Raw genomic sequence first — 222881 nt, 5'->3', positions numbered from 1 at the left:
CGCGCTGTTCGTGGAGACGAATTTCCGGACGCTGCGCAACACGCTGGTCGGCAACTTCCTCGATGGCTGCGGCATCTCCATCCCCTGCGGAACGGGCGATGCCGGCATGCCGGCCGGTTTCCTTCTCTCGGCGCCGCAGGGGGAAGATCGCAGGCTCCTGTCGGTCGCGCTCGCGGCCGAACACATCATAAGGGGTGAGGCATGATCGTCTGTTTCGACATCGGCGGTTCCGCCATCAAGGGTGCCGTCGCCACCTCGCCGGACGACATTCGTCCGCTGACACGCCGGCCGACGCCGCTGCACGATTTCGATGCCTTCGTCGCCGCGCTGGAGGATGCCTTCGCCGAGGCCGGCATCCGGCCGGAGCGCATCGCCCTGTCGATTGCCGGCGTGGTCGATCCGGAGACGCAGGCCATCACGGTCGCGAATATTCCCTGCCTCGACCAGCGGCCGCTTGCCCGCGATCTGGGCAACCGACTTCAGATGCCGGTCCTGATCGCCAATGATGCGGATTGCTTCGCGCTCGCCGAAGCCGGGCTCGGTGCCGGACGCGGACACCGCATCGTCTTCGGTGTCATTCTCGGCACGGGCGTCGGTGGCGGTCTTGTCGCCAATGGACGGCTGATCAACGGCCAGGGCGGCTTTGCCGGCGAATGGGGCCATGGCCCGGCCGTCGCCGCTACGGCCGGAAACCCGCCGGTCGCCATTCCCGCCTTTGCCTGCGGCTGCGGTCAGAGCGGCTGCGTCGACACGATCGGTGCCGCGCGCGGCATGGAGCGGCTTCACCAGGCGCTTCACAAGGAGACGCTGCCGAGCCACGACATCACCGCGCGCTGGCAGGCCGGCGATCCGGACGCCGCCCGCACCATCGAGGTGCTGGTCGATCTTGTTTCCTCGCCTTTGGCGCTCGCGATCAACATCACCGGTGCGACCATCGTGCCCGTCGGCGGCGGCCTGTCGGGCGTCACATCGCTGATCGAGGCGATCGACCGGACCGTCCGCACCCGCATTCTGCGCAAGTTCGATCGTCCGCTGGTCGTGCCGGGAGAATGCCGGATCGAACCCGGCCTGATCGGTGCTGCCCTGCTCGCACTCACGGGAGATGACCGATGAGCCCCGTTCTGCTCGAAGTCTGCGTTGATGACGCCGCGGGTCTCGTGGCCGCGGTGGACGGCGGCGCCGACCGGATCGAGCTCTGCTCCGCTTTGGCGCTCGGCGGCCTGACGCCGTCGGCCGGTCTCATGCGGCTCGCCGGCCGCATGTCCGTGCCGGTCTATGCGATGATCCGTCCGCGTGCCGGCGATTTCGTCTTTGACGAGACCGAGATCGCCATGATGGAAGCGGAGATCGATGCCGCACGGCAGGCCGGTCTGGCCGGCGTGGTTCTTGGCGCAAGCCTTGGCGACCGCACCCTCGATGCCGCCGGGCTCGCCCGTCTCGCGCAGCGCGCGAATGGCTTGGGACGCACCCTCCACCGCGCCTTCGATCTCGTGCCGGATCAGGCGGCCGCGCTGGAGACGGCGATCGATCTCGGCTTTGAGCGCATTCTCACCTCGGGCGGCGAGACGACGGCCGCAAACGGCATCGCGGCCATTGCGGATCTTGTCCGCAGGGCAGATGGGCGCCTGTCGATCATGCCGGGCTCCGGCGTCACGCTCTCGACCGTCGGGCCTGTGCTCGCCACCAGCGTCCGCGAGGTTCACGCCTCCTGTTCGGTCTCGGTTCCGACAGCCGACCGCCGCCTCGTGGACCTCGGCTTTGCGCCTGAGGCCGCGCGGCGGACCGATGCCGCTGTCGTCCGGGCACTGAAGGCCGCGCTCTGACCGAAAATCGCTGCCTCAGGCCGAAAACACGGCATGGCCGCCGATATAGGTCGCGACCATGTCGAGATCGTCCGTCAGCAGAACGAAGTCCGCATCGAGCCCCGGCAGAAGCCGACCCTTGACGGCCGAAAGGCCGATCGCGTCGGCGGGATAGGCGGATGCCATCCGGATCGCCTCGCCGAGCGGCAGGTCGAGCGTCCGGTGCACGAAGCGGACGGAGGACAGCATGTCGATGTCGGCACCGGCCAGCGTCCCGTCGACCAGCGTCAGCCGGCCCTCGCGGCGAAAGATCTCGCGCCCGTTGAGCAGAAATCTGGTCTGGTCCGAGCCGATGGTCGACATGGCGTCGGTGACCAGAAAGATGCGGCCCGGCCCGACCTTTGCCCGCAACGCGATGCCCATCGACACCGGATCGACGTGAAACCCGTCGGCGATGATCCCGGCATGCAGCGTGCCCAGATCGAGCGCCGCGCCGACGCAGCCGGGCTCGCGATGTCCGAGCGGGCTCATGGCGTTGAAGAGATGGGTCACGGTGCGCGCGCCGGCCAGCGCATAGGTCGCCACCGTCTCGTAGTCGGCAGCCGTGTGGCCGAGGCTGACGGTGATGCCGGCCTTGCTCATGGCCGCCACCTGTTCCAGCGTCGCATTCTCGGGCGCCACCGTGACCATGACGGCATCGAACAGCGAAGCGCAGGCGAGGATGACGTCGAGATCGTCGGCCTCCATCGGCCGGATCAGATCGGGGTCATGGACGCCCTTGCGCGCGACCGACAGATGCGGGCCTTCGAGGTGCAAGCCGATGAAACCGGGAACGCCTGCAGCCCGCGCCTCGCGCGCGGCCGATATCGCAAGGCTGCGCACATCCGGCGTATCGGTGATGAGCGTCGGCAGAAGAGCCGTCGTGCCGAAGCGCGCATGCGCGGCGCAGATCGTGCGGATCACATCGACGCTCGGCGCATCGTTGAGCAGCGCGCCGCCGCCGCCATTGACCTGCAGGTCGATGAAGCCGGGCACCAGGATCTGCCCCTTGGCGGAAACCGTTTCGATTCCCTCCGGCAGCGCCTCCAGCGCGACGATGCCGGTCACGACGCCGGCGCCGACGAGGAGCGCCTGTCCGGCATGCCAGTCCTGCCCGTCGAAGATCCGGGCACCGGTAACGGCGAAGGCCGTGTCGTCGCGCTGTGCGTTCATCGCGTTTCCGTCACTTTCTTCAGCGCTGCCGGCTGATCGGGGTTGAAGCCCTTGGCGCGCGACCATGCCTCCACGAAGCCGTAGAAGGGGAGGATGAGGCAGAGCGCGTCGGTCAGCGGATGTCCGGTCGCAACGAAGGGCAAAGGTGCTGCGCGGCCATGGGCGTCCGCGGTCAGGAAGGCCCGCGCGCCCTTGCCGGCGAGATCGTCGAGAATGCCGGTGACGGAGGCCTCGGCTGCGTCACGCGCGGCGAGACCCAGAACCGGAAAGCGTTTCTCCACGAGCGCCACCGGCCCGTGCAGCACCTCGGCTGCAGAATAGGCCTCGGCATGCAGACCGGACGTTTCCTTGAACTTCAGGGCGGCTTCGCTGGCGATGGCGAGCGCCGGTCCGCGGCCGAGCACATAGAGCGAATCCGACGTTCCGATCCCGTCGAACAGCGCGCTCCAGTCGAGCGTCACGGCACGGGCAAGATGGGTGGGCAGCTCGCGCACCGCGCGGTCGAGGGCCGCATCCTTCGTCCAGGCCGCGAGAACGGCGAGACCGGCGATGATCGAGTTGACATAGGATTTGGTCGCGGCGACGGCGATCTCCGGGCCGGCCATGATATGCACCGGATGGGTGCTCGCTTCGGCGATCGGCGAGGGCAGCGTATTGGTGAGCGCAATGGTAACGGCGCCGGCCTTGGTTGCGGCCTCGGCCATGGCAACGATGTCCGGGCTCTTGCCGGATTGCGAAATGGCGATCGAGCCGGCGCCGGAAAGCGCCATCTTCGCGCCGTAGATCGAGGCGAGCGACGGCCCGAGCGAGGCGACGGGGCGCCCCGTGGTCAGTTCGATCGCATATTTCAGGAACAGGGCGGCATGGTCGGACGAACCGCGGGCAATGGTCACCAGGAAGGCCGGATCGTGCGCGGCCAGTGCCGCACCCGCGGCATCGAGCGCATTGCGGGACCCTTCGAGAAGACGGGCGGCAGCTTCCGGGATCTCGTTGATCTCGCGGCGCATATGGGTCTGGTCGGTCGTCATGTCGTGCATGTCCTTAAAGGCCGTCTTCGCGTGGAGCCGCTTCAGGTGTCGGAAAGGCTGAGTTCAGCCACGAAATCATAGGCATCGCCGCGATAGAGCGAACGGGTGAACTCCACCACGCGGCCGGAGGCCAGATAGGAGATGCGCTCGATCGACAGGCTGGCCGACCCGCTGGCAACGCCCAGCATCGCGGCGTCCGGATCCTTCAGCCCGCAGGCCGAGATCCGCTGCACCGCGCGCACCGGGCGGGCGTGCGACGTGTCGAGTTCGGCATAGAGCGAGGTCGTGACCCGCATCGGATCGGGCAGAAATTCCGCCGAGATGCTGGCCCGCTCGATGGCAAGCGGCATGTCGTCGGCGATCCGCAGCCGCCCGAGCCGCGCGACGAGCGCGTCGGCCGGCAGGCCGAGCGTCATCATCTCGTCCGGCGAGGCGGCAAAAAGCCCCCGCTCGATCCATTGGGCCCGCGTGGTCAGCCCGCGCCGCGCCATGTCCTCGGTGAAGGAGGTGAGGCGCGAAAGGGATTGCTGCACGCGCGCCAGCGGCTTGACGACGAAGGTGCCGGAGCCGTGACGGCGCACGAGAAGCCCGTCGCGCACGAGATCGTCCACGGCTTTCCGCACGGTGACCCGGCTGATCTGGGCATATTCGGCAAGGTCGCGCTCCGGCGGCAGCGCGTCGCCATGGTTGAGCTTCCCCGACTGGATCGCCTCTTCGAGAGACTGGCGCAGCTTGAGATACAGGGGCCCGGCCCCCGCGCCCTGCAGGCCTTCGAGCGGCAGGAGATGCGCCAGGTGATCGCTCATTGCGTCGCCTCCACCTGTTTCGAAGACGTGTCCGTGGGCAAGCCCTGGACCGCCAGTGCCACGGCTCCCGTCAGCGCGTCTGCGCGCGGTTCGGCGAACGCGATGCCGGGCCGCTCGGCCAGCCAGGGCCTGTAGAGCGGCGCGAGCCCGCCGACGAGGCAGACAGTTTCGACGCCGCGGGCGACGATGGCGTCGAGCGTCTGGTCGATCCGCTGCGCAGCCGCCCGCACGAGGTCGATCGCGACGGCATCGCCTGCGTCGGCGGCCGAAAAAATGCTCGGCGCGTAGCGGCCGTAATCGGCCGGATGCGCGGTATGGGCAAAGGCGATGATGGCCGCCGTCGAGTGGCCGAACGCCGCAAGCACCGTCTCGGTCAGGGAAGAGGACGGGCGAATGCCGTCATGGGCGAGCAGCGCTTCCTGCAGAAGGCCTTGCCCCAGCCGCGCGCCGCTGCCAAGATCGCCCACCTTGAAGCCGTGACCGCCGAGCATGGAGATCCCGCCCTTTTGCCGAATGCTGTAGACGGTGCCCGTTCCGAGACTTGCCACCGCGCCATCCCGGTCGCCGAGCGCGCCCTGCAGCGCGATCACGACGTCGGACACGATCTGCGCTCGCGCAAACGGGAGACGCCCGGCGATGAACGACACGGCCTCGGCCACATTGTTGCCGGCGAGACCAAGGACGGCGGACGCCGAGGCGATCGCCGACATGGGAAGCCCCGCCTCCTGGAAAGCCGCTTCCGTCGCCAGCCGGATATGGGCCAGCGCTGTTTCCGGATCGGTCAGGATATTGGCAGCACCGCTGATGCCGCGCCCGAGAAGACGGCCGTCCGCGCCGGCCACCGCTGCCCGGCACCGCGTCCCGCCACCATCGATTCCGACACGATAAAGACCCATGGAAAACCTCCGGCCCGATAATACCAAAAAAGGACCATTTACCAAGACGAAAATCAACAAAATGTGGAAAGCCACTTTTATCGGGTAAATTCATCAGGCTAGCCGCTTGGGATTCTGCATTGCGCTTTGGATTGACGCGACGCTCTTGATTTCCGGTGGCCTATTGGTATTCATTTGGACTTGTGATGCAGGGAGGGTCGCGTGGCGAACAGGACGGAAGAGGGCCATGCGCAAGCACAGGATCTCGATACGCGGGAGCCAGTCGCGATCCTGAAGCTTCTGGCGGAAGGCCAGCAGGCCGCGGCGCGCGCGGTCGATGCGGCCATCGAGCCGCTGGCGCGGGCGGCGTCTCTCGCCACCGAGGCGCTGGGAAGCGGTGGCCGCCTCGTCTATGCCGGTGCCGGCAGTTCCGGGCTGATGGCCATGGTCGATGCGCTCGAACTGCCGGGCACATACGGTCTCGCACAGCCTTCGGTCGTCGTTCTCCTCGCCGGCGGCACGGCGAGCCTTGCCGATCTTACGGGCGGCTATGAGGATGATCGCGACCTTGGCGTGCGCGACACCGAGCAGGCGGGCGTCGGTGCCGGGGATTGCATCCTCATCGTCTCCGCCAGCGGCGGGACACCCTATGCGCTCGGTTGCGCGCAGGCGGCGCGGGAGGGCGGCGCCACCATCGTGGCCATTGCCAACAATCCCGGCGCGCGGCTGTTCGAGATGGCCGATGTCGCCGTGCTGCTGGAAACGCCGCCCGAGGTGATTTCCGGCTCGACGCGCCTGGGCGCGGGCACCGCCCAGAAGATCGCGCTCAACATGATTTCCACCCTTGTCGGCATCGGGCTCGGCCATGTCCATGATGGCCATATGGTCAATCTTCGGCCCGACAATGCAAAGCTGCGCCAGCGCGCCACCCGCATGGTGGCCGCTATCGCCTCCGTCGATCCGCTTGAGGCCGTGCGCCATCTCGAAGTGGCTGGCGGCTCCGTCAAGCTCGCCGTCCTCCTCGCCTCGGGCGTCCCGGATCGCGCCACCGCGCAGCAGCGTCTCGATCGGGCCGGACAAAGCCTGCGGCGGGCGCTGGCTCTTGGCGACACGGAGGAAAGGCGCTAGAGTCTTAACGGCAAAAGGCGAAGCGTTTTTCTAGAAAAACAACGGAAAAAAGCGAAGACGAGCGCTTTCTGGTTCTGAACGAACCAGACAGATGCGCGTGTGCCGAAAAGACTCCGGAAGCTCACCGGGCCATCAGCGGCCATCAGCGGAAAGGCTCTCTCCTTGACCCTCGCCAGTCTTCTTGCCTATGCCGCGGCCCTCTTCGTTGCGGCGGCCATTCCCGGTCCCGGCATGACGGCGATCGTCGCGCGAGCGCTCGGCTCCGGCTTTCGCGATACGTTCCTGATGGGCCTTGGCCTCGTGCTGGGAGATCTCGTCTATCTCACGGGCGTCGTCCTCGGTCTCGCTTATGTGGCGCAGACCTTCACCACGGCCTTCCTCGTCATCAAGATCCTCGGCGCACTCTATCTCGGCTTCATCGCCTGGAAACTCTGGATGTCGGGCCTGATGGCGCAGGATGTGGAGGAAAACCGGGTGCGCACGTCTCCGGGCCTCGCCTTCCTCTCGGGGCTTCTGGTGACGCTCGGCAATCCGAAGACGATGCTGTTCTATGTCGCGCTGGTGCCGACGCTGATCGATCTCGGTGCCATCGGACCGCGCGACTACATCTTTCTCGTACTGACCACCTTCGTGGTGCTGCTTTCGGTGCTGATCCCCTATATCGTGCTCGCGTCCCGGGCACGCCAGTTCCTGCGCCGGCCGAAGGCGCTGATGATCCTCAACCGGGGCGCGGCGAGCATGCTGGGCGCGACGGCCGCCTATATCGCGCTGCGCACCGCCTGAACTCTCTGCTCAGGCCGAAGCGGAGCGCTTAGACGGAGCGCTGCGCAAACCCAATGGTGATTTATCGGGCCGCGATCCGCGCGGACCAGAGTTTCCGGTAGGTCTCGATTTCGTCCCACGGACCAAGCGGCGTCACCGCCTCGGCGGATGCGGATGCGACAGGCGCCGCCTTTCCCGCAAGCAGGGCAGCACCGAGGCTCGTTCCCGTCGAGCCCTCCAGCGCCAGCACCTGCCGGCCGGAAAAGGCGGAGAGTGCGCTGAGATAAAGGCCGTTCTTCGCAAACGGTCCTTCGACCAGGATCGGCCCGCCGGCATCGAGAAGCCGCAGGCTCTCCTGCGTCATCAGCGCGAGATAGAGGCAGATCGCCGCCTGGCGCTCGTCATCCGTTGCGCCTTCCGCCGAGACCCATTCCGCCGTCATCGCCGGGAAGGGGCCGCAGCCGGTCACCACCGATGGCAGAAGCATCATGCCGCGCGTCATTACCGCCAAGGGTGACGATGCATCGCCGGTTCCGGCCTGCAGGGTCTCCCGTCCGGCCGTCAGCATTTCGTATTCCCGCCCGCCCATGAACCGTGCCGATGGAACCGCGCGGCCGAAGGCATCGACATTGGCAAGCGTGTCGCGTGCGGGATCGAGTTGTCCGAGATCGCCGCCGACGCCGAAGGAGACGACCCATGTACCGGTGGAGACGACCGAGAAGGGCGCCTCGCGCACCATCAGATGCGGCAGCAGCGAGGCGTTGCTATCGTGGATGCCGCAATGGACCGGGACATCCCGGCCCGCGTCGAGCCCGATGTCCATAGCAAGCTGTGGAAGAAGCGGCCCCAGCACGTCGAAGCCGGATCGTACCGGCGCCATGAGCCCGGAGAGGTCGAGCGTCTCGACCAAGCTCGAAAACTGCGAAAGAGCCGGGTTCCAGAGATCCGTATGGCATCCGAGCGACGTCACCTCCGTCGCAAAGCAGCCGCTGAGCCGGCCGGACCAGTATTGCGCATAGGTGACGATGGTGCGGACCCGCGCGAATTCCGCAGGAAACGCGGTCTTCTGATAATGCAGCTGGGCGCCGAGGTTGAGCCCCATGGCCAGTCTCGGAGAAAAGGTTTCGATGAAGTCCGGGCGGAGGTCGTCATAGGCGGCCCGGATCTCCGGAGGATAATCATGCTCGTAGTCGAGCACGGGCATCGCCAGCGCGCCCTGCGCATCGAGAAGGGCGGCGGCTGCACCATGGGTCGTGACGGAGATCGCATCGAACCCCGGCGTCTCCGCCACCGCCTCGAGCGATGCGAGGAGGAACGCCCAGAGCGCATCCGTATCGTAATGGGGATAGGGGCCCGTCCCGATCACGCGGTTCGCCATCCGGTGGGATACGAGTTCGCGACCGCTGGACGTATCGTAGACGACGAGCTTGGCATTGGTCTTGCCGACGTCGAAGACGGCGACCCGGCCCGGCGCCCGATCGGTCCTGCGGGTCATGGCTGTTCCGGCAGATGAAAGACGGGGATCAGGTCGCGCGACACCGGCGCATTGTCGGGATGTGTCTGCATGATATCGGCCATATGCGCCCACCAGCGCTTCATCACCGGGTGCTCGGGCAGGGCGGCCATCTGGTGGTCGCGGGCGCGCGAGAGCACGCCGAACAGCGTCAGAGTCTCCGGGTCGAGAAAGATCGAATAGTCGCGAACCCCGGCCTGCGCGAGCAGCGCGCTCAGTTCAGGCCAGATCGCGTCGTGGCGGCGGCGATATTCCGCCTCCTGGCCCGCATGCAGCTTCATGACGAAGGCGTGGCGTTCGAGGGTCATGTCGGGCGTCATCAGGACCTCGCCTTGATGCGGCGCGCCAGGATCGGCAGCGCGATGGTGATGATGAGGAGCAGGCCGATAAAGATCGACATGACGATGCCCGGCACGTTGAGCAGCCCGAGCCCGAAGGTGACGAGGCCCATGACGAAGGCGGCGATGACGACGCCGCCGATCGTGCCGGAGCCGCCGAGAATGGAGACGCCGCCGAGCACCACCATGGTCACGACCTCCAGCTCCCATCCCTGCGCGATCGACGGCCGGGTGGAACCGAGGCGGGAGGTGAGGCAGACGGCGGCGATGCCGCTCATCAGGCCGGTGAGCAGGAACAGGATGAACTTGATCCGCTCGACCGGAATGCCGGAAAAGCGCGCGGCGAACTCGTTGTTGCCGATCACCTTGACCTGCCGCCCGAAATTCGTCGCATGCAGGAGCACGGCGAAGAGGCCGGCCAGCACGAGGAACAGCACGAACTCGAACGAAAACACCCAGACGACATAGCCCTGCCCGAAGAAGGCGAAGTCGGCGGGGTAGCCGCCATAGGCCTTGTCGCCGAGCACGATATAGGAGAGGCCGCGAAACAGGCTCATCGTGCCGATGGTCACGACGATGGAGGGCAGCTTCATGCCGGAAACGAGCACGCCGTTGACGGTGCCGCAGGCAAGACCGACACAGACGCCGATGGCGACCAGCCCTGCCGCGCCGACGCCTGCTTGGGCTGCCGCGCCCATGGCGGTCGAGGCGAGCGCGATGATGGCGGCGACCGAAAGGTCGATCTCGCCGGCGATCACCAGCAGCGCCATGGCAAAGGCGATCATCGCCTTTTCGGTGAAGTTGAAGGTGGCGTCCGAGAGGTTCCAGGCATCGAGAAAATAGGGCGAGGCCAGCGAATTGAACACGAAGATCGCGACCGCCACGCCGAGAAGCAGCACTTCCCAGCTGGCGAGCAGCCGGCGAAGCGGCGTGCCCAGCCGGTCGGGAATGGCGCGGCGTGCGGGCTGCGACGGTTCGGGCTGGGGAGATGTCGAGGGGATCGCGCTCATGCCAGGGCCGCCTTGTTGATCGTGTCGGGGCCGCCGTCTTCCGCGGCCCGGTTGCGCAGGATGATGCGCCCGCGGTTGCGCTCGCGCCGGGCGTTGAACACGACGGCGAGAATGATGACCGAGCCGGAGATCGCCATCTGGGTGAAGGGCGAGATGCCGATGACCGGAAGCGCGTTCTTGATGACGCCGAGGAACAGGGCGCCGAGCACGGTGCCGATGACGCTGCCGACGCCGCCCGCGATCGAGATTCCGCCGATGACGCAGGCCGCGACGCTGTCGAGCTCGAAGCCGATGGCGATGTCGACATAGGCGACCGCATAGCGCGACACCCAGAGATAGCCGCTGAGACCGGCAAGCGCGCCCGACAGCGTGAAGGCGAGGAACCGAGTATAGCCCACATCGATCCCGGCATAGACGGCGGCCACGGGATTGCCGCCCGCCGCATAGGCCGAGCGGCCGAAGGGCGTGTAGCGCGCCATCAGATAGACCAGCACGACGACGAGCACCGCGACCCAGGAGAGGACCGGAAGCCCGGCGACCGCCAGCCGGGGCACGTTGAGAAACTCCGGCGTCATCTGGTGCGCATTCACCCAGGCGCCGCCCGAGAGAACGAAGGCCATGCCGCGATAGATGGTCAGCGTGCCCAGCGTCACCACGATCGGCGGCATTTCGAGCCGCCAGACGAGAAAGCCGTTGATGGCGCCGAGGGCGGCCCCGATGCCGATGGCCAGCAGGATCAGAAGAACGAGCGGCAGGCCGGGCACCGCCGCGTTCAGCATCGCCACCGCCATGCCGCTAAAGGCGAGGTTGGCGGCAACCGAAAGGTCGATCGACTTCGTCAGAACGACCGTCATCTGCGCCAGCGCCAGGATGATCAGGATGGCGGTGTCGTTGAAGATGACGGCGAGATTGCGGGGGTTCCCGAAGCCGGGCGCGCGCGTGGAAAAGGCGATCACCATCAGGGCGATGATGAGGAAGAGCAGGGTTTCGCGTTTCTTCAGAAGGGTCATGGTGTACTCCTCACGCGTTGCCGGTGGCGGCGCGGACCAGAATTTCCGGCGTCAGCCCGGCACGCGCATGGATGCCGGCCGACAGGCCTTCCTTCATCACCATCACCCGGTCCGACATGCCGAGAATCTCCGGCAGTTCCGACGAGATCATCACGATCGACAGGCCTTCGGCGGCAAGCTCGCTGATGAAGGCGTGAACGGCGGCCTTGGAGCCGATGTCGATGCCCTTGGTCGGCTCGTCGAGAATGATCACCTTCGGCTGCGTCGCGAGCCATTTGCCGATGACCACCTTCTGCTGGTTGCCGCCCGACAGCGTACCGACCGGCACGGAGAGGGCGGCGGCGCGCAGGTCCAGCCGCTCGGCATATTTGCGGGCGAGCGCGAACTCGTCGGCCAGCCGCAGGAAGCCGGCGCGCGACGTCCGACCGAGCGAGGGCAGCGTCATGTTCTGGAAGATCGGCATGGGCAGCGCCAGCCCGTGGCGGCCGCGCTCCTCCGGCACATAGACGATGCCGGCCCGGATCGCGTCGCGCGGCGAGCGGATCGTCACCGGCCGGCCCTCGATCTGCACCGTGCCGCTCGCCGGCGCCGTGATGCCGAACAGCGACTGGCAGAGTTCCGAGCGCCCGGCGCCGATGAGCCCGTAGATGCCGAGGATCTCGCCGCGGTGAAGCGTGAAGGAGATATCGTGGAACTCGGTCGGATGGCAGTAGCCGGAGACGTCGAGCACCGGCGCGCCGGGTGCCACCGCGACCTTCGGAAAGGCGTCGGCCACGGTGCGGCCGACCATCAGGCGGACGATGTCGTCCTGCGCCGTCGCTGCCAGCGCGCCATGTCCCACCGCCTTGCCGTCGCGGAAGACCACGTAGTTCTCGGCGATCTCGTAGACCTCGTCGAACTTGTGGCTGATGAAGAGGATGGCTTTGCCCTGGCGTTTCAGGTCGCGCACGATCCGGAAGAGATCGTCGATCTCCTTGCGGGAGAGTGCTGCCGTCGGCTCGTCCATGATGACGATGCGCGCCTCGATCGACAGCGCGCGCGAGATCGCGACCAGATGGCGCTGCGCGATCGACAGGTCCTTCAGCCGGATCGTCGGCTCGATCGTGCTTTCGAGCGAGCGCAGGAGATCGCGCGCCCGCCCGTTCATGCGCGTCCAGTCGATGGTTCCGAACCGCGTGCGCGGCGCATGGCCGAGAAAGATGTTTTCGGCCACCGTCAGCTCGTCGAAGAGCACGGTTTCCTGGTGGATGGCGGTCACGCCGGCGTCGATGGCGGCCTGCGCGTCGGAAAAGGTGACGGGCGCGCCGTCGATCCGGATCTCGCCCTCGCTCGGGCGGTAGATGCCGGTCAGGATCTTCACCAGCGTCGACTTGCCGGCGCCGTTCTCGCCGATGAGAGCGGTCACGGTGCCCGGATAAAGCGCGATATCGACGCCGTCGAGCGCCTTGACGCCCGGAAAGATCTGCGAAATGCCGCGCATTTCCAGAATGGCGGGCACGGCCAAGCGATCCTCGGCGACGGGGTGTTGAAGGGCCATCATGTCCATGTCCGGTCGGAAAGAGAGGACCGGCGGCACCCTTGGGCGCCGCCGGATTGTCTGGTCACGTCATCCTGGCATCCTTGCGGGCCAGAAGGCCTCGCTCAGAATACCTTGGAGAACTGGTCGATGTTTCCGGCATTGTAGACGAAGGGGTCGGCCATGGCGGCTTCGCCGTTCTCGCCGACCTTGATCTTGCCCATGCGGCCGGCTTCGATTTCCGAGCCCGGCGCACCGTCCGTGTCGCCCTTGACGAGGTGATAGGCGATCTGGGCGGCGGAGTAGCCGAGATCGATCGGGTTCCAGATCGCGAATTCCTTCGTCGCGCCGGACTTGATGGCGCCGGCCATTTCGGAGGGAAGGCCGAGACCGGTCACATAGACCTGGCCGATCTTGCCCGCATCCTTGACGGCTTGCGAGGCCGCGAGAACGCCGACCGTGGTCGGGGCGACGATGACCTTGACGTTCGGATTGGAGGTCATCAGGCCTTGCGCTTCGCGGTAGCTCTTGTCCGAAAGGTCGTCGCCATAGACGGTGGTGACGAGGTTGAGGCCGGGGAAGTCCTTCAGCTGCTTCTTCATTTCCTCGATCCAGATGTTCTGGTTCGTGGATGTCGTCGTGGCCGAGAGGATGGCGAAGTCGCCCTTGCCGCCTTCCAGATGGTCCTTGGCGAGCTGCAGGCACATCTTGCCGATCAGCGCGTTGGAGGACGGGTTGAGCTGCAGGATGCGGCCTTCGGGTGCCACGCCCGAATCCCAGGAAATGACCTTGATGCCGCGCTGTGCGGCCTTCTTCAGCGCCGGGACGACGGCGTCGGGGTCATTTGCGGAAATGGCGATGGCGTTGACGCCCTGGGCGATCAGCGCATTGATCACCTCGATCTGGCCTTCGGCCGTGGTGCTGGTCGGGCCGGTATAGATGATCTCGACATCGCCGAGTTCTTTGGCCGCTTCCTGCGCGCCCTTGTTGGCGGCCTCGAAGAAGCCGTTGCCGAGCGATTTCACGACGAGGCCGATCTTGACCTCGGCGGCATGTGCGGCAGAGCCGAATGCGGCCATGGCGAACACCACCCCGATGGCAAGCTTTTGTGCGAGTTTCATGCTGTCTTCCTCCCAGTTGACGATAAGCCCGGCCGCTCATGCGACCGATGCGGTATGATCCTTCGTATCCGACGCCGTCACGGGAACCGTGACGAGCTTCACCCCCGCGGCCTCCACCATGCGCACGGCCTCCTCAGACACGGCGCTGTCGGTAATGATGGTGGAAACGTTTTCGAGCGGGCAGAGAATGAGGCTGGAGCGCCGCGCGAACTTGCCCGAGTCGATCATCACGACCAGCTCGTCGGCCTGTCGCATCAGTCGCTGCTCGCTCTGGATCACCAGAGCGTCGGACTCCATGATGCCGAGGGCGCTCGCCCCTTGCGCGCCCACGAACATGCGGCGCGCCGAGAAATTCCGGATGGCATCGTTTTCGAACGGCGACAGGATCAGGCTCTGGTCGCGATAGATCGTGCCGCCCGGCACCGTCACCGTGCATTTGGAATGCTTGACGAGATGTTCGGCGATCGCAAACGAGTTGGTCATGACCTGCAGCCGGCGGGCCGCCATGAAGTGCACCATCTGGAAGGTCGTCGTGCCCCCGTTGATGATCACGGCGTCGCCCTCTTCGCAGAGATCGACGGCCATGCGGGCGATTGCGCGCTTTTTATCGGAATTGATCGATTCGGAAACCCTGAAGGGTCGCGCCGCAAGATTGCCGATCTGCGGCGGGTGCACGGCTTCCGCACCGCCGCGAACCCGGCGCAGCTTTCCCTGCACATGCAGCGAGGCGATGTCGCGGCGGATCGTCGCCTCCGACGCGTCCGTCAATTCCGCAATATCCTGCACCGTCACCACAGGTTTTTCCTGGACGGCGCTCAAGATGATGCGATGGCGTTCGCGTTCGTGCATGGATGTCTCCTCGACAGCGAGTTATGCGAATTCCGCAGAGGCTGTCAATCAATAACGATCAGAATTTTCTATATTGCGCTGCACAATGAACATTTATGATCGAATATGATTGACATGGCAGCGTCTCCTGCGCGATATCGTCGTCAACACGGGGCCGACCTGCGTCCAACGCAGGGGTTCCGATCACATGGGAGGATGACATGTCGGAACAGAGCCACCGTCTCGAAAGCCGTTGGGATGACACCGTTGCCAAGGATCTCGATGAGCCGGGCAAGCTTCTTTATCGCTCGAACCTTTTGGGCGCCGACAAGCGCATCACCAATTACGGCGGCGGCAACACGTCGGCCAAGGTGACCGAAGCCGATCCGCTGACGGGGGAGCCGGTGCGCGTCCTCTGGGTCAAGGGTTCGGGCGGCGATGTCGGCACGATCAAGCTCGACGGCTTTGCGACGCTCTATCTCGACAAGCTGGAAGCGCTGAAAAACCTTTACACCGGCATTGCCGATGAAGACCGCATGGTCGGCTTCCTGCCGCACTGCACCTTTGCGCTCAACCCGCGCGCGGCCTCCATCGATACGCCGCTGCACGGTTTCGTGCCCTTCGCCCATGTCGATCACATGCACCCCGACGCGATCATCGCCATCGCGGCGTCGAAAAACTCGCGCGACCTGACGAAGGACGTCTTCGGCGACGAAATCGGCTGGCTTCCCTGGCGTCGTCCGGGCTTCCAGCTCGGGCTCGATCTCGCGGCCTTCGTTGCCGAAAACCCGAATGCCAAGGGCGTCGTGCTCGAAAGCCACGGCCTCTTCACCTGGGCCGACGACGCGAAAGCCTGCTACGAGCTGACGCTCGACATCATCAACCGCGCGATCGACTGGTTCGCAACCAAGACCGAGGGCAAGACCGTCTTCGGCGGCGCGGTCACGACCAGCCTCGATGAGACCCGCCGCCGTGCCATCGCTGCGCGGCTCATGCCGGAGATCCGCGGTCGCATCGGCCGCGAGGAAAGGAAGCTCGGTCATTTCGACGATCAGACGGCCGTGCTGGAATTCGTCAATTCGGCCGACCTGAAGCGTCTCGGCGCGCTCGGCACTTCCTGCCCGGATCATTTCCTGCGCACCAAGATCCGCCCGCTGATTCTCGATTTCGATGCAAAAGCCGAAGGTGGTATCGATGCGGTGGTTGACCATCTCGATGCGGCGCTCGAGGCCTATCGGGCCGATTACGCCCGCTATTACGAGACCTGCCGCCACGACAATTCGCCGGCCATGCGCGATCCGAACCCGGTGATCTTCCTCATTCCCGGCGTCGGCATGCTGTCCTTTGCCCGCGACAAGGCAACGGCCCGGATCGCAGCCGAATTCTACGTCAATGCCATCAACGTCATGCGCGGCGCCTCCACCGTGTCGGACTATCAGGGCCTGCCGGAACAGGAAGCCTTCGACATCGAATACTGGCTGCTCGAGGAGGCCAAGCTCCAGCGCATGCCGAAGCCGAAAAGCCTGGCCGGCCGCGTCGCCTTCGTCACCGGCGGTGCCGGCGGCATCGGTCGCGCCACGGCCACGCGCCTGATCGCGGAAGGCGCCTGCGTCGTGCTCGCCGATATCGACCAGACCGCGCTCGACGGCGCGCAGGCCGATTTCGCCAAGCGCTACGGTGCCGACGCCGTGCGCAGCGTCAAGCTCGACGTCACCGACGAACATCAGGTGGCCGAAGCGTTCACGCGCGGTCTCGTGGAGTTCGGCGGCATCGATATCCTCGTCTCCAATGCCGGCATCGCGTCCTCCGCCCCGGTCGAAGAGACCGATCTCGCCATGTGGAACCGCAATATCGACATTCTCGCGACCGGTTACTTCCTCGTCTCGCGCGAGGCCTTCCGCCTGTTCCGTCGCCAGAAGCTCGGCGGCAACGTCGTCTTCGTCGCCTCCAAGAACGGTCTCGCCTCCTCGCCGAATGCCTCGGCCTATTGCACGGCGAAGGCTGCCGAGATCCATCTCGCGCGGTGCCTTGCGCTCGAAGGGGCCGAAGGCGGCATTCGCGTCAACACGGTCAATCCGGATGCGGTGCTGCGCGGTTCCAAGATCTGGGACGGCGAGTGGCGCGAGCAGCGCGCGGCCTCGTCCAAGATCGAGGTCAGCGATCTCGAGGAGCATTATCGCAAGCGCTCCATGCTGAAGGTCAACATCCTGCCCGAGGACGTCGCCGAAGCCATCTACTTCCTCGCCTCCGACCTGTCGGCCAAATCGACCGGCAACATCATCAATGTCGATGGCGGCAACGCGCAGAGCTTTCCGCGCTAGAGCGTATCAGGACCAAGGGAGGAGGAGACCATCATGACCGATCACCGTATCGCGCCCGACCTGATCGCCGGGCATAACGAAAGCCGTGCCGCGGCGCAGGCTGCGGATTATCAGGCGCTCGGCGAGCATCTGTCGCGCCGGGGCATCGACATCGAGGCCGTGACGCAGAAGGTGTCGGCCTTTCATGTCGCCGTCCCCTCCTGGGGCGTGGGCACCGGCGGCACGCGCTTTGCCCGGTTTCCGGGCATCGGCGAGCCGCGCGGCATCTTCGACAAGCTGGCCGATTGCGCCGTCATCAACGAGTTGACGCGCGCGACCCCCGGCGTTTCCCTGCATATCCCCTGGGACAAGGCCGATCCGGCCGACTTGCTCGCGGCAGCGGAGGGCTACGGACTGCATTTCGATGCCATGAACTCCAACACCTTCTCCGACGCGGAAGGCCAGGCGCTATCCTACAAGTTCGGCTCGCTCAGCCATGCCGATGCGGGAACGCGGTCGCAGGCGGTCGAGCACAATCTCGAATGCATCGAGATCGGCCGCGCCATCGGCTCGAAGGCGCTGACGGTCTGGGTCGGCGATGGCTCGAACTTCCCCGGCCAGAGCCATTTTACCCGCAGCTTCGAGCGATACCTCGCCTCGATGGGCGATATCTATGCGGCTCTGCCGGACGACTGGCGCCTGTTCTCAGAACACAAGATGTACGAGCCGGCCTTCTATTCGACGGTCGTGCAGGACTGGGGCACGAGCTACCTCATCGCCTCCACGCTCGGCCCGAAGGCCCAGTGCCTGGTCGATCTCGGGCACCATGCGCCGAACGTCAATATCGAGATGATTGTTGCCCGGCTTACCCAGTTCGGCAAGCTCGGTGGCTTCCATTTCAACGATTCGAAATATGGCGACGACGATCTGGACGCAGGCTCGGTCGATCCCTATCGCCTCTTTCTGGTGTTCAACGAACTCGTGGACGCTGAGCATCACGGCATCCGCGACTTCGACCCGGCGCACATGATCGACCAGTCGCACAATGTCACCGATCCGATCGAGAGCCTGATCTCCAGTGCCAACGAGATCCGCCGCGCCTATGCGCAGGCCCTCCTCGTCGATCGCGCGGCCCTGGACGGATATCAGGACGAAAACGACGCCTTGATGGCGTCGGACACGCTGAAGCGCGCGTTTCGCACGGATGTGGAGGCGATCCTCGCTGAAGCGCGCCGTCGTCAAGGCGGGGCGATCGACCCGATCGCCGCCTACCGCAAGAGCGGCTATCGCCAGAGGATCGGCGCTGAACGGCCGGCAGCGCGCGCCGGAGGTGGCGGTATCGTCTGAGCAGTGAACGCCGGTCAGGGCGTCTGTTGGGTGGTTCCCGCCGGCGACGGATCCCGCACCTCGCCGGGGCTCGACACGAACAGGTAGACGCCGGCGAGCACGGCGCCGGCAAGGAGGAGCGTGATGACGAAGGTCATCATCCTTCTGAAAGCCGGTGCCCGATGGTCTGCCATTGCGTTTTCCTTTATCGATTCTGAAGCGTCAACACGCCAGAGGCGGATGCTGTTCCCGCACCTCCGTCGATTCCGTGCCGACCCTTGGTCTGCAACCGTACGGAGAGCGTGATCGGCACACTCAAGACGCGCACCTTAAGACGGCGTTCACATCGGTAGCGTTTTATCGGGCCCAACGAGAGTTGGGGAAGTTCAATGCCATCAACCTGCCAGGGATGTCGCGACGGCGCGGATTTCCACATACCGTTTTCCATGGCGTTCCAGCCGATCGTCGATGTCGCGACGAAGACAACGTTTGCCCACGAAGCGCTGGTCCGCGGTCTGGCCGGCGAGGGCGCCGGCACCGTTCTCTCCGCCGTCGATACCCAGAACCGGTATGCCTTCGATCAGCAGTGCCGGGTGAAGGCGATCGAACTCGCCTCCCGGCTTTACGGCACGCAGAGCGATGTCGGCCTGTCGATCAACTTCCTGCCCAATGCCGTCTACGAGCCGCGCGCCTGCATTCGCCTGACGCTGGCGGCCGCTGCGCGAACGAAATTCTCGCCGAAGAACATCATTTTCGAATTCACCGAAAGCGAGATCCTGGACACGGCGCATATCCTCAACATCCTGAACACCTATCGCGAGATGGGCTTTCGCACGGCGATCGACGATTTCGGCGCGGGACATGCGGGTCTGGCGCTGCTGGCGAAATTTCAGCCCGACATCGCCAAGCTCGATATGGACCTGATCCGCAATATCGACACCGACGCGGTCCGCCGGACCATCGTTCGCCATACCGTGGCCATGCTGCACGATCTGGGCGTCACCCCGCTTTGCGAGGGCATCGAGACGGCAGGCGAGGCGCGCGCGCTCGAAGATCTCGGCGTGCGGCTGATGCAGGGCTATTTCTTCGCGCGTCCAAGCTTCGAAGCGCTCGCCCAGCCCGCGCCGGGATCGATGGCGCTCGGGCAGCCGGCATTCGCGCCCATGGCGACTGCGCACTGAGGCATGGACGGGCGCTTCGTCATCCGATGACGCGCTTGTATTCGGCCTCCGCAAAGCCGTAGGAGCCGCCCGCGAGCCGTTCCAGACCCGGGCGGTCGCGCACGGTCACGGTGCCGCGGCTGGAGCGGATCAGATTGTCCCCCTCCAGGATATGCAGCGCCGTGGTTACGCTCGGGCGGCGCACGCCGAGCATCAGCGCCAGAAAATCATGTGTGAGCGACAGGTCGTCGTCGCCGGCGCGGTCATGGGCCATGAGAATCCAGCGCGCCAGCCGCGCGTTGATCGTGTAGCGGGCATCCGCCAGCGCCGTAGAAGCAACCTGCATCATGAAGATATGCACGAACTTCATCAGCACGCTGCGGATCGAGGGATGCTCCCTGAGCACGCGGTCGAGCCCCTCCGCGCTGATGCGCAGCGCCGGCCCGCCGATCTGCATGAAGGCCTGGTGGGGTGCTTCGCCGATGCCGAGCAGAAGCGGCAGGCCCGAAAGCCCCTCCCGCCCGACGCAGCCGATTTCCACCCGCTGTCCGCTGGAATCCCGGATCACCTCGGAGGAGAGGCCACCGAGAAAGAAGTAGGCATACGAGATCTTTTCGAAAGGCTGATAGAGGATTTGCCCCTGCGCCAGATCGATCTCTTCGAGTTGGCCGAGCATGATGTCGAGATCGGGCGGAGACAGGGAAGCGAGAAGGCCGTTCTTCATGGAGATGGTAGGGTCTCTGGAAAAATAAAAGATGTCAGCGCGTTATGCGAGATCGGCATTATCCAAGAGTGCCTGCCGGTTTGCAAAGGCATGCGGCGATTGGTCAAGTACCGTACGGACGCTGCGCGCTTGGCGGGAACAATCCGTTTTGCCGGTCGAGGTTCCCTCGGGCTACGGCAAAATATCGTCCATGGCCTCGTCATAGGTAACGGAGGCGACGACGTCCCCGGCCTCGTCCCGGATCTGGATCGATGTCAGTTCGAGCTTGCGTTCGATCTTCAGATGTTCCGCCGCGATCTCCCGGATCGCACGCTCCGCTTCGCGCCGCGCTTCCGCGAGCGAGGCGACGTCCGCACCGTCGAGATCGTCCAGCACGGCGTTCCGCTCGACGATCTGAAAGTAGTATCTTGGCATGCGCACACGGGCTCCCCGATCTGCTTCGGCCGCTCGCCGATCCTCCGCAACCGGGGATGCTGTGGATAGTTCCAGCGGCAAGCAAGGTTGGTTAAGGCCAGCCTGTCAGCGTCGCGAAAACCCGGGCCTGCAGGCACACCCTTGTTTTGCGCACCGTGATGTGAACGACAATCTCCGTTCGGATTGCACATTCGTGCTTGATCCTTTGTTCATGCGCGCGCTGTAATCAGAGGGTTACCCCTCGGTGAGGAACGGAAGCCTTGGTCGATAATGAAGCAATGCTGCATCTGGCGCATCTCATGGATGGCACCGACGTCATGGTCGCCGTCTATGATCAGGACGATCGTCTGCGCTTTGCCAATGCCGCCTTTCGGGCCGCCTGGCATATCGCGGAAGAGGAGCACCCGCTCTGGCCCGATCTGATGCGACGGAATTTCGCGGCGCGCCGCGGCACCGTCATCGCGGCGGAGGATTTCGAGGCCTGGCTGCGCTCGGTGACGGGGCGACGCGGCAAGACCGGCTTCCGCGCCTTCGAGACCGATCTTCACGACGGCCGCTGGCTCTGGATGACGGAGACCATGCATGCCGACGGGTGGATGCTCTGCGTCGCATCCGACATCACGTCGCTCAGGCCGGACGAGCGCGAGTTGCGCCAGGCCCGCGACATGGCGATCAAGGCGTCGGAAACCGATGACCTGACCGGCATCGCCAGCCGGCGATTCGTGATGTCGAAGCTCGATGCGCTCGTGAAGACGACGTCGGCCGCGCCTCCGGCGCCCACCGGACAGATCGCGTCGGTCGGCTGTATCGCCGTCCTCGATATCGACAATTTCAAATATATCAACGATCGCTTCGGCCACAGCATCGGCGACGCCGTGCTGAAGAATTTCGCTGCGACGATCCAGCGGCTCGTGCGCAAGACGGACGTGCTCGGCCGCGTCGGAGGTGAGGAATTCGTGCTGGTTCTGCCGAACACGACGACCTGGGAAGCGGAGGCCATCCTGTCCCGCATGTTGACCGAGGTGCGCCAGTCCCGCCCGGTGCGCGAACAGGCGAGTTTTCGCTACACCTTCTCGGCCGGACTTGCCGGCGCACGGGCAGGCGACGATCCGGCCGATCTCTACAGGCGTGCCGATCTGGCGCTTTATGCCGCCAAGATGCGGGGCCGCGACCAGATCGGCATCGATGCTGAGGGGCCCCGGGCGACGGGGTAGCTCGTTGACCGACGTTTCCAGCCGCGCGGCCGATCGTCCAGGCTTTCAGGCCAGGCTTTCAGGCCAGGCTTTCAGGCCAGGCTTTCAGGCCAGGCTTTCAGGAAAGCAGCACGCCCAGCCCGTAGAATGCCGCCGAGATGAGCGCTGCCGCCGGCATGGTGACGACCCAGGCGATGACGATGTTGCCGGCCAGGCCCCAGCGGACGGCCGAGACGCGCCGCGCGGCGCCGACACCGATGATCGCGCCGGTGATGGTGTGGGTGGTGGAGACGGGAATGCCGAGCCAGGTTGCGCCGAACAGCGTCAGCGCGCCACCCGTTTCCGCGCAGAAACCCTGCATCGGGTTCAGCCGCGTGATCTTCGAGCCCATGGTATGGACGATGCGCCAGCCGCCGAGCAGCGTGCCGAGCGCCATGGCCGATTGGCAGGTGATGACCACCCAGAACGGCACGTAGAAGCTCGATCCGAGATAGCCCTGGCTGAACAGCAGCACGGCGATGATGCCCATCGTCTTCTGCGCATCGTTGCCGCCATGGCCGAGCGAATAGAGCGAGGCGGAGATGAACTGCATGACGCGAAACGTGCGATCGACGGCAAAGGGCGTCTGGCGCACGAAAACCCAGGACACGGCGAGAACCAGGACCAGGGCGAGAAAGAACCCGATGGCCGGCGACAGGAAGATGGCGCCCACCGTCTTGCCGAGACCGCTCCAGACGATCGACGAGAAGCCGACCTTGCTCAACCCGGCACCGACCAGCCCGCCGACCAGCGCATGCGAGGAGCTGGAGGGAATGCCGAAGATCCAGGTGACGATGTTCCAGACGATGGCGCCCATCAGCGCGGCGAAGATGACGAGCGGCGAGACGATGCCGGGATCGATGATGCCGGTGCCGAGCGTTTCCGCGACATGCAGGCCGAAGAACAGGAAGGCGATGAAATTGAAGAACGCGGCCCAGAGGACGGCATATTGCGGCCGCAGCACGCGCGTCGATACGATGGTGGCGATCGAATTGGCCGCATCGTGAAGCCCGTTGAGGAAATCGAAGAACAGGGCGATCGCGATGAGGCCGACCAGCAGCGGAAAAGCCAGCGAAGCGTCCATCAGACGTTCTCGATCACGATGCCGCTGATTTCATTGGCAACGTCCTCGAACCGGTCGACCACCTTCTCCAGCTCGCCATAGATCTCGGCGCCGATCATGTAGGCCATCGCATTGCCCGAAGCGCCATGACGGCGGAACAGATCCTTGAGCCCCTGTTCGTGCAGCTCGTCGGAGCGGCCCTCGACCCGCGTGACATCCTCGGCGATGACGCTCAGACGCTGCGCATTGGCGCCGACCTTGTCGAGCAGCGGAATGGCCTGGGCGATGAGGTTTGCCGCCTTGACGATCTCGCCGCCCATCTCCCGCATCACGGGATCGAATTCCGTCTGCTCGAACAGGCGGATGGTTTTCACCGTCTTGTGCATCATGTCGATGGCATCATCCATCGACTGGATCAGATCCTGGATGTCGCTGCGATCGAACGGCGTGATGAAGCTGCGGCGCACGGCAAGCAGCACGTCGCGCGTGATCGCATCCGCCTTGTCCTCCAGCGCGACGATGCGCGCGCAGTTCTCGTCCAGCGCGATGCCGTTGAGCAGGTCGCCGAGCGCGCCGGCCGCCTCCACCACCAGCCGCGAATGTTCGGCGAACAGATCGAAGAACCTGTCTTCGCGGGGCATCAGCTTTCGGAATATGCTCATCATGTCGGTCGGGCCTGCAGCATTATGTCAGTGTCACAAAACTGTCATAAATGGTATCCGCACCCTCAGGCAACGCAGAGCGTCGATTTGACGGCATGAAACTTCCAAAAAAGGTTACGAAGAAGCAGACGAACCAGGCCGGTCATCTGCTGCAGCAGCTGGCCACCATGCCGGCGAAGCTGTTTCAGGGCAGCTTTCGCCAGCAATATGGCGCCGTCTGCTTTCGCTATGTCGGAAGCGGCGACGCGATCGAGATCCTCGTGATCACGACGCGGGAGAGCCGGCGCTGGGCCATTCCCAAGGGCTGGCCGATGAAGAAGAAGAAGCCGTATCGCGCGGCGGCGATCGAGGCCTGGCAGGAAGCCGGCGTCCGCGGCCGCACGCGCAAGAAGCCGATCGGCCGCTACACCTATCTGAAATGGCTCGATGACGGCGACGTCGCGCCCTGCATCGTCGATCTCTTTCAGATCGAGGTGAAAAGCATCAGCGACGACTTCAAGGAGCGCGGCGAACGCGTGCTTGCCTGGGTCTCTCCCGACGAAGCCGCCCGGCGCGTGCGCGAGATCGAGCTGAAGTCGATCCTCGTGGAGTTCAAGCCGCAGGGAACGCGCGAGACGGCGCCCGCAGGTCCGGGCAGAAGCAAGAATCCCTGAGACGTGTTATGCCGCCTGCGTGACGGTAGAGAGCGGACAAGGCGTCTGCGTCGCCCGCTCCTGTTCGAGGTCCGTCAGGACGAAAAGCTCACCCGGACCCCACGCTGCCGGAAATACGCCTGCATCATCTTGCGGCCGGAGCGATTGTTCTGTGCGAGCTTGGCGGAGTCGAACACCGCTTCCGTCGCGCCCTCCCGCGCAAGCGCTGCCTTGAGGCTCGCAATATGCACGTCGATATCGGCATTGTCCGACTGGAGCGACGCATAAATCTTCTCGGTTACCTCGGCTACGGTCTGTTCGCTCACACTCTCTGTCCCTTGCTTCACGAAAACGGTCCGATAACACGATTTCCGAAATCGCCATACCGCAGACTGCCGATCCACAGGCATTGCGCCGCGGAGATGAACGAAGAGGAGAAAAAAGACTGGCGGACAGGGCGGGATTCGAACCCGCGGTACGCTCTCACGCACACACACTTTCCAGGCGTGCGCCTTAAACCACTCGGCCACCTGTCCGTGATATCCGTCATCGCTGGTTTAGACGATGAGCGTGTTGCGCGGATGGCGAGAGATCGCGACCGGGTGCAACGGTTCACTGAAAACCCTGTAAAGGGAAAATCCTGCGAACGGCGCGATATATACCGATGATCTCACCGCGATCAACCGAAATCTGACAGATTTTTCCGATGGGCCCCGAGCACTTCTCAAGCTGCGCGAAGCCGGCCCGAGGCCGGTTGCTCCGGCTTGCCATTGCGCTTGCGCGGCGGCAACCTATCTTTAACGGGAAATGCGCTGCCAGACGGAAGAGACGCCGCGCGGGCGTTCCGGCGGGACGAGGTCGATTCGGCCGGGACGGGCGGCAGGCAGGATAGCGGAAACAGGTGATGGCAATTCTCTTCAGGCTGCTGAGCGGTCTCGCCTTGATCGCCGCGATTGTTGCGGGAACCGTGGATGCGATCCGCTCGGTTGCGGAGACGGCCGTGGTCGTGACGCCGCTCGGGATCGCGGTGGCATCCGTCAGCGCATCCTGGCTGGAGGCGGTGGAGGCACTGGAGCGGCCGGGCGGCGATTTCGCCATGCTGCAGCCGGTCGTCCGCTGGTGTCTGCAACAGCCGGCCTTTGCGGTCTTTCTGAGCCTGGCGCTGCTGTTCTGGATGGCCGGGTATCGCAGGACGCGCAAGCCCCGATTGGCCTGAACTGGCTGGCCTAAGGCGGCTTGCGAAAGACGGTTTCGCGCAGGTCCGGATGCCGGCAGGCGACAAGCGGCCGATCGACGCGCACGCTCGACACGTCTGAGACCTGACGTGATTTAAATCTTCGAACGATCATCTTGAAAGGGAGACGAATCTCAATGTTTCTGACCGAGCTTTTCAGCAAGAAGACCACCATGCCCGAGCCGCAGAATGCGCTGCCCGGACGCGAGACACCCTTGCCGACCGCCACGCACCACGCCGTCAACGGGCAGCCGCTCCAGGGGCCCTATCCCGAAGGCATGAAGACCGTGCTGCTCGGCATGGGCTGCTTCTGGGGCGCCGAGCGCCTGATGTGGCAGCTGCCGGGCGTCCATGTCACCGCCGTCGGCTATGCCGGCGGCTTCACCAAGAACCCGACCTATCAGGAAACGACGACGGGGCTGACGGGCCACACAGAGGTGGTTCTCGTCGTCTACGATCCCAAGCTCGTCGCCTTCGGCGAAATCTTGAAGGTGTTCTTCGAAGAACATGACCCGACACAGGGCATGCGCCAGGGCAACGATGTCGGCACCACCTACCGGTCCGCCATCTATGTCGGGGACGAGGCGCAGCTCGCCGAGGCGAAGACCGCGCGCGACGCCTATCAGGCCCAGTTGAAGAAAGCGGGCCACCGGGAGGCGATCACCACGGAGATCGCGATGGCCGGCACCTTCTATTTTGCCGAGCCCGAGCATCAGCAATATCTGGCCAAGAACCCCAACGGCTATTGCGGCCTGCGGGGAACCGGCGTGAGCTGCCCAGTGCCTGCCCTCTGATGTCCGGGATGTGATCCGTCCATGAACACGCCGCCCGCGCGCCGTCGCGGGCGGTAGCATCGCGTTCGCCGTCAATGTCGCCCGGCATTGCATCCTTTGACGCTTCTGCCTATAAACATGACAATAACTTTCATGTTTAACCCCGGATGCCGCGACAGCGCTGATGACCTTCCAGCCCAGGATGAACAACAGGATTTCCGGTTTCGACCAGATCGGAACCTGGAACCGGCGCATCTTCAATGGCGCCGTCGCCGACCTCTGGGACGTGCAGTGCGCCCGGCTGGCCGGCGGTTCCTATGTTGCCGATGCGCCGCGCCTTTTCGCGGTGCTCGAAACCACCGGCGACCCCACCCGCAGCCTTGCCATGGCATCGATCGGCGCGGGCGCCGCACGAAGAGGGGAGAGCGACCGGCCGGGTTCGCCCTGCCGCCGCCTGTCCTACATTCCCGCCGGCATGGAACTGCGGGCCGAGCTTGAGGGCATCCGGGCGATCCGGCATCTCGATCTTCATTTCGACATTTCCGCGCTCGGCCAGCGCATGGGCAGCCAGCTCGATCCTTTCATGATCGAGCAACCCCGGCTGATGTTCGCCGATCCGCGGCTTCTGGCCCTTGCCGATCTGCTTGCGGCCGAATGCGCCGATCCCGATCCGCTGCACGATCTCTATGGCGACGGGCTGGCGCTCGGACTGTTCATCGCGCTGATGCGCGTCCCGCCATCCGGGCGACGGCTGCGCGGGGCGCTCGCGCCCTGGCAGCTTCGTCGGGCGACAGAATTCATCGAGACCCATTGCCTGCGCGGCATCCGGCTGGAGGAACTCGCCGACCTCACCGGCCTATCCCAGTCGCATTTCAGCCAGGCGTTCAAGGCCTCGACCGGCATGCCGCCGCACCAGTGGCAGATGAAGGCGCGGATCGAGCGGGCCAAGACCCTGCTCGTGGCCCGCACGGCGAGCCTCAGCGAGGTCGCGGCCATCACCGGCTTTGCCGATCAGGCGCATTTCACCCGCGCCTTCCGCAAGATGTCGGGTACCACGCCGGGCCGGTGGCTGCGCGGCCGCTAGAATGGCGGGCACAGCGGTAGAAACAGGATTGAGAGCCTGTGTCAGGGCAGGTCGCGCCCGCGTGGCGGATTTACCGCAGTTCCCGTCCCGTTTCCGCTCCGCACGGACATCGCCTCGGAATCGTTCAAAATCCGCAAAACGGATCAATCCGGCGGCGGGTATTTGCGCTATCCGAAACATGAGAGATTTCCTCATCTTCATGAGGCGATCGTGTGAAGGGAACAGGGGCGTTCCCAAGGTCGGCGAGACGAGGGGACAGAGATGACGGGGACGATCGATACGCTTCAAAAGCAGCGCCGGAACTTGAGGGCTCGCCTGCTGGCCGGAACCGCAGCCTGGGCCGTGATGCTCGGCGCCGCGGCGGCGTCGGCGCAGGAGCAGCCGGCCAGCACGGCGCAGGGTTCAGGCCAGCAGCCGACACAGCTCGATGCCATCGTCGTTCGCGGCGGGCAGGCAACCACCCAGTCGGCAACCGGCCCCGTCGATGGTTATGTCGCCCGCGACACGACGGCGGGATCGAAGTCTGCGGCGCCGCTCAAGGCCGTTCCGCAGTCCGTCTCCGTCATCGGCCGCCAGGAGCTCGACGATCGCGGGGTCGTGACCAAGATCGACGAAGCTCTGCGCTACACGCCCGGCGTCACCACCGAACCCTTTGGCTCCGATCCCGATACGGACTGGTTTTACATCCGCGGCTTCGATGCCACGCAGACCGGCGTCTTCCTGGATGGCCTCAATCTGTTTTCCTATGGCTTCGGCGGTTTCCAGACGGATGCCTACATGCTGGAGCGCGTCGATGTCTTGAAGGGCCCGGCATCCGTTCTCTATGGCGGCGCAAACCCCGGCGGCATCGTCGATCTCATCCGCAAGCGGCCGCAGGACGAGGCGCTGACCGAGGTCGAGATCGGCATCAACAACTTCGGCAATGCCTTCTTCGGCTTCGACGTCAACCGGAAGGCCAACGACGCCGTGACCTATCGCGTCACCGGCAAGGTGGCCGGCGGCGACAATTATTCGGATTATTCCGAGGATCTGCGCGGTTTCCTGATGCCGCAGATCACCTATGCCCCGGATGACGCGACATCGCTGACGGTCTATGCCGTCGCGTCGTCGCTCGATCAGACCCATGTCGGCAACGGCTTCCTGCCCTATGCCGGAACCGTCGTGGATGGCCCGTTCGGCGGCAAAATCGATCGCGATTTCTTCTTCGGCGAGCCGGATCGCGATTCCGGGCGCTACGACCAGCAGATGATCGGCTACGCGTTCGCCCACGAGTTCGACAACGGCTGGAAGCTGTCGCAGAACCTGCGCTTTGCCCATCTCGACAAGGTCGAGGAGCTTGTCTACCCCTATGCCTATAATCCGGTGACCAACGATCTCGCCCGGCTCGGCTTCAGGCACGACACCGGCGTCGACAGCTTCAATGTCGATACGCGGCTGGAAACCACCGTCTCGACGGGGCCGCTCGATCATGCGCTGATGATCGGCGTCGATTACAAGAACGTCAAGATCGATCAGGCGCAGGCCTCCGCCTTTCCGGCCTCGGATCTCGATCCGCTCGATCCGGTCTACGGCGTGCTGCTCCCGGCCTATTTCACCTATCTCGACGGCGTGACGCGGCTGGAGCAGGCGGGCCTCTACGCGCAGGATCAGATCCGCTTTGGCGGTGGCTGGCTCCTGACGCTCAACGGTCGCTACGACTATGTCGATATCGAGAACCGCTCGCGGCTGGCGACAGGATCCTATTCCACCCGTGACGGTGCGCTTAGCGGACGGGCAGGCCTCGCCTACGCGTTCGATAATGGTCTGACGCCCTATGTTTCCGTTGCGACCTTCTTCAATCCGCAGATCGGCACGCTCGCCGGCAGCGGCGGTGCGCTCGAACCGGAGGATGGTTATCAGGTCGAAGGCGGGGTCAAATACGAGCCGACCTTCTTCGACGGCTCGCTCACCGCGTCGGTCTACCAGATCGTCAAGCAGAACGTGACGACGACCTATGCCGGCCCGCCCTCCTTCCAGCGGCAGCTCGGCGAGGTCACGTCCACCGGCTTCGAGCTCGAGGGCAAGGCCAATCTGAGCCAGAACTGGCGGATGCTCGCCAGCTACACCTACAACGATCTGGAAATCACCGAGGACGGCGACGCGTCGCTCATCGGCAACCGGCCGTTCCTCGTGCCCGAGCAGCAGGCGTCGCTCTGGATCGAGTATATGGTCACCGAAAGCGCGCTCGAAGGCATCAGCATCGGCGGCGGCCTGCGGTATCAGGGCCAGTCCTTCGCGAACATGACGAATACGCTGAAGGTCCCCGATGCCGTGGTGGCCGACGCCGCCATTCGCTACGAGAAGAATGGCTGGCGCGCCGCGCTCAACGTCGCCAACCTGTTCGACAAGGACTATGTGAAGAGCTGCCAGGGCGAGTTTACCTGCGGCTATGGCGAGCAGCGCACGGTCACGCTGAAGCTCAGCAAGTCGTTCTGAAATCCTGCCTCACCAAAGATCGAAGGCCGTCGCGGAGGATCACGCGACGGCCTTTTCGCGATTTCGACCGGGTGCCCCATCCGGGACCGTCATCGATTTCTATGCTCTGTCTATTTTTTACCAGTTGAAAAATTTCGGGTGTATTTTCTAAAAGCCCGTGCAAGGATACACCTCAACCAAGCCCGCCCTCAAGCGCGGCCGGTTCCGCAGACATGCTTCCGATATAAGAGAAGCGTGCGGGAGGACCCAGAAAACACATGGTAACAAACAGGGCTGCACAATGAAGAAAACCCTCCTCGGTCTCCTTGCTTTCTCGATGATGTCGGCCACGGCGCTGGCTGCCGACATCAAGCCGGCGGTCATCTACGACCTCGGCGGCAAGTTCGATAAGTCCTTCAACGAATCCGCCTTCAACGGCGCCGAGAAGTTCAAGGCCGAAACCGGCATTGCCTATCGCGAATTCGAAATCGCCAACGACGCGCAGCGCGAACAGGCGCTCCGCCGCTTCGCCGGCGACGGCAACAACCCGATCGTCATGGCCGGCTTCTCCTGGGCGGCCGCGCTCGAAAAGGTGGCTGCCGAATATCCCGACACCAAGTTCGCCATCATCGACATGGTCGTGGACAAGCCGAACGTGAAGTCGGTCGTCTTCAAGGAGCAGGAAGGGTCCTACCTCGTCGGCGTTCTCGCCGGCCTCGCCTCCAAGTCGAAGACCGTCTCCTTCATCGGCGGCATGGATATCCCCCTGATCCACAAGTTCGCCTGTGGCTATATCGGCGGTGCCAAGTCCACCGGCGCCGACGTCAAGGTTCTCGAAGCCTATACCGGCACGACGCCGGAAGCCTGGAACGACCCGGTCAAGGGCGGTGAAATCGCCAAGTCGCAGTTCGACCAGGGCTCGGACGTCGTCTACCACGCCGCCGGCGGCACCGGTGTCGGCGTGCTCCAAGCGGCGGCAGATGCCGGCAAGCTCGGCATCGGCGTCGACTCGAACCAGAACGGCATGCAGCCCGGCAAGGTCCTGACCTCCATGCTGAAGCGTGTCGACGTGGCCGTCTATGACAGCTTCACGAGCGCCAAGAACGACGCGTTCAAGCCTGGCATCTCCAATCTCGGCCTGAAGGAAGACGGCGTCGGTTATGCCGTCGACGACAACAACAAGGCGCTGATCACCCCGGAAATGCAGACGGCCGTCGATAAGGCCAAGGCCGATATCATCGCCGGCACGATCCAGGTTCACGACTACATGACGGATGAAGCCTGCGCCTATTGAGATCTTCCACGATGCGGGAAGCGCGCTGTCGGCCCCTGCGGCCGGCGGTGCCTTTCCCGTGGCGCGGCATCTCAGTAATGCGGTGGTCGGGTGATGGCGGGGGCCTCCAGCGAGGTCTCTTCCAGCGTCAGGAACCGCTCGGTCAGGCGGTCGAGTTTCGTGCGGACCTGTTCCATGATCTTCCATTGATCGGCAAGCTGCTGCGACAGGTCCTCGATCGTGCGGGCCTGATGCGCGATCGTTTCCTCAATGGTCGTCATCCGCGTCTCTTCGCTCGTCATGATCGTCATCCTCTCTTTGTCACTGGCGGATTGTCTGCCGTCGTTATAGAGGGTCCGCCCGGCGGAACGTCAAACGCGAAACGGTCGATCCGCCGATTTAGCGCTTTCGATCGTCATGATCGATGTTAGCCTCGACCACCCGCTTTCCTCAAGCGGACGGTCGGACAATCAAGCAAGCACCCGGCGGCATGGCCTGCCGACAACGGGTGCCGGGAACGGGGATGCGGCTGCCATGAGCGATATCGCGATTGAGCTTCGGGGCATCGACAAGAGCTTCGGCCCTGTCCACGCCAACAAACAGATCGATCTCGTCGTCCGCAAGGGCACGATCCACGGGATCATCGGCGAAAACGGCGCCGGCAAATCGACCCTGATGTCGATCCTCTACGGCTTCTACCAGGCCGATCACGGCGAGATCCTCGTCGATGGCAAGGTGCTGACGATCAAGGACCCGAACGCGGCGATCGCCAGCGGTATCGGCATGGTGCACCAGCATTTCATGCTGGTCGAAAACTTCACCGTGCTCGAAAACGTCATGCTCGGTGCCGAGGACAGCCAGGTGCTGAACGCCTCGATCTCCAAGGCCCGCATCGAGCTGAAGCGCCTGGAGAAGGAATACGCGCTGGAGGTCAATCCCGATGCCGTCATCGAGGAACTTCCCGTCGGCCTGCAGCAGCGCGTGGAAATCCTCAAGGCCCTCTATCGCAAGGCCGATATCCTCATCCTCGACGAGCCGACCGGCGTTCTGACGCCGCCGGAAGCCGATCACCTGTTCCGCATCCTCGAACAGCTGAAGAACCAGGGCAAGACGATCATCCTGATCACCCACAAGCTGCGCGAGATCATGGCCGTCACCGATGCGGTCTCCGTCATGCGGCGCGGCCAAATGGTCGCGACGCGCGAGACGGACAAGACCTCCGTCGAGGAGCTTGCCGAGCTGATGGTCGGGCGGCGCGTCCTGCTGCGGGTCGAAAAGGGCGAGGCGCGTCCCGGCGACGTCAAGCTTTCGGTGCGCAACCTCACGGTTCGCGATGGTCGCGGCGTCACAATGGTCGATAACGTGTCCTTCGATCTGCGCGCCGGTGAGATCGTCGGCATCGCCGGCGTCGCGGGCAACGGCCAGTCCGAGCTGCTCGAAGCCATTGCCGGCATCCGCCGCGCCACCGGCGGCACGGTCGAGCTCAACGGCTCCACCGTCGATGTCACCGGTCTTGCGGACCCGGCGGAGCTGCGCACCCGCGGCCTCGCCCATGTGCCGGAAGACCGCCATCACGTCGGGCTGGTGCTCAAGTTCGAGGAAAGCGAAAACGCCATCCTCGGCTACCATCGCGATCCCGCCTACAAGAAGGGTGCCCTGCTCGATATCGCCGCCATGCGCGCGGATGCCGAGGACAAGATCGCCCAATATGACATTCGCCCGCCGAACCCCCGCCTGAAGACGGCCAACTTCTCGGGCGGTAATCAGCAGAAGATCGTGCTGGCCCGCGAGATGGAGCGCAATCCGGACGTGCTGATCATCGGCCAGCCCACCCGCGGCGTCGATGTCGGCGCCATCGAGTTCATTCACAAACGGATCATCGAGATGCGCGATCAGGGCAAGGCGGTTCTGCTCGTCTCGGTGGAGCTGGACGAGATTCGCGCTCTGTCGGACCGTATCCTCGTCATGTTCGCCGGACGCGTGGTCGGCGAGCGGACGTCGGATGCCGACGAGGGCGATCTCGGCCTGTTGATGGCCGGCGTCGAAAACCGCGCCAAAACGGGCATGGAGGCCGCGCAGTGAGCAATCCTTACGCCAAATTGCCCGGCTGGGCCGAATACGGGCTCATCCCGCTCATCAATCTCGTCGTCGCCTTCCTCGTCGCCGGCCTCGTCGTGCTGCTCGTCGGCGAGAATCCGCTGGAGGCCGCCTATCACCTGATCAACGGCGCTTTCGGACGCGGCGAATATATCGGCTTCACGCTTTACTATGCCACGACCTTCATCTTCACGGGCCTGGCCGTCGCGGTCGCCTCCCATGCCGGCCTCTTCAACATCGGTGGCGAAGGCCAAGCTTACGTTGGCGGCATCGGCGTGGCGCTCGTCTGCCTCTGGCTCGATCGCCTCATGCCCTGGTATGTCGTCTTCCCACTGGCAATCCTCGGCTCCGCCGCCTTCGGGGCCATGTGGGCCTTCCTGCCCGGCTGGCTGCAGGCCAAGCGCGGCAGCCATATCGTCATCACCACCATCATGTTCAATTTCATCGCCTCGAGCCTGATGGTCTACCTCCTGACCCGGGTCCTGAAGCCGCTCGGCTCCATGGCGCCGCAGACCCGCACCTTCGAGGCCGGCGGGCAGTTGCCGAAGCTCGACTGGCTGCTCGGCATTTTCGGTCTCGACATCGGCAACGCGCCGTTCAACATCTCCTTCCTCCTCGCGCTGCTGGCCGCCTTCGGCTGCTGGCTGCTGATCTGGCGCACGCGGCTCGGCTACGAGATGCGCGTCATGGGCCACAGTCCGTCGGCCGCCCGCTATGCCGGCATCAAGGATGCGCGCATCACGGTCATCGCCATGATGATTTCGGGCGGGCTCTGCGGCATGATGGCGCTGAACCCGATCATGGGCGAGCAGTTCCGCATGCAGCTCGATTTCGTGCAGGGCGCCGGCTTCGTCGGCATCGCGGTCGCGCTCATGGGCCGCTCGCACCCGGCCGGCATCATTCCCGCCGCCATCCTCTTCGGCATGCTCTACCAGGGCGGCGCCGAGATCGCCTTCGAAATGCCGACCATCTCGCGCGACATGATCGTCATCATCCAGGGCCTCGTCATCCTCTTTGCCGGCGCGCTCGAAAACATGTTCCGCCCGGCGATCGGCCGCATCTTCGCCACCGTCGCCAGCAGCAGATCGGCCGCCGCCGCCGCCAAGGGAGCCTGATCCATGGATGTCTTTCACATGCTGGTGACGGTGCTCGAATCGACCATCCGCGTCTCCGTGCCCTTGATCTTCGCAGCGCTGGGCGGGCTCTTCACCGAGCGTGCCGGCGTCTTCGACATCGGGCTTGAGGGCAAGATGCTGGGTGCCGCCTTTGCCGCCGGAGCCGTTGCCGCCGTCACCGGCTCGGTCTGGGCCGGGCTGTTTGCCGCCATCCTCATCTCGGTCCTGCTGTCGCTGGTGCACGGCTATGCCTCGATCACCCAGCGCGGCAGCCAGATCGTCTCGGGCGTCGCCATCAACTTCATCGTCTTCGGCTCCACCATCATTCTTGGCGAAGCCTGGTTCCGCCAGGGCGGACGCACGCCCGCTTTGGCGGGCGATGCGCGCTTCAGCACCATCACCTTCCCCTTCGCCGACGAGATCCGCCCGGTTCCGGTCATCGGGCCGATCTATGCGGATCTGATCTCCGGCCACTTCTTCCTCACCTATCTCGCCTTCGCCATGGTGCCGATCACCTGGTGGATCCTCTATCGCACCCGGTTCGGCCTGCGCCTGCGCGCCGTCGGCGAAAATCCGGGCGCGGTGGATACGGCCGGCATCTCGGTCGTCTGGATGCGCTATCGCGCCGTCATCTGCTGCGGCATTCTCGCCGGCCTCGGCGGCGCCTACCTGTCGCTTGCCATGACCGCCGGCTTCGTCAAGGGCATGACGGCGGGCAAGGGCTATATCGCGCTTGCCGCGCTGATCTTTGCCAAGTGGAAGCCGCTCAACGTCATGCTCGCCTGCCTGCTCTTCGGCTTCCTCGATGCGCTGGCCATCCGCCTGCAGGGCAATCCGCTGCCGCTGATCGGGCAGATCCCGGTGCAGCTCATGCAGGCGCTGCCCTATATTCTCACCGTCATCCTTCTCGCCGGGTTCATCGGCAAGGCCGTGCCGCCCAAGGCCGGCGGGGTGCCCTATGTCAAGGAGCGCTGATCCCATGGCGACCGATCTCTTCGAAGCCGCACGCAAGGCCATGGCGCTGGCGCACGCGCCCTATTCCAAATTCCCGGTGGGGGCGGCCATCCGCGCCGAGGACGGCACGATCTATGCCGGCGCCAACATCGAGAACCTCTCCTTTCCCGAGGGCTGGTGTGCCGAAACCACGGCGATCAGTCACATGATCATGGGCGGCGCCAGAAAGATCCTGGAAGTCGCCGTCATCGCCGAGAAGCTGCCGCTCTGCCCGCCCTGCGGCGGCTGCCGCCAGCGCCTGTCGGAATTTGCCGAAGCCGGCACGCCGATCTATCTCTGCGACGAGACCGGGGTGAAGAAGACGGTCGTCCTCTCCGACCTGCTGCCGCACTCCTTCGCCACCGATACGATCGGCTGATCTGGGTCTCCGGCTGCGATTGGCTTTGCCAAACCCCGGCAAAACCTCTACCGCATCAGGACCGAACCCGCCCAAGGGAGGCACCTATGACACTGGAAGCCAGCAACCGGCAGCTCGCCTCTCTTGCGCTGTCCCTGCTCGACTTGACCGATCTCAACGACGACTGCACGCCGGAGGCGATCGAGGCGCTGTGCGCCAAGGCCCGCACGCCGCACGGTCCCGTGGCCGCGATCTGCATCTGGCCGCGCTTCGTGCGCCAGGCACGCGAGATCCTCGGGCCTTCGAGCCCGGTGCACATCGCGACCGTCGTCAATTTTCCCTCGGGCGAGCTGAAAATCGAGGAGGTCGTTGCCGAAACCACCGGCGCGATTGCCGACGGTGCCGACGAGATCGACCTCGTCATTCCCTATCGCGCCCTGATGACCGGCGACGAGCAGGCGGTGCGCGATATGATCAGCGCCGTCCGCACGGCCTGCGGAGAGACGGTCCTCTTGAAGACCATTCTGGAGACCGGCGAATTGAAGGAGCGCGGGCTGATCCGCAACGCCTCTCACCTCGCCATCCAGGAAGGGGCCGATTTCATCAAGACCTCCACCGGCAAGGTCGCCGTCAATGCGACGCTGGAGGCGGCCGACATCATGCTGACCGCCATTCGCGAAAGCGGACGCCATGTCGGCTTCAAGCCGGCCGGCGGTGTGAAGACCGTGGCGGACGCCCGGCTCTATCTGACGCTCGCCGCCACCATTCACGGCCCGGACTGGCTGATGCCCTCGACCTTCCGCTTCGGCGCGTCGGGTCTGCTGGCCGATATCCTCTCGGTCATCGAGGGGCGCGAGTCCCTTGCCGCACCCGCGGCGTATTGAGGCGATGATCCCGCAGGAGATCATCCGCCGCAAACGCGATCGCCTCGCCCTCGATCCCGGTGACATCGCGGCCTTCGTGGCCGGGATCGCCGATGGCGCCATTGCCGACGCCCAGGTGGCAGCCTTCGCCATGGCGACATGGTTCTCCGGCATGACCAGCGCCGAAACGGTGGCGCTCACGCTTGCCATGCGCGACAGCGGCACGGTGCTCGACTATCGCGCGCTCGGGCGGCCCATCGCCGACAAGCACTCGACGGGCGGCGTCGGCGACAATGTCTCGCTCATGCTCGCGCCGATCCTTGCAGCCTGCGGCCTCGTCGTGCCCATGATCTCCGGCCGCGGCCTCGGCCATACCGGCGGCACGCTGGACAAGCTCGAATCCATTCCCGGCTATGATATCGCGCCCTCGCCGGAGACCCTGCGCCATGTCGTGGAAACCGTCGGCTGCGCCATCATCGGGCAGACGGCCAATCTCGCGCCGGCCGATCGCCGGCTCTACGCCATCCGCGACATCACCGCGACCGTGGATTCGGTGCCGCTGATCACCGCGTCCATCCTGTCGAAGAAGCTGGCCGCCGGCCTCGGCTCCCTCGTGCTCGACGTCAAGGTCGGCAGCGGCGCGTTCATGGCCTCGCAGGGCGAAGCCGAGATCCTCGCGCGCGCGCTGGTCGATGTCGCCAATGGCGCCGGCCTGCGCACGACGGCCTTGATCACCGACATGAGCGAGCCGCTGGCGGATGCTGTCGGAAATTCGCTCGAAATCCTCAATTGCCTCGCCTTCCTGCGTGGCGAAAAGCAGGGCTCGCGGCTGGAGCAGGTGGTGATGGCGCTCGCCTCCGAAATGTTGCTCGTTGCCGGCGTCACGTCGGGTCCGGTCGAAAGCCAGGATGCGGCGCGGCGGGCGCTCGAGAGCGGCGCGGCGCTCGACACCTTTGGCCGCATGGTTTCGGCACTGGGTGGACCTGCGGATTTCGTGGAGCGCCCGGAAGCCTATCTGGTGAGCGCCCCCGTTGCCCGGCCCGTTGTTGCCGAACGCGCCGGTGTTCTCGCGACCTGCGACGCACGCGCGATCGGAATGGCCGTGATTGCGCTCGGGGGTGGGCGCACCCGCGCCGACCAGTCGATCGACCACAGCGTCGGCTTTTCCGACATCCTGCCGCTCGGAACCCGTGTGGATGCGGGGCAGATCGTGGCGAACGTCCACGCCGCCGATGACGCTGCCGCAGACGAGGCGACGGCCGCTTTCATAGCCGCCTATACGATCGAAGACGGCGCTTCCGCCCCGCGTCCGATCATCCTGTCGCGCCTGACCGCCTGACGTCAGCGCCTGAGACGCAAGGCTCCGTCCTCCACGGCGAAGGACGAGAGGCGGTTGAGGAAGCTCATGCCGACCAGGGTCCCCGAAAGGGCGGCATCCGGCAGCACCATCGCCTGCACGTTGTCCACGGCGATGCTGCCGATCTTGACGCGCTTCAGCGTTACCGAAGCCGCCTTCGCCAGGCCGTTCGCGGTGGTGACCGAGATGGAATAGTCGAGCGTCGAGAGCGAAAGGCCGATCCGCCGTGCGGTGGTCTCGTTGAGCGCGACGACGGTCGCACCCGTATCGATCAGGCCGTGCACGCTCCGGCCGTTCAGTTCGAGGGTGGCATCGAAATGCCCGCCCGGTCCGGCCGGAAGCACGACTTCGCGCGCGCCGGAAGCGGCCGGGATCGCGGCGCGATCGCCTGACATGCGCGCGCTCGACGCGGAGGGTTCCGCCGTCGCCGTCCGGTCGAGATAGCGGCCGGTGACCATGGGCAGGGTATAGGCGCAAAGACAGGCAAGGCCGGCCATCATCAGCGCGCGGCTCAGCATGCCCGCAACTCCCGAACGAAAGGACGATGGTCCCTGTCTACCGCGCGGGATGTTTAAAAACCGGCAAAGACGGCGCTGTCCGCACCGTCTCTTGAGGCTGAGAGTTAACGGATCTTACTTCGTTCCGTACATCCGGTCGCCCGCGTCGCCGAGGCCGGGCATGATATAGCCCTTCTCGTTGAGATGGCTGTCGATCGCGGCGGTGAAGATCGGCACGTCGGGATGGACGGCGTGAAAATTGGCGATGCCTTCGGGGGCGGCGAGAAGGCACAGGAACCGCAGGTTCACGGCGCCGCGCTCCTTCAGCTTGTCGATCGCGGCGATCGAGGAATTGCCGGTCGCCAGCATCGGATCGACGACGATCACCAGCCGCTCCGCCATGTTCTCCGGCGCCTTGAAATAATACTCGACGGCTTCCAGCGTCTCATGGTCGCGATAGACGCCGACATGCGAGACGCGGGCGGAGGGCACCAGTTCCAGCATGCCTTCGAGAAGGCCGTTGCCGGCCCGCAGGATCGAGGCGAACACCAGCTTCTTGCCTTCGAGCACCGGCGCTTCGATCTGCTGCATCGGCGTTTCGATGGTCTCCATCGTCAGTTCCAGATCGCGCGTCACCTCGTAGCAGAGGAGGGTGGAGATCTCGCGCAGCAGCCGCCGAAAACCCGCGGTCGAGGTTTCCTTCTTGCGCATGATCGTCAGCTTGTGCTGGACGAGCGGATGGTCGATGACGGTAACGCTGGTCATGCTGGAAGCCTTTTGCCGCGACGTATGGGTGCCCTCCTTTTTCCACGGAAAGACCCGCCGCCGCAAGTCCGCCGCGCCGCCGTCCCCAACCGATCGGGCGTCGATCGGGTGTCCGGCGGAAGCTCAGAGCTTCGAAAGCAGCGTGGCGCGCGTGTCCTCGTCGACGAAGGCCGCTTCGATGGCGGTGCGGGTCATGGCATCGATCTCGTCGTCACCAAACCCCATGACCTCAGAGGCGATCTCGTATTCCTGGGCGAGCGACGTATGGAAGAAGGGTGGGTCGTCCGCATTCAGCGTGACACGGCACCCGGAATCGCGCAGCGCCCGCAACGGGTGGGCATGGAAGCCGGGAAAGACGCCGAGCGCGATGTTGGACCCGGGGCAGGTTTCCAGCACCACGCCGTCCGCCGCGATCCGCCGGACGAGATCGGCATCCTCGATCGCGCGCACGCCATGGCTGATGCGCGACGGCCTGACGATGTCGAGCGCATCGCGCACGCTTTCCGCCCCGGCCATCTCGCCGGCATGGATGGTGAGGCCGAGCCCCGCATCGCGGGCGATGTCGTAGGCGCGCGCGAAATCCGCGACCCGGTACATCCGTTCCTCACCCGCCAGATTGAAGCCGGTAACGAGCGGATGATCCCGCCGGGCGGCGTAGAGCGCGGTCCGCTCGGCCGGCTCTGCGCCCAGATGCCGGATGATGGTGATGATCATCCGGCCCTCGATGCCGGTCTTCGCCTTGGCCGCCTCGATGCCCGCTGCAAGCCCGCGGAGATAGGCATCCGCGCCGATGCCGATCGTGTTGCCGTGGTCGGGCGACACGATGATCTCGCTGTAGATCGTGCCGGCCGCACTAAGATCGGTCAGATAGGTTTCCGCCAGCAGGGCGTAGTCTTCCTCCGTGCGAAACAGCGAGGCGACACGATCATAGCAGACGATGAAGGCGCTGAAATCGCTCCAGACATAGGACCCGTCCTCGATCAGCCCAGAGACGTCGACGCCGTATTTTTGCGCCTGTGCCAAGGCAAGGGCTGGCGGTGCCGCCCCTTCGATATGGCAGTGCAGTTCGGCTTTCTTCAGGTGCAGCGTCACAGGAAACTCCTTCCATGGTGGCCGGGTGCGATGCCGAGGTGCGTGGCCACCGTCTCGCCGATCCCGGCAAAGCCCGGGATGATGCCGATCGAGCGGCTCGCGACACCGGGGCCGAAGAGCAGCACGGGCACGCGCTCGCGCGTATGGTCGGTGCCGCGCCAGGTCGGGTCGCAGCCATGGTCGCCGGTAAGGATGACGATATCCCCCGGCTGCAGCACCGCATCGAGGTCGGGCAGTCGGCGGTCGAAGGCCTCGAGGGCCGCCGCATAGCCCGCCACATCGCGGCGATGTCCGTAGAGCATGTCGAAATCGACGAAATTCGTGAACACGAGGTCGCCGTCTTCGGCCTCGGTGATCGCCCTCAGGCTGGCGTCGAACAGCGCCTCGTTGCCGTTCGCCTTGATCGAGCGGCCGATGCCCTGATGCGCGAAGATATCGGCGATCTTGCCGACCGCGTGCACCGTGCGGCCGGCCGCCGTCAGCCGGTCGAGCAGCGTCGGCTCCGGCGGCAGCACGGAATAGTCGCGCCGGTTTCCGGTGCGGGTGAAGTCCTGCGCGCTCCGGCCGACAAAAGGCCGTGCGATCACCCGCCCGATATTGGCATCGTCCAACAGTCGGCGAACCGTCTGGCAGAAGGCCAGCAGGCGTTCCAGGCCAAAGCTCTCCTCATGCGCGGCGATCTGGAAGACGGAGTCCGACGAGGTGTAGCAGATCGGCTTTCCCGTACGCACATGCTCTTCGCCGAGCCGCGCGACGATGTCGGTTCCCGAGGCATGGCAGTTGCCGAGAATGCCGGGCACATCGCCCGCCGCGCAGATCCGTGCGACCAGCTCTTCCGGAAAGGCGTCGCCCTCGCTCGGGAAATAGCCCCAGTCGAACCGCACCGGCGTTCCCGCGATCTCCCAATGGCCCGAGGGCGTGTCTTTCCCGCGCGAGACCTCTTCGGCCGCGCCATGGACGCCATCGACGGTTTCTGGAAGGGTGACGCCGGCCGGAATGCTGCCGCTCGAAAGCCGTGCTGCATGGTAAAGCCCGCGTGCCGCCAGGTTGGGAAGGGTGAGCGGGCCGCTGCGCAGCCCTTGCCGGTCGGCGGCCCCGGCAGCGCAGAATTCGGCGATGTGTCCGAGCGTATCGGCACCCGCATCGCCGAACGCGGCCGCATCCGGCGCGCCGCCGATGCCGAGGGAATCCAGAACGAAGAGAAAAGCCCGCACGCCCCGCAGTCTCCTGAACGATTGGCCGCTTGAGGTCGGCGCCATGGGATCGGCACCTGAACCGGGCCGACATTGGCGGCAAGAGATACGCTTCGCCTTACCCTTTTGCAAACCGGCCGATGGCGAGGCGACGCGGCGAGGGAGGGCGGTGGAGCGGACGGGACTACCTGCAGAGCGAGCAGCTGATCCCGAGGCCGACACGCTGGCGGTAGTAATAGCTCTCCGACAGGTTCAGGATCTGGACGGAATTTGCCTTGACGCCGGGCGGCGTCAACAGCACCAGCTCGTAGGGCACGGAGAATTCCGCGCGCACGACGAAGGTGTTGAGCACGGTGAGGTCCGTGGGAACGGCAACGAGGGCGTTGACCGCATAGGGCGTTCCCCCCTTTTCGTCGCGCGACCAGGCGACCGTGCCGACGCCCGGCGCCGTCACACGGATGCCGGAGACCTTGAGCGCATATTTGCCGACTGGAAAGGGTGCCATGATGCTGAGCGCGACATTCTTCATGCCGTCGAGTTCGCTCGGCGTCACTTCCGTCTTCTGACTGAGAATATCGGCGACGGTGCCGGTCGCCTGGGACACCTTCTGCGACATGTTGAAACCGACCGAAAGCTCGAACGCGCCGAGATAGATCATCAGGAGGATCGGCGCGATCAGCGCGAACTCGATGCCGCTCGTCCCCCGGCGATCGCGGGCAAGCCGGCGGAGCCGTGAGAGAAGGCATGGAGTGATGCTGCGGCTTTGGCTGCGGTCTGCGCCGTCCATATCAATACTTCTCGTTCATGAAGGCGGCGGTCGTCGCCATCAGATAGTCGTTCGGCATGGACGTGCCGGCCGCGCGCAGATTGGTGACATAGGGCCGGACGAGATCGGTTACGACGGTCCAGCGGTAATAGGCACGGATCAGGTTGATCGATCCGGGGCCGCCGGGCGCGTAGGTGAAGCCGGTCGTGTCGAGATCGGTGCCCTTGCGCGGAATGGCGGTCGGGATGTCGCCGAAGCTTGCATAGCTGCGCACGTCGATCAGAAGCTTCGACGGTGTTCCGGGCTCGGTCGCCGAGCAGCTCAGCATGGCCGTCAGCTCGCTGCAGAAGGCACTGCGAAACTGGGTCTGGCTCATATTGACGGGCAACAGGCCGGTGCGGATCTTGCGGGCCATGGTCTGCGTCGCATTGGCAAGGATCTGCTCGCCGGTAAAGGCGACGAAGGTCTCGATCGAGGCGAAGATGACCATCATGAAGGGGATGACGAGAATGGCGAACTCGATGGCGGCCGCGCCCTTGCGATCGCGCGCAAAGCGACCGGCAAGGGTCCGGCGTGCCGGTGCCGTCCTCAAATCCGCGTCGTCGTCCCGTTTGGTAAGCGCCATTGTACCCGCCATGTTCTGCGTGAATGGCAGCTTACCGGGAAAGCGTTTCGACTTCGTAACGTCGAGACGACATATTGCTCTAAAGAGGGTGCGAAAAGGCCCGCATGGGGCAGGGAGCGTTTACTTTTTCGTCTGCTCTTCGCAGCTCGGCGTGCAGGTGAGAATGGCACGCGCGGTGGAGCGATAGACGCGCAGCGTGTTGCCTTCGTCCGTCGAGACGAGGATGCGCTGATCGACGATCGGATTGTCGTTCTGGTCGAGAATGACGATGTTGGTCGTTCCCACGGACTTACCGGTCAAGACGATGGTCTGGGCGTCGGCAACGGTCGCATCGGCGATCTCGGCACTGCCGATGATCACGCGGCTGACGCTGCGATCGAGTTTGAGAACCCTTGCGTGGTTGAGATAGACGTTCATCAGCGCCGCATCCTGCGCCATCGCCGCCCCCGTGTAGAGGAAGCCCGCAAGGCAGGTCGCAACCCCCAGAATCCCGCTGCGGCGAGCCTGGTCGAGGCCCTGTTTGGACGAGAGAAGGCGAAGGGGCGAGATGAAAGCCATGGCGGTGCAGGATCCGGTGATGCCGATGCGCCACCATCCTCGCTTTTGGTGAATGAAGCCTTAAAGGCCCGCGACACGCGTGCCTTGGCGGGCGACAGGCGGCGGAGAATTTTCCCGCCATTTACCGCGTGGTAACGATTTTCTTTAAGTCGCTCGAAATATGCGTTGTGTAAGTTGTTTGTAACCGGCCGGCAGAGACATGTCGGAGGGAGTGCTGAACACGGAACAGTGAAGTAGGAGAAATGACATGACTGCAATTTTCGCACGTTTCCTCAAGGATGAGTCCGGCGCGACCGCAATCGAATACGGCCTGATCGCATCGCTGATCGCCCTGGCAATCGTTGCCGGCGCAACGACGCTCGGGACCCAGATCAACACGGCCTTCGGCAACATTGCCACGAAGCTCGGCAATTCGACCAAGTAAGTCTGCTTTGCAGAACGAACGATGGCTGCCCGAACAGGCGGCCATTTTTCGTTTGCGCGCTTGGATGCAGTCTCGTGCGGTCGACTTTGCAATTCCTTAAGCTGAAGCCTGTAGAGGTGAGGCTCGTTTGGAGCAAGACATGGTTCAGGCTGCGATTTTCGTCATTTTTCCGTTGTGCCTGGCCTTTGCCGCCTGCTCCGACTTTCTCTCCATGACGATTCCCAACCGGGTCTCCGCCATTCTGCTCGGAGCCTTCGTCGTGATCGCGCCTCTGGCTGGTCTCGATATGACGGCGATCGGTCTGCATCTTGCCGCAGGGTTGAGCGTTTTCATCGTCTGCTTCGCGCTGTTCGCCCTGAACGTCATGGGCGGCGGCGATGCCAAGCTTCTGACCGCGAGCGCCGTCTGGTTCGGCTGGAATGCGAGCCTTCTGACCTTCCTGGTGGCCGTATCCTTTCTGGGCGGCGTCCTGGTATTCGCCATTCTGCTACTGCGCAGCCGGGAAAACTTCATCCTCGCCTACCGCATTCCGGTTCCCGAACAACTGTTCCACGGCTCCAAGGTGCCCTATGGCGTCGCCATCGGCTGCGGCGCCTTCCTGACCTTCCCGGACTCGCCCCTGATGCAACTGGCGCTGGCGCAACTTCGCTGAACTGTCGGAAACCGAACATCACTCTTCGCTCAGCGTCGATCTTAACACCTTGTTAAGTATAAATGGTTTGGTTTCGTTAACCTTACTTATACCTTTACGCCGTAGCCTTTCCCAATGATCAGGGGAAGGGTTCGGTAATTCCATGAAACCGGCGCGCATTTTCATTTTGGCAGTTGCGGTCGTTTCGGCCGGCCTTGCCGGCCTGCTGGCGATGAGCATCACCGGCCCGACCGTCATCGAGCAGTCGGAGCCTGTCGTCGAGCGCGAGCCCACCGTCAACGTCCTCGTCATGGCCAAGAGCCTTCCGGTCGGCTCGCGTCTCAGTGCGGATACGATCCGCTGGATGGCCTGGCCGAAGGACGGCATCGTCGATGGCTTCATCACCGACGAAGCCCGCCCGGATGCCGTGACCCAGCTGCAGGGCTCCGTCGTGCGCCTGCCGCTTCTCAATGGCGAGCCGGTTCGCGCCGAAAAGATCGCCGATGCCTCCGGCCGTATCCTCTCCTCCATTCTTCCGGCCGGAAAGCGCGCCGTTGCGACCGAAATCACCGTGGCCACGGGCGCCGGCGGTTTCATCCTGCCGAACGACCGCGTCGATGTGATCATGGTCCGCAAGGGTGAAGGTAAGGCATTCAATACGGAAACCGTGCTGAGCAACGTCCGCATCCTCGCCGTCGATCAGCAGATCGAGGAAAAGGACGACGGCTCCAAGACCGTCATCGGCACGACCGCAACCCTCGAGCTGACGCCCGACCAGTCCAAGGTCCTCGCCGTCGCCCAGCAGATGGCCGATCGCCTGTCGCTCGCTCTGCGCTCGGTCGCCGATGCGCAGGAGCCCGACACCATCGGTGCCGATTACCTGCTCTCCGGCGGCAGCCGCCCGGCCGTCCAGCTGATCAAATCCGGCTCCATCGTCTCCTCAGACGGCGAGACCAAGACGGGAGCGATGCAATAATGGCCAGCCGAGGAAAGACCTCCATGACCTTCGGGAAGACGCTGCGCGCTCCGCTTTCCGGCGCGCTCGCCATGGCCCTGGCCCTCACCGCCGCGCCGGTCATGCCGGGCTTTGCCGGCGTCGCTCTGGCGGCAGACAGCGCGCTGGTGCGCATCGTCGACAGCGGTCCCGGCGTCAAGAAGACCATCAAGCTCGGCCTCAACAAGGCCGTCGTCATCGACCTGCCGACGGATGCGCATGATATTCTCGTCGCCGACCCGTCGCTTGCCGATGCGGTGACGCGCACCTCCCGCCGCATCTATCTCTTCGGCAAGTCCGTCGGGCAGACCAATATCTTCATCTTCGGGGCCAATGGCGAGGAAATCGTCAGCCTCGATCTGGAAATCGAGCGCGACGTCTCGACGCTCGAATCCAATCTGCGGCGCTACCTGCCGGACTCCGACATCAACGTCGAGATCGTCTCGGACAATATCGTGCTCACCGGCTCGGTCCGCACGCCGCTCGATTCGACGCGCGTGGTGGAACTGGCGCAGGCCTTCCTCCAGGGCGGCGAGGCGACGACCCGCAACATCACCGCGCAGGGCACCAATGGCGATGCCGACATCTATGCGGAAGACCGCCAGAAATCCAAGATCGTCAACCTCCTGACGATCGACGGCGAAGACCAGGTCATGTTGAAGGTCACGGTCGCCGAAGTCTCGCGCCAGATCCTGAAGCAGCTCGGCTTCTCCGGTGCCGTGAGGGGCAAGAACGCTGAGATCTCGTTCCAGAATCCCGCCAATCTGGGCAATGCCATCAATCCCGCCTCGTCCCTCATCACGGGCAGCATCGCCAATGGTGCCGTCGGGCTCGCCAGCTACATCAATGCGATGGAGCAGGCCGGTGTCATGCGGACGCTGGCAGAGCCGAGCCTGACGGCCATTTCGGGAAAGAGCGCCAAGTTCTTCGTCGGTGGCGACTATCGCATCCCGGCCGGTCAGGAAGTCACCGAAGAGGAAGACAAGACGACCGGGCTGGTGAAGCCTGTCCTGGAACGCAAGGTCGAAACGGTCGAATACGGCGTCGAGCTGAACTTCAAGCCGGTCGTTCTCGGCCCGGGACGGATCGCGCTCGACATCGAGACCAACGTGTCGGAGCCGACCTTCGAGGGCAGCGTCGTCAGCGGCACCTATCCCCGCATCCCCGGCCAGAACTACATGTCGATCCGTAAGCGCGAGGCATCGACCAGCGTCGAGCTTCCCTCCGGCGGCTCCATCGTCATCGGCGGCCTCGTGCAGGACAATATCCGCCAGGCGATTTCCGGCGTCCCCGGATTTGCCAAGATCCCGATCTTCGGCACGCTGTTCCGCTCGCGCGATTTCCAGCGCAACGAAACGGAACTGGTCATCATCGCCACGCCCTATCTCGTGCGTCCCGTCGCCCGCAACCAGATCTCGCGGCCCGACGACAATTTCAATCCGTCTGCGGATCTTCCCGGCTTCTTCCTCGGCGAAGTCAATCGTCTCTACGGCAATCGGGGTGCGCAGCCGGTCGGTCAATATCACGGCAATGTCGGCTTCATTTACAAATAGGCGGGGACGGACATGACTTCATCCAGTGCACTCCCCAGTTTCGAAAGGCGTTCGGCCATGCCGTCCCCCATCCGCATTGCCCGTATCGCTCTTCTCAGCCTCGGCATCGCGGCAAGCCTTGCGGCCTGTGCGAAGCGCGACGACCTGTCGACGGGCGCCATTCCCGATGACTATCGCACCCGGCATCCGATCGTCGTCGGCGAAAGCGAACGGTCGATCGACATCCCCATCGCCTCCGGCGACCGCCGGCTGCCGGTCGGCACGCGCCAGGTCATCAAGGGTTTTGCCCAGACCTATCGCGGCTCGGCCAATGGCGTCGTCCAGATCATGCTGCCCAGCGGCTCCCGCAACGGCGCCGCGGTCGAGGCCGTGCGCCCCGACATTCGCGCGCTCCTGGTCCAGATGGGTGTTCCGGCGAACCGGCTTCTGGAAACCCGTTACGATGCGGCCGCCAGCGGCGATGCAGCACCCGTGCGCCTCAGCTTCACGGCGATCACCGCCTCCACGGAGCCCTGCGGCGCCTGGCCGGAGGACCTCGTCAAGGACACGACGCAGAACCGCAACTGGAGCAATTTCGGCTGCGCCAGCCAGGCGAACCTTGCCGCCCAACTTGCCAATCCCATGGATCTTCTCGGCCCCCAGGCGCAATCGCCCATCGATGCGGCCCGGCGCGGTCAGGTCATCAGCGACTATCGGGGCCTGTCGGCGACCCCGAACACCACGATTTCCATCACGACCAACTGACGCAGCGAACGCGTCGCGGGGCACCACATGAGCGCCATAGATTACAAGATCGAGAGCCTGAGCGGCGGCGCGGCGGCCCCGGCCGACATCGTCCTGCCGCAGGATATCGAACACCTGCGTCCGCTGCCCCGCATCTCCATCCACGCCTTCTGCGAAACAGAGGCCGTGCAGCGCAGCCTCGAGCGCTGCGGGCAGGACCGGCGCATGGCAAAGGTCGGCTTCCGCATCAACAGCGGCAATATGGCCGCGGCCGCCAACATGTTCTCGACCATGCCGACGCCCAACCTCATCATCCTCGAAACGGCCTCCGAACCGGGCGCCCTGATGCAGGAACTCGCGCCGCTCGCGCAGGTCTGCGATCCCAGCACCAAAGTCATCCTGATCGGCCGCTACAACGATATCGGCCTCTACCGGGAGCTGATCCGCAACGGCATTTCCGAATATCTCGTGGCGCCCGTCGCCATGGCGGATCTGATGGGCGCGATCTCCTCGATCTTCGTCGATCCCGAGGCCGAGCCTCTGGGCCGCAGCATCGCCTTCATCGGGGCAAAGGGCGGCGTCGGCTCCTCGACGCTCGCGCACAATTGCGCCTGGGGCATCTCCCACCTCTTCTCCACCGAGACCGTCCTTGCCGATCTCGATCTGCCCTATGGTACCGCCAACATCAATTTCGACCAGGACCCGCCGCAGGGCGTGGCCGAGGCGGTGTTCTCGCCGGAACGCCTCGACGAGGTCTTCCTCGACCGGCTGCTCACCAAATGCTCCGAGCATCTCTCTTTGCTCGCGGCCCCGTCCATGCTCGACCGCGCCTATGATTTCGACGGCAATGCCTTCCAGGCGCTGGCCGAAATCCTGCAGCGCAACGCGCCGGTGTCGGTCCTCGACGTGCCGCACACCTGGAACGCCTGGACGCGCAACGTCGTCGGCGAGGCGGACGAGCTCGTCATCACCGCCGTTCCCGATCTCGCCAATCTGCGCAACGCCAAGAACCTGTTCGACAGCATCCGCAAGCTGCGCCCGAACGACAAGGCGCCGCATCTGGTGCTCAATCAGGTCGGCATGCCCAAGCGGCCGGAAATCCCGGTCAGCGATTTCTGCGAATCGCTCGAAGTCGAGGCGGCGGCGATCATTCCCTTCGATGCGGTGCTGTTCGGTTCTGCGGCCAACAGCGGACGCATGATCGCGGAGACCGACAAGAAGGCGCCGACGGCCGAGATCTTCTCCCAGCTCGCGCATCTGCTGACGGGCCGGGTCACCGCCAAGAAACCGAAGAAGGCCGGCCTCGGCATGGTGCTCGGCCTTCTCGGGCGCGGCTGAGGACCCTGAGGGAATGCGACGATGAGACGGAACCAGGTGAACAGCCATGTTTGGTAAGCGCGGAAACGACAGCACCGGCCGGATACAGAGCCCGCCGCCCGCCCTGGCGTCGGCGGCCACGGCCGTTCTGGAGCGACCGGCAGCCCCGGTTCTGCCGGAGAGCGCCCGCGATGCGGCGGCCCTCGTTCGCCAGCCGTCGCCACCCGCTCCCCGCAAGCGCGCGCCGCGCACCGACGATTATTACGACACCAAGGCGCAGGTCTTCTCGGCGCTGATCGACACGATCGATCTGTCGCAGCTCGCCAAGCTCGACGGCGAGAGCGCGCGCGAGGAAATCCGCGATATCGTCAACGATATCATCACGATCAAGAACTTCGCGATGTCGATCTCCGAGCAGGAGGAGCTGCTCGAGGATATCTGCAACGACGTGCTCGGCTACGGGCCGCTCGAGCCGCTGCTCGCCCGCGACGATATCGCCGACATCATGGTCAACGGTGCCGGGCAGACCTTCATCGAAGTCAACGGCAAGACCATCGAGAGCGACGTCCGCTTCCGCGACAATGCCCAGCTTTTGTCGATCTGCCAGCGCATCGTCTCCCAGGTCGGCCGCCGCGTCGATGAAAGCTCGCCGATCTGCGACGCGCGTCTTCCGGACGGCTCGCGTGTCAACGTCATCGCCCCGCCACTGGCCATCGATGGCGCCGCGCTCACCATCCGCAAGTTCAAGAAGGACAAGCTCAAGCTCGACCAGCTCGTGCGGTTCGGCGCGATCACGCCGGAAGGCGCCGTTCTCCTGCAGATCATCGGACGCGTCCGCTGCAATGTCGTCATCTCCGGCGGCACGGGTTCCGGCAAGACGACGCTGCTCAATTGCCTCACCGGCTATATCGATGCCGACGAGCGCGTCATCACCTGCGAGGACACCGCCGAACTCCAGCTGCAGCAGCCGCATGTGGTGCGCCTGGAAACCCGCCCGCCCAATATCGAGGGTGAGGGCGAAATCACCATGCGCGACCTCATCAAGAACTGTCTCCGCATGCGGCCCGAACGCATCATCGTCGGCGAAGTCCGTGGCGCCGAGGTGTTCGACCTGCTCCAGGCCATGAACACCGGCCATGACGGCTCCATGGGCACGATCCACGCCAACACGCCGCGCGAATGCCTTGCCCGTATGGAATCGATGATCGCCATGGGCGGCTATACGCTGCCCGCCCGCACCGTGCGCGAGATCATCGCCGGGTCGATCGACGTGATCATCCAGGCGGCCCGACTGCGCGACGGGTCGCGACGCATCACCCACATCACCGAGGTGGTCGGCATGGAAGGCGACGTGATCATCACCCAGGACCTGATGCGCTACGAGATCGAGGGCGAGGACGCCGTCGGCAAGATCGTCGGACGCCACAAGGGCTCGGGCATCGGCCGGCCGCATTTCTGGGATCGCGCCCGCTATTTCAACGAGGACAAGCGTCTCGCCGCCACGCTCGACACTCTGAACAAGGAGTAGCGGGATGTTCGGTCTCGACCCGCAGATCATCGCCATCGCCGCTCTCGTTGCCGTGTCCGCGGCGGGCCTTGCCTATGGCTTCCTGTTCTCGCGCATTCAGGACGAGAAGAAGGCGGACGTCCGCTTTCGCAAGATCAAGGCGGCGGAGACGGACCGGGTCAATATCAAGGCCGCCCGCGATCGCATGAACGAGCTGTCCAAGCGCCGCAAGTCGGTGCAGGATTCGCTGAAGGATCTCCAGAAGAAGCAGAAGGAAAAGTCCGAGCGGGCCAAGCCGCCGATCAAGGTGCGGCTGACACAGGCCGGGCTTTCCCTTTCGATCACCCGGTTCTACGTCTTCAGCGGCATCTTCGGCTTCGTCGCCTTCGTGACAGCACTCGTCGTCGGCGGGTCCCTGCTGATTGCCGCCGGCGTCGCCATCTTTGCCTCGCTCGGCCTGCCGCGCTGGGTCGTCGGCTATCTGGTGAACCGGCGCTGCAAGAAGTTCATCGAGGAGTTTCCGAACTCCCTCGAGGTCATGGTGCGGTCCATCAAGTCCGGCCTGCCGCTCAGCGACGCCATCCGCTTGATCTCCAGCGACGGACAGGAGCCGGTCAAGACGGAATTCCGCCGCGTCATCGAGGCGCAGGGCGTCGGCATGACCGTCCCGGAGGCCTGCGCCCGCATGATCAACACGGTGCCGCTGCAGGAGGTCAACTTCTTCTCGGTGGTCATCACCATCCAGTCCCAGGCCGGCGGCAACCTGTCGGAGGCCCTGACCAACCTGGCCAAGGTGCTGCGCGAACGGCGCAAGATGAAGGCGAAGGTCCAGGCGCTGTCGATGGAAGCCAAGGCGTCTGCCTGCATCATCGGCGCGCTGCCCTTCATCGTCACGCTGCTCGTCTACCTCAGTTCGCCCGCCTACATCATGGTGCTGTTCACCGATCCGCGCGGCCATCTGATCATGGGGCTTTCCGGAATCTGGATGAGTATGGGCGTCCTTGTCATGCGGCAGATGATCAACTTCGATATGTAGGGATTTCGCGTCATGCTGGGCTTCATCACGCCGACGGCCATCGTCGCGGTCCTCGTCTCCATCGCCGTCATGGCGACGATCTACACGCTGGCAGCGCCCTTTCTCGAAGGCGACAATCTGCAGAAGCGCATGAAATCCGTCGCCTCCGAGCGCGAGCAGATCCGCGCCCGCGAACGCGCGCGGCTGAACAACGAAACCACCACCGGACGCGCCTCGCTGCGGGCCAAGAACAACACGTCCGTGCTGCAGGTGGTCGAGCGGTTGAACCTGCGCAAGGCGCTGGTGGACGACAAGACCGTCAACCGCCTGAAGATGGCCGGCTACCGGTCGCAGAACGCACTCAACATCTTCCTGTTCGCCCGCTTCGTCCTGCCCTTCATCCTGCTCGCCGTCGCCGTGGTCTATGTCTTCGGCCTCGGCGCCTTTGCCGATCGCCCGCCCGCCATGCGTCTCCTCGGCGTCATCGTCGCGGCCTATGTCGGCTTCTACCTGCCCAACATCTTCATCAGCAATGCGGTCAGCAAACGCCAGTCCTCCATTCGCCGCGCCTGGCCGGATGCGCTGGATCTGCTGCTGATCTGCGTGGAATCCGGCATCTCCATGGAGCTCGGCATGCGCCGCGTGGCCGATGAGATCGCCGGACAGTCGCCGGCGCTGGCGGAGGAAATGGTGCTGACGACGGCCGAGCTCTCCTTCCTGCCCGATCGCCGCGTCGCGCTCGAAAATCTCGGGCTTCGAACCGGTCTCGAGGACGTGAAGGCGGTGACGCAGGCCCTTATCCAGGCGGACCGATACGGAACGCCCATCGCGCAGGCGCTGCGCGTGCTCGCCCAGGAGAGCCGCGACCAGCGCATGAACCAGGCCGAAAAGAAAGCCTCCGCTTTGCCGCCGAAGCTGACGGTGCCGATGATCCTGTTCTTCCTGCCGGTGCTCATCGCCGTCATCCTCGGCCCGGCCGGCATCCAGGTCGCAGACCGCATGTGAGGCACAAGACGCAAAAGCGCCCGCGATCCGGAAAAGGATGCGGGCGCTTTTTGCGTTGAAGGCGGGAGGCTCAGTTCGTGCCCGTCTCGGTCGCCTTTGCGGGCTTGCCGTCCTTGGCAAGCTTCTGCCAGGCGTTCTGCTGCGACAGGATCGAGCGGAGATAGGCGACGTTCGCCTCGGCCTGCTGGGGGGAAAGCTCCTGGCGGGCGATGGCCTCGGCTTCCGGGAAGCGGCCCTGCAGGCCGATGGCAAGCGCGAGGTTCTGGCGCACGCCGCTGTCGGCACCCGGCTGTTCCGACGCCTTGCGCAGATAGGTCTCCGCCGTCTTCAGATCCTTCGACAGGAGGTAGGACATGCCGAGATTGGAGAGCACGGACGGCTCGTTCGGCTGGATGTCGAGCGCCTCGCGGTAGCGCTGGCGGGCTTCCGGCGACCGGCCGAGCTGGTCGAGAATGGCGCCTTCCGCCGATTTCAGCTTCCAGTCCGGACGGTCGGGCGTCTGCGCGCGGCCGACGGTGGCGAGGGCCGGTTCGAGCTGGCCGGCAGCGGCCTGCGACTTGCCATAGGCGGCGAGCACCTCGCGGTCGGCGGGATACTGGATCGCCACCTGCTGCATGACGGCGAGCGCCTGATCGTTGCGCCCGGTCGAGCGCAGCACATTGGCATAGTTGAGGCCGATCGTCCGGTCCTTCGGGTTCTTCTGATAGGCCTTGCCGAGGCTCTGAGCGGCGGCATCCAGCTGTCCCGCATTCATCGATGCGCTGTTGACAGCCGTGAGGCCGGCGGAGGCCCCGGTCGAAATCGAGCCGGTGGTCAGCTCCTTGCGCGGGGCGGCGCAGCCGGCCAGAAGGCCGGCGATCAGGATGGCGGAGAGGGACAGGTGGGCGGATGCGCGCATCGCGCGGCGCGAACGCGGCGGGTGAAGCCGAGGCTGGTCGAGACGAAGGTGGTCAAATGGTGCCGCCATGGCAAAGCTCCCGGAGAAAATGGGGAAGCACCGGCACGCATCAACTTTCACGGCGCAATCGTGTCATCATCAATAATCTGTTAACCCTAACAGAGTGTTAATTGCGTCGCCGAACCCATCTCCGGCACCCATGTCCGCCACCCCTCTTCGCAGGAGGGGCGTCGCGACAAGCGGCCGCAGCCTCGTTTTCAGGAGTTTTTCATGCCCCCCTTCAGCCTCGACCAACGTCCGTCGCCCTTCACGTCCGGGGAGGGGGCTGTAGCCCCGGGCACGTCGCTGCCTGTCAACGCGCGGCCTGTCAACGCGCTGCCTGTCTACGCGCTGACGCCGGAAGCGCTTGCGAGCGAGGCGCTCGATCCCTTCCTGCGCAGCTGGGCGCGGCAGGCGGGCTTCAACGCCGAAAGCGGCGCGCTGCTTCTGGTGCCCGGAAAGCCGAATGGCGCGGGCGATGCGGGCGGGCTCGGCGGCGCCCTCTTCGGGCTCGGCAGCGCGCCGCTCGATGCGCCCTTCGCCACGGGCAGGCTCGCCCGCGCATTGCCGCCCGGCCACTGGCGCATCGTCTCCGACAGCCTGCCCGCCGACCAGGCCGCGCTCGGCTTTGCGCTCGGCGCTTACAGCTTCGACCGCTACAAGCCGAAGAAGGCCGAGCGTCCGCTGCTCGAACTGCCCGACGGCGTCGATCGGCCGGCGCTCGAGCGCACATTCGCCGGCATCGCGCTTGTGCGCGACCTCATCAACACGCCCACCAACGATCTCGGGCCGGACGCGCTGGAAGAGGCGTTCCAGGCGCTCGGCAGGCATTATGGCGCGACGGTCACCACCATCCTCGGCGAGGACCTGCTGGCGCAGAATTTTCCCCTGATCCACGCGGTCGGCCGCGCCGCCGAACAGGCGCCGCGCCTGTTGGACATGCGCTGGGGCACGGGTGCAAAGAAGATCACCCTCGTCGGCAAGGGTGTCTGCTTCGATACCGGCGGGCTCGACATCAAGCCTGCCGCCTCCATGCTGCTGATGAAGAAGGACATGGGCGGCGCGGCCAACGTCATGGGTCTGGCACTGATGATCATGGAGGCCGGGCTCGACGTCTCGCTGAGGGTGCTGGTGCCGGTGGTCGAAAACGCCATAGCCGGCAATGCCTTCCGCCCGAGCGACGTCTATCGCTCCCGCAAGGGCCTGACGGTCCAGATCGACAATACGGACGCCGAAGGGCGGCTCATCCTGGCCGATGCGCTCGCCTATGCCGGCGAGAGCGAGACCGACCTGCTGGTCGACATGGCCACGCTGACGGGCGCCGCCCGGGTGGCACTCGGGCCCGACCTGCCGCCCTTCTTCACCGACGACGAGGCACTGGCCGCGGATCTGTCGCAGGCAAGCCTTGCCACCCACGATCCGCTGTGGCGGCTGCCGCTCTTCAAGGGATATGAGAAGGATGTGACGGCCCGCATCGCCGACCTCACCAATGCGCCCTCGGGCGGCATGGCCGGGGCGATCACCGCCGCTCTGTTCCTCAAGCGCTTCGTGGCCGACACGCGCGGCTGGGTCCATCTCGACGTCTATGGCTGGAATCCGAGCGAGCGTCCGCACGCGCTGATCGGCGGCGAGGCGCAAGGCATCCGCGCCCTCTACGAGGTCATCGCGCGGGGTCTCTGAGCAACCGTCAGCGGAAACGAGAAAAGGCGCCGGATCGCTCCGACGCCGTCGATGTCTCTCGAAAAACGGCCTATTCGTTGATCAGGCGCTTCAGAAGCTCGATCTCGTGGCACAGTTTCGTGTCGCCGGAGATCAGGTCCTCGATCTTGCGCACGGCGTGCAGCACGGTCGTGTGATCGCGTCCGCCGAACCGGCGGCCGATTTCCGGGAAGGAGCGGGGCGTCAGTGTCTTGGCCAGATACATGGCGATCTGGCGCGGCTTGACGATGACGCGGGTGCGGCGGTTGGAGACGAGCTCCTGGCGCGACACGTTGTAATGCTTGGCGACGACGCGCTGGATATCCTCGATCCGCACGCGGCGCGGCTCGCCGGCATTGACGAGATGGCCGAGAAGTTCATCGACCCGCTCGATCGAAAGCTGCGGCTCGAACGACATGCGGAACAGGAGCTGGTTGAACGCGCCTTCCAGTTCGCGGCCGCTGGCGGTGATGCTGCGGGCGACGTGGCTCAGAATATCGGCGGGAATGTCGAGCGAGGGATCCTCCTCGCGCGCCACGTCGAGGCGACGCTTCAGGATCTCCAGCCGCATCTCGTAGTCGGGGCCGTCCATCTCGATGGCGACGCCGCCCTGCAGGCGCGAGCGGACGCGCGGATCGAGCGATTCCAGCTCCCAGGGCGCCCGGTCGGCGGCCACGACCACCTGCTTGGCGCTGTCGAGCAGCATGTTGAGCAGATGGCAGAACTCGTGCTGGATCGACTTGCCCTGCAGGAACTGCATGTCGTCGATGACGAGCAGGTCGATATTGCGCAGCGTTTCCTTCAGCGACAGGGCGTCATTGTCGCGAATGGCGGTGGCGAAGCGCCACATGAAATATTCAGCCGTGAGATAGACGACGCGCGAGGCGCGCGGGCTCTGGATCGCGGCAATGGCGATCGCCTGCAGGAGGTGTGTCTTGCCGAGGCCGACGGAGGAATGGATGAAGAGCGGATTGAACCGCACGGCGCCCGCACCCGCTTCCGCGATCGTCTTGGCCGCCGCCAGGGCGACGCGGTTGGACGAGCCCTCGACGAAGCTTGCAAAGCTGTAGCGCGGATCGAGCGGCGAGCCGAACAGGGGCGTGGCGACGGGAAGCTTGGCGGCCGCCGGCAGGGCGGCGCTGGCCTGCTGGCCGATGCTCTGCACGCCGGTCTTGCGCGCCGATGTCGTGCTCGGGGCGGAGGGCGCGGCGTCGCCGGCGACCATGTCGGCCTCGCTCGGCGCACGGGTGCCGCGCATCGCGCTGCGCACCACGATCTCGACCTTCAGGATCTCGGCATCTTCCTGCTGGAAGAGCGTCGTGATCTGGTCGAGATAGCGGTTGTTGATCCAGGATTTGAGGAAAGTGGTGGGCACGGAAAGGCGCACGACGCTCTTCGACATGGAGTGCAGCTTCAGCCGGCCGAACCAGCTTGCAAAGACGTCAGGACCGACCTGAGCCTTGAGGAGAGCGCTGACCCGATCGAAAAGTGCGCTCTGGGTCATGATGGCCTGCTCTCCTGTCGTCGTCTGTTCGTTCTGCCCGCTCTTGATCGGCCGAGCATGTTCGCCAGCAGCGAATGTGCGCCCCGAGGTCACCGAATTTCCAAGCATGTGCCGCCTTCCAATGTCTGTCCCGTACCGGCTTTGATTGCCGGCAGTCTCGTGTCGGGTGCGCCGCTTGCAGGCGGCATCACCATGAACCTGTTTCAAACGGCCGGGACCCTCGTGCCCCGCTCGTTTCCGATCCCCCCGCCAAACCCCTCCGGCATCGGCCGCAATCGGCCTCGCCATCCGGGTCCCCGTTTGGCCGGGAGACCGTTTGAGCCCGTCGGGTGTCGTTGCCGCCACCTCAACATCGCTCTCGTCTCGACTGCCGCAAATTGTCGCGAACCGCATGGTCCGGGGCAGTCTGCAGCAGGCCCGTCCTCCGGCGCATCCGCCGGGCGTGATCTCCCACCACTGCTTTCGCAGCACTGATTTCACTCTCGATCGACGGCCTGTCATTGCCGGCGACGCTCGTTACGCCTTCAACCTTAAGATGCAATTTCCCGTCTCCGAGCGGCAAGCCGTTCAGGGTGGGACTTCTCTTAAGCTGATGGAAAATTGTGATGTCCACCTCAGTACAAGAAGCGTGGAGGCTGCAAAGCCCTTGTCAGGGCTCGTTGCCGACAACGAAAATCCGCTGTCCCACATCTCTTGCTGAAATCATTTAGGCAGGATCATGATCCAAGATCAATCGCCATATTTACGGCCGGCGGGGCCTTGGCCGTTGACTCTCAACCGGCGTTTTGCAATCGCCCGAGCCCGCCATTTGAGAATCGCAGTCGAATCAAAGGCTTTGTTTTTGGGCCTTTCGGAGCTACCCCGAAATGCAAGAAAAATAAAAAATCGCTTGACTCGGATTCACTCCGAAGGCGCCGGCTTATATGAGGCGAACGTGTCACAAACTTCAGCAAGCCGTTGTTAATATGGAGATTATTTGGTCACATGCCTGACATGATCTCGTCACGGGCAGCGATCGCGGGCAAAAGCCGGCGTACGAATCGAAAGGGCCCGGTCGATGACCGGGCCACTCTCGCATGAGGCAGATAGGATAAGGCTTAGGCCGACAATGCGTTGACGCGGCTGGCCAGGCGCGAGACCTTGCGCGATGCCGTGTTGGCATGCACGACGCCCTTGCTGGCAGCACGCATCAGCTCGGGCTGTGCGACGCGCAGGGCTTCCTGTGCAACAGCCTGGTCGCCGGATGCGATGGCTTCTTCGACCTTGCGGAGGAAGTTGCGAACGCGCGAGCGGCGCGACTTGTTGATCTCGGTGCGACGGGCGATCTTGCGGGTCGCTTTTTTCGCCGAAGTTGTATTGGCCATGGGTTTCTCTCTTCAGATTCTGACAAGCACCTCCGCCTCGCCGTGTCGGGTCACTGCGACCTGTCATCCAAGCTCTTCGGAGGCAATAGCGAGAAACCTGCAACGTGGCTTCCCAAACTGTGGGCGCCGTATAGACGCAAACGCCGATTTCGTCAACGCGCTATTTCAGTCGGCCGCGGCAGCGGATGCGAAGGGGCTGCCGCCAGGCGGGCGCTAGACCTGACACGAAGCGCAGTGGAATGTCGAGCGCCCCGCCTGCGTGATCCGGGCGATGGTGCCGCCGCAGCCCGGCCGCGCGCAGGGCTTGCCTTCCCGGTCGTAGACGGCAAAGGTGTGCTGGAAATAGCCGAGCGATCCGTCCGTCTGGATGTGATCGCGCAAGGACGAGCCGCCGGCGGCGATGGCATCGGCGATGACGGCGCGGATGGCCTCCGTCAGCACGACGAGCGATGCGCGCGGCCGCCCTTTCGTGTCCACCAGCGTTCCCGACGCTCTCAGCGGCGACAGTCGCGCCCGCCACAGCGCCTCGCACACATAGATATTGCCGAGCCCGGCAATCATCCTCTGGTCGAGCAGCGTCGATTTCAGCGGCTGTGCCTTGCCGGCAAAGCGGCTGGCGAGATAGGCGGCATCGAGCCGGTTGCCGGTCGGCTCCTCGCCGAGCTGGCGGAAGAAGGCGTGTGTCGCCAGCGTCTCGCGCGGCCCGATGTCCATGAAGCCGAACCGGCGCGGATCGTTGTAGACCACCTGGACGGGCCCGCGATCCGACAGAAGATGAAGAGCGACATGGTCGTGCCGCGCGTCCTTGCCCCGCGCATAATGAAAGTCGCCCGGCATGTCGGCCTCCGCAGACGCCGCTTCGATCACCCGGAAAGAGCCGGACATGCCGAGATGGGCGATGACGACGTCGTCATTGTCGAGTTCGATCAGCAGATATTTCGCCCGGCGCGACAGAGCCAGAATCCGCCGGTTTTCCAGACGCTGCGCGAAATCGGGCGGAAACGGAAAGCGCAGATCCGGGCGTCGCACCTCGGCACGGGTGATCAGCGCACCCTCCATCACGGGCGCAAGGCCCCGGCGGACCGTTTCGACCTCGGGCAGTTCGGGCATCGTCAGTCCTTTTTGCATCACCTTTCCGGCAGACGAGCCGGTCCGGGGCGGTGTCCCATCCCAAGAGATAGCGTTGCCGGAGCGAAATCGCTATGGTCCGGCAAGTTCGACAGGGCCGGATCTCTGCTCTGGCAGGATGGACGCAAACGTCCTATGTGCCGTTGCACGGAGAGGGACTGTTTCCAATTCCGGCTGAGAACACGCGGTTTGACAGGAATAGGGGATGGGTATGACGGACGAACGGATTTCCGCCGAAGGCGGCATGGAAACGTCCTATGGCTTCCGCCGCGTCGACGAAGGCGAGAAGCAGGGCCTCGTCAACGACGTCTTCCACAAGGTCGCCAAGCGCTACGACATCATGAACGACGTGATGTCGATGGGCCTGCACCGGGCCTGGAAGGATGCGATGGTGGCCGCCCTCCATCCGCGCCGCAGCGCCGACTACAGGGTGCTGGACGTGGCCGGCGGCACGGGCGACATCGCCTTTCGCATCGTCGAGGCCTCCGGCCGGCAGGCGCAGGCGACGGTCCTCGACATCAACGGTTCGATGCTCGGCGTCGGGGCCGAGCGCGCCCGCAAGAAGGGCCTGACCGCCAATCTCGAATTCGTCGAGGCCAATGCGGAAAGCCTGCCTTTCGAGGACGGTCGCTTCGATGCCTATACGATCGCGTTCGGCATCCGCAACGTGCCGCGCATCGATGTCGCCCTGTCGGAGGCCTATCGCGTGCTGAAGCGCGGCGGCCGGCTGCTCGTGCTCGAATTCTCCGATGTCGAGATGCCGCTTCTCGACAAGGTCTATGATGCCTGGTCGTTCAACGCCATTCCGCGCTTCGGCAAGATGATCACCGGCGAGGCCGAGCCCTACCAGTATCTGGTCGAATCCATCCGGAAGTTTCCCGACCAGAAGAATTTTGCCCGCATGATCGAGACGGCCGGCTTCTCGCGCGTCACCTATACCAATTATACCGGCGGCATCGCGGCGCTGCATTCCGGATGGAAGATCTGAAGCGCATGATCAGCCTCCTGTTCCCGCCGCGTCTCCAGGGGAGCGCCCGGCACCGATGAGCACGCCCGCCACCTATCTCCGTATCGTCAGGATCGGCTGGGTCCTCGTCCGCGAGGGGGTCGTCACGGCCATACCGCCGGAAAACCTGCCGCCCTTTGCCCGCTTCGCCCAGAAACTCGCGGGCCTCATCGAGCGGCGTCGCGCCCAGTTCGAGGAGCGCAGCGACCGGCTGGCGCGGGCGATCGGCCGGCTCGGGCCGTCCTATGTGAAGATCGGCCAGTTCCTCGCCACCCGCCCGGATGTGGTGGGCGCGGAATTCGCCGCCGATCTCGCCTTTTTGCAGGATCGCATGTCGACCTTCCCGGTCACCGAGGCCTATGCCGCCGTCGAGGGCTCGCTCGGCCGGCCGGTCGCGGATCTCTACAGCCGCATCGAGGACCCCATCGCTGCCGCCTCCATCGCCCAGGTCCATCCCGGCTGGGTGATGCGCGACGGGCGGGAGGAGAAGGTCGCGATCAAGGTGATCCGGCCCGGCATCCGCCAGCGCTTCGCCCATGATCTCGAGGCCATGTATCTCGTCGCCCGCCTGCAGGAGCGCTTCCTGCCCCACACCCGGCGCCTGCGCCCGGTGGAGGTGACGAAGACGCTGGAGCAGACGACCAAGGTCGAGATGGACCTGCGGCTCGAAGCCGCGGCCCTCTCCGAGATCGCCGAGAATACCGTCCATGACGAAGGGTTCCGCGTGCCCCGCGTCGATTGGGAGCGCACCGGCCGCGATGTCGTCACCATGGAATGGATCGACGGCACCCGCATGGCCGATGTCGAGGCGTTGCGCGCCGCCGGCCACGATCTCAACCAGCTGGCGGAAACGCTGATCCAGTCCTTCCTGCGCCACACGCTGCGCGACGGCTTCTTCCATGCCGACATGCACCAGGGAAATTTGCTGGTCGACGACAAGGGCATGATCGTCGCCGTCGATTTCGGCATCGTCGGGCGGCTCGGCAAGAAGGAGCGCCGGTTCCTTGCCGAAATCCTCTTCGGCTTCATCACCCGCGACTATCGCCGCGTGGCCGACGTGCATTTCGAAGCCGGCTACGTTCCCTCCCATCACGACGTCGCAAGCTTCGCCCAGGCCATCCGCGCCATCGGCGAGCCGATCCACGGCCAGCCGGCCGAGACCATCTCGATGGCAAAGCTGCTCACCCTCCTGTTCGAGGTGACCGAGCTGTTCGACATGGAAACGCGCCCCGAACTGGTGATGCTGCAGAAGACGATGGTCGTGGTCGAGGGCGTGTCGCGCTCGCTCAATCCGCGCTTCAACATGTGGAAGGCGTCCGAGCCCGTGGTCGGCGCCTGGATTCGCGACAATCTCGGGCCGAAACGCGTGGTGACCGACCTGAAAGACGGCCTGCACGCCGCCCTGCGGCTGGCGGAAGCCGCCCCCGAGATCGTCGCCAAGACCGAACGCTTCTCGCGCGACCTGACCGAGATGGCCGAGCACGGGCTGAAGTTCGACGTGGCAACGGCGGAAGCCATCGGCCGCGCCGAAGCCCGCCACACCCGCTCCGGCCGCGTCGCCCTCTGGGTGATTGCGGTCGCTCTCGTCGTGATTGCGATTGCCGTGACGTGACATGACGATCTGGCGCACAGCGACGATGACGGGTGGTCTTCTGGTCGTTGCGGCGTGCACCGTCGTCCCGCCTTTCCGTTTCGAGGCCGAGAGCGCACGGCTGAAGCGCGAGGCCGCGCAGTCTTTCCCCATCGGATCGGAGGCGGCACGTTTTGAAGCGTGGTTCGTTGCGAAAGCCGGGTCGGGCCTTTCCCTCGCGCCGCAAAAAGACCGCTCCGTTTCCGCAGAGCCGCTTTGCGAACAGCGCTTGGCTGTCCTTCGCAGACAGGAAGGTTGCATGAACGAGCTTTCCGCGAACTATTGCGTCGATCCGAGAGGCAATTTGACCGCGCTTGTCTGGAACGAAGGCGGCTATTGCTAAGGCTCGATAGTGGGTCTGCACCGGGCCTGTTCGACGTCAACATGACAGAGATGTAATCCGGCGCGACTTCAATTCACCGCAGTCAGGGCCTAATTGAAGGGGAAGAACCCTTTCAAAGGACCGGCCTGAATGGCGGAAGCCTATCCCAAGATCGTAGAGCCCCAGCGTTATCCCCAACCTGACGAGTCCCAGCCTGACAAGTCCCGGCCTGACGAACCCCACCCGGATGCGCAGCCGCCTCGGGCGGCGCCGCTGCAAAAGGCAAGGCCGCGTCGTCGCAAGGGCCGGACGATCCTGCTCCTCGGCCTTCTCGCGATCCTCGGCGTCGGCGGCTGGTATGGCTGGAAGACCTACCAAGCGGAGGGCGTCACGCAGGCCGTGGTCACCGAAGAGGTCATCCGCGGCGATATCGAAAACAGCGTCACGGCCTCCGGCCTCCTCAGCCCCATCCGCGATGTGGATGTCGGCGCGCAGGTGTCGGGCCAGTTGAAGAGCCTCAAGGTCGATGTCGGCGACATGGTCACGCAGGGCCAGCTGATCGCCGAGATCGACAGCGCCTCCATCCAGACCCAGATCGAGATCGCCGAGGCCGAGCTTGCCAATCTCGATGCCCAGATGATCGACAAGAAGGCGCAGGTGGTGCTCGCCGCCGCCAATCTCACCCGCCAGCGCAGCCTGGTTGCCGGCAACAGTGCGGCCCAGTCCGCGCTCGACGAGGCGGTGGCGGCGCTTGCCACCGCCGAGGCCAATGTCGCCGCCCTCGACGCGCAGATCCGCAAGCAGCAGGCGACCCTGAAGGATGCCCGCATCAGCCTCGGCTACACCAAGATTTTCGCGCCGCTCGCCGGCACCATCGTCGATGTCGTCGCCAAGGAAGGCCAGACGCTGAACGCCAACCAGTCGGCCCCCACCATCGTCACGGTGGCGGATCTCGACACGATGACCGTCGAGGCCGAGGTGTCGGAGGCCGATATCGGCAAGCTGTCGATCGGCATGGAGGCCTATTTCACGCTGCTCGGCCAGCCGGGCAAGCGCTATACGGGCACGCTCCGGCAGATCAAGCCGACGCCCTCGACCGAAAACAACGTCGTCCTCTATTACGCCCTGTTCGACGTGCCCAATCCCGATCGCCGCCTGATGATGAACATGACGGCGCAGGTCTTCTTCGTGCAGTCGCAGGCCACCGGCGTTCTCACCGTTCCGGTCGCCGCACTCCGCATGCGCGAGCGCGGCAAGCGGGCCGAGGTCGCGGTCGTTGCCGCAGATGGCCGGCAGGAGGTGCGCACGGTCGAGCCCGGCATCCGCAATCGCGTCCGGGTCGAGATCCTGAGCGGTCTGTCGGAAGGCGACAAGGTCGTGGTCGGCAATGGTACGGAAGGCCGTGCCTCCAATGCCCAGCGCGCCGCAACCCGGACACGCGGCGGACCGCCGCCGATGTTCTAGGGGCGCACGCGCATGACGCCCCTGATCTCGCTCAAGAACATCCGCAAGACCTTCATGACCGGCGATGTGCCGGTGGATGCCCTGCGCGGCGTCTCGCTCGACATCGAGCCCGGCGAATTCGTCGCCATCGTCGGCCAGTCCGGCTCCGGCAAGTCGACCCTGATGAACATTCTCGGCTGTCTCGACCAGCCGACCGGCGGCGCCTACCATCTGGACGGCGAGGATGTCGCAGGGTTTGATGCCGACCAGCTGGCCGAGCGCCGCCGGCAGATGTTCGGCTTCGTGTTCCAGAGCTACAATCTCGTGGCGACCTCCACCGCCCGCGAGAATGTCGAGATCCCCGCCATCTATGCCGGCGTGTCGGCGAAACGGCGCGAGGCCCGCTCGCGGGAGCTTCTGGAGGCGCTGCGGCTCGGCGATCGCATGGACCACCTGCCGAGCCAGCTTTCTGGCGGCCAGCAGCAGCGCGTCTCCATCGCCCGCGCCCTCATGAACGGCGGCCAGATCATTCTGGCGGACGAGCCGACCGGCGCGCTCGACAGCCAGAGCGGCAAGGACGTCATGGCGACGCTGCGGCGCATGAACGAGGACGGCCACACCGTCATCATCATCACCCATGCCCCGGATCTCGCCGAATCGGCCGATCGCGTCATCGAGATCCGCGACGGCCTGATCGTCGCCGACCGCCTGCCGCGCCGCATCACGCGGCCGGTTCGCCCCGCCCCGCGCGTCTTCGGAACCGAGGCCGGCAATGCCGCCTTGTTCTCGGACGTGGCGGAAGCCGTGCGCATGTCGTTCCGGGCGCTCCGGGCCAATTTCTTCCGCACGGTGCTGACGCTGCTCGGCATCGTCATCGGGGTCAGTTCCGTCGTCGCCATGCTAGCGATCGGCACCGGCGCGCAGAACCAGGTGCTGAGCCGCATCGCCGCCATGGGGTCCGATCTTCTGGTCGTCCGGCCGAGCATGGCGAATTTCCGCGGCGGCGAGGGCGGCAGCATCGTCTCGCTCGTGCCGGCCGATGCGGATGCGATCCTCGAACTGCCCAACATCTCCTTCGCCGTGCCGGAAATGTCGAGTTCGCTCACCGTGCGCGCCGGCAATCTCGACACGCAGACGACGGTCAACGGCACGGTACCGCAGTTTCCCGAGGCAAAGACCTGGGGTCTCGCCGAAGGTGCCTTCATCGCGCCGGCGGACATGAAGAGCTACGCGACCGTCGCCGTGCTCGGCAAGACGGTCGCCGAGACGCTGTTTCCGGACGGCGCCGATCCGCTCGGTCAGTACATCCTCATCAAGAACATTCCCTTCCAGGTCATCGGCGTCATGGAACCCAAGGGCGCGACCGCCGGCGGCAACGATCAGGACGATACGGTTCTCGTGCCGCTCTCGACCGGCAATCTGCGTCTCTTCGGCGCCCGCAATGTCCGCTCCATCACGGTTCAGGTGAAGGACGACAGCGCCATCAACATCACGCAGGACCAGATCCAGGCGCTGCTCGACGAGCGTCACCAGCGACAGGACACCCAGATCGCCAATCTCGCCGCCATCCGCGAGGCCTTCACCGAGACGTCCAACATCCTGAAAGTGTTTCTCGGTTCGATTGCCGCGATCTCGCTTCTGGTGGGCGGCATCGGGGTCATGAACATCATGCTGGTCAGCGTCACCGAGCGGACGCGCGAGATCGGCATCCGCATGGCGACCGGCGCCCGCGGTCGCGACATCCTCACGCAGTTCATCGTCGAGGCGCTCGTGGTGTCCGCCCTTGGCGGCATCATCGGCGTCGGTCTCGGCCTGTCGATCGGGGCGGTCGCCCAAGCCTTCGGCGTGCCCGTCACCTTCTCCGCCGGGCCGGTGCTGCTCGCCTTCGCCAGCGCCTTCGTCACCGGTCTTGTTTTTGGCTATCTCCCGGCGCATAACGCGTCGCGCCTCCAGCCGGCCGTCGCCCTCTCGGCGCCATGAGGCCGGCTCTTGAAAAAATACTGGGTAAGCGATGGAACCAAATCGCGAGCCGATACTTACTTCCTGTCTGACCTCTTTTTGTTGAATCTCCGGAACACCTTTATGCCTGATCGGTCGCGCCGAGCCTTTCTCCGCGAAAGTACTGCCGACGCCCATGCAGCGCTCGACGACATGATCGGTGCTTTCGACAGCCTGTCGTCCTACAAGACCTATCTGCGCGGCATGAGCGCTTTCCGCCTTCCCGTGGAAACGATGCTGGCGGACCGGACCTGGCCGGAGGATCTCGATCTCTGGTCGAAACAGGCCTTCGGGGCGCTCATTCGCGCCGATCTCGCCGATCTCGACATTGCCGCCGACGAGGCGGTTCCCGTGCCGCCGATCGGTGCCGCGCGGGAAGATATGCTCGGCATGCTCTATGTTCTCGAAGGCTCGGCGCTCGGTGCCCGGCTGCTCTATCGCCGCGCCCAGGCGCTCGGCCTGCGGGCCGATTTCGGCGCGCGCCATCTCGCGGCCCAGGCGGAAAAGAGCGACCGCTGGCCGCGCTTCCTGCATCTCCTCGAATCCATCGACGCCATCGAGATCGATCGCGTCGCAAACGCGTCTCGGGCCACGTTCACGGTCGCGGAAACAGCCTTCCGGAGGGCGTCCCATGCCGCTGAATGACCTTTCGCCCCTCCTGAACGCCGCGACGTCAAACCGCATGATGAAACCGAACGAAACGGTCGATCTCACCAATTGCGAGCGCGAGCCGATCCATATTCCGGGCAGCATCCAGCCGCATGGCTGCCTGCTGGCCTGCGATGCCCGCGCCGGCATGGTGCTGCGTCATTCCGCCAATGCGCCCGACCTTCTCGGGCTTGGCGGCGAGATCAACGGGCAGGTGCTGGAAGCGCTGATCGGATACGAGGCGACGCATACGCTGCGCAATGCGGTGGCGGCGCTGCGCGACGGCGGCCGCCCGGCGCTGCTCTCGGGCCTGGAGCTGGCCAATGGCCGCTACGACGTCGCCATCCATCTCAACAAGGCGACCGTCATCATCGAGTTCGAGCCGGCGACCGATGGACAGCCGCTGCAGCTGGCACGCACGCTTATCGGCCGCATCACCGATATCGACGACGTCGACCAGCTTCTGCGCCAGTCGGCCCGCCTCATCCGCGGCATGCTCGGCTACGACCGCGTGATGATCTATGCCTTCGAGCAGGACGGCGCCGGCAAGGTGGTGACCGAAGCCAAGCGCGGCGATCTCGAAAGCTTCCTCGGGCAGTATTTTCCGGCAAGCGACATTCCCCAGCAGGCCCGCGCGCTCTATCTGCAAAATACCATCCGCATCATCGGCGACGCGAGCGGCGCCCGCATCCCGCTCGTGCCCGACATCGACGTGTCCGGCGAGCCGCTCGATCTGTCGCTCGCCCATCTGCGCAGCGTCTCGCCGATCCATTGCGAGTACCTGCGCAACATGGGCGTCGCCGCGTCCATGTCGATCTCCATCATCGTCGACGGCCAGCTCTGGGGCCTCATCGCCTGCCACCATTACCAGCCGCGGATCCTGCCGATGGCGCAGCGCGTGGCGGCCGAAATGTTCGGCGAGTTCTTCTCGCTGCATCTGCATGCGCTGAAGCAGCGGCAGAAGCTCGACACGGCCAACCATGCCCGGGCCTCGCTCGATCGCTTCCTGCGCCTGGCCTCGCACCATGCCGACATGGGCGAGCTGCTGCGCGATCATCTCTCCCATTTCACCGCGCTGATGGCCTGCGACGGCATCGGGCTCTGGATGAACGGCACCTGGACCGCCTTCGGCTCGACGCCGCCGGTGAACGCCGTGCCGGCGATCCTCCGGCTGATGGGTTCGGTCGTCGAAGGCCAGGTCTGGGCGACGCATGCGATGGCGCAGCGCCTGCCGGAGGCGGAGGCGTTTCGCGAACAGGCGGCGGGCGTGCTGGCTGTGCCGCTCACCCAGCTGCACCGCGACTATCTGTTCTTCTTCCGCAAGGAATTCGTCCAGACGCTGAACTGGGCCGGCGATCCCAACAAGTCCTATGAGAGCGGCCCCCTCGGCGAGCGCCTGACCCCGCGCAAGAGCTTTGCGATCTGGAAGGAAACGGTGCAGCTTCAGGCCCAGCCCTGGACCGAGGCCGACCGCGAGATCGCCGAGGTCACCCGCGCGGCCCTGGTCGAAATCGGCCTGCGCCACAGCGAGCTGATGGCCGAGGAGCGCAGCCGCGCCGATGTGCGCCAGCGCATGCTGAACGAGGAGCTGAACCACCGGGTCAAGAACATCCTCGCCCTCATCAAGTCGCTCGTCAGCCAGCCGGTCGGCGACGGGCGCAGCCTGACCGAATATGTGAGCTCGCTCAAGGGCCGCATCCAGGCGCTGTCGTTTGCCCACGACCAGGTCGTCCGGGGAGACGGTGGCGGCATGCTGGCGGATCTGCTCGATGCCGAGCTCGGCCCCTATCGCAACACCGCCAATGTGCTCAGCCTCTCCGGCCCGCCGGTCCTGCTCAATTCGCGCGCCTTCTCGGTCATGGCGCTGGTGCTGCACGAACTCTCGACCAATGCCGCCAAATACGGCGCACTCTCCCGGCCGGGCGGCGCCCTGTCGGTCATCTGGCGCCTGACGCAGGCCGGCGATTGCGAGATCGCCTGGCGCGAAAGCGGCGGCCCGGCCGTGCTGCCGCCGACGCGCACCGGCTTCGGCAGCGCGCTGATCGACCGCAGCGTTCCTTACGATCTCGACGGGCGCAGCGCGGTCACCTATGCGCCGGGCGGCGTCGAGGCCGATTTCGTGCTGCCGGCCAAGCACGTCACGCTGTCGGATCGCGGCGCCGAGCGCAGCCTTGCGGCGGGAAGCGACGCGCCGGCGGCCGGCGCCGATCTCGATCCCGATCTGCGCGTGCTGCTGGTCGAAGACCAGATGCTGATCGCCATGGATGTCGAGAGCATGCTCGCCGATCACGGTATCCAGACGGTCCTCACCGCGGCCTCGGCCGACGAGGCGCTGGCGAAGCTCGCGACCTTCAAGCCGGATGTGGCGATCCTCGACGTCAATCTCGGTACCGGCACCTCGATCGAGGTCGCGACCGAACTGACGCGCCGCGACATCCCCTTCCTGTTTGCCACCGGCTACGGCAACATGTCGCCCATCCCGAGCGGCTTTGCGAGCGTCCCCGTGGTGCGCAAACCCTATGAGCGCGACGCGCTGGTGCGCACCATGAGCACGCTGCTCGAACCCTCCGACGCGTGAGCATGGCACGCGCGATCCCGGGGGGAACGCGCCGCCCGAAATCAATTTAGATTCCGGGCCCGATGCGGTAGGCTCCGGCATCGATCATGCCCTCCCGGTGGTTTCATGTCTGTATCCCCGCCTTCGACTGTCCCGTCTTCCACCATCCCGTCGCCGACCCAGAGCCTCTCGGGCAAGCGCATCCTCCTCGTCATCTCCGGCGGCATCGCCGCCTATAAAAGCCTCGACCTGATCCGCCGGCTGCGCGAACGCGGCGCAAGCGTCCGTCCGGTCATGACGGCGGGGGCGCAGGCCTTCGTCACGCCGCTTGCCGTCGGCGCGCTTGCGGCCGACAAGGTGTTCACCGAGCTTTTCTCGCGCGAGGACGAGCAGGATGTCGGCCATATCCGCCTGGCGCGGGAGTGCGATCTGGTGCTCGTCGCACCGGCCACCGCCAACATCATGGCGAAGATGGCCCACGGGCTGACCGACGATCTCGCCTCCACCATTCTGCTGGCGACCGATCGGCCGGTTCTGCTGGCGCCCGCCATGAATCCGAAAATGTGGTCGCACCCCGCCACAAGGCGCAATCGCGAGACGCTCGCCGGCGACGGCATCGGCTTTGTCGGTCCCGGCCTCGGCGAGATGGCGGAAAGCGGCGAGCGCGGCGAGGGCCGCATGGCCGAACCGCTCGACATCGTCGCCGCCGTGGAGGCGCGCCTTTGCCTTTCGCCGGGGCTCGGCCGCAAAGCCGGCCCGCTGTCCGGGCGCAGCGCCATCGTCACCTCCGGCCCGACGCATGAGCCGATCGATCCGGTGCGCTACATCGCCAACCGCTCCTCCGGCCGGCAGGGCCATGCCATCGCGGCGGCGCTCGCCCGGCTCGGGGCTAAGGTCACGCTGGTTTCCGGTCCGGTGACGATCCCCGACCCGGAGGGCGTCACGACCCTTCATGTGCAGACGGCGGTCGAGATGCGGGATGCGGTGCTCGCCGCCCTGCCGGCCGATGTCGCCGTGATGGTCGCGGCCGTCGCCGACTGGCGGGTCGCCGATGTCGCGGGCGGCAAGATCAAGAAGGCGCCGGGCGAGGCGCCGCCGCCGCTGCAGCTGACGGAAAATCCGGACATCCTGAAGACCGTCGGCCATCATGTGCAGCGCCCCCGCGTCGTCGTCGGCTTTGCGGCGGAAACGGACGACACGGTGCCGAACGGCCGCGCCAAGCTGGCGCGCAAGGGGGCGGATGTCATCGTCGCGAACGATGTGTCGGCAATGAGCGGCGTTGCCGGCGGCGTCATGGGGGGAACGCGCAACCGCGTCACCGTCATCGGCCGCGACGGCGAGGAAAGCTGGCCGGAGCTCGACAAGGACGCGGTCGCCGAGCGGCTCGCGGCCCTGATCGCCTCACGGCTGGTGTGAGGCCCGCTTCTCCTCGATCTCCCGATCGAGCTTGAAGATGCGCATGTCGAAGCCGTTCTCGCCGAGGACGACCGCCGTGCCGTCGGGAATTTCCACCCAGGCATCGTCATCGTCGTTGAGCGGTTCGGAGACGAGGCAGTATCCGCCCTGCGGACCCATGGGTGCTGCATAGAGCGTCGGGGCGAACCGGTCGGAGGCGTAGCGCACGGCATAGAGATCGACGCCGTCGGAAAAAGCGGCGGTGAACCGCACGAGAACCTTGTGCTTCATATGCGTCGCCAGCCGCTCCACGAAGGACAGCGTCTCGGCGATGGCGCCCAGCGGATCGCGCTCGAGGCCGAACTGCAGGGCCATGAGAAACAGAAGCTCGCTGTCGGTGGTGCCGGTGCGTGCCGTGTAGAGCGCGTCGTCCAGCATCGCCTCCATCGGCCGGCGCAGGTGCTCGAAGCCGCCGATCTGGCCATTGTGCATGAAGGACCAGCGGCCGTGGACGAAGGGATGGCAATTGTCGCGCCGTGTGCCGCCGCCGGTCGCGGCCCGCACATGGGCGAGAAACAGCGGCGAGCGGATCTGGCGGGCGATGCTCTTCAGATTGCAATCGGACCAGGCCGGCAGGATGTCGCGGTAGCGGCCCGGCTCGGGATGGTCGCCATACCAGGCGATGCCGAAACCGTCGCCGTTCGTGGAGGTCTTCGCCCGCGTTGCGCAATGCGACTGCTCGATCAGGGAATGCGCCGGCGAGGACACGAGGTCTTCCAGATAAAGCGGCTCCCCGCGATAGGCTGCCCATCGGCACATCTTGCTGAAACTCCCTGTCTGTCCGGACGGACATGCGAATCGTTCGCCGAGACCGCATCATCCTATGCCCGGGCCATTGTCCGGCGAAAGATGGTAAAAATACGTTAACGATCGTCTGTGCCCTTTCGGCGACAGTCGCGTTCTGGAACGAACGTTCTATCATTCTCGTTTCCGAGACGGTACGCTGGGAAAGCCATGAATCAGGGATGACAGAATGATGCCGGACGCCGCGATGCAGGGCCGCCAGGAAACGCCGGAGAGCGCCAGCGCACGGCCTGTGGACGGCGATGGCGGTACGGCTGCGGCCGCTGCCGTGCCGCAGGATTTCGACGCGTTGAAGACGGTCATTCTGGCGCGCAAGGCGCAACTGCCCAAGCGCCTGCGGCAAGTCGCGGCCTATGCGCTCGACCAGCCGGACGAGATCGCCTTCGGCACGGCGGCGAGCATCGCGGCCGCGGCCGACGTGCAGCCGTCCACCCTTGTGCGCTTTGCCCAGCATTTCGGCTTCGAGGGATTTTCGAGCCTGCAGCAGATTTTTCGCGCCCGTCTGCGGGAGCGCAATCCGGGCTATGAGGACCGGCTGCGGGCGCTCGGCGACAACGGCCACAGCCATCGCGAAAGCGGCGCGATCTTCAACGGCTTCGTGGCCGCGGCCCACCGGTCGCTCGACAATATCGCCGGCTCGGTCGATCCCGCCGCCTTCGAGCAGGCGGTCGATATCCTGGCCAAGGCCGACACCATCTTTCTCATCGCCAAGCGCCGGTCCTATCCGATCTCCGGCTACATGGCCTATGCCTTCGGAAAACTGAAGATCCGCTACCAGATGGTGGGCACGGCCGCCGGCATCGACGACGATATCCTGGCGCTTGCCGGACGCCGGGATGCGGCCTTCGCGGTCAGTTTCTCGCCCTATACGTCGGAAAGCATCCACCAGGCCCGCCTTCTGGCAAACCGCAAGGTGCCGGTGGTCTCGCTCACCGACAGCGCCTTCTCGCCGCTGGTGGAATCCTCGAAGATCTGGTTCGAGATCGTGGAAGCCGACCATGCCGGCTTTCGCTCGCTCTCGGCCAGCATGGCCTTCGCCATGGCCCTGACCGTCGCCGTGGCCGAAAAGCGGCAGCGCGGATCGTCCGTTTCGCATATGGAATGAAAATTCCATATTGACTGTTAGACGGAACCAATGTTTCATGAAGATCCATTCGAACATGAAAAAGACGACAGGCCGCACGTCGGGAGGACAGGAACGTTGACCGGGATCAGCCAGAGGGATGCGGCACGGCCGCTCGATATCATCACCATCGGTCGCGCCTCGGTCGATCTCTATGGTCAGCAGATCGGCACGCGGCTGGAAGACGTGGCAAGCTTTGCCAAGTCCGTCGGCGGGTGTCCGACGAACATCGCGGTGGGCACCGCACGGCTCGGCCTGAAATCGGCGCTGCTGACGCGCGTCGGCAAGGAGCAGATGGGCCGCTTCATCGTGGAGCAACTGGCCCGCGAAGGCGTGGAAACCAGGGGCATCGTTACCGATCCCGAGCGCCTGACCGCGCTCGCGATCCTGGCCGTCGAGAACGACCATTCCTTTCCGCTGCTGTTCTATCGCGACAATTGCGCCGACAACGCGCTGTGCGAGGACGATATCGACGCGGCTTTCATCCGCTCGTCCCGCGCGATCCTCGTCTCCGGCACGCATTTTTCCCGCCCGAACACGGATGCCGCGCAGCGCAAGGCGATCCGCATCGCCAAGGAGAACGGCGTCCGGATCGCCTTCGACATCGACTACCGCCCGAACCTCTGGGGCCTTGCGGGGCACGATGCCGGCGACAACCGCTACATCGCCTCCGCGCAGGTCTCCGCGCATCTGAAGACGGTGCTGGCCGATTGCGACCTGATCGTCGGCACGGAGGAAGAGGTGCTGATCGCGTCCGGCGAAAGCCATCTTCTCGCCGCCCTGAAGACCATCCGCGCCCATTCCAAGGCGACCATCGTCCTCAAGCGCGGCCCGATGGGCTGCATCGTCTATGACGGCGCGATCTCCGACGATCTGGAAGACGGCATCATCGGCAAGGGCTTTCCGATCGAGGTCTACAATGTGCTGGGTGCGGGCGACGCCTTCATGTCCGGCTTCCTGCGCGGCTGGCTGGCCGGCGAGCCGCATGCGACGTCGGCCACCTGGGCCAATGCCTGCGGCGCCTTCGCCGTGTCGCGTCTGCTGTGCGCGCCGGAAATCCCGACCTGGACGGAGCTGCAGTTCTTCCTGGAAAACGGTAGCCCGGAGCGGGCGCTGCGCAAGGACGCCGACATCAACCACGTGCACTGGGCGACCACCCGCCGCCGCGCGATCCCGAGCCTCATGGCGCTCGCCATCGACCATCGCAGCCAGCTCGAAGACATGGCCGCCGGCGACGCGGACAAGCTCGCCCGCATTCCCGCCTTCAAGGTGCTCGCGGTCAAGGCGGCGGCCCGGATTGCCGACGGCCGGCCGGGTTTCGGCATGCTGATCGACGACAAATATGGCCGGGACGCGCTCTATGCCGCCGGCGCGCTGAAGGATTTCTGGGTGGCGAAGCCGATCGAGCTGCCCGGCTCGCGGCCGCTGCAGTTCGAATTCAGCCAGGATCTCGGCAGCCGCCTGATCGACTGGCCGGTCGACCACTGCATCAAGGTGCTGAGCTTCTACCATCCGGACGATCCGGCCGACATGAAGGCGACGCAGATCGCCAAGCTGCGCAGCGCGTTCGAGGCGGCGCGCAAGGTCGGCCGCGACATCCTGATCGAGATCATCGCCGGCAAGCACGGCACGCTGGACGACACGACCATTCCGCGGGCGCTGAACGAGCTTTACGACGCCGGCCTCAAGCCCGACTGGTGGAAGCTGGAGCCGCAGGCGAGCCGCAGCGCCTGGAGCGCCATCGACGACGTCATCGAGACGCGCGATCCGCTCTGCCGCGGCGTGGTGCTGCTCGGTCTCGAGGCCTCCTACGAGGCGCTGAAGGACGGTTTTGCCGCCGCCCGCACCTCGCGACAGGTTCGCGGCTTTGCCGTGGGGCGGACGATCTTCGTCGATGCGGCGCGCCGCTGGCTTGCCGGCGAGATCGACGATGCCGCCGCGATCGACGACATGGCGCAGCGCTTCCGGCAGCTGGTCGACCTCTGGGTCGGGCTGGGACACGACAAGGCGGCCTGAACCGGCCATAATGTTGACGACAACCGCCGGAACGGCGGCAAGGACAGGCAGGGGACAAGCCCTGCGGCGTGAGGAGACCTTGAGATCATGAACCAGCAAGCCCCCATCGCAACTGATGACGCCGGGAAAGCCGGAACCGTGCGGCTGACCATGGCGCAGGCCGTGGCGCGCTTTCTGACGCGGCAGATGACGGTGATCGACGGCGAGACCGTGCCGATCTTCGGCGGCGTCTTCGCGATCTTCGGCCATGGCAACGTGGCCGGCATGGGCGAGGCGCTGCACGGCATCAAGGACACGCTGCCCACCTACCGCGCCCAGAACGAGCAGGGCATGGCCAATGCCGCCATCGCCTTCGCCAAGGCGAGTTTTCGCCGCCGCTTCATGGCCTGCACCACCTCGATCGGCCCCGGCGCGCTCAACATGGTGACCTCCGCGGCGCTCGCCCACGTCAACCGGCTGCCGATCCTGCTCTTGCCCGGCGACGTCTTCGCCAATCGCCGGCCCGACCCGGTGCTGCAGCAGATCGAGGATTTCGGCGACGGCAGCATGACCGTCAACGACTGCTTCCGCCCGGTCTCGCGCTATTTCGACCGCATCACCCGGCCCGAGCAGATCATCCCGGCGCTGCGCCGCGCCATGCAGGTGCTGACAGACCCGGCCGATTGCGGCCCGGTGACGCTGGCGCTCTGCCAGGACGTGCAGGCCGAGGCCTATGACTATCCCGAGAGCTTCTTTGCCGAGAAGGTCTGGCTGCCGCGCAGAGCCCGGCCCGATACCGAAGAGCGCCTGGCCGCGTCCACGGCGATCGCCAAGGCGACGAAGCCGGTGATCATCGCCGGCGGCGGCGTGCTCTACAGCGAGGCGAGCGCAGCGCTCGCCGCCTTTGCCGAAAAGCACGGCATTCCCGTGGTCGAGACGCAGGCCGGCAAGTCGGCCCTGCCGGACGACCACCCGCTCAACATGGGCTCCGTCGGCGTGACCGGCACATCGGCGGCCAATATGCTGGCCGAAGAGGCCGACCTCGTGCTGGCGGTCGGCACGCGGCTGCAGGATTTCACCACCGGCTCCTGGGCGCTGTTCAAGAATGACGACCTGACGATCGTCGGTCTCAACGTGCAGTCCTTCGACGCTGCCAAACATGGCTCCCTGCCCCTCGTCTGCGACGCCGCGATCGGCCTTGCCGAACTCTCGGCCGATCTCGGAGCCTACCATGCCGGCAGCGGCTGGGGAGACAAGGCCGCGCGCCTGAAGACCGAATGGCAGGCAGCGGCCGAGGCGGCGCTGGCCGCCAGCAACGTCGCGCTTCCCTCCGACGCGCAGGTGATCGGCGCGGTGATGCGGGCTCGACAGGGCGACACGACGCTGGTCTGCGCGGCGGGCGGTCTTCCGGGCGAGCTGCACAAGCTGTGGCGGGCGGAAAAGCCCGGCAGCTACCACATGGAATACGGTTTCTCGACCATGGGCTACGAGATCGCCGGGGGCCTGGGCGTCAAGCTCGCCAAACCGGCCAGCGACGTCATCGTGATGGTCGGCGACGGCAGCTACATGATGCTGAATGCCGAGATCGCCTCCTCCATCATGCTCGGCGCGAAGATCACCATCGTGCTTCTCGACAATGCCGGCTATGGCTGCATCAACCGGCTGCAGATGGCGACCGGCGGCGCGAACTTCAACAATCTCCTGCGCGACACCCACCATGTCGAGCTGCCGGCGATCGACTTTGCCGGTCATGCCGCCGCCATGGGGGCGGTGACGCGCAAGGTCGCTTCGCTGGCGGACCTCGAAACGGCGATGGCCGAGACGGCGGGGGAGACCCGCACGACCGTGATCGTCATCGACACCGACCCGCTGATCACCACCGATGCCGGCGGCCACTGGTGGGACGTGGCGGTGCCCGAGGTTTCCGAGCGCGATGCCGTCGGCGAGGCGCGCCGGGCCTATGAGCGGGCGCTCGCCGCCCAGCGCGTCGGCTGAACCCTTCCTTTTCATCCACCACAGAGAAGCACCATGATCCGCTACGGAACCAACCCGATCGCCTGGAGCAACGACGACGATCAGACGATCGGCGCCCATCTCTCGCTCGAAGACTGCCTGTCCGATTGCCAGAAGATCGGCTTCGACGGCATCGAGAAGGGCCACAAGATGCCGACCGACCCGCAGGCGCTGAAGGCGAAGCTCGCCGAATACGGCCTCGTCTTCGTCTCCGGCTGGCATTCGACCAACCTTCTGACCCATGACGTCGAGGCCGAAAAGCGCGCGATCCAGCCGCATCTCGATCTCCTGAAGGCCAATGGCTGCAAGGTCTGCATCGTCTGCGAGACGTCGAACGCCATCCACGGCGACGACGCGACCTCGCTGGTGGCCGACAAGCCGGTGCTGCCCGACGGGCAATGGGCCAAGTTCGGCGCCGATATCGAGGCGATCGCGCGCTATTGTGCCGACCAGGGCATCGATCTCGTCTACCACCACCACATGGGCACGATCGTCCAGACCGGCCCGGAGATCGACCGGCTGATGGAAACGACGGGACCGGCGACCAAGCTGCTGCTCGACACCGGCCACGCCTGGTTCGGCGGCTCGGACCCGGCGGAGCTGGCCCGAAAATACATGGACCGCGTCCGCCATATCCACGCGAAGAACGTGCGCCGCGAGGTCCGCAGGGATGTCGAGGCCAACGGCCTCTCCTTCCTCGAAGGCGTGCGCCGCGGCGTCTTCACCGTGCCGGGCGACGATGAGGGCGGCGTCGACTTCCTGCCCGTCCTGACGATCGCCGCCGAGCACGGCTATGACGGCTGGCTGGTGATCGAGGCGGAACAGGACAGCGCCATCCGCATTCCCTTCGAATACCAGTCCCTCGGCCTGAAATCGCTGAAGGCCTTTGCGAAAGAGGCGGGGCTGGATCGCGGCTGATCCGACCCTGAGGGGCTGAGCCGGTCTTCCCCGTCATCACGATCCTCCTGCAAGCATAGGACATCACCATGCCGAACCTCCTCGTCAAGCCGCAGGGCACACGCGGTCTCGTCCACGACATCACGCCGGAGAACGCCGGCTGGACCTATGTCGGCTTTCAGCTGCACCGGCTCGGCGCCGGGGACTCCGCCTCCGGCGAGACGGGCGAACGCGAGGTCTGCCTCGTCCTCGTCGCCGGCAAGGCCCGCGTCACGGTGGACGGCGCGGATTTCGGCGAGATCGGCGAGCGCATGACGCCGTTCGAAGGCGCGCCCTTCTCGGTCTATGTGCCGCGCCACGCCGCTTACACGGTGACGGCGACGACGGATCTGGAACTCGGCGTCTGCTCGGCGCCGGGCGGCGCGGGCTTCAAGGCGCAGGTCATCCGTCCCGACCGCCACCCCCAGATGACGCGCGGCAAGGGCACCAACACCCGCTACGTCACCAACATCATGCCGGAAGACGACGGCGCGGCGCAGTCGCTGCTGGTGGTCGAGGTCATCACGCCGGGCGGGCATACCTCGTCCTATCCGCCGCACAAGCACGACGAGGACAACCTGCCGGCCGAAAGCTTCCTCGAGGAAACCTATTACCACCGCCTTAACCCCTCGCAGGGTTTCGCCATGCAACGCGTCTATACCGACGACCGCGCGCTGGACGAGACCATGGCGGTGGAGAACGGCGATGTCGTGCTCGTTCCGAAGGGCTACCATCCGGTGGCCGCGATCCACGGCTACGACCTCTACTACCTCAACGTCATGGCCGGGCCGTCGCGGGCCTGGAAGTTCAACAATGCCAAGGAGCACGCCTGGCTCTTTACCGGGGTGTGAAAGCGGGGGGCGTATGAAAGCGAGGGGCGTGTAAAAGCGTCCCCGCGCGCGAAAACGCCGGAGGCTTGAAGGATGGTTTATCGGACGGGGCACCGAAAGCTGCCGCGAAGGATAAGTTTGATATGACACCTTCCGGTGCCCCGTTCAGCCGTTTTAGCCCGCAACTGCAGTCCCTCTGCCCTTCGATCCCTTGGAGCCGGCCATGCTCCGAAGAGCGTGGTTGCGGCCCGAGGTGGTCCGAAGGCTGTGTGCCCCACAGGCACGTCCGGACGATACCGCCCGATGGCATGCATCGGGTTGCCGCCCGGAGGGAGACCATTTTCTGCGGGCCCCGAGCGGTTGGGCTTGCGTCCATCCCCTGCCTCAAGGAGCCGATCCCGCCTCGCCGGAACGCCTTCCGGTGTATCCGCGACGGAACGGGGCGATGATGGCACGGCCCGATCCGGGCGGGAAGACAGAGCGGCGATTTTTCCCGCAAGCGCTTGAAAGGACAGGCGCCGAGCGGCGATATTTTCCCCGCTTGCAAATCTTGAGGCCGGATGCCCCGGTTCCGTGGGATCATTTTCCGCTGGAACCCGTTGGGTTTTGCGCGATGATGTCCCGCAAACGGGAGGAACCGAGATGAAGATCGATGGCGCGTGCCACTGCGGCGGGATCGCCTATACGGCGGAGATCGATCCCGATGCCGTCTCCGTCTGCCACTGCACCGACTGCCAGCAATTGACCGGCACCGCCTACCGGGTCAGCGTCTTGCTTCCGCGCGACCGGTTCCAGATCACGAAAGGGTCGCCGAAGACCTATGTGAAGACCGCCGACAACGGCCATCGGCGGCGGCAGATGTTCTGTCCCGATTGCGGCTCCCCGGTCTTCACGACCGGTGAGGACGCGGGGGCGGAGGAGATCGCCATCCGCTGGGGCACGATCCGCCAGCGGCGCGATCTCGCTCCGACCCGCCAGATCTGGTGCGCCTCCGCCGCGCCCTGGCTGGAAACGGTGGCGGCCCTGCCGGGAAAGCCGGGCGATTGAGGCCCTTCACCATCCAGTCAACCGTGATCGAGGGCATCGTCGCGGTCCGTGCGGAGACCGATGCGAGCTTCGGGCGGCACACGCATGACGACTTCGGCATCGGCCTGATCGAGGCGGGCGCGCAGGTGTCGGCCAGCGGACGCGGACGCGTCGAAGCCGGGCCGGGCGATGTCATCACGGTCAATCCGGGCGAGGTCCATGACGGGCACGCGATCGGCGGCGCGCCCCGCCGCTGGCGCATGCTCTATCTCGACCCCGGCCTGATCGGCCGTGCCGCAAGCGATGTCCGCGAAGAGCCGGGCGCGCGTTTCGAATTCACCGATCCGGTCATCGCCGATCCGCAGATCGCCGCGCGGTTCGCGGCGCTCGCGAGCGTGTTGTCCGGCGAGCGGACAGGCGAGCGGACAGGCGAGCGGACGGGCGAGCGGACGGGCGAGACGGCCTCGGTCATGGCCGCCGAAAGCGGGCTGCTCTGCCTCGTCGCTCGCCTCCTTGGCGGTGCCGGGACGCTGGAGGGGCCGGTCGGCAGCGCGGCGGTGGCCCGCCAGCGGATCGACGACGATCCGGCGGCGGCCCTCACGCTCGAACGCCTGGCGCGGGAGGCGGGCCTGTCCCGGTTCCAGTTCCTGCGGGCCTTCGCGCGGGAGACGGGGCTGACGCCGCATGCCTATATCGTCCAGAAGCGCCTCGGCCTTGCCCGGCGGGTGATCCTGCGCGGCACGCCGCTCGGCGAGGCTGCGGCCGTCGCCGGCTTTGCCGACCAGAGCCATATGACCCGGCTTTTCGTGCGCAGTTTCGGCTTTACGCCGGGCTGCCTTGCCGCGGGGGCACCCGCTGCAATTTCCTTCAAGACCGCACCCTTGCCTTTCTGATCGACTGGCGTCCTCTCCAACAGGGAACGGGACGCCATGTCGCTCGATTATCTTCTGACCTCGCTCGTCGTCATCCTCCTGCCGGGAACCGGCGTGCTCTACACGCTGGCGGTCGGCGTCCATACCGGGGCCCGCGCCAGCCTGTTTGCAGCGCTCGGATGCACGCTCGGCATCGTGCCGCATATCGCGGTCGGCATTCTCGGCCTGTCGGCGCTGCTGCATGCCAGCGCGCTGGTCTTCTCGATCGTCCGGTTCGCGGGCGTCGCCTATCTTCTCTACATGGCCGTGATGGTGCTGCGGGGCGGGGGCGGGCTGGAGATCGACGCGCAGGCGCGGGCCGCGCTGCGGCCCATCAGGATCGTCGGGACCGCCATTCTTCTCAACCTGCTCAATCCGAAGCTGACGCTGTTCTTCCTGTCCTTCCTGCCGCAGTTCATCCGGCCGGACACCGTGTCCCCGACCCGCGACCTGATGGGGCTCGCCGCGATCTTCATGGGCCTGACCTTCCTCGTCTTCGCGCTCTACGGCCTGTTTGCCAGCGCCGCGCGATCGGCGATCCTGACGCGCCCCGGCATCATGCTCTGGCTGCGCCGAAGCTTTGCCGCGGCCTTTGCGGCGATGGGGCTGCGGCTGGCCTTCGAAAGCCGGTGAGCGAAGAGAGGCTGATCAAGGCCGGAGAAAGGGCAGCGCATCCCAGGCGATTCGCGTGCTACGGGCCCTCGCCGTTTGCATTCCGCGCCCGATATCCTTAAGTCGAGGCGACGTACACAGCGGCCCGCCACGCCTCCCGTCCGCCGGCCGCGTCCCATCCGAGACCGAAAGGAATGCCCCTCTTGTCTTCTCCCGTGTCCGCTTCGTCTTCGCCCTCTCCCGCGTCCGAGCCGCTCTCGTCGCATCCGACCCTCGGCAAGCCCTTTTCCGCCTTCCTGTTCGACATGGACGGCACGCTGCTGAATTCGATCGCGGCGGCCGAGCGCGTCTGGAGCAAGTGGGCGCTCGCGCATGGGCTGGATCTGAAGACCTTCCTGCCCTTCATGCATGGCAAGCGCGGCATCGATACGATCACGCAGCTGAACCTGCCGGGCGTCGATCCGGCCAAGGAAGCCGCTTATATCACCCAGGCCGAGATCGCCGATGTCGAGGGCGTGAAGCCGATCCCCGGTGCGCTCGAATTCCTGAAGATGCTGCCCGCCGATCGCTGGGCGATCGTCACCTCCTCGCCGCTGCCGCTGGCCAAAGCCCGGCTCGCCAAGGCCGGAATCACCGCGCCGAAATTTCTCGTGACGGCCGAAGACGTGACGCAGGGCAAGCCGGCGCCGGATTGCTACCGCCTGGGCGCCGAGCGCGTCGGGTTCGATGCGGCCGACTGCCTCGTGTTCGAGGACGTGCCCGCCGGCGTGATGGCGGGCGAAGCGGCCGGTGCCGATGTCGCGGTGATCACCACGACGCATGCGCATACGATGGAGACGACGCATATCACGCTTGCGGGCTATGAGGGATTTGCGGTCGAAATCGCGCCGGACGGACGCCTCATGCTGGTCGAAAAGACCGCCGGCTGAGCCGGGCTCGGAATGTTCGAGGGTCGCCACCTCCCGGCGACAGGGTTGTCACCGACCGGCGACAGGGTTGTCACCGGGAGGTGGCGACCTAACTAGAGCCTCATGCCAAACGATAGCCAAACCCTGTTCACACCGGATCCGGGCGTCTCGACCCCGCAGGACGCGCCGCTTCTGGGCGTCTTGACCGATATGTTTGCCCGCATCGCCGCGGAGCCCGACAACTGGGCCCTGTTCCTCGATATCGACGGCACGCTGGTCGATCTCGCGGAGACGCCGGACGCGATCGTCGTTCCCCCGGACCTGACCTCGACCCTCATGTCCCTGTCCCATCGGCTAGGCGGTGCGCTCGCGCTGGTGACCGGGCGGGCGCTGCATTATGCCGACGTGCTGTTCGATCCCGCGACCTTCCCCATTGCCGGCCTGCATGGCGCCGAACTGCGCGACCAGTCGGGCGCGATCACGCGGCCGGAGATCACGCCGGCCTTCGTGACGCTGAAGAACGAGCTGGCCCGCACCGTCAAGGACTGGGAGGGCGTGCTGTTCGAGGACAAGGGCGCGGCGGTCGCGCTGCACTACCGGCTGGCGCCGGAGCGCTGTGCCGATGTCGAGCATGTCATGCGGCGCGCCTCCGTCGCCATCGGCGAAGGGTGGGGCCTGCAATTCGGCAAGATGGTGGTAGAACTCCGCCCGTCCACGGCGAGCAAGGGGGGTGCGGTCATGACCTTCCTGTCGCAGCCGCCCTTCGAGGGGCGCAAGCCCCTGGCGATCGGCGACGACGTGACCGACGAGGCCATGTTCAAGGTGGCGAACGCGGCCGGCGGCCTGTCGCTGCGGGTCGGAGAGCCGGGCTTCGAGACGCAGGCGCAGGCCACCATCGGCTCGGCGCAGGCGGTGCGCGACGCCCTGACGGCGCTGGCCCGCGCGGGCAAGGCATGAGCGGCGACAGGCCCGCCTGTGCTGTGGCTTGGCCTGTGACTTGGCCTGTGGCCGATCGGAGGGCCAATCGCGCCATCCGCCGCGCAGGCGACTCACGGACATTCGAAAGGAAACCATCTTGAGCCGTCTGATCGTCGTGTCGAACCGGGTGCCGGTGCCGGAAAAAGCGGGCGATGCCCCGGCGGGCGGTCTTGCCGTCGCGCTGCAGGCTGCGCTCGAGGAGCATGGCGGCATCTGGATGGGCTGGTCCGGAAAATCGAGTGGGACGAAGGAGCCGGAAGCGCTCGACCTCAAGGATCGCGGCAAGATCACCTATGCGCTGACGGACCTTACCGACAAGGATGTCGAGGAATATTACTTCGGTTTCGCCAACCGCGTGCTCTGGCCGATCTGCCATTACCGGCTGGATCTCGCTGAATATGGCCGCAAGGAAATGGCCGGCTATTTCCGCGTCAACCGCTTCTTCGCCCATCGGCTGGCGCCGATGCTGCAGCCGGACGACGTCATCTGGATCCACGACTATCACCTGATCCCGCTCGCCGCCGAGCTGCGCCAGATGGGCATCCGGAACCGGATCGGCTTCTTCCTCCACATCCCCTGGCCGCCGGCCGACGTGCTGTTTGCCATGCCGGTGCATGAGGAGATCATGCGCGGGCTGTCGCATTACGACCTGATCGGCTTCCAGACGGATCACGATCTCGAAAACTTCGCCGGAGGCTTGCGCCGCGAGGGCATCGGCAACGAGATCGCGCCCGGCCGCTACAGCGCGCATGGCCGAATCTTCAAGGGCGGCACCTATGGCATCGGCATCGAGACCAGGGCGTTTGCGAGCTTTGCCCGGAAAAGCGCCTCGCATGCGATGGTGAAGAAGGCCGCCGCCAGCATCGAGGGTCGCGACCTGATCATCGGCGTCGACCGGCTCGACTATTCCAAGGGCATCACCCAGCGCATCGATGCCTTCGAGCGCTTCATCGAGGGCAATCCCGGCCAGCAGGGCAAGGTGACCTATCTGCAGGTGACGCCGAAATCGCGCTCCGAAGTGCCGGAATACGAGGCGATGCAGCGCACGGTGGCCGAGCAGGCCGGCCGCGTCAATGGCGCGCTCGGCACGGTCGACTGGGTGCCGATCCGCTATATCAACCGCTCGATCTCGCGGCCGATTCTGGCCGGTCTCTACCGGATGGCGAAGGTGGGGCTCGTCACGCCGCTGCGCGACGGCATGAACCTCGTCGCCAAGGAATATGTGGCGGCGCAGGACCCGGACGATCCGGGCGTGCTGGTGCTGTCGCGCTTTGCGGGGGCGGCCCGCGAACTGGACAGCGCGCTGCTCGTCAACCCCTATGATATCGAGGGCACGGCCAATGCCATCGCGCGGGCGCTCTCCATGCCGCTGCCCGAGCGGCAGGAGCGCTGGGGCAAGATGATGGACTATCTCAACGAGCACGACGTGGTGCGCTGGTGCGACGATTTCCTCAAGGACCTGGTCGCCTGATCATGTTCGCCTGATCATGAAGGCCTGATCGGAGACGCCCGATCGAAGATCACGCCGCCTTGGCGACGTGATATTCCTTGATGGCGACCATCTTGATCGCCTTCCAGCGCTCCGCCTCGTAATTCAGCGAAAAACCGTCCTGGGCGAGGAAGACCGGGTCGCCATCGAGATCGCGGGCGATATCGCCGCGGCGGGCGGTGATGAAGCGGTCGAGCTCGCCCGGCGTGTCGGAAGACACCCAGCGGCAGATCGAGAAACGGGCCATTTCGAACGAGACCGGCAGGCCGTATTCGCCCTGCAGCCGCTCCTTCAACACGTCGAGCTGCAGCGCGCCGACGACGCCGACGATGGCGGGGGAGCCGTCCTCGGGCGAAAACAGCTGCACGACGCCTTCCTCGGCCATCTGCTGCAAGGCTTCCTTGAGCTTCTTCGCCTTCATGGCATCCTCCAGCCGCACGCGGCGCAGGATCTCGGGCGAGAAGTTCGGCACGCCCTGGAAGACGAGGTTCTCGCCCTCGGTCAGCGTGTCGCCGATGCGCAGCGTGCCGTGATTGGGGATGCCAACCACGTCGCCGGCGTAGGCCGTATCGGCGAGCTGGCGCTGCGAGGCGAAGAAGAACTGCGGCGCGGTGAGGCCGAGCTGCTTGCCGGTACGGGCAAGCCGCGCCTTCATGCCGCGCTCCAGCTTGCCCGAGCAGATGCGCGCGAACGCGATGCGGTCGCGGTGGTTGGGGTCCATATTGGCCTGGATCTTGAAGACGAAGGCCGTCATCTTGTCCTCGCTCGCATGCACCGTGCGGATATCGGCGACCTGATCGCGCGGCGGCGGCGCCATGGCGCCCAAGGCATCGATGAGGTCGCGCACGCCGTAATTGCGCAGCGCCGAGCCGAAGAACACCGGCGTCATGTGCCCTTCGAGGAAGGCCTGGCGGTCGAACGGGCGGCAGGCCTCGATGGCCAGCTCCGTCTCCTCGATGAAGGCGGCGCGCTCGTTTTCCGGCAGCCGGTCGGCCACCGCCTGCGGGCCGTTGACCTTCAGCGCCTCGACCTGCGTGTCTGCGCCGCGCACGGTGTTCTCGGCCAGATAATAGGAGCCGCAGAAGGTCTTCGACCGGCCGATCGGCCAGGTGATCGGCGCCGTGTCGAGCGCCAGCTTCTCCTCGACCTCGTCGAGGATCTCGAACGGATCGCGGCTTTCCCGGTCCATCTTGTTGATGAAGGTGATGATCGGGATGTCGCGCATGCGGCAAACCTCGAACAGCTTCAGCGTCCGCGGCTCGATGCCCTTGGCGGCGTCGATCACCATCACCGCCGCATCCACCGCCGTCAGCGTGCGATAGGTGTCGTCGGCGAAATCCTCGTGGCCGGGCGTGTCGAGGATGTTGAAGACGTTGCCGTCATATTCGAAGGTCATGACGGAGGTGACGACCGAGATGCCGCGCTCGCGCTCGATCTTCATCCAGTCCGACCGGGTCTGGATGCGGTCCTTCTTCGCCTTGACCTCGCCGGCCAGCTGGATCGCGCCGCCGAACAGCAGCAGCTTTTCGGTCAGCGTCGTCTTGCCCGCGTCGGGGTGCGCGATGATCGCAAAGGTTCGGCGGCGGGAGACCGCATCGGCAAGCGTTTCAGCCATGGGGAGTGTCCTGTTTTCGACGCTTATCTAGCGATATGGCGGCCGATATGCAATTGACGGCCGTGATCCCCTCGAAAGCTTCGTGAAGGCGCCGCCCATGCCGGACATCTCCCCTCCCGTTCTCGCCCTGATCCGCCTGCCGCACGGGGAGGGCCTGGCGCTGCCGGCCTACGAGACGAAAGGCGCGGCCGGCATGGACCTGCGCGCCGCGGTGGCGGCGGACGCGGCGCTGGTCATCTTACCCGGCGCGCGCGCGCTGGTGCCGACCGGCTTCGTGTTCGAGATCCCCGACGGCTTCGAGGGGCAGGTGCGGCCGCGCTCGGGGCTCGCCTTCAAGAACGGCGTCACCTGCCTCAACACGCCAGGCACGATCGACAGCGACTATCGCGGCGAAGTGAAGGTGCTCCTGATCAATCACGGCACCGAGCCCTTCACCGTGACGCGCGACATGCGTATCGCCCAGATGGTGATCGCGCCGGTGACGCAGGCTCTCGTCAGGGAGGAGACGGCAGCGTCGCAGACGGCGCGCGGCGCGGGTGGTTTCGGATCGACCGGGCTCTAATTCACAGTTTCGCTTTTCAAGGCTTCACGGAATTGTGCGCCGCATCATCTTGACGGCGTCCGTCCCGATACATACAATCGTGTTTGTATAAAGCGACCTGCCTTTCGAACGGTCCCGGCTGAACCCTTTTGCCGGATCCTTCTCTCGGAGGTCGCTGTCTGATTTTGTATCCTCCGGCCGACGCCCATGATTTCCTTCGAGATATCCTGCGCGCGCCGGTCTTTTTCGTGGGACCTTTTCATGCGGACCAATCGTCTGACGCTCGCCGCCCTCGTCATCAGCGCGGCTTTCTTGAGTGCCTGCCAGCAGGAGGAGCAGAAGGCGGAGGGGCAGCCGCAGCGGCCGCCCTCCGAGGTCGCGGTGGTCACCACGAAGACCGAGGAACTGCCGATCACCAACGAGCTTCCGGGCCGGATCGCCGCGACCCGCACGGCGGAAGTCCGCCCGCGCGTCTCCGGCATCGTGGTCGAGCGCGTGTTCGAGCAGGGCACCACGGTGCAGCAGGGCGACGTGCTCTATCGCATCGACCCCAAACCCTTCCAGGTGCAGGTGGACAGCGCCGAGGCGACGCTCGCCCGGGCGCGCGCCGCCCAGCAGCAGGCCCGCAACACGGCCGAGCGCCAGGAGCAGCTGCGCCGCTCCAATGTCGCGACCCAGCAGAATTTCGACGACGCGGTCGCGCTGCTCGCGCAGGCCGATGCCGATGTGGCGATCGCCGACGCCGGCGTCGCCTCCGCCCGGCTGAACCTGCAATATACCAACGTGACCGCGCCGATCACCGGCCGCATCGGCCGCGCGCTGATCACCGAGGGCGCGCTCGTCACCCAGAACGGCACGGAAAACCTCGCGACGATCCAGCAGCTCGATCCGGTCTATGCCGACTTCACCCAGACCGCGACCGACGTCATCCGCCTGCGCAAGGCGCTGCAGGACGGCCAGCTGATGACGGATGCCAACGAGGCGGCCGCCCAGCTGGTGCTGGACGACGGCACGCCCTATCCGGAAAAGGGCCGTCTGCTCTTCTCGGAAGCCGCCGTCGATGAAACCACCGGCCAGATCACGCTTCGCGGCGAATTCGCCAATCCGAACGGCGACCTCCTGCCCGGCATGTATGTCCGCGGCCTGATCCAGCAGGGCATCGAGCGCAACGCCATCGCCGTGCCGCAGCAGGCCATCCAGCGCGACACCGCCGGCAAGGCGCTCGTCTATGTCGTGGATGGCGAGAGCAAGGTCGAGATCCGTCCGGTCACGACGAGCCGCGTGGTCGGCGACCGCTGGGTCATCTCCAACGGCCTCAAGGCCGACGAGAAGGTCATCGTCGAGGGCTTCCAGAAGGTCGGCCCCGGCGCCCCCGTGAAGGCCGTCGACTGGAACCCGGCACCGCCGAAGCCGGACGGCGAGGCGGCCCCTGCAGAGCCCACGAAGCCGGAAGGCGCGCCCGCCGGCACGACGCCGGCCAGCGGCGACCAGACCGGCGCGCCGGCCTCCGCCGACAAGCCCGCCGTGCCCGAAGGCGGCGGCGCGACCCCTGCCGCCAATGCCGGTAAAGACGCTGGTAAAGATGCAGGCAAAGACGCTGCAAACGGCGGCACACAGCCCGCACAAGCGAATTAAGGACGGTCCATGCCCAGTTTCTTTATCGACCGGCCCATCTTCGCCTGGGTCGTCGCCCTCTTCATCATGATCGCCGGGATCATCGCGATCCCCTTCCTGCCGATCGCGCAGTATCCGAGCGTCGCGCCGCCGCAGATCAGCATCTCCGCCACCTATCCCGGTGCGTCGTCCACCGAGACGTATCAGGGCGTGACGCAGCTGATCGAGAACGAGCTGAACGGCATCGAAGGGCTCCAGTATTTCGAGTCCACCTCGAACGCCGCCGGCTCCGTCTCCATCAACGTCACCTTCGCGCCGGGCACCGATCCGGGCGATGCGGCCGTGGACGTGCAGAACCGCGTGCGCCGCGTCGAGCCGCGTCTTCCCGATGCGGTGACGCAGCAGGGCATCCAGGTCGACGAAGCCGGTTCCGGCTTCCTCCTGATCATCTCGCTCACCTCCACCGACGGATCGATGGACGCGATCGGCCTCGGGGATTATCTCAGCCGCAACGTGCTGAATGAAATCCAGCGCATCGAGGGCGTCGGCCAGGCGCAGCTGTTCTCCTCCGAACGCTCCATGCGCGTCTGGATCGACCCCGACAAGATGGTCGGCCTGAACCTGACGGCCGGCGACGTGACCAGCGCCATCCAGGCGCAGAACGCCCAGATCGCGGCCGGCTCCATCGGCGCCCAGCCGAACCCGATCACCCAGCAGGTTTCCGCCCCGGTTCTCGTCAAGGGCCAGCTGTCCTCGCCGGAAGAGTTCGGCGCGATCGTGCTGCGCGCCAATCCCGACGGGTCGGCCGTGCGCCTGCGCGACGTCGCGCGCATCGAGGTCGGCGGCCAGAGCTACGACACCTCGACCCGCCTCAACGGCAAGCCTTCGGCCGCCATCGCCGTGCAGCTGACCCCGACCGGCAACGCGCTCAACACCGCGACGCTGATCGAGGAGCGGATGGAAGAGCTGAAAGGCTATTTCCCGGCCGGCGTCGAATATTCCATTCCCTACAATACCGCGCCCTTCGTCGAGGTCTCGATCGAGAAGGTCATTCACACGCTGCTCGAGGCGATGGCGCTCGTCTTCCTCGTGATGTTCCTGTTCCTGCAGAACATCCGCTACACGCTGATCCCGACGATCGTCGTGCCGGTCGCGCTGCTCGGCACCTGCGCCGTCATGTATGTCGCGGGCTTCTCCATCAACGTGCTGACCATGTTCGCCATGGTGCTGGCGATCGGCATCCTCGTCGACGACGCCATCATCGTGGTCGAGAACGTCGAGCGCATCATGACGGAAGAGGGGCTGACCCCCAAGGAAGCCACCCGCAAGGCGATGGGCCAGATCACCGGCGCCGTCATCGGCATCACGCTGGTGCTCTCCGCCGTGTTCATTCCCATGGCCTTCTTCCCGGGCTCGGTCGGCGTCATCTACCAGCAGTTCTCGCTGACCATGGTGACCTCGATCCTGTTCTCGGCGTTTCTGGCGCTGTCGCTCACCCCGGCGCTCGCCGGCAGCTTCCTGAAGCAGATCCCCAAGGGCCAGCACCAGCAGAAGCGCGGCTTCTTCGGCATGTTCAACCGCGGCTTCGACAAGACCTCGCACGGCTATAGCGGCTGGGTCGCCTGGATGATCAAGCGGACGGGGCGCTTCATCCTCGTCTACCTCGTCATCGTCGCCGCCATGGGCTATCTGTTCACGCGTCTTCCCTCGGCCTTCCTGCCGAACGAGGACCAGGGCTACATCATCGTCTCCATGCAGCTTCCCTCGGAAGCCACCGCCAACCGGACGACCGAGGTCATCCAGCAGGTGGAAGGCTTCTTCGGCAAGGAAGGGGCCGTCGAGCGCATCATCGCCGTCAACGGCTTCTCCTTCTCTGGCTCCGGCCAGAACGCCGCGCTCGCCTTCATCACGCTCAAGGACTGGGCGGATCGCGGACCGGACGATGCCGCCTCCGCGATCGCCATGCGGGCCTCGATCGCCTTCAGCCAGATCCGCGACGCGATCGCCTTCGCGCTGTCGCCGCCGCCGATCCAGGGGCTCGGCACCAGCAACGGCTTCGAGTTCCGGCTTCAGGACCGTGCGGGCCAGGGCGACACGGCGCTGGCCGCCGCCCGCGACCAGCTGCTCGGCCTTGCCGCGCAGAGCCCGATTCTCGCCGGCGTCCGCGTCGACGGCCTGCCGGACGTCGCCCAGCTGAACCTGATCGTCGACCGCGAAAAGGCCAACACCTTCGGCGTCGCCTTCGCCGACATCAACGCCACGATCTCGACCAATCTCGGCTCCACCTATGTCAACGACTTCCCGAATTCGGGACGTCTGCAGCGCGTGACCGTGCAGGCCGACGTGGCCAAGCGCACCAAGCCCTCCGACCTGTTGACGCTCAACGTGCGCAACACCAATGGCGGCATGGTGCCCCTGTCGGCCTTCTCGTCTATCGAGTGGCAGATGGGTCCGGCGCAGACCGTCGGTTACAACGGCTACCCGTCCATCCGCATTTCGGGCCAGGCGACGCCGGGCCATTCCTCGGGCGAGGCGATTGCGGAGATGCAGCGGCTGATGGGCGAACTGCCCTCGGGCTTTGCCTATGAATGGTCCGGCCAGTCGCGCGAGGAAATCCAGTCGGGCTCGCAGGCACCGCTTCTGATCGGCCTGTCCTGCCTGCTGATCTTCCTGTGCCTCGCCGCGCTCTATGAAAGCTGGTCGATCCCGATCTCGGTCATGCTGGTGGTTCCCCTGGGCGTCATCGGCGCCGTCATCGCCGTGCTGCTGCGCGACATGTCCAACGACGTCTACTTCAAGGTGGGCCTGATCACGATCATGGGCCTCTCGGCCAAGAACGCGATTCTGATCATCGAGTTCGCCAAGGAGCAGATGGAGGCCGGCAAGTCGCTGATGGACGCGACGATCGAGGCGGCGCATCTGCGCTTCCGGCCGATCCTCATGACCTCGCTCGCCTTCACGCTCGGCGTCGTGCCGCTCGCGATCGCCAGCGGTGCTTCGGCGGCCAGCCAGAACGCCATCGGCACCGGCGTGCTCGGCGGCATGATCTCGGCGACGATTCTCGCGGTCTTCTTCGTGCCGGTGTTCTTCGTCTTCGTGATGAAGATTTTTCAGCGCGGCAAAGGCAAGAGCGGCCAGGGCAAGAGCGGCGAGGGCAAGAGCGTCGAGGGCCCGCATGCACCGGCATCCGGTCACGCCGCTGGACCCACACCGGCCGAGTGATCGCGGTCCCGGCTCGTCTCGCGACGGGCCGGGACCCCGGTCGGCTCCTCGGGGAGGCGGGAGAAACCCATGCGTCGGACGAAGGCGGAAGCAGAGGAAACGCGCAGCCGCATTCTGGCGGCGGCGGAGCATGTCTTCTTCGAGAAGGGCGTTTCCAACGCGACGCTCGAGGATGTCGCCTCGGCCGCCGGCGTCACCCGCGGCGCGATCTACTGGCATTTCCAGAACAAGGCCGACATCTTCCTCGAACTCTACAAGGCGGTGCCGCTGCCCGACGAGGCGCTGCTGCGCGACGAGATCGAGAATATCGGCATCGACATCCTTGCCCATATCGAGCAGGTGGCCGGCGAGTGGCTGGACGCGATGGCCTCCGACGAGCAGCGCCAGCGCATCCTGACCATCCTCCTGCGCTGCGACTATACGAGCGACCTCGCCCCGGTTCTCGGACGCCAGCAGGAAGTCGACGACGAGCACACGCGGTTCCTCGAGGACGCCTTCGGCAAGGCGGCCTCCCGCGGCGCGCTCAGCCGCGCCTGGACCCCCTCCAGCGCCGCCCGCGCACTGCGCTGGATGATCAAGGGCCTCTGCAGCGAATGGCTCCTCTTCGGCCGCCGCTTCGACCTCGCCGAAGAAGGCCGCCAGGGCCTCTCCCGCCTCTTCGGCTGCTTTCGCCGCGGGGATGCGCAGGCGGTTTGAGCGAGTTTGGAAACACGGGACGGTTTTTCCTACAGAGATCGCGGCCAATCCTGTGAGGCATGCAGCACGGTCAGGATGTGGATCTCATTCTGCACGACGCGATACGCCAGAATGTAGGCGATATCCGGAAGGACCAGCTCCCGCGTTGTTTTGATGCGGCCCATGCGCCCCATGGCAGGCTGCTCCGCCAGGGCGTCTGCCGCAGAGAGGATCCGGGAGACCACGCGGGCGGCGGCAAGCGGATCGTCTCTCTGGATATAGGCGCCGATCTCGTCCAGTCGCCGCAATGCCCGCAGCGTCCAACGCAGAGGTCTTCGGCTCATCACGAGCGGGCAGAGGGGACATATTTCGCGACAATCTTCGCCACGTCATCGGAGCTTGCGAACTCTCCTCGGTCGGCCTCCGCCAATCCGGTTTCGATGTCGGCAAGCTGCCATTCCTCGCGGGCGATGAAGTCCTCGATCGCCTGTGCGGCCATGTAGGAGCGAGACCGATCGAGTTTTTCGGCCAACTGGTCGAGCCTCGCCGCCGTTTCATCCGGCAGCCGCACCGTGAATGCCGTCATGATCATTCGCTCCTGTGGTTCACAATGATTATTCGTGAACCACTCCGGTTCGTCAAGATTGTGCGGATCTGCCCCGGCGATGCCTTGCCCGATGGCATCCGCCTTGCGCAAGACCGATGGCCGGCCTCAGGCCGACGTTGCCTTGAATTTTCCCATCAGATACGGCCCGGATCGGACCGGGGCGTAACGCGGGGTCTCGCCGGGGCGGAGGGTTGCGTCGAGCACGGTGATGTCGGCGTCCCAGTTCGGCTGGTGGAAGAAGGCGAGGGACTGGCGGCGGTCGAGGCCGCCGTCTTCGGGCGGCGGATTGACGACGCGGTGCAGGGTGGAGACCCAGCGGTCGTTGGTCCAGCGCGCCATGAGGTCGCCGATATTGATGACGAAGGCGCCCGGGGTCGGGGGAACGCCGGTCCAGCTGCCATCGGGCGAGAGGATCTCCAGCCCGCGCGATCCGGCCTGCGGCAGCAGGATCGTCAGGCTTCCGTAATCCGTGTGGGCACCGGCGCGAAGCTGGCCGGGCTTCGGCGCGACGTGCTGCTGCGGATAGTTGAGGGCGCGCAGCGCGCTGATCGGCGTGGTGATGAAGCCGTCGAAGTGGGTGTCCGGCAGATCGAGCGCGACGGCGAAGAGCCGCATGATCCGGGCCGCAAGGTCCTCCATGGCGCCGTAATAGGCCGTCCACGCCGCCTTGAAGCCCTGTGGGGCGTCCGGCCAGAGGGTGTCCGCATAGCAGAAGGCGAGCGCCTCGGGGTCGGTGATCGACGGCGGCCGGGCGAGAGGTCCGCCGTTGAAACTTTCCTTCAGGTCCGGCGGACTGTCGACGTCGCGGGATTTCGCGAGCGCTTCCAGCTCCGGCCCGAGATAGCCGTAAGGGTAGCCTTTGTAGGGCGCCCGCACGGCCTGTTTTGTCTCCGCAGGAAGGTCGAAGAAGGCGCGGGCCTTGTCCCAGACATCGTCGATGACGTCTTGAGAGACGCCGTGTCCGCGGATCGCGAGGAAGCCGGTTTCGCGGCAGATCGCATCCACCTCGCGTCCGAGCCGCTGTTTTTCCTCTGCTTCCGCTTGCTCGAAGCGACTGAGGTCGAAGACGGGGAAGGCGGGCAGGGACATGGCGGCTCCTGTGGGATCATGCACGGTTCAATGCGCCTCGTCCCAGTTGTGCGCGGCGCGGGCGTCGACTTTCAGCGGCACGCGCATGTCCAGCGCCGGCAGGGCGGCGTTTTCCATGGTGGTGACGATGAGGGGGATGGCCTTGTCGATCTCGGCGTCCTCCACCTCGAAGATCAGTTCGTCGTGGACCTGCAGCAGCATGCGGCAGCGCTCGCTCAGTTTCGCGGCCTCCAGGGCCGGTTCCATCTGCACCATGGCGCGGCGGATGACGTCGGCGGCCGAGCCCTGGATCGGGGCGTTGATCGCGGCGCGCTCGTTGAAGGCGCGCACCGAGGGGTTGGACGAGCGGATGTCGGGATAGTGCGCCCGGCGGCCGAAGATGGTCTCGACATAGCCGTTTTCGCGCGCGAACGCCTTGGTCGCATCCATATAGTCGCGGATGCCGGGAAACCGTTCGAAATAGCGCTTGATGTAGTCGCCGGCCTCGGAGCGCTCGATGGAGAGCTGGTTGGCAAGGCCGAAGGCGGAGATGCCGTAGATGATGCCGAAATTGATGGCCTTCGCCCGGCGGCGGATCTCGCTCGGCATGCCCTCGACCGGCACGCCGAACATTTCGGACGCCGTCATCGCGTGGATGTCGATGCCGTCGGCAAAGGCCTGGCGCAGCTGCGGAATATCGGCGACATGGGCGAGCACCCGCAGCTCGATCTGGCTGTAGTCGGCCGAGATCAGCTTGTGGCCGGGCGTCGAGATGAAGGCCGTGCGGATCTTGCGGCCTTCGGTCGTGCGGATCGGGATGTTCTGCAGGTTGGGTTCCGACGAGGACAGCCGGCCCGTGGTGGTGGCGGCCAGCGCATAGGAGGTGTGGACGCGCCGCGTCTGCGGGTGCACGAAGCCGGGCAGGGCATCGGTGTAGGTGGATTTGAGCTTGGTCAGCTGGCGCCAGTCGACGATGCGGCGCGGCAGGTCGTGGCCGGAGAGCGCGAGCTCTTCGAGCACCTGGGCCGACGTCGACCATTGCCCGGTCTTGGTCTTCGACGCGCCGGGCAGGCCCATCTTGCCGAAGAGGATGTCGCCGAGCTGCTTGGGCGAGCCGATGTTGAAGCTTTCGCCGGCGAGCGCATGGATCTCGGCCTCCAGCCGGGCCGCGCCCTGGGCGAGTTCGCCGGAGAGCCGCGACAGGATCTGCCGGTCGATGGAGATGCCGCGTTCCTCCATGCGGGCGAGCACCGGCACCAGCGGCCGCTCCAGCCGCTCGTAGACGCGCAGGAGCTTCTTGGCGGCAAGCCGGGGTTTCAGCACGTGCCAGAGCCGCAGCGTCACGTCGGCATCCTCGGCGGCGTAGGCCGTGGCGCGGTCGATATCGACGTAGTCGAAGGTCACCATCGACTTGCCGCTGCCGGCCACGTCCTTGAAGGGGATCGGCTGGTGGCCGAGCCAGCGGTCCGACAGCGCATCCATGCCATGCGTGTTGGCGCCGGCATCCGACACGTAGGACATCAGCATCGTATCGTCGAAACGGGCGATCTCGACGCCGTGCCGCTTCATGACGAGATAGTCGTATTTGAGGTTCTGGGCGACCACGAGCACGGCGGGGTCTTCGAGCAGCGTCTTCAGGAGATCGATCGCCTGTCCGCTCGCAATCTGGTTTTCCACCAGACCGCCGCCCAGGAGATCGCCGACGCCGCTCTTGTGCAGCAGCGGCACATAGGCCGCGCGGATGGCGGTGCCCGAGGGATCGCGCGTGTTGTCGGCGATGGCGAGCGAGAAGCCGACGAGATCGGCCTGCATCGCGTCGAGCGAATTGGTTTCCGTATCGAAGCCGACGAGGCCGGCCTCGCGGGCGGCGGCGATCCAGCGCTCCAGCGTCGCGATGTCGCGGATCGTCACATAGGCCGAGCGGTCGATGGGCGCGGTGGCGAAGGTCTCGGCCCGGGACTGGGCGAGCGCCTGCGGCGTCGCGCCGGTCTCCACGGGAAGGACGGGCGCCTGGCTCAGAATCTTGGCCGCTTCTTGCGCGGTTTCGGGCGCGCCCGGCGCGGCCGGTGCCGCGGCTTGTGCGGCCGCCTCGCCCGGATCGAGATCCGGCCCGTGCGCCTGCGGGCCGCCCTCGACCGGGATCTGTGCGGCGGTCACCGCTTCGGCATCCGTCTCGGTCGCCGCCGCCACGCGGCGGGTGAGCGAGGTGAATTCCATGGCCTTGAGGAAGGCGACGAGCTTCGGCCCGTCCTGCGGATGCAGGTCGAGCGCGTCGAGCGGCGTCTCCACCGGCACGTCGGTCTTCAGCGTCACGAGTTCGCGCGACAGGCGGGCGAGATCGGCATTGGCGAGGATGTTCTCGCGGCGCTTGACCTGCTTGATCTCGCCGGCGCGGGCCAGAAGCGTTTCGAGATCGCCGAATTCCTCCAGCAATTGCGCGGCCGTCTTCGGGCCGATGCCCGGAATGCCCGGCACGTTGTCGGTCGAATCGCCGGTCAGCGCCTGCAGGTCGATCATCTTTTCGGGCGGCACGCCCCATTTCTCGATGACCTCGGGAATGCCGATCTGCTTGTCCTTCATGCTGTCATACATGGAGACGCAGGGCGTCAGCAGCTGCATCAGGTCCTTGTCGGAGGAGACGATGGTGACGTCGCCGCCCGCCTCTTCCGCCATGCGGGCATAGGTGGCGATCAGGTCGTCGGCCTCGAACCCCTCCATCTCGATGCAGGGCAGGTTGAAGGCGCGCGTCGCATGCCGGATCAGGCCGAATTGCGGGATCAGGTCTTCCGGCGGGGCCGTGCGGTTGGCCTTGTATTTGTCGTAGAGAGCGTTGCGGAACGTCTTGGACGAATAATCGAAGATCACCGCGAAATGCGTCGGGGTGACCCCGACCGAGGTGTCGCGCGCGTCGGTCAGAAGCTTCCACAGCATGTTGCAGAAGCCCGAGACCGCATTGACGGGCAGGCCGTCCGATTTCCGGTTCAGCGGGGGGATGGCGTGGAAGGCCCGGAAGATGAAGCCGGAACCGTCCACGAGGAAGAGATGATCGCCTTTTTTCATAGAGACACGGATAGCGCGACGGGCGCGAAAGGTCCATCGGGCAAGCCGCGCGGGCGATGCGCCCGGCACCATCGCCCCCTGTTTGCCGGAGGCGAGCGGCATCCTTCGCAAACCTTACCAAATTGTAATCAGGCGTGCCCCGTCTTTCCCTTGAAAAGCCACATTCGGACCCACAAATTGAGGTCAACGGCAGCGTCAAGCGCCGTCATCTGGTCAAGGCCTGTCCCCCGCCGAACCCAGATGCAGGACAAAGGCCTAACCCCCCTCTCCGGGCCTTTGTCCATCATCAAAAACCGTCATGGCCCGCCTCCGCCATGGCGGTTTTTCTTTATGGGGCATGGCGGTTTTTCCGTTTACGGGGCATGGCGGTTTTTCTTTTATGGGGCATGCCGGTTTTTTCCGTGTCCGGCACCGGCTTCATCTTGTCACCCTGCCTGGGCGGGCGTACCCATTCTTATGGCCTACGACCGCATGGAGTCCGCCACCTATCTCGCCAGCCTGCTGGCCAGATGCTTCTCCCGCCAGCTGCAGGAGAGGGGCCGCGCGCTCGGCTTTGCGCCGGGGCAGTATCCGGTGCTGGCGGAATTGTGGAGCGCGGACGGGCTGACCCAGCGCCAGCTGGTCGACCGGCTGGATGCCGAGCAGGCGACGATCGCCAACACGCTCTCGCGCATGGAACGGGACGGGCTGGTCGCGCGGCGTCCGCATCCGACCGACCGGCGGGCGCAGCAGATCTTCCTCACCGAACACGGACGCGCGCTCGAAGGCGCGGCGAGGGGCGCCGCGCAGGCGGCCGACGATGCGCTCTTTACCGGCTTCCGCCGCTTCGAGCGGGAGCTGATGCTCGAATATATGCGCATGGCGATCGCCAATGCCGCGCCGCTGCCGCTCTCCGGGGCCGCTCCAGAGACGGAGACAGAGGCAGAGGCAGAGCCCGAGGCAGAGGCCTGGTCCGGCGCGGAGGCGGACACCGGGCGGGAACCTCTCCCCGACCTCTCCCGTTGACGTGTCCGGTGACGCGTTCCTGCAAAGCGCCTGTCGAGGCAAGGGCCCATCGAGGCCTTGCGTCGAGATGCGGGTCTTCCCAAGCGGGAATTTTTGAGTAGGGTCGCGCCGATATACGGGGCCGATATACCGGGCCGATCTTCAAGGAGCAGTGCCACATGACCGACATCACCGGCGTTCTCGCCAAGGCGGATAGCAATCTCGACGCCAGCCTGGAACGGCTCTTCGACCTCGTGCGCATCCCCTCCATCTCCACCGATCCCGCCTACAAGGATGCCTGCCGCAAGGCGGCCGCGTGGCTGGTGGCGGATCTCGAGAGCCTCGGGTTTCAGGCTTCGGTGCGCGATACGCCCGGCCATCCCATGGTCGTCGCGCATCACGAGGGCGCGAGCGCCGACGCCCCGCATGTGCTGTTCTACGGCCATTACGACGTGCAGCCGGTCGATCCGCTGTCGCTCTGGGACACGGACCCGTTCACGCCGTCGGTGCGCGAGCTGTCGCCTGGCAGAAAGGTCATCACCGGTCGCGGCACCTCCGACGACAAGGGTCAGCTGATGACCTTCGTGGAGGCCTGCCGCGCCTACAAGGAAACGCATGGCAGCCTGCCCTGCCGCGTCACCATCCTGTTCGAAGGCGAGGAGGAATCCGGCTCGCCGTCGCTGAAGCCGTTCCTGACCGCCAACGCGAAGGAGCTGACGGCCGACTATGCGCTGGTCTGCGATACCGGCATGTGGGACGGCGATACGCCGGCGATCTCGGCCGGCCTGCGCGGCCTCGTGGGCGAGGAGATCGTGGTGACCGCGGCCGACCGCGACCTGCATTCCGGCCAGTTCGGCGGTGCCGCCGCCAACCCGATCCACATTCTCGCGCGCATCCTGGCCGGGCTTCACGACGACACCGGCCGCGTGACGCTCGACGGCTTCTATGACGGCGTCGAGGAAACGCCGACGCAGATCAAGGCGGCCTGGGAGACGCTCGGCCAGACGGCGGAAAAGATGCTGGGCGAGATCGGCTTGGCCATTCCCGCGGGCGAACAGGGCCGCTCTGTGCTGGAACTCACCTGGGCACGCCCGACGGCCGAGGTCAACGGCATCACCGGCGGCTATACCGGCGAGGGCTTCAAGACGGTGATCGCCGCCAGGGCATCGGCCAAGATCTCCTTCCGCCTCGTCGGCCAGCAGGACCCGGACGCGATCCGCACGGCCTTCCGCGATTATGTCCGCGCCCGCATTCCGGCCGATTGCTCGGTCGAATTCCACGAACATGGCGGCTCGCCGGCGATCCAACTGCCTTACGATTCGTCGCTGCTCAACACGGCGAAGTCGGCTTTGTCGGAGGAATGGCCGAAGCCCGCCGTGATCATCGGCATGGGCGGCTCGATCCCGATCGTCGGCGATTTCCAGAAGATGCTGGGCATGGAATCGCTGCTGGTCGGCTTCGGCCTGTCGGACGACCGCATCCACTCGCCCAACGAGAAATACGACCTGAAATCCTTCCACAAGGGCATCCGCTCCTGGGTCCGCATTCTCGACGCGCTGGCCGCGGCACGCTGAGAGGCGAGCTGACGCATTGAAATCTCTCAAGATTGTGAAGGCGCCGCCGGCCGGGACGCCCTTGACCCGGCCGGGTGGCGATGGTCTCATGACCCATATGACGTCGAGACTGCTTCCGCCGGACCGAAAAAGACCTGCATGAAGACGATCCGTGCCTTGATCTGGCCGGCCGTCGGGCTCGCGGCTATCCTGTTTTCGCTTTACGGCCTCTATCACGAGCTGCGGGGCCTCTCGCTCGACGACTTCCTGACGCGCTTCGAGGCCGTGCCGCTGCGCAGCTGGCTTCTGTCTGCGAGCGCGACGCTGGTCGCCTATGCCGCGCTTGCCGCTTACGATCATCTGGCGCTCGAACATCTCGGGCGTCGCCTGTCGCTGACCTTCATCACCGTCTGCTCGTTTACCGCTTACGCTTTGTCGCACACGATCGGCGCATCGGTGTTCTCGGGCGCCGTGGTGCGGTACCGGGCCTATGGGTCGAGGGGCCTGAGCGTCAGCGAGACCGGCATTCTCGTCGCCTTCTGCTCGCTGACCTTCGTGCTGGGAACGCTGACGCTGTCGGCGATCGTGCTCCTGATCGAACCGGAGATCGTCGATCGGTTCTCGGCCGTCATTCCGATCGAGGCCTCGATTTCGACCGCGCTGCTGATCCTCGCGCTGATCTCGCTCTATCTTCTGGGGAGCCTCATCGGCTTCCGGCCGATCCACACGAAATGGTTTCGGCTGGAATATCCGCGGCCGACGCTGGCCGTCCGCCAGCTGCTCATCGCCCCGGTCGAGCTGATCGGCGCAGCGGCGATCATCTATTTCGCGCTGCCGGTGGCGGGCAATCCCGGCTACATGGTCGTGCTCGGCGTGTTCCTCGCCTCATTTTCGGCGGCCCTGCTCTCGCATGCGCCGGGCGGCATCGGCGTGTTCGAGCTGATCTTCATCGCCGCGCTGCCGGAGGTCGATCCGGCCTCGGTGCTGGCAGCGCTCGTGATCTTCCGGCTGTTCTACCTCGTCATTCCGTTTCTGATGGCGCTCGTCGTGGTCGTGCTGTTCGAGCGCCGTCAGTTTCTGGAGCGCCGCCGCGCGGGGATGTGACCCCGCTTACGAGGGGGTGTGGCAGACCTTCGGCACCGACGCGTCAAAGGGCGTCTTCACCTCTTCGAGTTCCGCGCTCTCGATGTGCAGCGGCGTGAAGGGCGGCTCCTGGATGGCGGCATTGACGATGCGGGTCACGTAGCAGCCGGCAAAGATGCGCTCCTTGCCGTCCTTGTCCACCGAGCGCACGGCGACCGGCACCGGCGCATAGAGGCTGCCGGCCGCGCCTTCCTGCGTCACGACGCCCGTCTTCACCTCGACATCGACCGTCTTCTTGTAGCCCTCGACGAAGCTCGCATAATCCCCGGCCGGCGGCTTGTCGCCGAAATAGGCATAGGCGCGGGCATATTCCTTGCGTTCGATCGCGTTGTAGAGCGACTGGACGAGCTTCGCGCCATCCGAGCGATCGTCGACATAGGGCGCATCCTGCGCGAGAGCGGCAGCGGGAGATGCAAGGCTCCCAGCGACAAGGCTTCCTGCAACGAGGCCTCCTGCAACGAGGCTCTGGGCGATGAGGCCCCTTGCGAAGAGACGGGTGGCGAAGAGACGGGCGCGGTGCGGCATGGCGGGTCCTCATGGTGTTTTTGGTTTCATTCTAAATGATGCAGGCAAGGCCGCTTTAAAGCGGAGGTCGGCGGGATTCTTTGCGCCGAAAACCAGGATGCGCGTCTCTGCAAGGCATCCGGCCACCGCCCTAAGGCGAATGAACGACCATTCGGCGGAGGGGCGGCACCTCTAACGGCCCGGAAAATGCCGGAAAGGGGGCCGGACGACGGTCGAATCCTGTTTTTCACTCAAATGTGAGCGATCTGTTCAACGCTGTTTTTCCGACCTATCGTTCACGATGTGAGGATGGACGATTTTGCCAGGGGGACAAGATGGCGCTGAAGATGCTTTTTGCGGAATTCATGACGGTGGCGGTGCGGGCGGCGCCGCTTCTGCCGAAGCTCGGGCCGAAATTCGTGGCGGCGCGGCAGGCAGCCCGCAGCAAGCAGGCGATGATCGCCTCGCCGGCGATCGAACTGCCGATGCAGCCCGCCCCGATCAATCCGGACTGGATCGTGTCCGGCACGCCGGTCGCGCGGGCGGCCGAGCATTCCCGCAGCCACGACGATGCCGCCGTGACCGCCATGTGGGACTGCACGGCCGGCGAATTCAACTGGTATTTCGGCTGGGACGAAACCGTCGTCATCCTCGAGGGCGAGGTGCACGTGACGGCCGAGGACGGCACCGAGCGGACCCTGCGGGCCGGCGATATCGGCTTCTTCAACGGCGGCACCTGGGCCAACTGGCGCATCGACACCTATGTCCGCAAGATCGCCTTCTGCCGCAAGAAATTCCCCGAATCCGTGGTGCTCGCCTATCGCCTGCGCGATCTGTTGCGGGGCGAAGCCCCGAAGGCCGCGCTCGCGGCCTGACGTGCCGGCATGACGTGCGGGCCCGAGGTGTGGAACGGGCCGAGAGGGGGACCATTTTCGCAAGCCCGCGCCGCGTTCGGCCGTTGCCTTTGCAGCCCCGGCATCCTACGTCATGAGGCCCGCCGGACAGCGGCGGGTCGGTGACAGGGGAAGACAATGGCAGCCACCAGGACGGCAATTCGCAACGTCGCGGTTCAGATGGACCACGTCTCCACCATCAATATCGCGGGCGATTCGACCTTTGCGATGAGCCTGGAGGCGCAGAACCGCGGCTACCGGCTGTTTCACTACACGCCGGACCGGCTGTCGATGCGCGACGGGCAGGTCTATGCCACGGCGCAGCAGATGACGCTGCGCGACGTGAAGGGCGACCATTTCACGCTCGGCGAACCGGAGCGGCTCGATCTTTCCACCATGGATGTGGTGCTGCTGCGCCAGGATCCGCCCTTCGACATGGCCTATATCACCTCGACCCATCTTCTGGAGCGCATCCACCCGAAGACGCTGGTGGTGAACGACCCGGCCTGGGTGCGCAACTCGCCGGAAAAGATCTTCGTCACCGAATTTCCGGACCTGATGCCGAAGACGCTGATCACCCGCGATGCCGCCGAAATCGCCAAATTCCGCGAGGAAATGGGCGATATCATCTTGAAGCCGCTTTACGGCAATGGCGGCGCCGGCGTGTTCCATTCCACCCGCGACGACCGCAACATGTCCTCGCTGCTCGAAATGTTCGGGCAGATGTTCCGCGAGCCCTTCATCGCGCAGGAGTACCTGCCGGCCGTGCGCAAGGGCGACAAGCGCATCATTCTCGTCGATGGCGCGCCGGTGGGCGCGATCAACCGCGTGCCCGCCGAGCACGATGCCCGCTCCAACATGCATGCCGGCGGCAAGCCCGAGCCGACGGAGCTGACGACGCGCGAGCGCGAGATCTGCGCCCGCATCGGCCCGGCGCTGCGCGAACGCGGCTTCCTGCTGGTCGGCATCGACGTCATCGGCGACGTCATGACCGAGATCAACGTGACCTCGCCGACCGGCATCCGCGAGGTGAAGGCCTTCGGCGGGGCCGACATCGCCGCTGTGCTCTGGGACGCGATCGAACGCAAGCGGGCCTGAGCCCGAAGCGTCGATCCGGGGCCGGGTTGCAGGAATTGCAACCTTTTCGATATGTGCGATTGCAATCGTTCGTCCGATGTTCTTGTTTTATTCTTTTCGATGTGTCATGTGAGAGAGGTCTCATAAAGACATCGAGCGGAGAAGCGGCAACGGAGACGCGGGAACATGGTGGCACGGGTCAGCACGGTGGCGTTCCAGGGCATCGAGGGTGTGCCGGTCGATGTGCAGGTGATGGTCGCGCCGGGCAAGGTGGGCGTGCAGATCGTCGGCCTGCCGGACAAGGCGGTGGCCGAAAGCCGGGAGCGCGTGCACGCCGCCCTTCACGCCTCGGGCCTCGCCCTGCCGGCAAAACGCGTGACCATCAACCTTGCGCCGGCCGACCTGCCGAAGGAGGGCAGCCATTTCGACCTGCCGATCGCGCTCGGGCTGATGGCGGCGCTGGGGGCGATCCCCTCGGATGCGCTTTCGGACTATGTCGTCATCGGCGAGCTCAATCTCGACGGCACGATCGCGGCCGTGGCCGGCGCGCTGCCGGCGGCGATCGGGGCCAACGCGATCGGCAAGGGCCTGATCTGCCCGGCCGACAGCGGCGCGGAGGCGGCCTGGGCCGGTGCCGAGATCGACATTCTCGCGCCGCGCAGCCTGATCGCGCTCGCCAACCATTTTCGCGGCACGCAGGTGCTGACGCGGCCGGAGCCGGCGATCCGCGCGACCCCCGCCAATCTGCCCGATCTCGCCGACATCAAGGGCCAGGAAAGCGCCAAGCGCGCGCTCGAAGTGGCTGCGGCCGGCAACCACAACCTGCTGATGGTCGGCCCGCCCGGCTCGGGCAAATCGATGCTGGCCGCGCGCCTGCCCTCCATCCTGCCGCCGCTGTCGCCGGGGGAACTCCTGGAAGTGTCGATGATCCACTCGATCGCCGGGCAGCTGCCGGGCGGCAAGCTCTCGGACCGGCGGCCCTTCCGCACGCCGCACCATTCCGCCACCATGGCGGCCCTCGTCGGCGGCGGCCTGCGCGCCCGGCCGGGGGAGGCCTCGCTCGCGCATAACGGCGTGCTGTTCCTCGACGAAGTCCCGGAATTCACGCCGCAGGCGCTGGACGCGCTGCGCCAGCCGCTCGAGACGGCCGAATGCATCATCGCCCGGGCCAATCATCGCATCAGCTATCCCGCCGCCATCCAGCTGGTCGCGGCCATGAACCCCTGCCGCTGCGGCATGGCGGGCGAGCCGGGGCACAGCTGCGCCCGCGGCCCGCGCTGCGCGAGCGATTACCAGGCGCGCATTTCCGGCCCGCTGATGGACCGGATCGACATCCGCATTTCCGTTCCCGCCGTGTCGGCCGCCGACCTGATCCGCCCGGCAAAGGCCGAAACCAGCGCCGTCGTCGCCGCGCGCGTCGCGCAGGCCCGCGCCCTCCAGATCGACCGCTTCATCGCCTTCGGCATGCCGAAGATCACGTCGAACGCCCGCTCGACCACGGCGATGATCGAGGCGATGGCCGAGCCGGATGCGGCGGGCCTTCAGCTCCTGCGCGATGCCGCCGAACGGATGGCCTTCTCCGCCCGCGCCTATCATCGCGTGTTGAAGGTGGCCCGAACGCTGGCCGATCTCGACGGCGCCCCGAGGGTCGGCCGCGTGCATCTCGCCGAAGCCATCTCCTACCGCGTCACGGGGGACCGGATGACCAATGCGGCGTGAGGCGTGAGGGCAGGGCGGGAAGGGTGGTGCGAGAAGGGTGGTGCGAGAGGGGTGGTGCGAGAGGGGTGGGGCGAGAGGGTCAGGCGAGAAGGGCGGGGCGTGACCGCCTGATGCGTGCCGGGCCCGGGAAAATGCGCCGGCCTTGACCGGTTGCGAACTTTATTGCCGGGCGCGAATACGGCACTGTCCGCGTCGAGGACGGCGTCGGTGCGCCGGCCTCATGGCACCGGTCGCAGCCCACCCCGGCCAAAACATCCGGTTAGTACACCCGGTCGAAACACCCGGTCAAAATACCGGGTCAAAAAAAGGAAACCACGTCCATGAAAACGCTCGTCGTCTGCTCCGGCGGACTGGATTCCGTCACGCTCGCCCATCACGTGGCGCGCGATCATCAGCTCGCCTGCCTCCTGTCGTTCGATTACGGCCAGCGCCATCGCCGCGAGCTCGATTATGCGGCGGAGGCCGCAGGCAGGCTCGGCGTGCCGCATCATCTGATCGACATCGGGCCGATCGGCGCGCATCTCACCGGCTCGGCGCTGACCGACGACATCGCGGTGCCGGAGGGGCATTATGCGGAGGAGACGATGAAGGCGACGGTGGTGCCGAACCGCAATGCCATCCTGCTCACGATCGCCTTCGGGCTCGCCGCCGCGCAGACACTGGACGCGGTGGCCGTCGCCGTCCATGGCGGCGATCACTTCATCTATCCCGACTGCCGGCCCGATTTCATCCGGTCGTTCCAGACGATGCAGGACCATGCGCTCGACGGCTATGCCGCGGTGACGCTCTATGCGCCTTACGTCGAGCGCTCGAAAGCCGACATCGTCACCGACGGTGCCGGCAACGGCACGCCCTTTGCGCGGACATGGTCCTGCTACAAGGGCGGGGAAATGCATTGCGGCCGGTGCGGCACCTGCGTGGAACGGCGCGAGGCATTTCACCTCGCCGGCGTCGCCGATCCCACCGCCTATGCGGATGCCGACTTCTGGCAGGAGGCGCTGAAATCCGGGCGCTTCGTCGCGGACGAGACCCGCTGAGACGCCAAGCCAGAGATCACTGAAACGTCGATCACTGCAGCGTCGGCGGATCCTCGTCGCCGAAGAAGGAGCGGATGCCTTCTCGGGCGACGGTGGCCAAAAACTCGTCGAAGGCCTCGCGGTCGGTCGGGAAGGGGTCTTCCCACTCGGTCACGTCTTCTTCCTGCGTCAGGACCAGCATCCGCCAGTCGAGGTTGGTACCGGCCGGACGGGAGATATCGACCAGCACGGTGACGCCGTCTTCGGTAAACTCGCCGGAAAGCTCCGAATATTCCATTTCCGGTTCATTATCGTTCGACATGGGTCCTTGCTCCTCTTCGTCCTGTCCTGCTCCCGCCGCCATTGCGCGGAAGATATGCTGAGGCGTCCGTCCTTGATGCCATCCGTATCTCACATGCCGCTGCGCGCACGCGCAACGGGCAGATCGGCGACCGCCGCCAGCATCGCGATGTCCCGGTCCCGAACCTCCGGCGTGATCTCCGGCGTCCGCTGACCGAACCAGGCCTTCAGCGCCTCGACGGCGGCGCCGTGCGGCGGCGGATAGGAGGACAGGCCAAGCACCCAGCCGCGCAGAATGTCGCGGTCCATGCGGCCTCGTTCATATTGCTGCTGCATGCGCCGCACGGCGATCGCAAGATCTTCCTGCGTTTTCACGAGCGCGCGCCACGCCGGGGGCGTCGGGGCGAAAGGCCGCGGGGCGGGAGGCAGAGATAGTGGGTCGTTGATGTCACGGGCGTCTACCATGGTCGGCGCCGCAACCGGCGGCACTCTTCGGAAAACCCTATGGCAAAAGCCGGAAGACCGAAACCGTTTCTCTGAAAAATCCTTTGCGCCAGACACCGTGTGCCTGTTCCCGTGCCGGCGCGAGGTGGCGAAACCGTCTGCGGACCGCCATCCCTCAGACGGCAAAAAGCCCCGGCGAGCGGGGCTTTGAGACCTGATATCCGTCGGTGTCGGCTCAGCGCAGTCCGAAGAAGGAGAGGACAGCGAGGACGACGACGACCAGACCGACGATGTAGATGATGTTGTTCATGACGGGTTCCCTGTGTTTGACAGGGGGCGAACGCGTCATTCCGTGTTTCGTTCCATTTTGCACGCTCCGGGAGCAGGGCGAACGCTGCATTATCGTTCGTTGCCGCGAACATTCATTTCCTTGAGTATTCGGCAATTCTTACAGAAGGCGTCGGAAACGTCGAATCCGATTTTCCCTTGTGCGCTGTGTCGCGCCTGCCGTTCCGCATCGACGGCACATCCAAGCAAGATCCTGTCGCGGCCGTGCATCTCACCGGGAACCACCCTGCGGACATTTTCGGCACAGAGCTTCCGGACGGTTGTATTTCAGCTTTTGGCTGTATTGGCGTTGCATTGAAAATATTTTCGTCATCAATGACAAATTTCTTTTCGCATCGCTTATGAATCGCTATCACCAATTACATTATATATTAAGAATGTATTCAACGATGTGTTTTGTGACGTTATTTGATGCAGTCCTGCCCGTTTCTGCGGCGTAATGTCAGAATCGTACAGATGCCGGTGATGTGGTGGCGAAGTCGTCCAGACTGCCGCATAAGCTTCGAAATACCAGCGTGTGGAGCAATGGTATGAGTCCGGGCTCTTACCCGGCGAGGAATGACCATGGCGCCACTGGAGCGGGAAAGCGTCCGCAACAATCTGCTGCGAATGATGACGCCGGCTATCTTTGCCAGGCTGCAGCCGCTGCTGGAGCGCGTGGATCTTCCCGCACGGCACGTTCTCGTGGAACCGCATCTTCCCACACCCTTCGTGACGTTCATCGAAAGCGGCCTCTGCTCTCTCGTGGCCACGAGCGCCGATGCAGAGGATATCGAGGTCGGCCATATCGGCTCGGAAGGGCTGGTCGGTGCGCATGTCCTTCTGAAGGTGATGAGCACGCCGAACCGGGCCTTCATGCAGGCGCCCGGTTCCGGTATCCGCGTTCCCGCGAAAGCCGTGCTCGACATTCTCCAGGATGGCGAGACCAATACGCTCTTGATGAATTACATTCACTGCAGCGAGATCCAGGTCGCGCATTCCGCGCTCGCCAATGCGCGCTACAATATGCATGAGCGTCTCGCGCGCTGGTTGCTGATGTGCCATGACCGGATCGGCGGCGACGATCTGCCGCTGACCCATGAATTCCTGTCGATCATGCTCGGCGTGCGGCGCTCCGGCGTGACCAACGAGCTGCATGTCATCGAAGGCATGAAGGCCATCAAGGCGACCCGCGGCAATATCCGCATCCTCGACCGCACTCGTCTCGAAGACATTGCCGGGGCCTCCTATGGAGAGCCGGAGAAGGAATACGACCGGCTGATCGGCCGCGCCCTCCCTCAACGGCGCTAGACGCCGCGACAGGCGCCCGCGATAGGCGCCCGCAACTGACGAAGGTCGTTAACGCCCCGTTAAATCGCCGCATTTACAGTTCACCGCACCCTGCAACAGCTTGGGCAACGGCTTGGGCAACGGCTGGGGCAACGGCTTGGGCGGCGCGCCGGTCGTTCTTTTCCAGGCGACACCCAGGCGCATATCAGGCGCGAACACGGAGCGGTCACATCCCGGTATGGCAGGCAAATCTCGTTCACGTCCCCGCATCGATCCCTCCTTTTCGAGCGGGGACGACGATGGAATCCGCGTCGATGCGAGTGACCGCGTGAGCGGTCGGCCCTCCACCAAAACGGCCGCCTCCCGAAAAGCGAAGAGCGGCAAGGCGCCGCGCCGGTCCCTCAAGGGCCGTGGCGGCCGGCGGGGCGGCGGCGGCGGCGGCCTGTTCGGGTTCGTCCGGTCGCTCGTCTACTGGTGCATCGTCGCCGGCATCTGGGGCGCCATGGGCGTCGGCGGCCTCGTGCTCTATTACGGCTCGCGCATGCCGAATGCGACGAGCTGGAGCATTCCGGAACGCCCGCCCAACGTGAAGATCCTCGCCGTCGACGGCGATACCTTTGCCAATAGGGGCGCGACCGGCGGCGAGGCGATCGCGCTCGAGGACATGTCGCCCTTCATTCCCCAGGCCGTCATGGCCATCGAGGACCGGCGGTTCTATTCGCATTTCGGGGTCGATCCGCTCGGCCTCGCCCGTGCGGTCTTTGCCAATGTCACCTCCGGGCGCATGGTGCAGGGCGGCTCGACGCTGACGCAGCAGCTCGCCAAGAACCTGTTTCTGTCGCCCGAGCGCACGCTGGAGCGCAAGGTGCAGGAGGTGCTGCTCGCCTTCTGGCTGGAGCAGAAATATTCCAAGGACCAGATCCTTGCGATGTACCTCAACCGTGTCTTCTTCGGTTCCAACGCCTACGGCGTCGAGGCCGCCTCGCAGCGCTACTTCAACAAGTCGGCCCGCGACGTGAACCTCGGTGAAGCCGCCCTTCTCGCCGGCCTTCTGAAGGCGCCCTCGCGCCTGTCGCCGGCGCGCGACCCGAAGGCGGCCGAGGAGCGGGCGCAAGTGGTGCTGGGCGCGATGCGGGAAGAGGGGCTGATCACCGACGACGAGGTGAAGACCGCCATGTCCCAGCCGCCGACCAAGGCGAAGAGCTTCTGGTCCGGCGCGCAATATTATGCGGCCGATCTGGTCATGGACCAGCTTCCGGGCCTCGTCGGCACGGTCAAGCAGGATCTGGTCGTGGAAACCACGCTCGATCTCGATCTCGAAAAGAAGGCCGAGACGACGCTGGCCGCCATTCTCAAGGAAAGCGGCACCAAGTCGCGCGCCTCGCAGGCAGCGCTCGTCTCGGTGGATGCGACCGGCGCGATCCGCGCGCTCGTCGGCGGGCGCGACTATGCCGACAGCCAGTTCGACCGCGCGGTGAAGGCCAAGCGCCAGCCGGGCTCGGCCTTCAAGCCCTTCGTCTATGCCGCGGCCATGGAGATCGGCCGCACGCCGATGTCGATCCGCAACGACGCGCCCGTGCGCATCGGCAAATGGACGCCGGAGAACTACGACCAGAAATATCGCGGCGAGGTGTCGCTCGCCGATGCGCTCGCCAATTCGCTGAACACCATCGCGGCCCAGCTGGTCATGGAGGTCGGCCCGCCGCAGGTGGCCAAGCTCGCCCATCGCCTCGGCATCGAATCGGAGCTGCAGGCGAACGCCTCCATCGCGCTCGGCACGTCCGAGGTCAGCCTGCTCGAGCTCACCTCGGCCTACGCGCCCTTCATGAACGGCGGGTTCAAGGCGACGCCGCACATCGTCAAGCGGGTGCTGACGACGGAGGGCAAGGTGCTCTACGAGAACACCTACGACAACCCGCCGCGCGTGCTCGATCCGGAGATCGTTTCGGAGATGAACCAGATGATGGTGGGCGTGGTGGAGCGCGGCACGGGCAAGAACGCCAAGCTCAAGGGCTGGCAGGTCGCCGGCAAGTCCGGCACCACGCAGTCCTTCCGCGATGCCCTGTTCGTCGGCTTTACCAGCAACCTGACGACCGGCGTCTGGTTCGGCAATGACGACGGCACCTCCATGAAGAAGGTGACGGGCGGCGGCCTGCCGGCCAAGGCCTGGGCGACCTATATGGCCGAGGCGCACGAGGGGCTGACGCCGTCGCCGATCTTCGGCACGAAGGGCATCCAGCCCTCGTTCGAGGATCCGGGCATCCAGCGCACCATCGGCGATGTCATCTCCGGCGCCTTCGGGCGGAAGCCGGCCGATGTCTATCCGGATGCGCCGGTGGCGGATGCGGAAATGCCGCCCGCGCAGGGCGGGTCCATGGATGCCGCGGACGGGGGCCTCGTGCCGCCGGCCGATGTCGGCCAGACCACGGGCGCCACGCCGCCGACGCGCCGCACCACCCTGTTCGATATTCTGACCGGGGGTTGATCTGGGTCTGGCTTGGGCCTGGCTTGGGCCCGGCTTGGGCCTGGCTTGGGGTTGGCCGGGGCCTCGCTAGGGCCTGGGTGGGGCCCGGGTGGGGCTTGACGGCGCGGCGCAGGCGTGCGGGTCCGGAATCCGGCCTAAACTCTTTCGGCTCCGCCTTTCTTTTCACCGCCTTCAGGGCCTTCGACGCCTTGCACAGCAAAAATCCCGTCCTTATATACGCCGCACGTCCAAGGCTTCCGGGCCGCGGCACAACACGACAAGAGCATCCCTAGGGGCTGTCGCACGAATGCCTGACCGGGTTCCGACAGTCCGCTGCAAGGAGAGAACGACATGGCAAAAGTAATCGGTATCGATCTGGGAACGACCAACTCCTGCGTCGCCGTCATGGACGGCAAGGACGCGAAGGTCATCGAAAATGCGGAAGGCGCGCGCACGACGCCGTCCATGGTCGCCTTCTCGGATGATGGCGAGCGCCTCGTCGGCCAGCCGGCCAAGCGCCAGGCCGTCACCAATCCGGAAAACACCCTCTTCGCCGTGAAGCGCCTCATCGGCCGCCGCTACGAAGACCCGACGGTCACCAAGGACAAGGCCCTCGTGCCGTTCGAGATCGTCAAGGGCGACAATGGCGATGCCTGGGTGAAGGCCGGCGGCAAGAACCAGTCCCCGTCGCAGGTCTCGGCCATGATCCTTCAGAAGATGAAGGAAACCGCTGAATCCTACCTCGGCGAGAAGGTCACGCAGGCCGTCATCACCGTTCCCGCCTACTTCAACGACGCCCAGCGCCAGGCCACCAAGGATGCAGGCCGCATCGCCGGCCTCGACGTGCTGCGCATCATCAACGAGCCGACGGCGGCAGCCCTTGCTTACGGTCTGGACAAGACCGAAGGCAAGACGATCGCGGTCTACGACCTTGGCGGCGGCACGTTCGACGTCTCGGTTCTGGAAATCGGCGACGGCGTCTTCGAAGTGAAGTCGACCAATGGCGACACCTTCCTCGGTGGTGAAGACTTCGACATGCGTCTCGTCGAATATCTCGCCGGCGAGTTCAAGAAGGACCAGGGCATCGACCTGAAGAACGACAAGCTCGCGCTTCAGCGCCTCAAGGAAGCCGCCGAAAAGGCCAAGATCGAGCTGTCTTCGTCGCAGCAGACGGAAATCAACCTGCCCTTCATCACGGCGGACGCCTCCGGCCCGAAGCACCTGACGCTGAAGCTGACGCGGGCGAAGTTCGAAGCGCTGGTGGACGATCTCGTCCAGCGCACGATCGCGCCCTGCAAGGCCGCGCTGAAGGATGCCGGCGTGTCCGCCTCCGAAATCGACGAAGTCGTGCTCGTCGGCGGCATGAGCCGCATGCCGAAGGTGCAGGAAGTCGTCAAGCAGCTGTTCGGCAAGGAGCCGCACAAGGGCGTCAACCCGGATGAAGTCGTCGCCCTCGGCGCGGCCATCCAGGCCGGCGTTCTCCAGGGCGACGTCAAGGACGTCCTGCTCCTCGACGTGACCCCGCTGTCGCTCGGCATCGAAACGCTCGGTGGCGTCTTCACCCGTCTGATCGAACGCAACACGACGATCCCGACGAAGAAGAGCCAGACCTTCTCGACCGCGGAAGACAGCCAGTCGGCCGTCACCATCCGCGTCAGCCAGGGCGAGCGCGAAATGGCGCAGGACAACAAGCTGCTCGGCCAGTTCGACCTCGTCGGCATTCCCCCGGCACCGCGCGGCATCCCGCAGATCGAAGTCACCTTCGACATCGACGCGAACGGCATCGTCAACGTCTCGGCCAAGGACAAGGGCACCGGCAAGGAGCACCAGATCCGCATCCAGGCATCGGGCGGCCTGTCCGACGCCGACATCGAGAAGATGGTGAAGGACGCCGAGGCCAATGCCGAGAACGACAAGAAGCGTCGTGACGGCGTCGAGGCGAAGAACCAGGCCGAAAGCCTGATCCATTCGTCCGAGAAGTCGCTGAAGGAATATGGCGACAAGGTCACCGAAGCCGATCGCACCGCCATCTCCGACGCGATCGCCGCGCTGAAGACGTCGGTCGAGGCTTCCGAGCCGGACGCCGAGGACATCAAGGCGAAGACCCAGACGCTGCTGGAAGCGTCCATGAAGCTCGGCCAGGCGATGTATGAATCGCAGCAGACCGACGCGGCCAATGCCGATGCCGCAGCGGATGCCGCCCGCGACAACGTCGTCGATGCCGACTACGAAGACGTCAGCGACGAGGACGACCGCAAGAAGTCCGCGTAAGGCCCGAAGGCCTCGCGCGCATGAGATGAGGCCCGGAGCGAAGGTTCCGGGCCTTTTTCGTAGCGCACGATACGGGCTGCGGGCACGGTTCTTGCCTTCATTTCGACGAAAAAGCCGGAACCGGCGCGGATTCGCTATGGTATCGGACGACAGGATTTCCTAAATCCTTGTCAAGGGCATTCGGCGAAACGAAATCTGGCTCAATGAAATCTGGCGACGGCCGACGGCCGGTCCTGTCGCCGCGGTTCAACGGGATACGCGCGACCACATGAAACGTGATCTTTACGAAACACTCGGTGTTGCAAAGACAGCCGACGAGAAGGAGCTGAAAGCGGCCTTCCGCAAGCTGGCGATGAAATACCACCCGGACAAGAATCCGGGCGATGCGGAATCGGAAAAGACCTTCAAGGAAATCAACCAGGCCTATGAGACGCTGAAGGACCCGCAGAAGCGGGCCGCCTACGACCGTTACGGCCACGCGGCCTTCGAGCAGGGCGGCATGGGCGGCGGCGGTGGCGGCGGCATGGGCGGTGGTGCGGCCGGCTTCTCCGACATCTTCGAGGACATTTTCGGCGAGATGATGGGCGGCGGACGCCAGCGCCAGCGCTCGTCCGGCGGCCGCGAGCGCGGCGCCGATCTCCGCTACAACATGGAGATCACGCTGGAGGAGGCCTATGCCGGCAAGACCGCGCAGATCCGGGTTCCCACCTCGATCACCTGCGACGTCTGTTCCGGCTCGGGCGCCAAGCCCGGCACCAAGCCGACGACCTGCGGCACCTGCCAGGGCTCCGGCCGCGTGCGCGCCGCGCAGGGCTTCTTCTCGATCGAGCGGACCTGCCCGACCTGCCAGGGCCGCGGCACGATCATTCCCGATCCCTGCACCAAGTGCCACGGCCAGGGCCGCGTGACGGAAGAGCGGTCGCTCTCGGTCAACATCCCCGCCGGCATCGAGGACGGCACCCGCATCCGCCTGTCGGGCGAAGGCGAGGCCGGCCTGCGTGGCGGTCCCTCGGGCGACCTCTACATCTTCCTGTCGGTCAAGCCGCACGAGTTCTACCAGCGCGACGGCGCAGACCTCTATTGCAGCGTGCCGATCTCGATGACGACGGCAGCGCTCGGCGGCAAGTTCGACGTGCAGACGCTCGACGGCACCAAGTCGCGCGTCACCGTTCCCGAGGGCACGCAGGCCGGCAAGCAGTTCCGCCTGAAGGGCAAGGGCATGCCGGTGCTGCGCTCGACGCAGGTGGGCGACCTCTACATCCAGATCGGCATCGAGACGCCGCAGAAGCTGACCAAGCGCCAGCGCGAGCTGCTCGAGGAGTTCGCCGAGATCTCGTCGAAGGACAACAATCCCGAATCCGCCGGCTTCTTCGCCCGGATGAAGGAATTCTTCGAGGGCTGACTGGCACGGATCGGTATGGACAGGGCCGGGCGCAGGACTGCGTCCGGCCGTCGTCATGATGGAGCTTCGTCATTGCGCTCATCATTGCCCTCATCATTGCCCTCGCCGTTCTCTGCCCCATCTCTTGGAGCCTGAACGCGCAAGGATGCCTGTCATGACCTATGAGCTTTATTACTGGGACGGCCTTCCCGGCCGCGGCGAATTCGTGCGGCTCGCACTCGAACAGGCGGGCGCCGATTACGTGGACATCGCCCGCGGGTCCGACGGCACCGACCGGATGCTGGACATCCTGGAGGAGACCCGCGCGGACGCGCCCTTTGCGCCGCCTTTCCTGAAGCACGGCGACCTGATCCTGTCGCAGACGGCCAATATCCTCTTCTATCTCGGTCCTCGCCTCGGTCTGGCGCCGGACAGCGAAGGCGAGCGCCATCGCCTCAATGGCCTGCAGATGACGATCGCCGACATGGTGGCCGAAGCCCACGACACCCACCACCCGGTCGCGACCGGCCTCTACTACGAGGACCAGAAGCCGGAGGCGAAACGCCGGGCGGCGGATTTCCGGACAGTGCGCATCCCGAAATATCTCGACTATTTCGAGCGCGTGCTGTCGGCCCATCCGGACGGGCCGAAGCACATCATCGGCACGGCGCTGACCTATGGCGACCTGTCGCTCCATCATCTGCTCGAAGGCCTGCACTATGCCTTCCCGCAGGCCATGAGCGCCTTTGGCAACCGCTGGCCGCATCTGGACGCCCTTCGCCGCGATGTCGCGAGCCTGCCGAACATCGCCGCCTATCGCGCCTCCGACCGCCATATCCCTTTCAACGAAAGCTGCATCTTCCGCCACTATCCCGAGCTGGACGGCACCGGGACCGGGCAACAGGGGTGAAAGCGGCCCGCCCGCTTGTCAGCCATCGCGGGAAAGCTTAGAGCCGGACGGCATGCCGCAAAAAGTCTCCCTGTCCCGTCTGAAGCTCGGCGATTTCCGCAATTATGCGGCTCTTTCGCTCGATCTCGACGCGCGCCATGTCGTGCTCACCGGCGAGAACGGCGCCGGCAAGACCAATCTCATGGAAGCCGTCTCCTTCCTGTCGCCGGGGCGCGGCCTGCGACGCGCGGCCTATGCCGATGTTCCGCGCGTGGGTGCAGAGGCCGGTTTTTCGGTCTTCGCCGTCCTCGAGGGCATGCAGGGCGATGTCGAGATCGGCACCGGCACGTTCGGCACCGAGGAGGGCCAGGCGCGTCGTCTGCGCCTCAACGGCACCAATGCCAAGGCGATCGACGAACTGCTCGACCATCTGCGCGTGCTCTGGCTGACGCCGGCCATGGACGGGCTGTTCACCGGCGCCTCCGGCGACCGCCGCCGCTTCCTCGACCGGCTCGTCCTGTCGCTCGACCCCGACCATGGGCGGCGGGCGACCGATTTCGAGCGCGCCATGCGCAGCCGCAACAAATTGCTCTCGGAACCCGGCGCCGATCCCGTCTGGCTGACCGGGCTGGAGCGCCAGCTGGCCGAACTCGGCATCGCCATGGCGCTCGCCCGCAACGAGATGCTCGGCCTGCTCGCCGCCCTCATCGACCGCAGCCCGGATGACGGCACGTTTCCGAAGGCGGATCTGGCGCTGTCCGGCTTTCTCGACGGCGAATGGCACCGCCCGGCCTTCGATCTGGAGGAAGACTATCTGGAGCGGCTGCGGCTCGGCCGCTGGCGCGACGGGGCGGCCGGGCGCACGCTGGAAGGCCCGCACCGCAGCGACCTCCTGATCCGCCACCGGGCGAAGAACATCGAGGCCGAGCGCTGCTCGACCGGCGAGCAGAAGGCGCTGCTCGTCGGCCTCGTGCTGGCGCATGCAAGGCTGGTCGCCGACCTCACGGGCCACGCGCCGGTGCTGCTGCTCGACGAGATCGCCGCGCATCTCGATGCCGGCCGCCGCGCGGCCCTGTTCGACATCGTCGACGATCTCGGCGGACAGGCCTTCATGACCGGCACCGACCGTGCCATGTTCTCGGCGCTCGGCGATCGAGCCCAGTTCCTGACGGTTGCCAACGGCCAGGTTTTCGAGTGAGACTGGCGACATGGCCGAAGCACCGGAAACGCATCTGACACCGCCCCTGGCACCTCCCCTGACATCGCGCTTGTCGCCGCCCCTGTCGCCACAAGAGATCGACCGCTACGCCCGACACATCCTGCTGCCGGAAATCGGTGGGCAGGGGCAGCAGGCGCTGAAGGCGGCGCGCGTTCTGGTGGTCGGCGCAGGCGGGCTCGGGGCGCCGGTCATCCTCTATCTCGCTGCGGCCGGCGTCGGCACGCTCGGCATCGTGGATGACGACGTGGTGTCGCTCTCCAATCTCCAGCGTCAGGTGGTGCATCCGACCGCGGCTGTCGGCACCCCCAAGGTGGACAGCGCGGGGGACACGGTCGCGCGGCTGAACCCGCATGTGACCGTTCGTCCGCTGCCGTTCCGGCTGACGTCCGACACCGTCTCCGAAACGCTCGGCCATTACGACATCGTGGTCGATGGCTCGGACAATTTCGACACGCGCTATCTCGTGGCGGAAGCCGCCGAGACCCTGCGCATCCCGCTCGTCACCGGCGCCGTCGGCCGCTTCGACGGCTCGCTGACCGTGCTTATGCCCTGGACGTCCGACAGGAATTGCCGCCCGGCGCCGCGCTACCGCGATCTCTTCCCGGAGCCGCCGCCGCCCGGCGCCGTGCCCTCCTGCGCCGAAGCCGGCATCGTCGGCGCCCTGACCGGCGTCATCGGCACGCTGCAGGCCATGGAGGTGATCAAGCTGATCACCGGCGCCGGAGACCCCCTCGTCGGCCGCCTGCTGCTCTACGATGCCCTCGCCGCCCGTTTCGATACCATCCGCTACAAGCGCCGCCATGCGGATTAGGGAAGGCGCGCCGTCTTCGCGGCGGGCGATGGGCACCGCGCTACGCTGTTAAAGACGGTTCAAACGGGCTCGTCGATGGCAAGGTCTTGGGGGATGTCGTCCTCGACGTCCGGCACGCGCTGAAGCATCCGGCCGTGCCGAACGGCTATGATGTTCACAACGCCGTCCTCGCGTAGATCGTCAAACAGATAGGCATCAACGACAAGGGTCAGCCCGCCACGGATAGGAAGGCCGTGCGTGACGTTTCCGGCTTCGTCGAACGTCCTCAAGATATCTCGCGCGCGCCGGACCGTTGTCGAGAAACGCTGAGCGGCATGCGCATTGCGGCGACGGAGATAGGCAGCCTCGTTCCTGACGAAATCGGCTGCCTCTCTCGACACCTTGACCTGCGTCATGCCGCGTGGCCGGCGGCGATCCTGTCCACGTCGGCGATGAGATCGTCGATGTCCTCGACGTCACCGGCCGCAATCTGGTCCCGCCCGCGCATTTGCGACAGGACATCCGCGCCTTCGTTGAGAAGATAGGTCTTCAGGGCGCGGACGATGATGTAACTTCTGGACCGGTCCGTCGCCTCCGCGATGGCCTCGATGCTGGCCAGCACATCTAAAGGCACGCGAAGCGTGACGGAGTCCGATGTCTGCGATCTGGCCATGGGCATCTCCTGTCCTGCAAAACGTAAGACAGTGTAAGACATTTCCGTCGCGCGTCAACGGATCGGACGTGCGTCGCAGGCGCAGCCGAACCCGTGTGACGGCTCAGTTGCGGCCGGGCAGCACGCGGTCGGGCGGGCGGTGGCCGTCGAAGAAGGTGCGGATGTTGATGATGACTTTCTCGCCCATGTCCACCCGGCTTTCGAGCGTGGCCGAGCCCATATGCGGCAGCAGCACCACCTTGCCCTCGGAGGCGAGCTTGACGAGCTTCGGGTTGATGGCCGGCTCGTTTTCGTAGACGTCGAGCCCGGCGCCGGCGATGCGGCCTTCGCGCAGGCATTTGATCAGCGCGGTCTCGTCCACGATGCCGCCGCGCGCCGTGTTGACGAGATAGCTCGTCGGCTGCATCAGCTGCAGCCTTCGCGCCGAGAGCAGGTGATAGGTCGCGGGCGTCGAGGGGCAGTTGACCGAGACGAAATCGACGCGGGCGAGCATCTGGTCGAGGCTGTCCCAATAGGTCGCCTCCAGCGACGCTTCGGTCTCCGCGCTGACGCGATGCCGGTTGTGGTAGTGGATGGACAGGCCGAAGGCCTTGGCGCGCCGGGCGACGGCGGTGCCGATCCGGCCCATGCCGACGATGCCGATGCGCTTGCCGGAAATCCGCCGTCCGAGCATCCAGTTCGGCGACCAGCCGGCCCAGTCGTGGCGGCGGTCGGCCAGAATAGCCGCGCCCTCCGTCAGCCGCCGGGGCACGGCGAGAATGAGGGCGAGCGTCATGTCGGCCGTGTCCTCGGTCAGCACGGCCGGCGTGTTCGTCACCGTGATGCCGCGCCGGGCGGCAGCGTCCACGTCGATATTGTCGACGCCGTTCGAAAAGCTCGCGATCAGCTTGAGTTTCGGCCCGGCCTGCTCGATGAGAGCCGCGTCGATCCGGTCGGTGACGGTGGGCACCAGCACGTCTGCCTCAGCCACGGCTGCGGCCAGCTCCTCCTGGCTGCGGGGGCTGTCGTCGATATTGAGGGTCGCGTCGAAGAGTTCGCGCATGCGGGTCTCGACGATGTCGGGCAGCTTGCGGGTGATGTAGACCTTGGGCCTCTGTCTCTGCGTCATCGTCAAATCTCTCCCCGGACCACGCCAGGCGGCGCACCGCGTTGACGGCTTCTTAACCAAGATGATGGATCGTATCCTCAGAGCGTTATCTAGCAGAGACGCACCGGAAGACCAACACAACCAGCCTTTCGATACCGACGGCACAGGCCGGAGGTCGCAAGGCCTGTCGCGACCCGGTTTGAAAAACGGATATTGCCATGCGCCAGTTCCATCTCGGCATGATCGGGCAGCGGGTCGCGAGATGCGGCCTCATGGCCGTCCTGCTTGCCGCCGCCACCGTCGGCTCCCTCGCAGTCCCCGACGTCACCGGGCAAGCCTGGGCGCAGGCGGCCAAGGGCGCAAGCGGCTTGCCGCTGCCGCGCTTCGTCAGCCTGAAATCGAAAAGCGTCAACCTGCGCGTCGGCCCGAGCGTCGATTATGCCGTGTCCTGGCGCTACCTGAAGCCCGGCGTGCCGGTCGAGATCATCCAGGAATACGACAACTGGCGCCGCGTGCGCGATGCCGACGGCACGGAAGGCTGGGTCAACCAGGCGCTGCTGTCGGGGGCCCGCACGGCGCTGGCCGCCCCGTGGATGCGCGGCAAGGGACAGGGCGTGCTCGTCAACATGCGCCGCGAGCCGCAATCGGGCGCCGGCATCGTCGCCCGCATCGAGCCGGGCGTGATGCTGCACATCGGCGAATGCACCGGCGAATGGTGCAAGGCCGAAGCGCAAGGCGCGGAAGGCTGGATCGTCCAGACCGAGATCTGGGGCGCCTATCCCGGCGAAGCCTTCAAGTAGCCTGCAATCGCGCGTGAAACGTGCGGCCATGTCCCGTGAACAGGGGTTCACAGGACATGTCGGCCGGACAGGCGCTACAGCAGGCCCGCCTTGGCCGCGGCATCCTTCAATGAAAGCATCGGGCGGGGGCCGACCTGCTCGATCACGATGCCGGCCGCAAGGCTGCCGAGCTTGCCGCAGATATCGAGCGGCTTGCCCGCCGTGTAGCCGAACAGGAAGCCCGCGGCATAGAGATCGCCGGCACCCGTGGTATCGACGACGCGCGACACCTTGGTCGCCTCGACCTTGATGCGCTCATTGCCGCGCACGATGATGGAGCCTTCCTCGCTCATCGTGACCGCCGCAAGCCGGCAATCGCGCGCGAGCCGCGTCAGCGCCTCGGAGAAATCCTCGGTCTCGTAGAGCGCCAGCGCTTCGGCCCGGTTGGCGAACACGATGTCCACCGTGCCGCTCGTCATCAGCTCCAGGAATTCGGCGCGGTAGCGGTTGACGCAAAAGCTGTCGGACAGGGTCATGGAGACCTCGCGGCCGTTCTCGTGGGCGATGCGCGCGGCGTCGCGGATGGCCTCCTTGGCGCGCGGCGGGTCCCAGAGATAGCCCTCGAAGTAAGTGACGGCGGCACTGGCGACGACATCGGGTTCCACGTCCTCGGGGCCGAGCTCCACGCAGGCGCCGAGATAGGTGTTCATCGAGCGCTCGCCATCCTCGGTGACGAAGATCATCGAGCGCGCGGTCGGCGGAAAGGTGTCGAGCGGCTGCGTGCGGAAGTGGACGCCCTGCGCCTGGATGTCGTGGGTGAAGATCTCGCCGAGCTGGTCGTTGGCGATCTTGCCGAAATAGGCGGCCTTGCCGCCAAGGCTCGCAATGCCGGCCGCCGTGTTGCCGGCGCTGCCGCCGGAGGCTTCGAGCGCCGGGCCCATGCGCGAATACAGCAGCTCGGCGCGCTCGGCGTCGATCAGGTTCATCGCGCTCTTGATGATGCCGTTATCGGTGAGAAACCGCTCTTCGCAGCGTGCGATAATATCGACGATGGCATTGCCGATCGTCAGGACGTCGAATGTGGTCATGAACCCCGCCTGGAAAAACACTGTGGCCGGGCTTCGGTCTTAATCGAATTCTCGCGCTTTGAAAGATCTTTTGGCGCCCGGCGTCGCACAGGGTATCGAGCAGGGGCGCATCGCGCGTGCAAATGCCGCGTTGCGAAGGGTGGGGCAAGCATGCCATATCGGCCGCATCATGCCCCGCCGGATGTCGTTCATTTGTCGCGGGGGCAGGGCTCTCGGGAGAAGAGCCTTTACGACAGGTGCCTTATCGACAGGTGCCGGGGAATGGAGAGCGCTCATGACGGCCATCACGCCGAAGCCGGCCACCGTGTCGAAGACGGGCGGGACGGGAGAGCCGGAGAGACGGGGAGAGCCGGAGGGGAACGGCCTCCCGGGACGCCTGAACCTCGTTCTCGCCGCGGCCTGCGGCCTCATCGTCGCGAACCTCTATTTCGCCCAGCCCCTCGTCGGGCCGATCGGCACTGCGCTCGGGCTCTCGCCGGATACGGCCGGGCTGATCGTCACGCTGACCCAGCTAGGCTATGGCCTCGGTCTCCTGCTGATCGTGCCCCTGGGCGACCTTTTCGAGAACCGTAAGCTCATCCTCGTCATGCTCGGCCTGTCCATTCTCGCGGTGCTGTCGGCCGGCCTGGTGACGCAGGCCGCAGCCTTCCTGGCGACGGCGTTCGCCATCGGCCTCTGCTGCGTCGCGGTGCAGATCATCGTTCCCTATGCGGCACAGATGGTGCCGGCGGCCGAGCGCGGACGCGCGGTCGGCAACGTCATGAGCGGCCTGATGGTCGGCATCATGCTCGCCCGCCCGGTCTCGAGCTTCATCGCCGCCTTCCTGCCCTGGCACATGGTCTTCGTGCTCTCGGCGCTCGCCATGACGGGCCTTGCGCTGTTCCTCGCCCGCGTGCTGCCGCCCCGCGTGCCGGCGCAGCGCCTTGGCTATGGCGCACTGATCGGTTCGCTGCCGAGATTGCTCATGACGCAGGCCGTGCTGCGCCGTCGCGCGGCCTATCAGGCCTGCATGTTCGCGGCCTTCAGCCTGTTCTGGACCGTGACGCCGCTGCTGCTGGCTAGCCCCGCCTTCGGCCTGACCCAGATCGGCATCGCTCTGTTTGCGCTTGCGGGTGCGGCGGGCGCGCTGGCCGCGCCCATCGCCGGGCGGCTGGCCGATCGGGGCGTGAGCTTTGCCGCCACCCGCATCGCGCTCGTCGGCGGCGCCTGCGCCTTCCTCGTCACCCATCTGGCGCCCGAAGGCTCGACGCTGGCGCTCGCCGTGCTGACGCTCGCCGCCATCGGCCTCGATTTTGCGGTGTCCACCACCCTCGTCCTCGGGCAGCGGGCGATCTATGTGCTCGGCGACGAGCATCGCAGCCGGCTGAACGGCCTCTATATGGCGACGTCGTTTCTCGGCGGCGCGGTCGGCTCGGCCGCCGGAGCCTGGCTTTACGCGCATTACGGCTGGTGGGGCGCCTCGCTCCTCGGCTTCGCCCTCCCGGCCGCAGCCCTGCTCTACAGCCTCACCGAACGGCGCTGAGGCTCAGAAGAGCTGCCGGGTGGGGGGGGGGAGGGCATCCTAGAAAACCTGCGGCGGAAGGGCGACCAGCGGGGCGGGGATCGTATTGGTCTTCTCCGCCGCCTTGCAGAGGTCGGCGATGACGCAATGCTCGCATTCGGGACGCCGCGCCTTGCAGGTATAGCGCCCGTGCAGGATCAGCCAGTGATGGGCGTGATAGAGATAATGGTCCGGGATCACCCGGACGAGGTGATCCTCGACCTGGTCCGGCGTCTTGCCCGGTGCCAGCCCGATCCGGTTGGCGATGCGGAAGATATGCGTGTCCACCGCGATCGTCGCCTGGCCGAAAGCCATGGAAAGCACGACATTGGCGGTCTTGCGCCCGACGCCCGGCAGGGTCACCAGTCCCTCCCGGTCGCGCGGCACCTCTCCGCCGAACGCCTCGACCAGCCTGGCGCTGAGCGCGATGACGTTTTTTGCCTTGTTGCGGTAGAGCCCGATGGTGCGGATATGCTCGCGCACGGCATCCTCGCCCAGCGCCAGCATCTTTTCCGGCGTGTCCGCGACGGCAAACAGCCCCTTCGTCGCCTTGTTCACCCCGACATCGGTTGCCTGCGCCGAGAGCGCCACGGCGACCACCAGCGTGAACGGGTTGAGGTAGTTCAGCTCGCCCTTCGGCTCCGGCCGCTGCACGGAAAAGCGGCGGAAGATCTCCTCCACCTCGGCCCGCGTGTAAGCGCTCTTCGGCTTGCGCGCGCCGCGCGACCTGGCCGTCGTCGTCTTGGACGGGAGACTGCGCGGCTTTGCCGCTGGGGCGAGGGCCGCAAGGGCCACGGTTTTCGGTTTCGGGTCTTTCATCTCTTCTCTATACTGGCGGCCCATGAACGATGGCAACGCCGACAACCGCATCGCCGAAACGCCCGTTTTCGCCGCCGAGCTGACGCCCTATCGCTCGCTCGGGCGGAAAGGCCTGCACGTCGTCTTTTTCATCGCGGCGCTGATGAGCCTCGTTCATGTCTTCGTGTTCCTCGTCATCGGCGCCTGGCCGGTCGTGCTGTTCTTCGGGCTCGATTTCGTGCTCCTGTTCGGCGCCTTCTGGCTGAACAACCGTTCGGCCCGCATGCGCGAGGAGGTCAGCATTTCCCGCACCGATGTCGCCGTGCGCAAGTTCACCGCGACCGGGCGCATGACCGAGCACCGGTTCAATCCGTTCTCAACCCGCTTCGACGTCGCCCGCCACGACGAGATCGGTATCGTCTCCATGCAGGTCCGCGATCGCCTGCGCGCAACCGACATCGGCTCCTTCCTCAATCGCGACGACCGCGAAACCTTCGCCACCGCCTTTTCCGGCGCGCTCGCCACGGTGAAGCGGCGGGGCTGAGACATCGCAAATCGGGTGGCGGCGGCAGACCGGACGTGCTGTTCTCCCGCGGACGAGATCGCGCTGCGCGACCGCGCCGATGCCGACGAAGGAGGAGACGACAATGACCATCATGCCGCGTCTGACGAGCGAGATCACGCCCGAGGGCAGCGATTACGAGACGGTCTGCCGCGTGGTGGAACTGCTGACGGGCGACTATCGCGAGCAGCCGGGTCTCGAGGACCTCGCCGCGCGGCTCGGGCAATCGCCGACGCATCTGCAGCGGACGTTTACGCGCTGGGCGGGCCTCACGCCGAAGGCCTTTCTCCAGGCGGTGACGCTCGACCATGCCAAGCGCCTGCTCGGGACCGAAGGCCTGCCGCTGCTGGAGGTGAGCCTGGAGCTCGGCCTGTCCGGTCCGGGGCGGCTGCACGACCTGTTCGTCACGCATGAGGCGATGTCGCCCGGCGAGTGGAAGCTCAAGGGCGGCGGGCTGACCATCCGCTACGGCTTCCACCCTTCGCCCTTCGGCACGGCGCTGATCATGGTGACCGAGCGCGGTCTCGCCGGCCTCGCCTTCAACGATGCGGGGCAGGAGCGGGAGAGTTTTGCAGACATGGCCGGCCGCTGGCCGAACGCCCGCTATGTCGAGGATGCCGAGGCGACGACGCCCTATGCCGCGCGGATCTTCGAGCCCGGGCGCTGGGCGGCGGAGCAGCCGCTGCGGATCGTGCTGATCGGCTCGGATTTCCAGGTGCGGGTGTGGCAGGCCCTGCTCGATATTCCGATGGGCCGGGCGCAGACCTATTCGGCGATCGCCGGGCGCATCGGCCAGCCCAAGGCATCGCGCGCGGTGGGGGCCGCTATCGGCCGCAATCCCATCTCCTTCGTCGTCCCCTGCCACCGGGCCATCGGCAAGAGCGGGGCGCTGACCGGCTATCACTGGGGCCTGACGCGCAAGCGCGCCATGCTCGGCTGGGAAGCGGGGAAGGTCTGATCCATCCCCGCCTCGGCTGAAGTGTTTTTAGTGCGCGCCGGACATGTCGCCCAGAACCTCTTTCGTGGCGACGGTCGAATCGGCGTTGAGCGTGTAGACCATGGGCACGCCGGTCGCGAGGTTGAGCTTCAGGATCTCTTCCTTGGTCAGGCGGTCGAGCACCATCACCAGCGCGCGCAGCGAATTGCCGTGGGCGGCGACGAGAACCGTCTGGCCCTTGAGCACGCGCGGCAGGATCTCGGTGAGGTAATAGGGCCAGACGCGGGCGCCGGTGTCGCGCAGGCTTTCGCCGCCCGGAGGCGGCACGTCGTAGGACCGGCGCCAGATATGCACCTGCTCCTCGCCCCACTTGGCGCGCGCATCGTCCTTGTTGAGGCCGGAGAGGTCGCCATAGTCGCGCTCGTTCAGCGCCTGGTCGCGGATCGTCTCAAGCCCGGGCTGGCCGACGGCGTCGAGGATGATCTTCAGCGTCTTCTGCGCCCGCGTCAGGTCGGAGGTAAAGGCGATATCGTATTTCAGGCCAGTTTCGGCCAGCGCCTTGCCGCCCGTCTCGGCTTCCTCGATCCCGAGCGGGGTCAGGTCGGGGTCCTTCCAGCCGGTAAAGAGGTTCTTCAGGTTCCATTCGCTCTGGCCGTGACGCACCAGGACAAGCGTGCCGCTCATGATCGTTCGTTCCTTGTTGCAGTGTTGACGTCGGGAAAGCGCCGGGACGGTCTCAGACGGTGAGCCCCAGCACGTCCAGCATCGAATAGTAACCGGGGTTGCGCGACCGCGCCCAGAGCGCTGCGGTGACGGCACCGCGCGCAAAGATCGAACGGTCGGTCGCCGAATGCGACAGGGTCACGGTCTCGCCTTCGCCGGCAAGCATGACGGAATGTTCGCCGATGACGGAGCCGCCGCGCAGCGTCGCAAAGCCGATCGTGCCTTCGGCCCGCGGCCCGGTATGGCCGTCGCGCACCCGCACGGACCGGCTATCGAGATCGATGCCGCGGCCGCGGGCCGCCGCCTCGCCGAGAAGCAGCGCCGTGCCCGAGGGCGCGTCCACCTTGTGCTTGTGATGCATTTCCAGGATTTCGAGATCCCATCCGGCCGCAGGCAGGGCCCGGGCGGCCTGTTCCACGAGCACGCCGAGGAGATTGAGGCCGAGGCTCATATTGCCGGACTTGACCACACGCGCATGCCGCGCCGCCGCCTCGAAGCGCGCCTCGTCGGCAGCCGAGCATCCGGTCGTGCCGATCACATGGACGATGCGGGCCTGCGCGGCCAGCCCGGAAAATTCGACGCTGGCGGTCGGTGCCGTGAAATCGAGGACGCCTTCGGCCTCGACGAAGGCGCGGAGCGGATCGTCGGTCACGAGAACGCCGATGGGGCCGAGCCCCGCGATTTCCCCCGCATCCCGCCCGACGAAGGGCGAGCCGGAGCGCTCGACGGCGGCCGACAGGGTGACGCCCGGCATGGCATGGATCGTGCGGATGAGCGTCTGGCCCATGCGGCCCGCCGCGCCCACGACGACGAGGTTCATATCCGCCGGTGTCATTGCGTGGTGGCTGTCATTGTGTGGGGGCTGTCATGGTGTGGGGGTTCATGTCGTCCGATCCGTGCTGTCGACCAGATCATCGATGATGCCGGTCGCTTGGCTGCCCTGCAGGTTGTGAAGGCGAGCGTAAAGCCCGTCCTTGCGATCCGCAAGCTCCGTATGCGTGCCTTCCTCGACCACCAGCCCGTCGCGCATGACGATGATCTTGTCGGCGTTGACGATGGTGGAGAGACGGTGGGCGATCACCACGACGGTCCGCCCGTCCATGGCATGGTCGAGCGCCTTCTGCACCGCGGACTCCGATTCGGTGTCGAGCGAGGAGGTGGCTTCGTCGAGAAGCAGGATGGGCGCGCGCCGGACGAGGGCGCGGGCGATCGAAAGCCGCTGACGCTGACCGCCGGAAAGGGTCACGCCGTTTTCGCCGACCGGCGTGTCGTAGCCCTGCGGCTGGGCCAGGATGAAATCATGCGCATAGGCGAGACGCGCGGCCTCGTAGACCTCCTCGTCCGTCGCCTCCGGCCGGCCATAGCGGATGTTGTCGCCGATCGAGCCTTCGAAGAGATAAGGCTGCTGCGAGACATAGGCGAGCCCGTTGCGCAGCGACAGTTTGGTGATATGGGCGATGTCCTGACCGTCGATCAGGATCTGCCCTTCCGACGGATCGTAGAAGCGCGGAATGAGGCTGATCACGGTGGACTTGCCGGCACCCGACGGGCCGACCAGCGCCGTCGTCTTGCCGCCTTCGGCAACGAAGCTGACCCCCTTGAGGATCTCGTCGCCGGTGCCGTAGGCGAAATGGACGTTGTTGAAGGTGATCGTCGCCGAGGAGACCTGCAGGGCCGTGGCATCGGGCAGGTCGCGCTGGTGCGGCAGGGTGTCGAGCACCTCGTAGATCATCCGCGCATTGACCGCGGCGCGCTCCATCGACACCTGTAGGCGCGCGAGGCGCCGGGCCGGATCATAGGCCATGAGAAGGGCCGTGACGAAGGAGAAGAAAGCGCCGGGCGGCACGTTGTCGTAGATCGAGCGGAAGGCGGCATAGCCGAGGACGCTGGCAATGGCGAAGCCCGCAAAGGTCTCGGTCATCGGCGCGGTGCGCTCGGACAGGCGGGCGATCCGGTTGGCGCGGTTTTCCGCGCGCGCGATGATCGCCTCGACCTTGCTCTTCAGCTGCTCCTCCATGGTGAAGGCCTTGACGATCGTGATCCCCTGGATCGTCTCCTGCATGGCGCCGAGCACGTGGCTGTTGATCTCGACCGATTCGCGCGTTGCATTGCGCAGCCGCCGCGACACGTAGCGAAGGCCGATCAGCAGTGGCGGCGCGATGAGGAAGACGATGATCGTCAGCACCCAGTCCTTGCCGATCATGACGCCGATGAGGGCGATCAGCGTCAGCAGGTCGCGCGCGATCGAGGTGACCGTCATGTTGAGAACGTCGCGGATGCCCGAGACGTTCTGGCTGATCTTGGCGGAGATGCGGGCCGAGCGGGAATCGGTGAAATAGCCGACGCTCAGCGCCATCAGATGGGCATAGAGCCGGCGCTGATAGCTGGCGACGATGTTGTTGCCGATCTTCGACAGGGCGACGGCCTGGCCATAGGTGGCAAAGCCGCGCACCACGAAGGCGACGAAGATGGCGGCGCAGATGATGAGGACCATGTCGGCCCGCTTGTTGGCGAAGGCCTCGTTGACGACGGCTTCCATGATCCAGGCCGTGAACGCGGTCGAGCCGGCAACGAGCGCAAGGCAGGCGATCGCGAACATATAGCCCTTGAGATGGGCCCGTCCGTTTTCCCGCGCGACCCGCTTCAGCACGCTGGTGATCGTGTCGGCGTCCACCGGCGTGTGCTTCTTCTTCTGGTCTTTCAAAAGCTCTTTCCCTGACCGAGCGGTCCTTCGATCGGATGCTTGGCCGCGCTCTATAGTGCCTCGGGAGCCATTTGGCGAGTCTCCACCCATTTTGGGGGGTGGCGGCGCGGACGGCGGGTTCGCATCAGGCCTTCCAGTGACGCCCCGTGGTGGCCACGCCGAACCGGGCCGGGGTCTGCGCGAAGGCCGCAAGACCGGCAAGGGCGGCGAAGGGATGGGTGACCACATAGGTCGGGATCGAGCGCATCAGCGTGGAATGCGGCGCCTTGTCCTCGAAGGCGGCGCGAAATTCGGGCTGTTGCAGCGCGGGCAGGATTTTCTGCGAAATGCCGCCGGCCAGATAGACGCCGCCGCGCGCCATGAAGATCAGCGCCATGTCGCCCGCCACGCGGCCGAGATAGCCGGCAAACAGCGACAGGGTCTCGACGCAGGCCGGCTCGGTGCCGGAAAGCCCCGCCGCCGTGACCTCGGCCGGATCGGTGTGGGTCGGCGTCAGCCCGTCCGTGTGGCAGATCGCCTGGTAGATATTGACGATGCCGCGGCCGCAGAGCAGCTGCTCGGCGGAGATCCGGCCCTCGATGGTCTCCAGATGCGGCCAGATGGCGGTGTCGCGCGGCGTGCGCGGGCCGATATCCACATGGCCGCCCTCGCCGGGGACCGGAAAATAGGTGTCGTGCGTGTGCAGCAGGCCGGCGACGCCCAAGCCGGTGCCCGGACCGAGCACGGCGCAGGAGGCGCTTTCCATCGGCGCGCCGGCGCCGATCTGGGCGCAGTCGGTCTTGGCGATGGCGGCGACGGCCAGAGCCTGCGCCTCGAAATCGTTGAGGACGATGACATCGGAAAGCCCGAGCGTCGCGATCATGTCTGCCGGCGTGATGACCCAGCCGGCATTGGTCAGCGGGATCTCGTCGCCCTTGACCGGGGCGGCCACCGCGATGATCGCCGAGCGCGGGCGCAGGGTGGCATGCGGGAGAATGCCGGTTTCCAAGGCTGCCTGGATGCTCGGAAAGCCGCCTGTAGGCACCACGGGAAAGACGACCGGCTCGGAGGTCTCATCCGTCAGAAGCGCGAAACGGGCATTGGTGCCGCCGATGTCGCCGATCAGGATGGGGAAGGCGAGGCCGGGAACCGTTTCTGCAGACGCGGGCATGAAACCTCCTAAGGGAATCGGGCTAAGGGAATCGGGCTATTGGGGTCGGCGCGCGATCGGGGCTGCGGGCGGGAAGCGCTTCGCATGTTTTGCCGGGCCGCTCCAGTGGAAAAGACGTGACGACCGGCGCGCGGTGCTCAGAGCGGCCGGAAATCGACGAGCCGCTCGGCCGTCGCGCGGTTCAGCGCCATGGGAATGTCGTAGACGGTCGCAAGCCGCGTCAGGGCCTTGACGTCCACATCGTGCGGCAGCGACGTCAGGGGATCGATGAAGAAGATCAGGAGATCGACATCGCCGGTGGCGATCAGCGCGCCGATCTGCTGGTCGCCGCCGAGCGGCCCGCTCTTCAGCCGGGTCACGTCGAGACCGGGGCAGGCCTCCTGGACGCGGCCGCCCGTGGTGCCGGTGGCGACGATCCGCCATTCCGACAGCACCGACTGGTGGGCCTTGGCGAATTCCGCCATGTCCTGCTTCTTCAGGTCATGCGCGATCAGCGCCATGCATTTGCGACCGGTCATTCCGTCCTCCGCATCATCCTCGTCGCCCATATTTCCCGGAACCTAAATCGATTCAAGAAGAAAGTGCCGCGCCGCTACGGCTGCGCGCTCGGGCGACGGGTCGGAAGCGGAATGGCAGGATCGCCGACGGCGGCCGGCGGGCGATCGGCGGCCGGCGGCATGACGGTCGACGGCGCGGCGGGCACCGACGCCGAGACCGGCACCGTGCCGCCGAAGGTGGCCGCGGCTTCCGACGAGGCGGGCGCGGCCAGCACGCCGGTGCAGGCCTGCGGCAGATCGGACAGCATCACGAAGCGCGGCTTGACGGGTTTGGCATCCGGGTTCGGCTTGGGCTTGGCCCAGGGCTCCTTGGTAAACCACCAGGCGAGCGATTTGTCGCAGCCATCGCCGGGCGCGACCGCCGCCTGCGGCTTGCAGCCGGGCGAATCGGCCGGGCATTTGATGCGGATGTGGAAATGCTCGTCGTGGCCGTAGATCGGCCGGATCTTGCCCATCGACGTCCGGTCGCCGGTCCAGGTGTCGCAGAGCTTCTTCTTGATCGCCGGGTTGACGAACACCCGGTCGACCTCCGGCTCGCTCGCGGCCCGCATGATCAGCCGCGCATGGGTCGGCGTCCAGCGCTCCGAGTTGACGGTCAGGAACTTCGTCTTGTCGAGCATCGACACGAAAGGCCGGCTCTCGCGTTCCGCCACGCTCATCGGCCGCGCGGGCTTCGGCTGGAACCAGATGTCGGCATCGAGGCCGATCTGGTGGGAGGCATGGCCGGTGAGCATCGGCCCGCCGCGCGGCTGCGAGATATCGCCGAGCAGGATGCCCGAGCCCCAGCCGATCTCGGCCGCATCGCGCGAAAAACGCTCCAGGAACGCGATCATGTGCGGATTGCCCCAGCGCCGGTTGCGCGACAGGCGCATGGCCTGCCAGGTCGGCCCGTCGGCCGGCAGCGCCACCGCGCCCGAAAGGCAGCCCTTGGCATAGGAGCCGAGCGAGGCCGGCGCGGTTCTGCTGGGAAGCGTCATGCCGCCGAACAGCTGCTTGGCCGGCTGCGTCTCGGCCGCAAGCGCAGGCCCGAGACCGAGCGGCAGGATAAGCGCCGCGGCGATGACGGCTCTGATGGCCTGTCTGCCAGACGATCGTGGGCCGCGAGAAAATCTTGAGAGTGACGATATCATGCGGGTCTGTCCGGTTCTGTCGGGATCGGGCGGCGGGTGTCGAGAGCGATCTGTCTCACACCGTCTTTGTGTCAGACTTGCGGTCAAGTCGATTGGCACGCCGATTGACAAGCCGATTTCGCGGCTTGCCCGGACCCCCGCCTGTCAATCGGCCGCATTTCGCCTATTGTGTGCGTCGACCACGACCCAAGGAGACGAACCGCATGCGGCAGATGACGAGCAGGACGACCCGGGCACCGACCTCTGGACCCTTGACCCCCGGCACCCTGACCCTCGGCACCCTGGCTCTCGGCACCTTGGCCCTCATCGCCGCCGCCTTCCTCGCCGCCGCCGTCCTGCCCGGTCCCGCCTACGCCGAGGACCCCCAATGGCGCCACGGCCTGTCGACCATGGGCGAGCTGAAATATCCGCAAGAGTTCAAGCAGTTCGATTATGTCAACGCGGATGCGCCGAAGGGGGGCGATGTCCGGCTGGCCACCATGGGCACGTTCGACACGTTCAATCCGGTTCTGGCCAAGGGCGAGATGGCGGCCGGCGTGGTCGGTCCCGTTTCCAGCGCCTCCGGCATGTCCGTCGGGCTGGTGTTCGAAACCCTGATGAAGCCGTCGATGGACGAGGTTCTGACGGATTACGGCCTGCTCGCCGAGGCGGTCGCCTATCCCGACGATTTCGCCTGGGCGAAGTTCCGCCTCCGGCCGGAAGCGCGTTGGGCCGACGGCACGCCGGTGACGCCGGAAGACGTGATCTTCAGTTTCGACAAGGCGAAGGAACTCGATCCGAAAGCGACCTCCTATTACGGCCATATCGTCAAGGCGGAAAAGACCGGCGAGCGGGAGGTGACCTTCTCCTTCAACGAGACGGGAAACCGGGAATTGCCGAGAGTGGCGGGCGGCCTCCTCGTCGTGCCCAAACACTGGTGGGAGGGCAAGGACGCGCAAGGACGCCAGCGGGACATTTCCCGCACGACGCTCGAGATACCCATGGGCTCCGGTCCCTACAAAATGGCCTCCATGAAGGCCGGCTCGACCGTCACATACGCGCGTCGCGACGATTATTGGGGCAAGGACCTGAACGTCAATATCGGGCAGAACAACTTCGGAAGCATCGGTTTCACCTATTTCGCGGATCTCGACGTCGCCTTCGAGGCTTTCCGGTCGGGCAATGCCAACTACCGCTGGGAGAACTCCGCGCGCCGCTGGGCCACGTCCTACGACTTCCCCGCCGTCAAGGACGGCCGGATCAAGCTCGAGCGGCTGGAGAACGACAGTCGCGACAGCGGCGTCATGGTGGGTTTCATCTTCAACCTGCGGCGCGATGCGTTCAAGGACGTCCGGGTGCGCGAGGCTCTGAACTATGCGCTCGATTTCGAGGAACTGAAGCGGACGATCTTCTTCAACGAGTATAATCGCATCGACAGCTTTTTCTTCCCGACCGAACTGGCGTCGTCAGGGCTGCCGCAGGGACGCGAACTGGAGATCCTCACGGACCTCAAGGACAAGGTTCCGCCGAGCGTTTTCACCAAGCCCTACAGCAATCCCGTCGGCGGCGACCCCGCCAAGCTGCGCGACAACCTGCGCAAGGCGATCGGCCTTCTGAAGGAGGCCGGCTTTGAGCTCAAGAACAATCAGATGATCGAGACGAAGACCGGCAAGCCGCTCGCCTTCGAGATCCTGCTCGACGGCACGACCATCGAACGGGTCGCCTTGCCCTTCAGCCAGAACCTGCGGAAGATCGGCATCGAAGCCCGCGTTCGCACCGTCGACAGCTCCCAATACACCAATCGCTGGCGGTCGAAGGATTTCGACGCGATCTACCTCGGCTGGGCACAGTCTCTCCATCCGGGCAACGAGCAGACGGAATACTGGGGCACCGCGGCGGCATCGCGGGACGGGTCGCAGAATTTCTCCGGTCTTGCCGATCCGGGCGTCGATGCCCTGATCCGGAAAGTGATCTTTGCCAAGGATCGCGACGACCTGGTCGCATCGACCAAGGCGCTCGATCGGGTTCTCCTCGCGCATCACATCATCGTGCCGACCTATGCGTCGCGCGATATGCGGATCGCCTATGCACGAGACCTGACGCATCCGCAAAACCTGCCGGAATATGCCGTCGGATTTCCCGCGATCTGGTGGTCCGCCGCCGCGAAAGCTCCATGAAAGCCTTGCGCGTCAGACTGGCCTGCTTTTCATAGGCAGGCCGCGAATCAGGAACGGGAACGTCAGCGCATTGATCGCACATTGCAAAATCGGGTTTAACGACAGGTTCAACCAGACGGGGGTCCGCCGTTGCGGTCTCTGCACCGCCATCACGCCGATGGCGCGGCGCATGTCGGGCGTGCGGATCTGATGGGCGGCTATATCCTGCGTCGCCTGCTTCTGATGATCCCGACGATCGTCGGCATCATGGCCATCTCCTTTGCCGTCGTGCAGTTCGCGCCCGGCGGTCCGGTCGAGCAGGTCATTGCCGACCTGACCGGGCCGAACCAGGGCGGCGACCGGCTGTCGGGCGGCGGCGGCGATCTTGCCGGCGCGTCCGGCGGCGACCAGAGCGGCAGCAGCTATCGCGGCGCCCAGGGGCTCGATCCGGATTTCATCGCCAAGCTCGAAAAGCAGTTCGGCTTCGACAAGCCGCCGCTGGAGCGCTTCCTGACGATGATGTGGAACTATGCGCGCTTCGATTTCGGCGAGAGCTTCTTCCGCAACACCTCGGTCATCGATCTGATCCTCGACAAGATGCCGGTCTCGATCTCGCTCGGCCTGTGGATCCTCATCCTCTCCTATGCGATCTCGATCCCGCTCGGCATCAAGAAGGCGGTGTCGGACGGCTCGCGCTTCGACGTCTGGACCTCCGGCATCGTCATCGTCGGCTATGCCGTGCCGGGCTTCCTGTTCGGCATCCTGCTGATCGTGCTGTTTGCGGGCGGCTCCTTCCTCGACTGGTTTCCGCTGCGCGGCCTCGTCTCGGACAATTTCAGCCAGCTCACCTGGTGGCAGAAGATCCTGGATTATCTCTGGCACATGACGCTGCCGCTGATCACGCTGCTGCTCTCGGCCTTTGCCACCACGACGCTGCTGACCAAGAATTCCTTCATCGACGAAATCCGCAAGCAATATGTCGTCACCGCCCGCGCCAAGGGGCTGGCGGAGCGGCAGGTGCTGTATCGTCACGTGTTTCGCAACGCCATGCTGATCATCATCGCCGGCTTTCCCGCCGCCTTCATCTCGGCCTTCTTCACCGGCTCGCTGCTGACCGAATACATCTTCTCGCTCGATGGCCTGGGGCGTCTCGGCTACGACGCCGTCGTCAAGCGCGATTATCCGATCGTGTTCGGCACGCTGTTCATCTTCTCGCTGATGGGCCTCGTCGTCAGCCTGCTGTCGGACCTCATCTATACCTGGGTCGATCCGCGCATCGATTTCGAGCGGAGGGACGTCTGATGGCGTTGATCGCAAACCCCGCCGTGGTCGCTCCGCCGAAGACGGGCCGGCTTTCGCCCGTCGCCCGGCGGCGCTGGGAGAATTTCAAGGCGAACCGGCGCGGTTACTGGTCGCTCTGGATCTTCCTGGCGCTCTTCGGCTTCAGCCTCTGCGCCGAATTCATCGCCAACGACCGGCCGGTCCTCGTCTCCTACAAGGGCGAGCTGCTCGTGCCCGTGCTGGTCAATTACCCGGAAGAGACGTTCGGCGGCTTCCTCGCCGAGACCGACTATGCCTCCGACTTCATCCGCGAGGAGATCGAGGCGAACGGCTGGATGATCTGGCCGCCGATCCGCTATTCCTATCGCAGCGCCAATTCCAACATCCCGCATTCCGCACCCACGGCGCCCTTCTGGACGATGAGCGCGGCGGAGCGCTGCTCGGGCTACCCGCAGGGCGAGGCCGATCGCGGCTGCACGCTCGGCAATTTCAACTGGCTCGGCACCGACGACCAGGCGCGCGACGTCGCCGCCCGCACGATCTACGGTTTCCGCATCTCGGTGCTTTTCGGCCTGGCGCTCACCATCGCCTCGGCCATCGTCGGCGTCACCGCCGGCGCGATCCAGGGCTATTTCGGCGGCTGGACGGACCTGCTGATGCAGCGCTTCATCGAGATCTGGTCGTCCATGCCGGTGCTCTACATTCTCCTGATCATCGCGGCCATTCTCCCGCCCGGCTTCTTCGTGCTGCTCGGCATCATGCTGCTGTTCTCCTGGGTCGGCTTCGTGGGCGTGGTCCGGGCCGAATTCCTGCGGGCGCGCAATTTCGAATATGTCCGCGCCGCCCGGGCGCTCGGCGTCGGCAATGCCACCATCATGTGGCGCCATCTCCTGCCGAACGCCATGGTCGCCACGCTCACCTTCCTGCCCTTCATCCTCTCGGGCTCCATCACCACGCTCACCTCGCTCGACTTCCTCGGCTTCGGCATGCCGCCCGGCTCGCCATCGCTCGGCGAACTCATCGCCCAGGGCAAATCCAACCTCCAGGCCCCCTGGCTCGGCATTACCGCCTTCCTGGTGATGTCGATCATGCTGTCGCTGCTGATCTTCATCGGCGAAGCCGCACGCGACGCCTTCGATCCGCGAAAGACGTTCGGATGATCTCGTCAGACACCTCGGCAAGGATTAGGATGGGTGCGACCTCTTCTGGAGAACGGACATGAACAAGATCGTTCGCGAATTCTATCCCGTGTCGCGCCTGCCGGACGATCTCAAATCCGGGCTGGACGAAGATGCACTTGTCCGCATCGTTATCGAGGAAACGCCGGAGGACGGGTCCGGATCGCCGGAAACGATTTGGGCTGGCTACCCCGAGGATGAAGAAGCATCCCGCCCGAAGACGTCCATCGCCGAGACGCTTGAGGGGATCCGCCTCTACAAGGCAAGCCATCCCTCCACCGAGACGGAAGAACAGGTCGTGCGTCGTATTCGGGAGCTCCGCGACGAGTGGGATGACGAATGACGATTGCGCCACGTGTCTATCTGGATACCAGCGCCTTCATCTTTGCCGTCGAGGAGACGTCCGTTCGCTCGGATCTCCTCCATGCGCTGTTCTCCGCGTCCGCAAAACGCGCGACGCCCATGCTGGTGACGAGCGAACTGACCCTTGCCGAGGTGCTCGTCAAACCCTACCGAGAGGCCGACGATGTGCTGACCCGGCGTTACGAGGATCTCGTTCGCTCCAGCCGGACGCTCGTCTTGCAGCCGGTCGGCCGTCGAACATTGAAATATGCCGCCTATCTTCGCACCCGAAACCGGATGAAGCTGCCGGATGCCGTTCATCTCTCAACGGCGGTCGGATCGCGTTGCACCCACTTCCTCACCTCAGACGATGGCTTGCGGAAATGTCGTACAGCCGATCATGTCGGTCTGGGTCTGGTGGGCTTGGACCCGATGACGATGGCCGCTCCCGACATCCCCACGCTCACCACCCTTCTGGAATCGCTTTCCCCATGACCGAACCGCTGCTTTCCGTGCGCGATCTCTCCGTTGCCTTCCACCAGGGCGGCAAGACCTCTCTGGCGGTCGATCGGATATCGTTCGACATCACGAAGGGCGAGGTGGTGGCGCTGGTCGGCGAGTCCGGTTCCGGCAAGTCGGTCTCGGCCAATTCGATCCTGAAGCTCCTGCCGTATCCCGCCGCGAGCCATCCGAGCGGGGAGATCCTGTTCAACGGGCGCGACCTCCTGACGATCGGCGATGCCGACCTCAGAGATGTGCGCGGCAACGACATCACGATGATCTTCCAGGAGCCGATGACCTCGCTCAATCCGCTCCATTCGATCGAGCGGCAGATCGCCGAGATCCTCGACCTCCACCAGGGCATCAAGCCGGCGCAGGCGCGGCCGCGCGTGCTGGAGCTTCTGCACCAGGTCGGCATCCGCGAGCCGGAAAAGCGCCTGAAGGCCTATCCGCACGAGCTTTCGGGCGGCCAGCGCCAGCGCGTGATGATCGCCATGGCGCTTGCCAACCGGCCCGAGCTGCTGATCGCCGACGAGCCGACGACCGCGCTCGACGTGACCGTGCAGGCGCAGATCCTCGAGCTTCTGAAGCAATTGAAGGACGCGCATGGCATGTCCATGCTGTTCATCACCCACGATCTCGGCATCGTCCGCAAGATCGCCGACCGCGTCTGCGTCATGACGAAGGGAAAGATCGTGGAGACGGGGCCGACGGCCGAGATCTTCGACAATCCGCAACACGCCTATACCCGCCATCTCCTGGCCTCCGAGCCGCGCGGCGAGCCGCCGGCCTCCGACGAGACGAAGCCCATCGTCATCGAGGCGAAGGACATGAAGGTCTGGTTTCCGATCAAGGCGGGTTTTCTGCGCAAGACGGTGGATCACGTGAAGGCGGTCGACGGGATCGACCTGACGCTGCGCGCCGGCCAGACGCTCGGCGTCGTCGGGGAATCCGGTTCCGGCAAGACGACGCTCGGCCTCGCGCTCACCCGGCTCATCGGGTCGCAGGGACGCATCGGCTTCGAGGGACGGAATATCGAGGGCTACTCCTTCAGCCAGATGCGGCCGCTGCGCCGGCGCATGCAGATCGTCTTCCAGGATCCCTTCGGCTCGCTCAGCCCGCGCATGGCGGTGTCCGATATCATCGGCGAGGGGTTGCAGGTGCACGAGCCGGCGCTGTCGGCGCGGGAGCGCGATGCGCGCGTGGCCGAAGCGCTAGATGAGGTGGGGCTCGACGCGGCGACGCGCTGGCGCTATCCGCACGAGTTTTCCGGCGGACAGCGCCAGCGCATCGCGATCGCCCGTGCCATGGTGCTGAAACCCCAGTTCGTCATGCTGGACGAGCCGACCTCGGCGCTCGACATGAGCGTGCAGGCCCAGGTGGTCGATCTCCTGCGCGACCTCCAGGCCCGCCACGGCCTCGCCTATCTCTTCATCAGCCATGACCTGAAGGTCGTCAGGGCGCTGGCGAACGACATGATCGTCATGCGGCTCGGCAAGGTCGTGGAGAAGGGGCCGGCCGAAGCGATCTTCACGGCCCCGCGCGAGGACTATACCAAGGCCCTCATGGCGGCCGCCTTCGATCTCAAGGCCGTGCCCGTTCCCGCCGCGCGCCCGTAGACGGCCGCCCAGAAGACCCGATCAGCCGGACACCATCATGCCTCCCAAAGCCGCTCCCGTCGTCATCGACCTGAAGTTCAACCCGGACGAAGTGAAGGCAGCGCTTGCCGATGCCTTTCCCGGCCGCGACGTCGTCAATCGCGCCGATCCCGCCCAGGCCGGACGCGATCTCGCGCAGGCCCGCTATGCCGTCGTCTGGAAATCGCAGCCCGACCTCTTCGCGCGGGCGCCGAACCTTGCAGCCGTCTTTTCCGGCGGCGCCGGCGTCGATCATGTTCTGACCCTGCCGGGGCTGCCGGATGTGCCGCTGGTCCGCTTCGTCGATCCGACGCTCACCACGCGCATGAGCGAATGGGTGGCGCTGCAATGCCTGCTGCATCTGCGCCAGCACGGGCGCTATGCGGAACAGGCGCAGCGCGGGGCGTGGGCCGAACTTCCGCAGCCGGAAGCGCGAGACCTCACCGTCGGCGTCATGGGCCTCGGCGTGCTCGGGCAGGATGCGGCGCGCAAATTGCAGACCCTGGGGTTTACCGTGACCGGCTGGTCCCGCCGGAAAAAGACGCTCAATGGGATCGAGACCTATGACGAGAGCGGCCTCGACGCCTTTCTCGCCCGCACGGACATCCTCGTCGGGCTGCTGCCGCTGACGGCGGAGACGCGCGGCCTGTACGATGCAACGCTTTTTGCAAAGCTCAGCCGCAAGGGGCCGTTCGGCGCACCGGTCTTCATCAATGCCGGGCGGGGCGGCAGCCAGGTGGAGGCCGATATCATCGCGGCGCTCCGCTCCGGCGGGCTGCACGGCGCCTCGCTCGACGTCTTCTCCACCGAGCCACTGGAGGCCGATAGTCCGCTCTGGACGCTTCCGAACTGCATCGTGACGCCCCACGCCGCGGCGGCCTCCGATGTCAAAGCGCTCTTCCGGCAAGTGGAAGCGCAGATCGAACGCCACGAGGCGGGACTGCCCTTCGAGCATCTGGTCGATCGAACAGCCGGCTATTGATTGTGTCGCGTTACATCCCTTCGACCGGGCGACGGAAGGCGGTGGGCTGGTCGTAGAGCCAGCCGATCCGCTCGATGGATTCGGTCAGGCCTTCGCGGGCGACCGTCATCGTGTTGCCATTGGCATGGATCAGCGTCGCCTCGTCCTCCATGATCGCGACATGGCCCTTCCAGAAAACGAGGTCGCCGCGGCGCAGCGCGTCGCGGGCGATCTCCCGGCCGAGCGACATCGCCTGCATGTCGGTGTCGCGCGGCGCGCTGACGCCGGTCATCATCAGCGACAATTGCACGAGGCCCGAGCAATCGATGCCGAAGCCGGAGCGGCCGCCCCAGAGATAGGGCGTTTCGAGGAAGCGGGCGGCGATGGCGACGTAATCGCGTGGGTGCGCCTCGCCGACCGGCGCGCAGTGGCCCGCGACGACGGCCTGTCCGTTGTCGAGCAGGAAATAGCGCGTGCCGCGCGTGCTGCGCTCGTCGATCGCGGTGATGCGGCTGCCCATCGACAGGGCCTGCACGGTGGGGAAGCGCAGATCCGGCCCGGAATAGACGAAGGTGCGTGGCGCCGTGATGATGTGCGTCGGGCTCTTCTGGATGCTGACCACGGCGAAATCCGGGATATAGCCGACATAGCTGTCGGCATCCGCCTTGACCCAGGCCCAGCCATGCGATGTGTCGAGCACGCGCACGGTTTCGCCGATCAGCAGTTCCGTGTCCGTGCCGCAGCCGAGATCCGGCTCGGCCCGCAGGGGCATCACCGGCACGCAGCAGACGGCGGAAGAGCCGGCGGTATAGGCAAGCGCATCGACATGGCCGCGCAGGCCTTCCTCCGCGAGATCCGGGCGATAGGCATGAAGCCTGCGGTCGAAGGAATGGGTCATCATGCTCACATGGCCGGAGGTCTGGGACGGAGGACTGGGACGGAGGTCTGGAAAGAGATCCTAGAGGGACAGTCTACGACCGCGATCAATGATCAGATCGCCGAGTTTTTCAAGATAGAGCGCGCCGGTGACGGTGCGTTTGATGACGACGTTGCGCCGGTCGCGCGCGTCGCGCACCCGCTCCACCAGCCCGCGCTCGCCCATCGTGTCCAGCGCCCGCGTGATGACAGGCTTGGTGACGCCGAGCGTGGCGGCGAGACCGCGCACCGTATGCGGCGGCGGCACGAGGTAGATATGGAGCAGGATGGCCATCTGCCGCAGCGTCAGGTCGCCGGTCTCGATGCGAACCTGATCGAGCGAAACCGTATGCCAGAGCGTCAGCGCCTGCGTTGCGGACAGTTCGACCGGCATGATCCCTCCGGGTCCATCGGAAAACAGGAACCAACTTGTCCCGGAAAATCGTTACGGAAGCGTTCTCGTTTTCACGGTCTCGGCCCGATACGGTGCAGGTGTCGCGCGATCCGGTCGAGATGGGCGCGGCGCCGGGCGTCCGTCGCCCGGTCCATGTCGTGCAGCGACAGCATCGTGAAGTCCACGCCCCGGGCGCAGAACGGCGCGATGCCGCGCTTGAGCAGGCGGCGGACGGGATCGCCCATGACGAGGCGGGCGATCCACCAGGGCGAGCCGGTGGTCGTATAGGCATGGAGCAGGCGGATATTGATCAGCTTGCGCACGATCCGCCCGCCCGCCGCGTCATGGGTGAAGGCGATGCCCGGCGCGAAGACGCGGTCGAAGAAGCCCTTGAGGATGGCCGGGAAATTGAACCACCATTGCGGAAAGACGAGGATCAGCCCGTCGGCCGCAGACAGTCGCTCGACGATCGGACCGACGCCGGTGCTGTCATAGGGGTCGTCGAAATAACCGCGGCGCTCGGCCCGGCTCAGGCGCGGGTCGAAATCCTCCGCATAGAGATCGAGACGATCGACGCTGTGGCCCTGCGCTTCCAGCGCCCGCGTCGCGGTGTCGGCCACCGCGGCGGCAAAGCTGTCCGGCAGGGGATGGGCGAGCACGAGAAGGAAATGCATCGGAGACCCCTTAAAACCGTTCGTCGTCGCATCGACCTGTGGAGACCGGCCCCGCCGTCGCTCCCGAACGCTAGAACAGACTGCCCTGCTTGGCCGGTTCCGCGCCGCCGCGCTTGCGCTGCCTGGGCGGCGTGCCCTCGGTGGTGATGGCGCCGACCGTGCCGTCGGCAAATTGCAGGGCCACCGACTGGCCGTTGGAAAGCGCGGCCGCGGCCTTGACCGGGGCGCCGTCCGCATCCCGCACGATCGCATAGCCGCGGGCCAGCACGTTCTGGTAGGAGAGCGACTGCAGCACCCGGTCCTGGGCGGAGACCGCGCTGCGGGCGCGGCGCAGATCGGCGATGACGGCGGCATCGGCCCGGCCCGACAGGCCTTTCAGCCGATCGCCCGAGCGATGGATCTGCGAGAGCAGCCGCACGGGCAGGCCGCGCAGGGCCGCATCCGCCGAGGTCACCCGCGAGCCGGCCCGCGCGATCAGCCGCTCGACATTGCGTTCGGCCCGCACCATCCGCTCCGAGAGACGCTGGCGGCGATCGTTGATCCGGGCGGTGAGGATATCGGGACGCAGATGCGCGCCGACGCGCTCATAGCTGCGGCGCTTGTCGGCGGTGTTGCGGATCAGCCCGCGCACCAGCCCGGACGCCGCCTCGTCGAAGCGGCGGCGGGGAAGGGCGAGCACCTGATCGAGCGAGGGCAGCGCGCGGGCGAGCGCGCGCAGCGATTGCCGGCGATTGTCCATGTGCCGGCCGGCGGCGTTGCGCAGGCGGGCGGTGAGCGCCGACAGCGTCGCCTCGAGATCGGCCCGCACCGGCACCGCCATTTCCGCGGCCCCGGTCGGCGTCGGCGCGCGTCGGTCGGCCGCATGGTCGATCAGCGTCCAGTCGGTCTCGTGCCCCACGGCCGAGATCAGCGGGATATCGGAGGCCGCGGCGGCCCGCACCACGGCCTCGTCGTTGAAGCCCCAGAGGTCTTCGAGACTGCCGCCGCCGCGCGCGACGATCAGCACGTCCGGCCGCGCGATCGGACCGCCGGGTTCCAGTGCGTTGAAGCCGCGAATGGCGGCGGCCACCGCGTTGCCCGACCCTTCGCCCTGCACCTTGACCGGCCAGACGACGACATGCACCGGAAAGCGATCGGCGATGCGGTGCAGGATATCGCGGATGACGGCGCCGGTCGGCGACGTCACCACGCCGATGACGCGCGGCATGAAGGGCAGGAGCTGCTTGCGGCTTTCCTCGAACAGGCCTTCGGCGGCGAGCTTGCGCCGGCGCTCCTCCAGAAGCGCCATCAGCGCGCCGGCACCGGCCGGCTCCAGCGTCTCGATCATGATCTGGTACTTGGACGAGCCCGGAAAGGTGGTGACCTTGCCGACCGCGATGACCTCCATGCCCTCTTCGGGCTTGAAGCGCAGCTTGCCCATCGTGCCCTTCCAGACCACGGCATCGATGCGGGCGCGGTCGTCCTTCAGCCCGAAATAGGCATGGCCCGAGGAATGCGGACCGCGATAGCCGCAGATCTCGCCGCGCACGCGCACCTGGTCGAAGGCCTGCTCCATCGTCCGCTTGATCGAGCCGGACAGCTCGGAAACGGAATATTCCCAAAGGTTTGACGGCGAATCGGCATCGAAGGAAAAGCTCATGCCCCATTCTGACGCGCGGCGGCGTCGATGACCAGACGCCGCGTTCGAGCGAAGAATTCCGGTGCCGGTTTTCCCCGCCTCTTCCGGCTGCGGCATCCTGTCGGGACAAGACCGTCAACAACCGGAAAAAAGGACCGCAGCACCATGACCGACCGTTACGCCCACACGGCAGACTCCCTTTCGAGCCCCGCCACGCATGCCTTCGCCATCACGCCCGCCGACGCGCTCGATCTGCCGGAGACGACGCGGGCGATCTTCGTCGGCTCCGGCGGTGCGATCGCGCTGCGCATGCAGTCGGGCGCGCTCGTCACGCTCGCCGGCGTTCCCCAGGGCACGCTCCTGCCGCTGCGGGCCGACCGCATTTTTGCGTCCGGCACCACGGCATCGGGCCTTGTCGGGCTCGTCTGAGCCTCAGACGGCTTCCCAGCCGTCCTTGTCGCTGGCGCGGTAGATCGCGTCGATGAAGGCCTGATTGGCGCGCGAGTTTTCGAGCGTCACCACGGCATCCTCTCCCCCCGTGGCCGCGCGTGAAAAGGCTTCGGCCTGAAGCTTGTACTGGCGCGTGTCCTGAAAGCGGAAAAGCTGGGACTGGCTGTGGTTCTGGTTGGTCAGGACCACTTCTTGGCGGCCGTAGCGCTCGGCATTGAAGGGGGAGGTCACCTCGATCACGCCCTCTTCGCCGTGGAACACCATGACCTGACGCGCGGCGAGCTGGGTCGAGATGTAGAAGGACAGCTCGAACCCGCCGAAATCGGCCCGCACGCTCGAATAGATATCGGTGCCGAAGGTCGCATCCCGCTCGGTGGTCGCCTGCACGCGCTGCGGCTCGATGCCTGTGGAGAAACGGGTGGCCATGGTCGGGTAGACGCCGATATCGGGAAGCCCGCCGCCGCCGAGCGCCGGAATGTTGCGCATGTTCGCCGGGTCGCGGTTGAAATAGGTGAAGGCGCCCTGCACATGCCGCAGCCGGCCGATCGCCCCTTCGGCAAGCAGCGCCCGCACCTTGTGCCAGACGGGGCTGTAGGTGATCATATAGGCTTCCGAGATCAGCACGCCCGTGCGGTCCCGCGCCTCGATCAGCCGGTCGATCTCCTGCGCCTTGAGCGCGATCGGCTTTTCGCAGAGCACGTGCTTGCCGGCTTCCGCAGCCCGGATCGACCATTCGACATGCTGGGCGGTCGGCAGGGGAATGTAGACGGCATCGATCACGTCGGAGGCCAGCATCTCCTCATAGCTCGCAAAGGCGTGCGGCACGGAAAACCGGTCGGCCATCTCCCGCGCCCGGGCACCATCGCGGCTGGCAATGGCGGTGACGACGCAATTTTCCGCGTCCTGAATGGCGGGGACGACCGCGTCGCGACCGATCTTGGCGGTCGACAGAATTCCGAACCTCAACATAACCTGCTTCTCCCTGATGGTGCGCCGGACGAGACCCTTTGCCGGGAACACGGGTTCACGGCAAAGGGTCTCGTCCTTGTTGACCGCATGGCGTATGCGCGAAACCGCGGCACACATTTGCGCGACATGCTTATGCCATGGCACGGACGGACTGTCTGTCTCGCGACCCGGACATGACCCCGCTTCCCCCATGTTTCTGGTTTGGCTTTCCCAAGGCCCGTCGCACCTTTTGACCGGCCGGCCCTGTCAGGCGGCGTGACGGGGGCCTATGTCGAAGGCTGGGCTGCGGCCCCGAACCCCTTTTATCCGAGACCAAACCGGAGAGTTTCCATGGAAAAGAGAAATCTGGGCCGTACGGGGCTGTCGATCGCGCCGCTGGTGTTCGGGGGCAACGTGTTCGGCTGGACCGCCGACGAGACGACGTCCTTCCGCCTGCTCGACGCCTTCTTCGATGCCGGCTTCAACGCCATCGACACGGCCGACGTCTATTCCGCCTGGGCACCGGGCAACAAGGGCGGCGAGTCCGAGACGATCATCGGCAAATGGCTGCGCCAGACGAAGCGCCCGCGCGACGAGGTCGTGATCATCACCAAGGTCGGCTCCGACATGGGCGAGGGGCGCAAGGGCCTGTCGGAACAGTGGATTTCCAAGGCCGTCGACGATTCGCTCCTGCGCCTCAACACCGATCATATCGATCTCTACCTCTCGCACTGGCCGGATGCCGACACGCCGTACGAGGAGACGCTCGGCGCCTATGAGGCGCTGGTGAAAAAGGGCAAGATCCGCGCCATCGGCGCCTCCAACCTCGATGCCGGCCAGCTGCGCCAGTCGCTCGACGTCGCCAGGGACAACGGCCTGCCGCGCTACGACGTTCTCCAGCCGGAATACAATCTCTACGACCGGTCGGGCTTCGACGGCGCGCTGCGCAATCTCTGCATCGCCGAGGAGATCGGCGTCATCACCTACTACAGCCTCGCCTCCGGCTTCCTCTCGGGCAAGTACCGCTCGCACAAGGACCTCGAAGGCAAGGTACGTGGCAAGGGCGTGGAGAAATATCTCGACGGCCGCGGCATGCGCATTCTCGGTGCGCTGGACGAGATCGCGGCGGAAAAGCACGGGACGCAGGCCGAAATCGCGCTGGCCTGGATCATGGCCCGCCGCGGCGTGACTGCTCCGATCGCGAGTGCCACGAGCCTCGACCAGCTGCAGAGCCTGACGAAGGCGGCCGAGATCGATCTCTCGGACGAGGATTGCCAGCGGCTGAACGAGGCGAGCGAATAGGAAAGCTCGCCCCCACGTCCGCCGTCGTTCCGGCCTCAAGCCGGAATGGCGTCCGGCCTCCGCGAGATGAGAAAGAGGTCCCTGACCTGCCGGACGTCAGGTCGCGCGATTCCAGGTCGAGCCCGCCTTCAAACCTCGACAGAAACGATCGCCAGAACGGGGCTTCTCAAAAACGCACCCTCATCCTGCTGCGTAAGCTGCGGCCCCAGACAACTCTCGGTGCCGCCGCACGTCAAAATGCCGAAACCGGATTATATCCGCTGTTCAGAAGCGTGCGCGCACCACTCAATATAAAGGCGTCATCGGCCGTCTTCCCATCAGCGTTCGCCTTGATGAATTTGACGATCGTGTTGTAAGTCTCCTTGACTCCTTTCCAATCAACGCTTTCGATCGTCTGGATGTCCGCCTCCGAAACCGCACGCTTTTTATATCCGGCAGCCGTGCCCACACCCAGCGTCGACTTGAGAATGGAGTTCGAACCGACAACGACTCCTCCGAGGTATAACTGGATGAGTGGGTATCCTAGGATGGATGTGCGCACGCCCTGACGTCCATCAAAATTCACCTTGTTGTCTTTCAGGTGGCACCATTTTTCACCGACGGTCGGGACAATTTGAAGCAGCAAGAGACCCGCTTTATCAGCTGGCGAACCTGCTCCCATTTCATTGAAATCTTCGACGTTTTCAATTTTTCTGATTGGCCTATCTAGAGCCGACAGGGATTCGTAAATTTTCCCAAGGTCGTCTTTGATGATGTACGCTATCAGATTATCAAGGTCTCGCAGATCAGCGACGAAATCTGTTCTAGGCATACAATATACTCCATACTCCGTTTAATTATATGGAGCGAACGTTGTCGGCGCCCAATGTTTGTTGAGACCGTCCAGGGCCTTCACCTCTCTTGGGACGGAAGTAAGACTATCCGCCTTCCGTCTTCACAGCAATTTCTGGACGCTGTCCTCCACCCGCGATGATCGTGCCTCCTTCCGAAACAACCTTTTGGAGGCCGTTGACCTGCCGGCAGGCCTCTCTAAGCTGATGCTTTCGGCGCACTCGGGATAAGGAATGACAGCAATGGCAAAAGAGATCTTCGTTTCCTACGGCATCGATGTGGATGCCGTCGCGGGGTGGCTCGGTTCCTATGGCGGGGAGGACAGTCCCTGCGATATCTCGCGCGGCGTCTTCGCCGGCAAGGTCGGCAGCGTCCGCCTGCTGAAGATGTTTCAGGCCTGGGGCATCCGGACCACCTGGTTCATTCCCGGCCATTCCATCGAGACCTTCTGGGACGAGATGAAGGCCGTGGCCGACGCAGGCCACGAGATCGGCATGCATGGCTACAGCCACGAGAACCCGATCGCCATGACGCCGGAGCAGGAAGAGGCGATCTTCGACAAATGCGTCGATCTGATCACCCAGCTCTCGGGCAAGCCGCCGCGCGGCTATGTCGCGCCCTGGTGGGAGTTCGGTTCCAAGACCAATGCCCTGCTCAAGGAAAAGGGCATCCTCTACGACCACTCCCTGATGCACAACGACCACTTCCCCTATTATGTCACCGTGGGCGACGAATGGACGAAGATCGACTATTCGCAGCATCCCTCCACCTGGATGAAGCCCTATGTGGCGGGCCCCGAGACGGACCTGATCGAGATCCCGGCTTCCTGGAACCTCGACGATCTCCCGCCGATGATGTTCATCAAGGCCGCGCCCAACAGCCACGGCTTCGTCAGCCCGCGCGATCTGGAGCAGCAGTGGCTCGACCAGTTCGAATGGGTCTACGAGAATTACGACTATGCCGTCTTCCCGATCACCATCCATCCCGATGTTTCCGGCCGGCCGCATGTCTTGAAGATGCACGAACGCCTGTTCAAGACGCTGAAGGGCTACGAGGGCGTAAAATTCGTGACGATGGAGGAGATCGCGCAGGATTTCGCCACGCGCTTCCCCCGCTCGGGCAGGGAGCGGCCGAAGCCCTGACATGTGCGGCCTCTGCGGTGCCTTCGCCAATGCCGACCACTGGAGCCAGGGCGGCGACGTCGCCCTCGCCATGCCGGCGGCCGAGCGCATGCGGCAGGCGGCCGCCGCCAACCGGGTGCTGGCGGCGCGCGGCCTGAAGCTGTCGGTCTGGGCCGACCGTTTCGTGCTGCGCGGCGCGACGGGCCGCAGCGTCGTGGTCGATCATCTCGGCGCCCTGTGGCCGGCGGCCGACAGCCTCGGCGTCCGGTTCGATCCGCTCGACGCGGCCGTCATCCTGCGGCTGGAAGACGAACGCGCATGACGCGGGACGTGATCACCGCCAACATCCTGACCGGCTTTCTCGGAGCCGGCAAGACGACGCTTCTCAACCGGCTGCTGTCCGGCCCGGACCTTGCGGACACCGCCGTGATCATCAACGAATTCGGCGATATCGGCCTCGATCATCTTCTGGTCGAGACGGTCGATGGCGATATCGTGCTGTTGAAAAGCGGCTGCGTCTGCTGCACCGTTCGCGGCGACCTGAAGGATGCGGTGCTCGCCTTGTTCGAGCGCCGCGCCCGTGGGGACATTCCACCCTTCCGCCGCCTGATCATCGAAACGACGGGGCTCGCCGACCCCGCGCCGATCATCGCCACGCTCGCCGCCGACATGATGCTCAAATATCATTTCGCCATCGGCAATGTCGTCACCGTCATCGACGTGCCGAACGGCCTGCACAATCTTAACGCCTTCGAGGAAGCATCGCGGCAGGTGGCGCTCGCCGATCGCATCGTCCTCACCAAGACGGATCTCGCCTTGACGCCGGCGTGCGAGGCGTTGCGCCGGGCGGTGGAGGCGATCAACCCCGCGGCCATCGTGACGACAAGCTGGGAGAGCGGCGAGGAGAGCGGCAAGGATGGAAACGGGGAGAGCGGCGACGTGGCGGCACTGCTGACGCAGGATATTCACGATCTCGCATCCCGCCCCGCGGAGGCACGGCGCTGGGTGGTATCCGCCCGGCATGGAGATCACCTCCACGCGATCCCGGACCGCAACCGCCATGGCGACATCCGGGCGATCTCATTGACGATCGATCGCCCCATCGGCTGGGCCCGTTTTTCGCTCTGGCTGTCGCTCCTGGTTCACCGCCACGGCACGCGCATTCTGCGGCTGAAAGGCATCCTCGATATCGAGGGCGCCACGTCCCCCGTCGTGGTGCACGGCGTCCAGCACCTGATCCATCCGCCGTTTCATCTGGCCGCGTGGCCGTGCGAGAAGGCCAGCCTGCTGGTGCTCATCACCGACGGCGATCTCGGCGATCTCCAGCGCTCGTTCACCGCCTTCGTGGGTCTGCCGGCGGACGCTCGGGCCGGGATTGCGGAAGGGTCTTGATGCGGTCGCTCGACCGCAGCGTTCTTTGAGTGACAGACACCCGTGGCGTCGCAAAAAAGCCTCCGGCAAAGCGCGTTCGCCGGAGGCTTGCAGTCGTTTCGCCGGAGCGCGCTATCCGCGCAGCACGCCGCCGGTGGTCTTCGTGACGTTGGCGACGATCTTGGCGGTGAGGGTTTCGAAATCCTCGTCGGTCAGCGTGCGGTCGGCCGGCTGGATGACGACCTCGACGGCGACCGACTTCTTGGCCTCGCCGAGGGAGGCGCCCTCGAAGACGTCGAAGACGGTGACGCCCGTGACCAGCTTGCGATCGGCACCCAAGGCCGCCTTGACGATGGCGGCGGCCTCGACCGTGCGATCCACCACGAAGGCGAAATCGCGCTTCACCGCCTGGAACGGCGAAAGCTCGAGGGCCGGCTTGGTGCGGGTCGCCTTCTTCTTCGGCTCGGGCAGGGCATCCACGAACACTTCGAAGCCGGTGAGCGCGCCCGAGACATCGAGCGCCTCCAGCGTCTTCGGATGGAACTCGCCGAAGACGCCGAGCGTGATCTTCGGGCCGTACTTGATGGTGCCGGACCGGCCCGGATGGAACCAGGCGGGGGCGCCGGCCTCGATCTGCACATTGGCCATGGGCACGCCGCAGGCTTCGAGCACGGCCAGCGCATCGGCCTTGGCGTCGTAGACATCCACCGGCTTGCCGCCGCCGCTTCGCGCATTCGACCAGGCGCGGCCGGCGCCGGCAAGCCCAGCCGTGCCGCGGCGGATGCCACCCGCCACGCGCCGCTGGCCTTCCGGCCGGTCGTTCTCATAGGTGCCGGAGACCTCGAAGATCGCGACGTCGCCATAGCCCTTGTCGGCATTGCGCTGCGCGGCCGTGAGAAGGCCGGGCAGCAGCGAGGGCCGCATGTCCGACATGTCGGCCGCAATCGGGTTCGACAGCGCCAGCGCCGGAGCGCCGCCGCCAAAGAGGGTCGCCTGGACCTTGGGGATGAAGGACCAGGTGACGGCCTCCAGCATGCCGCGGGCGGCGAGCGCCCGCTTGGCGAGCCGCGTGCGGATCTGCAGCGGCGTGAGGATGCGCGTGTTGACCGAGACGTCGCGCGCCAGCGGGACGGGGCGGATGTGATCGACGCCGTGGATGCGCATGACCTCCTCGACGAGGTCCGCCTTGCCGTCCACATCCGGTCGCCAGGAGGGCACCGTCACGCTGAACCGTCCGTCGTCCGTACCGTTCGCGACGCCGAAGCCGAGACCGCGCAGGATCGCAACGCTCTCCTCGGCGCCGACCTCCAGCCCCGTCAGGCGCTTGACCTCGGAGACCGGGAAATCGATGGTCTTCGCATCGGTCTTCGGCCCCTGCACGATATTGGCCTCGGCCGGCGTGCCGCCGCAGAGCTCCAGCACGAGTTCCGTCGTGCGGTCGAGCCCGGGCACCATATAGGCCGGATCGACACCGCGCTCGAAACGATACCGCGCATCGGTGATGATCCCGAGGCTGCGGCCGGTGCGGGCGATGTTCATCGGGTCCCAGAGCGCCGATTCGATCAGCACCTCGGTGGTGGTCTCGTCGCAGCCGGAATGCTCGCCGCCCATCACGCCGCCGATCGACTCCAGACCGTTCTCGTCGGCGATGACGACGGTGTTGGGCGTCAGCGTGTAGGTGCGCTGGTCGAGCGCCAGGATGGTCTCGCCTTCGGCGGCGCGACGCACCGTGAGATGACCCTTGACCTTGGCGGCATCGAAGACGTGCATCGGCCGACCCATGTCGAAGGTCATGTAGTTGGTGATGTCGACCAGCGCGTTGATGGGGCGCAGGCCGATGGCGAGCAGCCGCTTCTGCATCCAGGCGGGGCTCGGCCCGTTCTTGACGCCGCGCACGAGGCGCAGCGCGAAGCCGGGGCAGAGATGCGCCTGGGCACCGAGGTCGAGGCGGACCTCGACCGGAATCTTGCCATCCGTCGGGAACGTCGGCGCGGGCCGCGTCTTCAGCGTGCCGATGCCGGAGGCCGCGAGATCGCGGGCAATGCCGTGGATGCTGGTGCAATCCGGCCGGTTCGGCGTCAGGTTGATCTCGATGATCGGATCGTCGAGCCCCGCATAGGCGGCGAAGCTCGACCCCACGGGCGCATCCGCCGGCAGGTCGATGATGCCGTCATGGCTGTCGGAGATCTGCAGCTCGCGCTCCGAGCACATCATGCCCCGGCTTTCGACGCCGCGAATGGTGCCGATGGACAGCGTCACGTCGATCCCCGGAACATAGGCGCCCGGCGCGGCGAAGGCGCCGATGAGCCCTGCGCGCGCATTGGGCGCACCGCAGACGACCTGAACCGGCTGCCCGGCGCCCGTATCGACCATGAGCACCTTCAGCTTGTCGGCCTGGGGGTGCTTTTCGGCAGACAGGACCTTGGCGATCACGAACGGCCGGAACGCCGCCTTGTCGTCGATCTGCTCGACCTCGAGCCCGATCGCCGTCAGCCGCGTGCAGATCTCGTCGAGCGAAGCGTCGGTATCAAGGTGGTCCTTGAGCCAGGAGAGGGTGAATTTCATGCCATGTTTCCTTCGCGGCCGGTCCCGGCCCGGATATCAAGAATTCTTGCTTGCCTTAACATGCGCCGCCAGCACGGCGTTGATCCGGCTCTGCCAGCCCGGCCCTGTGCGGCGAAAATGCTCCACGACGTCCTGGTTGAGCCTGAGCCCGATCCGTTCCTTGACCGGCGCCTTCTGCGGGCCGCGCTCGCCGCGAGTCCGGAAGACGTTTGCCAGCTCTGGAAAATCCGATGCCGGGCGCGTGTGAGCCATCATGTCGGCGGTCAATTCGGGAATGTCCTCGCCATGCGCGATTTCATACGCGTCCAGCGTGATCGTTCCGGCATCGACATCAGCCAGCGTCGGGCGCTTTGGATTTTCCTTTTTCGTAGACGTCGCGTTCGCGGTCATTGATCTTCCTCATCGAAATGATGCGCATCCTGCCGTTTCTGGGAGTCCAGCAAAGTCGGCAGAGAACGCCATCCAGATAGCCCGTCAAATTATACCGGACCTCCCCGTAGTCACGCCGTCGATCCAGGTCGATGACGATGCTTTCCGGGTCGAAATAGACGGCGTCGGCAAAATCCAACCCTCGTTCCCGAAGGGTTCTCTGTCGCTTTTCTTCGTCCCACTCCAGGTGCATGATCTACCACACATCTTAATTTGTGGCCACGAAATAATCACCCGCTCAACCCACCGAACAGCGTCGGCATGTCGAGCGGGCGGAAGCCGTAGTGGGACATCCAGCGGACGTCGGCGTCGAAGAAGTTGCGCAGGTCCGGCATGCCGTATTTCAGCATGGCGATGCGGTCGAGGCCCATGCCCCAGGCAAAGCCCTGGTAGACGTCGGGATCGAGACCGCCGGCGCGCAGCACGTTGGGGTGCACCATGCCGCAGCCGAGGATCTCCATCCAGTCGGTGCCCTCGCCGAACTTGACGATCGGACCCGACGAGCGGTCGCACTGGATATCGACCTCGAAGCTCGGCTCGGTGAAGGGGAAGAACGAGGGGCGAAAGCGCATGGTGACGCTGTCGACCTCGAAGAAGGCCTTGCAGAACTCTTCCAGCACCCAGCGCAGGTTGGCGACATCCGCCTTGGTGTCGACCACGAGGCCTTCGACCTGGTGGAACATCGGCGAATGCGTCGCGTCGGAATCCTGCCGGTAGGTCTTGCCGGGGATGATGATGCGGATCGGCGGGCTCGAGGCCTCCATGGTGCGCACCTGCACGGGCGAGGTGTGCGTGCGCAGCACCTTGCGCGCACCGCTCTCGTCCGGCGGGAAGAAGAACGTATCGTGCATTTCGCGCGCCGGGTGGCCTTCCGGAAAATTCAGCGCGGTGAAATTATAGTAGTCCGTCTCGATATCCGGGCCTTCGGCGATCGAGAAGCCCATGTCGGCGAAGATCGCGGTGATCTCGTCGGTGATCTGGCTGATCGGATGAATCCGGCCGCGCTCGGCCGGCGAGGCGCGCACCGGCAACGTCACGTCGACGGTCTCGCGCGCCAGCCGCTCGGCGATCGCCGCATCCTTGAGTTCCGCCTTGCGGGCCGAGATCGCCTCGCCGACGACGGTCTTCAGCGCGTTGATCGCCGCGCCGCGGGTCTGGCGCTCTTCCGGGCTCATCGTGCCCAGCGTTTTCAGCAGTTCGGAAATCGAGCCCTTCTTGCCGAGCGCGGAGAGGCGCACCGCCTCGATCGCGGCCTCGCTGTCGGCAGAGGCGATCTCGCCGAGAAGAGTGCTTTGCAAAGTGTCGAGATCGCTCATTCGTCTTCAGCCTTCGTCTTCTGGCGTGTCGATGGGACGTGTTCAAAAACGGAAAAACCCGCGCTAGCCTGCCAGCGCGGGTTTCCCAAAGTCTTCAGTCGTCAGGGAAGCGCTGGCTTACTTGACCGCGCTTTCAAACTCGTTCTTCGTGCCGGCGTCCTTGAGGTAGGACAGGGCGTTCTTGGAGGCTTCAATGAGCGCGCCGAAGGCAGCGGCTTCATGGATGGCCATGTCCGAGAGAACCTTGCGGTCGACTTCGATGCCGGCCTTGTTCAGGCCGTCGATGAAGCGGCCATAGGTCAGGCCATGCTCGCGGACGGCAGCGTTGATACGCTGGATCCAGAGCGCGCGGAAGTTGCGCTTGTTGACCTTGCGGTCGCGGTAGGCGAACTGCTTGGAACGATCGACGGCAGCCTTGGCTGCACGGATGGTGTTCTTGCGGCGGCCGTAGAAGCCCTTGGCTGCCTTCAGAACCTTCTTATGCTTTGCATGAGCGGCTACGCCGCGCTTTACACGTGCCATGGTATGATCTCCTTAAAATCCAAAAGTGCCAGACGTCTCAGAGACCGTTGGGCAGGTAGTTCTTGATGACCTTCTTGCCATCGGGCTCGGCCAGCACCATCGTGCCGCGGGCGTCGCGAATGAACTTGTTGGACCGCTTGATCATGCCGTGGCGCTTGCCGGCGGCAGCCGCTACAACCTTGCCGGTCGCGGTGATCTTGAACCGCTTCTTGGCAGAGGACTTCGTCTTCATCTTGGGCATTTTGCTACTCCATTCTGATTATGTGAGGTGACTGACGAGGTCGCCTCGAGCGTAAAAGAACGGCCACGGCATGCCCTGCCGGACCGTTCGGACGGCGGCTTATAACCGCAGGACGGGTAAAGAGCAACAGTCCGGCTCCGGGATTCTCACAGGCGGGCGCGTCCGCGCGCCAGAAACGGCAGGATCAGCGACAGCCCGGTGCCGACGAGGGCGGACACGACGACCAGCAGGTGCGCGTTGACGCTGGCGCTGGCCAGGATCTCCAGCGCTTGCGGCGCCCGCGACGCCCCGAGTGCGGTCGCACCGGCCGCAATGCCGGCGGGATAGGTGCCCACACCGGCCGGCGCATGCACGGGAAGGATCGAGGAGATCTCGCCGCCCAAAGCGCCGCCGATGCTCGCCGCAAGCGGACCGACGCCCATCAGGGCCAGCACCCAGGCGAGCACCGCCACCTTGACGCCCCAGTTGACGATGGTGAGCAGCCAGGCACGGCCGAAGGCGCCGAGATCGGCCGGGATGCCGGCATCGATATCGTCGACCAGCCGCGACAGCCGCGCGGCAAGCTTGCGCCTTGCAAAGGCGACAAGGCGTGCGCGCAGGAAGAAGAAGAGGAGAGGCAGGACGAGGAACAGCGCCCAGAGCACGCCTGCGACGACGGGGCGTGTCGCGGTCGCCACGAGCCCGATGCCGCCCGAAGCCAGAAGCGCATGGAGATCGAGCAGGCGCAGCACGAGCAACGACGCGGCGCCGCGCGCCAGCGGAATGCCGAATTCCGAGCGCATCAGCAGGGGAAAGCTGGTCTCCCCGGTGCGCAGCGGCATCATGATGTTCAAGAGATTGTGGATCTGCGTCACCCGGAAGAGCGCGATGAACCGGCCCTTCGTCTCATCGCGAAAGTAATCCTGAATGCGGTGCGTGCGGATGAAATAGGTGGCGACAAGCAGCGCCAGCGCCATCCCTCCGGTGCCGGCCCCCACCTTCTGCCAGCGGGACAGGATCTCGCCCCACCCCAGAAACCACTGGAGAAAGCCGGCATAGAGGCCGATGACGCCCAGCGTAATGAAAGGTGCGTGGTTACGCATTTGTAAGGTCTGCATATTCCGGGACCTCGGGTGCCCTCAACGGTAAGCTATCACAGACACGAGGATTGCTCTCGGTAAGTGTCTGATATAACGGAAGCCCCGGGAAAACCAGATATCTCCGGAGCATCACGTGCGGGAAACCTCTTCAGAAACTGAGTTCATCGCCGAGAGCGCGGCCCTCGTTGCGCCTGAGGTCGAGCTTTCTGTCCTTATCCCTGTCTTCAACGAGGAAGACAACATCGTGCCCTTGTTCGACCGCATCTGCGATGCGTTGAAGGACTTCGGTAAGCCGTGGGAATTGATCATCGTCGATGACGGTTCCACCGATGCAACGCTCCTCAACTGCCGCAAGCAGATGGACCGACCGGGCCTCGATCTCCGGATCATCGCGTTCCAGCGCAATTTCGGCCAGGCGGCAGGCATCCAGGCGGGCATGGACGCGGCGCGTGGCCGGCTTCTCGTCACGCTCGACGGCGATCTCCAGAACGACCCCTTCGATATTCCGAACATGATCGAGGTGCTGGAGGAGCGCGAACTCGATCTTCTGTGCGGCTGGCGCAAGACGCGGCAGGACGGTCTCGTGCTGCGGCTCATTCCCTCCTGGATCGCCAACCGGCTGATCCGGAGAATCACCGGCGTCCATATCCACGATTATGGCTGCGGCCTGAAACTCTACCGCACCGAAATCCTGAAACACGTGCTGATCATCGGCGGCATGCACCGCTTCATTCCCGCCTGGGTCGCCAATGTGGTGCCGACGTCGCGCATCGGCGAAATGGTGGTCGATCATCATCCGCGGCAGTTCGGCACCTCGAAATACGGGATTTCCCGCACGTTCAAGGTGGTGCTGGATCTCCTGTCCGTCATGTTCTTCATGCGCTTCCGCCAGCGGCCGGCACAGTTTTTCGGCTCGATCGGCCTGATGTTCGGCGGCGCGAGCGCTCTGATGTTCGTCTATCTCGCCTGGGCCAAGTTCATCCTCGGACAGGATATCGGAACGCGGCCGATGTTCACCACCGCCTTCATGCTGTTCATCGCCGCCGTACAGATGGTCACCACCGGCGTGCTCGCGGAAATGCTCGTCCGGACCTCGGGAAGCGAGGCGAGCTATATCGTCCGGAAGGTCTACGAACGGGGCCGCTGACATGATCGAGGCCCTGTCGCAGCATCGCGGACGGCTTCTGGGCCTGTTCGCGCTCTATTTCGCCGTCAACATCGTGCTGCGGCTGGCATTGCCCCATTCGCTGGAACTCGACGAGGGCCAGCAGCTCTTTCTCGCGCAGGGTCTGGCGCTCGGCTATGACAGCCAGCCGCCATTCTACAACTGGCTGCAATACGGCGCCGTCGAGCTGCTCGGCAATTCCCTGCCGGCGCTGTCGATTCTGAAAAACGCGATGCTGTTTGCCTGTTACGGCCTGGTGGCGGCGACGGCGGCGCGGATCATCCGCAATCCGGTTCTGGCCGTCATCGCCGTCCTCGGCATGCTGACCATCCCGCAGATCGTCTTCGAGGCGCAGCGGGACCTGACGCATACGGTCGCCGTTCTGTTTGCCGGCTGTCTCTTCGTCTATGCGTTGGTCACGACCCTGCAGCGGCCGACGGCCCTTCATTATGCGCTGACCGGCCTTTCCATCGGCATCGGCGTCATCGCCAAGTATAATTTCGTCCTGCTCCCCTTTGCGGGCCTCGTCGCCGTGCTGCTGGATCCGGTTTTCCGGCGGCGCCTTTTCGATCTCCGCCTCGCTCTGACGGCGGCCATCGCCATCGCGATCGTGATGCCGCATGGGCTGTGGTTTCTCGATCATCTCCAGACGGCCACGGGCCGCACGCTCGGCAAGCTGATGCAGGACGGCGACAGCGGTCGCCTGGTGCAGATCGGCGACGGCCTGCTGTCGCTCGCGCAATCGCTGATCGCGTTTTCGGCCGCCACGCTCGGTCTGTTTGCGATCGTGTTCGGCCGGCAGTGGCGCGCGGCGTGGCGCATGGAAAGTTCGTGGTCGCGGCTGATCGGCCATATGTTCCTGGTGCTCGTCGTCTTGCTCGTCCTGCTGGTCGTGGTCGGTGGCGCATCGCACATCAAGGCGCGGTGGCTGACGCCGTTCTTCTTCCTGCTGCCGGTCTATCTCGCTCTGAAGATCGACCTTCTGGACCGGCCGCTCGGACCCGCGCCGAAATATTTCGGGCGCATCGTCCTCTTCGTCATGATCGTGGTGCCGCTGGCGCTGTTTCTGCGCGTGCCCGCCGCGCGGCTGACGGGGGACTACAAGAAGATCAACGTTCCCTACCGGCCCGCGATCGAGGCGATCCTGTCGGCCGGCCGGCATCGCCCGGCGCTGATCGCGACCGGCGAGGAGCAGATGGCGGGCAACCTGCGCCTGAATGCGCCCGATATTCCCGTGACGATCCCGGGTTCCGGGATCGTCCGGCAGCGGATAGCCTTCGATGCGGAGCATCCGCTTCTGCTGGTCTGGCGGGACGACGGGAAAGCGGACGCGCCGCTGGAGCCCGCCTTGCGGGACTGGTCCGAGGCCTATGTCCGCGCCGCCACCGGCACGGCGCCGGCCGAGCCTCTCGAGGCGCGGGACATCGCGCAGCCTTACTATTACGGCCGGCCGGGCGATCTCTACCATTTTCGCTATGCCTGGGTATATCCGCCGGCACCGTAGCGGTGTGGGATGCCGGTACGAAAAAGCCGTCCGGGACAGGGTCGCGGACGGCTTTTGACGGCGGGTCGGAGGCAGGCTTGCTGCCTGTCCGGCCGGACCTTATCTCGGTGCGAGCACCATCATCATCTGGCGGCCTTCGAGCTTGGGCTCGGCTTCCACCTTGGCGATGGTCGTGGTGTCTTCCTTGACCTGGAGCAGTAGCTTCATGCCAAGTTCCTGGTGCGCCATTTCACGGCCGCGGAACTTCAGCGTCACCTTGACCTTGTCGCCTTCTTCGAAGAAGCGGTTCATCGCGCGCATCTTCACCTCATAGTCGTGGGTGTCGATGTTCGGACGCATCTTGATCTCCTTGATCTCGATGATCTTCTGCTTCTTGCGCGCTTCGGCGGCCTTCTTCTGGGTCGCGTACTTCATCTTGCCGAGATCGAGGATCTTGCACACCGGCGGTTCGGCATTCGGCGAGATCTCGACGAGATCGAGGCCGGCTTCTTCTGCCATGCGGAGTGCCTGGTCGGTCGGCACGATGCCCTGGTTGCCGCCCTCGGCATCAATCAGCTGGATCCGGGGAACGCGGATCTCCTTGTTGGAACGGGGGCCGTCCTTGACCGGGGCATCAGTTTTGAAAGGTCTGCGAATGGTCGTACTCTCCTCGAGTTGTTGACGACGTCTTGATGGTGGACGAGGCAGGATCCGAAAGCGGCGCTGGCCGCGGGATTGCCTGGATCGTTTGAGGCGACGTCTTTACCACAGGTCGGAAAGAAAATCACCACCTGTCATGCGCCCGCAAAATCTGTTTTAGAAGAAATTCGGCCGCTTCTCTGTCGAGGCGTCGCCCCGGAAGGAACGCATATGTCGCTTACCCCCCAGCTTGTCCAGCCTCAGACCCTCGATGTGGGCAGCGACGCCTCCGCACGCCGCATCGCCTATCTGCTGCAGCGCGGCACGGATGACGCGAAGCCGACGCTCGTCTGGCTCGGCGGCTACCGCTCGGACATGAGCGGCACCAAGGCGGTGGAGATCGAGCGCCATGCCCGCGAAACCGGCTGCGCCTGCCTGCGGCTCGACTATTCGGGCCATGGCGCGTCGGGTGGCGCATTCCGCGACGGCACGATCTCGCGCTGGCTGGAAGAGAGCCTTGCCGTGATCGACCATGCCGTGCGCGGGCCGATGGTTCTTATCGGCTCGTCCATGGGCGCCTGGATCGCGCTGCGCGCCGTCCAGGAACTGCGCGCCCGGGGCGAGGGAAACCGCGTTGCCGGCCTCGTGCTCATCGCCCCGGCGCCGGATTTCACCGTCGAGCTGATCGAGCCGAACCTGACGGAGGTGGAGCGGGCGTCGCTGGCCGAGCGCGGCTATTTCGAGGAGGCGACGCCGTACGGACCCGACGCCAATATCTTCACCGCAGCCCTGATGGCGGACGGACGGGCGAACGTCGTGCTGTCCGGCATGATCGAGACGGGATGCCCGATCCATATCCTCCAGGGCATGGCGGACCCGGATGTGCCCTTTACCCACGCCCTGAAGCTGATGGAGCATCTGCCGGCCGACGACGTGGTGATGACGCTGATCGGCGATGGCGACCACCGCCTGTCCAGACCCGAGGATCTCGAGCGGATCCTCGCCGCCATCGATGGTGTGATGGCGGCGGCTTGACGAGGGTGGCTTGACGGGGGGCCGGCGTGACGGGGGCCAGCGTGATGGGGGGCGGGCCCGCCCGTCGTTTGGCCGGCGTCAGGCTCTCAAGGCCTCGCGGGTCGCGGCGGACGCGCGTTCGTTGACCAGGGTCGCGAGCGTGCGGGCCTGCGTCAGGCAGGCGGGCTGCTGGTCGAGGAAGCGGCCGGAGTCGATTTCCATGATCAGCGTCGTGTCGGGCAGGAAGGTCAGCTCGGAGAAGATCTCCTCCCAGGCGATATCGCCCCAGCCGATCGGCAGGTGCAGGTCGCCGATGCCGAGCGCGGTCGCTTCGGCCGGGTGGTAGAAGGTCTTCCGGGTATAGGGCAGGCCGAAGCTGTCATGGACGTGCAGATGGCCTGTCACCGGCGCCATGGCGCGCAGCTCATCGCGGAAATCGAGGCCCTTGAAGGTCGATTCGATATAGGCGTGCGAGAAATCGATCAGCGCCACGACATTGTCGGAGCCGACCGCGCGCACCGTTTCGGCCACCTGGCGCGGCGTCTGGCGATATTGCCCGCTTTCCGTCGTGAAGATGTTTTCGAGCACGATGCGCACGCCGTAGCCGCGCGCGACATCGCCCATTTCGGCCAGCGCATCGCGTTCCATCTGGTCGAGATCCGCACCGTTCTCGTCGGGTCCGAGAAGCGCCGCGCCCGAATGATGCACGAGAATGCCGGCGCCGAGGCGGTCGCAGAGTTCGAGCATCGCCCGCACGACCTTCTTCTGCAGGTGCAGATGCTGGCGGTCCATGAAATTGGAGACGATCTGCCCGTGCAGCGAGAGTTTCTGAAAATCATAGGGTCGCACGATATCGACCACACGCCGGGTCCGGTCCTCGATGATCCGGCCGCCGGCGATGATCTCTTCGCCATAGATGCCGATCTCGCAGGCATTGGCCCCGGTTTCGGCGATCTCGCGCAGCGAGGCGTCGAGGACCGACAGGTCGCCCTTGCCGGTGCGGTTGCAGAAGCCGACGGCGGAAATGATGTCCTTCATGGCTGAGCCTTCCCTTGGTGTCCTGAATGCGTCTGTGGTTCAAACCGCTTCCGCGGCCTGCGGTGCGGCGTCTTGGCCCTGGTGCCTTCCGAGACGCCCGGTCGAATGCGTCACGTCGATGCGCTTGCCGGTCTCGCGGTGGAAGACGTGGAGCTGGGCCTCGGGCAAAGCGAGCCCGATCAGGTCGCCGGGCACCACACGGATATCAGCCGGAATGGCGGCTGCAAAGATGCGGCTGCCGAAGGCGACGTGGACGATCCGTCCCGAGCCGAGCTCCTCGACGAAATCGACCCGGGCCGGCAGGCCCTGGCCGACCGGCAGGACGCGGCATTCCTCCGGGCGAATGCCGAGCGTCACCGCGCGGCCGCCAAGGGCAGCCGAGATGGCCGCCGGCACGGGGATCGCCAGATGCTCGTGGCGGGCAACGGCGTCCGTGGCATCGATGCTGCAATCGATCAGGTTCATGGGCGGCGCGCCGATGAACGAGGCGACGAAGGTGCTGGCCGGACGATGATAGATGTCGAGCGGCTGGCCGACCTGTTCCACATGGCCCTTGTTCATGACGACCAGCTTGTCGGCGAGCGTCATCGCCTCGACCTGATCATGCGTGACGAAGACCGAGGTGGCCGACAGCCGCTGATGCAGCTTGCGGATCTCCGCGCGCATGGTGACGCGCAGCGTCGCATCGAGGTTCGACAGCGGTTCGTCGAACAGGAAGACGCCGGGTTCGCGGATGATGGCGCGGGCCATGGCGACGCGCTGGCGCTGGCCGCCCGAAAGGGCCGCCGGCTTGCGCTCGAGATAATCGCCGAGCCCGACGATACGGGCTGTTTCGGCAATGCGCGTCCGGCGCTCGGCCTTGGGCACGCCGGCGACTTTCAGGGCATAGCCGATATTGTCGGCCACGGTCATGTGCGGATAGAGCGCATAGTTCTGGAACACCATGGCGCAGCCGCGCTCGCGCGGTTCGAGCGCGTTGACGACGCGGCCGTTGATCTCGATCTCGCCGCCGGTGATGTCTTCGAGCCCGGCGATCATGCGCAGCAGCGTGGACTTGCCGCAGCCGGAGGGGCCGAGGATGACGACGAATTCGCCCGAGGCGAAGGCAAGGTCGATGCCGTGCAGCGTCGCGGTCTTGCCGTAGGATTTGCGGACGGCCCGGATGGTGATGTCAGCCATGGGTGAAGCCTTTCTGGGAATGCCGTTCTGAGGGGGCCGTTCTTCGGCGATGGAGGGTCACTTTTCGCTGGCGACGAGGCCGCGGACGAACCAGCGCTGGAGGACGGCGACGACGAGGAGCGGTGGCAGCATGATGATGAGAGAGCCGGCGAGCGTCACGTTCCAGTCCGGCGTGCCGTTTTCGGCCGGCAGGAGAGAGACGAGCGACATCATCGTCGTCTTGTAGGCGGGATCGGTGATCATCAGCAGCGGCCAGAGATACTGGTTCCAGCCGTAGACGAACATGATGGTGGTCAGCGCCAGCATGTTGGTGCGGGAGAGGGGGAGCAGCATGTCGATGAAGAAGCGGACCGGGCCCGAACCATCCATGCGCGCGGCTTCGGCGAGCTCGTCCGGGAGCGTCAGGAAGAACTGGCGATAGAGGAAGGTGCCGGTGGCCGTTGCCACCAGCGGCAGCGTCAGGCCGGCGTAGGAATTCAGCAGGTTCCATTCGATCGAGACCGTGATGCCGGTCACCCAGGCGATCAGCAGGCGGATCGGCTCGAACAGATCGGCGGCGACCGCATAGGTCGGGACCACGCGCACTTCGAGCGGCAGCATCAGCGTGATGAAGACGATCCAGAAGAAGAAATGCTTGAGCGGCGTGCGGAAGAACACGATGGAGAAGGCGGTGAGCGCCGAGAGCGCGACTTTGCCGAAAGTGACCAGGGTCGCCATGATGAAGCTGTTCAGCATGGCCGTGCCGAGGTCCGCCCGCGTCCAGGCGGCCGTCATGTTGGCGATCAGCTGGTTCTGCGGCAGGAAGTTGAAGGGCACGGCGTTGACCTGCTGCACCGTCTGGCTGGCGCCGGCGACGATGACCGCGAAAGGGCCGATGAGGAGGAGGAAGCCGAGGGCCATGAGACCGTAGGTGAAGGCGTCGGCATAAGGGGTGCGCTGGATCACGGTCGTCTCACTTGTAGTGCACGCGCCGCTCGATGAAGCGGAACTGGATGAAGGTGAAGATCATGATGAGGCCGATGAGAACGATGCTCTGGGCGGAGGCGCCGGAATAGTTGAGGCCGCGAAAGGCCTCCTCGACGATGCGGTAGACCATGACGTCGGTGCCGTGATTGGGACCGCCATCCGTGGTGCGGGCGACGATGCCGTAGGTGTCCGGTCCGACGAAGCCCTCGGTCATCATGATGACGGTCAGGAAGAAGAGCGTGGGCGCAAGCAGCGGGATCTGGATGTCGATCGCCCGGCGGATCGGCCCGGAACCGTCCATGGCGGCGGCTTCGGTGAGCGATTTCGGCACGGATTGCAGGCCGGCCAGCAGGAAGATGAACGTATAGCCGGCCCATTTCCAGGCGAAGACGACGATGACGAGGATCAGCGCGTGGCTGCCGTATTTCGCCGGATTCCAGAAATCGGGAAGGACGGCATTGACCGAGGCCATCAGCCCGCGCTCGGGCGACAGGATGAACCGAAACGCCATGCCGGCGGCCGGACCCGCGATCGCATAGGGCAGGATGTAGAGGAAGCGGACGGCGCCCGATCCGGGCAGCTGCCGATCCACCGCCAGCGCCAGCACGAGGCCGATGAAGATGGTGCTGAGCGTGCCGGCGAGCGCGAAGGTGAGGCTGACGAGGACCGAATTCCAGTAGAGCGGATCGGCAAACACCTCGCGGAAATTGGCAAGACCGACGAATTCGGCCGATCCTCCGAAGGGCGGCTCCAGCGTGAACGCCCAGCGCACGACGGCGACGGCCGGCCAGTAGAAGAACAGCGCGATGAGGGCGAGCTGGGGCAGGGCGAAGGCGGTCGGCAGCCACCAGCTTCGAAAGACGGCGCGTTTGTCCATGGGGGAATTCCGGAGTTGAACTCGAAGGCAGGAAAGCCTGCCGCCACGCGGCGGCAGGCGCGATGATGGCAGGGAGGCTTAGTTCAGCGTCTGCCCGGCATAGGTCTTTTCGAAGCGGCGGAGCACGGCATTGCTGCGTTCGGCCGCCTGGTCGAGTGCCGTCTGCACGTCGGCGTTCTGCATGAAGATCGCTTCGAGCGCGGTGCCGACTTCCTTGCGGATCTGCGTGAAGCCGCCGAGGCGGATGCCGCGGGTGTTCTCCGAGGTCGGCGTGTAGGTGAGGCTGTCGATCGCCAGTTCACGGCCCTTGTAGGGGGCCTTGTCGTAGAAGCCGTTGGCCTTCATGGCCTCGAAGCCGGTCTTGGTGACGGGGATGTAGCCGGTGACGGTCGACCACCACTGCGCCATCTCCGGCGTGCCGAGATAGTTGAGGAAGGCGGCCGCACCCTTGTACTGCGCATCGGGAAGGCCGGCCATGACCCAGAGCGACGCGCCGCCGACGAGCGAATTCTGCCGCTCGGTGCCCTTCCAGACGGGAAGCATGGCGACCTCCCACTTCACGCCTTCCGGCAGCGTCTTGCCGATCGTGCCGTGATCGGCGATCGAGGTCTGGATCATCTGGCAGGTCTGCGAGGTGAAGGCGGGAACGACATCCATGCCGAGCTGCTTGGTCTTGATGACCACCAGCTTCTCGTCGGCGAGCTTCTTCAGGAACTTCACCTGATCGACGAACTTGGTCTTGTTGAAGACGACTTCGGCGTCGAGGCCCTTGTAGCCGTTGGCCTGCGTCGCGATCGGCTGGTTGTGGATGGCCGAGAACTGCTCCATCGTCGCCCAGGTGTCGAAGCTCATGCCCATCGGGCACGCGTAGCCGGCAGCCTTCAGCTTGCGGGCGGCCTCCTCGACCTGTTCCCAGGTGTCCGGCTTGAAGTCGATGCCGGCCTTCTGGAAGGCATCGACATTGTAGTAGAACATGGCGGTCGAGGAGTTGAACGGGAAGGAGTTCAGCTCGCCCGCGGCCGTCGCGTAATAATTGGCGATGCCGCCGAAATAATTGTCCCAGTCGATTTTGTAGCCGTTGTCGGCCATCAGCTTCTTGGCGGGAACGAAGGCCTTGGAGAGCATCAGGTCCAGCGTGCCGGCGTCATAGATCTGGGTGATGGCCGGCTGCTTCTTGGCGCGATAGGCCGCGATCGTGTTCTGCAGCGTGGCGTCGTAGCCGTTCTGCGAGGTGCAGACGACTTCGAAGTCGCCCTGCGACTGGTTGAATTTCGAGCAGGCCTCCTGGACGCGCTCGCTGAGATCGCCCGACAGGCCGTACCAGAATTCGAACCTGGTCTTTTCCGCATGGGCCGGGGACGCCGTGAAGGCGGTGAGCGTCGTGGCGGCCAGAAGGCCGCCGAGGACGGATGTGAGCAGGGAAGGTTTCATCGCTTGTGCCTCTCGCAGGGACGTGAAGGGCTATCCGGGCGTGTTGCCTCGGATAGATCCACGCCGCTGCTAGCAGCCGTCGATGACAGTCAGGCGTCGTTTCCTTTACGGAATCATGACGGGTGGAATGGTGCACCGCAGCAACAGCCGCGCCCTTCAAGCTTTCCCGAAAGTCCGCCGGCATGGCGTTAACCCTTTGCGTAAAGGGACTGATCTCCAAGAAAGCATAATACTATGAGCAACTTGGCGAAGGTGATGCCGAAATGTCTCCAATTTTAACCATATGAATCGATCCCTGAATCTTCAGATTGACGCAGGGGGAAGTTGGCTGTTAACTTTCTGTTAACGATTAGAGCGGTGCGCGCAGCCTTCAAGACGCGAAACCGGCGTTGTTGTCATATTTGAGCGGGGACCGGACGTCGCATGTTTTGCGGCGAATGCATCCCTGCGCCACAGGGGATGTGAATGGCACAGATGACGGGGCTCAAGGGAATGGTCGTCGCACTTGCGGGCCTTCTCGTTTCGGCAAGCGCTGCCGTACCGGCGCTCTCTGCAACCACGCTGTCCATGCAGACAGGCGCGATCACATCCCAACCCATCGGCCATTACGAATTCTGCAAGACCTATGCAGCCGAGTGCGACATCCGCACCCGTTCCACCCCCGCACCGCGCGTCACCGCCTATGGCTGGTCCGTCATCCGCACCGTCAATGCCGAGACCAATCACGAGATCGCGCCGGTCACCGACCTCGAACTCTATGGCCAGGATGAAGTCTGGGCCTATCCGACGACGGCCGGCGACTGCGAGGACTATGTTCTCCTCAAGCGCAAGCGCCTCATGGAGAAGGGCTTCTCGCCGGCGGACGTGCTGATCACCGTCGTGCGCAAGCCCGACGGCGAAGGCCACGCGGTCCTGACCGTGCGCACCGCCCAGGGCGATTTCATCCTCGACAATCTCGACGACGAGGTGAAGCTCTGGACGAAGACCCCCTATCGCTTCCTCAAGCGCCAGGCCTCGTTCAACACCGGCCGCTGGGTCACCATCGAAAACGGTGCCGAAATCGTCGTGGGTTCGGTCGGGCGCTAAGGGCCGGGCACGACCTGAAGATTTCCTGAGGCGCCGGAAGGCGCCTCAACTGTTTCCGATCAGAATGCCGGCGCCCAGGACCAGTCCGCCGCCCAGCACCACCTGGAAGGCTGCGCGCAGGAACGGCGTTTCCATGAAGCGGTTCTGGATGAAGGCGATGGCCCAGAGCTCGATGAAGACGACGGCGACGGCGAGCGTGGTCGCGGTCCAGAAATCCGGGATGAGATAGGGCAGGGCATGGCCGAGGCCGCCGACGGCGGTCATGATGCCGCAGGCGAGGCCCCGCTTCAAAGGCGAGCCGCGTCCGGAGATCTTGCCGTCGTCATGCGCGGCCTCGGTGAAGCCCATCGAGATGCCGGCACCGACTGAGGCCGAGAGGCCGACGAGGAAGGTCTGCCAGGTGTCCTGCGTCGCAAAGGCTGCGGCGAAGATCGGCGCCAGCGTCGAGACCGATCCGTCCATGAGACCCGCAAGCCCCGGCTGCACATAGGTCAGCACGAATTGCCGCCGCGCCGTTTCGTCTTCAGAGGTCTTGACGTCGTCGGGCGTGTGCCGCGCGCCGAGCATGCGGGCGATATCCTCGTGACCCTCTTCCGCCAGAGCGAGATCGCCGAGCAGTTTTCGCGTTTCCGCGTCCCCGGTCCGCTTGGCGGCCTCGTGGTAGAAGTTCTGCGCCTGCCGCTCCATCGTCTCGGCCTCTTGCCGCATCTGGTCGAGCGTCAGGTTGCGCTGCAGCCAATCGGGCTTCTGGCGGATGAAGCCGCTGACATGCTCCCGGCGAAGAAGCGGGATCCGCTCGCCGAAGCGGCGGCGGTGCATGTCGATCAGCATGTTGCGATGGGTCTGCTCGACCTGGGCCATGTCCTCGAACACTTTGGCCGAAGCGGGGTAGGCGGCGCGCAGATGATCGGCATAGGCCAGATAGATCCGGGCATCGTCCTCCTCGGAGGAGATCGCCAGCGCGAGGATTTCCTGTTCGCTCAAACTGTCGAAGGCGCGGCGGGAGCGGGAGAAGAATGTCGTCAGCATGATCGGTCCTGAATTAGAATGGTTCTAAACTAGACCCTTCTGTGGGAAGATCAAGCGCGAATGCACCCGCCAATGCCCTTCCGGCGCGCCGATGCCCGTCCGGCGCCCGGATATCGCGTGCCGGACGGTCGACAGGACCTGCCATGCAGGCGACGACATGGCGAACGCGCTGCTAAGACGAGCCTTATGCTGCCGGACCCGCAGGCGGAACAAAACCACACGCTCCACGTTCACTCTGGCAATTCGAAATTATTGAACCCACGGAGAATGACAATGGACGTTAACGGCGTAGGCTGGCTCGCAGCAATCATCATCGGCGGTTTTGCCGGTTGGCTCGCAGAACAGTTCATGAAGTCCAATATGGGCGTGTTCATGAACATCATCCTCGGCATCATCGGTGCCGTCGTGCTCAACGCCATCCTGGCCGCCATCGGCGTGTCGCTCGGTGCCGGCTGGATCGCCTACCTGATCACGGGCTTCATCGGTGCCTGCATCCTGATCGCCATCGGCCGCATGGTCCGTCGCTAAGCGACGCCCGGAAAAAACTCTGGATCGCGACCGATTTCTAGGAGATGAACATGCTGACATTCGCTGCCGAAGGCAACGGTCAGGGCAGGCTCGAAATCAACGGGCAGACGCAGCCCGTCACCTACGAGCTGATCGTCGCCCGTGAAGAGGATGAATCGCGTCAGGTGCGCATCAAGCTCAGCGCACCGCGCGACTGGCTGCTGAACCAGGGCTTCAAGGGCGAGGCAACGCTCGTGCGGGCCAATGGCGACCGCATTCCGGTCCGTCGCGACGGCGGGCTGGATGTGGAGGATGCCGTTTCGGTGACGCTCGAAGGCTATGACGATACGCGCAGCGATGCGTCGGACGTGGCCGAAGCCTATCCCGAACTGAAGCACTGATAAGCTTCGAGACCGAAACGAAAAAAGGGCGCCGTTCATTGCGGCGCCCTTTTCTATGTGTCGCTTGCGCGACGATCAGTCCTTGGCGCGCTCGACGTAGGAATTGTCTTCTGTCGCGATGACGACGCGGGTGTTGGCGACGATATGCGGGGGCACGAGCGTGCGCACGCCGTTCGACAGGATGGCCGGCTTGTAGGACGAGGACGCCGTCTGGCCCTTGGTGACCGGCTCGGTCTCGACGATTTCGAGCGTCACATGGCGCGGCAGCTGGATCGCGATGGCAAGGCCTTCGTGGATCGACAGCGTGACCGTCATGCCGTCCTGGAGGAAGACCTTCTGGTCGCCGATGTCGTCGGAAGTCATCACCAGCTGGTCGTAGTTTGCCGGGTTCATGAAGTGGTAGCCTTCGCCATCTTCATAGAGGAAGGTGTGATCGCTGTCCTCGACATAGGCACGCTCGACCTGCTCGGTCGTGCGGTAGCGCTCGGAAACCTTCACGCCGTCGGAGATCCGGCGCATGTCCACCTGCGTCACCGGCGTGCCCTTGCCGGGGTGGAAGTTGGCGGCCGTGAGAACGACATAGAGCTTGCCGTCGACGTCGAGCACATTGCCCTTGCGAACGGAGGAGGCGATCACCTTGACCATAAGTCTTCCTTGTAACTGGTAAAGATGCATCGTAGAGCGTGGACATCTGCCCCATCTGCGATGCGGATAAAACCGGATTTGGGCCGCACCTAGCGCATATCAGGGCAAATAGCCAGTGCGGGCCGCTTGGATGCCGCAGGAATGCCTGAACGGAAAGGGCTGCCTGCACGCCGAGGCGATGCCCGAGATCGAACCACGGACCGACCCCGCCATGACACCAGCCGCAGCCTCTCCCTGGTGGACGCCGCATGTTCACGCCGATCGCCGTCCCTTTCTCGTGGCACGCAACCGGATCAAGGCGGCGCTGCGCGACTATCTCGCGCAGGAGGATTTCATCGAGGTGGAAACCGCAGCCCTTCAGGTCTCGCCCGGAAACGAAGCCCATCTCCATGCCTTCGAGACGGCCGCGATCGGCCCCGACGGCACGCGCGCACCGCTCTATCTCCACACCTCGCCGGAGTTCGCCTGCAAGAAACTGCTGGCCGCCGGCGAACGCCGCATCGCCTGCTTTGCGCCCGTCTATCGCAACCGGGAACGCGGACCGCTGCACCATCCCGAATTCACCATGCTCGAATGGTATCGTGTTGGCGAAACCTACCAGTCACTGATGGCGGACGGCCACGAGATGCTGCAGCGCGCGGCCGAGGCTGCGCAAACGCGAAGTCTCGGCCATCGCGGTCGGTCCTGCGATCCCGCGCTGGAACCCGAGCGCCTGACGCTGGCGGAGGCGTTTGCCCGCTATTCCGGCATCGACCTCCTCAAGACGGTCGCCCCGAACGGCGAGACCGACCGCGATGCGCTGGCCGCAGCCGTCGCCGGGGCCGGCATCCGCATGGCGGAAGACGACAGCTGGTCCGATCTCTTCAGCCGGGTTCTGGTCGAAAAGATCGAGCCGCATCTCGGCCTCGGCCGGGCGACGATCCTGATGGAATATCCGGTTGCCGAAGCCGCCCTTGCCCGCCCGTCGCCGGGAGACCCGCGCGTCGCGGAGCGGTTCGAGCTCTATGCCTGCGGCGTCGAGCTCGCCAATGCGTTCGGCGAGCTGACGGATGCCGGCGAGCAGCGGCGGCGGTTCGAGCTGGAAATGGCGGAAAAGAGCCGCATCTATGGCGAGCGCTACCCGATCGACGAGGATTTTCTCGCCGCCCTTGCGATCATGCCGGAGGCAAGCGGCAGCGCGCTCGGTTTCGACCGTCTGGTGATGCTGGCAACGGACGCGGCGCGGATCGAACAGGTGCTCTGGGCGCCGGTGGCCGAGACGGGAGCGGACCGGTGAGCCCTGTGAAGGAATTGCCGCTGAAGAGCGTGGGCCAGCTGCGCGATGCCGGGTTGGTGGGACCTCAGACCGGCGATGTCGAGGCCGTCGCGCGCCGCTACGCCATCGGCATCACGCCCGAAATGGCCGCGCTGATCGATCCCGCCGATCCGCGCGATCCGATCGCGCTGCAGTTCGTTCCCGATATCGCCGAACTCGACCACAGGCCGGAAGAGCGCGCCGACCCGATCGGCGATGCCGCCCATAGCCCCGTCGACGGCATCGTGCATCGCTATCCGGATCGCGTGCTCCTGAAGGCCGTGCATGTCTGCCCGGTCTATTGCCGCTTCTGCTTCCGCCGCGAGATGGTCGGCCCGGAGGGGCTGGGAATGCTCGCCGGCGACGCGCTGGATGCGGCCATCGCCTATATCGCCGACCATGCCGGGATCTGGGAGGTCATTCTGACCGGCGGCGATCCGCTGGTGCTGTCCCCCCGCAGGCTCGCCGACATCATGGGCCGGCTGGCAGCCATCGCGCATGTGAAGATCGTCCGGCTGCACAGCCGCGTTCCCGCCGTCGATCCCGCGCGGATCGATGCGGCGCTGATCGCCGCGCTCCAGGCGAGCCGCAAGACGGTCTATGTCGCCTTGCACGCCAACCATCCGCGCGAGCTGACAGACCAGGCGCGCGATGCCTGCGCCCGGCTGGTGGATGCCGGCATCGTCATGATCAGCCAGACGGTGCTGCTCAAGGGCGTCAACGACGATGTCGAGACGCTGGGCGCCCTCATGCGGGCCTTCGTCGAGACCCGCATCAAGCCCTATTACCTGCATCATCCGGATCTCGCGCCGGGAACCGCGCATTTCCGCTTGTCAGTCGAAGAAGGGCAAGCGCTGGTCGCTGCCCTGCGCGGCACGATCTCCGGGCTCTGCCAGCCGACCTACGTGCTCGACATTCCCGGCGGCCACGGCAAGGCGGTCATCTCGGCCCCGAGCATCGTACCGACGGACGGGGGCTACAGGGTCGAGGATTTCCGCGGCGGCCTTCACGACTATCCGCCCGTCTGAACGAAAAAAGCCGGCACCTCGCGGCACCGGCTTTCGTCCTGCAAAAAGCGAAAGGACGCTTACTGTTCCTTGATCGGCGCGATCGAGATTTCCACGCGACGGTTCTGGGCGCGGCCGGCTTCGCTCGAATTGGAGGCGACCGGACGTTCGGCGCCGTAGCCCATGGCCGACATGCGGCGCTGGTCCACGCCCTGGCTGCCGAGATAGTTGGCAACGGATGCGGCGCGGCGTTCCGAGAGACCCTGGTTGTAGCCGGCGCTGCCGGTCGAGTCCGTGTGGCCGTCGACATCGACCAGCGTCTTGTTGAACTTGCGCAGCACGATCGCGACCGAGTTCAGCGTCGCATAGAAGCCGGGCATGACCTGGTCCTGATCGGTCGCGAACGTGATGTTCGACGGCATGTTCAGGATGATGCGGTCGCCCTGGCGGGTGACGGAGACGCCGGTGCCCTGAAGCTGGGCGCGCAGCTCGCTTTCCTGGCTGTCCATGTAGTTGCCGATGAGACCGCCGCCGAGCGCGCCGATACCGGCGCCGACCAGCGCGGAATCACGCCGCCCGCGGGCGCTGCCACCGACGAGAAGGCCGGTCGCGGCGCCGAGGCCGGCACCGATCAGCGCGCCGCCTGCGGTGTTCGACATCTTCTGTTCGCCCGTATACGGGTCGGTGGTCGTGCAGCCGGAAAGATAGATGGCCGACACGGCCATGATGGCGATTTTCTTCATCATCGAATCAAGAGTCCCCAAAATTGCTCCCTGCTCCTCATAGCATTGATTGCGGCCTTATGATGGAAATCGGTTTTCGGCCGGGACAGGCGTGTCGTTCGAGAGAAGCGACTTGTAGAAAAAGGTCGAGCCGCAGAAGCTGCCATCGGGAAAGAGCGCGTAATCGGGGACGACCCCGGCCCGGCTCCAGCCGAGCCGGGCATAGATCGCCTCGGCCGGACTGCCGGTCGCCGTATCCAGCACGAGAAGATGCCGCCCGAGCGCCAGCGCCTGCTCCTCCGCAGCGTCCATCAACGACCGGGCAAGGCTGTGCCCGCGGCCGCGCCGGTGGACGAGAAGCTTCTTGAGATCCGCCCGATGCGGCTGGTTGGGCGGAAGGGCGATGCCGAGCTGTACCGTGCCGAGGATCTCGCCCGCATGCTCCGCGACCATGAGCACGACCTGCCTGTTCGCCACGGCATCGGCGACGCTGCGCCAGTAGATCGCCGCATCGGCCTCGGTGAAGGGCGAGAGAAAGCCGACCGAGGCGCCGTCGGCAACGCAATCGGTCAGGATCGCGGACAAAGCGGGGATGACGGTGCGGGCCTCGTCTCCGGTCAGGGGGCGGATCGTCTGCGGTCTGTCGGCGGTTACGATGGTCATGCGCGTCCCTTGCTCGTTTGCGGATGACCGCGATGCAGGATGATGGCGTAGCGGGCGGGATGTTCGTGCGGGTTCGAGAAGACGATCGTCTCGCTCAGCCGCATGAACAGGCAGTCGCCGCTGTGGAGATCGTAGGTTTCGTCGCCCGCCGTCATCGTCATGCGCCCGTCGAGCATCCAGAGATGCTGCGTCGTGCCGCTCTCGAATGCCCGGGGCTCGAATGCCCGGGGCTCGAAAAGCTGCGGCTCGAACACGACCCGCCCGCCGGGCGGGAAAGCGACATCGACGATATCGACCGGGGAGCCGGTGGCTTCCGGAGAAACGGCGCGCCGGACATAGCCCGTCTCCGGATCGCGCCAGACATGCTGCCCGCCCGCGCGCCGCAAGGGTGTTTCCTTTGGTGCTTCCTCGGCAAAGAAGCGCGAGAGCGTCGTGCCGAGCGCGTGGCAGAGGCGCGCCAGAAGCTGGGCGGTGGGATTGGCCTCGCCGCGCTCGATGCGGGAGATCATGGCACGGCTGACGCCGGACCGCTGCGCCAGCGCGTCGAGCGTCGTAGCGTGCGCCTGCCGCAAGGCCCGCAGTCTCTCGGCGATATCGGGGTCGAACGATGAGAGATCATTTTCCATCATAAGAGAATTATCGTCTTCTATGATGGAGTCAAGACGCGTCGGTGGTGCTGGACATTATGGTATCCGAATGCTGAACACCCTGCATTTCCCGCTTTGCGCCCGTCGGGAGCGCTGCTATATGCGGGCGCATGAGCACACCATCCTCCAAGACGCCGCTGGATCATATCCGCAACTTCTCCATCGTCGCCCACATCGATCATGGCAAGTCGACGCTTGCCGACCGGTTGATCCAGTCGACGGGCGGCCTTGCCGAGCGCGACATGTCCGAGCAGGTGCTGGACTCGATGGATATCGAGCGCGAGCGCGGCATCACCATCAAGGCCCAGACGGTGCGTCTGCACTACAAGGCCAACAATGGCGAAACCTACATCCTGAACCTGATCGACACGCCCGGCCATGTCGACTTCGCCTATGAAGTCTCCCGCTCGCTATCGGCCTGCGAAGGCTCGCTGCTGGTGGTGGACGCCAGCCAGGGCGTCGAGGCGCAGACGCTGGCAAACGTCTACCAGGCGATCGACAACAATCACGAGATCGTCACGGTCCTCAACAAGATCGACCTGCCGGCGGCCGAACCCGACCGCATCCGCGAGCAGATCGAAGAGGTCATCGGCATCGACGCCAGCCAGGCCGTGCTGATTTCGGCCAAGACCGGCCTCGGCATTCCCGACGTGCTCGAGGCGATCGTCCATCAGTTGCCGGCGCCGAAAAGCCCGGGCGGGGAAAAAGCGCCGCTGAAGGCGCTGCTGGTGGACAGCTGGTACGACACCTATCTCGGCGTCATGGTTCTCGTGCGCGTCATCGACGGCGTGCTCGCCAAGGGCCAGACGATCCGCATGATGGGCACGGACGCCAAATACCAGGTGGAGCGCGTCGGCGTGCTCACGCCGAAGATGCTGGCGGTCGACAGTCTCGGACCGGGCGAAATCGGCTTCTTCACCGGCTCCATCAAGGAAGTGGCCGATACCCGCGTCGGCGACACCATCACCGAGGACAAAAAGCCGACGGCGCAGGCGCTGCCGGGCTTCAAGCCGGCACAGCCGGTCGTGTTCTGCGGCCTCTTCCCGGTCGATGCCGCCGATTTCGAGGATCTGCGCTCGGCCATGGGCAAGCTGCGCCTCAACGATGCGTCCTTCTCCTTCGAAATGGAAAGCTCGGCCGCCCTCGGCTTCGGCTTCCGCTGCGGCTTCCTCGGCTTGCTGCATCTCGAAATCATCCAGGAACGTCTCGAGCGCGAGTTCGACCTCGACCTGATCGCCACCGCGCCGTCGGTGGTCTACAAGCTGACCATGACGGACGGCACCGAGAAGGAACTGCACAACCCGGCCGACATGCCGGACCCGGTGCGCATCTCGGAGATTCACGAGCCCTGGATCAAGGCGACGATCCTGACCCCCGACGACTATCTCGGCGGCATCCTGAAGCTTTGCCAGGACCGGCGCGGCGTGCAGACGGAACTGACCTATGTCGGCAAGCGCGCCATGCTCACCTATGAGCTGCCGCTCAACGAAGTCGTGTTCGACTTCTACGACCGGCTGAAGTCGATCTCCAAGGGCTATGCCTCGTTCGACTACCATCTCGACGGCTACAAGGAGGGAAACCTCGTGAAGATGTCGATCATGGTCAATGGCGAGCCGGTCGATGCGCTGTCGATGCTGGTGCACCGCTCGGCGGCCGAGAAGCGTGGACGCGACATGTGCGAGAAGCTGAAGGATCTGATCCCGCGGCACATGTTCAAGATCCCGATCCAGGCGGCCATCGGCGGCAACGTCATTGCCCGCGAAACGATCTCGGCCATGCGCAAGGACGTGACGGCCAAGTGCTATGGCGGCGACGCCAGCCGCAAGCGCAAGCTGCTCGACAAGCAGAAGGCCGGCAAGAAGCGCATGCGCCAGTTCGGCAAGGTCGATATCCCGCAGGAAGCCTTCATCGCCGCCCTGAAGATGAGCGACGAGTAAGGCGCGAGACACAGCCGGCCCTCCATTTCCGATCCCGGGGCCGGCACTGTGTCATTTGTTACTTTGCATTTCGGTCCTGCCTGTTTTGTTGTAGGTTTCACTGACGGACGGAAGCACCCGCTTTTGGCCGAAGGGAAGGAGACGACATGCACAAGTTCAAGATCCTGAAAGCCGCCGGCGGCCAGTTTCGAGCCCAGTTCCTCTACAATGCCGAAGTGATGGTCTGGTCGGAGAACTACGCGTCGAAAGCCAGCGCCAAGAATTGCATCGAATCGATCAAGAAGAATGCGCCGGGCGCGTCCACCGTCGATCTGACCAAGGACGAGACGGGATCCGGTTACCGCTTCGAGATCGTCGAGAACAAGGGCGGTGAACACTTCGTCCGGTTCAAGGCGGCAAACGGCGAGCCCATGGTCCAGTCCGAAGCCTACGCCTCGAAAGCCAGCGCCAAGAACTGCATCGAATCCATCAAGAAGAACGCGCCGGGCGCGCCGGTCGAGGATGAAACCGTCACGGCGTGAAGCCGTTCGACGCGGTGCCTCTTTTCTTCCGGACGGGATGGTCTATCCTGTTCCTCTCGCCCGGAAGCGATCTGCAGATGTGCCGGAAGATGTGCAGGCGGCCCGGGCCTTGATCGAGGATGATCCCATGTCGCAAACCGCCCGAACCAGGCCGGATGTCGCGCTCGACGACAAACTCGTCGCCGACGCGCTGGAACTGAACATCGATATTGCGAGCGCGGCCGCCGACGGCGTCGCCAAGGCGGTCAAGGCGGAGCGGGAGCGCCTCTGGCTGATCGAGAACGCCGAGGCGTTTGCGGCGAGCAATCGCTATATCGCCGAGCATGGCCTGCCGCTGGCGCGCTATCGCCAGTTCTGATGGCCCGATTCTGCGCCTACCGCCTGCGATATGACGGTGCCCTCGCGCTGGACGTGCAGGCGGAGATCCTCGCAGGCCTCGATACGCGGACGATGATACCGCTTCTGCCTCCCGGCGATCTGTCTCCGACATTTCCCCGCCTGAACCCGATCGTTGAGATCGAGGGCAATCGATATGTGATGGCGACGCAGTTTATGGCCGTCGTGCCGACCCGGGACATGGGCGCGTTCGTTGCCGATTTCCGGTCGCGTTCCGACGAGATCACCGCCGCGCTCGACTTCCTGTTCCAGGGCTTCTGACCCTCACCTTGCGGCGTGATAGGCGCCGATCAGCCTCTCGAAATCCGCCATCGGCGGAAAACGCTCGTAGCTGTGGGCGGCACCCGTTTCGGCGAAGGCGAGCTTTTCGCAGGTATAGGTCTCGATGAAGGGGCGATACCAAGTGAGATCGTCCAGCATGGTCGCGCGGACATTGACCATATCCGGCAGGCCTTCGATCCGCGTGAACATCCAGCTCAGGCAGTGCGGGCAGCAGAAATGGTGCAGCATGTCGCCATGGAGACCGCCGATCACCGGTTCGCCCTCGGCAACCGTGAAGCCGGCCGCGGGAACGGCGACGCTGAGGGAATAGGGTCCAGCCGTCATCTTCTGGCATCCCGTGCAATGGCAGGCCATCGTCAGGATCGGCTGGGCCGTGATGCGCAGGCGAACCTGGCCGCAGCGGCAGGCGCCGGTCAGGGGCAGATGCGGCCGGTCGTGCGCCATTCCCGTTCCTTCCATCGTGTTCGCAGGATCAGTCGTGCTTGCAGGGCCAATTCGGCGGCGGCGTCAGTCCCTGTGGGAGCGTCGTCTTGGCATCGCCGCAGGCGAGCGCGATCTGCTCCTGTTTCAGGCCGGTTGCCGTCGAGAGATCGAGCCCTTCGATGCGGGTCAGATAGAGGAACGCCTCGTCGAACGCGATCGGCCCCTCGAAGGTCGCGCCCGTCAGCTTGGCCCGGGCGAGGTTGGCGAGCGAGAAGCGCGTGCCGGTCAGGGTCGATTTCCCGAAGTTGACGCGCGACAGCTCCGCCTTGCTGAAATCGGCCCCGGTCAGGTCCGCTTCCGTCAGGTTGGTCCGTTGCAGTTCGGCGCCGGCGAAGGACGCGCCGGCCGCCTTGATGCCGGAAAAGTTGGAGCGGTAGGCTTCGATCCGCTTGAAATTCGCCTTTTGCGCCGTCGCACCGCTCAGCGAGGCCCGGATCAGCGTGGCCTTCTCGAGGTTCGCACCGGCGAGATCCGATCCGCCGAGATCGGTGGCCGATAGATTGGCGCCGGCGAGGACCGCATTGGTCAGGGTGCTCGAGGGCAGCATGAGGTTGGCCTTGCTGCAGCCGCTCCAGTCGATCCCGGCATTCGGCGTCGCTTCGCAATCCGCGGCCGCGGCGGGACCTGTCGTGCCGTAGAGACTGGCGACGACGATGCCGGCGCAGAGGCCGGCAACCGGCAGGCCGACGCGCAGCAGCGTTCTGCAGCGCGCATCGATCCGATTGCGAACCGATGGGTTCGACGTCTGTCCGGCAGGGTCTATCATTGCGCCTCGCACGCCGGAGACCGGCGCGTCCTCCACCTCTTCATGATCAAGAGAATAGGGGGAAGGGCTTGAAGCCGCAATGGTCGGCGGGCGTTTCGTCAGCCTTGAGAGACGTTTCGCCCGCAATGCGCCGATGCCACTTCGCCCCCTTGCAGAACGAGGATCGTTTCGACCCAGGCGCGTGCGAGCGCCAGCCCCGCTCTGTCGGACGCCGCGCCATGTCGTGCCTGGAGACGGGCGGAACGGGAAAGCCAGTCCGGATCGATCCGGTCGATCTGGTCCTTGTAGATCTCCTTCCACGTGGCGATCACGGCCGTTCCCGCCTCGAAATGAAACTGCATGCCGTAGCTCGCCCGGCCGATGCGGAAGGCCTGCAGCGGAACCGTGTCGTTCCAGGCCAGAACCTCCGCTCCGGGCGGCAGGGTGAAGGTGTCGGAATGCCACTCGAAGACCGGGAAGCGTTCGCCTGCGGCCGAGAGGACGGGGTCTGCGAGACCGGCCGGCGTCAGCGCGACCGCCTGCCAGCCGAACTCCCGCGCCGTGCCGAGGTGATTGTCCGCGCCATGGGCCCGCGCGAGAAGCTGGCTGCCGAGACAGATGCCGAGGACCGCCCGGTCCGTTTCGGTAAAGCGGCGCATGAGGAGGGTCAGGTCCGGGAGATAGGGATAAAGCGCGTCGTCGAGCGCGCTCTGCTCTCCGCCCAGCACCACCATCGCATCATAGCCGTCGCAGTCTGCCGGCAGGGGGTCCTGCGCATAGGCCTTGCGGATATCGAGGCGCGCGCCGGCCTCCCTCAGCGCCACGCCGACCAGACCGAGATCGGACTGCGGCATGTTTTCGATGACGAGGACGTGCATGGCGGCTCCGCAGACGTGGTCTCGTGCGTAGAGAACACGGGCCGTCCTTCCGATCAAGAGGCAGGGCTCAAGCCCGCATGTCCGGCACTTTTGCGCTGCGAGCCTTGACCTTCCGCCGCGAAAGAGGCATTGCACCGCCTCAATCGCGCTGAGATCGGCGCTCGATATCGGATATATCATGGCCAAATCCACCTCTTCGGGCCGCACGCAGCGCATGCTGCGGGTCGGCGAACAAGTCCGCGCAGCCCTGGTCCAGGTTCTGCAGCGGGGAGAGGTGCGCGATCCGCTGATCGAGACCACGGTCATCTCCATCTCGGAAGTGCGCATGTCGACGGACCTGAAGGTGGCCACGGCCTACGTGACGCCGCTCGGCGTCGCCGATCACGACGGCATCATCGAGGCGCTGAACCGGCACGCAAAATTCCTCCGGGGCCGGCTGTCGCCGCATCTGCGCCAGATGAAGTACATGCCCGAAGTGCGCTTCAAGGACGATACGAGCTTCGACAACTACCGCAAGATCGACGAACTCCTGCGCTCGCCCGATGTGGCGCGCGATCTGGGCCCGAGTGATGACAAGGGCGATGACGAGGGCGACGACCGCTAGGCGTTTGGGATTTCCCTGTCGGTCCTATCGGACGGCATGACGGGCCTGCACAGTGAAGCGGAACCCTCGGGGGTTCGATAAAACCGACACGAACATTGGAACGACAAGACGATGGGTAAACCGCGCAAACCAAAAGGGCGGCCGGTCTCCGGCTGGCTGATCCTCGACAAGCCGCTGGACTTCGGATCGACGGAAGCCGTCTCCAAGGTGAAGTGGCTCTTCAAGGCCCAGAAGGCCGGCCATGCTGGCACGCTCGATCCGCTGGCCTCCGGCATGCTGCCGATCGCGCTGGGCGACGCCACCAAGACCGTGCCTTACGTGATGGACGGGCGCAAGATCTACGAATTCACCGTCGCCTGGGGCGAGGAGCGCACGACGGACGACCTCGAAGGCACCGTGGTTCAATCCTCCGACAGCCGCCCGCAGGAGGAGGACGTGCGCGCCCTTCTTGCGAATTACACCGGCGTGATCTCGCAGGTTCCCCCGCAATTCTCCGCCATCAAGATCGCCGGCGAGCGCGCCTACGATCTGGCGCGGGAAGGCGAGGTGCTCGACATTCCCGCACGCGAGGTGGAGATCTTCCGCCTGTCGCTGCTCGGCTGCACGCCCAATCTGGCGCATTTCGAGATCGAATGCGGCAAGGGCACCTATGTTCGCTCGCTGGCGCGCGATTTCGGCCGCGACCTCGGCTGCTTCGGCCATATCGCTTCGCTGCGCCGATCCTTCGTCGCGCCGTTCGCCGAGGAAACCATGGTGCCGCTGGCGCAACTGACGGCGCTCGAAGCCATCGAGAGCGACGAGGACCGTCTGGCGGCGCTCGATGCGTTCCTGATCGATACGGGAGAGGCCCTGTCGAACCTGCCGCACATCGCCATTTCCGAAGATCAGGCGCACCGCATCCGAATGGGCAACCCGATCATCCTGCGCGGACGCGACGCGCCGCTGGCCGAAGACGAGGCCTATGCCACCGTCCGCGGCCGGCTGGTTGCGATCGGCGAGATCGGCGAAGGCGAGTTTCGCCCGAAGCGGGTCTTCAACGCCGACTGACCGGACAAGACGGGCCGGACCAGACTGACCGAACCAGACGGGCCTGCCCGGACAGACCTGATGTCATTGGCCGGCAAAGCCCTCACCTCGACCGATAGAACTGCCTCGATCGAACGGGCTTTCCGTACGGTTCCGTGCAGGCGAAATCTCGTGCCTTTTCAAACAGGGCCGGGGATGGTCTAGTGCCGTGATTCGGGCATCCGGCCTTACGGGCCGGATGACAGACGTTCCGTGCGAGGGAGCGAGCCGGTTCCACGAAGTCGTCTTCGGGAACGGGGTCGAAGGGCAGCGTCCCCGGTGTGTCCTCAGGGATGCGCGACGCTGCGGGGGCAGGGATCTTGGGTGGTGGGCTGAACAGAGGCTTGCGCCAACGCATGACCAGCGGGCTATCCGGCCTGCGCACCCGTTTGCGCCGACCTCTCGCCGTCTATCTCGCGGCCCTTCTGCTGATGGCGATCGTTCCGTCCTTCGTCTTCTCCCTGATGATCCTGAAGCGCAGCATGGACGACCAGGAGCGCGTGGTGAACGCCCTTCTCAAAGCCTCGACCGGCTCGGTGACCCGCGCCGTCGAACGCGAGGTGGACGGCATGCTGACCACGCTGCGCGTGCTCGCCTCGTCGCGATCGCTGGAGAACGACGATCTCGGCGCCTTCTATCGCCGCGCGGCCTCGGCGCTGTCCGGCACGGGCATGCACCTGCTCATCATCGACCGGACCTATCAGCAGCGGGTCAATACGCGCATTCCCTTCGGTCAGCCGCTTGGCCGCGCCTCCGATCCGCTCTCCGTCGATCAGGCGTTCCGCAGCGGCGTGCCCCTGGTGTCCTCGGTGTTTTTCGGGAACACGGCCCGGACCTGGGTCTTCAACGTCTACCTGCCCATCTTCTCGGCCAGACGGGAGGACGACTATCTGATGACGCTGACACGCGATGCCGTCTCGCTGGAGCGCCCGATCGGCCGCGACGTCCTGTCGCCCGGCTGGAACGCCGCCATCATCGACGGCAATGGCGATGTCGTGGCGGCTTCGGACCCGAAGGTCGCGCCCGGCAGGCCGTTCTTCATGTCCATCGTGCCCTCCTTGCGCGTCGGCGTGGGCGAGGCGGTCGAACAGGGCATCCGCTACCGCACGGTGACCGAGTTCTCCGTGCTCAGCGGGTGGAAGATCGTCGCCTGGGCAAAGGCCGCCGACGCCGATGCCACCGCGCGGCGCTCCTATGTCTGGCTGTCCGGCGGAGCGCTGGTGTTTACGGCCATCGCGCTTGCCATTTCGCTCGCCATCGCCCGGATGATGAGCCGCGGCGTGAAGCTGCTGGCGGACGACGCCCGCCGGCTCGGGCAGGGCGAGCCGGTCGCCATGCGGCATCATATGGTGGAAGAGGTGACCGTCGTCTCGGCCGCTCTGTCGGAAGCGGCGGAAGAACGCGTGCGCGCCGAGGCCGAGATCCGCTTCCTGATGCGCGAGGTCGCGCATCGCTCCAAGAACCAGCTGAGCGTCATCCAGTCGATGCTCAACCAGTCCGCAGCCTCGCCGGAAAGCCGGCAGGACTTCGTGGAAACCTTCCGGCGTCGCGTGGCGGGCCTTGCGCGCTCGACCGACCTGATGATCGCCAACGCCGCGCAGGGCATCGACATGGACGAGCTGGCGCACAACCAGCTCCAGCCCTTCATTCCCGACGGTTGCGATCGTTTCTCCATGGCGGGACCGCCGGTGCGGCTCGATACGCAGGTGTCGCAGATGCTCGGGATGGCGCTGCACGAGCTGGCCACCAATGCCACCAAATACGGCGCGCTTGCGAATGCGGACGGCCGCGTCGATCTCTCCTGGAGCCTCGACGGTGACACGTTCCGCCTCGTCTGGCGCGAGAGCCGCGCCGATATCGCACCGGAAATGCGCACGCCCGGCCGCAAGGGATTCGGGACGCTGGTGCTGGAGCGCATGCTCGGCATGTCGCTCGATGCACGCCTGCAGCGCCTGATGCACGAGGACGGCATCGAGTGGCGGGTGGAGATCGACAGCGCCCGGCTGAACAAGCCGGCCCCCGATGGCGGGACGGGCGGCGGCAAGGACGGAGGCAGCGACGGCGGGACCGGCGTGGCGGCTGGATAGGGCCGTGTTCGGCGGGAGCCCGGGCGGGGGGCCGGGCGGGGGAAGGCGGGTCTTTCCTTTCGCTCGCGAATGCTTTATAGGCACCGCCAGCATAAGGACGGGCTTTAACGTGCCCGTCTCCTTCTGCCTTCAAGGCCGCAGCTAGACGACATCCCGGCTGCCGGCGACCCGCAATCCTTAAAATCGAAAGGATCACACGATGTCGATCACTGCAGAACGCAAGACCCAGCTGATCAAGGAATACGCAACCGTCGAAGGCGACACCGGTTCTCCGGAAGTCCAGGTTGCCATCCTGACCGAGCGGATCAACAACCTGACCGAACACTTCAAGGGCCACAAGAAGGACAACCACTCGCGTCGTGGCCTTCTCGCCATGGTTTCGAGCCGTCGTTCGCTTCTTGACTACCTCAAGAAGAAGGAAGAGGCCCGCTACACCAAGCTGATCACTTCCCTCGGCATCCGCCGTTAAGATCGTTCCCGGCGGGCGGTGCTGCAAGGCGCTCGCCCGCCGGCCTCTTTTTACGGATGCGGTCTTCCGCATCTCGCCTGAAAGTCCATGAGCAGGCCGGACGTGCCGGACTGCAAAGCAACAGATGACCTGTCATGGGGCAGGATTGCAGGATGCTTCGAAGCCTCGTCCGGCTTCGTGAACCCGGAAGCCTCCCGTTGTCTTGCCCGTGATCCGTCGACCATGCAGGGACGCCCGCGCCATTCTTTACAGAGGCCTGCGGCGCGGCCTTGCCGCACAAATGTTAGGACAAGATATGTTCGATACCCATAGCGTCGAAATCGAATGGGCGGGCCGCCCGCTGAAGCTTGAAACGGGCAAGATCGCCCGCCAGGCAGACGGCGCCGTTCTCGCCACATATGGCGAAACCGTCGTTCTCGCCACCGTCGTTTCGGCCAAGTCGCCGAAGCCGGGCCAGGACTTCTTCCCGCTGACCGTCAACTACCAGGAAAAGACCTACGCCGCCGGCAAGATCCCGGGCGGCTACTTCAAGCGCGAAGGTCGTCCGTCGGAAAAGGAAACGCTGGTTTCCCGCCTGATCGACCGTCCGATCCGCCCGCTCTTCCCGGAAGGCTACAAGAACGACACCCAGGTCGTCGTCACCGTCGTCCAGCACGACCTTGAGAACGATCCGGACGTGCTGTCGATGGTCGCGGCCTCCGCTGCGCTGACGCTCTCCGGCGTCCCCTTCATGGGCCCGGTCGGCGGCGCGCGCGTCGGTTACATCAACGGCGAATACGTCCTGAACCCGCATCTCGACGAGATGGACGAATCGGTTCTCGACCTCGTCGTCGCCGGCACGCAGGACGCCGTCCTGATGGTCGAGTCGGAAGCCAAGGAACTCAACGAAGAGATCATGCTCGGCGCCGTCATGTTCGGCCACAAGGGCTTCCAGCCGGTGATCGACGCGATCATCAAGCTTGCGGAAGTCGCGGCCAAGGAGCCGCGCGAATTCGAACCGGAAGATCATTCCGCCCTCGAAGCCGAGATGCTCCAGCATTTCGAAGCCGAACTGCGCGATGCCTACAAGATCACGCAGAAGGCCGACCGCTACAAGGCCGTCGACGCCGTCAAGGCCAAGGTCAAGGCGCACTTCTTCCCCGAAGGCCAGGACCCCCGCTTCACCAGCGAAGTCATCGGCGCCGTCTTCAAGCACCTGCAGGCCAAGATCGTTCGCTGGAACATTCTCGACACCAAGAGCCGCATCGACGGCCGTGATCTCGAGACCGTTCGTCCGATCGTCTCGGAAGTCGGCATCCTGCCGCGCACCCACGGTTCGGCCCTCTTCACCCGCGGCGAAACCCAGGCGATCGTCGTCGCCACGCTCGGCACCGGCGAAGACGAGCAGTATGTCGACAGCCTGACCGGCATGTACAAGGAGCGCTTCCTGCTCCATTACAACTTCCCGCCCTACTCGGTCGGCGAAACGGGCCGCATGGGCTCCCCGGGCCGCCGCGAAATCGGCCACGGCAAGCTTGCATGGCGCGCCATCCGTCCGATGCTCCCGAGCCCGGACCAGTTCCCTTACACGCTGCGCGTCGTCTCCGAGATCACCGAGTCGAACGGCTCGTCCTCGATGGCCACCGTCTGCGGCACGTCGCTGGCGCTGATGGATGCTGGCGTTCCGCTGGCCAAGCCGGTTGCAGGCATCGCCATGGGCCTCATCCTCGAAGGCGAGCGCTTTGCGGTTCTCTCCGACATCCTGGGCGACGAAGACCATCTCGGCGACATGGACTTCAAGGTTGCAGGCACGGAAGCCGGCATCACCTCGCTGCAGATGGACATCAAGATCGCCGGTATCACCGAAGAGATCATGAAGGTCGCGCTCAGCCAGGCACAGGGCGGCCGCAAGCACATCCTCAACGAGATGGCCAACGCCATCACCGAAGGTCGCAGCCAGCTCGGCGAGTTCGCGCCGCGCATCGAAGTCATGCAGATCCCGGTCGACAAGATCCGGGAAGTCATCGGCTCCGGCGGCAAGGTCATCCGCGAAATCGTCGAGAAGACCGGCGCCAAGGTCAACATCGAGGACGACGGCACGATCAAGATCGCCTCGTCTTCCGGCAAGGAAATCGAAGCGGCCCGCAAGTGGATCCATTCGATCGTTGCAGAGCCGGAAGTCGGCCAGGTCTATGAAGGCACCGTTGTGAAGACCGCCGATTTCGGCGCCTTCGTCAACTTCTTCGGCCCGCGTGACGGCCTCGTTCACATCTCGCAGCTGGCGACCGACCGCGTTGCCAAGACCTCCGACGTCGTCAAGGAAGGCGACAAGGTCTGGGTCAAGCTGATGGGCTTCGACGAGCGCGGCAAGGTGCGCCTGTCCATGAAGGTCGTCGATCAGGCGACCGGCAAGGAAGTCAGCGAAAAGGGTGGCGAAGCCGCCGAATAAGGCGAGCCGCCGAACTTTGACGGGAAGGGCGCGGGGCGTTGATCGCTCCGCGCCCTTCTTGCATGATCACGACAGCCGCTGCCAAGGCGGCGCCAGATGGAACACCGCCGGTCTCCCGAGAGATCCGGCACGACGGGTAGCCGCAAGAGGCTGCCAAAGAGGCGAAACGCAATGACGAGCGACAAGGTCAAGACCCTGTTTCATCCCTTCGACAGCGGCGTGCTGTCGCCGCCGGGCGAAGGCGAGCGCGTGCTCTTCCTCGCCGCCGAGACCGGCTACCGGCTGCCGGACGGCTTCGACGCGGCGCTGGTCTGCGTCCAGCCGAACCGCCCTGCCTACCGTGCGCTGGTCTCTGCCGGCGCGAACGTTGCGCCCTTCGTCGAGGGCGACGACTATGCCGCCACGCTGATCCTCTGCGGCAAGCACCGCGGCGAAAACGAGAACCGCATTGCCGAGGCGCTGAAGCGCACCCGCATCGGCGGCCTGATCGTCGTGGCCGGCACCAAGGAAGACGGCATCCAGTCGCTGCGCAAGCGCATCAACGCGCTCGAATGGGGCGGCGACAGCATGCCGAAATATCACGGCGTCGCCTTCTGGTTCGCCCGTCCCGAGGACGCAGCCGCCGAGATCGAACGCTTCGCCTCGGTTCCCGTTCGCGTCGAAGGCCGCTTCGATGCGGCGCCCGGCATGTTCTCGCACGACCGGATCGATGGCGGCTCGGAACTGCTCGCGTCGCGCCTGCCGACGGATTTTGCCGGTCACGCGGCCGATTTCGGCGCCGGCTGGGGCTATCTCTCCGTGATGCTCGCCGAACGCGCGCCGGCTGTCAAAGGCATCGACCTGTTCGAGGCCGACTATCACGCGCTGGAGGCTGCCCGCGGCAACCTGAAGGCCAATGCACCCAAAGTGCCGACCCGCTTCCACTGGCAGGACCTGACGCAGGAAGCGCCGCGCGACCATTACGACCTCATCGTCATGAACCCGCCCTTCCACGAGACCCAAGCGGCCGATCCCGCCCTCGGTGCGGCCATGATCGCCATGGCCGCCAAGTCGCTAAAGGCCGGCGGCCGTCTGATGCTCGTCGCCAATCGCGGCCTGCCCTACGAGCCGACGATGAACGCAACCTTCAAGGAATGGGGCGAAACGTGCCGCAACGCCCGCTTCAAGATCCTCTGGGGCCGGAAGTAAGGTCCCTTCGGTCCATCCATCACGCAAAAGGCGCCACGAGATCATCGCGGCGCCTTTTGTCGTTTGAAGAAGGAGATTGGTGAAGAAGGGGATTGGATTGCTGCGGGTTACTCCCCGTCAGCAGTCCTCAACGTCTCCAGCACCGGCATCGAGGTGATGTTGTAGCCGGAATCCACGTAGTGGATTTCGCCGGTCACGCCGGAGGCGAGGTCGGAGAGGAGGTAGAGGGCGGAATTGCCGACGTCGTCGATGGTGACGGTGCGGCGCAGCGGCGCGTTCTTCTGGTTCCAGGAGAGCATGGCGCGCGCATCCGAAATGCCGGCACCCGCCAAGGTCCGGATCGGACCGGCGGAAATGGCGTTGACGCGGATGCCGCGGGGGCCGTAATCGGCCGCGAGATAGCGCACGGACGCCTCGAGCGCGGCCTTGGCGACGCCCATGACGTTGTAGTTCGGCATGACGCGCACGGAGCCGCCATAGGTCAGGGTCAGCATCGATCCGCCGGCCGTCATCATCTCGGCCGCGCGGCGCGCGATCTCGGTGAAGGAGAAGCAGGAAATGACCATGGTCCGGCTGAAATTGTCGCGGCTCGTGTCGGCGTAAAGGCCCTTGAGCTCGTTCTTGTCGGAAAAGCCGATGGCGTGGACGATGAAGTCGAGGCTGCCCCAGCGGTCCTTCAACGTCTCGATGACGGTATCGACGGAGGCGAGATCCTCGACGTCGCAGGGCAGCAGCAGGTCCGAATTCAGCTGGGCGGCCAGCGGCTTGACGCGCTTGCCGAGCGCCTCGCCCTGATAGGTGAAGGCAAGCTCCGCGCCCTGGCGCGCGAGCGCCTGGGAAATGCCCCAGGCGATCGAATGGCTGTTGGCGACGCCCATGATGAGGCCGCGCTTCCCCTGCATCAGACCGGTCATGACGGCTTACCCGCTGTGGCGCTGGAAGACGAGCGTCGCATTCGTGCCGCCGAAGCCGAACGAGTTCGACAGGACCGTGTCGATCTTGGCGTCGTCGATGCGCTTGCGCACGATCGGCACGCCGTCGAATTCGGGGTCGAGTTCGGTGATATGCGCGCTTTCGCCGATGAAGCGTTCCTGCATCATCAGCAGCGCATAGATCGCTTCCTGCACGCCGGCCGCACCGAGCGAGTGGCCCGTCAGCGACTTGGTCGACTGGACAGCCGGGATCTTGTCCCCGAAGACCTCGCGGATGGCGCCGATCTCCTTGCTGTCGCCGACCGGCGTCGAGGTGCCGTGCGTGTTGATGTAGTCGATTTCGGTCTTGACCGTTGCGAGCGCCTGGCGCATGCAGCGGATGGCGCCTTCGCCGGAGGGGGCGACCATGTCGTAGCCGTCGGAGGTCGCGCCGTAGCCGGTCAGTTCGGCGTAGATCTTGGCGCCGCGGGCCTTGGCATGTTCCAGCTCCTCGAGCACCAGCACGCCCGCGCCGCCGGCGATGACGAAGCCATCGCGGGAAACGTCATAGGCGCGCGAGGCGGTCGATGGCGTGTCGTTGAATTTCGAGGACATCGCGCCCATCGCGTCGAACAGGTTCGACATCGTCCAGTCGAGATCCTCATGGCCGCCGGCAAACATAATGTCCTGCTTGCCCCACTGGATCATCTCCGCGGCATTGCCGATGCAATGCGCCGATGTCGAGCAGGCCGAGGAGATCGAATAGTTGACGCCGTGGATCTTGAACCAGGTGGCGAGCGTCGCCGATGCGGTCGAGGACATGGCCTTGGGCACGGCGAAGGGGCCGATGCGCTTCGGGCTGTTGTTCTTGCGGGTGATGTCGGCGGCTTCGATCAGCGTCTTGGTGGACGGTCCGCCCGAGCCCATGATGATGCCGGTGCGCTCGTTGTTCGAGATGTCGCTCTCTTCGAGACCCGAATCGGCGATGGCCTGCTTCATCGCGACATGGTTCCAGGCGCCGCCCTGCGACAGGAAGCGCGCCGCGCGACGATCGACCAGATCCGTGGTGTCCAGATCGGGCGAGCCCCACACCTGGCAGCGGAAGCCGTGTTCGGCGAAATCGTTGGAAAAGCTGATACCGGAGCGCGCATCGCGCAACGATGCCGTAACTGCTTCGGCATTGTTCCCAATGGAGGAAACGATACCAAGACCCGTGACAACAACCCGTCTCATCTCGATGACCTTTTCTTGAAGTGAACTGGAGACAGCGCCGGCGATCCCTTGCGGGATCAGGCAGCCTTCTCCTTCGACAGACCGACGCGGAGGTCCGTTGCCTGGTAGATGGTTTCGCCGTCGGCCTTCAGCCAGCCGTCCGCGATGCCGAGCACCAGACGACCGCGCATCACACGCTTGAAGTCGATGCCGTATTCGAGCAGCTTGGTGTCGGGAAGAACCATGCCCTTGAACTTGACCTCGCCGGTGGACAGCGCCATGCCGCGGCCGGGCTCGCCCAGCCAGCCGAGGAAGAAGCCCGTCAGCTGCCACATGCCATCGAGGCCGAGGCAGCCGGGCATGATCGGATTGCCGGGGAAGTGGCAGGGGAAGTACCAGTCGTCCGGCTTCACGTCATACGCAGCCCGGATATAGCCCTTGTCGAAGGTGCCGCCGGTTTCGGAGATGTCCGTGATGCGATGGACCATCAGCATCGGCGGGAGCGGCAATTGCGCATTGCCGGGGCCGAACAGTTCGCCCCGCGCGCAACGCAGGATGTCGTCGTAGCCGTAGCTGGATTGTCTGGTCGTCATGAACGTCTGGTGTCTCCGCCAAGGTGTCTGTGTCTGCCCGGTCGGGGACCGGGTCTTGGTCCTGCCGAGCCCGCAGGCTCCGTCCGATACAGTCGTCGTCCGATGCCGTCCGGAGGTCCCGGCTCTGGCGCATATCCGCAGTCGCATACCGCATGATGCCGGAAACAACCAGTAGCAATTGCCATCTCGTGCCTTTTTCGGGCCCTTTTCTGCCAATGAACCGGTGTATCAGCTTTATGTGTATTGAAAGCCCGGCCAACCAAAGTTATATCGACACGATGACTCAACTTAACAAGAGCTGAGCGGACAAGTCTGCATGACGATGGAAACAGGATTGAGGCCCGACGACCGTTTGCGCCGCTTTGGCCTCAGGCCGACGCGCCAGCGCATGGCGCTTGCCGATCTTCTGTTTGCCAAGGGCGACCGCCACCTGACGGTCGAGGAGCTGCACGAGGAAGCCGTCACCGTCGGCGTGCCCGTGTCGCTGGCAACCGTCTACAACACGCTGCACCAGTTTACCGAAGCGGGCATGATCCGCGTTCTCTCCGTCGAGGGCGCGCGCACCTATTTCGACACCAATGTGTCCGACCACCACCACTTCTTCGTGGAGGGCGCCAACGAGGTGCTCGATATCCCGGTCAACAACATCACGATCGGCAATCTTCCCGAGCCGCCCGAGGGCATGGAGATTTCCCATGTCGACGTGGTCATCCGGCTGAAGCCGAAGCAGCGCTGATCCTTCCCATCGTCTCCCGAAAGACGCAGACCCTCAGAGCACGTCGTCCGGGTCCCGGCCCGGGCCGGCCTTGCCCGTGGGCAGCGTCCAGCCGAATTTGAGCGCCCCGCCGCGCACCACGAAGGCGGAGACAATGCCGAGGCCGGAGGCGACGATCAACGGCAGGCCGACAAGGGTTGCGAGCGTGAAGACGGCCGAGCCGGTCAAGGCGGCCGTGACATAGATTTCCGGACGCAGGAGCACCGAGGGTTCGCCCGCCAGAAGATCGCGCAGGATGCCGCCGAAGGTCGCCGTCAGCATGCCGGTGACCAGCGCCACGACAGGCGAGCCGGTGGCCGAGAGGCCCTTGGCGGCGCCCATGACGCAATAGGCCGACAGCCCGATCGCATCCAGCCAGACGAGCGCGCGATAGCGCGAATCAAGCCGGTGCGAGGACAGGAAAAGCGCGACGCCGACCGTCGCACAGATGACGAGATAGAGCGGGTTCTTCACCCAGAAGACGGGCGTTGCCCCGAGGATGACGTCGCGAAGCGTGCCGCCGCCGATGCCGGTGATGGAGGCGAGGAAGACATAGCCGATGATATCCAGCTGCTTTCGCGACGCCGACAGGGCGCCGGTTGCGGCGAAAACGGCGACGCCGGCGTAATCGAGCAGATCGAGAACGGTCATGGGCTTTCCACCGACGGGAAGAGGGCGGAGGTGCGGCCCGTCAGCGAATAGGCGGCAAGCCCGATCCATTCGCGCACCGCCGTCGTCGTCAGCTGTGCATTCAGGGCCGGCTGGGTGAAATCGAGGCCGGGGCTTGCCTTGCCCGTCGTGCGGTAGTCCGTCGCCCAGGGCGTCACGGCGATGCCGAGATTGCGGAAAAGCCCGATGGCGCGTGGCATATGAAAGGCCGAGGTGATCAACAAACAGTTCGACAGCCCGTTCTGCGCCAGCAGCGCCTTGGTATTCGCCGCGTTCTCGAAGGTCGTGCGCGAGGCATCCTCGCGGATCAGGCGATCGAGCGAAATGCCGAACTCGGGAAAGAACCGCTCTGCCGCTTCGGCGTCGCCATCGAAGCTGCCGCTCAGCGAGCCATCGCCGCCCGAGACGAGAATGCGCGCCGCGGGCAGGAGCCGGGCGATGCGCAACGCCTCGATGAAGCGGTCGGCCGCCTGATTGAACTCGATCCCGCCGCGCGTGGCCATCACCTCGTTCTCGAGAGCGCCGCCGAGGACGATCAGGCAGGAGACATCCGCAGGAAGGGCAGGTGGACGCGGAAAGCGGTTTTCCAGTTTCTGCAGGAGCACGCTGCCCGTCGTCGTGAAAAGCGCAATGAAGAGAATCAGCGCGGCAAGCCCCGACAGCACGAGCCCCAGCCTCTGATATCCGGCGACGACCGAGACGAAGCCGGACAGCACCAGCGCAAAGGCAAGCGACAGGGGCTGGGCGAGCAGCCAGAAGATCTTGGAGAGGAGAAACATGGGGCAGGCCGAGCGAGTTTGTGATCGATGGGCGACCATAGACGTCGGATCCGCCTGGAAGCAACCGGCCGCGTTGTGGGCCCGGTGGTGGCCCCGTGGTGGCTGCGTGGTGGAAAGGAGGGCGAGACCATGCGGGAGGCCTGTCTGCCATCTCTTGCCCCCGCCATCTCTTGCCCACCATCTCTTGCCCGGCCGTCTCTTGCCCCGGAAGAACCTTTGCCGCATGAAACGACCCATGACGAAAGCAGATAGCATGGCAAAGACGATCGCGATCATCGGAGGTGGGCCGGCAGGACTGGCGGCGGCCGAACGCCTCTCGGAAACGCAGCATCGCGTCACGGTCTACGACGCCATGCCGACGATCGGCCGGAAGTTTCTGCTCGCCGGCAAGTCGGGCCTCAATCTGACCCATGCCGAACCCTTTGAAACCTTCGCGACCCGGTACGCCGCCGCCAGCGCGCATCTCAGGCCGGCGCTCGACGCCTTCACCCCGGAGGATGTGCGGCGCTGGGCGCAGGGGCTCGATGTCGAAACCTTCGTCGGCTCCTCCGGCCGCGTATTTCCCAAAGCGATGAAGGCATCGCCACTGCTGCGCGCCTGGCGCCAACGTCTGGAGACGCGGGGCGTCGCGATACGGACCCGCTGGCGATGGATCGGCTTCGGCGAGGGCGACACCCTCCTGTTCGAGACGCCGGACGGCCAGCAGACCATCGGCAGCGATGCAACGCTGCTGGCGCTCGGCGGCGCGAGCTGGCCGAGGCTCGGCTCGGATGCGCGGTGGGTGCCGATCCTCGCCGGCAGAGGGCTGGATGTCGCGCCGTTCCGTCCGGCCAATTGCGGCTTCGACGTCGCCTGGAGCGCGGCGTTTGCCGCGCGCTACGCAGGCGTTCCGGTCAAGTCGGTCGCAGCCACGTCGGGTACCGGACGCAGCCAGGGCGAGTTCGTCATCACGCGTCACGGGATCGAGGGCAGCCTCGTCTACGGCCATGCGGCACCCTTGCGGGACAGGCTGGCGGCAACCGGAAAAGCCGACTTCGTTCTCGACCTCCTGCCGGGACGATCTGTCGACGCACTGGCGTCCGCACTGGAGGCGGCGCCGCGCAAGGCGAGCTTCAGCAACCGGCTGAGAAAAGCCGCGCGCATCGACGGCGTAAAGCTGGCACTGGTGCGGGAAGCAGTGCCCGACGTCGATCGTTTGCCGGCGAAAGACCTGGCTTCCGTGTTGAAAACGCTTCCGATTTCCCTTGTCCAGCCGAGGCCGATCGCGGAAGCCATCTCTTCAGCCGGTGGCATTCCGCTGGACGCGATCGCGCCATCGGGCATGCTCAAGGCTTTGCCGGGCGTCTTCGTGGCAGGGGAAATGACGGATTGGGAGGCGCCGACGGGCGGCTATCTTCTGACGGCCTGCTTTGCGACCGGCCGTCTTGCAGCGACGGGTCTGCTGGAGTGGCTTTCGGATCTGGACAATCAGGGCAACGCGTCGCGCTGAGACGGCGTCAGCGAAAAACGGGCGCCCGCGTCGCATTCATCAACAGTTCCTGCTCGGTCGCGAACTGTCCGAACAGCCGGGTCAGCCGGATCTTTTCATCCGCGCCGAGCCGATATCGCCTGCAGAAATCCTCCACGCTGCGCACACGGCGCAAGGGACTGTTTTCGACTTTGGCAACATCGATATGCTCGCTCACGATCCGTCCCTTTCGATTGGCGCATTGCTAACTGACCATGGTGGGTTTTGTTCCACCATGGATGCGCGTTCTCAAACGGTCGGGTTCGCCTGGAAGGGGCGACTTATTTTTTCAGGATCACCCAGATCGCGTGGATGATGCCGGGGATGTAGCCGAAGAGGGTCAGAAGGATGTTCAGCCAGAATTGCAGGCCGATGCCGACCTGCAGGAACACGCCGACGGGCGGCAGGAGAATGGCCAGAAGAATGCGAAGGACGTCCATGGGATCTCTTTCCTGAAAATGCTTGCTGTCAGACAGTCGGCCGGCAGGAGGGGTGGACCCTCGCCGGCCGACGGCTGATGCGGCTTAAAGAACGGCGCTGCCCGCCATGAAGGCGAGCACGACGAAGATCAGGAAGACGACGACGGCGATCGCGAACAGAACCCTCGCGATGGTCGCGGTCGCAGCGGAAACGCCGGAGAAACCGAGAAAGCCGGTGACGAGGGAAACGACGAAGAAGATCAGCGCCCACTTGAGCATTGGGAATTCCTTTGAGAACGGGTTCGCGCAGACAACGCACCGGTTCGAAATTTGTTCCTTATGTAGACCGGTCTCCCATGCGCTGCGGTCGCAACGGTTACGCTGGCAAATCCCATGTTTCATCTGACGTCTCTTGAACTGTTCAGTTCCGTACGATCTCGCGCGCATTAAAATAGTTGAATGACGCTTCCGGTTTTGAGGAGGAAAACGCTGGTCTGACCAAAGACAGAGAGCCTCTATGACCGAAGAGAAGAAAAAGCGTCGTCCGAAAGCGGGGCCGGCGCTCGGGAATATCGACGAAACCAAAGTGGTGGCGCAGGCCATCATCGACACGCAGCGCAATGCCGCACGCGAAAAAACGGAGCGCTTGAAATTGCTCCGGCTGCAACGGGAATCGCAGCAGAACGAGACGACCGGCTGAGCCTGCCGGGATTTTTCACGACGTCTGTCGAGACGCAAGGGGCAAAGGCGATCGCGGGCCGGATGGGTGGGAAGCTCGGCTGCCATTTCGTTGGCCAGAGGAAGAAAGCGGAAAAATCCCTCTGTTCTCCATCCCCATCACGTCCGCTTGACACGGCCTGCGATCTGGTTGGGGAAGTAAGTGAACCGGGGTTGGTTCCGGCCTGTCCGTCCTTTTTGAACACGAAATTTCCCCGACCCGCTTCCGTCCTAAAGGATGTCGAGCCGGACCATTCCGGCAACGATGATGCGCCCGGCTGGTTCGCACGAGGGGAAGGCCCGGCCTGCGAAGAGCGTTTATAGATCTGGCAAAGACCTCGTCGAAGGCCCGCTTCGGCGAGGTCTTCTTGTTTTGCCCGCCGTGTTCATGCTTCATGTGAGGGAATGCGCATGGACGTCTCTCACAGCCTGCGCCCTGAGGAGCTTACGGCAATGACAATGCTTGAAACCGCAGATCCCGCCCTGACGACGCCCCGCCGGCGTGTGGTCATCATCGGTGCCGGCTTTGGCGGCCTCGCCTGTGCCGGAGCGCTCGGGGATACCGACGTCGATGTCATCGTGATCGATCGGCGCAACCACAATCTGTTTCAGCCGCTACTCTATCAGGTCGCGACGGCCGCTCTGTCACCGGCCGATATCGCGGAGCCGATCCGCAGGACGCTCGGGCGCTACCGTAATGTCCACATCATGCTGGCCGAAGCCGACGGCATCGACAGGCAGGCAAAGCAGGTGAGGCTCAAGGACGGCGACACCGTCTCCTACGACCAGCTGGTGATCGCGACCGGCTCGGACTACAATTATTTCGGGCATGACGAGTGGCAGCATTTCGCGCCGGGCCTGAAGACGCTTCACGAGGCCCGCCGCATCCGCCATCGCCTGCTTCTCGCCTTCGAGAAGGCCGAGCGGACGAAGGATCCGGCGGAGCGGCGGGCGCTGCTGACCAGCATCATCGTCGGCGGCGGACCGACCGGCGTCGAGATGGCCGGCGCGATCTCGGAGCTCGGCCGCTCCATGGCGTCGCGCGACTTCCGCACCATCCCCGCATCGGATCTCCGCGTCATCCTCGTCGAGGCGGGTCCGCGCATCCTCGCGGCCTTTCCCGAACACCTGCAGGCCTATGCGCTGCGCTCTCTCGACAAGATCGGCGTCGAGGTGCGGCTGGGCGCGCAGGTCTCCGACATCACCGCGGAAGGGGCCGTGATCGCCGGAGAGATGGTCCCGGCCGGCTCCATCGTCTGGGGCGCGGGCGTGAAGGCCTCGCCGGCCTTCCGCTGGCTCGGCATCGAGGGCAGGGCGAATGGCCGCATCCCGGTGGATTCGAAACTCCGCGTCGAAGGTTTGACGGATATCTTTTCCCTCGGCGACACCGCGTTCCAGCCCGGCAAGGACGGGGCAGCGCTGCCGGCTCTCGCCCAGGTGGCAAAGCAGCAGGGCCGCTATCTCGGCAAGCTTTTAAGAAAGCCAGAGGCGATCGAGACGGCGAAGCCCTTCCATTTCAACAATCGCGGCAACACCGCCGTGATCGGCCGCAATGCCGCGGTCTTCGATTTCGGTCGCTGGACGCTGAAAGGCTATTTCGCCTGGATCCTCTGGGCGATCGTCCATGTCTATCTTCTCGTCAATTTCGAAAAGCGCATGCTCGTGACGCTTCAGTGGATCTGGCGCTACCTGACAAGCCAGCGCGGCGCGCGGCTGATCGATGAGAACGACAAGGAAGACGTGGCGCCCGTCGTGACGCGCTGAGCGTCGCGCATCCGGCGCACGGCAGGTGCCGCAGACACGTTTCGCGCCGGACGATCTCGGAACCTTTAGCGTCCCGACTGGTTCGATCCCCGACAGCCGATGCGCGGGCGAGAGATCCCGCCATCTCATCATCCGGCCCCGTGCCGGCATGCCTGTCGCGGCCGCGCCGGCTCCCCCCTGTCGCCGGTCGCGCCGCGACAGGTTCATTCCAAGCGCGCCTGTCGCGCCGAGCGTGAGGTCGATATGCCCGAGAACTACACATCCCTGCTCATCATGGTCATCGTGCTTGTCGTCGTCTGCGGCGCCGTCGGTCTATGGGCCCTGCGCAGCCGCCGCCGCCATGCCAGGGTGGCGCCTGTCGGTCGGCGCGATCGTCCGCATACGACGCTCGAAGGGGGCAACCGGCAGTGACGGGAGATCGAAGCCGCGAACCCTACATTGCGCCCTCCGCCGACCCGCCGGAACAGATCGGCCGCAAATCGAAAGCCGGCAGAGGCATCGTCCTCCTCATTGCGGCCATCGCCGTTCTCGCCTTCCTGTTGTATCTGAGTGTCCTCATCTATGCGAGCATCGTCCGGGTCTGAGCCTGCCGGCAACCTCCGTCGCGAATCCATTCCGCTTTGACCTGAGATGCTTTAGGCTCGAACCGCAACCAAGGGCGGAGTGACGGGTGACGCTGAGAAACATGATCTATGCCGCGACGACAGCGGGCCTGGCCATCGCCTCTCCATCGACCGCCGCCGAGATCAAGGCGACCGAGACGATTGAGACTTACAAGATCGCGGGTAGGACGGGCGCCGAACTCTATGCATCGATCGGCGAACGCGGTCCTCTGCTCGGCGCCAATCGCGTCATTGCCCATACGCGGTTCAAGCTGACCTGGCGCCGGGACTATCAGATACAGGGCAACGACTGCGTTCTCGCCACCGCCGTTCCGCGTCTCGTCATCACCACCACGCTCCCGAAGCCGACCGCCAGCCTTCCGGCGCCGGTACAGGCGAGCTGGACCACCTTCATCGAGGGCGTGCGCCGGCACGAGGCGGTGCATGGACGCTATGTTCGCGATCTCGTCGCAAAGATCGAGACGGCGACCATCGGGCTTCGCCAACCCGACGACCCCGGCTGCAAGGCGATCAAGACGGAGATGAACCGTCGCCTCGGCGCGATTTCCAACGAGCGGCGCGATCTCGACCGCGCTTTCGATCAGGCGGAGTTCACCGAGGGCGGCGCGGTCCACGCGCTCATCCTCGGCCTGGTCAACGGTCCCTGACGGACAGACGGCGGGAACGTCGGTCTCTCCGCGTTCTTCATGCCGTCAAGACATGCCATTCGTTTTTCCGTGGGCGGAAAGAGAAATTTTGGTGGTGCGCCGCAGAGCCCGGTGCGGGCGCAGCCTTGAACACGGGGCCCGATGATGCCAATTTCCGGCCACCCGAAAAGAGGACCTCCCCATGAGCCTGCGCATCAACGATATCGCCCCCGATTTTACCGCGGAAACCAGCCAGGGAACCATCTCGTTCCATGATTGGATCGGCAATGGCTGGGGCGTCCTGTTCTCGCATCCGAAGAATTTCACGCCCGTCTGCACGACGGAGCTCGGCGCCATGGCCGGCCTTCAGGACGAGTTCGCCAAGCGCGGCGTCAAGGTCATCGGTATCTCGGTCGATCCGGTCGAAAGCCATGAGCGCTGGAAGAACGATATCCGCACGGCGACGGGCTACGAGGTCGATTACCCGCTGATCGGCGACAAGGACCTCGCCGTCGCCAAGCTCTACGACATGCTGCCGGCCGGTGCCGGCGAAAGCTCGGAAGGCCGCACGCCCGCCGACAACGCGACGGTTCGCTCGGTTTTCGTGATCGGGCCGGACAAGAAGATCAAGCTGATCCTCACCTACCCGATGACGACCGGCCGTAACTTCGACGAGATCCTGCGGGCGATCGACTCGATCCAGCTGACGGCGAAGCATCAGGTGGCGACGCCCGCCAACTGGAAGCAGGGCGAGGACGTGATCATCACCGCCGCCGTTTCCAACGAAGACGCGATCGCCCGCTTCGGCAGCTTCGACACGGTTCTGCCCTATCTGCGCAAGACGAAGCAGCCGGCTGCCTGAGCCTCAGTCGTCTGAGCCTCCGTCCGCCTGAGCGTAAGCCTCAGGCGACGCGCTCGCCGGCGCGCCAGACGCCGGCGACGAGCGGCGGTGCACCCGCCTCCGCCCGTACCCGCAGCAGATCGGCCCGCAGGCCGATCTCGATCCGACCGCGATCGGCAAGGCCGGCTGCCCGTGCCGGATTGGCGGTGATCATGCGCACCGCATGCGGCAGGTCCGTCTGTCCGCGCTCGGCGAGCAGGAAGGCGGCCTGCAGCAGGCTGAACGGCACGTAATCCGACGACAGAATGTCGAGCGCATCGCGCTCCAGAAGGTCGAGCGCCGACACGTTGCCGGAATGCGACCCGCCCCGCACCACGTTGGGTGCGCCCATCAACACCTGCAGATCGGAGGCCTTGGACAGCGTCGCGGCCTCGATCGTGGTCGGGAATTCGGCAAGCGCAATGCCGAGATCGACGCTCTCGCGCACATGCGCCGCCGTGGCATCGTCGTGCGAGGCCATCGGGATTCCGGCCTCGTGGCAGCGTGTCGCGAGCGCCAGGCGGTTGCGGTCGGCGTTTTCCACCGACTGGGCGATGCGCCGCGCGCTGAACGCCTCGAAATCCGCATCCGAAATCTTCTTCTTGCCCTGATAGTAGATCCGGTAGGCCTCCAGGCTCACGAACTGGCGCTGGCCGGGCGCGTGGTCCATGAGGGATGCCAGCCGCACCCGGTCGTTGCGTTTCATCGCATCGAACTGCTCGACCACATCGGGCATCGAGACTTCGCAACGCAGGTGGATGAAGTGCTCGGCGCGCAACCGGTTCGCCGCGGTGGCAGACGAGATCATCGCTGCCATATCCGCCATGTCGCCGGTGCCGAGATCCGTATCGCCATCGAGCCCCACGCGCAGAGCATCGAAAACCGTGGTGATACCGGCGGTGGCGATCTGCCCGTCATGGGCCTGGAGCGCTGCGGCAAGGTTCCAGCGCACCTTCGGCCGCGGCTGGATATGGGTCTCCAGATGGTCCGTGTGCAGCTCGACGCAGCCGGGCATCAGGTAATCGCCCTCAAGGTCGATCCCGTGTGCCGTCCCCTGCGCTGTCGTCCCGCTGGAGATATCGGCAATGATCCCGTCGCGCACGAGGACGGTGCCCTCGACGATCTCGGTGGGAAGGATGATGGAGCACTGGGTGAAGATCTGTTCGCGGGTCATGGTCTGCCGTTCCGGAAGCCGGGGCATGCGGCTTTTCGAGTGAGAGGGAGGGATATGCGCGGCGCCGGTGTTCCGTCAGATGACGACCTTGCGCAGCTGCTGGGAAAGGATGTCCATCAGCGTCACGGTCGCGACGACGATGATGAGAATGGCGGAGGCTTGCGGATAGTAGAACCCGCGAATGCTCTCGAACAGCACCTGTCCGATGCCGCCGGCGCCGATGAGGCCGAGCACGGTGGCGGAGCGGATGTTGGATTCCAGCCGGTAGAGCGAGAAGGAGATCCAGAGCGGCAGGACCTGCGGGATGACGCCGAAGATGACCTGCTGCAGCCGGGACGCGCCGGTGGTCCGGATCGCCTCGACCGGGCGCGGATCGATGGCCTCGACGGCTTCGGAGAAAAGTTTGGCCAGAATGCCTGTCGTGTGCACGAACAGCGCCATGACGCCGGCGAACGGCCCGAGGCCGACCGCCACGACGAAGAGGACGGCGAAGACGATCTCATGGATGGCCCGAAACAGGTCCATGAGCCGGCGAACCGGATGCAGAACCCACCAGGGCGCCATGTTGTGGGCCGAGAGGATGCCGAAGGGAATGGAGAGAAGCACGGCAAGGAACGTGCCCCAGAGCGCGATCTGGATGGTGACGAGCATCTCGTTGAGATAGGAGGCCCACTCCTTGAAATCCGGTTTCAGAAAATCCTTGGCATAGGATGCCATGTTGCCGGCGTCCGAAAAGAGATAGGTCCAGCGTCCCATCTCGGCCGGGCCCCAGCTGGCGGCAAGCGCCCCGACGAAAACGAGCGTGACGAGCCAGCCGCGCATGCTCCGCACGGGCTTGGGGCCTGCCTGGCCGACCAGCGGGCGGGCGGTCGTGACGCCGGTGGAGGCGATGACGTCGGTCATGGGCGTCGTCCTTCAGAGATAGGGCAGAGATCGAGCAGAGATCTGGCATGCGACGAGGAGGAACCGGAGCGGACGGTGCCGCCCGCTCCGGTCTGGGGCATCAGCCGTTGGACGCGGTGCCGAGTTCGGCTTCGAACTTGGCCTTCTGCTCGTTGAGCGGCTTGACCTTCTCGGCCTTGGCGTCGGCCGACAGCGAGGCGTCGGCTTCGATCTTGGCGATCGACTTCGACAGTTCCATCACGCGGATCGGCAGGAGCTGCTTGTCGGTCGAAGCCTTGAACGGTGCCCATTTCAGGCCGGCGAGAACCTCCTTCTCATGGGCGACGTCACCCTTGGAATTGGCCGTGCCATAGGCAAGGAAGAAGTCGCGCAGCTTGGTCTTCGTTTCTTCCGGCAGATCCTTGCGCCAGACGATCGGGTCGGACGGGATCAGCGGCGAGCGCCAGATTTCGCGGATATTGGCGAAGGCGTCCGGCTTGTTCTGCTGGATCAGCGCCATGTTCTCGGTGTTGTTGGCCGCCGCATCGACCTGTTTCATGGCGACGGCCATGGAATTGGTCTCGTGGTTGGCGTTGGTCACCGTCTTGAAGCAGGTCTTCGGATCGATGCCGCGGGCGCCGAACACGAAGGTCATGGGCACGAGATAGCCGGAGGTGGAGTTCGGGTCGCCGAGGCCGAAACTCTTCGACTTGTCGCAGGTCAGAAGCTCGTCGATCGTCTGGATCGGGCTGTCCTTGGGAACGATCACGACCGACCAGTAGCCCGGATCGCCGTTCTTGGCGACGCTCTGCACGAACACTTCGCCATCGGCACGATCGACCGCTTCCATGGCCGACTTGTTGCCGTACCAGGCAACCTGCACCTTGTTGAAGCGCATGCCCTCGATGATGCCGGCGTAATCCGAGGCGAAGAAGGGCTTCACGTCGAGACCGGTCTGGGTCTTCAGATCGGCCAGCAGCGGCTGCCAGTTGGTCTTCAGGTTCTGCTGGGACTCGGTGGAGATGATACCGAAATTGATGGTCTCGGCAGCCAGCGCCTGCTGGCTGAATGTGGCGGCGAGCGAAAGCGCCGCAATGCTCTTGAAGATCGCGTTCATGGTGGTCTCCGGTTGGCAGTTATGTCGGGATCAGACGGTGGCGAGCGCCGCCTGACGTTTGGCAGGATCGGCGCCGGTGGGCGCCATGGGGTCGGCCGGGCTGCTCGGTGCAGCATCCGGCAGGACGAGTTCTTCCGAGGCCGCTCCGTAGAGTTCGGCCAGGAAATCGTTGGAAAGAGCCGTGGACGGGCCGTCATAGACGATGGCGCCGTCCCGCATGGCGATCGTGCGGCGGCAATAGCGCCGCGCATATTCGACCTGGTGGAGCGAGACGAGCACGGTGATGCCGTCCTCGCGGGAGATGTCGGCAAGCACGTCCATCACGCGGCGTGCGGCCGAGGGATCGAGCGCCGAAATCGGCTCGTCGGCAATGAGGATGCGCGCTTCCTGCACGAGCGTGCGGGCGATCGCCGCGCGTTGCTGCTGGCCGCCCGACAGCGTCGAGGCGCGTTGCGCTGCGACCTGGGGAATGCCGACGCGGGCAAGGGCTGCGTGCGCCTTGTCCTTCTCGGGCGCGTTGAAAAGACCGAGCGTGCCCCGCCAGCGCGGGATGCGGCCGAGATGGCCGATCAGCACGTTGGTCAGCACGGACAGGCGTCCGACGAGATTGAACTGCTGGAAGATCACCGCGACCCGGCCGCGTGCAGCCTCCCGGTTCATGCGCCCGCCCGCCTGCGACACCGCGCCGAGGATCTCGACCCGTCCGCCATCGCCGTCGCCGATTTCGAGGCCGGCGATATGGCGGATGAGCGTGCTCTTGCCGGACCCGGACGCGCCGATCAGCGCCACCATCTCGCCTTGCTCCAGCATGAGGCTGACCCCGTTCAGCGCCCGGGTCTCGCCATAGCGTTTGGAAAGGTTGGTCACGGACAGCGCGAGGGGGGTAATCTCGGTCATGGTTTGATCCCGGACAGCAGCTCGAAAGCCGACCTCATGCCGGCTGCACGTCGAGGGACTGTGAGCGGCAAGCGGTAATGGTTGCGTGACGGTTACATGAAACTTTTGCGTCAAAGCTCCGTTTCGGAGCCTCGTTTCAGGCGGCGTAGCGCTCGATGAACGCTTCGCCGGTCAACATGCGAAAATCCTCAAGGGCGGCGAACAGCCTGTCATGCGGCCAGTCCCACCAGGCGAGCCGCTCCATGCCGTCAGCCGTCTCGCGGGAGAAGCGGTCGCGGATCAGCCGGGCGGGGACGCCGCCGACGACCGTGTAGGGTGCCACATCGCGGGAGACCACGGCGCCGGCGCCGACGACCGCGCCATTGCCGACCGTCACGCCCGGCAGGATCGTCGCGCCATGGCCGATCCACACATCGTGACCGATGGTCACCCGCCGGGCCCGCCGTGCGGCAAAGAAGTCCGCCTCGTCCTCGGCGCCCTCGAAATAGTCGCCGGCCCTGTAGGTGAAATGGTGAAGGGTGGCGCGCTCCATCGGGTGGTTGGTGGCGTTGAGCCGCACCATCGAGGCGATGTTGACGAACTTGCCGACGGTCGCGCACCAGAGCGCGCAGTCCTCCATGACATAGGAATAATCGCCAAGCTCGACCTCGCTGAGGCGCGACCTTTCGGCAATCTCGGCATAGCGGCCGAGCCGGCAGTCAATCACTTTTGCGGTGTCGTGGATGTTTGGGACATGTTCGGAGAGCTTTGCCATCACGCAGCCTTTCGAGCCGAGAATGCGGACACGTCGATCGTGCGGGTCGCCACGGCCTCGCGCACCGGCTGGTCGTGGAAGATCCCGAGAATGGCGGTGCCGCGCGCAAGCTTCTCGCCGATCATCGCGGTCACCACGTCCCGGTTCTCCGCGTCCAGCGAGGCGGTCGGCTCATCGAGCAGCAGAACGGGATGATCGGTGATGAAGCCGCGTGCGATGTTGACGCGTTGCTTCTCGCCGCCGGAGAAGGTGGCGGGGGGCAGTCCGTGCAGCGTCTCCGGCAGGTTGAGCCGGGAGAGCAGGTCGCGGGCGCGCAGAAGCGCTTCCGCGCGGTCGATGCCGCGCGAAACGAGCGGCTCGGCAACGATCTCCACCGCGGAGACGCGCGGCACTGCGCGCAGGAACTGGCTGACATAGCCGATGCCGTCATGCCGGATGGCGAGCACGAGGCGCGGATCGCCGGCCCCGAGATCGCGTATGTCGCCGCTCTCGGGGTCTCGCACCAGAACGGAGCCGGCGTCGATGGCGTAATTGCCGTAGACCATGCGCAGGATGGACGACTTGCCGACGCCCGAGGGGCCGCCGAGGACGACGCATTCGCCGGGGAAGAGATCGAAGCGGACATGGGCGACGACCGGCAGCACGACGCCATCGCGCAGATGCATGACGAAGGATTTGGCGACATCGCGCACGCTGAGCAGCGCCCCGTCCGGCATGGTCGGATCGGTCGGCGGGATGGAGGAGAGAGGCATCGGCAGACTCCGGCTCATGATTTGCGGGCTCAGGATTCGGGAATGGAGGCGACGAGAAGCTGGGTATAGGCGTGGTGCGGATCGTCCAGCACCCGGTCGGTCAGCCCGGCCTCCACGATGTGCCCGCCCTTCATCACGATCATCCGCTGCGACAGGAGCCGCGCGACGGCGAGATCGTGGGTGACGATGACGACTGCGAGCGACAGGTCGGTGACGAGACCGCGCAGGAGATCGAGCACGCGGGCCTGCACGGAGACGTCGAGGCCCCCGGTCGGCTCGTCCATGAAGATCAGCCGGGGATGGGTGACGAGGTTGCGGGCGATCTGCAAGCGCTGGCGCATGCCGCCGGAAAAGGCGATCGGCTGGTCGTCGATCCGCTCGGCGGCGATTTCGACGCGCGACAGCCAGTCGCCGGCCGTGCGGCGGATCTCGCCATAGTGACGCTCGCCGACCGCCATCAGCCGCTCGCCGACATTGGCGCCGGCCGACACCCGCATCCGCAGCCCGTCGGCCGGGTTCTGGTGCACGAAGCCCCAGTCGGTGCGCATCAGGAAGCGGCGCTCGGCTTCCGAGAGATCGGCCAGATCCGGAAACCGCCCGTCGCGCATCCGGTAGCGGATCTCGCCGGCCGAGCGTTCCAGCCGGCCGGAAATGCAGTTGAGCAGCGTCGTCTTGCCGGAGCCGGACTCGCCGACGATGGCGACGACCTCGCCCGGCCAGACGTCGAAGGAGACATCCGTGCAGCCGACGAAGGCGCCGTAGCGCTTTTCGAGCCCGCGAACGGAGAGGATGGGATCGGTCATCGCGTGGTCTCCTGCTCGCTCGAAGCGTGCTCCCCGAGCTGCGGCAGGCCCGGGCCTGCGTGGCCCTCCGCCTGTCGCGTCTCGCAATGGTCGGTGTCCGAGCAGACGAACATCCGCCCGCCCCGGTCGTCGGTCACCACCTCGTCCATATAGACGCCGGTCGCGTTGCAGAGCGCGCAAGGGCGGTTGAAGGTCTGGACCGTGAAGGGATGATCCTCGAAATCGAGGCTCGTCACCTGGGTAAAAGGCGGCAGCGCATAGATGCGCTTCTCGCGTCCCGCGCCGAAGAGCTGCAGGGCCGGGGAGCGGTCGAGCTTCGGATTGTCGAATTTCGGAATGGGCGAGGGGTCCATGACATAGCGCCCCTCGACCTTCACCGGATAGGCATAGGTCGTGGCGATATGGCCGTGCTGGGCGATGTCCTCGTAGAGCTTCACATGCACGAGGCCGTATTCTTCCAGCCCGTGCATGACCCGGGTCTCCGTCTCGCGCGGCTCGAGAAAGCGCAGCGGCTCGGGGATCGGCACCTGGAAGACGAGGGTCTGGTGCGCCTGCAGCCGCTCTTCCGGAATGCGGTGGCGGGTCTGGATGATCGTCGCATCCGCCGTCTTCGTGGTCGTCGCCACATTCGCGGTCTTGGCGAAGAAGGCACGGATCGAGACGGCGTTGGTCGTATCGTCGGCGCCCTGATCGATCACCTTGAGAACGTCGTCCGGCCCGAGAATGGCAGCCGTCACCTGCACGCCGCCCGTGCCCCAGCCGTAGGGCATCGGCATCTCGCGCGAGGCGAACGGCACCTGATAGCCGGGAATGGCGATGCCCTTCAGGATCGCGCGGCGGATCATGCGCTTGGTCTGTTCGTCCAGATAGGCGAAGTTGTAAGCGGGCAGGGTCATTCCGCGGCCTCCTGTCGGGCGGTCTCTGAGGACGCTGCCGCATGTTCCCGCCGCAACATGCGCAGCAGGTCGAGCTCGGCCTGAAAATCCACGTAATGCGGCAGCTTCAGATGCTCCACGAAGCCAGTGGCCTCGACATTGTCGCAGTGGGAGAGGACGAACTCCTCGTCCTGTGCCGGTGCCGCACGGTTCTCGTCGAATTCGTCCGCGCGGAGCGCCCGATCGACAAGGCTCATCGACATGGCCTTGCGTTCCGACTGACCGAAAACGAGGCCGTAGCCGCGCGTGAAGCGGGGACCGTCCTCGCCGCCGCCCTTGAACTGCGACACCATCTGGCATTCGGTGACGCGGATCGCGCCGATGGCGACGGCAAAGCCAAGTTCCGGCAGGTCGATTTCCAGATCGACAAGGCCGATGCGCACTTCGCCGACGAAGGGATGCGTGCGCCCGTAGCCGCGCTGCGTCGAATAGCCGAGCGACAGGAGAAAGCCTTCGTCGCCGCGCGCCAGCGCCTGAAGCCGCAGATCCCGTCCCGCGGGAAAGCCGGTAGGGTCGCGGGTGAGGTCGCCGGGCTCGGCATCGGATGCGACATCCGGCTCGATCAGGCCCTCGCCATTGAGGATATCCGTCACGCGGGGATAGGCGGCATCGCCGGCCACATCGCCGGACACGTCGCGCCGTGCGCCGGGCTCGACGGGGTGGTCGCCGGCCATGTCGGGGTCGATCAGGCGGTGGGTATAGTCGAAGGTGGGTCCGAGCAGCTGCCCGCCGGGAATGTCCTTGTAGGTGGCCGACACGCGGCGCTCGATCCGCATGGCCCCGGTCTCCACCGGCCGCGTCGCGCCGAAGCGCGGCAGCGTCGTGCGATAGGCGCGGATGAGGAAGATCGCCTCGATCAGGTCGCCGCGCGACTGGCGCACGGCCATGGCGGCGAGCTCGGGATCGTAGAGCGACCCCTCGGCCATGACGCGATCCACGGCGAGCGACAGCTGGCCGGCGATCTGGTCGAGCGAGAGCGCGGGGACGGAGCGGTCGCCCCGACGCCGGTCGGCGAGCAGCCGGTGCGCCTTTTCGATGGCGGCTTCCCCGCCCTTGACGGCAACATACATGGCTCAGGCCTCCTCAATGCGTGTGGTGCGGGGCAGGGCCAGCGCCTCGCTGCCCGAGACGAGGACGAGATCGAAGCCGAGCGGAAAGCCGGCGCGGTTGGCGGCCATGACATCGGCAAAGCCCTTCGGCAGGCCTTGCGGCGCGATGTCGCTCAAGGTCTCGATGCCCGGCCCGCTGAGGCTGAGGCGATGGCCGCCGCGAAGGGAGGCGACCGGCAGAAGCAGCGTGGCCGAGCGATCCGGATATTCCGCCGTGCCCACCGCAAAACGGCTCCAGGCAGTGGTGTCGCTGTCGTCGGCAAGGTGAACGAAGCGGGCGGACGGCGCCGCGCCTGTTACCGGCGCACCGGTGTGGAAGCCGACCCAGGCTTGCGCGTCCGGCATGTCCGTTTCGAAGAATACGGGCGTATCGTTGTCCGCCAGCGCCAGAAGGATCGCGCCGGCCGCAGACGACATCGGCCTGGGGGGACCGGCAAGGCCTGCGAGGTCGGCGATGCTGCCCGGTCGCGCAAAGGCATCCATCAGGGCGCGAAAGGCGCGCTGCGACCCGAAGACGGGCTCGGCGAAACCGCCATCGACAAAGGCAAGGCTCATCGGTCTTCTCCCCGAACCAGCGTGAAGAAATCGACGCGTGTCGCTTCCGTTTCTTCCGCGCGCTGCCGGCGCGCTTCGGCATCGAGCATCAGCGCGGGTCCGACGACATCCGTCTCGATCATGGGCTGCCATTCGGCACGCTGACCGAGCGCGTCGAGATGCGCCACCATGCGGGCCTTTTCCAGGTCGCGGCCGAGAACGATGGCGTGACCGACCTCGCCGCTGTCGAGCTTCACGGTCGCCCGCGTCACGCTGGCTTCGCCGAGATTGAACGGTGCGCCGCCGCCGCCGATCCGTCCGCGCACCATCACGGCGCCGATCTCCGGCCCCCGCACGGGGATTGCCGACGGTGCGGTTCTGGCAATCGCGCCGTAGCGCTCGGCAAGGATGTCGGCGGGCATGGACGCCATGGCGTCGAGCGCGCGTTTGCGGTCTGGGATCTGCTGTTCTGTGGTCATTTCGGATCCTATTTGTCTATTTGTGTAGACAACTAATCTTGATCCGATTTATAACCCGAGAACCATGACGCCGCTGTGACACTCGTTCGTGGCGGCGCTGAAGGGATGGGCCATGGACAGACAGGATGACGGAATTTCACGCTGGCGCCGGGTGGCCGATGGCATTCGCGCCTCGATCCTTGCGGCCGCAGTCACCGACCGTCTGCCGCCGGAAACGGAGCTTGCGGCCGACTATGGCGTCAACCGCCACACGGTGCGCCGCGCCATCGCGGCCCTTGCGGCGGAGGGCATCGTCCGGGCCGAGCGGGGTCGCGGGACCTTCGTCAATCCGGTCGAGCCGCGCATCTCCTATCCGATCGGCACGCGGGCGCGGTTTTCCGAAAACATGATGCGGCAATCGCTGGAGCCCTCGGGGCGTCTCGTCGGATCGCAGAAGGTGGTGGCGGACATGGCCATGGCGCGGCTGCTCGGCCTCGCGCCGGGCGCCCCGCTTCACCGGCTGGACCATATGGCCGTGGTGGACGGCGTGCCTCTGTCCCGCTCCACCTCGCACTTCTCGGCCGAGCGCTTTCCCGGCATCATCGCGGCCTATGCGCAGGAGGGCTCGATCACCCAGGCGCTGCAGCGCTGCGGCCTTGCCGATTATCGTCGGCGCGAAACGCGCCTGACGGCCGAACGGATCGCTGCGACCGATGCCGACGCGCTCGCCTGCGCCGCCGATGCCATCGTGCTCGTCACCAATGCCGTCGATGTTGATCTCGAGGACCGGCCGGTGCAGGCGATCCGCACCCGGTTTCTGGCGGATCGCATGGAACTCGTCTTCGCCAATCCGCAGAGCGCCCCTTGAGCGGACGCCCTATCGCCCGACCTTCGGCCGGTCCACCGGCGCGACCATCAGGTTGATGCCCTTGGAGCGCATGCGCTCCAGATGCTCCGGCGCGATATTGTCGTCCACGATGACGAGATCGAACTCGGTGAGGGCTGCGAAGGAATAGAGCGCCCGGCGCTCGAATTTCGTGTGGTCGGCCAGAAGGATGCGCATGGCGGCGCTGTCGAACATCGCCCGCTTGGTCTCCACCATTTCCGGCGACTGGTGAAACGCGACATCGTCGAGAATGGCCGACATCGACATGAACACGGTATCGCCCCGGAGTTTTTCGATCTCGCGGATGGTCATGCGGCCCATGAAGGCATTGCACCAGTTGTAGAACTGCCCGCCAAGACCGAGCAGCGTGACGTCCGGCACGGCCTTCAGCTCGTTCATCAGATTGAGCGAATTGGTAATGACCGTCAGCGGCACTTTTTCCGGCAGGTGGTGGGCCATCTGCAGCACGGTGGTGCTGTCGTCGAAGAAGATCGCCTGTCCCGGCTCGATGAAGGTCATGGCCGCCCGGGCGATCGCAGCTTTCTCGCGAGCCTGGCGGCTCGATCGGTAGACGTCGCTGGATTCGATCAGGCTCGTCGGGGCGGCGGTGACGATACCGCGCGTCTTGCGGAAAAGGCCGCGGCTGACAAGTTCGTCGACATCCCGGTGCGCCGTCATCAGGCTGATGCCGAAACGGTCGGTCAGGTCCTCGATCCGCATGGAGCCCTCGGCCATCACGGCCTCGGCGATCAGCTGGCGGCGCACGATCTGGCGGGCATGGCGACTGTCGCTCGGAAGCTCGGACATGAACGGACTGGCGGTTGTCTTGTTCGTCATCCCGGTGCCCCTCTGTTCGCTCTGCCTGCGTCCTAGCGGACTGAATTTGACATTTGATACCCACCAGCGGCGAACGCGGTGATCAAATGTCACATTCTGAAATTCCACTCGAATCATAAACTTGCTAGTGGTTTTTTGGATTTCGACATTTGCCCTCATGGGTGCTGCAAACGGGAGCAAATGTCGGAATCAAACCACTAGCGCATAAAACCTTCAACGGAAAACCCGTTCGCACGGATGCGACCAGCGAGCGCGGCGACCTGAGGGCAATGCGGAGAAAAGGGCGCCGCGGACGGCGCCCTCTCTGGCCTTGGGAGCTTACTTATCGAGGACGAAGGGTGCCGAGTACTTGTCGACATTGTCCTTGGTGATGAGCAGGCAATCGAACAGCTGCTTTTCGGACTTGGCGCCCGTCGCGCCCGTCTTGATGAAGCTGTCGGCCTGCTTCACGGCTTCTTCCGAGAAGACGGCGACCGGCTGAAGCACGGTGTACTGCAGTTCGCCGGCCTTGATGGCGGCGACCGCATCCGGCGAGCCGTCGAAGCCGCCGACCTTGACGTTGGCGATCTTGCCGGCTTCCTTGAGCGCCGCGATGGCGCCGAGCGCCATTTCGTCATTGCCGGAGATCACGCCGTTGATGTCGGGATTGGCCTGCAGCATGGACTGCATCTTGTCGTGGCCCTTGGTGCGATCCCAGTCGGCCACTTCGGACGCCACCTTTTCGAGGTCCGGATACTGCGTGAGAACGGTCTCGTAACCGTTGGAGCGGGTCGCGGCATTGTTGTCGGAGGGGGCGCCGAAGAGTTCGACATACTTGCCCTTGTCGCCGACGGCTTCCACCCACTGCGTGGCACCGAGGGCGGCACCCTGCGCATTGTTGGAAACGAGCTGCGCCTTGGCAAGACCTTCCTGGTTGATCTCGGCATTGACGAGGATGACCGGAATGCCGGCGGCAACGGCCTTCTTCACCGCGCCGACGGAGCCGTCGGCATTGGCCGGATCGAGGATGATCGCGACCGACTTGTTGGTGATGGCGGTATCGATCAGGTTGCTCTCGGTGTTGGTATCGCCCTTATGCGCGCCGACGGTCGCGGTATAGCCGAGCTTTTCGGCAGCGGCCTTGGCAACATTGCCTTCGGTCAGCCAGTAGGGGTTGGACGGATCGTTGACGATCACCGTCATCAGGCCCTCGGCATAGGCGGTGCTGGCGAACATCGTGGCGGCAGCGGCGGCGGCCATCAAGAGGCGGGTTGCTTGTTTCATCATGGTCTCTCTCCCGGTTTTGAAATGCGGTTCGGTTGTGCCGGTCACCCGGCGGTGCTTGTCCGTGGCCGGCGCCGCCTCTCCTCGAAAGGCAGGGGCCGGATAGGCGGAGAAGGTCGTGTGTCGGTCGCCGCTTACTTCGGGCGGCGCCCGTACTGGATGCTGTTGAGCAGGACGGCGAGCACGATGACCGCGCCGGTAAAGACGGTCTGCCAGTAGGAGGACACGCCGATGATGACGAGGCCATCCGACAGGAAGCCGATGACGAAGGCGCCGAGCATGGTGCCGCCGATCGTGCCGCGTCCGCCGGTGAGCGCCGCGCCGCCGATGACGACGGCCGCAATCGCCGTCAATTCGTAGGTGGTCCCGGCCGTGGGGCCGGCGGAGGTCAGCTGCGACGACAGGACGAGGCCGGCCATCGCCGCGCAGACGCCCGAGAGCACATAGACGATGATCTTGACCCGCTTGACCGGCACGCCGGACAGCTCTGCCGCCCGCTCGTTGCCGCCCGACGCATAGAGCCAGCGGCCGAAAGCCGACCGGCTGAGCATGACGAAGCAGAGGATAGCGAGCAGAGCGAGCACGAGAACGCCGATCGGCACGCCGAACAGCCGGTTGAAGCCCAGCCAGTCGAAGCCGGTATTGCCGAGCTCCGGCCGTCCGCCGAGATTGTTGAAGGTGAGGCCATTGGTCATCAGCAGGGCCACCCCGCGCGCGACATAGAGGACGCCGAGCGTCGCCACGAAGGCGGGAACGCGGAAATAGGCGATCAGCACGCCATTGACCGCGCCGACGAAGGCGCCGAGCGCGCAGGTCAGAATGACCACGACCCAGACCGGCGGATACAGCACCACACCGAGCTGCTCGAGCGTGACGCCCTGCATGAGATAGCCGGCGACGACGCCGGACAGCCCGAGCGTCGAGCCGACCGAGAGGTCAATGCCGCCATTGAGGATCACGAGCAGCATGCCGATGGCGAGAATCCCGAAGATCGCCACATGCGACGACATGATCAGGAAATTGGCGACGGAGAAATAATAGGGCGACAACAGCGAGAACACGACGATGATCGCGATCAGGGCGAAGAAGGCGCGGCCCTCGAGCAGGAGCTGAGCGATGTTCATCGTCTTCTTCTGCGGCGTCGGGCGCGCGGTGGAATGGGTTGCCGACATGATCAGTGCGTCCTCGTTTCGGGCTCGTGCCCATCCGATCCATGGCCTCCGGCTTTTTCGCCGGATGCCGCCATGATGAGTTCCTTGGTGACGTCGGAGCCGAATTCGGCGGAAATCCTGCCGCGGCGCATGACGACGATGCGGTGCGCGATGCTCAGGCATTCGCCCACTTCCGATGTGGAATAGATGACCGCGAGACCTTGTCTTGCGCGCTCGGCGAGCAGCTTGAACACTTCCGACTTCGCGCCGATGTCGATGCCGCGGCTGGGCTCGTCGAGCAGCATGACCTCCGGATTGGTCGCCAGCATCTTGCCGATCACGACCTTCTGCTGGTTGCCGCCCGACAGCGAGCCGATCGGCGCCGTGCCGCCATCCGTCTTGATGTGGACCTTGGCGATCGCGTCGGTGACGAGGCCGGCTTCGCCGCGGCGCGAGGTGAAAAGGCCCTTGGTGAAGGCGCCGATGCTGGCGAGCGACAGGTTGCTGCCGACCGTCATCGTCTGCACCAGCCCGTCGCGCTGCCGGTCTTCGGGCACGAGAACGAGCCCGTTGTCGATGCGCTCTGCAATGGAGAGCCGGGACACGTCCTGCCCGCGCAGCATGACGCGGCCGGCGGATGGCTGCAGCCGTCCGGCCACGCATTCCAGAAGCTCAGTCCGCCCGGCACCCATCAGCCCGTAGATGCAGACGACCTCGCCTGCGCGAACGTCGAGCGAGAGCGCATCGACCACCGAATAGCCGGCGCCCGAGGCGTCCGGGACCGAAAGCTTCTCGATCGACAGGGCGACCGGACCGAACGCATAACCCGATGGCGGCGCGCCGAGGTCGAAATTCTCGCCGACCATGTTCCGCACGATCCATTCCAGATCGATATCGGCACGCGGTGCATAGGCGGTCATCGTGCCGTCGCGCAGCACCACGGCATGGTGGGTGATCTGCAGCGCCTCTTCCAGATGGTGCGAGATATAGACGATCGACACGCCGCGCGCCGTGAGGTCGCGGATCACCTTGAACAACACCTCGACTTCCGAGGCGCTGAGCGCCGATGTCGGCTCGTCCATGATGAGGATGCGGGAATTGACCGACAGCGCGCGGGCAATCTCCACGATCTGCTGCTGCCCAAGACGAAGCTCCTCGACCGGCGTCAGCGGATCGATGGGCTCTTCCAGTTCCTCCATCAGCAGCCGGGTCTGCCGTTCTTCCTCGGCATAGTTGACGCCGGTCGGCCCCATGATCTCGCGGCCCATGAAGATATTGTCGCGGACATTCATGTTCAGCGCCAGCGACAGTTCCTGGTGGATGATCGAAACGCCGCTGTCGCGGGCATGCGACGAGGAAGAGAAGCTCACCGGCTCGCCGTCGAGCACGATCTCGCCGGAGGTCGGCTGCACCACGCCTGAGAGGATCTTCATCAGCGTCGACTTGCCGGCGCCGTTCTCGCCGAACAGGGTGGTGACCTGACCGCGGCGGATCTCGAAATTGACGCCCTTCAGCGCATGGATGCTGCCATAGGACTTGGCGATATTGCGCGCCTCCATGACGACGGCGCCATGGTCGCCCGATGGCGTGAGACGTGCGGTTGCGGCGCTCATTTCACGGTCACCACGACGGGCGTGACCAGCCAGTTCTTGGGGTTGATCAGCTTGAACACGCCGGTGATTTCCACCGTCTTGCCTTGAAGCGCGGCCGGATCGAGACTGCCGAGCGCCTCTTTCTTCATGGCGTTGTTCAGCGCCGAGCCGGCGTTCTGGTACTCGATCTGGTTGGTGAACTGGCCGAACTCGATCTCGCCGGTGGCATCGCGCAGGTCCGTGCCGTTGATCGCCGGGCCGGTCTGGACCCGCACCACGGTCCCCTCGGGCAGGCCGGACACGGCGATCGTGTTGGTGCTCGACTTGCGCTCGCCGACGACGCCGGTGAACTTGACCGGGATGACAGGGCCGGTGCTGGTGGCGACGCCGTATTTGGTGCCGGCGGCCGCCTTGTCGGCGGCAATCGCCTGGCCGAGTTCGGCGGCATCGACCGCGCGGCTCGCCACGCTGTCGCGGACCTTGGGAAAATTCTCGGCCCCGAAAGCTTCCGGCGAGAACACGTCGGCGCGCACGTCATGTTCGGAGCCGATCTGAACCACGCGCGTATCATAGGCCATGGCACCGACGAGGATCACGGCCAACACGGCCGTGACCAGGCGACCGCGGGTGAAGCGGGGGGAATGTATCGATTTTGCTTCGGCAAGGGTGCTCATGACGAAAGCCTCACATCTGAAATCGCCTCTTGAGGGAGGCGCAAAGGTCGGTTGAACGCCGCGGATGTCCGCGACGACGTGTCGAAGGTCATCTCTGGGGACGGTCGTTGCGGGAACGGTGGCTGGCGGGCAGCACGGTGCGACGGCGGAGGGTCCGGTCGCGGAACGGGATCGCTGTTCTGTTCATGACGTCTCCTCCCTTGCACATCGACGGCGCATCCCGCCGACGATCTCCTCCCGTCGGCCTTCATGCTTGATGATAACAGATGATAGGTCTGTGTTATCAATGGATCGAACAATGGTAGAAAATTTTCCGACTGTCAACGGCACCTGCTTACCGAATTCACGGCTCAGGAGATGCGGGAGGAGGCGACTTCAGCGGTGGGTCGCCGGAGGGTGAAGACTGAGGAAAGCGTCCTATTGCCGCGCGTTTGATGGCCACGGAACGCATCTCACGCGAAGCCTGAAACGGTTCGGTAGTCTGATTCTATTGGTTTAATGATAATGGAAGACGGCTTCTTGCGCGGATTTGGCGCTGCTGGAAGACTGTGATCGAATGGTTCGTCCGATCGGAGAGCCGGCACCGCAATATGCCGTCATCTGCGGCCACGGCTCTCGCTTGGCAACCTTGACACGGCAGATCATTTATGAAAAAAAATGCGGAAGCAGAAAGATATTTCGACATCAGTGTGATGTTTGTGAGATATCGTGATGGCGGATTGTTATCTTGGAGGATGACATGGCCGGGCGCCCTTCCGATAAGGGCTCTGCGAGAATGGGAGGAGCACCGATGATGGCATGGGCAGGAGCGCGGCGACAAGCCTTGTGGATGCGGCATGCGTGACGGTGGCGACATCATCATCGGCGTGGATGCGGGAACGTCGGTCATCAAGGCCGTCGCCTTCGATCTTACCGGACGCCAGCTCGGCTGTGCGTCCGTGCGCAATGTCTACGCGACCGGCGACGACGGCTCCGCGACCCAATCCCTGGAACAGACCTGGGCGGACTGCGTCGCCGCGCTGAAGGGCCTTTGCGAAAAGATCGACGGCCTCGCGTCAAGGACCGCGGCGCTCGCCGTCACCGCGCAAGGCGACGGCACATGGCTCGTCGGGTCGGACAATCGTCCCGTCTGCGATGCCTGGCTGTGGCTCGATGCCCGCGCCGCGCCGAGCGTGCGCCGCCTGGCCGGCCGCACGGAGGATCGCGTGCGCTTCGAGGCGACCGGCACCGGGCTCAACACCTGCCAGCAGAGTGCGCAGATGGCGCATATGGACCGCCACCGCCCCGAGCTTCTGGACGGGGCCGAGGTCGCCCTGCATTGCAAGGACTGGCTCTACCTCAACCTCACCGGCATCCGCGCCACCGACCCGTCGGAAGCAAGCTTCACCTTCGGCAATTTTCGCACCCGGCAGTACGACGATCTCGCGATCGACAGCCTCGGCCTTGCGCATCGCCGCAGCCTCCTGCCGGAGATCATCGACGGCACGCAGGTCCAGCATCCGCTTTCGGCCGAGGCGGCCCGGGTCACCGGACTGCGCGCGGGAACGCCCGTGTCGCTCGGTTATGTCGATATGGTCATGACGGCGCTCGGTGCCGGGGTGCGGACGCGCTCGACCAATGCCGCCTGTTCCACCGTCGGCTCCACCGGCGTTCACATGCGCGCCAAGCCCGTGGACGCGGTGCATCTGAACGCCGAGGGCACGGGCTATGTCATCGCGCTGCCCGTACCCGGTATCGTCACCCAGGTTCAGACGAATATGGGGGCGACGCTCAACATCGACTGGATCCTTCGCCTTGCCGCGGACCTGATGGCGGATGCGGGGCGGCAGGTCGCCTTTTCCGATCTCGTCGGGCGGATCGAGCACTGGCTGGAAACGACGCGCCCCGGCGCACTGCTCTATCATCCCTATATTTCCGAGGCCGGCGAGCGCGGGCCGTTCGTCAATGCCCATGCCCGCGCCGGCTTCATCGGCCTGTCTACGCGTCATGGTTTCCCCGACATGCTGCGCGCCGTGGTCGAGGGTTTGGGCATGGCGACGCGGGATTGCTATGCCGCGATGGGTGCCATGCCGGAAGAGCTGCGGCTGACCGGGGGAGCGGCCCGTTCGCGCGCCCTGCGCGGTGTGCTCGCCGCTTCGGTCGATGCGCCCGTTCGCATTTCCGACCGCGAGGAGGCGGGTGCCGCGGGCGCCGCGATGATGGCGGCGGTGGCGCTCGGCGTCTATCCCACCATGGATGCCTGCATCGACGAATGGGTGAGCCCGCTTCTCGGTCAGGCCGAGGCGCCCGACCCCGATCTCGCCCGCCATTACGACCGCCTGTACCCGGCCTATGTCGCGGCCCGCCAGTCCCTGACGCCCGTCTGGGAAACGCTCGGACAGGAGCCTGCGCATGCCCGCCCCGAAGGGGAGGCGACGCCGGCCGCCCTGGACCCTGCCGACATGACGACGCGCGACGACACATCCCACCTTCGAGGAGCCTGACATGACAGAAGCAAAGACGGTCGATCTCTTCGTGATCGGCGGCGGCATCAACGGTGCCGGCATTGCGCGGGATGCCGCGGGTCGTGGCCTCTCGGTCATCCTCTGCGAAAAAGGCGATCTGGCCGAAGGCACGTCGTCTCGCTCGGGAAAGCTCGTTCATGGCGGCCTGCGCTATCTCGAATATTACGAGTTTCGCCTCGTGCGCGAAGCGCTGATCGAACGCGAGGTGCTTTTGAACTCGGCAAGCCACATCATCTGGCCGATGCGCTTCGTGCTGCCGCACAGCCCGGACGATCGCCCCGCCTGGCTCGTCCGGCTCGGCCTCTTCCTCTACGACCATCTCGGCGGCCGCAAGCGCCTGCCGGGCACCCGCTCGCTCGATCTGCACAGAGATCCCGAGGGCGCGCCGATCCTCGACAAATACACCAAGGGATTCGAGTATTCCGATTGTTGGGTGGACGATGCGCGCCTCGTGGTGCTGAACGCGCTGGATGCCGCCGAACGGGGTGCGACCGTGCTGACGCGCACCGCCTGCATCAGCGCCCGCCGCGAGGATGGCGGCTGGCGCGTGGAGACGCGCAACGAGCGCACCGGCGAACTCGCGTCGTTCCGCGCAAAGGTGCTCGTCAATGCCGGCGGCCCCTGGGTCAACGACATCGTCGGCCGGGTCGCCGGCTCCAACAGCAGCCGGAACGTGCGCCTCGTCAAGGGCAGCCATATCGTCGTGCCGAAGTTCTGGGAGGGCAGCCAAGCCTATCTCGTGCAGAACCACGACAAGCGCGTGATCTTCATCAACCCCTATGAGGGCGACAAGGCGCTGATCGGCACCACGGACATTCCCTATGAAGGGCGTCCGGAAGAGGTTCAGGCCGAGGAGAAGGAGATCGATTACCTGCTCGCCGCCGTGAACCGCTATTTCAAGGAGAAGCTGCGTCGCAGCGACGTGCTGCACAGCTTCTCCGGCGTCCGCCCGCTCTTCGATGACGGCAAGGGCAATCCCTCCGCCGTCACGCGCGACTATGTCTTCGAACTGGACGAGACCGGCGGCGCCCCGCTGCTCAACATCTACGGCGGCAAGATCACCACGTTCCGCAAGCTCTCCGAGCATGCCATCCAGAAGATCGCCGGCTTCTTCCCCAACATGAAGGGCGACTGGACGCGCGGCGCGACGCTGCCCGGCGGCGAAATCCCCAATGCCGATTACGTGCAGTTCACTGACCGCATGCGCAGCGACTACCCCTGGATGCCGCGCGCGCTGGTCCATCATTACGGCCGCCTCTACGGCGCCCGCGTCAACCGCATCGTCAAGGGCGTCACGTCGATCGAGGGTCTCGGCCGGCATTTCGGCGGGCAGCTTTACGAGGCCGAGGTCCGCTACCTCGTCGCCAACGAATGGGCCGAGACATCCGAGGACGTGCTTGTCCGGCGCACCAAGCAGAACCTGCACCTGACGGCTGCCGAACGGGCGGCGTTTGCTGACTGGTTCGATGCGCATGTCGCGCTGGCTGCGTGAGGGAGCGATCATGAACCTGACCCTGTCCCTGAACACCAATCCGCTGGTCAACCGCTTTGCCGAGCCGGACGATCTGATCGATACCGTGGCGCACACGCTGAAGGTCCGCGATCTGCAGCTGACCCACGAATTCATCAATCCGAGCTGGCCCGCACCCGTCATCCGCCGTCTGACGCGGGAGATGCAGGCAGCTCTTGCCCGCACCGGCGTGCGCGTCACCTCCGGCATGACGGGGCCTTATGGCCGCCTCAACCATTTCGGTCATCCCGACCGCGACGTGCGGCGCTACTATGTCGACTGGTTCAAGACCTTCGCGGACATCACCGCCGATCTCGGCGGCGTCTCCGTCGGAACCCAGTTCGCCATCTTCACCTATCAGGATTTCGACGACCCCACCCGGCGCGAGGACCTTGTCCGGATCGCCATCGACTGCTGGGCCGAAGTCGCCGAGCACGGCAAGGCGGCCGGTCTCGACTACATCTTCTGGGAGCCGATGAGCGTCGGGCGCGAGTTCGGCGAAACCATCGCCGAATGCATCCGCCTGCAGGACCGGCTGACGGCCGCCGGCATGGCCATTCCCATGTGGATGATGGCCGACATCGACCATGGCGACGTGACCTCGCCCAATCCCGACGATGTCGACCCCTATGCGTGGGCGCGGGCGGTGCCGAAACTGTCGCCGATCATCCACATCAAGCAGAGCCTGATGGACAAGGGCGGTCACCGTCCGTTCACCGCCGAATTCAACGCCCGCGGCCGCGTTCACCCCGAGCCGCTGTTGAAAGCGCTCGCGGAGGGCGGCGCCGAGACCAATGAGATCTGCCTCGAACTCTCCTTCAAGGAGCGCGATCCGAACGACCGCCAGGTCATCGAGCAGATCGCCGAAAGCGTCGCCTTCTGGGCGCCGCATATCGATACGGGTGTCTCCGACCTGCATATCTGACACACTCTGCGACACGGCATCGCGATGGCGGAGCGCCGTGCAAGCCGCGGAAATAACGTGCCAGCCTGCGACGCGGGGTGTATGGCGAAGGTGAGGACAAGTCGGATCGGCGCGCGGCACGACGCCCGAGGCAGCAGAAATGGCAGGACGCATGGCAGGGAACCGACGCCCCATCGACCCGGAGGAATCGCTCGCGACGCGCGCTGCCTGGCTGCACTATGTCGGCGGCATGACCCAGGCGGCGGTCGCCAAGATGCTCGGCCTGCCCTCGGTCAAAACGCACAGGATGATCGCGCGTGCGGTGGCCGACGGCATGGTCAAGGTCACCATCGACGGCGATATCGTCGAATGCGTCGATCTGGAGGCGCGCCTTGCCGAGCGTTACGGCCTGACCTATTGCGAGGTCGCACCCGACATGCGCGAGGAGGGGCTGCCGCTCCGCGCGCTCGCGTCCGCCGGCGCATCCTATCTGCGGCGGGAGATCGAGCACGGCGCGCACCGGATGATCGGCCTCGGCCATGGGCGCACCCTGGCCGCCGCCGTGCGTCACATGCCGCGTCTGGCTGCGAGCACCGTGTCCTTCGTGTCGCTTCTGGGCGGCGTCACCCGCAACTACGCCATCAATCCGCATGACGTGATGCACCAGATTGCCGAGAAGACAGGGGCGACCGCCTATGTCATGCCGGTCCCCTTCTTTGCCAACACGGCGGAGGACCGCGAGGTTCTCCTGTCCCAGCGCGGCGTCGGCGAGGTGTTCGCGCTGGCCGAAGGCGCCGATCTCAAATTCGTCGGCATCGGCACGGTGGAGCCGGCCGCCCAGCTCGTCGCCTCCGGCATGATCGAGCCGCGCGAAATCCGCGAGATCTCCGCAAACGGCGCCGTCGGCGAACTGCTCGGCCACTTCTTCGATGCTCGCGGTCGCCTGCTCGAAACCATGCTGAGCGCCCGCACGCTTTCGGTCTCCTTCCACTCCGCCAAGGCCGACCACATCGTCGCCATTGCCGGCGGCGCGAGCAAGGTCGAGGCGATTCGCGCCGTTCTCACCAGCCGCCGCCTCTCCGGCCTCATCACCGACGAGCGCACCGCGCAGGCCCTGCTCGACGCGGGGTAAAAGGCCAGGACCGGGCACGTGAGGAACTGTTGGCAAAGCTTCGCATCATAAAAGCGGGGCGGGCGCTTTCCATTCGACGGGACGAACACATGTATGGTCGAACGCGGGGCCGCACGGCATGCCCGCGACGCCGCAGCGCGAGGGACCATGGCCAGACCGACGGTGAACAAGTTCCTGCTGCAGGCGCGCAACGAGGTGCGCCAGAGTGCCGGGATGATCATCATCGCCGTGCTCTTCGTCGCCGTCGCCTCGATCGGGGCTTCGGTTCTCCTGTCGCAGCGGGAACGGCAGGCGCAGGAGGCCATCGCCCACACCATCGGCAACGAGCGGCGGATCTCCACCCTGCAATCGCTGTTGCAGGATGCCGAGATCGGCCAGCGCGGCTACCTCATCACGCAGGACCGTGCCTATCTCGAGCCCTACGAGGGTTCCATTCAGGAAATCGACCGGATGATGGAGGAGCTCGCGACAGGTCTGTCCGACAATAGCCGTCAGGATGCCAATGTCGCCGTCCTCCGCTCGCTGATCGTCCAGAAACTGTCGGAACTGCGCCAGAGCATCGACCGCCAGCGCGAGGGCGATGCGGCCGGGGCACTCGCCATCATGAAGACCGGGCAGGGCAAGATGCTCATGGACGGCGTGCGCAACGCCTTGAAGACGATGCGGGCCGAAGAGAGCAATCAGCGCATGCAGCGCGTGGCCGAAGCACGACAGGCCGGCGCCCGCATGGAGATGGTGGTCTTCGCGCTGTCGCTGCTGACCGCCGTCTTCGCACTCGTTGCGGTGCGCGCCACCGCGAGACGGGCGCGGTCCGCGGAGCTCACAAGGGACGAACTGCTCTCGCGGCTCGACCGCCGGCTGCTTGCGATCATGGCGGCGGATATCGTCGGCTATTCCCGGTTGATGGAGGGCGACGAGACGAAGACGCTCGTGCGCCTGAAGATCGTGCGCGACCGGATCGATCCGATCATCGAGAAGCACAGCGGCACGATCGTCACCACCGCCGGCGACAGCGTTCTCGCCGCCTTTGCCAGCGCCCTGTCCGCCATCGATTGCGCGATCGAGATCCAGCAGGCGATGGCGGAAGCAAATGCGGACCTCGATGAAAACGCCCGGCTGATGTTCCGGATCGGCATCAATGTCGGCGATGTCGTGGTGCAGGATGGCGACGTCTTCGGCGACACGGTCAATGTGGCGGCACGGCTGGAAACGCTGGCCGAACCCGGCGCCATCTGCATTTCCCGCACCGTGCGCGACCATGTCCGCAAGCAGCGTCCGCTGACCTTCGACGATCTCGGCTTCCAGCGCGTCAAGAACATCGCGCAGCCGATCAGCGCCTTTCGCGTGCGGGCCGAAGCGGGGTAGACGACAGCGTCAGCCGACCCCCTTCGCGCTTCGCCATCCAGACATCCATAAAGCCGGAAATCCATGCCGACGTTTCTTTCCCCTGTCATGCTCACCTGGGGCATCTCAGCCCTGGCCGTCGCCGGTGTCATCACCCGGCCGTTTCGCCTGCCGGAGGCCGTCTGGGCCGTTCTGGGTGCCGCCGTCATCGCCGCACTCGGCCTCATGCCGCTGTCGGCGGTCTGGAGCGGCATCGCCCGCGGCACCGATGTCTATCTGTTCCTGATCGGCATGATGCTGTTGTCGGAACTGGCCCGCAAGGAAGGCCTGTTCGACTGGCTCGCCGCCATCGCCACGCGCCAGGCGAAGGGGTCGCCGAAGCGCCTGTTCTTCCTGATCTACGCGGTCGGCGTGCTCGTGACCGTGTTCCTGTCGAACGACGCGACGGCCGTGGTGCTGACGCCGGCCGTCTACGCCGCCACGCGGGCGGCGAAGGTCGCAAACCCGCTGCCCTACCTGCTGATCTGCGCCTTCATCGCCAATGCCGCGAGCTTCGTGCTGCCGATCTCCAATCCCGCCAACCTCGTCATCTTCGGTGGCGGCGAGATGCCGCCGCTCGGGGAATGGTTGCGCACCTTCACGCTCCCGTCCATCGTGGCGATCGTCGTCACCTATCTCGCGCTCGCCTTCACACAGCGTCGCGCGCTCGCCTCGGAAACGGTCGCGGCCGACGTGCCGACGCCGCGCTTGTCGCCCGCCGCCCGCGTCGCCGGCATCGGGCTTGCCCTGACCGCCATCGGCCTCGTCATCGTGTCCGCGCTCGATCTCGATCTCGGCCTGCCGACCTTTGTCGCCGGCATCGCCACGACGCTCCTGATCGTTCTCGTCAATCGCGAGCCGCCTCTCGACGTCCTCAAGGGGATTTCCTGGAGCGTCCTGCCCCTGGTCGCCGGCCTTTTCGTCATCGTGGAAGCGCTCAGCGGCACCGGGCTCGTCGGCATGCTCGGCGATCTCCTTGCCCGCAACGCGGCGACCTCGCCCGCGTGGACGGCGGGCGTCGCCGGTGTCGGCGTCGGCTTTGCGGCCAACCTCGTCAACAACCTGCCGGCCGGGCTCTTTGCCGGCAGTGCGGTGCAGGCCGCGGGTGCGCCGAGCCTTGTCGCCGCCGCCATCCTGATCGGCGTCGATCTTGGTCCCAACCTCTCCGTCACCGGCTCGCTCGCCACCATTCTCTGGCTCACCGCCCTGCGGCGCGAGGGTATCGAGGTCGGCACCTGGCAGTTTCTGAAGCTCGGGGCGGTGGTGATGATCCCGGCGCTGTTGCTCTCCATCGCCACGCTGATCGGCATGTCTCTGCTGTGACGCGCGTGCGCTGCAGCAAAAAGCCGGGACAACAGGGCCATCCCGTGCCATAAGGCGACCCGCAACGCAGCCGGGCCCGACCGATCATGATCCGCATCGAAAACATCTCCAAGCAGAACAGCCACCGCCTCCTCTTCATCGAGGCCTCGGCCGCGCTCAACAAGGGCGAAAAGATCGGCCTTGTCGGCCCGAACGGCGCCGGCAAGACGACCCTCTTCCGCATGATCACCGGCTCGGAACTGCCCGACGAGGGGCAGGTGGCCACCGAGAAGAACGTGACGATCGGCTATTTCAACCAGGATGTCGGTGAGATGTCCGGCCGCAGCGCCGTGGCCGAGGTCATGGAGGGAGCAGGGCCCGTCAGCATCGTGGCGGCCGAACTGCGCGCGCTCGAAGCCGCGATGTCCGACCCCGACCGCATGGACGAGATGGACGCGATCATCGAGCGCTATGGCGAGGTGCAGGCGCGCTACGAAGAGCTGGACGGGTACGCGCTGGAAGGCCGCGCCCGCGAAGTGCTCGACGGCCTGTCCTTCAGCCAGGAGATGATGGACGGCGATGTCGGCAAGCTCTCCGGCGGCTGGAAGATGCGCGTGGCGCTCGCCCGCATTCTGCTGATGCGGCCCGATGTCATGCTGCTCGACGAGCCGAGCAACCATCTGGACCTCGAAAGCCTGATCTGGCTCGAAAACTTCCTGAAGACCTATGACGGCGCGCTGCTGATGACCTCGCACGACCGCGAGTTCATGAACCGCATCGTCACCAAGATCATCGAGATCGACGGCGGCTCGCTCAACAGCTATTCCGGCGATTACGGCTTCTACGAGCAGCAGCGGGCGCTGAGCGAAAAGCACCAGCAGGCGCAGTTCGAGCGCCAGCAGGCGATGCTGGCCAAGGAAATCAAGTTCATCGAGCGCTTCAAGGCCCGTGCCTCGCACGCCTCGCAGGTGCAGAGCCGCGTCAAGAAGCTCGAGAAGATCGACCGCGTCGAGCCGCCGAAGCGCCGCCAGACGGTCGCCTTCGACTTCCTGCCGGCCCCGCGCTCGGGCGAGGACGTCGTCAATATCAAGCAGGTCCACAAGGCCTATGGCGCGCGGACGATCTATGATGGGCTCGACTTCATGGTACGCCGGCGCGAGCGCTGGTGCATCATGGGCATCAACGGTGCCGGCAAATCCACGCTTTTGAAGCTCGTCACGGGAACGGCCGCGCCGGACAAGGGCAGCGTCACCATCGGCGCCAGCGTCAAGGTCGGCTATTTCGCCCAGCACGCCATGGATCTGCTCGACGGCGAGAGCACGGTTCTGCAGTGGCTGGAGGAGCGGTTCCCGAAGGCGGGGCAGGCGCCGCTCCGGGCGCTGTCCGGCTGCTTCGGCTTTTCCGGCGATGACGTCGACAAACGCTGCCGGGTTCTCTCCGGCGGCGAAAAGGCGCGCCTCGTCATGGCGGCCATGCTGTTCGACCCGCCGAACTTCCTCGTGCTCGACGAGCCGACCAACCACCTCGACCTCGACACGAAGGAAATGCTGATCAAGGCGCTCTCGGCCTATGAGGGCACGATGCTCTTCGTCTCGCACGATCGCCATTTTCTCGCGGCCCTGTCCAACCGGGTGCTGGAACTGACGCCGGACGGTATCCATCAGTATGGCGGCGGATACACCGAATATGTCGAGCGGACGGGGCAGGAGGCTCCCGGCATACACGTTTAGGCTGCGTCGAAACGAACCGG

The 222881-nt window shown here is 65.3% G+C and carries 218 protein-coding genes, 1 tRNA gene and 2 pseudogenes (1 of these 221 running past the window's edge); 120 read left to right on the top strand and 101 right to left on the bottom strand.

What is annotated here, in order from left to right:
* The 3 genes in view from ASG39_RS13965 to ASG39_RS13955 are tightly spaced (each overlapping or abutting the next) and all read left to right on the top strand, a layout consistent with a single transcriptional unit that may run on beyond the window.
* Positions 1-205 carry the end of an amidase gene (locus ASG39_RS13965; protein WP_062595535.1) on the top strand. It extends 1160 nt beyond the left edge of the window, so 205 of the gene's 1365 nt are visible here — the last part of the coding sequence; the start codon falls outside the window, past its left edge; it ends in the stop codon at positions 203-205.
* The gene (locus ASG39_RS13960; RefSeq protein WP_062595534.1) at positions 202-1113 is read left to right on the top strand and encodes an ROK family protein; all 912 of its coding nucleotides are present in this window, start codon (positions 202-204) and stop codon (positions 1111-1113) included. Before ASG39_RS13965 ends, ASG39_RS13960 begins: the two co-directional genes overlap by 4 nt.
* Complete coding sequence (locus tag ASG39_RS13955) at positions 1110-1823, top strand: copper homeostasis protein CutC (protein WP_062595533.1); 714 nt, start codon at positions 1110-1112, stop codon at positions 1821-1823. The genes ASG39_RS13960 and ASG39_RS13955 overlap by 4 nt, the downstream gene beginning before the upstream one ends.
* Positions 1824-1838: 15 nt before the next feature.
* Here ASG39_RS13955 and nagA read toward each other — a convergent pair whose 3' ends face one another.
* From nagA to ASG39_RS13935, 4 genes are read right to left on the bottom strand one after another with little or no spacing between them, the layout of a single operon-like run.
* Positions 1839-3014: an N-acetylglucosamine-6-phosphate deacetylase gene (nagA, locus tag ASG39_RS13950; protein ID WP_062595532.1), complete on the bottom strand. Its 1176-nt coding sequence runs from the start codon at positions 3012-3014 to the stop codon at positions 1839-1841.
* Positions 3011-4042, bottom strand: coding sequence for an SIS domain-containing protein (locus ASG39_RS13945; RefSeq protein ID WP_062595531.1), 1032 nt, complete (start codon positions 4040-4042; stop codon positions 3011-3013). Before ASG39_RS13945 ends, nagA begins: the two co-directional genes overlap by 4 nt.
* Before the next feature lie 41 nt (positions 4043-4083).
* Positions 4084-4848, bottom strand: coding sequence for a GntR family transcriptional regulator (locus ASG39_RS13940; RefSeq protein ID WP_062595530.1), 765 nt, complete (start codon positions 4846-4848; stop codon positions 4084-4086).
* The gene (locus ASG39_RS13935) at positions 4845-5744 is read right to left on the bottom strand and encodes a BadF/BadG/BcrA/BcrD ATPase family protein (RefSeq protein ID WP_062595529.1); all 900 of its coding nucleotides are present in this window, start codon (positions 5742-5744) and stop codon (positions 4845-4847) included. Before ASG39_RS13935 ends, ASG39_RS13940 begins: the two co-directional genes overlap by 4 nt.
* 201 nt (positions 5745-5945) lie before the next feature.
* On the opposite strand from ASG39_RS13935, the gene ASG39_RS13930 reads away from it, so the two are divergent.
* On the top strand, positions 5946-6851 hold the full coding sequence (locus tag ASG39_RS13930) for an N-acetylmuramic acid 6-phosphate etherase (RefSeq protein WP_062595528.1): 906 nt from the start codon (positions 5946-5948) through the stop codon (positions 6849-6851).
* A gap of 162 nt (positions 6852-7013) precedes the next feature.
* Positions 7014-7634 (top strand): LysE family translocator, encoded by a 621-nt coding sequence (locus ASG39_RS13925; RefSeq protein ID WP_062595527.1) that lies wholly within the window; start codon positions 7014-7016, stop codon positions 7632-7634.
* 61 nt (positions 7635-7695) lie between these two features.
* Here the strand turns inward: ASG39_RS13925 and ASG39_RS13920 are convergent, their stop codons facing one another.
* From ASG39_RS13920 to ASG39_RS13890, 7 genes are all read right to left on the bottom strand, one after another.
* On the bottom strand, positions 7696-9108 hold the full coding sequence (locus ASG39_RS13920) for an FGGY-family carbohydrate kinase (protein WP_062595526.1): 1413 nt from the start codon (positions 9106-9108) through the stop codon (positions 7696-7698).
* Entirely contained in the window at positions 9105-9434 is a 330-nt protein-coding gene (rhaM, locus tag ASG39_RS13915; protein WP_156468145.1) for an L-rhamnose mutarotase, read from the bottom strand. The genes ASG39_RS13920 and rhaM overlap by 4 nt, the downstream gene beginning before the upstream one ends.
* Positions 9435-9445: 11 nt before the next feature.
* Positions 9446-10474 (bottom strand): ABC transporter permease, encoded by a 1029-nt coding sequence (locus ASG39_RS13910; RefSeq protein WP_062595524.1) that lies wholly within the window; start codon positions 10472-10474, stop codon positions 9446-9448.
* Positions 10471-11484 (bottom strand): ABC transporter permease, encoded by a 1014-nt coding sequence (locus tag ASG39_RS13905; protein WP_062595523.1) that lies wholly within the window; start codon positions 11482-11484, stop codon positions 10471-10473. The genes ASG39_RS13910 and ASG39_RS13905 overlap by 4 nt, the downstream gene beginning before the upstream one ends.
* Positions 11485-11494: 10 nt before the next feature.
* Positions 11495-13024 (bottom strand): sugar ABC transporter ATP-binding protein, encoded by a 1530-nt coding sequence (locus ASG39_RS13900; RefSeq protein ID WP_244481228.1) that lies wholly within the window; start codon positions 13022-13024, stop codon positions 11495-11497.
* A 101-nt stretch (positions 13025-13125) separates the two neighbouring features.
* Positions 13126-14121, bottom strand: coding sequence for a rhamnose ABC transporter substrate-binding protein (gene rhaS, locus ASG39_RS13895; RefSeq protein ID WP_062595521.1), 996 nt, complete (start codon positions 14119-14121; stop codon positions 13126-13128).
* Positions 14122-14157: 36 nt separating this feature from the next.
* Positions 14158-14970, bottom strand: coding sequence for a DeoR/GlpR family DNA-binding transcription regulator (locus ASG39_RS13890; protein ID WP_062595520.1), 813 nt, complete (start codon positions 14968-14970; stop codon positions 14158-14160).
* A gap of 200 nt (positions 14971-15170) precedes the next feature.
* Here ASG39_RS13890 and ASG39_RS13885 point away from each other — a divergent pair, with 200 nt between their 5' ends.
* Positions 15171-17270, top strand: a complete 2100-nt coding sequence (locus ASG39_RS13885; RefSeq protein ID WP_062595519.1) for a bifunctional rhamnulose-1-phosphate aldolase/short-chain dehydrogenase — start codon at positions 15171-15173, stop codon at positions 17268-17270.
* Positions 17271-17303: 33 nt separating this feature from the next.
* The gene (gene rhaI, locus ASG39_RS13880) at positions 17304-18596 is read left to right on the top strand and encodes an L-rhamnose catabolism isomerase (RefSeq protein WP_062595518.1); all 1293 of its coding nucleotides are present in this window, start codon (positions 17304-17306) and stop codon (positions 18594-18596) included.
* A 14-nt stretch (positions 18597-18610) separates the two neighbouring features.
* On the opposite strand, the gene ASG39_RS23910 is transcribed toward rhaI, so the two are convergent.
* On the bottom strand, positions 18611-18769 hold the full coding sequence (locus ASG39_RS23910) for a hypothetical protein (RefSeq protein WP_156468144.1): 159 nt from the start codon (positions 18767-18769) through the stop codon (positions 18611-18613).
* A gap of 195 nt (positions 18770-18964) precedes the next feature.
* On the opposite strand from ASG39_RS23910, the gene ASG39_RS13875 reads away from it, so the two are divergent.
* Positions 18965-19756, top strand: a complete 792-nt coding sequence (locus ASG39_RS13875; RefSeq protein ID WP_062595517.1) for an EAL domain-containing protein — start codon at positions 18965-18967, stop codon at positions 19754-19756.
* A gap of 19 nt (positions 19757-19775) precedes the next feature.
* Here ASG39_RS13875 and ASG39_RS13870 read toward each other — a convergent pair whose 3' ends face one another.
* Complete coding sequence (locus ASG39_RS13870) at positions 19776-20459, bottom strand: Crp/Fnr family transcriptional regulator (protein WP_062595516.1); 684 nt, start codon at positions 20457-20459, stop codon at positions 19776-19778.
* Positions 20460-20630: 171 nt separating this feature from the next.
* Positions 20631-20873: a hypothetical protein gene (locus tag ASG39_RS13865; RefSeq protein WP_062595515.1), complete on the bottom strand. Its 243-nt coding sequence runs from the start codon at positions 20871-20873 to the stop codon at positions 20631-20633.
* Between the two features lie 278 nt (positions 20874-21151).
* Between ASG39_RS13865 and ASG39_RS13860 the strand changes: the two genes are divergently transcribed.
* Entirely contained in the window at positions 21152-22087 is a 936-nt protein-coding gene (locus ASG39_RS13860) for a GGDEF domain-containing protein (protein WP_062595514.1), read from the top strand.
* A 97-nt stretch (positions 22088-22184) separates the two neighbouring features.
* Here the strand turns inward: ASG39_RS13860 and ASG39_RS13855 are convergent, their stop codons facing one another.
* The gene (locus ASG39_RS13855) at positions 22185-23189 is read right to left on the bottom strand and encodes an inorganic phosphate transporter (protein WP_062595513.1); all 1005 of its coding nucleotides are present in this window, start codon (positions 23187-23189) and stop codon (positions 22185-22187) included.
* Positions 23189-23833: a DUF47 domain-containing protein gene (locus ASG39_RS13850; protein WP_062595512.1), complete on the bottom strand. Its 645-nt coding sequence runs from the start codon at positions 23831-23833 to the stop codon at positions 23189-23191. The genes ASG39_RS13855 and ASG39_RS13850 overlap by 1 nt, the downstream gene beginning before the upstream one ends.
* Positions 23834-23925: 92 nt before the next feature.
* Between ASG39_RS13850 and ASG39_RS13845 the strand changes: the two genes are divergently transcribed.
* Positions 23926-24483 (top strand): NUDIX hydrolase, encoded by a 558-nt coding sequence (locus ASG39_RS13845; protein WP_062595511.1) that lies wholly within the window; start codon positions 23926-23928, stop codon positions 24481-24483.
* 74 nt (positions 24484-24557) lie between these two features.
* Here ASG39_RS13845 and ASG39_RS13840 read toward each other — a convergent pair whose 3' ends face one another.
* Positions 24558-24788, bottom strand: coding sequence for a hypothetical protein (locus ASG39_RS13840; RefSeq protein WP_062595510.1), 231 nt, complete (start codon positions 24786-24788; stop codon positions 24558-24560).
* A 120-nt stretch (positions 24789-24908) separates the two neighbouring features.
* A tRNA-Ser gene (locus ASG39_RS13835) sits at positions 24909-24998 on the bottom strand.
* Between the two features lie 368 nt (positions 24999-25366).
* Between ASG39_RS13835 and ASG39_RS13830 the strand changes: the two genes are divergently transcribed.
* The 5 genes from ASG39_RS13830 (at position 25367) to ASG39_RS13810 (ending at position 31301) form a co-directional block, all read left to right on the top strand.
* The gene (locus ASG39_RS13830) at positions 25367-25678 is read left to right on the top strand and encodes a hypothetical protein (protein WP_062595509.1); all 312 of its coding nucleotides are present in this window, start codon (positions 25367-25369) and stop codon (positions 25676-25678) included.
* 155 nt (positions 25679-25833) lie between these two features.
* Entirely contained in the window at positions 25834-26490 is a 657-nt protein-coding gene (gene msrA, locus ASG39_RS13825; protein ID WP_062595508.1) for a peptide-methionine (S)-S-oxide reductase MsrA, read from the top strand.
* Between the two features lie 163 nt (positions 26491-26653).
* Positions 26654-27553, top strand: a complete 900-nt coding sequence (locus tag ASG39_RS13820; protein WP_062595507.1) for an AraC family transcriptional regulator — start codon at positions 26654-26656, stop codon at positions 27551-27553.
* A gap of 261 nt (positions 27554-27814) precedes the next feature.
* Complete coding sequence (locus tag ASG39_RS13815; RefSeq protein ID WP_062595506.1) at positions 27815-30028, top strand: TonB-dependent siderophore receptor; 2214 nt, start codon at positions 27815-27817, stop codon at positions 30026-30028.
* Positions 30029-30308: 280 nt separating this feature from the next.
* On the top strand, positions 30309-31301 hold the full coding sequence (locus ASG39_RS13810) for a BMP family ABC transporter substrate-binding protein (protein WP_062595505.1): 993 nt from the start codon (positions 30309-30311) through the stop codon (positions 31299-31301).
* A gap of 71 nt (positions 31302-31372) precedes the next feature.
* Here the strand turns inward: ASG39_RS13810 and ASG39_RS13805 are convergent, their stop codons facing one another.
* Positions 31373-31582, bottom strand: a complete 210-nt coding sequence (locus tag ASG39_RS13805) for a SlyX family protein (protein WP_062595626.1) — start codon at positions 31580-31582, stop codon at positions 31373-31375.
* Between the two features lie 232 nt (positions 31583-31814).
* Between ASG39_RS13805 and ASG39_RS13800 the strand changes: the two genes are divergently transcribed.
* The 6 genes from ASG39_RS13800 (at position 31815) to deoA (ending at position 38045) form a co-directional block, all read left to right on the top strand.
* On the top strand, positions 31815-33362 hold the full coding sequence (locus ASG39_RS13800) for an ABC transporter ATP-binding protein (RefSeq protein ID WP_062595504.1): 1548 nt from the start codon (positions 31815-31817) through the stop codon (positions 33360-33362).
* On the top strand, positions 33359-34492 hold the full coding sequence (locus ASG39_RS13795; protein WP_062595503.1) for an ABC transporter permease: 1134 nt from the start codon (positions 33359-33361) through the stop codon (positions 34490-34492). The genes ASG39_RS13800 and ASG39_RS13795 overlap by 4 nt, the downstream gene beginning before the upstream one ends.
* A gap of 3 nt (positions 34493-34495) precedes the next feature.
* A complete protein-coding gene (locus tag ASG39_RS13790; protein ID WP_062595502.1) occupies positions 34496-35467 on the top strand; it encodes an ABC transporter permease in 972 nt (323 codons plus the stop codon).
* A gap of 4 nt (positions 35468-35471) precedes the next feature.
* Complete coding sequence (locus tag ASG39_RS13785) at positions 35472-35864, top strand: cytidine deaminase (protein ID WP_082477234.1); 393 nt, start codon at positions 35472-35474, stop codon at positions 35862-35864.
* Between the two features lie 86 nt (positions 35865-35950).
* Positions 35951-36727, top strand: coding sequence for a deoxyribose-phosphate aldolase (gene deoC / locus ASG39_RS13780; protein ID WP_062595500.1), 777 nt, complete (start codon positions 35951-35953; stop codon positions 36725-36727).
* Positions 36728-36731: 4 nt separating this feature from the next.
* Positions 36732-38045, top strand: a complete 1314-nt coding sequence (gene deoA / locus ASG39_RS13775) for a thymidine phosphorylase (protein WP_062595499.1) — start codon at positions 36732-36734, stop codon at positions 38043-38045.
* Between the two features lie 2 nt (positions 38046-38047).
* Here the strand turns inward: deoA and ASG39_RS13770 are convergent, their stop codons facing one another.
* The 7 genes from ASG39_RS13770 to ASG39_RS13740 all read right to left on the bottom strand — a co-directional run bounded on the left by ASG39_RS13770 (position 38048) and on the right by ASG39_RS13740 (position 43559).
* Positions 38048-38581 (bottom strand): TIGR02281 family clan AA aspartic protease, encoded by a 534-nt coding sequence (locus ASG39_RS13770; protein WP_062595498.1) that lies wholly within the window; start codon positions 38579-38581, stop codon positions 38048-38050.
* Positions 38582-38695: 114 nt separating this feature from the next.
* Positions 38696-39325, bottom strand: a complete 630-nt coding sequence (upp, locus tag ASG39_RS13765; protein ID WP_062595497.1) for a uracil phosphoribosyltransferase — start codon at positions 39323-39325, stop codon at positions 38696-38698.
* Positions 39326-39448: 123 nt separating this feature from the next.
* Positions 39449-40417, bottom strand: coding sequence for an adenosine deaminase (locus tag ASG39_RS13760; protein ID WP_062595496.1), 969 nt, complete (start codon positions 40415-40417; stop codon positions 39449-39451).
* Positions 40414-41631, bottom strand: a complete 1218-nt coding sequence (locus tag ASG39_RS13755) for a phosphopentomutase (RefSeq protein ID WP_244481227.1) — start codon at positions 41629-41631, stop codon at positions 40414-40416. Before ASG39_RS13755 ends, ASG39_RS13760 begins: the two co-directional genes overlap by 4 nt.
* Positions 41632-41794: 163 nt before the next feature.
* Positions 41795-42397 carry a TadE/TadG family type IV pilus assembly protein gene (locus ASG39_RS13750; RefSeq protein WP_062595494.1) on the bottom strand — a complete coding sequence of 201 codons (603 nt, stop codon included), beginning with the start codon at positions 42395-42397 and terminating at the stop codon, positions 41795-41797.
* Position 42398: 1 nt separating this feature from the next.
* Positions 42399-43001, bottom strand: coding sequence for a TadE/TadG family type IV pilus assembly protein (locus tag ASG39_RS13745; RefSeq protein ID WP_062595493.1), 603 nt, complete (start codon positions 42999-43001; stop codon positions 42399-42401).
* Positions 43002-43121: 120 nt separating this feature from the next.
* On the bottom strand, positions 43122-43559 hold the full coding sequence (locus tag ASG39_RS13740) for a pilus assembly protein N-terminal domain-containing protein (RefSeq protein WP_082477233.1): 438 nt from the start codon (positions 43557-43559) through the stop codon (positions 43122-43124).
* A gap of 247 nt (positions 43560-43806) precedes the next feature.
* On the opposite strand from ASG39_RS13740, the gene ASG39_RS13735 reads away from it, so the two are divergent.
* From ASG39_RS13735 to ASG39_RS13695, 9 genes are all read left to right on the top strand, one after another.
* Complete coding sequence (locus tag ASG39_RS13735; protein ID WP_062595492.1) at positions 43807-43983, top strand: Flp family type IVb pilin; 177 nt, start codon at positions 43807-43809, stop codon at positions 43981-43983.
* Between the two features lie 139 nt (positions 43984-44122).
* Positions 44123-44635: a prepilin peptidase gene (locus ASG39_RS13730; RefSeq protein WP_062595491.1), complete on the top strand. Its 513-nt coding sequence runs from the start codon at positions 44123-44125 to the stop codon at positions 44633-44635.
* Between the two features lie 142 nt (positions 44636-44777).
* Complete coding sequence (gene cpaB, locus ASG39_RS13725; protein WP_062595490.1) at positions 44778-45590, top strand: Flp pilus assembly protein CpaB; 813 nt, start codon at positions 44778-44780, stop codon at positions 45588-45590.
* 71 nt (positions 45591-45661) lie between these two features.
* Positions 45662-47161, top strand: a complete 1500-nt coding sequence (locus tag ASG39_RS13720; RefSeq protein ID WP_156468150.1) for a type II and III secretion system protein family protein — start codon at positions 45662-45664, stop codon at positions 47159-47161.
* Between the two features lie 57 nt (positions 47162-47218).
* Complete coding sequence (locus ASG39_RS13715) at positions 47219-47905, top strand: CpaD family pilus assembly protein (RefSeq protein WP_062595488.1); 687 nt, start codon at positions 47219-47221, stop codon at positions 47903-47905.
* Between the two features lie 27 nt (positions 47906-47932).
* A complete protein-coding gene (locus tag ASG39_RS13710) occupies positions 47933-49222 on the top strand; it encodes a CpaE family protein (RefSeq protein ID WP_062595487.1) in 1290 nt (429 codons plus the stop codon).
* A gap of 46 nt (positions 49223-49268) precedes the next feature.
* Entirely contained in the window at positions 49269-50729 is a 1461-nt protein-coding gene (locus ASG39_RS13705) for a CpaF family protein (protein ID WP_062595486.1), read from the top strand.
* Between the two features lie 4 nt (positions 50730-50733).
* Entirely contained in the window at positions 50734-51744 is a 1011-nt protein-coding gene (locus tag ASG39_RS13700) for a type II secretion system F family protein (RefSeq protein ID WP_062595485.1), read from the top strand.
* 12 nt (positions 51745-51756) lie between these two features.
* Positions 51757-52728 carry a type II secretion system F family protein gene (locus ASG39_RS13695; protein ID WP_062595484.1) on the top strand — a complete coding sequence of 324 codons (972 nt, stop codon included), beginning with the start codon at positions 51757-51759 and terminating at the stop codon, positions 52726-52728.
* Positions 52729-52798: 70 nt separating this feature from the next.
* Here ASG39_RS13695 and ASG39_RS13690 read toward each other — a convergent pair whose 3' ends face one another.
* Positions 52799-53626 (bottom strand): tetratricopeptide repeat protein, encoded by an 828-nt coding sequence (locus ASG39_RS13690; protein ID WP_062595624.1) that lies wholly within the window; start codon positions 53624-53626, stop codon positions 52799-52801.
* Positions 53627-53896: 270 nt separating this feature from the next.
* Between ASG39_RS13690 and ASG39_RS13685 the strand changes: the two genes are divergently transcribed.
* Complete coding sequence (locus ASG39_RS13685; protein ID WP_082477231.1) at positions 53897-55345, top strand: leucyl aminopeptidase family protein; 1449 nt, start codon at positions 53897-53899, stop codon at positions 55343-55345.
* A 70-nt stretch (positions 55346-55415) separates the two neighbouring features.
* Here the strand turns inward: ASG39_RS13685 and dnaA are convergent, their stop codons facing one another.
* Complete coding sequence (dnaA, locus tag ASG39_RS13680; RefSeq protein WP_062595622.1) at positions 55416-56867, bottom strand: chromosomal replication initiator protein DnaA; 1452 nt, start codon at positions 56865-56867, stop codon at positions 55416-55418.
* 316 nt (positions 56868-57183) lie between these two features.
* Between dnaA and ASG39_RS24105 the strand changes: the two genes are divergently transcribed.
* Positions 57184-57567, top strand: a complete 384-nt coding sequence (locus ASG39_RS24105; protein WP_162242434.1) for a hypothetical protein — start codon at positions 57184-57186, stop codon at positions 57565-57567.
* A 397-nt stretch (positions 57568-57964) separates the two neighbouring features.
* Here ASG39_RS24105 and rpsT read toward each other — a convergent pair whose 3' ends face one another.
* The gene (gene rpsT, locus ASG39_RS13675) at positions 57965-58231 is read right to left on the bottom strand and encodes a 30S ribosomal protein S20 (protein WP_062471541.1); all 267 of its coding nucleotides are present in this window, start codon (positions 58229-58231) and stop codon (positions 57965-57967) included.
* Between the two features lie 213 nt (positions 58232-58444).
* A complete protein-coding gene (gene mutM / locus ASG39_RS13670; RefSeq protein WP_062595621.1) occupies positions 58445-59341 on the bottom strand; it encodes a bifunctional DNA-formamidopyrimidine glycosylase/DNA-(apurinic or apyrimidinic site) lyase in 897 nt (298 codons plus the stop codon).
* Positions 59342-59570: 229 nt separating this feature from the next.
* On the opposite strand from mutM, the gene ubiE reads away from it, so the two are divergent.
* The 8 genes from ubiE (at position 59571) to coaBC (ending at position 70379) form a co-directional block, all read left to right on the top strand.
* On the top strand, positions 59571-60347 hold the full coding sequence (ubiE, locus tag ASG39_RS13665; protein WP_062595620.1) for a bifunctional demethylmenaquinone methyltransferase/2-methoxy-6-polyprenyl-1,4-benzoquinol methylase UbiE: 777 nt from the start codon (positions 59571-59573) through the stop codon (positions 60345-60347).
* 55 nt (positions 60348-60402) lie between these two features.
* Positions 60403-61977 carry a 2-polyprenylphenol 6-hydroxylase gene (ubiB, locus tag ASG39_RS13660; RefSeq protein ID WP_062595483.1) on the top strand — a complete coding sequence of 525 codons (1575 nt, stop codon included), beginning with the start codon at positions 60403-60405 and terminating at the stop codon, positions 61975-61977.
* Between the two features lies 1 nt (position 61978).
* Complete coding sequence (locus ASG39_RS13655) at positions 61979-62338, top strand: hypothetical protein (protein ID WP_062595482.1); 360 nt, start codon at positions 61979-61981, stop codon at positions 62336-62338.
* A 129-nt stretch (positions 62339-62467) separates the two neighbouring features.
* The gene (locus tag ASG39_RS13650; protein ID WP_082477230.1) at positions 62468-63781 is read left to right on the top strand and encodes an efflux RND transporter periplasmic adaptor subunit; all 1314 of its coding nucleotides are present in this window, start codon (positions 62468-62470) and stop codon (positions 63779-63781) included.
* Between the two features lie 12 nt (positions 63782-63793).
* The gene (locus ASG39_RS13645; RefSeq protein ID WP_062595481.1) at positions 63794-65740 is read left to right on the top strand and encodes a MacB family efflux pump subunit; all 1947 of its coding nucleotides are present in this window, start codon (positions 63794-63796) and stop codon (positions 65738-65740) included.
* A 102-nt stretch (positions 65741-65842) separates the two neighbouring features.
* The gene (locus tag ASG39_RS13640; protein ID WP_062595480.1) at positions 65843-66403 is read left to right on the top strand and encodes a biliverdin-producing heme oxygenase; all 561 of its coding nucleotides are present in this window, start codon (positions 65843-65845) and stop codon (positions 66401-66403) included.
* A gap of 40 nt (positions 66404-66443) precedes the next feature.
* Entirely contained in the window at positions 66444-68984 is a 2541-nt protein-coding gene (locus tag ASG39_RS13635; protein ID WP_062595619.1) for an HWE histidine kinase domain-containing protein, read from the top strand.
* Positions 68985-69089: 105 nt separating this feature from the next.
* Complete coding sequence (gene coaBC, locus ASG39_RS13630; protein WP_062595479.1) at positions 69090-70379, top strand: bifunctional phosphopantothenoylcysteine decarboxylase/phosphopantothenate--cysteine ligase CoaBC; 1290 nt, start codon at positions 69090-69092, stop codon at positions 70377-70379.
* Here the strand turns inward: coaBC and ASG39_RS13625 are convergent.
* On the bottom strand, positions 70365-71177 hold the full coding sequence (locus tag ASG39_RS13625) for a class II glutamine amidotransferase (RefSeq protein WP_062595478.1): 813 nt from the start codon (positions 71175-71177) through the stop codon (positions 70365-70367). The genes coaBC and ASG39_RS13625 overlap by 15 nt on opposite strands.
* Positions 71178-71391: 214 nt before the next feature.
* Between ASG39_RS13625 and ASG39_RS13620 the strand changes: the two genes are divergently transcribed.
* The 11 genes from ASG39_RS13620 (at position 71392) to otsA (ending at position 84025) form a co-directional block, all read left to right on the top strand.
* Positions 71392-72327, top strand: a complete 936-nt coding sequence (locus tag ASG39_RS13620) for a MurR/RpiR family transcriptional regulator (protein WP_244481226.1) — start codon at positions 71392-71394, stop codon at positions 72325-72327.
* 105 nt (positions 72328-72432) lie between these two features.
* Complete coding sequence (gene iolC / locus ASG39_RS13615; RefSeq protein ID WP_062595617.1) at positions 72433-74361, top strand: 5-dehydro-2-deoxygluconokinase; 1929 nt, start codon at positions 72433-72435, stop codon at positions 74359-74361.
* A gap of 87 nt (positions 74362-74448) precedes the next feature.
* Positions 74449-76335 (top strand): 3D-(3,5/4)-trihydroxycyclohexane-1,2-dione acylhydrolase (decyclizing), encoded by a 1887-nt coding sequence (iolD, locus tag ASG39_RS13610; RefSeq protein WP_062595477.1) that lies wholly within the window; start codon positions 74449-74451, stop codon positions 76333-76335.
* Between the two features lie 33 nt (positions 76336-76368).
* Complete coding sequence (gene iolE, locus ASG39_RS13605; protein ID WP_062595476.1) at positions 76369-77271, top strand: myo-inosose-2 dehydratase; 903 nt, start codon at positions 76369-76371, stop codon at positions 77269-77271.
* A 68-nt stretch (positions 77272-77339) separates the two neighbouring features.
* Entirely contained in the window at positions 77340-78140 is an 801-nt protein-coding gene (gene iolB / locus ASG39_RS13600) for a 5-deoxy-glucuronate isomerase (protein ID WP_062595475.1), read from the top strand.
* Positions 78141-78761: 621 nt separating this feature from the next.
* Positions 78762-79166 carry a GFA family protein gene (locus ASG39_RS13595; protein WP_062595474.1) on the top strand — a complete coding sequence of 135 codons (405 nt, stop codon included), beginning with the start codon at positions 78762-78764 and terminating at the stop codon, positions 79164-79166.
* Positions 79163-80038: an AraC family transcriptional regulator gene (locus ASG39_RS13590; protein WP_062595473.1), complete on the top strand. Its 876-nt coding sequence runs from the start codon at positions 79163-79165 to the stop codon at positions 80036-80038. The genes ASG39_RS13595 and ASG39_RS13590 overlap by 4 nt, the downstream gene beginning before the upstream one ends.
* Positions 80039-80074: 36 nt before the next feature.
* Positions 80075-80689, top strand: a complete 615-nt coding sequence (locus ASG39_RS13585; protein WP_062595472.1) for a LysE family translocator — start codon at positions 80075-80077, stop codon at positions 80687-80689.
* Positions 80690-80964: 275 nt separating this feature from the next.
* Positions 80965-81597, top strand: coding sequence for an HAD-IA family hydrolase (locus ASG39_RS13580; RefSeq protein ID WP_277995971.1), 633 nt, complete (start codon positions 80965-80967; stop codon positions 81595-81597).
* A 102-nt stretch (positions 81598-81699) separates the two neighbouring features.
* The gene (gene otsB, locus ASG39_RS13575) at positions 81700-82533 is read left to right on the top strand and encodes a trehalose-phosphatase (RefSeq protein ID WP_062595471.1); all 834 of its coding nucleotides are present in this window, start codon (positions 81700-81702) and stop codon (positions 82531-82533) included.
* 118 nt (positions 82534-82651) lie between these two features.
* A complete protein-coding gene (gene otsA / locus ASG39_RS13570; protein WP_062595470.1) occupies positions 82652-84025 on the top strand; it encodes an alpha,alpha-trehalose-phosphate synthase (UDP-forming) in 1374 nt (457 codons plus the stop codon).
* Positions 84026-84074: 49 nt separating this feature from the next.
* On the opposite strand, the gene ASG39_RS13565 is transcribed toward otsA, so the two are convergent.
* On the bottom strand, positions 84075-85658 hold the full coding sequence (locus tag ASG39_RS13565; RefSeq protein WP_062595469.1) for a peptide chain release factor 3: 1584 nt from the start codon (positions 85656-85658) through the stop codon (positions 84075-84077).
* A 97-nt stretch (positions 85659-85755) separates the two neighbouring features.
* Between ASG39_RS13565 and dut the strand changes: the two genes are divergently transcribed.
* The 4 genes from dut (at position 85756) to ASG39_RS13545 (ending at position 91731) form a co-directional block, all read left to right on the top strand.
* Positions 85756-86220, top strand: a complete 465-nt coding sequence (gene dut / locus ASG39_RS13560; RefSeq protein ID WP_062595615.1) for a dUTP diphosphatase — start codon at positions 85756-85758, stop codon at positions 86218-86220.
* A 240-nt stretch (positions 86221-86460) separates the two neighbouring features.
* The gene (locus ASG39_RS13555; RefSeq protein WP_082477246.1) at positions 86461-87834 is read left to right on the top strand and encodes an efflux RND transporter periplasmic adaptor subunit; all 1374 of its coding nucleotides are present in this window, start codon (positions 86461-86463) and stop codon (positions 87832-87834) included.
* Between the two features lie 9 nt (positions 87835-87843).
* Complete coding sequence (locus tag ASG39_RS13550) at positions 87844-91035, top strand: efflux RND transporter permease subunit (protein WP_082477227.1); 3192 nt, start codon at positions 87844-87846, stop codon at positions 91033-91035.
* A gap of 69 nt (positions 91036-91104) precedes the next feature.
* Positions 91105-91731, top strand: coding sequence for a TetR family transcriptional regulator (locus tag ASG39_RS13545; protein ID WP_062595468.1), 627 nt, complete (start codon positions 91105-91107; stop codon positions 91729-91731).
* 29 nt (positions 91732-91760) lie between these two features.
* Here the strand turns inward: ASG39_RS13545 and ASG39_RS13540 are convergent, their stop codons facing one another.
* The 4 genes from ASG39_RS13540 to polA all read right to left on the bottom strand — a co-directional run bounded on the left by ASG39_RS13540 (position 91761) and on the right by polA (position 96445).
* Complete coding sequence (locus ASG39_RS13540) at positions 91761-92054, bottom strand: type II toxin-antitoxin system RelE/ParE family toxin (RefSeq protein WP_062595467.1); 294 nt, start codon at positions 92052-92054, stop codon at positions 91761-91763.
* A complete protein-coding gene (locus tag ASG39_RS13535; protein WP_162242435.1) occupies positions 92054-92299 on the bottom strand; it encodes a CopG family ribbon-helix-helix protein in 246 nt (81 codons plus the stop codon). The genes ASG39_RS13540 and ASG39_RS13535 overlap by 1 nt, the downstream gene beginning before the upstream one ends.
* Before the next feature lie 123 nt (positions 92300-92422).
* On the bottom strand, positions 92423-93406 hold the full coding sequence (locus ASG39_RS13530; RefSeq protein ID WP_062595466.1) for a 2-oxoglutarate and iron-dependent oxygenase domain-containing protein: 984 nt from the start codon (positions 93404-93406) through the stop codon (positions 92423-92425).
* Positions 93407-93433: 27 nt separating this feature from the next.
* Entirely contained in the window at positions 93434-96445 is a 3012-nt protein-coding gene (gene polA / locus ASG39_RS13525) for a DNA polymerase I (RefSeq protein ID WP_062595465.1), read from the bottom strand.
* Between the two features lie 456 nt (positions 96446-96901).
* Here polA and ASG39_RS13520 point away from each other — a divergent pair.
* From ASG39_RS13520 to ASG39_RS13510, 3 genes and pseudogenes are all read left to right on the top strand, one after another.
* A pseudogene (locus ASG39_RS13520) lies at positions 96902-97324 on the top strand (MarR family transcriptional regulator); the annotation flags it as partial.
* A 284-nt stretch (positions 97325-97608) separates the two neighbouring features.
* Positions 97609-99003: a dipeptidase gene (locus ASG39_RS13515; RefSeq protein ID WP_062595464.1), complete on the top strand. Its 1395-nt coding sequence runs from the start codon at positions 97609-97611 to the stop codon at positions 99001-99003.
* Positions 99004-99141: 138 nt separating this feature from the next.
* The gene (locus tag ASG39_RS13510; RefSeq protein ID WP_062595463.1) at positions 99142-100086 is read left to right on the top strand and encodes a lysylphosphatidylglycerol synthase domain-containing protein; all 945 of its coding nucleotides are present in this window, start codon (positions 99142-99144) and stop codon (positions 100084-100086) included.
* A 6-nt stretch (positions 100087-100092) separates the two neighbouring features.
* Here the strand turns inward: ASG39_RS13510 and ASG39_RS13505 are convergent, their stop codons facing one another.
* Entirely contained in the window at positions 100093-100650 is a 558-nt protein-coding gene (locus ASG39_RS13505) for a hypothetical protein (protein ID WP_244481225.1), read from the bottom strand.
* A gap of 314 nt (positions 100651-100964) precedes the next feature.
* Between ASG39_RS13505 and ASG39_RS13500 the strand changes: the two genes are divergently transcribed.
* The 4 genes from ASG39_RS13500 (at position 100965) to queC (ending at position 105355) form a co-directional block, all read left to right on the top strand.
* A complete protein-coding gene (locus tag ASG39_RS13500; RefSeq protein ID WP_062595462.1) occupies positions 100965-101504 on the top strand; it encodes a cupin domain-containing protein in 540 nt (179 codons plus the stop codon).
* Between the two features lie 156 nt (positions 101505-101660).
* Positions 101661-102620 carry a glutathione synthase gene (gene gshB, locus ASG39_RS13495; protein WP_062595461.1) on the top strand — a complete coding sequence of 320 codons (960 nt, stop codon included), beginning with the start codon at positions 101661-101663 and terminating at the stop codon, positions 102618-102620.
* A gap of 165 nt (positions 102621-102785) precedes the next feature.
* On the top strand, positions 102786-104318 hold the full coding sequence (locus tag ASG39_RS13490; RefSeq protein ID WP_062595460.1) for a YifB family Mg chelatase-like AAA ATPase: 1533 nt from the start codon (positions 102786-102788) through the stop codon (positions 104316-104318).
* Positions 104319-104638: 320 nt separating this feature from the next.
* On the top strand, positions 104639-105355 hold the full coding sequence (gene queC / locus ASG39_RS13485) for a 7-cyano-7-deazaguanine synthase QueC (RefSeq protein WP_062595459.1): 717 nt from the start codon (positions 104639-104641) through the stop codon (positions 105353-105355).
* 31 nt (positions 105356-105386) lie between these two features.
* On the opposite strand, the gene ASG39_RS13480 is transcribed toward queC, so the two are convergent.
* Both ASG39_RS13480 and ASG39_RS13475 read right to left on the bottom strand, forming a co-directional pair.
* Positions 105387-105656, bottom strand: a complete 270-nt coding sequence (locus tag ASG39_RS13480) for a hypothetical protein (protein ID WP_062595458.1) — start codon at positions 105654-105656, stop codon at positions 105387-105389.
* Between the two features lie 89 nt (positions 105657-105745).
* Positions 105746-106009 (bottom strand): hypothetical protein, encoded by a 264-nt coding sequence (locus ASG39_RS13475; RefSeq protein ID WP_062595457.1) that lies wholly within the window; start codon positions 106007-106009, stop codon positions 105746-105748.
* A 981-nt stretch (positions 106010-106990) separates the two neighbouring features.
* On the opposite strand from ASG39_RS13475, the gene ASG39_RS13470 reads away from it, so the two are divergent.
* The 7 genes from ASG39_RS13470 to moeB all read left to right on the top strand — a co-directional run bounded on the left by ASG39_RS13470 (position 106991) and on the right by moeB (position 116730).
* Positions 106991-107716 (top strand): Crp/Fnr family transcriptional regulator, encoded by a 726-nt coding sequence (locus tag ASG39_RS13470; RefSeq protein ID WP_062595456.1) that lies wholly within the window; start codon positions 106991-106993, stop codon positions 107714-107716.
* 217 nt (positions 107717-107933) lie between these two features.
* On the top strand, positions 107934-110180 hold the full coding sequence (locus tag ASG39_RS13465; protein WP_062595455.1) for a transglycosylase domain-containing protein: 2247 nt from the start codon (positions 107934-107936) through the stop codon (positions 110178-110180).
* Positions 110181-110510: 330 nt separating this feature from the next.
* A complete protein-coding gene (dnaK, locus tag ASG39_RS13460; protein ID WP_062595454.1) occupies positions 110511-112430 on the top strand; it encodes a molecular chaperone DnaK in 1920 nt (639 codons plus the stop codon).
* A 268-nt stretch (positions 112431-112698) separates the two neighbouring features.
* Positions 112699-113832 (top strand): molecular chaperone DnaJ, encoded by a 1134-nt coding sequence (gene dnaJ / locus ASG39_RS13455; protein ID WP_062595453.1) that lies wholly within the window; start codon positions 112699-112701, stop codon positions 113830-113832.
* A gap of 154 nt (positions 113833-113986) precedes the next feature.
* On the top strand, positions 113987-114721 hold the full coding sequence (locus ASG39_RS13450; RefSeq protein ID WP_062595452.1) for a glutathione S-transferase: 735 nt from the start codon (positions 113987-113989) through the stop codon (positions 114719-114721).
* 52 nt (positions 114722-114773) lie between these two features.
* Complete coding sequence (recF, locus tag ASG39_RS13445; RefSeq protein WP_062595451.1) at positions 114774-115898, top strand: DNA replication/repair protein RecF; 1125 nt, start codon at positions 114774-114776, stop codon at positions 115896-115898.
* 10 nt (positions 115899-115908) lie between these two features.
* Positions 115909-116730 carry a molybdopterin-synthase adenylyltransferase MoeB gene (moeB, locus tag ASG39_RS13440; RefSeq protein ID WP_082477225.1) on the top strand — a complete coding sequence of 274 codons (822 nt, stop codon included), beginning with the start codon at positions 115909-115911 and terminating at the stop codon, positions 116728-116730.
* A 59-nt stretch (positions 116731-116789) separates the two neighbouring features.
* Here the strand turns inward: moeB and ASG39_RS24345 are convergent, their stop codons facing one another.
* The 3 genes from ASG39_RS24345 to ASG39_RS13425 all read right to left on the bottom strand — a co-directional run bounded on the left by ASG39_RS24345 (position 116790) and on the right by ASG39_RS13425 (position 118490).
* Positions 116790-116999, bottom strand: a complete 210-nt coding sequence (locus ASG39_RS24345; protein ID WP_210168572.1) for a hypothetical protein — start codon at positions 116997-116999, stop codon at positions 116790-116792.
* A 122-nt stretch (positions 117000-117121) separates the two neighbouring features.
* Positions 117122-117382 (bottom strand): ribbon-helix-helix protein, CopG family, encoded by a 261-nt coding sequence (locus tag ASG39_RS13430; protein ID WP_062595449.1) that lies wholly within the window; start codon positions 117380-117382, stop codon positions 117122-117124.
* Between the two features lie 103 nt (positions 117383-117485).
* On the bottom strand, positions 117486-118490 hold the full coding sequence (locus ASG39_RS13425) for a D-glycerate dehydrogenase (protein WP_062595448.1): 1005 nt from the start codon (positions 118488-118490) through the stop codon (positions 117486-117488).
* Between the two features lie 251 nt (positions 118491-118741).
* Between ASG39_RS13425 and ASG39_RS13420 the strand changes: the two genes are divergently transcribed.
* Positions 118742-119269, top strand: coding sequence for an SH3 domain-containing protein (locus ASG39_RS13420; protein WP_062595611.1), 528 nt, complete (start codon positions 118742-118744; stop codon positions 119267-119269).
* A 74-nt stretch (positions 119270-119343) separates the two neighbouring features.
* Here the strand turns inward: ASG39_RS13420 and ASG39_RS13415 are convergent, their stop codons facing one another.
* Positions 119344-120336 carry an adenosine kinase gene (locus ASG39_RS13415; protein WP_062595610.1) on the bottom strand — a complete coding sequence of 331 codons (993 nt, stop codon included), beginning with the start codon at positions 120334-120336 and terminating at the stop codon, positions 119344-119346.
* Between the two features lie 274 nt (positions 120337-120610).
* Between ASG39_RS13415 and ASG39_RS13410 the strand changes: the two genes are divergently transcribed.
* Complete coding sequence (locus tag ASG39_RS13410) at positions 120611-121858, top strand: MFS transporter (RefSeq protein WP_082477223.1); 1248 nt, start codon at positions 120611-120613, stop codon at positions 121856-121858.
* Between the two features lie 39 nt (positions 121859-121897).
* Here ASG39_RS13410 and nth read toward each other — a convergent pair whose 3' ends face one another.
* Entirely contained in the window at positions 121898-122695 is a 798-nt protein-coding gene (gene nth / locus ASG39_RS13405; protein WP_062595447.1) for an endonuclease III, read from the bottom strand.
* A 22-nt stretch (positions 122696-122717) separates the two neighbouring features.
* Here nth and ASG39_RS13400 point away from each other — a divergent pair, with 22 nt between their 5' ends.
* Together ASG39_RS13400 and ASG39_RS13395 are read left to right on the top strand one after the other, a co-directional pair.
* A complete protein-coding gene (locus ASG39_RS13400) occupies positions 122718-123218 on the top strand; it encodes a DUF2244 domain-containing protein (RefSeq protein WP_062595446.1) in 501 nt (166 codons plus the stop codon).
* A gap of 103 nt (positions 123219-123321) precedes the next feature.
* Positions 123322-124194, top strand: coding sequence for a bifunctional helix-turn-helix domain-containing protein/methylated-DNA--[protein]-cysteine S-methyltransferase (locus ASG39_RS13395; protein WP_062595608.1), 873 nt, complete (start codon positions 123322-123324; stop codon positions 124192-124194).
* Positions 124195-124221: 27 nt separating this feature from the next.
* Here ASG39_RS13395 and ASG39_RS13390 read toward each other — a convergent pair whose 3' ends face one another.
* From ASG39_RS13390 to mepA, 6 genes are all read right to left on the bottom strand, one after another.
* Positions 124222-124857: a 2,3-bisphosphoglycerate-dependent phosphoglycerate mutase gene (locus ASG39_RS13390; protein ID WP_062595445.1), complete on the bottom strand. Its 636-nt coding sequence runs from the start codon at positions 124855-124857 to the stop codon at positions 124222-124224.
* 52 nt (positions 124858-124909) lie between these two features.
* Positions 124910-125731, bottom strand: coding sequence for a 4-hydroxy-tetrahydrodipicolinate reductase (dapB, locus tag ASG39_RS13385; RefSeq protein ID WP_062595444.1), 822 nt, complete (start codon positions 125729-125731; stop codon positions 124910-124912).
* A gap of 45 nt (positions 125732-125776) precedes the next feature.
* Positions 125777-127600, bottom strand: coding sequence for an ABC transporter ATP-binding protein (locus tag ASG39_RS13380; RefSeq protein ID WP_062595443.1), 1824 nt, complete (start codon positions 127598-127600; stop codon positions 125777-125779).
* Between the two features lie 124 nt (positions 127601-127724).
* Positions 127725-128750 (bottom strand): glucokinase, encoded by a 1026-nt coding sequence (locus ASG39_RS13375; RefSeq protein ID WP_062595442.1) that lies wholly within the window; start codon positions 128748-128750, stop codon positions 127725-127727.
* 137 nt (positions 128751-128887) lie between these two features.
* Entirely contained in the window at positions 128888-129268 is a 381-nt protein-coding gene (locus ASG39_RS13370) for a methylglyoxal synthase (protein ID WP_062595607.1), read from the bottom strand.
* A gap of 74 nt (positions 129269-129342) precedes the next feature.
* The gene (mepA, locus tag ASG39_RS13365; RefSeq protein WP_062595441.1) at positions 129343-130437 is read right to left on the bottom strand and encodes a penicillin-insensitive murein endopeptidase; all 1095 of its coding nucleotides are present in this window, start codon (positions 130435-130437) and stop codon (positions 129343-129345) included.
* Between the two features lie 203 nt (positions 130438-130640).
* On the opposite strand from mepA, the gene ASG39_RS13360 reads away from it, so the two are divergent.
* From ASG39_RS13360 to ASG39_RS13330, 7 genes are all read left to right on the top strand, one after another.
* Complete coding sequence (locus ASG39_RS13360; protein WP_244481224.1) at positions 130641-132593, top strand: extracellular solute-binding protein; 1953 nt, start codon at positions 130641-130643, stop codon at positions 132591-132593.
* 189 nt (positions 132594-132782) lie between these two features.
* Positions 132783-133874 carry a microcin C ABC transporter permease YejB gene (locus ASG39_RS13355; protein ID WP_062595605.1) on the top strand — a complete coding sequence of 364 codons (1092 nt, stop codon included), beginning with the start codon at positions 132783-132785 and terminating at the stop codon, positions 133872-133874.
* The gene (locus tag ASG39_RS13350) at positions 133874-135013 is read left to right on the top strand and encodes an ABC transporter permease (protein WP_062595440.1); all 1140 of its coding nucleotides are present in this window, start codon (positions 133874-133876) and stop codon (positions 135011-135013) included. Before ASG39_RS13355 ends, ASG39_RS13350 begins: the two co-directional genes overlap by 1 nt.
* A 58-nt stretch (positions 135014-135071) precedes the next feature.
* The gene (locus ASG39_RS13345; protein ID WP_062595439.1) at positions 135072-135374 is read left to right on the top strand and encodes a hypothetical protein; all 303 of its coding nucleotides are present in this window, start codon (positions 135072-135074) and stop codon (positions 135372-135374) included.
* Positions 135371-135868, top strand: a complete 498-nt coding sequence (locus tag ASG39_RS13340; RefSeq protein ID WP_062595438.1) for a PIN domain-containing protein — start codon at positions 135371-135373, stop codon at positions 135866-135868. Before ASG39_RS13345 ends, ASG39_RS13340 begins: the two co-directional genes overlap by 4 nt.
* On the top strand, positions 135865-137493 hold the full coding sequence (locus tag ASG39_RS13335) for an ABC transporter ATP-binding protein (protein WP_062595437.1): 1629 nt from the start codon (positions 135865-135867) through the stop codon (positions 137491-137493). Before ASG39_RS13340 ends, ASG39_RS13335 begins: the two co-directional genes overlap by 4 nt.
* Before the next feature lie 37 nt (positions 137494-137530).
* Positions 137531-138493, top strand: coding sequence for a glyoxylate/hydroxypyruvate reductase A (locus tag ASG39_RS13330; RefSeq protein ID WP_062595436.1), 963 nt, complete (start codon positions 137531-137533; stop codon positions 138491-138493).
* Positions 138494-138503: 10 nt separating this feature from the next.
* Here the strand turns inward: ASG39_RS13330 and ASG39_RS13325 are convergent, their stop codons facing one another.
* The 4 genes from ASG39_RS13325 to xseA form a co-directional block, all read right to left on the bottom strand.
* A complete protein-coding gene (locus ASG39_RS13325; protein WP_062595604.1) occupies positions 138504-139370 on the bottom strand; it encodes an NlpC/P60 family protein in 867 nt (288 codons plus the stop codon).
* A 60-nt stretch (positions 139371-139430) separates the two neighbouring features.
* Entirely contained in the window at positions 139431-139781 is a 351-nt protein-coding gene (locus tag ASG39_RS13320; protein WP_062595435.1) for a MarR family winged helix-turn-helix transcriptional regulator, read from the bottom strand.
* A gap of 71 nt (positions 139782-139852) precedes the next feature.
* Positions 139853-140455, bottom strand: coding sequence for an NAD(P)H-dependent oxidoreductase (locus ASG39_RS13315; protein ID WP_062595434.1), 603 nt, complete (start codon positions 140453-140455; stop codon positions 139853-139855).
* A 70-nt stretch (positions 140456-140525) separates the two neighbouring features.
* Positions 140526-142094: an exodeoxyribonuclease VII large subunit gene (gene xseA, locus ASG39_RS13310; RefSeq protein WP_062595433.1), complete on the bottom strand. Its 1569-nt coding sequence runs from the start codon at positions 142092-142094 to the stop codon at positions 140526-140528.
* Positions 142095-142238: 144 nt separating this feature from the next.
* Here xseA and ASG39_RS13305 point away from each other — a divergent pair, with 144 nt between their 5' ends.
* Positions 142239-142502 carry a hypothetical protein gene (locus ASG39_RS13305; protein WP_062595432.1) on the top strand — a complete coding sequence of 88 codons (264 nt, stop codon included), beginning with the start codon at positions 142239-142241 and terminating at the stop codon, positions 142500-142502.
* A 3-nt stretch (positions 142503-142505) separates the two neighbouring features.
* Here the strand turns inward: ASG39_RS13305 and ASG39_RS13300 are convergent, their stop codons facing one another.
* Positions 142506-143492, bottom strand: a complete 987-nt coding sequence (locus tag ASG39_RS13300) for a Gfo/Idh/MocA family oxidoreductase (protein ID WP_062595431.1) — start codon at positions 143490-143492, stop codon at positions 142506-142508.
* A gap of 330 nt (positions 143493-143822) precedes the next feature.
* Between ASG39_RS13300 and ASG39_RS13295 the strand changes: the two genes are divergently transcribed.
* Positions 143823-144773: an aldo/keto reductase gene (locus ASG39_RS13295; protein WP_062595430.1), complete on the top strand. Its 951-nt coding sequence runs from the start codon at positions 143823-143825 to the stop codon at positions 144771-144773.
* A gap of 232 nt (positions 144774-145005) precedes the next feature.
* Here ASG39_RS13295 and ASG39_RS13290 read toward each other — a convergent pair whose 3' ends face one another.
* Positions 145006-145584 carry a hypothetical protein gene (locus ASG39_RS13290; protein ID WP_062595429.1) on the bottom strand — a complete coding sequence of 193 codons (579 nt, stop codon included), beginning with the start codon at positions 145582-145584 and terminating at the stop codon, positions 145006-145008.
* Between the two features lie 262 nt (positions 145585-145846).
* On the opposite strand from ASG39_RS13290, the gene ASG39_RS13285 reads away from it, so the two are divergent.
* From ASG39_RS13285 to ASG39_RS13275, 3 genes are read left to right on the top strand one after another with little or no spacing between them, the layout of a single operon-like run.
* Positions 145847-146746, top strand: a complete 900-nt coding sequence (locus tag ASG39_RS13285) for a polysaccharide deacetylase (protein ID WP_062595428.1) — start codon at positions 145847-145849, stop codon at positions 146744-146746.
* A 1-nt stretch (position 146747) separates the two neighbouring features.
* Complete coding sequence (locus ASG39_RS13280) at positions 146748-147047, top strand: hypothetical protein (protein WP_062595427.1); 300 nt, start codon at positions 146748-146750, stop codon at positions 147045-147047.
* Positions 147044-148117: a GTP-binding protein gene (locus ASG39_RS13275; RefSeq protein WP_062595426.1), complete on the top strand. Its 1074-nt coding sequence runs from the start codon at positions 147044-147046 to the stop codon at positions 148115-148117. Before ASG39_RS13280 ends, ASG39_RS13275 begins: the two co-directional genes overlap by 4 nt.
* A gap of 111 nt (positions 148118-148228) precedes the next feature.
* On the opposite strand, the gene pheT is transcribed toward ASG39_RS13275, so the two are convergent.
* From pheT to ASG39_RS13245, 7 genes are all read right to left on the bottom strand, one after another.
* Positions 148229-150661, bottom strand: coding sequence for a phenylalanine--tRNA ligase subunit beta (gene pheT, locus ASG39_RS13270; protein ID WP_062595425.1), 2433 nt, complete (start codon positions 150659-150661; stop codon positions 148229-148231).
* 36 nt (positions 150662-150697) lie between these two features.
* The gene (locus tag ASG39_RS13265; RefSeq protein ID WP_082477221.1) at positions 150698-151051 is read right to left on the bottom strand and encodes a BrnA antitoxin family protein; all 354 of its coding nucleotides are present in this window, start codon (positions 151049-151051) and stop codon (positions 150698-150700) included.
* A complete protein-coding gene (locus ASG39_RS23350; RefSeq protein WP_244481223.1) occupies positions 150993-151229 on the bottom strand; it encodes a BrnT family toxin in 237 nt (78 codons plus the stop codon). The genes ASG39_RS13265 and ASG39_RS23350 overlap by 59 nt, the downstream gene beginning before the upstream one ends.
* Positions 151230-151320: 91 nt before the next feature.
* Positions 151321-152406, bottom strand: a complete 1086-nt coding sequence (pheS, locus tag ASG39_RS13260; protein WP_062595424.1) for a phenylalanine--tRNA ligase subunit alpha — start codon at positions 152404-152406, stop codon at positions 151321-151323.
* A gap of 117 nt (positions 152407-152523) precedes the next feature.
* Positions 152524-152928, bottom strand: coding sequence for a 50S ribosomal protein L20 (gene rplT, locus ASG39_RS13255; protein WP_062595423.1), 405 nt, complete (start codon positions 152926-152928; stop codon positions 152524-152526).
* Positions 152929-152965: 37 nt separating this feature from the next.
* Complete coding sequence (rpmI, locus tag ASG39_RS13250) at positions 152966-153169, bottom strand: 50S ribosomal protein L35 (protein WP_029620731.1); 204 nt, start codon at positions 153167-153169, stop codon at positions 152966-152968.
* 146 nt (positions 153170-153315) lie between these two features.
* Positions 153316-154251, bottom strand: a complete 936-nt coding sequence (locus tag ASG39_RS13245; RefSeq protein WP_062595422.1) for a lysylphosphatidylglycerol synthase domain-containing protein — start codon at positions 154249-154251, stop codon at positions 153316-153318.
* A 160-nt stretch (positions 154252-154411) separates the two neighbouring features.
* On the opposite strand from ASG39_RS13245, the gene ASG39_RS13240 reads away from it, so the two are divergent.
* A complete protein-coding gene (locus ASG39_RS13240) occupies positions 154412-155395 on the top strand; it encodes a glycosyltransferase family 2 protein (protein ID WP_062595602.1) in 984 nt (327 codons plus the stop codon).
* 1 nt (position 155396) lies between these two features.
* On the top strand, positions 155397-156917 hold the full coding sequence (locus tag ASG39_RS13235; RefSeq protein WP_062595421.1) for a glycosyltransferase family 39 protein: 1521 nt from the start codon (positions 155397-155399) through the stop codon (positions 156915-156917).
* A 99-nt stretch (positions 156918-157016) separates the two neighbouring features.
* On the opposite strand, the gene infC is transcribed toward ASG39_RS13235, so the two are convergent.
* Positions 157017-157553, bottom strand: coding sequence for a translation initiation factor IF-3 (infC, locus tag ASG39_RS13230; protein ID WP_082475557.1), 537 nt, complete (start codon positions 157551-157553; stop codon positions 157017-157019).
* A 213-nt stretch (positions 157554-157766) separates the two neighbouring features.
* Here infC and ASG39_RS13225 point away from each other — a divergent pair, with 213 nt between their 5' ends.
* Positions 157767-158570 (top strand): alpha/beta hydrolase, encoded by an 804-nt coding sequence (locus tag ASG39_RS13225; RefSeq protein WP_062595420.1) that lies wholly within the window; start codon positions 157767-157769, stop codon positions 158568-158570.
* 78 nt (positions 158571-158648) lie between these two features.
* On the opposite strand, the gene ASG39_RS13220 is transcribed toward ASG39_RS13225, so the two are convergent.
* From ASG39_RS13220 to ASG39_RS13200, 5 genes are all read right to left on the bottom strand, one after another.
* Positions 158649-159587, bottom strand: a complete 939-nt coding sequence (locus tag ASG39_RS13220) for a TIM barrel protein (RefSeq protein WP_062595419.1) — start codon at positions 159585-159587, stop codon at positions 158649-158651.
* A 39-nt stretch (positions 159588-159626) separates the two neighbouring features.
* Positions 159627-160766, bottom strand: coding sequence for a sn-glycerol-3-phosphate ABC transporter ATP-binding protein UgpC (gene ugpC / locus ASG39_RS13215; RefSeq protein WP_062595418.1), 1140 nt, complete (start codon positions 160764-160766; stop codon positions 159627-159629).
* A gap of 57 nt (positions 160767-160823) precedes the next feature.
* Positions 160824-161711, bottom strand: a complete 888-nt coding sequence (locus tag ASG39_RS13210) for an ABC transporter permease subunit (protein WP_062595417.1) — start codon at positions 161709-161711, stop codon at positions 160824-160826.
* Positions 161712-161718: 7 nt separating this feature from the next.
* Positions 161719-162609, bottom strand: coding sequence for a sugar ABC transporter permease (locus ASG39_RS13205; RefSeq protein ID WP_062595416.1), 891 nt, complete (start codon positions 162607-162609; stop codon positions 161719-161721).
* Between the two features lie 78 nt (positions 162610-162687).
* Positions 162688-164040 carry an extracellular solute-binding protein gene (locus ASG39_RS13200; RefSeq protein ID WP_062595415.1) on the bottom strand — a complete coding sequence of 451 codons (1353 nt, stop codon included), beginning with the start codon at positions 164038-164040 and terminating at the stop codon, positions 162688-162690.
* A gap of 465 nt (positions 164041-164505) precedes the next feature.
* Here ASG39_RS13200 and ASG39_RS13195 point away from each other — a divergent pair, with 465 nt between their 5' ends.
* On the top strand, positions 164506-165126 hold the full coding sequence (locus ASG39_RS13195; protein WP_062595414.1) for a transglutaminase-like cysteine peptidase: 621 nt from the start codon (positions 164506-164508) through the stop codon (positions 165124-165126).
* Between the two features lie 45 nt (positions 165127-165171).
* Here ASG39_RS13195 and mbfA read toward each other — a convergent pair whose 3' ends face one another.
* Positions 165172-166155 carry an iron exporter MbfA gene (gene mbfA / locus ASG39_RS13190; protein WP_062595413.1) on the bottom strand — a complete coding sequence of 328 codons (984 nt, stop codon included), beginning with the start codon at positions 166153-166155 and terminating at the stop codon, positions 165172-165174.
* 273 nt (positions 166156-166428) lie between these two features.
* Here mbfA and ASG39_RS13185 point away from each other — a divergent pair, with 273 nt between their 5' ends.
* Positions 166429-166683, top strand: a complete 255-nt coding sequence (locus ASG39_RS13185; RefSeq protein WP_062471330.1) for a GlsB/YeaQ/YmgE family stress response membrane protein — start codon at positions 166429-166431, stop codon at positions 166681-166683.
* Positions 166684-166733: 50 nt separating this feature from the next.
* Complete coding sequence (locus ASG39_RS13180) at positions 166734-167063, top strand: hypothetical protein (RefSeq protein WP_062595601.1); 330 nt, start codon at positions 166734-166736, stop codon at positions 167061-167063.
* 75 nt (positions 167064-167138) lie between these two features.
* Here the strand turns inward: ASG39_RS13180 and efp are convergent, their stop codons facing one another.
* Positions 167139-167708 carry an elongation factor P gene (gene efp / locus ASG39_RS13175; RefSeq protein ID WP_062595412.1) on the bottom strand — a complete coding sequence of 190 codons (570 nt, stop codon included), beginning with the start codon at positions 167706-167708 and terminating at the stop codon, positions 167139-167141.
* A 211-nt stretch (positions 167709-167919) separates the two neighbouring features.
* Between efp and epmA the strand changes: the two genes are divergently transcribed.
* Both epmA and ASG39_RS13165 read left to right on the top strand, forming a co-directional pair.
* Complete coding sequence (gene epmA, locus ASG39_RS13170; RefSeq protein ID WP_062595600.1) at positions 167920-168984, top strand: EF-P lysine aminoacylase EpmA; 1065 nt, start codon at positions 167920-167922, stop codon at positions 168982-168984.
* Positions 168981-170030, top strand: coding sequence for a lysine-2,3-aminomutase-like protein (locus ASG39_RS13165; protein WP_062595411.1), 1050 nt, complete (start codon positions 168981-168983; stop codon positions 170028-170030). The genes epmA and ASG39_RS13165 overlap by 4 nt, the downstream gene beginning before the upstream one ends.
* A 59-nt stretch (positions 170031-170089) precedes the next feature.
* Here ASG39_RS13165 and ASG39_RS13160 read toward each other — a convergent pair whose 3' ends face one another.
* The 3 genes from ASG39_RS13160 to ASG39_RS13150 are packed head-to-tail and all read right to left on the bottom strand — an operon-like array spanning position 170090 to position 172020.
* A complete protein-coding gene (locus ASG39_RS13160) occupies positions 170090-170755 on the bottom strand; it encodes an OmpA family protein (protein WP_062595410.1) in 666 nt (221 codons plus the stop codon).
* Positions 170756-170809: 54 nt separating this feature from the next.
* Positions 170810-171394, bottom strand: a complete 585-nt coding sequence (locus tag ASG39_RS13155) for a GNAT family N-acetyltransferase (protein ID WP_062595409.1) — start codon at positions 171392-171394, stop codon at positions 170810-170812.
* Positions 171391-172020 (bottom strand): XRE family transcriptional regulator, encoded by a 630-nt coding sequence (locus ASG39_RS13150; protein ID WP_062595599.1) that lies wholly within the window; start codon positions 172018-172020, stop codon positions 171391-171393. The genes ASG39_RS13155 and ASG39_RS13150 overlap by 4 nt, the downstream gene beginning before the upstream one ends.
* Before the next feature lie 131 nt (positions 172021-172151).
* Between ASG39_RS13150 and lepA the strand changes: the two genes are divergently transcribed.
* The 5 genes and pseudogenes from lepA to ASG39_RS13130 all read left to right on the top strand — a co-directional run bounded on the left by lepA (position 172152) and on the right by ASG39_RS13130 (position 175156).
* Positions 172152-173978: a translation elongation factor 4 gene (gene lepA / locus ASG39_RS13145; RefSeq protein WP_062595408.1), complete on the top strand. Its 1827-nt coding sequence runs from the start codon at positions 172152-172154 to the stop codon at positions 173976-173978.
* 146 nt (positions 173979-174124) lie between these two features.
* Positions 174125-174304, top strand: a pseudogene (locus ASG39_RS24550) (DUF1508 domain-containing protein); the annotation flags it as partial.
* Positions 174290-174499 carry a DUF1508 domain-containing protein gene (locus tag ASG39_RS24545; protein ID WP_244481239.1) on the top strand — a complete coding sequence of 70 codons (210 nt, stop codon included), beginning with the start codon at positions 174290-174292 and terminating at the stop codon, positions 174497-174499. The pseudogene ASG39_RS24550 and the gene ASG39_RS24545, both read left to right, overlap by 15 nt.
* Before the next feature lie 127 nt (positions 174500-174626).
* Positions 174627-174857 (top strand): type II toxin-antitoxin system CcdA family antitoxin, encoded by a 231-nt coding sequence (locus ASG39_RS13135; protein WP_062595598.1) that lies wholly within the window; start codon positions 174627-174629, stop codon positions 174855-174857.
* A complete protein-coding gene (locus tag ASG39_RS13130; RefSeq protein ID WP_062595406.1) occupies positions 174857-175156 on the top strand; it encodes a CcdB family protein in 300 nt (99 codons plus the stop codon). The genes ASG39_RS13135 and ASG39_RS13130 overlap by 1 nt, the downstream gene beginning before the upstream one ends.
* Before the next feature lie 3 nt (positions 175157-175159).
* Here the strand turns inward: ASG39_RS13130 and ASG39_RS13125 are convergent, their stop codons facing one another.
* From ASG39_RS13125 to ASG39_RS13115, 3 genes are all read right to left on the bottom strand, one after another.
* Positions 175160-175621, bottom strand: a complete 462-nt coding sequence (locus ASG39_RS13125; protein ID WP_062595405.1) for a GFA family protein — start codon at positions 175619-175621, stop codon at positions 175160-175162.
* A 28-nt stretch (positions 175622-175649) separates the two neighbouring features.
* Positions 175650-176426 (bottom strand): pentapeptide repeat-containing protein, encoded by a 777-nt coding sequence (locus ASG39_RS13120; RefSeq protein WP_082477217.1) that lies wholly within the window; start codon positions 176424-176426, stop codon positions 175650-175652.
* Positions 176427-176524: 98 nt separating this feature from the next.
* Positions 176525-177283, bottom strand: coding sequence for a type 1 glutamine amidotransferase (locus ASG39_RS13115; RefSeq protein WP_062595404.1), 759 nt, complete (start codon positions 177281-177283; stop codon positions 176525-176527).
* Between the two features lie 178 nt (positions 177284-177461).
* On the opposite strand from ASG39_RS13115, the gene rbfA reads away from it, so the two are divergent.
* From rbfA to ASG39_RS13085, 6 genes are all read left to right on the top strand, one after another.
* Positions 177462-177887: a 30S ribosome-binding factor RbfA gene (gene rbfA / locus ASG39_RS13110; protein WP_062595403.1), complete on the top strand. Its 426-nt coding sequence runs from the start codon at positions 177462-177464 to the stop codon at positions 177885-177887.
* A 111-nt stretch (positions 177888-177998) separates the two neighbouring features.
* Positions 177999-178934, top strand: coding sequence for a tRNA pseudouridine(55) synthase TruB (gene truB / locus ASG39_RS13105; protein WP_062595402.1), 936 nt, complete (start codon positions 177999-178001; stop codon positions 178932-178934).
* Positions 178935-179308: 374 nt separating this feature from the next.
* Complete coding sequence (locus ASG39_RS13100) at positions 179309-181039, top strand: sensor histidine kinase (protein WP_082477216.1); 1731 nt, start codon at positions 179309-179311, stop codon at positions 181037-181039.
* A gap of 199 nt (positions 181040-181238) precedes the next feature.
* Positions 181239-181508, top strand: coding sequence for a 30S ribosomal protein S15 (rpsO, locus tag ASG39_RS13095; protein ID WP_062595401.1), 270 nt, complete (start codon positions 181239-181241; stop codon positions 181506-181508).
* Between the two features lie 295 nt (positions 181509-181803).
* A complete protein-coding gene (pnp, locus tag ASG39_RS13090) occupies positions 181804-183936 on the top strand; it encodes a polyribonucleotide nucleotidyltransferase (RefSeq protein WP_062595400.1) in 2133 nt (710 codons plus the stop codon).
* A 171-nt stretch (positions 183937-184107) separates the two neighbouring features.
* Entirely contained in the window at positions 184108-185124 is a 1017-nt protein-coding gene (locus ASG39_RS13085; protein ID WP_062595399.1) for a class I SAM-dependent methyltransferase, read from the top strand.
* A gap of 107 nt (positions 185125-185231) precedes the next feature.
* Here ASG39_RS13085 and fabI read toward each other — a convergent pair whose 3' ends face one another.
* Genes fabI through fabA form a run of 3 tightly spaced genes read right to left on the bottom strand, consistent with a single transcriptional unit; the run spans position 185232 to position 187840 of the window.
* On the bottom strand, positions 185232-186038 hold the full coding sequence (gene fabI / locus ASG39_RS13080; RefSeq protein WP_062595398.1) for an enoyl-ACP reductase FabI: 807 nt from the start codon (positions 186036-186038) through the stop codon (positions 185232-185234).
* Positions 186039-186044: 6 nt separating this feature from the next.
* Positions 186045-187268, bottom strand: coding sequence for a beta-ketoacyl-ACP synthase I (fabB, locus tag ASG39_RS13075; protein WP_062595397.1), 1224 nt, complete (start codon positions 187266-187268; stop codon positions 186045-186047).
* Positions 187269-187324: 56 nt separating this feature from the next.
* Positions 187325-187840 carry a 3-hydroxyacyl-[acyl-carrier-protein] dehydratase FabA gene (fabA, locus tag ASG39_RS13070; protein ID WP_062595396.1) on the bottom strand — a complete coding sequence of 172 codons (516 nt, stop codon included), beginning with the start codon at positions 187838-187840 and terminating at the stop codon, positions 187325-187327.
* Between the two features lie 316 nt (positions 187841-188156).
* On the opposite strand from fabA, the gene irrA reads away from it, so the two are divergent.
* A complete protein-coding gene (gene irrA / locus ASG39_RS13065; protein WP_062595395.1) occupies positions 188157-188576 on the top strand; it encodes an iron response transcriptional regulator IrrA in 420 nt (139 codons plus the stop codon).
* Between the two features lie 33 nt (positions 188577-188609).
* Here the strand turns inward: irrA and ASG39_RS13060 are convergent, their stop codons facing one another.
* Together ASG39_RS13060 and ASG39_RS13055 are read right to left on the bottom strand one after the other, a co-directional pair.
* Positions 188610-189245: a trimeric intracellular cation channel family protein gene (locus ASG39_RS13060; protein ID WP_062595394.1), complete on the bottom strand. Its 636-nt coding sequence runs from the start codon at positions 189243-189245 to the stop codon at positions 188610-188612.
* Positions 189242-190042: a YdcF family protein gene (locus ASG39_RS13055; protein WP_062595393.1), complete on the bottom strand. Its 801-nt coding sequence runs from the start codon at positions 190040-190042 to the stop codon at positions 189242-189244. Before ASG39_RS13055 ends, ASG39_RS13060 begins: the two co-directional genes overlap by 4 nt.
* A 235-nt stretch (positions 190043-190277) precedes the next feature.
* Here ASG39_RS13055 and ASG39_RS13050 point away from each other — a divergent pair, with 235 nt between their 5' ends.
* On the top strand, positions 190278-191531 hold the full coding sequence (locus tag ASG39_RS13050; protein WP_244481222.1) for a TIGR03862 family flavoprotein: 1254 nt from the start codon (positions 190278-190280) through the stop codon (positions 191529-191531).
* 7 nt (positions 191532-191538) lie between these two features.
* On the opposite strand, the gene ASG39_RS13045 is transcribed toward ASG39_RS13050, so the two are convergent.
* The 3 genes from ASG39_RS13045 to ASG39_RS23340 form a co-directional block, all read right to left on the bottom strand.
* On the bottom strand, positions 191539-191727 hold the full coding sequence (locus ASG39_RS13045; protein WP_062595392.1) for a hypothetical protein: 189 nt from the start codon (positions 191725-191727) through the stop codon (positions 191539-191541).
* A gap of 103 nt (positions 191728-191830) precedes the next feature.
* Entirely contained in the window at positions 191831-191989 is a 159-nt protein-coding gene (locus tag ASG39_RS23345; RefSeq protein ID WP_082477215.1) for a YqaE/Pmp3 family membrane protein, read from the bottom strand.
* A gap of 84 nt (positions 191990-192073) precedes the next feature.
* The gene (locus tag ASG39_RS23340; RefSeq protein WP_082477214.1) at positions 192074-192247 is read right to left on the bottom strand and encodes a DUF1328 domain-containing protein; all 174 of its coding nucleotides are present in this window, start codon (positions 192245-192247) and stop codon (positions 192074-192076) included.
* Positions 192248-192485: 238 nt separating this feature from the next.
* Between ASG39_RS23340 and ASG39_RS13040 the strand changes: the two genes are divergently transcribed.
* The 6 genes from ASG39_RS13040 to ASG39_RS13025 all read left to right on the top strand — a co-directional run bounded on the left by ASG39_RS13040 (position 192486) and on the right by ASG39_RS13025 (position 196560).
* Complete coding sequence (locus tag ASG39_RS13040) at positions 192486-192668, top strand: hypothetical protein (protein WP_062595391.1); 183 nt, start codon at positions 192486-192488, stop codon at positions 192666-192668.
* Between the two features lie 470 nt (positions 192669-193138).
* Positions 193139-194449: an NAD(P)/FAD-dependent oxidoreductase gene (locus tag ASG39_RS13035; protein ID WP_244481221.1), complete on the top strand. Its 1311-nt coding sequence runs from the start codon at positions 193139-193141 to the stop codon at positions 194447-194449.
* 243 nt (positions 194450-194692) lie between these two features.
* A complete protein-coding gene (locus ASG39_RS23905) occupies positions 194693-194860 on the top strand; it encodes a hypothetical protein (RefSeq protein WP_156468141.1) in 168 nt (55 codons plus the stop codon).
* Positions 194857-195033: a hypothetical protein gene (locus tag ASG39_RS23900; RefSeq protein ID WP_156468140.1), complete on the top strand. Its 177-nt coding sequence runs from the start codon at positions 194857-194859 to the stop codon at positions 195031-195033. The genes ASG39_RS23905 and ASG39_RS23900 overlap by 4 nt, the downstream gene beginning before the upstream one ends.
* A gap of 86 nt (positions 195034-195119) precedes the next feature.
* A complete protein-coding gene (locus ASG39_RS13030) occupies positions 195120-195719 on the top strand; it encodes a DUF922 domain-containing protein (protein ID WP_244481220.1) in 600 nt (199 codons plus the stop codon).
* 181 nt (positions 195720-195900) lie between these two features.
* Positions 195901-196560: a peroxiredoxin gene (locus tag ASG39_RS13025; RefSeq protein WP_062595389.1), complete on the top strand. Its 660-nt coding sequence runs from the start codon at positions 195901-195903 to the stop codon at positions 196558-196560.
* 40 nt (positions 196561-196600) lie between these two features.
* Here the strand turns inward: ASG39_RS13025 and ASG39_RS13020 are convergent, their stop codons facing one another.
* The 11 genes from ASG39_RS13020 to phnG all read right to left on the bottom strand — a co-directional run bounded on the left by ASG39_RS13020 (position 196601) and on the right by phnG (position 206014).
* Entirely contained in the window at positions 196601-197752 is a 1152-nt protein-coding gene (locus ASG39_RS13020; RefSeq protein WP_062595594.1) for an alpha-D-ribose 1-methylphosphonate 5-triphosphate diphosphatase, read from the bottom strand.
* 75 nt (positions 197753-197827) lie between these two features.
* Complete coding sequence (phnE, locus tag ASG39_RS13015; protein ID WP_062595388.1) at positions 197828-198655, bottom strand: phosphonate ABC transporter, permease protein PhnE; 828 nt, start codon at positions 198653-198655, stop codon at positions 197828-197830.
* Between the two features lie 100 nt (positions 198656-198755).
* The gene (phnD, locus tag ASG39_RS13010; RefSeq protein WP_062595387.1) at positions 198756-199751 is read right to left on the bottom strand and encodes a phosphonate ABC transporter substrate-binding protein; all 996 of its coding nucleotides are present in this window, start codon (positions 199749-199751) and stop codon (positions 198756-198758) included.
* Between the two features lie 30 nt (positions 199752-199781).
* Complete coding sequence (gene phnC / locus ASG39_RS13005; protein ID WP_062595386.1) at positions 199782-200648, bottom strand: phosphonate ABC transporter ATP-binding protein; 867 nt, start codon at positions 200646-200648, stop codon at positions 199782-199784.
* Positions 200649-200784: 136 nt separating this feature from the next.
* On the bottom strand, positions 200785-201402 hold the full coding sequence (locus tag ASG39_RS13000; RefSeq protein ID WP_062595385.1) for a DapH/DapD/GlmU-related protein: 618 nt from the start codon (positions 201400-201402) through the stop codon (positions 200785-200787).
* Complete coding sequence (gene phnL, locus ASG39_RS12995; RefSeq protein ID WP_062595593.1) at positions 201402-202118, bottom strand: phosphonate C-P lyase system protein PhnL; 717 nt, start codon at positions 202116-202118, stop codon at positions 201402-201404. The genes ASG39_RS13000 and phnL overlap by 1 nt, the downstream gene beginning before the upstream one ends.
* Before the next feature lie 65 nt (positions 202119-202183).
* Positions 202184-202957, bottom strand: a complete 774-nt coding sequence (gene phnK / locus ASG39_RS12990) for a phosphonate C-P lyase system protein PhnK (protein WP_062595384.1) — start codon at positions 202955-202957, stop codon at positions 202184-202186.
* Positions 202954-203853, bottom strand: a complete 900-nt coding sequence (locus ASG39_RS12985) for an alpha-D-ribose 1-methylphosphonate 5-phosphate C-P-lyase PhnJ (protein ID WP_062595383.1) — start codon at positions 203851-203853, stop codon at positions 202954-202956. Before ASG39_RS12985 ends, phnK begins: the two co-directional genes overlap by 4 nt.
* A complete protein-coding gene (locus tag ASG39_RS12980; RefSeq protein WP_062595382.1) occupies positions 203850-204962 on the bottom strand; it encodes a carbon-phosphorus lyase complex subunit PhnI in 1113 nt (370 codons plus the stop codon). Before ASG39_RS12980 ends, ASG39_RS12985 begins: the two co-directional genes overlap by 4 nt.
* 3 nt (positions 204963-204965) lie before the next feature.
* A complete protein-coding gene (gene phnH, locus ASG39_RS12975) occupies positions 204966-205556 on the bottom strand; it encodes a phosphonate C-P lyase system protein PhnH (protein WP_062595381.1) in 591 nt (196 codons plus the stop codon).
* A complete protein-coding gene (phnG, locus tag ASG39_RS12970) occupies positions 205553-206014 on the bottom strand; it encodes a phosphonate C-P lyase system protein PhnG (protein WP_062595380.1) in 462 nt (153 codons plus the stop codon). The genes phnH and phnG overlap by 4 nt, the downstream gene beginning before the upstream one ends.
* Positions 206015-206126: 112 nt before the next feature.
* Between phnG and phnF the strand changes: the two genes are divergently transcribed.
* The gene (phnF, locus tag ASG39_RS12965; protein WP_062595379.1) at positions 206127-206861 is read left to right on the top strand and encodes a phosphonate metabolism transcriptional regulator PhnF; all 735 of its coding nucleotides are present in this window, start codon (positions 206127-206129) and stop codon (positions 206859-206861) included.
* Between the two features lie 9 nt (positions 206862-206870).
* Here the strand turns inward: phnF and ASG39_RS12960 are convergent, their stop codons facing one another.
* The 5 genes from ASG39_RS12960 to ASG39_RS12940 form a co-directional block, all read right to left on the bottom strand.
* Positions 206871-207716, bottom strand: coding sequence for a DeoR/GlpR family DNA-binding transcription regulator (locus ASG39_RS12960; protein ID WP_062595378.1), 846 nt, complete (start codon positions 207714-207716; stop codon positions 206871-206873).
* A gap of 318 nt (positions 207717-208034) precedes the next feature.
* A complete protein-coding gene (locus ASG39_RS12955; RefSeq protein ID WP_062595592.1) occupies positions 208035-208982 on the bottom strand; it encodes a D-ribose ABC transporter substrate-binding protein in 948 nt (315 codons plus the stop codon).
* A 131-nt stretch (positions 208983-209113) separates the two neighbouring features.
* Positions 209114-210103, bottom strand: coding sequence for an ABC transporter permease (locus tag ASG39_RS12950; protein WP_244481237.1), 990 nt, complete (start codon positions 210101-210103; stop codon positions 209114-209116).
* A gap of 50 nt (positions 210104-210153) precedes the next feature.
* The gene (locus ASG39_RS12945) at positions 210154-211743 is read right to left on the bottom strand and encodes a sugar ABC transporter ATP-binding protein (protein WP_062595376.1); all 1590 of its coding nucleotides are present in this window, start codon (positions 211741-211743) and stop codon (positions 210154-210156) included.
* Positions 211740-212396 (bottom strand): DUF2291 domain-containing protein, encoded by a 657-nt coding sequence (locus ASG39_RS12940; protein ID WP_062595375.1) that lies wholly within the window; start codon positions 212394-212396, stop codon positions 211740-211742. The genes ASG39_RS12945 and ASG39_RS12940 overlap by 4 nt, the downstream gene beginning before the upstream one ends.
* Before the next feature lie 836 nt (positions 212397-213232).
* Here ASG39_RS12940 and ASG39_RS12935 point away from each other — a divergent pair.
* The 7 genes from ASG39_RS12935 to abc-f all read left to right on the top strand — a co-directional run bounded on the left by ASG39_RS12935 (position 213233) and on the right by abc-f (position 222861).
* Positions 213233-214879, top strand: coding sequence for an FGGY-family carbohydrate kinase (locus ASG39_RS12935; protein ID WP_082477213.1), 1647 nt, complete (start codon positions 213233-213235; stop codon positions 214877-214879).
* Between the two features lies 1 nt (position 214880).
* On the top strand, positions 214881-216392 hold the full coding sequence (locus ASG39_RS12930) for a glycerol-3-phosphate dehydrogenase (RefSeq protein ID WP_062595374.1): 1512 nt from the start codon (positions 214881-214883) through the stop codon (positions 216390-216392).
* 10 nt (positions 216393-216402) lie between these two features.
* Positions 216403-217335 (top strand): TIM barrel protein, encoded by a 933-nt coding sequence (locus tag ASG39_RS12925; protein WP_062595591.1) that lies wholly within the window; start codon positions 216403-216405, stop codon positions 217333-217335.
* A gap of 151 nt (positions 217336-217486) precedes the next feature.
* Positions 217487-218446 (top strand): sugar-binding transcriptional regulator, encoded by a 960-nt coding sequence (locus tag ASG39_RS12920; RefSeq protein ID WP_062595373.1) that lies wholly within the window; start codon positions 217487-217489, stop codon positions 218444-218446.
* A gap of 147 nt (positions 218447-218593) precedes the next feature.
* Entirely contained in the window at positions 218594-219811 is a 1218-nt protein-coding gene (locus ASG39_RS12915) for a CHASE3 domain-containing protein (protein WP_162242432.1), read from the top strand.
* A 63-nt stretch (positions 219812-219874) separates the two neighbouring features.
* Positions 219875-221152 (top strand): arsenic transporter, encoded by a 1278-nt coding sequence (locus ASG39_RS12910; RefSeq protein ID WP_062595371.1) that lies wholly within the window; start codon positions 219875-219877, stop codon positions 221150-221152.
* 86 nt (positions 221153-221238) lie between these two features.
* Entirely contained in the window at positions 221239-222861 is a 1623-nt protein-coding gene (gene abc-f / locus ASG39_RS12905; RefSeq protein ID WP_062595370.1) for a ribosomal protection-like ABC-F family protein, read from the top strand.
* Positions 222862-222881: the final 20 nt, after the last annotated feature.

Origin of the sequence: Rhizobium sp. Leaf371 (assembly GCF_001424045.1) — a bacterium.
Classification (GTDB): Bacteria; Pseudomonadota; Alphaproteobacteria; order Rhizobiales; family Rhizobiaceae; genus Ferranicluibacter.
This window is presented reverse-complemented; position numbering and strand designations above follow the sequence as displayed.

Bases quoted from the DNA above. Each gene is read 5' to 3' on its own strand.
- ASG39_RS13960 (WP_062595534.1), top strand. From the start codon at position 202: ATGATCGTCTGTTTCGACATCGGCGGTTCCGCCATCAAGGGTGCCGTC.
- ASG39_RS13955 (WP_062595533.1), top strand. From the start codon at position 1,110: ATGAGCCCCGTTCTGCTCGAAGTCTGCGTTGATGACGCCGCGGGTCTC.
- nagA (WP_062595532.1), bottom strand. From the start codon at position 3,014: ATGAACGCACAGCGCGACGACACGGCCTTCGCCGTTACCGGTGCCCGG.
- ASG39_RS13945 (WP_062595531.1), bottom strand. From the start codon at position 4,042: ATGACGACCGACCAGACCCATATGCGCCGCGAGATCAACGAGATCCCG.
- ASG39_RS13940 (WP_062595530.1), bottom strand. From the start codon at position 4,848: ATGAGCGATCACCTGGCGCATCTCCTGCCGCTCGAAGGCCTGCAGGGC.
- ASG39_RS13935 (WP_062595529.1), bottom strand. From the start codon at position 5,744: ATGGGTCTTTATCGTGTCGGAATCGATGGTGGCGGGACGCGGTGCCGG.
- ASG39_RS13920 (WP_062595526.1), bottom strand. From the start codon at position 9,108: ATGACCCGCAGGACCGATCGGGCGCCGGGCCGGGTCGCCGTCTTCGAC.
- rhaM (WP_156468145.1), bottom strand. From the start codon at position 9,434: ATGACCCTCGAACGCCACGCCTTCGTCATGAAGCTGCATGCGGGCCAG.
- ASG39_RS13910 (WP_062595524.1), bottom strand. From the start codon at position 10,474: ATGAGCGCGATCCCCTCGACATCTCCCCAGCCCGAACCGTCGCAGCCC.
- ASG39_RS13905 (WP_062595523.1), bottom strand. From the start codon at position 11,484: ATGACCCTTCTGAAGAAACGCGAAACCCTGCTCTTCCTCATCATCGCC.
- ASG39_RS13900 (WP_244481228.1), bottom strand. From the start codon at position 13,024: ATGATGGCCCTTCAACACCCCGTCGCCGAGGATCGCTTGGCCGTGCCC.
- rhaS (WP_062595521.1), bottom strand. From the start codon at position 14,121: ATGAAACTCGCACAAAAGCTTGCCATCGGGGTGGTGTTCGCCATGGCC.
- ASG39_RS13890 (WP_062595520.1), bottom strand. From the start codon at position 14,970: ATGCACGAACGCGAACGCCATCGCATCATCTTGAGCGCCGTCCAGGAA.
- ASG39_RS13885 (WP_062595519.1), top strand. From the start codon at position 15,171: ATGTCGGAACAGAGCCACCGTCTCGAAAGCCGTTGGGATGACACCGTT.
- rhaI (WP_062595518.1), top strand. From the start codon at position 17,304: ATGACCGATCACCGTATCGCGCCCGACCTGATCGCCGGGCATAACGAA.
- ASG39_RS23910 (WP_156468144.1), bottom strand. From the start codon at position 18,769: ATGGCAGACCATCGGGCACCGGCTTTCAGAAGGATGATGACCTTCGTC.
- ASG39_RS13875 (WP_062595517.1), top strand. From the start codon at position 18,965: ATGCCATCAACCTGCCAGGGATGTCGCGACGGCGCGGATTTCCACATA.
- ASG39_RS13870 (WP_062595516.1), bottom strand. From the start codon at position 20,459: ATGAAGAACGGCCTTCTCGCTTCCCTGTCTCCGCCCGATCTCGACATC.
- ASG39_RS13865 (WP_062595515.1), bottom strand. From the start codon at position 20,873: ATGCCAAGATACTACTTTCAGATCGTCGAGCGGAACGCCGTGCTGGAC.
- ASG39_RS13860 (WP_062595514.1), top strand. From the start codon at position 21,152: ATGCTGCATCTGGCGCATCTCATGGATGGCACCGACGTCATGGTCGCC.
- ASG39_RS13855 (WP_062595513.1), bottom strand. From the start codon at position 23,189: ATGGACGCTTCGCTGGCTTTTCCGCTGCTGGTCGGCCTCATCGCGATC.
- ASG39_RS13850 (WP_062595512.1), bottom strand. From the start codon at position 23,833: ATGATGAGCATATTCCGAAAGCTGATGCCCCGCGAAGACAGGTTCTTC.
- ASG39_RS13845 (WP_062595511.1), top strand. From the start codon at position 23,926: ATGAAACTTCCAAAAAAGGTTACGAAGAAGCAGACGAACCAGGCCGGT.
- ASG39_RS13830 (WP_062595509.1), top strand. From the start codon at position 25,367: ATGGCAATTCTCTTCAGGCTGCTGAGCGGTCTCGCCTTGATCGCCGCG.
- msrA (WP_062595508.1), top strand. From the start codon at position 25,834: ATGTTTCTGACCGAGCTTTTCAGCAAGAAGACCACCATGCCCGAGCCG.
- ASG39_RS13820 (WP_062595507.1), top strand. From the start codon at position 26,654: ATGACCTTCCAGCCCAGGATGAACAACAGGATTTCCGGTTTCGACCAG.
- ASG39_RS13815 (WP_062595506.1), top strand. From the start codon at position 27,815: ATGACGGGGACGATCGATACGCTTCAAAAGCAGCGCCGGAACTTGAGG.
- ASG39_RS13810 (WP_062595505.1), top strand. From the start codon at position 30,309: ATGAAGAAAACCCTCCTCGGTCTCCTTGCTTTCTCGATGATGTCGGCC.
- ASG39_RS13805 (WP_062595626.1), bottom strand. From the start codon at position 31,582: ATGACGAGCGAAGAGACGCGGATGACGACCATTGAGGAAACGATCGCG.
- ASG39_RS13800 (WP_062595504.1), top strand. From the start codon at position 31,815: ATGAGCGATATCGCGATTGAGCTTCGGGGCATCGACAAGAGCTTCGGC.
- ASG39_RS13790 (WP_062595502.1), top strand. From the start codon at position 34,496: ATGGATGTCTTTCACATGCTGGTGACGGTGCTCGAATCGACCATCCGC.
- ASG39_RS13785 (WP_082477234.1), top strand. From the start codon at position 35,472: ATGGCGACCGATCTCTTCGAAGCCGCACGCAAGGCCATGGCGCTGGCG.
- deoC (WP_062595500.1), top strand. From the start codon at position 35,951: ATGACACTGGAAGCCAGCAACCGGCAGCTCGCCTCTCTTGCGCTGTCC.
- deoA (WP_062595499.1), top strand. From the start codon at position 36,732: ATGATCCCGCAGGAGATCATCCGCCGCAAACGCGATCGCCTCGCCCTC.
- ASG39_RS13770 (WP_062595498.1), bottom strand. From the start codon at position 38,581: ATGCTGAGCCGCGCGCTGATGATGGCCGGCCTTGCCTGTCTTTGCGCC.
- upp (WP_062595497.1), bottom strand. From the start codon at position 39,325: ATGACCAGCGTTACCGTCATCGACCATCCGCTCGTCCAGCACAAGCTG.
- ASG39_RS13750 (WP_062595494.1), bottom strand. From the start codon at position 42,397: ATGGACGGCGCAGACCGCAGCCAAAGCCGCAGCATCACTCCATGCCTT.
- ASG39_RS13745 (WP_062595493.1), bottom strand. From the start codon at position 43,001: ATGGCGCTTACCAAACGGGACGACGACGCGGATTTGAGGACGGCACCG.
- ASG39_RS13740 (WP_082477233.1), bottom strand. From the start codon at position 43,559: ATGGCTTTCATCTCGCCCCTTCGCCTTCTCTCGTCCAAACAGGGCCTC.
- ASG39_RS13735 (WP_062595492.1), top strand. From the start codon at position 43,807: ATGACTGCAATTTTCGCACGTTTCCTCAAGGATGAGTCCGGCGCGACC.
- ASG39_RS13730 (WP_062595491.1), top strand. From the start codon at position 44,123: ATGGTTCAGGCTGCGATTTTCGTCATTTTTCCGTTGTGCCTGGCCTTT.
- cpaB (WP_062595490.1), top strand. From the start codon at position 44,778: ATGAAACCGGCGCGCATTTTCATTTTGGCAGTTGCGGTCGTTTCGGCC.
- ASG39_RS13720 (WP_156468150.1), top strand. From the start codon at position 45,662: ATGGCCCTGGCCCTCACCGCCGCGCCGGTCATGCCGGGCTTTGCCGGC.
- ASG39_RS13715 (WP_062595488.1), top strand. From the start codon at position 47,219: ATGCCGTCCCCCATCCGCATTGCCCGTATCGCTCTTCTCAGCCTCGGC.
- ASG39_RS13710 (WP_062595487.1), top strand. From the start codon at position 47,933: ATGAGCGCCATAGATTACAAGATCGAGAGCCTGAGCGGCGGCGCGGCG.
- ASG39_RS13705 (WP_062595486.1), top strand. From the start codon at position 49,269: ATGTTTGGTAAGCGCGGAAACGACAGCACCGGCCGGATACAGAGCCCG.
- ASG39_RS13700 (WP_062595485.1), top strand. From the start codon at position 50,734: ATGTTCGGTCTCGACCCGCAGATCATCGCCATCGCCGCTCTCGTTGCC.
- ASG39_RS13695 (WP_062595484.1), top strand. From the start codon at position 51,757: ATGCTGGGCTTCATCACGCCGACGGCCATCGTCGCGGTCCTCGTCTCC.
- ASG39_RS13690 (WP_062595624.1), bottom strand. From the start codon at position 53,626: ATGCGCGCATCCGCCCACCTGTCCCTCTCCGCCATCCTGATCGCCGGC.
- ASG39_RS13685 (WP_082477231.1), top strand. From the start codon at position 53,897: ATGCCCCCCTTCAGCCTCGACCAACGTCCGTCGCCCTTCACGTCCGGG.
- dnaA (WP_062595622.1), bottom strand. From the start codon at position 56,867: ATGACCCAGAGCGCACTTTTCGATCGGGTCAGCGCTCTCCTCAAGGCT.
- rpsT (WP_062471541.1), bottom strand. From the start codon at position 58,231: ATGGCCAATACAACTTCGGCGAAAAAAGCGACCCGCAAGATCGCCCGT.
- mutM (WP_062595621.1), bottom strand. From the start codon at position 59,341: ATGCCCGAACTGCCCGAGGTCGAAACGGTCCGCCGGGGCCTTGCGCCC.
- ubiE (WP_062595620.1), top strand. From the start codon at position 59,571: ATGACGGACGAACGGATTTCCGCCGAAGGCGGCATGGAAACGTCCTAT.
- ubiB (WP_062595483.1), top strand. From the start codon at position 60,403: ATGAGCACGCCCGCCACCTATCTCCGTATCGTCAGGATCGGCTGGGTC.
- ASG39_RS13655 (WP_062595482.1), top strand. From the start codon at position 61,979: ATGACGATCTGGCGCACAGCGACGATGACGGGTGGTCTTCTGGTCGTT.
- ASG39_RS13650 (WP_082477230.1), top strand. From the start codon at position 62,468: ATGGCGGAAGCCTATCCCAAGATCGTAGAGCCCCAGCGTTATCCCCAA.
- ASG39_RS13645 (WP_062595481.1), top strand. From the start codon at position 63,794: ATGACGCCCCTGATCTCGCTCAAGAACATCCGCAAGACCTTCATGACC.
- ASG39_RS13640 (WP_062595480.1), top strand. From the start codon at position 65,843: ATGCCTGATCGGTCGCGCCGAGCCTTTCTCCGCGAAAGTACTGCCGAC.
- ASG39_RS13635 (WP_062595619.1), top strand. From the start codon at position 66,444: ATGAAACCGAACGAAACGGTCGATCTCACCAATTGCGAGCGCGAGCCG.
- coaBC (WP_062595479.1), top strand. From the start codon at position 69,090: ATGTCTGTATCCCCGCCTTCGACTGTCCCGTCTTCCACCATCCCGTCG.
- ASG39_RS13625 (WP_062595478.1), bottom strand. From the start codon at position 71,177: ATGTGCCGATGGGCAGCCTATCGCGGGGAGCCGCTTTATCTGGAAGAC.
- ASG39_RS13620 (WP_244481226.1), top strand. From the start codon at position 71,392: ATGATGCCGGACGCCGCGATGCAGGGCCGCCAGGAAACGCCGGAGAGC.
- iolD (WP_062595477.1), top strand. From the start codon at position 74,449: ATGAACCAGCAAGCCCCCATCGCAACTGATGACGCCGGGAAAGCCGGA.
- iolE (WP_062595476.1), top strand. From the start codon at position 76,369: ATGATCCGCTACGGAACCAACCCGATCGCCTGGAGCAACGACGACGAT.
- iolB (WP_062595475.1), top strand. From the start codon at position 77,340: ATGCCGAACCTCCTCGTCAAGCCGCAGGGCACACGCGGTCTCGTCCAC.
- ASG39_RS13595 (WP_062595474.1), top strand. From the start codon at position 78,762: ATGAAGATCGATGGCGCGTGCCACTGCGGCGGGATCGCCTATACGGCG.
- ASG39_RS13585 (WP_062595472.1), top strand. From the start codon at position 80,075: ATGTCGCTCGATTATCTTCTGACCTCGCTCGTCGTCATCCTCCTGCCG.
- otsB (WP_062595471.1), top strand. From the start codon at position 81,700: ATGCCAAACGATAGCCAAACCCTGTTCACACCGGATCCGGGCGTCTCG.
- ASG39_RS13565 (WP_062595469.1), bottom strand. From the start codon at position 85,658: ATGGCTGAAACGCTTGCCGATGCGGTCTCCCGCCGCCGAACCTTTGCG.
- dut (WP_062595615.1), top strand. From the start codon at position 85,756: ATGCCGGACATCTCCCCTCCCGTTCTCGCCCTGATCCGCCTGCCGCAC.
- ASG39_RS13555 (WP_082477246.1), top strand. From the start codon at position 86,461: ATGCGGACCAATCGTCTGACGCTCGCCGCCCTCGTCATCAGCGCGGCT.
- ASG39_RS13550 (WP_082477227.1), top strand. From the start codon at position 87,844: ATGCCCAGTTTCTTTATCGACCGGCCCATCTTCGCCTGGGTCGTCGCC.
- ASG39_RS13545 (WP_062595468.1), top strand. From the start codon at position 91,105: ATGCGTCGGACGAAGGCGGAAGCAGAGGAAACGCGCAGCCGCATTCTG.
- ASG39_RS13540 (WP_062595467.1), bottom strand. From the start codon at position 92,054: ATGAGCCGAAGACCTCTGCGTTGGACGCTGCGGGCATTGCGGCGACTG.
- ASG39_RS13530 (WP_062595466.1), bottom strand. From the start codon at position 93,406: ATGTCCCTGCCCGCCTTCCCCGTCTTCGACCTCAGTCGCTTCGAGCAA.
- polA (WP_062595465.1), bottom strand. From the start codon at position 96,445: ATGAAAAAAGGCGATCATCTCTTCCTCGTGGACGGTTCCGGCTTCATC.
- ASG39_RS13515 (WP_062595464.1), top strand. From the start codon at position 97,609: ATGACCGACATCACCGGCGTTCTCGCCAAGGCGGATAGCAATCTCGAC.
- ASG39_RS13510 (WP_062595463.1), top strand. From the start codon at position 99,142: ATGAAGACGATCCGTGCCTTGATCTGGCCGGCCGTCGGGCTCGCGGCT.
- ASG39_RS13505 (WP_244481225.1), bottom strand. From the start codon at position 100,650: ATGCCGCACCGCGCCCGTCTCTTCGCCACCCGTCTCTTCGCAAGGGGC.
- ASG39_RS13500 (WP_062595462.1), top strand. From the start codon at position 100,965: ATGGCGCTGAAGATGCTTTTTGCGGAATTCATGACGGTGGCGGTGCGG.
- gshB (WP_062595461.1), top strand. From the start codon at position 101,661: ATGGCAGCCACCAGGACGGCAATTCGCAACGTCGCGGTTCAGATGGAC.
- ASG39_RS13490 (WP_062595460.1), top strand. From the start codon at position 102,786: ATGGTGGCACGGGTCAGCACGGTGGCGTTCCAGGGCATCGAGGGTGTG.
- queC (WP_062595459.1), top strand. From the start codon at position 104,639: ATGAAAACGCTCGTCGTCTGCTCCGGCGGACTGGATTCCGTCACGCTC.
- ASG39_RS13480 (WP_062595458.1), bottom strand. From the start codon at position 105,656: ATGTCGAACGATAATGAACCGGAAATGGAATATTCGGAGCTTTCCGGC.
- ASG39_RS13470 (WP_062595456.1), top strand. From the start codon at position 106,991: ATGGCGCCACTGGAGCGGGAAAGCGTCCGCAACAATCTGCTGCGAATG.
- ASG39_RS13465 (WP_062595455.1), top strand. From the start codon at position 107,934: ATGGCAGGCAAATCTCGTTCACGTCCCCGCATCGATCCCTCCTTTTCG.
- dnaK (WP_062595454.1), top strand. From the start codon at position 110,511: ATGGCAAAAGTAATCGGTATCGATCTGGGAACGACCAACTCCTGCGTC.
- dnaJ (WP_062595453.1), top strand. From the start codon at position 112,699: ATGAAACGTGATCTTTACGAAACACTCGGTGTTGCAAAGACAGCCGAC.
- ASG39_RS13450 (WP_062595452.1), top strand. From the start codon at position 113,987: ATGACCTATGAGCTTTATTACTGGGACGGCCTTCCCGGCCGCGGCGAA.
- recF (WP_062595451.1), top strand. From the start codon at position 114,774: ATGCCGCAAAAAGTCTCCCTGTCCCGTCTGAAGCTCGGCGATTTCCGC.
- moeB (WP_082477225.1), top strand. From the start codon at position 115,909: ATGGCCGAAGCACCGGAAACGCATCTGACACCGCCCCTGGCACCTCCC.
- ASG39_RS13430 (WP_062595449.1), bottom strand. From the start codon at position 117,382: ATGGCCAGATCGCAGACATCGGACTCCGTCACGCTTCGCGTGCCTTTA.
- ASG39_RS13425 (WP_062595448.1), bottom strand. From the start codon at position 118,490: ATGACGCAGAGACAGAGGCCCAAGGTCTACATCACCCGCAAGCTGCCC.
- ASG39_RS13420 (WP_062595611.1), top strand. From the start codon at position 118,742: ATGGCCGTCCTGCTTGCCGCCGCCACCGTCGGCTCCCTCGCAGTCCCC.
- ASG39_RS13415 (WP_062595610.1), bottom strand. From the start codon at position 120,336: ATGACCACATTCGACGTCCTGACGATCGGCAATGCCATCGTCGATATT.
- ASG39_RS13410 (WP_082477223.1), top strand. From the start codon at position 120,611: ATGACGGCCATCACGCCGAAGCCGGCCACCGTGTCGAAGACGGGCGGG.
- nth (WP_062595447.1), bottom strand. From the start codon at position 122,695: ATGAAAGACCCGAAACCGAAAACCGTGGCCCTTGCGGCCCTCGCCCCA.
- ASG39_RS13400 (WP_062595446.1), top strand. From the start codon at position 122,718: ATGAACGATGGCAACGCCGACAACCGCATCGCCGAAACGCCCGTTTTC.
- ASG39_RS13395 (WP_062595608.1), top strand. From the start codon at position 123,322: ATGACCATCATGCCGCGTCTGACGAGCGAGATCACGCCCGAGGGCAGC.
- ASG39_RS13390 (WP_062595445.1), bottom strand. From the start codon at position 124,857: ATGAGCGGCACGCTTGTCCTGGTGCGTCACGGCCAGAGCGAATGGAAC.
- dapB (WP_062595444.1), bottom strand. From the start codon at position 125,731: ATGACACCGGCGGATATGAACCTCGTCGTCGTGGGCGCGGCGGGCCGC.
- ASG39_RS13375 (WP_062595442.1), bottom strand. From the start codon at position 128,750: ATGCCCGCGTCTGCAGAAACGGTTCCCGGCCTCGCCTTCCCCATCCTG.
- ASG39_RS13370 (WP_062595607.1), bottom strand. From the start codon at position 129,268: ATGACCGGTCGCAAATGCATGGCGCTGATCGCGCATGACCTGAAGAAG.
- mepA (WP_062595441.1), bottom strand. From the start codon at position 130,437: ATGATATCGTCACTCTCAAGATTTTCTCGCGGCCCACGATCGTCTGGC.
- ASG39_RS13360 (WP_244481224.1), top strand. From the start codon at position 130,641: ATGCGGCAGATGACGAGCAGGACGACCCGGGCACCGACCTCTGGACCC.
- ASG39_RS13355 (WP_062595605.1), top strand. From the start codon at position 132,783: ATGGGCGGCTATATCCTGCGTCGCCTGCTTCTGATGATCCCGACGATC.
- ASG39_RS13350 (WP_062595440.1), top strand. From the start codon at position 133,874: ATGGCGTTGATCGCAAACCCCGCCGTGGTCGCTCCGCCGAAGACGGGC.
- ASG39_RS13345 (WP_062595439.1), top strand. From the start codon at position 135,072: ATGAACAAGATCGTTCGCGAATTCTATCCCGTGTCGCGCCTGCCGGAC.
- ASG39_RS13340 (WP_062595438.1), top strand. From the start codon at position 135,371: ATGACGATTGCGCCACGTGTCTATCTGGATACCAGCGCCTTCATCTTT.
- ASG39_RS13335 (WP_062595437.1), top strand. From the start codon at position 135,865: ATGACCGAACCGCTGCTTTCCGTGCGCGATCTCTCCGTTGCCTTCCAC.
- ASG39_RS13330 (WP_062595436.1), top strand. From the start codon at position 137,531: ATGCCTCCCAAAGCCGCTCCCGTCGTCATCGACCTGAAGTTCAACCCG.
- ASG39_RS13325 (WP_062595604.1), bottom strand. From the start codon at position 139,370: ATGACCCATTCCTTCGACCGCAGGCTTCATGCCTATCGCCCGGATCTC.
- ASG39_RS13320 (WP_062595435.1), bottom strand. From the start codon at position 139,781: ATGCCGGTCGAACTGTCCGCAACGCAGGCGCTGACGCTCTGGCATACG.
- ASG39_RS13315 (WP_062595434.1), bottom strand. From the start codon at position 140,455: ATGCATTTCCTTCTCGTGCTCGCCCATCCCCTGCCGGACAGCTTTGCC.
- xseA (WP_062595433.1), bottom strand. From the start codon at position 142,094: ATGAGCTTTTCCTTCGATGCCGATTCGCCGTCAAACCTTTGGGAATAT.
- ASG39_RS13305 (WP_062595432.1), top strand. From the start codon at position 142,239: ATGACCGACCGTTACGCCCACACGGCAGACTCCCTTTCGAGCCCCGCC.
- ASG39_RS13300 (WP_062595431.1), bottom strand. From the start codon at position 143,492: ATGTTGAGGTTCGGAATTCTGTCGACCGCCAAGATCGGTCGCGACGCG.
- ASG39_RS13295 (WP_062595430.1), top strand. From the start codon at position 143,823: ATGGAAAAGAGAAATCTGGGCCGTACGGGGCTGTCGATCGCGCCGCTG.
- ASG39_RS13290 (WP_062595429.1), bottom strand. From the start codon at position 145,584: ATGCCTAGAACAGATTTCGTCGCTGATCTGCGAGACCTTGATAATCTG.
- ASG39_RS13285 (WP_062595428.1), top strand. From the start codon at position 145,847: ATGGCAAAAGAGATCTTCGTTTCCTACGGCATCGATGTGGATGCCGTC.
- ASG39_RS13280 (WP_062595427.1), top strand. From the start codon at position 146,748: ATGTGCGGCCTCTGCGGTGCCTTCGCCAATGCCGACCACTGGAGCCAG.
- ASG39_RS13275 (WP_062595426.1), top strand. From the start codon at position 147,044: ATGACGCGGGACGTGATCACCGCCAACATCCTGACCGGCTTTCTCGGA.
- pheT (WP_062595425.1), bottom strand. From the start codon at position 150,661: ATGAAATTCACCCTCTCCTGGCTCAAGGACCACCTTGATACCGACGCT.
- ASG39_RS13265 (WP_082477221.1), bottom strand. From the start codon at position 151,051: ATGACCGCGAACGCGACGTCTACGAAAAAGGAAAATCCAAAGCGCCCG.
- pheS (WP_062595424.1), bottom strand. From the start codon at position 152,406: ATGAGCGATCTCGACACTTTGCAAAGCACTCTTCTCGGCGAGATCGCC.
- rplT (WP_062595423.1), bottom strand. From the start codon at position 152,928: ATGGCACGTGTAAAGCGCGGCGTAGCCGCTCATGCAAAGCATAAGAAG.
- rpmI (WP_029620731.1), bottom strand. From the start codon at position 153,169: ATGCCCAAGATGAAGACGAAGTCCTCTGCCAAGAAGCGGTTCAAGATC.
- ASG39_RS13245 (WP_062595422.1), bottom strand. From the start codon at position 154,251: ATGCGTAACCACGCACCTTTCATTACGCTGGGCGTCATCGGCCTCTAT.
- ASG39_RS13235 (WP_062595421.1), top strand. From the start codon at position 155,397: ATGATCGAGGCCCTGTCGCAGCATCGCGGACGGCTTCTGGGCCTGTTC.
- ASG39_RS13225 (WP_062595420.1), top strand. From the start codon at position 157,767: ATGTCGCTTACCCCCCAGCTTGTCCAGCCTCAGACCCTCGATGTGGGC.
- ASG39_RS13220 (WP_062595419.1), bottom strand. From the start codon at position 159,587: ATGAAGGACATCATTTCCGCCGTCGGCTTCTGCAACCGCACCGGCAAG.
- ugpC (WP_062595418.1), bottom strand. From the start codon at position 160,766: ATGGCTGACATCACCATCCGGGCCGTCCGCAAATCCTACGGCAAGACC.
- ASG39_RS13205 (WP_062595416.1), bottom strand. From the start codon at position 162,609: ATGGACAAACGCGCCGTCTTTCGAAGCTGGTGGCTGCCGACCGCCTTC.
- ASG39_RS13200 (WP_062595415.1), bottom strand. From the start codon at position 164,040: ATGAAACCTTCCCTGCTCACATCCGTCCTCGGCGGCCTTCTGGCCGCC.
- ASG39_RS13195 (WP_062595414.1), top strand. From the start codon at position 164,506: ATGGCACAGATGACGGGGCTCAAGGGAATGGTCGTCGCACTTGCGGGC.
- mbfA (WP_062595413.1), bottom strand. From the start codon at position 166,155: ATGCTGACGACATTCTTCTCCCGCTCCCGCCGCGCCTTCGACAGTTTG.
- ASG39_RS13185 (WP_062471330.1), top strand. From the start codon at position 166,429: ATGGACGTTAACGGCGTAGGCTGGCTCGCAGCAATCATCATCGGCGGT.
- ASG39_RS13180 (WP_062595601.1), top strand. From the start codon at position 166,734: ATGCTGACATTCGCTGCCGAAGGCAACGGTCAGGGCAGGCTCGAAATC.
- efp (WP_062595412.1), bottom strand. From the start codon at position 167,708: ATGGTCAAGGTGATCGCCTCCTCCGTTCGCAAGGGCAATGTGCTCGAC.
- epmA (WP_062595600.1), top strand. From the start codon at position 167,920: ATGACACCAGCCGCAGCCTCTCCCTGGTGGACGCCGCATGTTCACGCC.
- ASG39_RS13160 (WP_062595410.1), bottom strand. From the start codon at position 170,755: ATGATGAAGAAAATCGCCATCATGGCCGTGTCGGCCATCTATCTTTCC.
- ASG39_RS13155 (WP_062595409.1), bottom strand. From the start codon at position 171,394: ATGACCATCGTAACCGCCGACAGACCGCAGACGATCCGCCCCCTGACC.
- ASG39_RS13150 (WP_062595599.1), bottom strand. From the start codon at position 172,020: ATGGAAAATGATCTCTCATCGTTCGACCCCGATATCGCCGAGAGACTG.
- lepA (WP_062595408.1), top strand. From the start codon at position 172,152: ATGAGCACACCATCCTCCAAGACGCCGCTGGATCATATCCGCAACTTC.
- ASG39_RS13135 (WP_062595598.1), top strand. From the start codon at position 174,627: ATGTCGCAAACCGCCCGAACCAGGCCGGATGTCGCGCTCGACGACAAA.
- ASG39_RS13130 (WP_062595406.1), top strand. From the start codon at position 174,857: ATGGCCCGATTCTGCGCCTACCGCCTGCGATATGACGGTGCCCTCGCG.
- ASG39_RS13125 (WP_062595405.1), bottom strand. From the start codon at position 175,621: ATGGCGCACGACCGGCCGCATCTGCCCCTGACCGGCGCCTGCCGCTGC.
- ASG39_RS13120 (WP_082477217.1), bottom strand. From the start codon at position 176,426: ATGATAGACCCTGCCGGACAGACGTCGAACCCATCGGTTCGCAATCGG.
- ASG39_RS13115 (WP_062595404.1), bottom strand. From the start codon at position 177,283: ATGCACGTCCTCGTCATCGAAAACATGCCGCAGTCCGATCTCGGTCTG.
- rbfA (WP_062595403.1), top strand. From the start codon at position 177,462: ATGGCCAAATCCACCTCTTCGGGCCGCACGCAGCGCATGCTGCGGGTC.
- truB (WP_062595402.1), top strand. From the start codon at position 177,999: ATGGGTAAACCGCGCAAACCAAAAGGGCGGCCGGTCTCCGGCTGGCTG.
- ASG39_RS13100 (WP_082477216.1), top strand. From the start codon at position 179,309: ATGACCAGCGGGCTATCCGGCCTGCGCACCCGTTTGCGCCGACCTCTC.
- rpsO (WP_062595401.1), top strand. From the start codon at position 181,239: ATGTCGATCACTGCAGAACGCAAGACCCAGCTGATCAAGGAATACGCA.
- pnp (WP_062595400.1), top strand. From the start codon at position 181,804: ATGTTCGATACCCATAGCGTCGAAATCGAATGGGCGGGCCGCCCGCTG.
- ASG39_RS13085 (WP_062595399.1), top strand. From the start codon at position 184,108: ATGACGAGCGACAAGGTCAAGACCCTGTTTCATCCCTTCGACAGCGGC.
- fabI (WP_062595398.1), bottom strand. From the start codon at position 186,038: ATGACCGGTCTGATGCAGGGGAAGCGCGGCCTCATCATGGGCGTCGCC.
- fabB (WP_062595397.1), bottom strand. From the start codon at position 187,268: ATGAGACGGGTTGTTGTCACGGGTCTTGGTATCGTTTCCTCCATTGGG.
- fabA (WP_062595396.1), bottom strand. From the start codon at position 187,840: ATGACGACCAGACAATCCAGCTACGGCTACGACGACATCCTGCGTTGC.
- irrA (WP_062595395.1), top strand. From the start codon at position 188,157: ATGACGATGGAAACAGGATTGAGGCCCGACGACCGTTTGCGCCGCTTT.
- ASG39_RS13060 (WP_062595394.1), bottom strand. From the start codon at position 189,245: ATGACCGTTCTCGATCTGCTCGATTACGCCGGCGTCGCCGTTTTCGCC.
- ASG39_RS13055 (WP_062595393.1), bottom strand. From the start codon at position 190,042: ATGTTTCTCCTCTCCAAGATCTTCTGGCTGCTCGCCCAGCCCCTGTCG.
- ASG39_RS13050 (WP_244481222.1), top strand. From the start codon at position 190,278: ATGACGAAAGCAGATAGCATGGCAAAGACGATCGCGATCATCGGAGGT.
- ASG39_RS23345 (WP_082477215.1), bottom strand. From the start codon at position 191,989: ATGGACGTCCTTCGCATTCTTCTGGCCATTCTCCTGCCGCCCGTCGGC.
- ASG39_RS23340 (WP_082477214.1), bottom strand. From the start codon at position 192,247: ATGCTCAAGTGGGCGCTGATCTTCTTCGTCGTTTCCCTCGTCACCGGC.
- ASG39_RS13040 (WP_062595391.1), top strand. From the start codon at position 192,486: ATGACCGAAGAGAAGAAAAAGCGTCGTCCGAAAGCGGGGCCGGCGCTC.
- ASG39_RS13035 (WP_244481221.1), top strand. From the start codon at position 193,139: ATGACAATGCTTGAAACCGCAGATCCCGCCCTGACGACGCCCCGCCGG.
- ASG39_RS23905 (WP_156468141.1), top strand. From the start codon at position 194,693: ATGCCCGAGAACTACACATCCCTGCTCATCATGGTCATCGTGCTTGTC.
- ASG39_RS13025 (WP_062595389.1), top strand. From the start codon at position 195,901: ATGAGCCTGCGCATCAACGATATCGCCCCCGATTTTACCGCGGAAACC.
- ASG39_RS13020 (WP_062595594.1), bottom strand. From the start codon at position 197,752: ATGACCCGCGAACAGATCTTCACCCAGTGCTCCATCATCCTTCCCACC.
- phnE (WP_062595388.1), bottom strand. From the start codon at position 198,655: ATGACCGACGTCATCGCCTCCACCGGCGTCACGACCGCCCGCCCGCTG.
- phnD (WP_062595387.1), bottom strand. From the start codon at position 199,751: ATGAACGCGATCTTCAAGAGCATTGCGGCGCTTTCGCTCGCCGCCACA.
- phnC (WP_062595386.1), bottom strand. From the start codon at position 200,648: ATGACCGAGATTACCCCCCTCGCGCTGTCCGTGACCAACCTTTCCAAA.
- ASG39_RS13000 (WP_062595385.1), bottom strand. From the start codon at position 201,402: ATGGCAAAGCTCTCCGAACATGTCCCAAACATCCACGACACCGCAAAA.
- phnL (WP_062595593.1), bottom strand. From the start codon at position 202,118: ATGCCGGACGGGGCGCTGCTCAGCGTGCGCGATGTCGCCAAATCCTTC.
- phnK (WP_062595384.1), bottom strand. From the start codon at position 202,957: ATGACCGATCCCATCCTCTCCGTTCGCGGGCTCGAAAAGCGCTACGGC.
- ASG39_RS12985 (WP_062595383.1), bottom strand. From the start codon at position 203,853: ATGACCCTGCCCGCTTACAACTTCGCCTATCTGGACGAACAGACCAAG.
- ASG39_RS12980 (WP_062595382.1), bottom strand. From the start codon at position 204,962: ATGTATGTTGCCGTCAAGGGCGGGGAAGCCGCCATCGAAAAGGCGCAC.
- phnH (WP_062595381.1), bottom strand. From the start codon at position 205,556: ATGAGCCTTGCCTTTGTCGATGGCGGTTTCGCCGAGCCCGTCTTCGGG.
- phnG (WP_062595380.1), bottom strand. From the start codon at position 206,014: ATGACCACAGAACAGCAGATCCCAGACCGCAAACGCGCGCTCGACGCC.
- phnF (WP_062595379.1), top strand. From the start codon at position 206,127: ATGGACAGACAGGATGACGGAATTTCACGCTGGCGCCGGGTGGCCGAT.
- ASG39_RS12960 (WP_062595378.1), bottom strand. From the start codon at position 207,716: ATGACGAACAAGACAACCGCCAGTCCGTTCATGTCCGAGCTTCCGAGC.
- ASG39_RS12955 (WP_062595592.1), bottom strand. From the start codon at position 208,982: ATGATGAAACAAGCAACCCGCCTCTTGATGGCCGCCGCCGCTGCCGCC.
- ASG39_RS12950 (WP_244481237.1), bottom strand. From the start codon at position 210,103: ATGAACATCGCTCAGCTCCTGCTCGAGGGCCGCGCCTTCTTCGCCCTG.
- ASG39_RS12945 (WP_062595376.1), bottom strand. From the start codon at position 211,743: ATGAGCGCCGCAACCGCACGTCTCACGCCATCGGGCGACCATGGCGCC.
- ASG39_RS12940 (WP_062595375.1), bottom strand. From the start codon at position 212,396: ATGAGCACCCTTGCCGAAGCAAAATCGATACATTCCCCCCGCTTCACC.
- ASG39_RS12935 (WP_082477213.1), top strand. From the start codon at position 213,233: ATGCGTGACGGTGGCGACATCATCATCGGCGTGGATGCGGGAACGTCG.
- ASG39_RS12930 (WP_062595374.1), top strand. From the start codon at position 214,881: ATGACAGAAGCAAAGACGGTCGATCTCTTCGTGATCGGCGGCGGCATC.
- ASG39_RS12925 (WP_062595591.1), top strand. From the start codon at position 216,403: ATGAACCTGACCCTGTCCCTGAACACCAATCCGCTGGTCAACCGCTTT.
- ASG39_RS12920 (WP_062595373.1), top strand. From the start codon at position 217,487: ATGGCAGGGAACCGACGCCCCATCGACCCGGAGGAATCGCTCGCGACG.
- ASG39_RS12915 (WP_162242432.1), top strand. From the start codon at position 218,594: ATGGCCAGACCGACGGTGAACAAGTTCCTGCTGCAGGCGCGCAACGAG.
- ASG39_RS12910 (WP_062595371.1), top strand. From the start codon at position 219,875: ATGCCGACGTTTCTTTCCCCTGTCATGCTCACCTGGGGCATCTCAGCC.
- abc-f (WP_062595370.1), top strand. From the start codon at position 221,239: ATGATCCGCATCGAAAACATCTCCAAGCAGAACAGCCACCGCCTCCTC.